This is a genomic window from Micromonospora sp. NPDC049201 (genome assembly GCF_055586805.1).
Genome location: NZ_JBVJHM010000014.1, coordinates 1 through 186,250 on the forward strand (window position 1 = coordinate 1; position 186,250 = coordinate 186,250).

Consider the following 186,250-nt stretch of genomic DNA (forward strand, 5'->3'; position numbering starts at 1 on the left):
GTGCTGGTGGAGCCCAGGGGACTCGAACCCCTAACCCCTGCCTTGCAAAGGCAGTGCTCTGCCAGTTGAGCTAGGGCCCCGAGGCGGCGCTCAGCGCAGGTCGGGAGCGGTGGTCGCCTCGTGCCACAGGGCGCGCTCGTCGTTCGACGCCTTGACCTTCTTGGCCACGACGGCGGCCACCCCGACGATGCCGGCCAGGATCAGGAGCTTCTTGAACATGGGATTGACCCCTTGCGCTCGACTACCGTCGGACGATGTGCGGTGGGGCTAGCTGGAATCGAACCAGCGACCTCAGAGTTATCAGCTCTGCGCTCTAACCGACTGAGCTATAGCCCCGCGTGGCGACGAGCAAGGTTAACCCATGCCCGCCAGCGCGCCCAAATCGGGGGGCCCGTGGCGGAAGCACCCGCGCCGTCCCGAACCTACCCGGACGCACGACGCCGGGGCGACCGCTTTACGCGGTGCCCCGGCGTCATCGAATCAGTCCCGCTCGGCGAGCGTCAGCTCGATCCCGCCGACCAGGTCGGCGCAGACGTTGTAGACGAACGCGCTCAACGTGGCCAGCGCGGTGAACAGCACCACGTTCACCAGGCCGATCAGTGCGGACGTGAGGATCACGCCCTTCGCGGTGATGCGGAACCCGCCGCCGCCGCCCGAACCGCCGCCGGCGTTCACCAGGTCGGTCAGGCTGTCGTTGACGCTCTTGAACACACCCATCGCGTCGAGCGCGAGGTAGAGCACCGACGTGGCCACCACCACCACGATGAAGAGCACCACCGAGACCGCGAAGGCGAACTTCATCACGGACCACGGGTCGATGCGCTTCAGGTTCAACCGGGCCCGGCGCGGCCCGCGCGAAGCGGCCGAACCGACCGAGGTACGCGCGGCGCGTACCGCCTCACCCACGCGCGCGGCGCCGACCGCCGCCGCGCCGCTGATGCCCGGCGGCAGGCCGCCCCCGTTGGCGGGACGCCCCGGGTTGCCGCCGGCCGGACCGGTGGCCTCGGGTGCCCCCTTCGGGGCGGTGCCCAGGCCGGCGCCGATGCGCGGCTGCGTGCCAGTGGTGCCGGTGGAGGCCCGGGCGGCGGCCGTCGGCCGGGCCGGGGGTGTGTTCGTGGCGGGCTTCGCCGCGGCCGGAGCCGCGAAGCCGTCGGCCGACGTCGGCGCGTCGATCTTGGTCTCGGTCGCCTCGCGGGGCTCCGAACCGTCGGTCGGCTTGTCGGGAGGCGGGGCCATGCCGGGGGCCCGGGTGAACTTCGGGGCAGGCGCGTCGGCGGGGACCGTGGCCCGACCCACGGCCGCACGGCCGGTCGCTGGTGTACCGCCCTGTGCGGCCTCCTCGTCGACCGGGGTGGCCGAGGTCCCCTTGTTCCCCGACTTCGCCTGTGTCTCCGTCATCAACTAGTCCTGTTCGTCAGGCTCGTCGGCATTGCGAGCAATCGCCACGATAGTCACGCCGTCCGGGAGGTCCATCAGCTTGACCCCCATTGTGTTCCGGTCACGCGTACGGCGTACAGGCTTCACCGGAGTCCGGATGACGCCGCCGTTGCTCGTGATGGCGAACAGCTCGTCCTCCGGATCGATCACGACCGCGCCGACCAGACCACCGCGTCGCTCGGTGATCTTCGCAGTCAGCACGCCCTTACCTCCCCGGCCCTGGACCGGGTATTCCTCGATCGGGGTACGTTTCGCGAACCCCCCGTTCGTCGCCACCAGCACGTCCAGGCCCTCCCGGACGACCTCGACGGCGAGCAGCTCGTCCTCACCGCTGAAGCGCATGCCGATCACCCCCGAGGTGGCCCGGCCCATCGGACGCAGCGCCTCGTCGGTGGCGTTGAAGCGGATCGCCTGCGCGTTCTTGGAAACCAGCAGCAGGTCGTCCTCCGGCGCCACCAGCACCGCACCGACCAACTCGTCCTCATCGCGCAGGTTGACCGCGATGATGCCGCCGGAACGGTTGGAGTCGAACTCCTCGAGCCGCGTCTTCTTCACCAGGCCGTTCTTCGTGGCCAGTACCAGGTAGGGCGCCACCTGGTAGTTCGGGATTTCGATGATCTGCGCGATCTGCTCGTCCGGTTGGAACGCGAGCAGGTTGGCCACGTGCTGGCCCTTGGCCACCCTACTGGCCTCGGGAAGCTCGTACGCCTTCGCCCGGTAGACCCGACCCTTGTTCGTGAAGAACAGGATCCAGTCGTGGGTAGAGCATACGAAGAAGTGGCTCACGATGTCGTCCTGCCGGAGCGTCGCCCCGCTCACGCCCTTGCCGCCACGTCGCTGCGACCGGTACAGGTCGACCTTGGTCCGCTTCGCGTACCCGGTGCGGGTGATCGTCACGACCACGTCCTCGCGGGCGATGAGGTCCTCCATCGAGACCTCGCCGTCGAACGGCACGATCTTGGTGCGCCGCTCGTCGCCCCACTTCGCGACGATCTCGCCCAGCTCGTCGGAGACGATCTTCCGCTGCCGCTCCGGCTTCGCCAGGATGTCCTTGAGGTCGGCGATCTCCACCTCGAGCTTGGCCAGGTCGTCCAGGATCCGCTGCCGCTCCAGCGCGGCCAGCCGGCGCAGCTGCATGTCCAGGATCGCGGTCGCCTGGACCTCGTCGATCTCCAGCAGCCGGATCAGCCCCTGTCGGGCGTCCTCCACCGTCGGCGAACGCCGGATCAGCGCGATCACCTCGTCCAGCGCGTCCAGTGCCTTGCTCAGACCGCGCAGGATGTGCGCCCGCTCCTCCGCCTTGCGCAGCCGGAACGCGGTCCGCCGGCGGATCACCTCGATCTGGTGCTCGACGTAGTAGCGGATGAACTGCGCCAGGTTCAGCGTGCGCGGCACGCCGTCGACGAGCGCCAGCATGTTGGCGCCGAACGTCTCTTGGAGCTGGGTGTGCTTGTAGAGGTTGTTCAGCACCACCTTGGCGACCGCGTCGCGCTTGAGCACCAGCACGATCCGCATGCCGGTACGCCCGGAGGACTCGTCCCGGATGTCGGCGATGCCGGCGAGCTTGCCCTCCTTGATCAGCTCGGCGATCCGCTCGGCGAGGTTGTCCGGGTTGACCTGGTAGGGCAGCTCGCTGACCACGAGTGCCGGCCGGCCCCGCTTGTCCTCCTCCACCTCGACCACGGCGCGCATCCGGATCGAGCCGCGCCCGGTCCGGTACGCGTCCTGGATGGCCTGCTGGCCGACGATCAGGCCGTAGGTCGGGAAGTCCGGCCCCTTGACGATCTCCAGCAGCGCTTCCAGCGTGGTCGCCTCGTCGGCCTCCGGGTGCTCCAGGCACCACTGCACCGCCGCGCCGATCTCCCGCAGGTTGTGCGGCGGGATCTTGGTGGCCATGCCGACCGCGATGCCCTCGGAGCCGTTGATCAGCAGGTTCGGGATCCGCGACGGCAGGATGGTGGGCTCCTTGGCCCGGCCGTCGTAGTTGTCCTGGAGGTCGACGGTGTCCTCGTCGATGTCCCGCAGCATCTCCATGGCCAGCGGGTCGAGCTTGCACTCGGTGTTGTGGCTGACGAAGCCGTCGGAGATGAAGGAGTGGTCGTCGGTGTCGACCCGGATGCTGTAGACCGGGCGCACACCCGAATCGGTGACCTCGGTCACTTCGGCGTAGTAGAACCGGCCGTCAACCAGCGGCTCGACCACGTCGAGGATTCCCGGCTCGGTGATCCGGGCCGCGATCTCGTGGCGATCCCGCTCCCACCGCTCGACCCGATCCACGTTGTGCCGGCGCAGCCAGTCGCGTTCGGTCCACCGCGTGGCGCCGTGCTCCCTGATGAAGTCGCCGACGAACGGCACCATGTCGCCGGAGAGCGCCGTGCTGCTCGCCGGTACCTGGGCCAGCTCGGACTCCAGCTTGGCCTGCTTGCGGCCGAGGAAGCCGATGTGAGCGGCGAAGATCCGGGCATCCCGGCGATTGGTGACCACGACCTTGATCTCGCCATCGTCGTACCGACACTGCCGGCTGATGACGCCGAATTCCAGCAGGAGCTGCTGTACCTCGCGGGCCAGGCGCTCGCTGCGGGTGGAGTACGAGACCTGGATGGTGTGGCGGGGCAACAGCGACGACGAACCGTCGCCCTCGAACAGCGCCTGGAGGAAGGCCCGTTTGACCGCCGCCGTTCCGCGCCAGACGAACTCCGGTACGAACTTGGCGGCGCTGCGCGCCCCGGTCAGTTCACCGAGCACGCTCGCCCGCAGCGCGGAAAGGTTCTGCACGTCGAGTTCGTGCAGCGTGCTGCCGGACGCGATGACACGCTCGGAGACATACCGGGGGCCGCCGACTGCGAGGTCGTAGGCGGCGAGGACCCGGACGAAGAACTCCCGGTCCACGTTGTTGAAGCCGGCCCGACCCTCGGACACCCAACCCTCGGACACGAACGCGCCGGCGAGGACGGCCGCCTCGACGTGCTCCAGCATCGGGTAGCCGATCTCGTCCGGCACGGTGCGCTGGAGAACCACGCGGTCACCGCGTGAAATCTCGGCGAGCAGCTTCCAGAGCAGCGTCGGCACGCCGGCCACGTTCACCAGGCAGAGCACCGGGTGGTTGTGGGTGCCGGTCAGCTCGTACCCCTCGCGGGTGCGCAGCCGCAGCGTGGGGTGCTCACCGGAGTGGAAGAACTTCGAAGCGCGAACCAGGTCGCCGTTGCGGTCGCGGACCTTGAGCTCAATGTCGGTCTCGCTGCTCGGCGCGGCACCAGGGACGATGTCGCCGATCCGAACACTGCCCTCGACGGTGCGAATGCGGACATCTGCGGTAAGGCAGTAGCGCATCGCGGCGGCCGGGTCGTTACCGGGCGAGCCGAAGTTGCCGTTGCCGTCGACGAGCGGGTAGCGCAGCGACCACGGCTGCGCCATCCGGACCAGCGCGTCGTAGATGGCCGAGTCGCCGTGCGGGTGGAACTGGCCCATCACGTCGCCGACGACGCGGGAGCACTTCACGTAGCCGCGGTCCGGCCGGTAGCCGGAGTCGAACATGGCGTAAAGGATCTTGCGGTGGACCGGCTTGAGCCCGTCCCGCACGTCCGGCAGGGCGCGCCCGACGATGACGCTCATCGCGTAGTCGAGGTACGAGCGCTGCATCTCGACCTCGAGGCCGACCGGCTCGATGCGGTCGTGCTGGACGACCGCGGCCAGTGTCTCCGGGGCCTCCGGCTCGTTCGGGGTGGACTCGGGAAGATCGGTCACTGTTAACCCTTATCAGACTCAGAGTCGTGATCTAGCTGTGGATAACGGCTGTGGAAAGCGGCCAGGCTGTGGATAACTCTGTGGACCACCGGGCCGGTCGGTGGATCTCCGGCCGGCCCGGGCACGCGTCCGTCAGATGTCCAGGAACCGCACGTCCTTGGCGTTGCGCTGGATGAACGACCGACGAGCCTCGACGTCCTCACCCATCAGAACGCTGAACAGCTCGTCCGCGGTGGCGGCGTCGTCGAGCGTGACCTGGCGCAGCGTACGGGTGGCCGGGTTCATCGTGGTCTCCCACAGCTCCGGGTAGTTCATCTCGCCGAGGCCCTTGAACCGCTGGATGTCGTCCGGCTTGGCGTTGGCCTTCTTCTGCTGGCGCAGCGCGATCAGCCCGTCGCGCTCCCGGTCGGAGTACGCGTACTGGGCGTCGTCGCCCTTCTTGTTCCACTTGATCTTGTAGAGCGGCGGGGCGGCCAGGTAGACGTGGCCCAGCTCGACGAGCGGTCGCATGAAGCGGAACAGCAGGGTGAGCAGCAGCGTCTGGATGTGCTGGCCGTCGACGTCGGCGTCGGCCATCAGCACGACCTTGTGGTACCGCAGCTTCTCCATGTCGAAGTCGTCGTGGATGCCGGTGCCGAGCGCGGTGATCAGCGCCTGCACCTCGTTGTTCTTCAGCACCCGGTCGATCCGGGCCTTCTCCACGTTCAGGATCTTGCCGCGGATCGGCAGGATCGCCTGGGTACGCGGGTCACGCCCCTGCTTGGCCGAGCCGCCGGCCGAGTCGCCCTCGACGATGAAGACCTCGGACTCGCGCGGGTCGGTGGACTGGCAGTCGGCCAGCTTGCCCGGCATCGAGCCGGACTCCAGCAGCGACTTGCGCCGGGCCAGCTTGCGCGCCTGCTGCGCGGCGATGCGGGCCCGGGCGGCCTGGGACGCCTTGGTGATGATGATCTTCGCCTCGGCGGGGTTGCGGTCGAACCAGTCGACAAGCGACTCGTTGCAGACCCGCTGGACGAAGCCCTTGACCGGGGTGTTGCCCAGCTTGGTCTTGGTCTGCCCCTCGAACTGCGGGTCGGTCAGCTTGACCGAGATGATCGCGGCCAGACCCTCGCGGATGTCCTCACCGGAGAGCCGCTCGTCGCCCTTGAGCAGCTTCTTCTCCGCGCCGTAGCGGTTGACCACGCTGGTCAACGCGGCCCGGAAGCCCTCCTCGTGGGTGCCGCCCTCGTGGGTGTTGATGTTGTTGGCGAAGGTGTAGACGGACTCGCCGTACGACTCGTTCCACTGCATGGCGATCTCGGCCGACATGCCGGTCTCCTCGGCCCCGAACTCGACCACCGTCTTGTGGATCGGGCTCTTCGAGGCGTTGAGGTGCCGGACGAAGTCGGCGATGCCGCCGTCGTAGTGGAACGTGACCTCGCGGGGCTTGCCCTCCTCGTCCTCCGGCACCCGCTCGTCGAGCAGGTGGATGGTGAGGCCGCGGGTGAGGAAGGCCATCTCCTGGAGGCGCCGGTAGATGGTGTGGAAGTCGAAGTCGACGGTCTCGAAGACGTCCGGGTCGGGCCAGAAGGAGACCGCGGAGCCGGTCCGGTCGGTCGGCTCGCCCTTCTCCAGCGGCGTCGGCTTCGACTGGTTGTAGCGCTGCCGCCAGACGAAGCCGTCCTTGTGGATCTCCACGGCCATCCGGGTGGAGAGCGCGTTGACCACCGAGACGCCGACACCGTGCAGGCCGCCGGAGACCGCGTACGCCTTGCCGTCGAACTTGCCGCCGGCGTGCAGCACGGTCAGCGCCACCTCGACGCCCGGCTTCTTCAGCTTGGGGTGCAGGTCGACCGGGAAGCCCCGGCCGTTGTCGGTGACCCGGACGCCCCCGTCGGCCAGCAGCACCACGTCGATGGTGTCGCAGTAGCCGGCCATGGCCTCGTCCACCGCGTTGTCGACGACCTCCCACACCAGGTGGTGCAGACCGCGCTCGCCGGTGGACCCGATGTACATACCGGGCCGCTTCCGGACCGCTTCCAGGCCCTCCAGCACGGTGATGGACTCGGCGCCGTACTTCTTGTTGTCCTCCGCTGCCACGCTCGGCCACTTTCTCGCACCGGCCGCGCGTGGGCGCGGGGCGCGGGTTCGGCGGACAGGACGCGACGTCGGCGTGCCCGGGCCGCTCCCGGGATCACCAGGTAACGGATCGGGTACGCCGGGCGCCGCGGTTGCCCGCGGATCGCGATCGGCTCGGACCCGATGCGGCACAATGATCAAGGGCTCTGGGGGCCCATGTCGATCGCTCCGTGCCGGGTCTTTCGTCTCGCCTCCAATCTTACTGTGCGCAGCCGACCAAACCGCCACTCGGCACCCCTGAAGAGGCGGCTGAGAATGCCGTAGCCGGACGAACCTCGCTGCCCGCGACTCCCCCTACACGCCACCGGCACCCGCCGTGCCATCGGCCGCCGCGACCGGTCCGGGCCGTCGGGCCGGTAACCGGCGGTTCGCGGGCCGGGGGTCGCGGTGGAACGCGACGTGCCGTACCTTTTGCGGCGCCGCCGTTGCGGTCTTGATCTTTCGCGCCCGGACCGGGGACCATCGCCTGGGATGGTCCGACAGACGCTTGGTGAGAGGTGACGCCAGATGGGGCTGGACAACGTCGCGGTGCACTGGCCGCGTACCGGCCGCTTCTATGATCCGGTCGCGCCGGCTGAGTTCGTGGACTTCGGCGAAATCGTGGACATGCCACGCATCTCCGCCCCGACCGCCGCGCTCGCCGAGTTGATCGCGAAGACCGGCACGGTGCGGGCGACCGCGTACACCGAACTGGTCGACCTGATCCTCGGGCTGGAGAATGTGCTCTACGCCACGGAGAACGCGGCCGAGGACGAGGACCCGGTCATCGACCCGGACGGCTGCGCCTGGATCGCCGAGGGCGTGGAGAAGTTCATCGCCCGGCACCGCCCGTACGGCGAGGCGGTCACGTTCGAGTCGGTCAGCGAGGTGCTGCGCGCGCTGCTCGGCGACGGGCGGCTGGCGGAGCAGCAGCTCCGCTGGCTGGAGAGCCGGCTCGACAAGCTGCGCGACGACAGCGGCGATCCGCCGCAGTGGAACTTCACCTGCGCCGAGCTGAGCGTGCTGGCCGCGTTCTACCGGCGCTGCGCGGAGCGGGGCTTCGCGGTCTACGCCGACGTGTAGCAGCCGCTCAGGGTCACCCGTAGGTGTCCCGGGGGCCACGGCCGCGTACCCGCCGGGGGCCGCGCGACCAGGACGGCGCGGCCGGGCCGTGGATGTGCAGCTTGCGCACCACGTTGTGGCCGACCTCGCTGGCGATCTGCTTGAGCAGCGAGCCGGCCAGCAGCCGCAACTGGGTGGCCCAGGCCGTCGAGCGGGCCTCCACGGTCAGCTCGCCGCTCTCCAGCTTCACCGGGCGGCTGTGCTGGGCGACCTCCGCGCCGACCACCTTCTCCCACGCGCCGAAGACGGTCGCCTCGGCCGCCGGCTGCTGCCAGCCGCGTGCCTTGACCAGCTTGTCGAGCACCGCGCCGAGCGGCTGCGGGTCACGCGGATCCGGGCCGGGCCCGGTGTAGCCGCGCAGCCGCTTCTCACCGTCGCCACGGACCGCGCTGCGTCGTCGGGGGCCGGCCGCGGCCTGGCGCCGGGCCTTCGCCGCGTCCAGCACCGCCCGGGCCAGCTCCGGCCCGGCCGGACCGTCCGCCGGGCCCGGTTCGCCGTCCGCCGGCTTCCCGGGGGTACGCGCGGAAGGCTCGCCCCGGCCGCCACGTGCCGCCGTCGCGCCGTCGCGCCCCGGCCCCAGCCGGGCCGGCGGAAGCCGGACCTCGTCGTCATTCGGCACGTCGCACCGTCCCCTCGCCAACCGTGTAGCGGGCACCACGCAGCGTCACCGGCACGTCGTCGTCCACCGCGCAGGTGACCAGGAGCTGGCTGGCACCGCCGACCAGCTCGGCCAGGCGTTCCCGCCGGCCGGTGTCCAGCTCGGCGAAGACGTCGTCGAGCACCAGCACCGGCTCGATCCCGTCGGCGCGCAGCAGGTCGTACCCGGCCAGCCGCAGCGCCAGCGCGTAGGACCAGGACTCGCCGTGGCTGGCGTACCCCTTGACCGGCAACGGGCCGAGGGTGAGGGCCAGGTCGTCACGGTGCGGACCGACCAGCGTGGTGCCGCGTTCGATCTCGGCGGCGCGGCCCGCGGCGAGCGCGGCGGTCAGCGCCTCGGCCAGCGCCGGCCGGTCGGCGGAAGGTTCGGGCAGGTCGACCGACGGCCGGTAGGTGATCCCGGCCGCACCCCGGCCGGCCGCCACCGCGTCGTACGCCTTGGCCACGTGCGGGGTGAGCGCGGCGACCAGTTCCAGCCGTCCGGCGAGCAGGTCGGCCCCGTGCTGCGCGAGGTGGGTGTCCCAGACGGTGAGCGTGGACAGGTCACCGCCACGGGAGCCGCCGGTCTTGCGGGCCAGGTACGCGGAACGCAGCAGCGCGTTGCGCTGCTTCACCACCCGCTCGTAGTCGGCGCGGACACCGGCGTAGCGGGGTTGGCGGCTGACCAGCAGGTCGTCCAGGTAGCGGCGGCGTTCGCCCGGGTCACCGCGGACGAGTTCCAGGTCCTCCGGCGCGAAGAGCACCAGCCGCAGCGCGCCGAGCACGTCCCGGGCGCGGCGGGCCGGGGAACGGCCGAGCCGGGCCCGGTTCGCCTTGCCCGGCACGATCTCCAGCTCGACGAGCAGTTCCCGGCCGTCGTGCACCACCGCGCAGCGGATCACCGCCGAGGTGGCGCCCATCCGGACCAGCGGGGCGTCCGTGGCGACCCGGTGCGAGTCCAGGGTCGCCACGTAGCCCAACGCCTCGACCAGGTTGGTCTTGCCGACGCCGTTGGCGCCGACGAGCACGCTCGGACCCGGCTCCAGGTCGACGCCGACCCGCTCGTACGAGCGGAAGTCGACCAGTTCGAGCCGGCGGACGTACACAGGCTGTGGACGCCGGTCAGCGCTTGTGGACGGCGTGCCCGCCGAACTGCTGGCGCAGCGCGGCGACGGCCTTCAGGGCGGGTGATTCGTCCTGCCGGGAGGCGAACCGGGCGAACAGCGCGGCGGTGATCACGTTGAGCGGCACGGCGAGCCGGACCGCCTCGTCGACCGTCCACCGGCCCTCGCCGGTGTCCTCGGTGTAGTCGCTCAGATCGGCCAGCTCCGGGTCCTCGTCGAGGGCCCGGTCGAGCAGGTCGAGCAGCCAGGACTGGACAACGGTGCCCTTGCGCCACGACTTGACCACACCGGGTACGTTCGTCACCAGTTCGGACGCCGAGAGCAGCTCGAAGCCCTCCGCGTAGGCGTGCATCAGGCCGTACTCGATGCCGTTGTGCACCATCTTGGCGTAGTGGCCGGCGCCGACCGGGCCGGCGTGCACGAAGCCGAAATCGCCCTCGGGCCGGAGCGCGTCGAAGATCGGCATGAGCCGGTCGACGTGCTCCTGCGCGCCGCCGACCATCAGGCCGTAGCCGTTCTGCCGGCCCCAGACACCGCCGGAGACGCCGACGTCGACGTAGCCGATGCCGTGCTCGTTGAGCCGTTCGGCGCGCGGGGCGTCGTCACTGAACCGCGAGTTGCCGCCGTCGATGACGATGTCGCCCTCGCCGAGCACGCCGGCGAGGTCGTCGATGGTGGCGTCGGTGACACCGGCCGGGACCATCACCCAGATGGCGCGCGGTGCGTCGAGCTTCTCGGCCAGCTCCGCGAGGCTCGCGGCGTCGCTGAGCTCCGGGTTGCGGTCGTAGCCGACCACCTCGTGCCCGGCGGCGCGCAGCCGTTCGCGCATGTTGCCGCCCATCCGGCCGAGTCCTACCAGGCCGAGCTGCATGTGCTGCTACCTCCGTACGTCAGGGTGGTGCTGCCGGCGATCAGCGGGAGACGCGGATCGGCATGATGAGGTACCGGTACCCCGGAATGACCTCGCCATCCTCGCCGGCCGGAGAAAGGACCGCGGGCTTGAAGGCGTCGACGAACCGCAGCAGGACGTGCTGGGCACCCAGGTTGGACAGGCCGTCGATCAGGTACTGCGGGTTGAAGCCGATGGTGAGCGGGTCACCGCTGAAGGTGGCCTCCATGGCCTCGCTGGCCCGGGCCTCCTCGGTGCCGCCGGCCTCCACGACCAGGCCGTCGGCGCTGAAGCTGAGCAGCACCGGGGTGGTGCGCTCGGCGACCAGCGCCACCCGCTTGACCACCTCGATGAGGGTGGCGACGGCGACCCGGGCCTCGGCGTTGTGGGCGGCCGGGAACAGCGAGCGCACCGGCGGGTAGTTGGCGCCGTCGAGCAGGCGGCTGGTGGTCCGGCGGGTGCCGCCGGAGAAGCCGATCATGCCCTCGCCGGCGCCGCCGGCGGAGAGCGCCATGGTGACGTGCCCGCCGAGCGGGCCGAGCGCCTTCGCGGTGTCGTTGAGCGTGCGGGCCGGCACCAGCGCGTTGAGGCTGATCTCCGGGTCGTCCGGGTGCCACTCCATCTCGCGCAGCGCGAGACGGTAGCGGTCGGTGGCGAGCATGGCCATGGTGCCGCCGGACAGCTCGATCCGGACGCCGGTCATCATCGGCAGCGTCTCGTCGCGGCCGGCGGCCACGGCCACCTGGGCCACCGCGGCGGCGAAGGCGGCGGCGTCGACGGTGCCGGCGCTCTCCGGCATCTCCGGCAGGGTCGGGTAGTCCTCCACCGGCATGGTGGGCAGCGTGAACCGGGCGCTGCCGCAGACCAGCTCCAGGTGGGAGCCGACGGCGGCGATGTCCACCGGCTTGGCCGGCAGCGCCTTGGTGATCTCGGCGAGCAGTCGACCGGAGACCAGTGCCGCGCCGTCCGCGTCACCCTGCACCTCGACGGTCACCTGGCTGGAGACCTCGTAGTCGAAGCCGGAGACCTGGAGGTTGCCGTCGGTCACCCGGAGCATCACCCCGGCCAACACCGGCACGGAGGGTCGGTTGGGCAGGCTCTTGGCGGTCCACGCGACCGCCTCGGCGAGCGCGTCGCGCTCCACTCGGAACTTCATCAATGCCTCCGCGTCGACGTCAGCGACAACTCTCTCATGCCGACCGCTGCCACCCGTCCCGCCCGACCGTGCGGGTACCCATCGCACCTTAGGGCGCGTGGGCATCGGCTGTGCGCCCGACCCCGTGGATCCAGGTGCCCCGCCGACTGCCGACGGCAGCGCTGCGGCCCGATCCACAGGAAGTCCAACGGTGATGATTGGTTTTTGTTGTTTAGAAGAGATAACTCATCGTCTTCATCGCACCTGTGCAAACTGTGGAGAACCGGCGTTTGCGCAGGTCAATCACGTTTTCCACAGGTGGGTTCCCGGTGGATAACCCGGGGTACAACCCGGCTCCCGGTCCACAGGCTCCGCCGGCCGCCGGGTTTTCCACCGCTGTCCACCGGTTGTCCACCGGTAATCCACCGGTTTTCTCCCCAGTGCTGTGGACAACGCCGACGGCCCGAACCCCCGTCGTCCCCAGAACCTTCAACAGGATCCCCACAGGCGGGCCGTCGTCGGTGGACAACGTGACCGTTGTCCCCAGGCGTCCACAGGCTCGTCCCCAGGAGTTGTCCACAGTCTGTGGGTAACCGGCCGGGTGCACAGGGTGGTTTTCCACCGCCTGTGACACAGGGGATGTGGACAACCGGTACGAGCTGTGGACAACCACGACGCCGATTCTGGGCCCTCCACCGGGTCGAGGGTCAACCGGCGGCGTCCACGGACGGCCCGGCGCCCTCGACGTGGCGCCCGACGGGCACGAAGAAGCCCGGCCGGGAACGTCGTCCGGCCGGGCTGTCGTGTCGGGTACGAGACGAGCGTCTCAGGTGTTCTGCTTGATCCGGTTCGTCAGCTCGGCGATCTGGTTGTAGAGCGAGCGTCGCTCCGCCATCTGCTGCCGGATCTTGCGGTCGGCGTGCATCACCGTGGTGTGGTCGCGTCCGCCGAACGCCTGGCCGATCCGGGGCAACGACAGGTCGGTCAGCTCGCGGCACAGGTACATGGCCACCTGGCGGGCGTTGACGAGCACCCGGGACCGGGAGTGACCGCGCAGGTCCTCCAGGCTCACCCCGAAGTACTCGGAGGTCGAGACCATGATCTGGTCCGCGGTGATCTCCGGGCCGGCGCCGTCCGGGATGAAGTCGCGCAGCACCTCCTCGGCCAGCGACAGCTCGACCGAGGACCGGGTGAGGCTGGCGAACGCGGTGACCCGGATCAACGCGCCCTCGAGTTCCCGGATCGAGTTCGACACCCGGGAGGCGATGAACTCCAGCACGTCCGGCGGGGCGTAGAGCCGCTCCTGCGCCGCCTTCTTCTGGAGGATCGCGATCCGGGTCTCCAGGTCGGGCGGCTGGATGTCGGCGAGCAGGCCCCACTCGAACCGGGTCCGGAGCCGGTCCTCCAACGTCGCCAGCTGCTTCGGCGAGCGGTCGGAGGTGATCACGATCTGCTTGTTGGCGTTGTGCAGCGTGTTGAACGTGTGGAAGAACTCCTCCTGCGTCCGTTCCCGGTTCTCCAGGAACTGGATGTCGTCGATCAGGAGGATGTCCACGTCCCGGTAGCGGCGCTGGAACGCGCTGGTCTTGTCGTCCCGCAACGAGTTGATGAAGTCGTTGGTGAACTCCTCGGTCGAGACGTACCGGACCGAGCGGGCGTTGCCCAACGTGGTGGCGTAGTGCCCGATGGCGTGCAGCAGGTGGGTCTTGCCCAGCCCGGAGCTGCCGTAGATGAACAACGGGTTGTACGCCTTGGCCGGCGACTCGGCCACCGCCACGCTCGCCGCGTGCGCGAAGCGGTTGGACGAGCCGATGACGAACGTCTCGAACATGTACTTCGGGTTGAGCCGGTTGCCGCCGCTCTCCACGCCGGGAAGCCGGCGGTCGGCCTGCCCGCCCGGCCGGTGGTGATCGGGGGTGCCGCGGCCGGGACCGTTGTCGGTGGCACCACGGCCCGGACCGTTGTCGGTGGCGCCGCGCCCCGGACCGTTGTCGGTGACACCGCCACGGGGCAGTCCGCGCAGCGGCGGGGAGTCGATCGGCCCCGGAGCCTCCCGGTAGCGGGGCTCGTACCCACCCCGGTCCGGAGCGGTCGGCTCCAGGTCGGGGCGGTCGTCGAAGGACCGGCGGTCGGGGGCGGCGCGCAGCGGCTCGGCGAACGCGGCGCCGAAGAGCGTGTCCTGCCCGTCCCGGCCGGCGGGGATCAGGTGCGGCCGGCCGCCGTCCGCGTTCCGCTGCCGTGGCGCGGGCTCCTCCATCGGATGCTCCGGCCGGGCGTCCGCCGCGTACTGGGGCTCCGGGCGGGGCGCGGGGTAGGCGGACTCGGGGGGCGGGCCGGCCCGGTCGAATCCGGGGAGCAGGCCGACCGCGCCCTCCCGGTCGGAGAGCGGCTCCGGGCCGCTGCGGTACACCGTGCCGGCCGGTCGCCCGCTCGGGTCGTCGGCGACCCGTACGGTGACCGCCACCTGGATCGGTCGGCCGAGCCGGCGGCTCAACGCCTCGGTGATGGCCGGGCGGAGCCGGGACTCGATCACGTCGCGGGTGAACGCGTCCGGCACGGAGAGCAGCGCGGTGTCCTCGACGATCGCGCGGAGCCGGGTGAGCCGGAGGTACGCCCGCTGCTGGGCGGAGATGATCTCGTCGGCGAGTTCCTCGGTGGCCGCCGCCCACACCGCGGCAAGGTCTGTCGCTCCGGTCACCGTCGTGCCACCCCCTCGCCTGATCCTCACGCCCGCCCGGACGGCTGACCGGTCGTCATCCACAAGTTATCCACAGCCTGTGTACCGACCGATTGTGGCCGCCCACCGGACGCGGGTCGGACCTGCCCCCTGATTGGCGGAGGCGCTGAAGCGGGTTCACCGTGCCGAACGATTCAACAGCTTGTCCGGTCTTGCCGGTCGGCGACAAACCCGGGCACCCGACGCCGACCGCAATCGCGCACGCTAACAGCGCGGACCCCGCGCCATCAACCGCCGACACCCTGGAGGCGGTGACGACCGCACCGGAAACGGCCCCGTCGACCGCCGTCGCGGCGCAGGTCGGGGCCGGGCGGGAAGGGTTTGACGGTCATTGCGGTGCTGCGTAGGCTGGAGCGGATGCTCTCTCGCCCTCTGCTAGGGTGATGGATGCTCGTTGCCCGCGGCCACCTCCCCGCACCATCGGAGGCCGGTTCGCCGGGCAGCGTCGATCAGCGGTCACCGTCAAGGTGATCGGGACCAGCACAGGACCCCGGGCGATCCGCCGCGCGGGGCGTACGACAACGGAGAGCCTGACGTGAGCAAGCGCACCTACCAGCCGAACAACCGCCGGCGCGCGAAGACCCACGGCTTCCGGCTGCGCATGCGCACCCGTGCCGGCCGCGCCATCCTTTCGACCCGTCGCGCCAAGGGCCGCACCCGCCTGGCGGCCTGAGGCCGACCGGTCCGGGGACGTGGGCTGTCGTGCTGGCCGCCGCACAGCGACTGCGGCGCAGTAGCGACTTCGCCGCAGCGGTTCGTGGTGGCCGACGCGTCGGTCGTGGCGCCGTTGTGGTCCACCTGACGCTCCCCGAGCCGACCGAGTCCACCGCGACACCTTCGCCGGAGCCGGCGCGGAGCAGCGGTGCGGAGATCTCCGTACCCCGCCGCGCCGGCTTCGTCGTGTCCAAGGCCGTCGGCGGCGCGGTGGTGCGCAACAAGGTCCGCCGCCGGCTGCGGCACCTGGTCCGGGAGCGCCTGGCCGAGCTGCCCGCCGGCACCACCCTGGTGGTACGCGCCCTGCCCCCGGCCGCCGACGCGGCGTACGCCCGACTCGGGGCCGACCTGGACGCCGCGCTCGCCGCCGCACGGGCTCCCCGGGGACGGCGGTCGCGATGAACGGCAGCCCCACGCCCCCCTCGCCGACAACCGGTGCCCGCATGCTGCTGGTACCCATCATCGCGTACCGTCGGTGGATAAGTCCGGCACTGCCGGCCCGCTGCCGGTTCTACCCGTCGTGCAGTGCCTACGCCGTGGAGGCGGTGTCCCGGCACGGCGCGTTGCGGGGAGCCTGGCTGACGGTCCGGCGGCTGTCGCGCTGCCACCCCTTTCACCCAGGTGGACACGACCCGGTGCCGGAGCCGGGCGGTCGCCGCCGTGCCGACGTGACTGGAGCCTGAGAATTGAGTCTCGACTGGATCTACTACGCGATCTCGTGGATCCTGCTGACCTGGCACTCGGCCTGGGACGCCATCGGGGTGCCGGTCGGCGCGGTCATCGGCACGAACTGGGCCTGGATCCTCGCCATCATCTTCCTGGTGGTGACGGTCCGGGTGATCCTGTTCCCGGTCTTCGTCAAGCAGATCAAGTCGCAACGGGCGATGCAGGCGCTCCAGCCGAAGGTGAAGGAGCTCCAGGAGAAGCACAAGGGTGACCGGGAGACGCTCCAGAAGGAGATGATGGAGCTCTACCGGAAGGAAAAGGCCAACCCCCTGATGGGCTGCCTTCCGATGTTCCTCCAGATCCCGGTCTTCCTGGGCCTGTTCCACACGCTCAAGCGGCTCAACCCGACGAACCCCGGCAAGACGCTCTACGGCTGGACGGCCGACCAGTTCAACAGCGCCTCCAGCGCGAAGCTCTTCACCGCCCCGATCTCCGGCCGGTTCGGCTCCACCGCCGCCGACCTGGCCCCGCTGGGCGCGAACACCGGCACCGTGAAGCTGATCGCCGGCATCCTGGTGCTCATCATGATCGCCACGACCTACCTCACCAGCCGGCAGATGATCCTCAAGACCGGCTGGGCGGAGGACCCGCAGCAGCGCATGGTGCAGCGGCTGATGCTCTACGGCATCCCGGTCTCGCTGCTGGTCTCGGGCTCGATCTTCCCGATCGGTGTGATCATCTACTGGGTCACCAACAACCTCTTCACGCTCGGCCAGCAGCAGTGGGTGCTGCGGAAGTTCCCGCCGCTGGTGCCGCCGAAGAAGGCCACCGCCACCGCCGGCAGGACCGCCGCCCAGCCGGCCAAGACCAGTGGCCTGTTCGGTCGCAAGGCCGCCGCGCCGGTGGCCAAGGCCCCGGCCGCCGCGCCGAAGGTGGCCGGTCCGAAGCCGGGCGCCAAGCCGACCAACCCGAAGAAGGGCGGCAGCCGCCCCGCCAAGCGGCAGGGCTGAGCCGCACCGGGCCGCCGCCGCAACCGGTGGCGGCCCCTCCGGACCCGAGCAGCACCCGAGGAGTTGGCGCCGGGCCGGAACCGCCGCGCGACGCGCGATCACGGGCGACACTGGCCCGTACGGACGTGCCCGAGGGGCATCCGGCGAACCTCCCGCCGGCCCTCGGGAGACAAGCGGACCTCGACGGTCCGGCCGAGCGAGTACGGAGATGAGACCCGTGACCGACACCAGCATCCCCAGCGCCGACCAGTCCGTGGACGAGGAGATCCCAGCGGCTGCCGCCACCGAGACCGACGAGGGCACGGCCGGCACCCGGGAGAAGAAGGCCCCGGCCGACAGCGACCTGTTCCGGCAGAGCGAGATCGCCGCCGACTATGTCGAGGGCCTGCTGGACATCCTCGACTACGACGGCGACATCGACGAGTTGGTCTCCGGTGGCCGGCCCGTCGTCGAGGTGGTCGGCGGTCGACTGCAGAACCTGGTCGGCCAGCGCGGCGCCACCCTGGAGGCACTCCAGGAGCTGGCCCGCCTGGCGGTGTTCCGGCAGACCGGCACGCCGAGCCGCCTGCTGCTGGACGTCGGCGGCTACCGGGCCGCCCGGCGTAAGGAACTGGCCGCGGTCGCCAAGAACGCGGTCGAGAAGGTCAAGGAGCACGGCGAGTCGGTGCGCCTGGAGCCGATGTCGGCGTTCGAGCGCAAGTGCGTGCACGACGTGGTCAACGCGATGAGCGGTGTGGAGAGCGAGTCCGAAGGCGTGGAGCCGAACCGCCGCATCGTCGTCCGGCCGGTTGCGGACTGAGGTCAGTGGCCTCCGACGACACGACGGCGGACGCCGTGGCCGGCCCGGGTGGTACGCCACCCGGGCCGCCGGCTGTGCGGCCCGAAACGACCCCCGACCCGTTCCGCTCCGACGAGGACCGGCTGACTGATCCGGCGTACGCGCCCGGGGCTGCGGTCGATCCCGAGTTCTCCGGCGACACCACGACGGTGGACGGCGTCGAGCCTCCCGCCGACACCGAGGTGACACCGGCCTTCTCCGGTGACGTGCCGGCGGCGGCCGAACCCGTCGACGCCGACGCTCCGGCCGGGACGGTCGACCCGTTCTTCGCCGAACCGGACGTGGTGGCGGTTCCGGCCTTCGCGGATCCGGCAGCCGTTCCCGAGCCGTCAACGGTGGACGGGCCTGTCGCGGGTGCCGCGCCCGACCCGGCCGACGCCACGTTGCCGCCGGAGTTGGCGGAGGCCGCGCGCGCACTCTTCGGCGACCGACTCGACCTCGCTGCCGCGTACGCCGAACTCCTGGCCACCGAGGGTGTGCTGCGGGGCCTGATCGGGCCCCGCGAGACGCCCCGGCTCTGGGACCGGCACCTGCTCAACTGCGCCGTGGTGGCGGAGCGGATCCCGGCGGACGCCCGCGTGATCGACGTCGGTTCCGGCGCCGGGCTCCCCGGACTGGTGCTGGCGATCGCCCGCCCTGATCTCACCGTGACCCTTGTCGAACCGCTCGCCCGGCGGGTCGCCTTCCTGGTGGAAGCGGTGCAGCGCCTCGGCCTGACCCGGTCCGTCCGGGTGTTCCGAGGGCGGGCCGACGAGGCGGCGGCCGGTTCCCGGGACCGCGATCCGCTCTCCGCCGACATCGTCACGGCACGGGCCGTGGCCCCGCTGGACCGGCTCGCCGGTTGGTGCCTCCCGCTGACCGTGCCGGGCGGCCGGTTGCTGGCGCTCAAGGGCGCCTCGGCGGCCGAGGAGATCGCCGAGCACACCGATGCGGTGATCCGGCTCGGCGGCGGGGAGCCCGCGCTGCACCGGTGCGGGACCGGATTGATCGAGCCGGCGGCAACTGTGGTCGAGGTGGTCCGGGAACGGGTGGTCAACCCGAAGAAGCCGAAGGCGAAGCGCTCGCGTGGCGGTCGCCGACGTGGCGACCGTAACCGGGATCGCTGAGCGGAGCAGGCTTTCCGGATGCCCCACGGGTCGTTGGACCCGTGGGGCGTGACCGGATCGATCACAACCCGACATGGACCCGCCACGCCCGTCGGCCGTAGGCTGACCGCGCGTCGATAGTGTGGAGCGGCGGTGCCGGGCGGCACCCGACCCGACCGTTTCCGCCGGCCGGTGAACGCCGCACACTGCGGAGGCCCGATCGACGGTGCGAACCGACCATCCGGAGCGGGTAGGGATGACAGGTGCATGACGACGGCAGGTACGACGAGCCACGGCTGACCGGCGCCGGCGGGCGAGCCCCGGACGGTTCCGTTTCACGTGAAACCAGCTACCAGGAGTGGGCGGTGAACGATTCCCGTGACGCCTCACAGTCTTCTCCGGTCGACCCGGCCCTCCGGCCGGAGGCGTCGGTGGCGGGCGCTCTCCGGCCGGTCTCGTCCGTACCGGCCAACGTCCCCCCGGTCCGCGAACCGCACGACCCGAGCGACGGCCCGGTGAACGCCCCGTCCCCGCGACCGGCATCGGTGCGGGCGAACGTCGCGATCCCCGCCCGTTACGAACCGCAACCGCCGGTCTCCGCCGTACCGCACCAGCCCGTCCCGGACCCGGTGTCGGCCGACACGCCACCGGTCGCCGGATACGGGGGCGAGGCCGCGGCCGACACGTACGTTTCACGTGAAACCCCGACGCGCGAAGAGGATGACCCACCGTTGGCTATGGAGGCGATGCGCGCCGTGCAGATCCTGAATCCCAGTGGCGAGGTCAACATGCCCCGCCCCGACCGGACCCGGGTGATGTGCGTCGCCAACCAGAAGGGTGGCGTGGGCAAGACCACCACTACCGTGAACCTGGCGGTGGCGCTCGCGCTGCACGGCAACCGCGTGCTCGTGGTCGACCTCGACCCGCAGGGCAACGCGTCCACCGGGCTGAACGTGCCACACCACACCGGTGTGCCGGACGTCTACGACTGCCTGATCGACAGCGTGCCGCTGGAGGAGGTGGCCCAGGCGGTCGAGGGCATCCCCAACCTGTGGTGCGTGCCGGCGACCATCGACCTGGCCGGTGCCGAGATCGAGCTGGTCTCGGTGGTCGCCCGGGAGTCCCGCCTGTCGCGCGCCATCGAGGCGTACCCGGGCCACTTCGACTACGTCTTCATCGACTGCCCGCCCTCGCTCGGCCTGCTGACCGTCAACGCGTTGGTGGCCGCGCAGGAGGTGCTGATCCCCATCCAGTGCGAGTACTACGCGCTGGAGGGGCTCAACCAGTTGATCAATAACATCAACCTGGTACGCCAGCACCTCAACCCGAAGCTCGACGTCTCCACCATCCTGTTGACCATGTACGACCGGCGTACCCGGCTGGCCGACGCGGTGGAGCAGGACGTCCGGAACCACTTCGGGGACAAGGTGCTCCAGGCCGTCATCCCCCGCAACGTGCGTGTCTCCGAGGCACCGAGCTACGGCCAGTCGGTCATGACCTACGATCCCGGTTCGCGGGGTGCCACGAGCTACTTCGAGGCCGCCCAGGAGATCGCCGAACGAGGGGTCAAGGAGCCAGTGAGCCGGAATGCGTAGTGCGGAGAAGTCGCTGGGAGGCGTCGCATGAAGAACCGTCCCCGCGGCGGTCTGGGCCGAGGGCTCGGTGCCCTCATCCCCACCGGGCCGGCGCCGGACGTCGTCCCGCCGGAGCCCGATGAGGCATTCGTCCCGACGGTGGCCACCCCGGCTTCTCCCGTCGCGGACCCGTCTCCCACCGGGGCCGGCGCGGTCCTCGACCGCGGCAAGCCGGCCGCCGAACCGGAGTTCGAGCTGAGCCCGGTGCCGGGTGCCCGCTTCGCCGAGATCCCGGTCGACAGCATCGTGCCGAACCCGAAGCAGCCGCGGCACGTCTTCGACGAGGAGGCGTTGGAGGAACTGAAGACCTCGATCCAGGAGGTCGGCTTCCTCCAGCCGATCGTCGTGCGGCAACTCGACGGCGAGAAGTACGAGCTCGTCATGGGTGAGCGGCGCTGGCGTGCCGCCCAGGCGGTCGGCCGGGAGAGCATCCCCGCCATCGTCCGAGAGACCAAGGACGACGCGATGCTCCGGGACGCGCTGCTGGAGAACATCCACCGCGCCAACCTGAACCCGCTCGAAGAGGCGGCTGCCTACCAGCAGTTGCTGGAGGAGTTCGGTGCCACTCACGAGGAACTGGCACGCCGGATCGGCCGCAGCCGACCGCAGATCTCCAACACCATTCGCCTGATGAACCTCCCCGGGGCCGTGCAGCGGCGGGTCGCCGCCGGGGTGCTCTCCGCCGGCCATGCCCGGGCGCTGCTCAGCCTCGACGACGGTGAGGCCCAGGAGAAGCTCGCTACGCGGATCGTCGCCGAGGGCATATCAGTACGCGGCACCGAGGAGTTGGTGGCTCTGGCGCTGGCTGAGGGGCCGGCAAAGCCCCCTGCGGCCAAGCGACGGGCCAAGGCGCATGCTCCCGCGCTCTCCGATCTCGCCGACCGGCTCTCCGACCGCTTCGACACTCGCGTGAAGGTCGACATCGGCCGGAGCAAGGGCAAGATCACGATCGAGTTCGCGACCGTCGACGACCTGGAGCGGATCGTCGGCATCATCGGGGTGGGCCAGGAGGAGCAGCCCGAGGAGTGACTCACTGCTCGACCCGACCGGCCGCATTCCCGTTGAGGGGATGCGGCCGGTGGCATTCCGGCACCCGTCCACCGCTGCGGTTCGCCCACGGTGCCGTCCTCGCACCCGTTGTCACTCGCCCGAAGTGGTGTGCCTCGCTTCCGTTGTTGTTCGTCGGATGTGCGGTGCCTTGCTCCTGTTGTTGTTCGTCGGACGTGACGCGCCCCGACCGTTCGGTCACCCGGGCGTGCCACGCTGCCACCGTCGCCGTTCGCTGGTCGCGCCGTGCTCGACACGAGAACCGTCGACCGTCGACGCCCTCTCCTGTGCAACGGGCCGGGCCGGCGCGAGGCCGTGAAGGGGTAGGGCCAGCGGTGCGGTTTCACGTGAAACGGCCTGGGCTTGTCGGGGCCCGTAAAAGCGGTTCCCACCCGCCTTGATGGTCTCGACCTGGACAGGCGCGTGCCTGGCCTGCGGAGGCGGGAGCGGGTGCCCGCGCTGGCTCGTCGCATACGAACGAGCCGTGGCGGCGGCGGCTTGTCTGACGCCGGAGTTGCTCGGCCGTTTCCTCTCCCGGACAGAGGCTCGCCGTGCCGCTGAGCCGATCTGCCTCGACCCGGCTGATCATCGGCCTTGCCCGCCGTGCTGTCCTGTCACGGCATCTGCGGTGCGCCCGGGCCCTCACCCGATCGATCACCGGGCGGGCCTCGCGACGGTGCTCATGACGGCATGCACGGCGCGACAGGCGGGGGTGCTGCGGTACAGGTGTGTGGCTTCGGGGACGGCGCGTCGAAAGGCAGCCGTCTCGCAGCCCTCGCGGCGATCCCCACCACATCCTGTCTCAGTCACCGGCGCAGCGTGCCGAGGTCACCGGCGCAGCGTTGGCCGAGTCGCCGGCGCAGTAACCCGGCGGTTCCGGTGCCACGCGACGGTAGAGGCGAGCGTCGCGCTCAAGCCGCACATCCCACCGGCCGCACTCGTGCGCGGGCCGGCATCGGCCAGCGGCTTCGGAATGAGTCTCCGCCCGGAGCAGATGCGGTGCCGTTCCCACGGAGCGCTGAGGGACTGAGCCGATCCGACCGCGCGGTGCGGCCGGGCCCGGGGCGCTTCGGGCGTGAGTCGACCGGTAGGGCGGGTCATCGAGAGGTTGGCGTCCGGGGGGCGGCGCGAGTCCCCCGCAGCCGTAGCCCGTTTCACGTGAAACGGGAGAGGGGCGCATCCAACCGAGCACCCCTTCCAGGGCTGAACCGCGACGGGTGCCCCGCGCATCCAGGAATCATGGAGCGCTCCGTTTCACGTGAAACGGAGCCAGCCCACGCGGCCGGACTGAGCCTCTCTGAGCCGCTGCGTCGGAGGGCTCCGCTCGTTGAACGGAAGGGCCGACGGGAAGGGCTCACGGCCGCAGAAGTTATCCACAGCGGTTGTCCACAGGCTCACTCCGTTTCACGTGAAACAACACCCGGAAACCCTTGCTGAGCTGTGGATGACGCACTGTGGTGGTGATCTCGGCGGCCTGTGGACAACGTGGTGGACAACGCGCCGTGGCTCGTCGAAGCGGGCTCGACTCCGGTGGGAACGGGGAGGGACAGGCGTCGCCAACTCCGTTAGGGTCAGCGTCGTGCAGGACACCCCTCCCTCAGTCCCGGACTTCACCCAGTGGCCCTCCTTCCCCTTCGAGGGCGATCTTCGCGTCAAGCAGCTCGACGATCCCGTGCCGGTCGAACCTCCCCGTCGGGGCGAGGAGGACCGGGAGTGCACCGCCTGCAACGCGCCCGACGAGGCGTACATCTGGGTCGGTGAGCGGTGGCGGGTCCGCACCATGGACCGGCCCACCGGGTTGCCCATGGTTCTGATCCTGGAGTCCCGCTCCCACCTGGACCTCGGTGACCTGCCGAATCTGCTCGCCGCCGAACTGGGGGTGATGACCGTCCGGCTGGAGAGGGCCATCCGCTCGCTGGACGGGGTCGCCCGGGTGCACGTCAACCGCTGGGGCGACGGGTCGGCGCACCTGCACATGTGGTTCCTGGCCCGCCCGTACGGGCGGCTGCAACTGCGGGGCACGTTCCTGTCGCTGTGGGACTCGATCCTGCCGCCGATCTCCGAGGAGCAGTGGCGGGAGAACCTCGCCATGGTGGCCGCGTGGCTCGCCGAGTTCGGTGGCCGACCGCTCGCCGAGCCGCCGCGCATCCGGTGGCAGGCCCCGTCGAGCCTCTCCTCGCCGGCGCCGGCGGACATCACCGAGGAACCCGACGAGGAGACGGCGTCGGTGATCGAAGCGGCGGACGAGATCCCGGAGGCCGAGCCGGTGGGGTCGGCCGACGACGCCGCCGATGACACGCCTTCCGTGCACCCGCCGGACGGCGGCCCTCGCGACGGGGATGGCGAGACAGCGACCGGCGACGCCGGGCCCACGGCGCCGGACGGCAACGCGGAGCCGGCGACAGGGACGGCCGGTCCGAACCGGGAGTGAGAGTGGTGGTGCTGGTCGGGTTAGCTCAGCGGCGCGCGGCGGCCCGGCCCACCAGCGAGCCCAGGACGCGACCGAAGTCGAGCCCGGCCGCCTGGATCGCCAGCGGCAGCAGTGAGGTCTCCGTCATGCCCGGCGAGACGTTGACCTCCAGCACGTGCGGCCGGCCCTCCGCGTCGACGATCAAGTCGACGCGGGATACGTCCCGCAGGCCTAGCGCCGTGTGCGCGGCGAGCGCCACGTCGGTCACCTGCGCGGTCGTGGCGGCGTCGAGCCGGGCGGGCGCGTGCCAGGTGGTGCGCCCCGCCGTGTAGCGGGCCGCGTAGTCGTAGACGCCGTTGCGGGGCACGATCTCGACCGGGGGCAGGGCCTGCGGGCCGTCGCCCAGGTCGAGCACGGACACCGCCACGTCCATGCCGGGCACGTAGCGCTCCACCAGCGCCGTCTGGTCGTACGCGAAACAGCCGACCATCGCGGCCGGCAGCGACGCGGCGTCCCGGACCACGGCGGCGCCCAGCCCGGAACCGCCCTGCGCCGGCTTGACCATCAACGGCAGCCCGAGGCGGTCGACGATCCGGTCCAGGACGGCGACCGCGCCCAGCTCGGAGAAGCGGTCGTGCGGCAGCGCCACCCAGTCCGGCGTGGGGATGCCGGCCTCGCGCAGGACGGCCTTGGCGGACGGCTTGTCCCAGGCCAGCCGGGAGGAGCGGGCGTCGCAACCGACGTAGGGCACGTCACACAGGTCGAGCACGCCGCGCAGCGAGCCGTCCTCGCCGGTGGCGCCGTGCAGGGCGATGACCACCGCGTCCGGCGGGTCGGCGGCCAGCGCGGGCAGCAGCGCGACGTCGGCGTCCCGCAGCTCCGCCTGCACGCCGACCGCGCGCAGCGCGTCCAGCACCCGGCGGCCGGACCGCAGGGAGACGTCCCGCTCGTAGGAGAGACCGCCGGCGAGCACGAGCACGTGCAGCTCGTCGGCGGAGGATCCGGTCACGGGTGTCGGTGCGGCGGGGGTGACGGCCATGCCGGCATCATGCCAAGTCGGGGCCGGGCGCGTCGGCGCCGCCCTGGCGTCGGCGTGGCCCGGCGTTGCCGACCGCTCCGAAGACCTTCCGCATGGCGATCTCCTGCTCCATCACGCCGGCCAGCCGGCGCACGCCCTCCCGGATCCGCTCCGGCGGCGGGAAGGAGTAGTTGAGCCGCATGTTGGACGTGCCCGTCCCGTCGGCGTAGAAGCCGGTGCCGGGCACGTACGCGACCCGGGCGGCGACGGCCCGCGGCATCATCGCCTTGGCGTCCAGCCCGTTCGGCAGGGTGGCCCACACGAAGAGGCCGCCGGCCGGGGTGGTCCAGGTAGTGCCGGCCGGCATCAGGTCGGTCAGCGCGCCGAGCAGCGCGTCCCGCCGCTCGCGGTAGACCTCCCGGTAGGTCTTGAGCTGCTCCCGCCACGGCATGGTGCCGAGGTACGTCGAGACGGCGGACTGCGCGAAGGCGCTGGGGCAGAGGATCTGCGCCTCGCTGGCGATGACCAGCTTGTCGCGCACCGCGTGCGGGGCGAGGATCCAGCCCACCCGCAGGCCGGGGGCGAACGTCTTGGAGAACGTGCTCAGGTAGAAGACCCCGTCGCGCCGCCGGGCCCGCAGCGGCGCCGGCGCCTCCCCCTCGAAACCGAGCTGACCGTACGGGTCGTCCTCCACCACGAGCAGGCCGGCACGCTCGCAGATGTCGAGCACCCGTTCGCGCCGCTCCTCGCTCAACGTCACGCCGGCCGGGTTCTGGTACGTCGGGATGGTGTAGAGGAACTTCACCCGCCGGCCGGCCCGGGCCATGTCGGCGATGGCCACCTCCAGCGCCTCCGGGATCAGGCCCTGGTCGTCCATCGGCACATGGGTCACCTGCGCCTGGGCGGCCTGGAACACCCCGAGCGCGCCGACGTAGGTCGGGCCCTCGGCGAGCACCACGTCACCCGGGTCCAGGAAGAGACGGGCCACCAGGTCGAGCGCCTGCTGCCCGCCGACGGTCACCACCACGTCCTCCGGGGAGGCCCCGCAGGAGGCGTCGATCCCGGAGAGGGCCATCACCTCGCAGATCCGCTCGCGCAGCTCCAGGGTGCCCTGGCCGATGCCGTACTGGAGGGTGGTGGCGCCGTGCTCGGCGCCGAGCCGGCCGAGCATCTCGCCCACCGCGTCGAGCGGCAGCGCGGCGATGTAGGGCGCTCCGCCGGCGAGCGAGACGACCTCCGGCCGGCTGGCGACCGCGAAGAGTGCCCGGATCTCGGAGGCGGTCATCCCCCGGACGCGGCGGGCGTACCGGTCGGTGTAGTCGTCGAGCGTCGTGCCGGTCATGACATCACCTCGGTCGGGTGTCGGCGGGGCTGCCGCCCGGTGTGGTACCCGCGATGCCGGCATCCAATGGCGGCGCGCGGCCGATTGGTCGATCGTAGTCCCTGGTGACCGGCGCGGAACCCGCCGTGTGGACACGTCCACATCCCGGACTGCCGGGTCCGTCGCCCGGGTGGGCGTTCGCGCGTCCCCTCCCGCGCCGGCGGGCGGAAGCGTACGATCGCTCGTCGGGAGCAGGAGGGCGGCGGGACACCGCGGTGACCGACGCTCCGAGACTGTTGGTGGGGTGCGCTCATGTCACGACGTCTGGTCAGCCTGACGCTTGACACCCTGGAGGACCTTCCCCGATCCTGCCGGCGGTGCGTCTACTGGGAGCTGGATCCGGTCTCCGCGGAGCAGGCCTGCGCGGCCGGCGACCCGGGCCTGGAGAAGGAGGCGTGGGTCTCCCAGACGCTGCTGGAGTGGGGTTCCTGCGGCAAGTTGGTCTACGTCGACGGCATGCCGGCCGGTTTCGTCATGTACGCCCCGCCGGCGTACGTCCCGCGTTCGATGGCGTTTCCGACGTCGCCGGTCTCGGCGGACGCGGCACTGCTGATGACCGCGCACGTGGTGCCCGCGTTCGCCGACGGCGGTCTGGGCCGGATGCTGGTGCAGGGCGTGGCGCGGGACCTCACCAAGCGCGGCATCAAGGCCATCGAGGCGTTCGGCGACGCCAAGTTCGGTGACGAGCCGGACGGCCCCACCCGGGCGTGTGTTGCGCCGGCCGACTTCTTCCTCTCGGTGGGCTTCAAGACGGTCCGCCCGCACCCCCGCTACCCGCGCCTGCGGCTGGAGCTGCGCACGGCGCTGAGCTGGAAGTCCGACGTCGAGTACGCGTTGGAGAAGCTGCTCGGCTCGATGAGCCCGGAGACGCTGCTGCGTCCGGTGCGGCCGGCGCCGGCCACCCGCTCGACGAGCTGACCGGCTCAGTCGACCACGGTGCCGGCGGCCACGATCGCCCGCAGCTCGCTGACGTCGATCGAGCCGGTCGGCACGTCCCGTTCGATCGGTAGGTACATCCGCTGCACCCCGGCCACGATCGCCTCGACCACCCGGTCGCGGAAGCGCGGGTCGACCAGCCGGCCCCGGTCGGCGGGGGAGGTCAGGTAGCCCACCTCGACGCGGACCGCCGGCATCCGGGTGAGCCGGAGCAGATCCCACGCCTTGGCGTGGGTGCGGCAGTCACGAAGCCCGGTGCGGGCCACGATCTCCCGCTGCACCAGCCCGGCCAGGCGCTCCCCGGTGGCCGAGGTGACGCCGTTGTCGGTGCCGTAGTGGTAGGTGGCGACGCCGTCGGCCGCCGGGTTGGCGTGCCCGTCGGTGTGCAGCGAGATGAACACGTCCGCGCCGAGCGAGTTGGCGAGCTGGGCCCGGTCCGCGTCCGGCCGGCAGGTCGGGGACGACGGGCCCCGGGTGAGCTGCACCCGTACGCCGGCCGCCGCGAGCCGCCCCTCCAGCCGGCTGGCGAGGTCGTGCACGAGGTCCGCCTCGGTCCAGCGCAGCGAGCCGTCGGACACCACCACGCCGCTGTCGGTGCCGCCGTGGCCCGGATCGATCACCACGGTCCGGCCGACGAGCGTCGGCCCGGCCTGCCGGATGGCGTCGGACTCGCGTAGCCACTGCGGGCGCCCGCCGACCACCTTGCGGCCGAGCCGGCGCAGCGCGTTGACGGTGTGCGGGCCGCACGACCCGTCCGGCTTCAGCCCCATTTCGCGTTGGAACTGGGCCACTGCGCGGGAGGTGCGGATGCCGTAGATGGCATCGGCGCGACCCACGTCGTACCCCATCTCCAGCAGGCGTTCCTGGAGCGAACGGACGTCCTCGCCGGTCAGTGGCTCGGGCACCGCGTGGTAGAGCGCGCGGGCGCCGAACCGCCAGCGGGCCGCGTCCAGCGCCCGCCAGGTCTCCGCGCCCACCCGCCCGTCGACGCTGAGGCCGCGGGACTGCTGGAAGGCGCGGACCGCGCGTTCCGTCGCGGCGTCGTAGTCGTCGGCGCGGCCGTCGGTGGGCAGCAGTTCCAGGCCGGCGAGCACGGTTCGGATCTCGGCCACCGCGGGGCCCCGGTCACCGGGTCGGATCGGACGCACGACGACCCCCTCTGCACGGGCGCTGGCGGAGGCGGTAGCTCCGACGGACGCTTACGGAGCGTACCGTGGCCGGTTACCTGGCGGGTTCGGGTTCGCGCAGGTCAGAAACGCCGGAGCCCCCGACACCCGGGTGGGGTGACGGGGGCTCCGGCGGTGCCGGGTCGGTCAGAGCGCCGACTCGATGAGCTTGAGCAGCTCGCCCTTCGGCTTGGCGCCGGCGATCGACTGCACCGGCTCGCCGTTCTTGAAGATGGTCAGCGTCGGCACGGACATCACCCGGTAGGCGCGCGCCGTCTCGGGGTTCTCGTCGATGTTGAGCTTGACGATGGTGACCTGGTCACTCATCTCGCCCGCGATCTCCTCCAGGAGCGGCGAGACCTTGCGGCACGGACTGCACCACTCCGCCCAGAAGTCGACCAGGACCGGCTTGTCGGACTTCAGCACGTCGCTCGCGAAGCTCGCGTCCGTGACCGCCTTGGTTGCTCCCACGATGAACCCTTTCTCCCTTTGGTGAAATTCTCAGCCCTGCAGGGTGGCGATGAACCGCTCGGCGTCCAGCGCGGCCGCACATCCGGTGCCGGCCGCCGTGATGGCCTGCCGGTAGGTGTGGTCGACCACGTCGCCGGCGGCGAACACGCCCGGCACGTTGGTGCGGGTGCTCGGCGCCTGCACCTTCACGTACCCCTCGTCGTCCAGCTCCACCTGGTCGCGGAACAGCTCGCTGCGCGGGTCGTGGCCGATCGCCACGAACACGCCGGTGACGTCGAGCATCTTGGTCTGGCCGGTGTGCACGTCGCGCACCCGTACGCCGGTGACCTTGCCGTCCTCGCCGATGATCTCCTCGACCGTGGTGTTCCACTCCACCTTGATCTTCTCGTTGCCCAGCGCCCGCTCCGCCATGATCTTGCTGGCCCGGAACGAGTCGCGGCGGTGGATGATCGTCACCGACTCGGCGAAACGGGTGAGGAAGCTCGCCTCCTCCATGGCCGAGTCGCCGCCGCCGACGACCACGATGTGCTGGTTACGGAAGAAGAAGCCGTCACAGGTGGCGCAGGACGACACGCCGTGGCCGAGGTATTCCTGCTCGCCCGGCACGCCCAGCGGACGCCACGCCGAACCCGTGGAGAGGATGACGGCGCGGGCCCGGTAGGCGGTCTCGCCCACCCAGACCGTGCTCACCGCGTCCGAACCGATCTCGCCGGTGTCCGTCAGCTCGACCCGGGTCACGTCGTCGGTGAGGAACTCCGCGCCGAACCGCTCGGCCTGCTTGCGCATGTTGTCCATCAGCTCGGGGCCGAGGATGCCGTCCGCGAAACCGGGGAAGTTCTCCACCTCGGTGGTGGTCATCAGCGCGCCACCGGACTGCACGCCCTCGATCACCAGCGGCTTGAGGTTGGCGCGCGCGGCATAGACCGCCGCGGTGTAGCCGGCCGGCCCGGAGCCGATGATGATCAGGTTGCGGACCTCGTCCACTGCCGTCTCCCGATGTGTGTGTTCGTCACCGGTACGCACCGATGTCGATCCGAGTGCCGATCGCGCAGAGGCGCCGGCGCCTGACTTCCAGAACGTCATCGTACGAAGCGGGGATTCCCGAGCCGGTCATCCGGTGGGTCACGTCACGTGGCGGGACAGGACCCCTGACCGCGGTTTCACCCTACTCGCGTGCGGAACCGGGTGTCCGCTCCGGACCCGGGTACGCCGCATTCCGGCCCGCTCACCCAGCCCCAGCGGGCGCCGCCGGCGTCCGAGAACGTCACCACCAGCGCCGGACTGCCCTGGAACCGGGCGTAGTCGACCAGTTCGACGGTGAGCGGTGCCGCGCCGTGTTCGGCACCGATCGCGGTCAGGCAGGCGGCCAGCGCCTCCGGGCGGGCGAGCCGGTCCAACCCGCCCACGGCGCCGAGGCGGTTCTTGTCGGCGGCCAGGGGTGTCTCCCGGCCGCTGCCCGCCGCGCCCGACGGCCCGGCCATGTCCGGTCGGACCGACGCCGCCTTGGCATCCCGGCCGAGGCGTTCCGGGGTCCAGTCCGTGCCGCTGCGTACGGCCGGCCCGGTGGTCCGGTACGGCGCACCCGCCGCCGGCGCCGCCTCCCCGGCCGGTCGATCGACGGTGCTGCTGTCCCCACCCGTGTCCGCCAGCCGGCCGACGCCGAAACTGACCGCGGCGACCGAGGCGGCGGCCAGCGCCACCGGCCCGGCGACCCGGGCCCAGCGCCGGGAACGTCGCCCCGGCCCGGTGTGCCGGTCGGGACGGGCGAGCGTGCCGGGTGGGCGGGTCGTCCGGCCGGGCTGCGCCGGCACGGTGACCGGCGTCGCATCCCGACCGGCATGCTCGGGCACGTGGTCGGCGGCCGGGGCGGGACCGGCGCCGGCGAGCGCGGCCGTGATCCGGTCGGAGACCGCCACCGGCAGCTCCGGCGCGGACGACGACGCCCAGTCGGCCAGGTCGGCGTGCACCAGGTCGAGCGCGCCGGCCAGGGCCGCGTACGCCGCGCGCCAGGCCGGGTCCTGCTCGACCAGCCGGGCCACGGTGGCCTGCTCGGGGGTGCCGTCCAGCGCCCCGCCGAGGTAGTCGGCGAGGAGGTCGTGGTCGACCTCGCTGAACTCCCGCGAACTCACGGCTCCTCCTGGCTGGCGTCCGGCCGGGGAAGTCCCGACGAGGATCCGACGCCCTCGGGTCGCCGGCGGTTCCCTGCGGTGACGCGCGGCACGTGCACGGCGTCGTCGGCGCCGGTGCGCAGGTGCCCCAGCAGCACGGCGAGCCGCGCCCGACCCCGGGCGCACCGGCTCTTCACCGTCCCCTCGGCGACATCGAGGATCCGGGCCACCTCGGCCACCGGGTAGCCCTGCACGTCCACCAGGACCAGCGCGGCGCGCTGCTCCGCCGGCAGGGCCGCGAGCGCCTGCCGGACCACCAGCGCGGTGTCGTGGTCGGGGGCGGGCGCGGCCGGTTCGACGCCGCCGGTGTGGCGTCCCGGCTCCCCGTCGGTGTGCACCCCGTCGGGCAGCGGGACGGTGGCGTGGGTCTGGCGTCGCCTCATCCGGTCCAGGCACGCGTTCACCACGATCCGGTGCAGCCAGGTGGTGACCGCCGAGTCGCCCCGGAAACGGGCCGCGGCGCGGTGCGCCGACAGCATCGCGTCCTGGAGCGCGTCGGCCGCCTCCTCGCGGTCCCCGATGGTCCGCAGCGCCACCGCCCAGAGGCGGTCGCGGTGCCGGTGGAACAGCTCGGTGAAGGCGTCCCGGTCACCCGCGACGTGGGCCCGGAGCAGCTCCAGGTCGGAGCCGGCCGGCGGGCCGTCACCGGTCGCCGACCAGCGGCTCACGAGCCCTGGACCGTGATCTCCTGGACCCCGATCTTCCAGCCGCTGCCGTCGTCCTTCTTCGGCAGCTCGGTGATCCAGAAGAGGAGGTACTGGTACTTCTGGGCGGGGTCGAACCCGTTGAACGTCATCTTGGTGCCGTCGTGGTCCTCGAACGGCTGCCCGATCACGGTGGGGTACGCCGCGACGAGGTCCTTGTCGCCCTTGGAGGTGGAGGGGAACTCACCGTTGGTGCCGGCGCGCAGCTCGGCCGAGGCGCCGGTGGACGAGAGCGTGGCCTGGAGCGACTTGACCGTGTGCGGGGCACCCAGGTCGATCCAGACGCCCATGCCCTTCTTCAGGCCGCCGAACTTGCCGTTGTTCCGGTAGGTCTGGGTCTCCCAGCCCTCGTCGTCGCTACCGTCGATGACCTTCTCGGCGTTCCGCACCTCGGCGCGGTCCCCGCTCTCCGGGTCGATGATCCGGACGTCGGAGACGGTGAGCTTGCGGACCGGCGCGGCTGCCTCGGTGCTGCCGCCCGTGGCGGGGGCGCTGTTGGTGGGCTGGGCCACCGGCTCCTTGGTGTCGTCGTCACCGCCCCCGAGCACGCTGATCCCGACGAGCAGACCGACAAGCGCCACCACCAGCAGGCCGGCGATGCCCAGGGCGACCTTGCGCCCGCCGGCCGCGGCCAGCGGGGACGACGGCTCCTCGCCGGGGTCGGCGGTGAAGCGCAGCGGACCGGCCTGCTCCAGGAACTGCTCGTCGGCCGGGATGTCGAGCCGGCTCAGCTCGGCGGACAGCACGTCCGACGAGGGTGGGGCGATCTCCGGGTCGAGCAGGTCCATGGTGAGGTCGTCGAGGTACGCCGGCACCCCGGCGCGGACCTGCCGGGGCGCGGCGATGCTGCCGCTGGCGTCCCGGACGGCGTCCGGCAGGGCGGCCCGGCCGTGCCCGGCGGTGGCGCCGTGCAGCGGGGCCTCCCCGTGCGGCCAGTGCCCGGTCAGCGCGAAGTAGAGCACCCCGCCGACGGCCCGCAGGTCGTTCTCCTGGCTGTCCGCCCCGTCGGTGCGCGCGTCGGCCAGCACCACCCGGCCGTCGTCGCTGATCATCACGGTGCCGGGGTGGAGGTTGCCGTGCACCATGCCGGTGGCGTGCACCGCGGCCAGGGCGCTGGCGACGGCGTTGCCGATCGCGGTCGCGCGGGCCGGGTCCAGCGGCCCGTCGGCGGCGACCAGCTCCCGCAGCGACTGGCCGTCCACCCACTCGCGGACCACGTAGGCCCGGTCGTCCTCGTCGATGGCGTCGTAGACGCCGACCAGGTTGGGGTGGATGACCCGGCTGGCCGCGACCGCGGCCTGGAGCATCTCGGTGGCGGAGTCGCCGCCGGGGTAGCGGAGGACCACCGCGACGGGTCGGCGCAGCACCACGTCGACCCCGCGCCAGACCAGCCGGCCGGCACTGTCGTTGTTGATGTGCTCGACCAGTTCGTAGCGCTCGGCGAGGAGCTCACCGACCGTGGGAGCACCGAGGGTCACGACCGCGGGAGAACTTTCCTCCGCTTCCTGACCCTCGCCGACCTGGGTCACCCGTCCTCCCTCGGTGATCGTGTCGATCGATGGACCCGTGCTGCTGGGCATGTGGCTTCCCGCTCTGGCTTCGGTGGAACCGGCACGGTCGGCGTCGACGCCCACGTCGACGCCGGACGTACCCGTCGAGAGCGACCTTACCCGGGATGCCCGGTTCTCCGACATGTCATCTTCCCGCCGCAGCGGGCGGGAAGCCAGCCGCGGCGAACACGCACCGCCAATCTAGAGGTTGACGGCAAGTGATCGGCGCAGGGGCGTGCCGGTGTGGCGTGCCGGTGCTTTCCCCGTCCCGGCCTGGGCACCCTCATCCGTACGGTTGGTTGTCCACAGGCCGAGAGGCCCACTGGACGGCGGAATCCCGAGTTATCCACAGCCGTATCCCCAGCCTGGTGATCCTCGTTCACCGTCGGTCACAGGTGGGCGCTCAGCGCCCGAGCCGCCGTCGGACCATGCCGACCACCTCGGTGATCTCCCCGATCCGCAGCAGCATGGCCAGCCCGAGATACGTGCCGCCGATCGCCGCGCCGCCGACCACCAGTTGCACCGCGGCGGCGAACCAGCTCAGCTTCGCCGGGTCGCCCGGGAGCACCGCGAGCACGAGCAGGCCGACCAGCGCGGCGCCGAGCGCGGCCACCACGACCCGGCCGAGCGTGCGCATGATCCGGCCCAACCCGATCCGCCCCACCCGAGGGCGCAGCAGCATCGCCGAGATGATGGCCGCGGCCAGGTACGACACCGCGTTGCCGAGCATCATCCCGGCCGCCGCGAACGTGTTCGAGAAGATCAGGAAGAGGCCGACCTGAAGCAGCACCCGCAGGATCACCACCGGAATGTTGATCAGCGCCGGGGTGCGCGTGTCGGGCAGCGCGTAGAACGCGAACGTGAAGAGCTGGCTGACCGCGAACGGCACCAGGCCGAGCGCCGCGACCAGCAGCACGGTCGAGGTGGCCACCGCGTTGTCGCCGGTGAACGCGCCGTAGCGGAACACCACCACGGAGATCGGCGCGGCCAGCACCGCGTAGCAGACCGCGATCGGGGCCAGCACCGCGGTGACCATCCGGGTGCCCCGGGACAGGTCGGCGGTGACGTCGCCGAACCGGCTCTCGGCGGCGGCGGCGCTCATCCGGGGCATCAGCGCGGTGATGATCGAGACCGCGATGATGCCGTGCGCCATCATCAGCAGCAGGAAGACGTTGTTGTAGATCAGCAGACCGGCGTTGTTGCCGCCGGCGGCGCGGGTGAGCAGGTTGACCACCACGAAGAGGCCGAGCTGGTTGACCCCGACGTAGCAGAACATCCAGCCACCGAGCCGGGCCAGTTCGGCCAGGCCGAGCGCCCGGAAGTCGAACCGCCACCGCCACCGGAAGCCGACCTTGCGCAGCGCCGGCAGCAGGCCGGCGGTCTGGACCGCGACACCGAGCAGCGTGCCGCCGCCGATCAGCAGGATCCGTTCCCAGCTCATCTCGCCGGGCTGGACGATGTTGGCGCCGAAGACCGCGATGTAGAGCGCGCAGACGCCGATGACCACCAGGTTGTTGAGGATGGGCGCCCACATCGGCGCGGCGAAGTGCCCGCGGGTGTTCAGCACCGCGGCGATCAGCGCGCTCACGCCGGTGAAGAACAGCATCGGCAACATCAGGTACGACAGGCCGGTGACCAGACCGCGATAGTCGGCGTCCTTGCCGCCGGCGTAGATGGCGGTCAGCACCGGCGCCGCGACCAGGGCGAGCAGCACGGTGGCGGCCAGCGCCAGCACCGCGAGCGTGAGCAGCCGCTGGGAGTACGCCTCGCCCCGGTCCGGGTCGGACTTGCGCCGCCGGACCAGCACCGGGATCAGCACGCTGGTGAGCACGCCGCCGAGCAGGAACTCGTACACCTGGTTCGGCAGGAAGATCGCGGTGGTGAACGCGTCACCGACCAGCGCGCCGCCCAGCGCCGCGCCGATCATCAGGTTGCGGATGAAGCCGGTGCCGCGGCTGACCAGGCTGCCGATCGCCATCACCGCGCTGTTCGCCGCGGCGCTGGTCTCGGCGACCACCTCCTGCGGTGGCGCCACCGACTCGACGCCCGGCTGGTTCAGCGGCTCCGCCGAGATGAAGGTCGCGCCGTCGTCCGGCGGCAGGCCGCCGCCGTGCGCGTTGGCGCTGCGGTAGATGCCGCCGCCGCTCATCTCACAGCCTCCCAGGGGGATGTCGGAACCGGGCCCGACGGCCCCGCACCACCGGAACCTTAGTCAACCTCGCCCGGTTACCCACGCCCGGCGCGGTCGATCCACCCTCGGCCCGCTAGGCTGGCGATCCCATGTCCGAAGCCTCCGCCTCCGCCGCCGATCGCCGTGAGCTGACCGCCGCGCAGCGCAACGCCGTCGCCGAGCTGCTCCGCGTGTCCCCGGTCGCCGACGAGCTGGGTCGGCGCTTCGCCCGTGCCGGTCACGAACTGCACCTGGTGGGCGGATCGGTTCGGGACGCGCTGCTCGGCCGGCTCGGCAACGACCTCGACTTCTGCACCGACGCCCACCCGGACGAGACCGTCAGGGTCATCCGGGGCTGGGCCGAGTCGATCTGGGAGACCGGGCGGGAGTTCGGGACCATCGCCTGCCAGCGCGACGGGCTCACCCTGGAGATCACCACCTTCCGGGCCGAGGTCTACGACCAGGTGAGCCGCAACCCGGTGGTGCAGTACGGCACCAGCCTGGCCGAGGACCTGAAGCGTCGCGACTTCACCGTCAACGCGATGGCGGTGAGTCTCCCGGACCACCGGTTCACCGACCCGTACGGCGGTCTGGACGACCTCGCCGCCAAGGTCATCCGTACGCCCGGCACGCCGCAGGAGTCGTTCCGTGACGACCCGCTGCGGATGCTGCGCGCGGCCCGGTTCGCCGCGCAGCTCCGCTTCGCCGTCCACCCCGACGTCCAGGACGCGATGGCCCGGATGGCGTCCGACCTCGACCGGATCACCGCCGAGCGGATCCGCGACGAGTTCACCAAGCTGCTGTGCGGGGCCGACCCGGTGACCGGGCTGCGCCTGCTTGTCGACACCGGCCTGGCCGAGCGCTTCCTGCCGGAGCTGACCGGCCTCAAGCTCACCATCGACGAGCACGCCCAGCACAAGGACGTCTACGAGCACACGCTCACCGTGGTCCTCAACGCCATGTCGATGGAGGAGGAGGGCTGCGACTTCGTGCTGCGGATGGCCGCGCTCATGCACGACGTCGGCAAGCCCGGCACCAAGGCGGTCGGCGCGGACGGCCGGGTCAGCTTCCACCACCACGAGGTGGTCGGGGCGCGACTGACCAAGGCCCGGATGAAGGCGATGCGCTACCCCAAGGACGTCACCTCCCAGGTGGTCAAGCTGGTCGGGCTGCACCTGCGCTTCTACGGGTACGGCCGGGGCGAGTGGACCGACTCGGCGGTCCGCCGGTACGTCACCGACGCCGGTGACCTGCTGTCCCGGCTGCACAAGCTGACCCGTTCCGACTGCACCACCCGCAACCGGCGCAAGGCGGCCCAACTCGCGGCCGACTACGACGCGTTGGAGGAGCGGATCGCCCGGATCGCCGCCGAGGAGGACCTGGCCCGGGTCCGGCCCGACCTGGACGGCAACGCGATCATGGAGCTGCTCGGCGTGCCGCCGGGCCCGGTGGTCGGCCGCGCCTGGGCGCACCTCAAGGAGCTGCGCCTGGAGCGCGGCCCGCTGGACCGGGACGAGGCCGAGGCGGAGCTGCTGCGCTGGGCCCGTGGCGAGGGCATCGTCGGCTGAACCGCCGGCCGGGAAAAAGCGACGACGATACGCCGGCGTGTCGACCGAACGGTTGAGCTGTTCCGGTCGATCTCTCCCGCATGATGTTGGTCATCGCCAGCCCCCTGCTCGTCGGGCGCGGCTGTCCTGATCTCATCCGCCCGTCCGGTCCGGACGGTCGCTGGACACGGGGAGACAATTCGGTGTCACGTCCCGGCGCGCTGCGCCGCTCCGCGCTGGTGGGGCTCGCCCTCACCTCCGCCACCTCGATCATCTGCGCCGCCACCGGCGGCGCCGCCCTGGCCGAGCCGGTCGCCCCGCCGCGTGGCGACATCCGGGGCGCCGGCACGGCCAGCGCCGTGCCGGGCAGCTACATCGTCGTCCTGAAGGACGGCAAGGCCAGCCCGGCCAAGGTGCGGTCCACCGCGTCGGCCCTCGCCGGCGAGCACGGCGGTTCCGTCCGGCACGTGTTCAGCCGGGCGCTGCACGGCTACTCCGCCGCCATGGACCGCCGGCAGGCGGAGCGGCTCGCCGCCGACCCGGCCGTCGCGTACGTCCAGCAGGTCCAGCGTTGGAAGACCTCCGGCAGCCAGACGACGCCGCCCTGGGGGCTGGACCGGATCGACCAGCTCAAGCCGAAGACCGACGGCCGGTACACCTATCCGGCGACCGGCGCCGGGGTCACCGCCTACGTCATCGACACCGGCATCGACATCGACCACGAGGACTTCGGCGGGCGGGCCAGCTACGGCTACGACGCCGTCGACGGCGACGACGTGGCGCAGGACTGCAACGGCCACGGCACGCACGTGGCCGGCACGCTCGGCGGTACGAAGTACGGCGTGGCCAAGGACGTCGAGCTCGTCGCCGTGCGGGTGCTCGACTGCGACGGCAGCGGTCGTACCGACCAGGTGCTGGCCGGCATCGAGTGGGTCACCGCCAACGCGGTCAAGCCGGCGGTGGCCAACATGAGCCTGGGTTCCGACCGGGTCGACCAGGCGATCAACGACGCGGTCGCCCGTTCGATCGCCGCCGGCGTCACGTACGCGGTCGCGGCCGGCAACGAGTCGGCGGACGCTTGCACGGTCTCGCCGGCGAGCGTGCCGACGGCGATCACGGTCGGGGCCACCGACCGGCTCGACTTCCGGGCCCGGTTCTCCAACTACGGCTCCTGCCTGGACACGTTCGCGCCGGGCGCCGGCATCGTCTCGGCGGAGCAGGGCACCACCGACGGGTCGGTGGCGATGAGCGGCACCTCGATGGCGTCCCCGCACGTGGCGGGCGCCGCCGCGCTGCTGCTGGAGGCACACCCGACCTGGACGCCGCAGCAGGTGCGCGACTCCGTGGTCACCACCGGCATCGGCGGCGCGGTGCACGACAGCATGGGCTCGCTGGACCGGCTCCTGCACCTCGGCGCGGTGCCCACCGCCCGGGGCTCGCACGGGCTCAAGGCCCGGGCCAACGGCCGCTACGTCGTGGCGGAGAGCGCCGGGACGAAGCCGCTGATCGCGCGCGGCACCACCATCGGCGCGTGGGAGAAGTTCGACGTGGTCGACGCCGGCGGTGGCCTGTACGGCCTGCGCGCCCGGGTCACCAACAAGTTCGTCACGGCGGAGAGCGCCGGCGCGAAGCCGTTGATCGCCCGCTCGGCCACCATCGGCGCGTGGGAGAAGTTCCAGATCGTCGACAACACCGACGGCACGGTCAGCCTGAAGGCCACGATCAACGGCCGGTACGTCACCGCGCCGAGCGCCACCTCCCCGCTGATCGCCAGCAAGACCTCGATCGGCGCGGCGGAGAAGTTCGACTTCGACGCCCCGGCCCCGATCGTCGGCATCAAGGCGGTGGCCGGCGGCCGGTACGTCACGGCGGAGAGCGCCGGCGCGAAGCCGCTGATCCCCCGCGCGACGACCGTCGGCGCCTGGGAGAAGTACGAGGTGGTCAGCGACGGCGACGGCTTCTTCGGCCTGAAGGCGCTGGCCAACGGCAAGTTCGTGGCGGCGGAGAGCGCCGGGGCGAAGCCGCTGATCGCGCGCAGCACCTCGATCGGCGCGTGGGAGGCGTTCGTCTTCCTCGACTACTACGGTGACGGCTCGGTGAGCCTCTACGCCAACGCCAACGGCAAGGCGGTCACCGCCGGCAGTGCCGGCACCAGCCAGCTCGTCGCGAGTCGCGTCATCGACTGGGACAGCGACACCCTCGGCCTGGGCGTCGGCGAGAAGTTCGTCCTCGCCGTGCTCTGACCCGTACCACCGCACGGCGCCCGCCGGCTCCCCGAGGGGAACCGGCGGGCGCCGTCGTTCACGGGGTGACCGTGCTGCCGTCCACCGCGGTCTTGCCGTTGGTGTGCGCGCTGCCCAGCCGGGCGAGCAGGCCGGCCAGGTCGATGCCGGTCAGGTCGCTGCCGAGCTGGAGACCCTGGGCGACGTTGCCGGCCACCGACTTGGTCAGCGACGAGGCGCCGTCGGTGGAGATGACTGTCATCTTGTCGATCGCGCCGATCGGGGCGCTCGCCGCACCGACCACCTCGGGCAGCACCTTCACCAGCAGGTCCAGCACCGCCGCCTCGCCGTACGCGGCGAACGCCTCGGCCTTGCGGGCCATCGCGTCGGCCTCCGCCTGCCCCTTGGCCAGGATGGCCGCGGCCTCGGCCTGGCCCTCCCGCTCGACCGCCTCGGCGATCGCGGACCGCCGGCGCTGCTCCGCCTCACCTTCCTTGGCGCCCTCGATCGCGTTCGCCTCGGCCAGCGCGGCGCGGCGGGCCCGCTCACCCTCACCGGTGAGGCGGGACTGCTCGGCGATGGCCTGGGCGGCGGCGATGGTGGCCTGCCGCTCGGCGTCGGCGCGCAGCACCGCCGCGTTGCGGGCCGCCTCGGCCTCCTGCTCCACCTTGTACCGCTGCGCGTCGGCCGGCTTGCGGACCTCGGTGTCGAGCTGGCGCTGCTTCAGCTCGGCGTTGCGCTCGGCCACCTTCTGCTGCTCGGAGAGGATCGCCTGGTCCCGCTCGGCCTGGGCGAGCGGCCCGGCCGCGGCCGACTTCGCCTTCGCCGCGTCGATCTCGGCCTGGATGCCGGCCTGCTTGAGCGACAGGTTCCGGTTCGCCTCGGCGATCGCCTCCTCGGCGAGCAGCCGCTCCTGCTCGGCGGCCTGCCGGGCGCGGGCCTCGGCGATGGCGGCGTCCTTGAGCACCCGGGCGGCCTCGGGCCGGCCCAGGTCGGCCAGGTAGGAGCCCTCGGCCAGGATGTCCTGGAGCTGGAACGTGTCCAGCACCAGGCCCTGGTTGGTCATCGAGTGCTCGGCCTCCTCGGCCACCGCGCTGGCGAACGCGGCCCGGTCCCGGATGACCTCCTCGACGGTGAGCCGGCCGACGATCGAGCGCAGCGCGCCGGCCAGCACCTCACGGGTGAAGTTGTCGATCTCGTCCTGCTGGTGCAGGAAGCGCTGGGCGGCGGCCCGGATGGCGTCCTCGGTGCCGCCGACCTTGACGATCGCGACGCCGTGCAGGTCGGCGCGGATGCCCTGCTTGCTCACCGCGCCCCGGATGCCGACGTCGATGCGCCGGCTGGACAGGTCGAGCGACTGGAGCTTCTGCACCACCGGCAGCACGAACACCGAGGCGCCGAGCACGACCTTCTGCCCGGACATGTCGGTGGACCGGATGCCGTCGGCGGTCTGGGTGGTGCGGCCCTTGCGGCCGGTGACGATGAACGCCTCGTTGGGCCCGGCCACCTTGATCCGGGAGAGCACGAAGAAGACGAGCAGGACGGCGAGGAGGACCGCGCCGCCGATGGCGACGAGCAGGGGCATGGGGGTTCCCGTCTGTGCGGAGGGATCAGTAGGTCTCGACGTGCACGCTGGTCTCGCTGAGCGCTTCGACCACGAAGATCCGGGCGCCGACCGGGATCGGCCGGTCGGACCGGGCGTTGAGTTTGACCGGCTGGCCGGCGAGGCGGACCCGGACCTCGCCGTAGCCGTCGCTGGGGATCGGGGTCACCACCAGACCGATCGCGCCGGCCAGGTGGTCCCGGGTGGGGGTCGGGTCGGTGCGCATGTCGCGGGCCGCGCGGCTCAACCGGGCCGCCAGCCAGCCGGTGGGCACGGCGGCGAGCGCGCCGCCGGCCACCGCCGCCGCGATCATGCCGGGGGTACGCGCCCCGAGCATCTCGTTGACGATCGCGCCGCCGAACCCGAACGCGCCGATGAACCCGGCGACCGCTTCCAGCGACACCGGCCCGTCGACGTCCGGGTGACCGAGGTGCAGCACTCCCGAACCGAGCAGGGCCAGCGTCAGCACACCGACGCCCACTCCGCCGATGATCAGGAAAATGAGCGTCCCCGTGGCCACGACCTGCACGGTATCGACCCGGTGCAACGTCCTCCACCCTGAACGGGCGCTCAGTACGGCGCGATCGTCACCGCCAGGTCGACAAGTTGCCTCGGCAGCGGCTGACGGATCAGTTCCCGACCGGTGCGGTCGGCGAGCACGAAGTCTCCGGCGCCGAACGGCCGGCGGTAGAGCAGCCGGTCGCCGGTGACCCAGGCGACGTCGGCGCTCGGCAGCGCATTCACCACCCGGCCGGTCGCGGTCTCCACCAGCAGCGGCTCCTGATGCCCCTGGACGACCACCAACGTGCCGTCCGGCGACCAGGCGTCCGGGCCGACAGGCCCGCCCGGCAGCTCGACCAGTCGGGTGGGCCGGCCGTCGTCGACCGACAGGAGTTGCACCCCCTTGGCGAGGTCCCGGGGCCACGCCTCCGACTTCTTCTTGCTCAACGTCAACGCGACCGACCGGCCGTCCGGCATCCAGGTGAATTCGCACCGGTCGGCGCAGGGCCAGCCGAGCCGCCCCACCGGATGGGTCCTCTTCTGCCCGTCCAGGTCCAGCACGATGAAACCGAAGTGGTCGACCTGGCTGGTGGTGAACAGCAGCCGCCGTCCGTCCGGCGACCAGCTCGGCGTGGAGAGCGCCCGGCCCACCTCGTACCAGCGGGTCTTTCCGGTGGCCAGATCGAACAGGCCGACGTCCCGGGGACGGCCGTCGTCGCGGACCGCGACGAGGGAGCCGGTCGGCGCCGGAAAGATGCCGTCGTATCTGTCGGTGGCGAAGTAGCGCCCGCGCCCGCGGTCGAGCAGGAACCCGCTGCCGGAGCCGCCCACCACCTGGGCGCGGGTGACCACCCACTCACCGGGCAGCACAAGCGGCCGGTCCGCCCAGTTCGCGCCGGGTTCGGCCCGGAGCGCCGGCGAGGGGGAGACGGTGACCGGTGGGGTCGTGGGCGGCGGGGCGGAACGGGGACGCAACAGCACGAACGGCAGCGTCACCGCCACCACCGCGACCAGCGCGGCGGCGGTCGCGGCGACCCGTCGGCGGCGACGCAGCCGTCGGCCCCGCCCGAGCGCCCGCAGCGCCAGGTCCGGCGCGGGCGCGACGCCGTCGGCCAGCTCGCGTACGGCCGTCCGGAGCGTCTCCTCCAGCGACGTGCTCATCGGGTCACCTCCGCCCGGGTGGTCAGATCGTCGAGGGTCGGCACCAGTTGCCGCAGCCGGGCCAGTGCCCTGGCGCTCTGGCTGGCCACCGTGCCCGGCCGGCAGCCGAGCAGCGCGGCCGTCTGCTCGACGCTCAGGTCCTCCAGGTAGCGCAGCGTCAGCACCGCGCGCTGCCGGGGTGGCAGCGCCCGGAGCGCGTCCCGCAGCAACATCCGCAGGTCACTGTCGTCCCCGACCGCCGGCCGCTCCGGCACGTCCGCCACCGGCACCTCCGCGCGCCGCGCCCGCCGCCGCCAGCCGGAGACCTGGTCGTGGTAGAGGATCCGTTTCACGTACGGCTCCGCGTCGCCGCGGATCCGGGGCCACCGGGCGTACGCCTTGGCCAGCGCGTTCTGGAGCAGGTCCTCGGCCGCGTGCTGGTTGCCGGCGAGCGCGTACGCGACCCGCAGCAGGACCGGCCCCCGTTCGTTGACGAACGCGGTGAACTCCCCGTCGACCTCCGCCACCGTCCACCTCCGTGTCTCAGACGCCCGGGGCGGAGGAAACTTTGCCCGCCGCGCGACAATGGGTGGCATGCGCTGGACCGTGCTCGACTCGCCGATCGGGGAGTTCTCCGTCGGCACCGACGCCGACGCCGTACGCGGCGCGCACTTCGGCCGGGTGGCGTCGGCGTCCGACGAACCCGGCGACGGCCTGGCCCGGCGGGCGGTGGCCGAGTTGCGGGCCTACTTCGCCGGCGAGCTGACCGAGTTCGGCGTGCCGGTGTCGGCGCCGCGCGGCTCGGAGTTCGAGCGCGCGGTCTGGCGGGAGATGACCCGCATCCCCTACGGCGAGACGACCACCTACGGCGAGGTGGCCCGCGCGCTCGGTGACCCGGGCGCGGCCCGGGCGGTGGGGGTGGCGTGCAACCGCAACCCGGTGCCGGTGATCGTGCCCTGTCACCGGATCGTCGGCGCGGGCGGCAAGCTGGTCGGTTTCGGCGGCGGGCTGCCGCGCAAGGTGACGCTGCTGGAGCTGGAGGCGGGCGTCGCGCTGCGCCGCGCCTGGTCCTGACCTTCGCGCCCGCCCGACCGGCCGGCACGAACACGGAGGGCCGGGTCCCGAACGGACCCGGCCCTCGCGATGTGCTGAGGTCAGCGCGTCAGCGCTCGATCTCGCCCTTGATGAAGGACTCGACGGCGGCGTGCGCGTCGTGGTCGGCGTACTGCTGCGGCGGGGACTTCATGAAGTACGAGGAGGCGGAGAGGATCGGGCCACCGATCTTCCGGTCCAGCGCGATCTTCGCGGCCCGGACGGCGTCGATGATGACACCGGCCGAGTTCGGCGAGTCCCACACCTCGAGCTTCAGCTCCGCGTTGAGCGGGGTGTCGCCGAAGGAGCGGCCCTCCAGGCGGATGTACGCCCACTTGCGGTCGTCCAGCCACGGCACGTGGTCGGACGGGCCGATGTGCACGTCGCTCTTCTGCATCTCGTGCGGGATCTGGGAGGTCACCGACTGGGTCTTCGAGATCTTCTTCGAGACCAGGCGGTTGCGCTCCAGCATGTTCATGAAGTCCATGTTGCCGCCGAAGTTGAGCTGGTACGTGCGCAGCAGCTCGACCCCGCGGTCCTCGAAGAGCTTCGCCAGCGCGCGGTGCACGATGGTGGCGCCGACCTGGCTCTTGATGTCGTCACCGACGATCGGCAGGCCCGCGTCCTCGAACTTCTTGGCCCACTCCGGGTCGGAGGCGATGAAGACCGGGAGGGCGTTGACGAACGCGCACCCGGCGTCGATCGCGGCCTGGGCGTAGAACTTGTCGGCCTGCTCGGAGCCCACCGGCAGGTAGGAGACCACCACGTCGACCTGCGCGTCGCGCAGCGCCTGGGCCACGTCGACCGGCGTGGCGTCCGACTCCTCGACGATCTCGCGGTAGTACTGGCCCAGGCCGTCGAAGGTCGGGCCGCGCTGCACGCTGACGCCGGTCGGCGGCACGTCGCAGAGCTTGATCGTGTTGTTCTCGCTGGCGACGATCGCCTCCGCGAGGTCCATGCCCACCTTCTTGGCGTCCACGTCGAACGCCGCGACAAACTCCACGTCCGAGACGTGGTAGTCGCCGAAGGTGACGTGCATGAGACCCGGGACGCGGTCGTTCGGGTCGGCGTTCCGGTAGTACTCCACGCCCTGTACGAGGGACGAGGCGCAGTTACCCACACCGACGATGGCGACGCGGACGGAGCCCATAGCGTCTGCCTCCTTCTTTTTCATCACGGCCGCTCTGTCCTGGACTTTCCAGGCGTGGGCGGGCTGTCGTTGTCTCCTCGGCCGCCGACCGTCCGGGGATCCGGGGCGGTCGGGGCCCGGCCGGAGCGCTCGTTGGCGATGAGCTCCTCCAGCCAGCGGACCTCGCGCTCGCAGGCGTCGAGCCCGTGGCGCTGCAGTTCCAGGGTGTACGCGTCGAGGCGCTCGGCTGCCCGGCCGAGCACGTCACGAAGACCTTCGCGGCGCTCCTCGATCTTGCGACGGCGACCTTCCAGGATCCGGAGCCGGGTGGCCTGGTCGGTCCGGGCGAAGAACGCGAAGTGCACGCCGAAGCCCGTGTCGTCGTACGTCTCGGGTCCAGCCTGCGCTATGAGCTGGGCGAAGCGTTCCTTGCCCTCCGCGGTAATGGTGTAGACCACCCGACCGCGTCGGCTGGTCAGCGCGGGAACCTCCTCGGCGGTCGCGGGTGTCTCGGCGGCTTCGGTGATCCACCCCGCCGCCTGCAACCGTCGCAGGGTCGGGTAGAGCGAGCCGTAGCTGATCGCCGCCCGGATGGCGCCGAGCTTGGCGGTCAACTCCTTGCGCAGCTCGTAACCGTGCATCGGAGCCTCCTGCAGGAGGCCCAGGATGGCGAACTCGAGCACGGCGCCATCCCTTCTTTCCCCCTGCGCGGAGGGCTTAACCGCCGCGATGTATCGGGCCGATACATCGAACGGTAGCCGAGACGGGTGGCCAGGGCAAACCTCTGATTACGCGACGCGATCCTCACTGATCGTGACCATGGTCGCCTCGGTTCGTCGGAGCGCGTACCCTTTGCCGCATGCGTACGCAGCGCCAGGTCGTCGACTACTCGCTCCAGAAGCGAGCGGTGCTGCGTGAACTCCTCGCCGGGCGGATCGGCACGTACGACGTCTGCGACGCCTCGCCGTACCTGAAGAACGCGGCCCGTTTCCACGGCGAGCCGACCGATCACCGCTGCCCCATCTGCCGCAGCGAGAACCTCACCCACGTCCACTACATTTACGGTGACGAACTCAAGCAGTCGGCGGGTCAGGCGCGTACCCGGGCCGAGTTGCCCGTGCTGGCCATGACGCTGCGTGAGTTCCAGGTGTTCGTGGTGGAGGTCTGCCCCGGCTGTGACTGGAACCACCTCGTCGAGCAGTTCCTGCTCGGCCGGGACGGTCTCGCGGGCGAGGCGACGGATGCGACCGCGTCGGCCGCGGCCGACGGCTCCACCGCCCGGCGAAGGCGAGAGGCGCAACGGTGAACTCGGCTGTCCCGACCACTGCCGGTCCGTTACCCGGGCGGCATGCTCGACAGCCGCTAAGCGTAATTGGTCCGATTAGGTCGGATTTGACGGACACGGACCGGCGCGGCGGGCCGGTAATCTTCCGTGTTCCAGCTCACGGCAACCCGGTGGCGGCGCCCCCGCGCCCCACCGCGACCGGCAGGGTGTGAGGAATGAACTACGGCGATTCCAGTTCTTCGCGTGGGCGGGCCCAGATCCCGGGCCCGAACGGCGACCCCGGCTCCGAGCGGAGTTCGCGCGGGAACGGTTGGTCCGGCGCCCCCGAGGGTGGCGCCTCGGCGCGTGCCTCGGTCACCCCGGGCGGTGTCGGCGGCCGGGCCCCGGTCGGCGGCGTTCCCCCGGTGCCCCTTGGGTCCTCGGGCTCGGCGTCGGTGGGCCGCGCCGGCGCGGGACGCGCCTCGGTGCCGGTCTCGCCGGCACCCGGTGTCGCCGGACGCGCGGGCGCGGGCCGGGCGTCCGTGCCGGTCTCCCCGGCCGGACCGGCCGGGCGTGCCTCGGTCGGCGCGGCGAGCGTGGGCGGCGCCGGACGGGCAAGCGTCGGCGCGGCACCCGTCGGCGGCCGGGCCGCGGTGGCCCGGGCCGGGGTGCCCGGCTACAGCGGCGGCCCCGGCGGTCCGGGTGGCCCGGGTGGTCCGACCGGCCCTGGTCGCGCCGGCCGCGGTGGGGATCCGGGCCGGGCGAAGAAGCGGCGCCGGCTCAACATGCTGATCGCCGGCTTCGCCGTGTTCATCATGCTCGCCGGCATCGGCGTGGTCAGCTTCACCTGGTACTCCACCAAGGTGGTGCTCCCGGAGGACACCATCCCGCCGCTGTCGACCACCATCTACGACTCCACCGGCAAGACTCCCATCGCCCGGATCGGCGACCAGAACCGGCAGTTGGTCACCATCGACCAGATCCCGGAGCACGTCCAGCACGCGGTCGCGGCGGCGGAGGACCGCAACTTCTACCGTCACTCCGGCGTGGACTACAAGGGCATCGCGCGGGCCGCCTGGAACAACGTGAGCGGCGGCGACAAGCAGGGTGCCTCGACGATCACCCAGCAGTACGCCCGCAACGCGTTCGACAACCTGAACCAGGACTCGTACGGCCGCAAGGTGAAGGAGGCGGTCCTCGCCTCCAAGCTGAACGACCGCTACGACAAGCGGACGATCATGCAGCACTACCTGAACGTCATCTACTTCGGCCGGGGCGCGTACGGCATCCAGTCGGCGGCACGGACGTACTTCAACAAGGACGTCAACAAGCTGACCGTCGCCGAGGCGGCGGTGCTCGCCGCGCTGATCAAGCAGCCCGAGCCGAGTTCCACGCACCAGGGCTACGACCCGGCGATCAACCCGCAGGACGCGCTGGACCGGTGGAACTACGTCATCAACGGCATGATCACCGAGAAGTGGCTGGACGCGCCGAACATGCCGCAGCACCCCACCGAATACCCGAAGAACATCGCGAAGCCGACGAAGAACAGCGCCGGCGGCTTCGGCATCGACACGCCGTACGGCAACGTCGTCAACTACGTCTCGCAGGAAATGCGCGAGATGAACCTCTGCACCGACAACGAGGCCGAGGCGACCGACGTGAAGCCGCTCTGCTCGAAGGCGCTGAGCCGTGGTGGTTACAAGATCACCACGACCATCAACGCCAAGATGCAGGAGGCGGCGCTCGACGCCGCCCAGCGGGCCAAGAAGGGCTCCGCGCTCGCCGGGCAGCCGTCGAACCTGATGGCTGCCATAGTGTCCATCGACCCGAAGACCGGCCGGGTGCTCGCCTACTACGGCGGTGACAACGGCACCGGCACCGACTACGCCGGCAAGAACATCGAGAACGGCGTGGTCAGCGGTGGCCACTCGCCGGGTTCGAGTTTCAAGATCTACACGCTGGCGGCGGCGCTGAAGGAGGGCATCTCCATCAAGTCCCGCTGGAAGGGCTCCGCGTTCACGCCGAAGGACACGAAGTTCAAGGTCAGCAACGCCGGCGCCGACAAGGTCTCCTGTGGCGACTCCTGCACGCTGGAACTGTCCACGCTCAAGTCGCTGAACGTGCCGTTCTACTACATCACTGAGAAGATCGGCCCGGACAAGGTTCTCGACATGGCCAAGCAGGCCGGCGTCACCACCATGTGGCAGACCGACACCAACCCGGCCAAGCCGCACGACCTGACCAAGGCCGACCCGAAGGACCTCGCGCCGAATCCGTTCTTCCACGTGATCGGCTACGGCCAGTACCCGATCACGGTGCTCGACCACGCCAACGGCGTGGCCACCTTCGCCAACGAGGGCGTCTACAACAAGGCGCACTTCATCCGGACGGTCGAGAAGCAGAACCCGAACACCGGCAAGTGGGACAGGGTCGGCGGCGAGCAACTCAAGTCGCAGCGGCGGATCGAGAAGGACATCGTCGCCGACGTCACCTCCGTGCTGGAGCAGTACCCGGGCCAGGTGAACCGCCGGCTCGACGACGGCCGCAAGGCCGCCGAGAAGACCGGCACCTGGGAACTCGGCGACGGCAGCACCCGCAACGGCGACGCCTGGATGATCGGCTACACGCCGCAGCTCGCCACCGCCGTCTGGGTCGGCAACAAGGGTGCCCGCAAGGCCATCAAGTACAAGGGCGGCGCGGACATCAGCGGCGCCAAGATGCCCGGCGAGATCTTCCAGCGCTTCATGAACGACGCGCTCAAGGGCAAGGACAAGGAAGACTTCCCGCCGGCCGCGAACGTCGGCAAGGACGACACCGGCAACGGCGAGATGCCCGCACCCCCGCCGCCGGCCCCGAACGAGCCCGGCGGGCCGTCCTGTGACCCGCTCGGCCTGTTCTGCCCCGGCGGCAACAACCCCGGCGGCGGCAACCCGGGCGGCGGCGGTACCCCCGGCGGCGGCGACCAGGGCGGCGGCAACCCCGGCGGCGGCCTCCCCGGTGGCGGCGGGCGAGGCGGTGGAGTGCTGCCCAGCACCCCACCCACCCGCCAGACCAACTGACACGTACCACCCGACGGCGGCGGCCGGACCCGAGCGGTCCGGCCGCCGCCGCGTTTCGCGTACCGGAATTTCTGCGCGCGCGGCGGGACGGACGGCCCCGACGTACGGCAGGATGCCTCTCCATGAGCACCCAGTCGACCGCAGGCATCGATGAACCCGGCACGTCCGGGGAGCAGACGCCCCGGCCCGGAGCGACCGAGGACCACCCGTCCCGCTCGGACTGGTTCGTCCGCGGCACGTCCGGACTGATCGGCGGACCGCTCGGTGACCACGCCGCCGCCCTGGACCGGCCGGCCGGCCGCGACAGCCGGTTCTGGAGCGCGGCGCGGATCGTGCTGGCCCTGATCTGCCTCACACTCGCGCTGCACTGGGTGCAGAAGTCCCCCTGCCAGGACGGCGCCTGGCAGAACAACGTCCAGTACACCCGGATGTGCTACACCGACGTGCTGGCGCTCTACTACGCCGAGGGTCTCAACGAGGGCAAGGTGCCCTACGCCGACCACCCGGTGGAGTACCCGGTGCTGACCGGCTACTTCATGGGCGCGCTCGGCCTCCCGGTGCACGCCCTCGGCGTGGACAACCCCACCATCAACCAGGGGCAGTGGTTCTACAACCTCAACGCGCTGGTGCTCGGCGCGCTCGCGGTCGCCACCGTCGCGGTCATCCTCAGCCTGCGCCGCCGACGACCCTGGGACGCGGCGCTGTTCGCCCTCTCGCCGGCGCTGGTGCTCACCGCCACCGTCAACTGGGACCTGCTCGCCGTCGGCCTCGCCGCGTTCGGGCTGCTGGCCTGGGCGCGCAGCCGACCCGACCGGCTCGGCATGCTGATGCCCGGGCTGGCGGGCCTGCTGCTCGGGCTCGGCGGCGCGGCGAAGATGTGGCCGCTGTTCCTGCTCGGCCCGATCCTGATCCTCACGCTGCGCGCCGGCCGGCTGCTCGCCGGGCTCGTCGCCACGGCCACCGCGCTGGTGACGTTGGTCGCGGTCAACCTGCCGGTGGCGATCCCGTACCGGGAGAGTTGGGGACGGTTCTTCGACCTGAACACCACCCGTCCCATCGACTGGGGCACGCTCTGGTACATCGGCCGCTACCTGGACGGCCGGATCAGCCCGTCGGCGCCCGGCGAACTCGGCCCGTTCGAGTGGCTCAACGCGAACATCCCCACCCTGAACTGGGTGTCGTACCTGCTGTTCGGGCTGGCCTGCCTCGGCGTGGCCGCGCTCGCTCTGCTCGCCCCGCGCCGGCCCCGGCTCGCGCAGGTCGCGTTCCTGGTGGTGGCCGCCTTCCTGATCTTCAGCAAGGTCTGGTCGCAGCAGTTCGTGCTCTGGCTGCTGCCAGTCGCGGTGCTCGCCCGACCCCGGTGGGGCGCGTTCCTGGCCTGGCAGTTCGCCGAGGTCTGCTACTTCGTCGCGTTCTACGGCGAACTGCTCGGCACCGCCACCTCCCGGCCGGTCTTCCCGGAGGGCGTGTTCGTGCTGGCCTCCAGCCTCCGCCTGATCACCGTGGCGGTGCTCTGCGGCTTCGTCATCCGGGACATCCTGCGGCCCGACCAGGACGCGGTGCGCCAGACCTACGCCGACGACCCCGACGGCGGAGTGCTCGACGGCGCGCCGGACGCGCCCTGGCACCAGCGCTGGCGCGCCCGCTCCGGCGTCACCGACCACCCCGTCGAACCCGTGCCCGCCTGAGACCCGGCGGCAGAGGTCACAGGCGGTAGACGACCGCGTCGCCGATCTGCTCCCGGGTCACCCCCAGCCCCTCGACCGGCCGGTCGAGCATCCCCTCCCACGGGGTGCCGCCCAACTGGTCCCGGAGCACCACCACGTTCCGGACGCCGATCTGCCGCAGGTAGTCGACGCTGGCGTAGTCGGGGAAGCTGACCGTGGCCTCGCGGGTCCGGGCCTGGGACGCCGGGGTGAAGCCGCTGCCGCCGTTGACCATCTGCTGGAACCGGTCCGTCGACCAGAGCATCACCGGCTGGTCCAGGTTCTGGCTGGTGGGCAGCACCAGCAACGGCCCGTCGACGGCCCGCATCACCGACGGCTGCTGCGGCACCACCGGATGCGGGGTGACGTTTAACCCCTCGGCGAGCACCAGCGCCAGCGGCAGCAGCGTGGCCAGCCGGAGCCACGGGCCGGGCCACGGCGGCACCCGTTCGGCGGCGAGCTCCCGCACCCGGGCGCAGAACGCGGTGACCGCGCCGGCCGCGAGCAGGCCGAGCAGCAGCGTGGCCCAGAGCATCATCCGGCCCGGCGTACGCAGCCCGTTCCAGCCCGGCAGGTAGTCGAAGAGCGGCACGTAGGTGAACCGGCCGTCGAGGAACCGGGTGCCCATCGCCAACGCCATCGTCACCAGCACGCCGGCGAGCAGGAAGAGCCGGTGGCGGACCCGCCAGACCGAGAAGAACAAGCCACCGGCGGCCAGCGCGTAGAGCGCGAAACCCGGCAGCAGCGTCATCTCCGGAGGCCAGGGCAGTGCCGCCCGCGCCCCCTCGTGCAGCTCGCCCCAGACCCGGGACTCACCCGGCGCGGTGAACAGGCCGCTGGCCGGCGGCGAGTAGAGCTGGATCTCGGCGAGCGTGCGGGCCGCGTTGGGGTGCAGCTCGGCGACCTTGAAGAAGGGAATCGCCAGCAGGCCACCCACCGCGGCGAACACCAGCCCGCCGAACAGGTCGGCCAGGAACAGCCGGCGACCGAACGGGCGCTTCACCCGCCGACGCCGGACGAACCACAGCACCGCCGAGACCAGCACCACCCCGGCCAGCAGGTACGCGAACGGCAGCCCGATGCCGAAGCCGAGGCTGAGCTGCCAGGCGGCCACCAGCCAGCCGGCGAGTGCCCAACCCGCGTGCCGGCGGCGCGGGCGGTAGCCGTACCGCAGCGACCAGCCGTGACCGCGGGCGAGCATGGCCAGCGCCAACGGGATGCCACCGTTGGAGATGATGTGCAGGTGCCCGGCCTGGGCCAGCAGCCACGGCGCGTACGCGAAGCCCGCCCCGGCCACCGCGCCGCCGATCCGGCCCGCGCCGAGCTGCCGGGCCAGCGCGTACGCCCCGAACGCGGCGAGCGCGTGGGCCAGTACGAACATGATGTTGTAGCGCAGCACGGCGTGCTCCGGACCGACGCCGATCAGGCCGGCCGGCGCGTACCCGAGCAGCGTGTCGGAGAACGCGAAGCTCCAGTTCTCCGGGAAGAACGTGTTGGAGTGCCAGAGCATCGCCGGATCGGTGCGCAGGATGTGGCCGGACCACGCCATCTGCCACGCCTGGAGGCTCGGGTCCCAGTGGTCCTGCGGCAGGGTGTAGCGCGGATAGCGCAGCGTGGGCCAGGTCATCGCAGCGGCCAGGGCCAGCGCGGCGACGGCGGCGAGCGTCCACTCGTGCACCAGGAACCGGCCCACCGCGCGGACCGCCCGGCGGGCCCGGCCGAGCACCGGCTCGGGTGCCGGCCCGAACGCGGTCCAGGGATCCGCCGGCTCCGCACCGTCCGTACCGGTGGTCTGGTCCGTGTTCGAGGTCTTGTCCGTGCCGGCGCTGCCGGTCGGGTCGGTGTCGGTGGTCTTGCTCGTGCCGGTGGTCTGGTCCGCCCCCGCGCCGCCGGTCTGGTCCGTCCCGGTGGTCTGGTCCGGGCGCGTGGCGCCGCGCCCGTTCTTGCCGGCGTCGGCGGTCGTGCGCCTGCCGTCGCGCCTGCTCCGGCCGGACCTGCGCCGGCTCTTGCCGCCGTCGCCGCCGCCGTCCCTGCCGTCACCGTTCCCGTCCCTGCCGTCGCCGTTCCTGTCCTTGCCGTCGCCAGCGCTGTCCTTGCCGTCGCCGTTCCTGTCCTTGCCGTCGCCGTCCGCCGCGTCGGCGGACTCGTCGCTGTCGGCCCGGGACCCGCTCGTGCCGGCCGCCGCGCCCGTGCCGCCCTCCACCTTGTCGGTGGCTCGGCCCGGTGCGGGCTCTGCCCCGTCGGCCGGGGAGCCCTTCGCGGCCGGTCGAGGGTCGGTGCCGGAACGACCGGTCGCGCCGGACTGCTCCGTGGTCATGCCGTGGCGCCCAACTGGGCGCGCAGGAACGCGATGTCGGCGGCCTGTCCCTCGACGCCGCCCGGGGTCTCGACGATCACCGGTGCTCCGGCCGCCCGGATCACCGCCACCAGCAGCTCCGGCTCGATGGTGCCGCCGGTGAGGTTGTCGTGGCGGTCCTGGCCGGAGTTGAAGGCGCCCTTCGAGTTGTTCGCGTGGATCAGGTCGATCCGGCCGGTGATCGCCTTGACCCGGTCGACCAGACCCAGCAGCTCCTCGCCGCCGGCGTGGGCGTGACAGGTGTCGAGGCAGAAGCCGACCTCGTGGTCGCCGAGCGCGTCCCAGAGCCGGGCCAGCGCGTCCAGGTGCCGGGCGCAGGCGTTGTCACCGCCGGCGGTGTTCTCGATCAGCACCGGCAGCGGGAAGCCGCCGGAGTCCGCCGCGTACGCGAAGGTCTTGCGCCAGTTGTCGAAGCCGGCGGCGAGGTCGCCCCCGGCGTTGACGTGGCCGCCGTGCACGATCAGCCCGCGGGCCCCGACGGTCGCCGCGGCGGTGGCGTGGGCGAGCAGCAGCTTGCGGCTCGGGATGCGGATCCGGTTGTTGAGCGTGGCCACGTTGATCACGTAGGGCGCGTGGACGTAGAGGTCGACGTCGGCGGCGCGCAGGCGCTCGGCGTCCTCCCGCGGCTTCGGGGCCTTCCAACCCTGCGGGTCGGCGAGGAAGAACTGCACCGCCTCGGCCTCCCGGGTGGCCGCCTCAGCCAGTGGGTCGGTCGCGTCGACGTGGGCTCCGATTCGCATGCAGGGCAGCCTACGTCGCGCCTACGACGCGTGGTGCGCACGCGCGCGGGTTCCGGCGGGCGGACGCGTCACCGCCCGGCCCGGCGGTCGTTGTCCGAGGTGGGATCGATGGTCGACGCTCCGCCCGACGGGTCCACAGCACGGACGGCGAGCGCCGGCCTTCGGCGACGGATCGCCCCGCCGTGCGGCCCGGTACGACGGGGCGGGTCCACTCGTCACCCACACGGCAACCGGTCAGATGGATTAATTCCAGCATTTACCCCAAGTGGTGACGACAGCCGCTGTATGGTCAGACCAGATGACAACATGATAAAGCTCCGCGGGGCGTTCCCGATCCAACCTCATCGGTGTGGTCGTTCCTCCCCAGGTCCCACCCAAGGAATGCGGACGGGACGCCCCGCGGCCCCGTGGACAGGGGTCCACCTTCTCGGCGCCCGACGCCGGAGGTGGGCCCCTGTCGCCGCCTCCGGGGGCACCCGGACCACCGGCCCCGGCATGATCGTCCGGACCGGCTATCCTTGTGCGGTTGTCCGCGTCCGGCCGGGTTCCCCCGGCATCGGGCGGGCCACGACGCACGACCTCCTGCCACGGAAGGACCGTGGCCGCCTAGCCCACAGGAGGTGAGCACGTCTTGCGTCACTATGAAGTCATGGTGATCCTCGATCCCAGCCTCGAGGAGCGCACCGTCGCCCCGTCTCTCGACACGTACCTGAACGTGATCCGGACCGCGGGTGGCTCGGTGGAGAAGACCGACGTGTGGGGCCGCCGGCGCCTCGCGTACGAGATCAACAAAAAGGCCGAGGGCATCTACGCCGTCGTCGACCTCCAGGCGACGCCGGAGGCCGTGGCTGAGCTGGACCGTCAGCTCCGACTCAACGAGTCGGTGCTGCGCACCAAGGTCATTCGCCCGGAGATGCGCTGAGCATCTAGACCCGGCACGTCCGGATCAAGCCTCATCCGCGCTGTCGGAGGGCTCTGAGAGCCTGTACGGCACAACGATGAGTGCGCGAGGAGATGGTCATGGCAGGAGACACCACCATCACGGTCATCGGCAACCTGACCGATGACCCCGAGTTGCGGTTCACCCCCTCCGGTGCGGCGGTGGCCAAGTTCCGGGTCGCTTCGACACCCCGGTTCATGGACAAGGCGTCCGGCGAGTGGAAGGACGGCGAGCCGCTGTTCCTCTCGTGCACAGTTTGGCGCCAGGCCGCCGAGAACGTCGCCGAGTCGCTGCAGCGCGGCGCCCGGGTGATCGTGTCCGGCCGGCTGCGTCAGCGGTCGTACGAGACCCGCGAGGGTGAGAAGCGCACCGTCATCGAGCTGGAGGTCGACGAGATCGGCCCGTCCCTGCGCTACGCCACGGCGAAGGTGCAGAAGATGTCCCGCTCCGGTGGCGGAGGCGGCGGCTTCGGCGGTGGTGGCGGTGGTGGCCAGGGCGGCGGCGGAGGCAACTTCGACGACCCCTGGGCCTCGGCTGCCCCGGCCCCCTCCCGCGCTGGTTCGGGCGGCGGAAACTTCGACGAGGAGCCCCCGTTCTGATGGCGCCGAGCGCCCGCGATCGCAAACCAGGAGCAAGAGCAATGGCGAAGGCTGCGGCACTGCGCAAGCCGAAGAAGAAGGTGAACCCGCTCGACAAGGACGGGATCACCTATATCGATTACAAGGACACCGCGCTGCTGCGCAAGTTCATCTCCGACCGCGGCAAGATCCGCGCTCGACGGGTGACCGGCGTGACCTCGCAGCAGCAGCGGCAGATCGCCCGTGCGGTCAAGAACGCCCGTGAGATGGCGCTCCTGCCCTACACGGCCACGGCCCGCTGAGGGGAGGCACGGACATGAAGATCATCCTCACCCAGGAGGTGTCCGGCCTCGGCTCTCCGGGCGACATCGTCGAGGTCAAGGACGGCTTCGGCCGTAACTACCTGCTGCCGCAGGGCTTCGCGATCGCCTGGACCAAGGGCGCCGAGAAGCAGGTCACGGTCATCAAGCGGGCCCGCTCGGCCCGCGAGGTCCGCGACCTCGACCACGCCAACGAGATCAAGGGCCAGCTCGAGGGCCTGAAGGTCAACCTGAAGGCCCGCGCCGGCGACGGCGGTCGGCTCTTCGGTTCGGTCACCCCGGCCGAGATCGTCGACGCCGTCAGGGCGGCCGGCGGTCCGAGCCTGGACCGTCGCCGGCTGGAGACGCCCGGCCACATCAAGTCGCTCGGCGCCTACCCGGTCAGCATCCGGCTGCACCCCGAGGTGACCGCCAAGTTCGACCTGAACGTGGTCAAGGGCTGACCCCACCGCACCACGAAAGGGCCCGCACCGGTTCTCCGGTGCGGGCCCTTTCCACATCTCCCCGCGACCCGCCATCTCCCGGCGACCCGCCGCCGGCACATCAGCCGATCGGCTGGCCGGTCACCGCGCTGATCACCACCGTGGACAGCCCACCACCCACCACGGCCGCCGCCAACGCCACCGTCGCCGACCGCCACGTCGTACCGACCTGACGCAGCAGCACCGCCACCACGAGGCTGCTCACCAGCGCCAGCCCGAACCTCGGCGCCGCCGCCGACAACGACGCGAACGCGTGCGCCCGCGGCGAGTCGCAACCTCCACCACTGATGTCGGTGACACACCCCGCCGGGGCCTGCCCGTCCAAGAGGACCAGACCGAGGAAGAGCAGCACCGCCGGCACCAGATAGCAGGCGGCCGTGTAGACGAGCGGTCGCAACGGCCCACCCGGATCCGGGTCCAGCAGGTCGTCCTCCAACCGCCGGCTCCACGAACCGCCGCCGATCGGGTCCATCCGTCGGCGCACCGCGGGCCCGCCCGGCCCGACCGGCTCCACCGCCCGGCGCCGGGGCGCGGCCCGGGGACGCGGCGCGGTGTACGCGACCACCGGCGACTGCGGCGCCGACGTCGGCGTCTCCATCCACCGCGGATCGTCACCCGCCAACCGGGTCCCCGACCAGAACTCCTCGACCTGCTCCGGCGACGCCCAACCCTCCCGGACCGGCGGTGCCGTCCGGTCCCACGGGTCGGCCGCCGGATACCGCGGACCGGCGTCCCGCACCCGGTCGAGGTGACCGGTGTCGGTGAACCGGTCCCACTCACCGGTGTGCTCGGTGCGGTCCCACCGGCTCCCGGCCTGCTCCCACCGGCTCCCGGCGTCCGCCCGACCCCACGCGTGCACGCCCGACGCGTCCCACGGGTCGACCGCCGGCTGCTCCGCCGGAGCCGGCTCGGCCGCCCGACCCCGCTCCCACGGATCCACCGCCGACGGCGGCCAGGAGGAACCGGTCGCGGCCCGGGGACTCCGCCGGGCTGGCCGCTCGGTCTCCCGTCCGCCGGTGTCACCACCCGGGTCCGCCTCCTCCGGCAGCCCCGACCAGATCACCTCCGGCCGTCGGGTCGCCGCACGTCGCGGACGGCTGCGGGGCGCCGTTCCGGACACCGGCCCGTCCTCGCCGGACTCGGCCCGTCGGCTCCCGACGTAGCCCTGTTCCTGCGGGGCGTCCATGGTCCACTCGGCGGTGTGCTCGGACACCGGCCCGGCCCCGACGGCTCGCAGCCCGCGCCGGCCGTCGTCCCGACGCCGACCGGCCTCGGCTCGCCAACCACCGTCGGAAGCGGGCGACCCGGCCTCCGCCTCGTCGTCGTCCGGCGCGGCATGCCGCCCACCGCCGTCCGCCCGACTGATTCCCGACTCCACCGCCCACCGGGGAAGGTAGGCGTCCACCGGCTCGTCCTGACCGCGCTCGATCGCCCGGCGCCGGCTCGGCGTGCGCTGACGCTCCGGCGCGTACGGGTCCACGCGCCGCGGACCAGCGGAAGCGTCCCAGGAAGCGCTCGGCCGGCGCTCGCGCGGGCTGTCCTCCCCGCTTGCCCAGTCCCGGTGTCTCACGGCGGGAGCGTGACCCTTCTCAACCCGAAAGTGCAATCCGCTGTCAAGGTGCAGCCGTTCGCAGCGATAGTACGGGACGAACGACGCCAAGGCTCGACCAGAAATCTTCCGTCCACAGGGTGGGGACGGCAGAAGCCCAGGTCAGCAGCGATACGCCCGGAAAACGCCATCACTTTTCCACACCCCTGTGCACACCCTGCGCACATGCTGGCCCCCTGCGTCCACAGGTTGTCCCGAGGCTCGTCCACCGGCCCTGTTGGTGGCTGACCTCGGGTTCCGTATCGTGGCCAGCGACCGCCGGGCGATGGCCCCCGATCGACCGGAGGGTCGGCGGAAGTTGTCACACCCCGGCGATAGAGCTGGACTCGATCCGACGCAGCAAGGGGGGAACCCGTGTCGGTCACCGACGAGACGCGCGCGGGACGGACCGGGGGGCAAGCGTCCGAGCCGCCGCCGCGGGACGCGTCCTTCGAGAAGACACCACCCCAGGACGTGGCCGCCGAACAGTGCGTCCTCGGCGGCATGCTGCTCTCCAAGGACGCCATCGCGGACGTCGTGGAGATCCTCAAGACCAACGACTTCTACCGCCCGGTGCACGCCACCATCTTCGACGCGATCCTGGACATCTACGGTCGGGGTGAACCGGCCGACCCGATCACGGTGGCCGCGGCGCTGGCCGACTCCGGCGACCTCGCCCGCATCGGCGGCGCGCCCTACCTGCACACGCTGATCGCCAGCGTGCCCACCGCCGCCAACGCCGCCTACTACGCCCGCATCGTCGGCGAGCGGGCCGTGCTCCGCCGGCTGGTCGAGGCCGGCACCCGGATCGTGCAGCTCGGCTACGGCACCGGCCCGAGCGGCAGCCGGGACGTGGACGACATCGTCGACCTCGCCCAGCAGGCCGTCTACGAGATCACCGAGAAGCGGGTCAGCGAGGACTTCGCGATCCTGGCCGACATGCTCCAGCCCACGCTGGACGAGATCGAGGCGGTCGGCGCCCAGGGCGGCATGATGACCGGCGTCCCGACCGGCTTCACCGACCTCGACCGCCTGCTCAACGGCCTGCACGCGGGGCAGTTGATTATCGTGGCCGGTCGACCGGGTCTCGGAAAGGCGCTGGCATTGGACACGCCGCTACCTACACCCACCGGGTGGACAACGATGGGTGAGGTCAAAGTCGGTGATCAGCTTCTCGGTGCGGACGGGCGACCGACCACCATCACCAACGCGTTCGAAGTGATGCATGACCGCCCCTGCTACGAGGTCGAGTTCTCCGACGGCTCGGTCATCGTGGCGGACGCCGAGCACCTGTGGAAGACGACTACCCGCGCTTCACGTCGCCAGCGAGCGGAGATCCGACCGACTTACCAGTGGAGTGAGGCTGCGCGGACTGCTACCGCAGCTACGCACCAAGCCTTCATCGCGCTTCCGGATCGGCTCATCACGTACGGTGACGCAGTCGAGATCGCGGGCGACCAGTTTCGAAGCGTCCTGCACGTTGTCGCGGCCCAGGTCGGCAGGGCCGGCAAGCTCACGCGGGAGTACACGCGACATGGCAAGCCGTGGCGCCGCAGCATCGACGCCTACTCCGCTCACGCGCTGTTCGCGACGCTGCACGACCGGGTAAACCGGCGGATGAACGCCGAGACGACCGCTAAGCATGACGGCGCGGTGACCACGGCGCACATCGCGGCCACGCTGCGGCACCCCACCGATGGGCGGTTCAACCACGCCGTTGAAAATGCCAGTCCGCTCACCCTTCCAGCCCGGGACCTACCAGTCGCGCCTTATACGCTTGGCGCGTGGTTGGGTGACGGAACCACCGCAGGCGCCTCCTTCACGACGGCTGACCCGGAGATCGTGTCGTTCATCGAGACGGACGGCTACGCGGTACAGCCGACCGCCGCCCGGTTCCACTACGGCATCAAAACCCCGAAGCTCCCACCACTGCCAGACCGGAACTGCATCGTCTGTGGCACTCGGTTCACGCCGCGAGGCCCGGGGGTTTGGGCGTGCGGTCGGTCGTGTGGCGGCAAGTCGAGAGGGCTTGTTAGAGAAGCCGATCGAGGGCACTGCTGTTCCTGCGGCACCCCGTTCACGTACGCGTCGGCCTCGTCGCGTCTCTGCCAGGCATGCCGGTCTGCACGAGGCTCGTTTACGGCGCTGCTGCGGACCGCAGGCGTCCTAGGGAACAAGCACATCCCTATGGCGTACCTGCGCGCATCCGAGGCCCAGCGGCGGGCGCTGCTCGCGGGTCTACTCGACACAGACGGCACCGTCACCAGCAGCGGAAATGTCCAGTTCACGAGCACGTCGGCGCGTCTCGCCGAGGAAGTCCGGGAATTGATCGTCAGCCTCGGGTACCGGTGCTCTATCTCACGCAAGCCGGTTAACGGGCGGACCCCGGAGTCGTCGGTGGCATACAACCTCAATTTCACGACCACCGACGAGGTGTTCAGGTTGGGGCGAAAGCGGGACCTGCACCGTCAGCGCCGACGATCCAACAGCACCGTCTGCACCGGCCAGCGATACATCGTGGATGTACGGCCCACCCCGAGTGTCCCCGTTCGTTGCGTGGCGGTAGACAACGACGGACACTTGTATCTTGCCGGCCGTTCGATGATCCCGACGCACAACAGCACAGCCAGCATGGACTTCGCCCGGAATGCTGCTATTCGCGCCAACCAGGCCGCGGCCATCTTCTCGCTGGAGATGAGCAAGGTCGAGATCGTCATGCGACTGCTCTCCGCCGAGGCGCGCGTGCCGCTGCACGTGCTGCGCAGCGGGCAGCTCTCCGACGACGACTGGACCAAGCTGGCCCGCTGCATGGGCGAGATCAGCGAGGCGCCGCTCTTCGTCGACGACACCCCGAGCATGAACCTGATGGAGATCCGGGCGAAGGCGCGACGGCTCAAGCAGAAGCACGACCTGAAGCTGATCGTTGTCGACTATCTCCAGCTCATGACTTCACCCAAGCGCACCGAGAGCCGGCAGCAGGAGGTCGCGGACCTCTCCCGTGGCCTGAAGCTGCTGGCCAAGGAGGTCGAGTGCCCGGTGATCGCGGTGAGTCAGCTGAACCGTGGCCCGGAGCAGCGTACGGACAAGCGACCACAGTTGTCCGATTTGCGTGAATCGGGATCAATTGAGCAGGATGCGGACGTTGTAATTCTTTTGCACCGCGATGACTACTATGACAAGGAGTCGCCGCGGGCCGGGGAGGCGGATTTCATCATCGCCAAACACAGGAATGGGCCGACCGACACGGTGACGGTCGCCGCGCAGTTGCACCTGTCTCGCTTCGTGGACATGGCCATCGTATGAGCGACCGCCTCGCCCGGCGGGCTCCTCCGAGGCCTTGATCACGAGGTTGGCGGCGTTGTTGATCTACGTTGACGCCGTCAAGTTCATGATCACCTTCATCTCCCGCGCGGGGGAGCGGTCCAGCGACCGTACGGATCGGCGGTTCAGTCGGACGAGAGGTCTGGGCGGTGCTCCCGGATCCACTTCTCGACGTCGGACTTGCGCCACACCTTGCCCATGGCTAGCACGGCGATGGGCTCGGGGAAGTTGCGCTGATTGGCGATCACGGACGCGCGCTGGCGCGAGACGTTGCCGAGCATCGCCCGGATCTCCGACACACCCACCAGCTCCACGCGTTGACGATGGCAGCGGCGTAGTCCGCAGACGGCGACAACTACGGAGACTATTGACGTAGTCAACGGGAGTCGACACGATCGGGGGATGAGTGCGCCGAATGCCTCCCCCGTACCCGATCGCGGTGGCCGAGCCATGCGACCGCACACTCCGATGCGGCCGCGCTGGCTCTGCCGCGTCTGCGCCGGCCCTTGGCCGTGCCAGCCGGCGCGCCTGTTGCTGCTGATGGACTACCGACGCGACCGCGTAGCCCTGTCGATCTACATGGCGGCCTGCCTGTTCGACGCCACCGCCGACCTGCTGAGGCAGAACCCGGACCCGCAGGAACTGTTCGACCGCTTCGTCGGCTGGACCGCACGCCCCACACTCCGCTGATCACGGCGGGAGGGTTCTCAGCCGAGCAGCGGGAACCAGCCCGCCGCCTCGCCCAGCTCGAACCGGTCCCGGTCGGTCAACGGCACCCGCCCGGTGGCCTTGAGCAGATACTCGTGGTCGTCCCAGGCGGCCGGGCGTACCGCGTCGTCGCACAGCAGGCCGTCCATCGTGGTCACCGCCACCCGGGTCGGGCCGGTCGCCGGCGGTGGCGCGTCCGGCAGGTCCACCACCAGGTCGAGGTGGTGCACGACCGCCTCGGTGGTCAGGGTGGCGAGCAGATCCGGTACGCGCAGCACGTGGCCCTGGGTGGTGACGTGCCCGGTGACGTCTGCGGCGGCAGCCGCGCGGGCGGCGGCGGGAGCCGTGTCGGACCAGATCCGGACCACGCCGGTGGGCCGGTCGAACGCGGCGGCCGAGCGGCGGGCCCACCAGGCGTGCCGCGCGCCGGCCCCGTCGTCGCCGTCGGCGCCGAACGCCCGCCAGTAGCTGATGTCGTCCACGTCGGCCGGGCCGGGCACCGGGCTGGCCAGCGCGACGAGCGCGCGTTGGGCGTCGCAGAGCACGTGGAAGAGCAGGTCGGCGACGAGCCAGCCCTGGCAGCGGGTGGGTCGTTGCAGGCCGGCGTCGTCGAGCGGGGCGACGGCGGCGGTGATGCCGTCGTACGCCTGGGCCAGCGCCTCGGGCGGCCGGGTCGGGCTCATGGGGTGCAGCCTGCCACGGCGCGCGGCCACCGGCACGGTTAGGCGGGGCCCCTTCCTATCGCCCAGGCGATAAGCAGGGCCCCCGCCTAACGACGAGCGGCGGTCAGTCGAACAGTTCGCCGAGGAAGCCGTGCTTCTTCTTGCGGCGGTAGTGGCCGTGGTAGCCGTAGTGCTGCTGCTGACCGTGGCCGTACGCGGGCTGCGGGTAGCCGTGGCCGGGCGGCGGCGGAGGGGGCGGGGGGACGGCGCCGTAGCCCGGCTGGTGCGGGGCGGCGGGCGGGGGCGGCGGAGGCGGCGGGTAGCCGGCCCCGGCGGGCGCGGCCTGCGGGGCGCCGCCCTGCTGCCGGTTCCAGTTGGCCTCGGCCTCGAACAGCTTTTCGAGCTCGCCTCGGTCGAGGAAGATTCCGCGGCACTCGCCGCACTGGTCGATGACTACTCCGCTGCGCTCGTACTGGCGCATCTCTCCACGGCATTTGGGACAGGTGAGCTGCATGACACCGACGGTACCGGGTGTTTTCACGCGGTGGCGGTCAGCGCGTGCGTCACCTCGTCGTCGGAGACCTCGTGGAAGTCGTCGTAGTAGGCGCCGACGGCGGCGAAGTCGGCTGGGAGTTGGCTGCTCACGACCGTGTCGGCCGTGGCGGCGAGCATCTCGTACGCCGGCGGGGAGCCGACCGGGACGGCGACGACCACCCGGGCGGCGCCGAGCTGGCGGGCGACCTGGACGGCGGCGCGGGCGGTGGCGCCGGTGGCGAGCCCGTCGTCGACGATCAGGGCGGTGCGGCCGGTCAGGTCCAGCGGTGGCCGGCCGGCGCGGTAGCGCTGCTCGCGGCGGTCCAGTTCGGCCTGTTCGCGGCGGCGGACCTGGGCCCGGTCGTTCTCGCTGATCCGGCCGGCGACCATGTCGTTGAGGACCTGCACGCCGCCGGGGCCGAGCGCCCCGAAGGCGACCTCGGGTGCCCAGGGGACGCCGAGTTTGCGGACGACCAGCACGTCGAGGGGGGCGTGGAGCCGGTCGGCGATCACCCGGGCGACGGGGACGCCGCCGCGGACCAGGGCGAGCACGACGACGTCGGGCCGGTCGGCGAGGTCGGTGAGTCGCTCGGCGAGGTCCTGTCCCGCTTCGGTCCGGTCACGGTAGGTGGTCATGCCTCAGGTGTACGCCTTCCGGCCGGGTCGCGCCGGGCGGTTGCCGGGAATGCCGGCCGGCCGGGTTGCCGGGTGGGCGCCTCGGCGAGTGCCAGCGCGGGGGCGAGGACGAGCAGGGCGGCCGGGTAGAGCAGGTAACCGAAGCGGGTGGAGGGCATCAGCAGGATCGCGGCGAGCAGCCCGTATCCGCTGATGAGGGCCGTGGCGGCGGCGGTGCGCGGCGGGTGGCGCAGCAGCCGGACGGCGATCGCCAGGCCGACCGCGACCAGCAGCGCGGCGGCGACCACCCGGCCGGCGGGGAGCGTCTCGGCGATCAGGTGGCCGGGGAACGGGGACTGGGCGGGGCTGGTCACCAGGCCGTGGCCGAGCGGGAACCGGAGCACGTTCTCGACGAGGGCGTCGCGGTCGACGAGCAGGACCGGCAGCAGCGCGAGGACGGGCAGGCCGAGGGCGCCCAGGGCGGTGCGCGGCGCGGCCCGGCGGGTGGCGGCCCAGCAGACCAGCACGACCGCCACCGGCCAGGCGAAGAGCTTCAGCGCGCCGGCGACCCCGACCGCGAGGCCGGCACGGCCGGGCCGGTCGGCGGCGGCCAGCGCGAGGGCGAGCAGGCATAGCGCGAGTACGGGGAGGTCGTCGCCGCCGGTGGCGAGCGTGAGCGCGGCGACGGGCAGGACGGTGGCGGCCTGGACGGCGCGCAGCAGCGCGGCGGAGCGGCGGGGCGAGGTGGGGCCGGTGCTGGTGCGCAGCGTGGTGACCAGGGCGGCGAGCGCGAGCGCGGTGCCGACCGCGAACCAGACGCGGGCGTCGGTCCACCAGGCGTCGGCGGCGGCCCGGGGCAGCCCGAACAGCGCCATTCCGGGTTGGTAGGGGGTGTAGCCGAGGAGTTGCTCGCCGGGGGGCAGGGCGGCGATGGCGGCGGGGCCGAGGTAGGGGGTGCCGTGCTCGGCGAGGCGGGTGCCGGCGTGTTCCACCACGAGCACCTCCTCCTGGGCCCGGTCGGTGCGTCCGCCGGCCCGTTGGATGCTCTGGGCGATGACCGGGAGCAGCGCGGTGGTGGCCCAGGTGAGGCCGGTGACCGTCCAGCGGGCGGGCAGGCCGGCCAGGGGGGTGCCGGGGTGTCGGCGGCGGGCGAGGAGCTGGGTGGTCGCGGCGAGCGCGGCGACCGCGTACCCGATGGTGGCGACGGTGCCCCACGCGCGGTGCGGGGGCAGGGTGGAGGTGGCGGCGGTGACCGCGGCGAAGATCGTGGCGGCGGCGTAGAGGCCCAGGTCGAGGGCGAGACCGCCGCCGGCGGTGTCGAGCGCCGACCAGCGGCGGGAGGTGGCGGTGGCCGGGTCGGCGTGGGCGGTCACGCGGGCCAGTCTGGCAGACCGGGGGTGCGGTCCGGCCGGGTCGGGCCGGTTGGTCAGGGGTGCCGGACGTCGGTGGCGGGGGCCGGGCGGGTCCGGGCGCCGGCGGCGCGGCGGCCGGGCAGCCGGATGACGGCGCCGGTGTCGTGCAGCGGTGCGGCGAGTGCGCCGGGCCGGCCGCCGGCGCCGCGTTGGAGGGCGGCGAGCAGCGCGCCGGCCGGCAGCGGCCGGGCGAACAGGTGGCCCTGGCCGGCCGTGCAGCCCAGCTCCCAGAGCGTGCGGCGTTGCGGTTCGCTCTCCACGCCCTCGGCGACCACGGTGAGGTCGAGGCTGCGGCCCAGGTCGAGGGTGGAGCGGATCACGGCGGCGGCCTCGGGTGCGGTTTCCATGGCGGTGACGAAGCTACGGTCGATCTTGAGTTCGTGGACCGGGATGCGGGAGAGCAGGGAGAGTGAGGAGTAGCCGGTGCCGAAGTCGTCGAGGGCCAGCCGGACGCCGGAGTCGCGGAGCCGGCTGAGCACCCGGTCGACCACGTCGAGCTGGCTGAGGGTGAGCGTCTCGGTGAGTTCCAGGACGAGCCGGTCGGGCGGGAGGTCGTGGGCGCGCAGCCGGGCCAGCACGGCGCCGGGGAAGCGGGCGTCGAGGAGGCTGCGTGGCGACACGTTCACCGAGACGGGCAGGTCGAAGCCGGCGTCGTGCCACGAGCCGGCCGCGATCAGCGCCTGGTCGAGGATGGCCTCGGCGAACGCGGGCAGCAGCCCGGAGCGTTCCACCGCCTCCAGGAAGCGCAGCGGGTCGATCAGGCCGTGGGTGGGGTGGTGCCAGCGGGCCAGCGCCTCCGCGCCGGTGACCTGGCCGCTGCCCAGGTCGACGATGGGTTGGAAGTTGACGGTGAACTCGTGGTCGGCGACGGCCCGGGGCAGCTCGCCGCCGAGTGTGAGCCGGCTGAGGTCGGCGGTGTCGCGGGTCGCCGCGTACGTGGCGATCCGCTGGCCGGCACGCTTGGCCTGGTACATCGCCACGTCGGCGCGGCGCAGCAGCTCGGGCATCCCGCCGGTGGCGGGGGCGACGGCGATGCCGCCGCTGGCTTCCACGCTGATTCGCATGCCGTCGAGGTCGATCGGGTCGTGCAGCGCGGCGAGCAGGGCTTCGGCGCGGTGCGCGGCGACCGCCGGGGCGGGCAGGCCGCGCAGCAGCACGGCGAACTCGTCGCCGCCGAGCCGGGCGACCAGGTCGTCGGCGCGTGCCGCGTCGCGGAGCCGCTCGGCGACCTGGATCAGCACCCGGTCGCCGGCGCCGTGCCCGAGCGTGTCGTTGACCTCCTTGAAGTGGTTGAGGTCGATCAGCACCAGGGCGGTGACGCCGTCGGCGTGCCGGGTGGTGAGCTGGGCGGTGCCCTCGTCCAGCAGGTGCCGGCGGTTGGACAGCCCGGTGAGGGCGTCGTGGGTGGCGGCGTAGGCGTGGTCGGCGGCGACGCGGGCCAGTTCGGCGTACGCCTGGGCGTTGCGGACCGCGGTGCACAGCGCGGAGGCGAAGGTACGCAGGGTGTACTGCTCCCGCTCGGAGAGTTCGACCGGCCCGACGAAGCGGAGCCGCAGCTCGCCGATGTTCTCCGCCCGGTCGTGTCCTTCCAGCGTGACCGGCATGATCCGGCCGTCCGTGGCGCTGGGGCGTGGTGCGGTCCCGTCGTACGCGATGCCGGCCGCGCCGCCGCGGACCGTGCGCCCGCCCTCGCGTAGTTCGATCTCGACCTCGTCGGCGGAGAAGAGTTCGGCGGCCTCGGTGACGGCGGTGGTGAGGACCTGGTCGAGGTCGACCACGTTGAGCGCGTCGGTGGTGCGGGCGAGTCGCTGCCAGGCCTGCTGCTCGGTGCGGGCGCGGATCCTGGCGGAGTACGCCAGGTGCAGGCTGAGCACCAGGGGCGGCACGGCGAGCAACAGGCGGGGGTCGACCCGGAGGATCAGCACGGTGGAGGCGGCTACGACGAATCGCACGCCGAAGCCGGCGATCCGTAGGTCGAGGTTATTGCGGAACTGGCGCAGGATCGGCGTTCGGGACGCGAGCGCGATGACCGGAATCGCAAGTACGTCGTCGAGGATCGCGGCGACCAGATAGACGATTCCCAGCAGTACGACGATGCGGAGTGGCTCTCGAGGTGGCCAGGCGCCGCCGAGCAGCAGTGTGGCGACGGTGGCGCCTCCGGCCACGAGGGTGTGCTTCGCGATGGCGAACGCCACCTTGATGGGTGCCAGGCGGGTCACCGATCCGGCGGCCACCCCGAGGCCGGTGGCCAGGACGACCCAGGAGGCCGGCGCGACGGCCAGGCCGATGACGATTGCGGTTTCCACCCATGCGAAGTAGAAGGTGGTCGACCTGATCCGTAGCCGCGTCTTGATGACGGTGGCCAGCGTGACGGTCACCACGAGGGTTGCCACGGTGACGAAGTCGCGTACCGATTCGGGGTGTTGCCTGCGCGTGGCGGAGACCGCGACGAGCGCGACGAGCGATGCGCCGGCCACCAGGGTGTAGACGAGGCCGCGCAGGCCGGGGTCGACACCCGTGCGGCTCTCCGTCGTCCGGCTCACCCGAGTCACCCGCCGCTCACCGTCGGTACGCGATGAGCGGCAGCCTACCGCTTCGTTCCGGTGCGGGAAACTCTCATCCCCATTCGGTGCTACGCATTGTTCGTCCCTCCTCCAATATCCCGTCGGGCCGGAATCGCCGCCGATCGGAGTCGTCACCCGCAATCGGTTGTGGCGCATTGGCACGACCCGCCGCAGACATCGCCTGTGCGTGTATCCGCGCCCTGTTGACTGGAAGGAAGGTTAGAGGCAGGAAGGGGCGGTAAGGAAGAATTAATGTCGGTATGCGCAATATAAGCAACTCTCGTCGCTTAAATGACGTTCTGTCCACAAGTTATGTGCGGAGCGGAGCCGACCTTCTGCCTCGCGTACTCATGTGGTCGCTCAGTGCCATCCAGAATGTTTCGGCGCGAGTGACATCTGTAGCGTCGTCTCGGCCGAGGAACATTACAACCGGACTCGGCCGGCTTGACCAGTCGGGCCGGACCGCTCGGATGGACGGCTTGCGCTGCCGGACACCGCCGGGACAACGATTTGTGATGACTGGATTAAGCTGGCGTTTCGACTTGGACGGCACCAACCGGGGCTCGAACAGCAACGCGGAAATCCGAGTTGTCGGGGTCTTGCGGCTCGGCGGGGAAAGGCCGATCTCCCGCCGGTAACGCCAAAGCAGCAGTTGGTGTTCGCGCTACTCGCCGTTCGGGTCAACCGACTGGTAACCGCTTCATCGGCAGCCGCCGTGCCGTCCTTCTCACCGACGGCTCAGACGGGTGGGGCGTCGTACCCGGCGGATAGGCTCGGGCGGTGACCGAACCCGCGCAGCTCACCCACGTCGATCCGGCTGGCGCCGCCCGGATGGTCGACGTCTCCGCCAAGCCGGTCTCCGGCCGGCTCGCGGTGGCCGCCGGCCGGCTCCGCACCACCGTCGAGGTGGTGGAGCTGCTCCGCCGCGACGACCTGCCCAAGGGCGACGCGCTCGCGGTCGGCCGGCTCGCCGGGATCATGGGGGCCAAGCGAACCCCCGACCTGATCCCGCTCTGCCACCCGATCGCCCTGCACGGTGTCACCGTCGACCTGCGCCTCACCGCCGACACCGTGGAGATCACCGCCACCGCGCGGACGGCCGACCGCACCGGCGTGGAGATGGAGGCGCTCACCGCGGTGGCGGTCGCCGGGCTCGCCCTGGTCGACATGGTGAAGGCGGTCGACCCGGCCGCGTCGGTGGACGCCGTCCGGGTGCTCCGGAAAGAGGGCGGGAAGACCGGCGAGTGGGTCCGGCCGGAGGACCGGTCGTGATCCGGGCCCGGGTGATCGTGGCCTCCAACCGGGCCGCCGCCGGGGTCTACGCCGACACCAGCGGCCCCCTGCTCGTCGCCGGCCTGCGGGAGCTGGGCTGCACGGTCGACGCGCCGGTGGTGGTGCCCGACGGCGACCCGGTCGGCGACGCGCTGCGTGCCGCCCGCGACGAGGGCGTCGACGTGGTGCTGACCAGCGGCGGCACCGGCATCACCCCGACCGACCGCACGCCCGAGGTGACCGGCGCGCTCCTCGACTACGAGATCCCCGGCATCGCCGAGGCGATCCGCGCGCACAGCCGCGACGCGGTGCCCACCGCCGCGCTGTCCCGGGGCCGGGCCGGCGTCACCGGCCGGACGCTGGTGGTGAACCTGCCGGGCTCGCGCGGCGGGGCGCGCGACGGCCTGGCCGTGCTCGGGCCGATCCTGCGGCACGCGGTCGACCAGCTCCGCGGCGGCGACCACTGAGCCCGCGGGCCGCGCACACCGGCGCTAGGCTCGCCGGATGAGCACGGAAACCGAAGCCGCCGCCGTCGAGGTGGGCACGCCTCCGCCGGCCGGGTGGGAGGAGGCCCGCTCCCGGGTGTACGCGGTCGGGCTCTCTGCCGCGCTCCCCGCGGTCAACCGGCCGCTGGCCGACACCGACGGGCACACCCTGGCCGAGCCGCTGACCACCCGCACCGACCTGCCGGCGTTCCCCACCTCCAGCGTGGACGGCTGGGCGGTGCGCGGCCCGGGGCCGTGGCGGGTGGTGGGCCGGCTGCTGGCCGGGCACACCGCGTCGCCGCTGGACGCCGACGGCACCACCGTGGAGATCGCCACCGGCGCGATGGTGCCGGCGGGCACCACCGCGATCCTCCGGATCGAGGATTCGACCCGGACGGTGGACGGTCGGGTGACCGGCACGCCCCGGCCGCAGCCGGAGTGGCGCGAGCCGGGCGAGGAGGCGCACCGTGGGGAGGAGTTGCTGCCCGCCGGCACGCCGGTGGACCCGGCGGTGATCGGTCTGGCCGCCTCCTGCGGGCATGACACGCTGCGGGTCCGCCGCGCGCCCCGGGCCGCGCTGCTGGTCTTCGGCGACGAGCTGCTCACCTCCGGCCCGCCCGGTGCCGGCCGGGTGCGGGACGCGCTCGGCCCCTCGGTGCCGGCCTGGCTGCGCCGCTACGGCTGCCAGGTGCGGGGCGGCGACGTCGTCGGGCCGGTCGCCGACACGCTGCCCGCGCACGTCGCGGCCCTGCGCGGTGCGCTCGCCAACGCCGATCTGGTCTGCACCACCGGGGGCACCATGCACGGCCCGGTGGACCACCTGCACCCGACGCTGGAGGCGCTCGGCGCCGACTACGTGGTCAACACCGTAGCGGTGCGTCCCGGCTTCCCGATGCTGCTCGCCCGGCTGGTCGACGGCGACGGCCGGGTGCGCTTCGTGGCCGGCCTGCCGGGCAATCCGCAGTCGGCGGTGGTGGCGCTGGTCTCGCTCGTCGCTCCCCTGCTCGCCGGTCTCACCGGCCGGCCGATGCCGGTGCTGCCGCAGGTCACCCTCGCCGAGCCGGTGCCCGGGCGCGGGGACCACACCCACCTGGCGCTGGCCCGCTGGGACCGGGTCGCCGGCACCGCGCACCCGGTGCGGCACGTCGGCTCGGCGATGCTGCGCGGGCTGGCCGGCGCGGACGGCTTCGCGGTGATCCGGCCCGGCACCAGCGGCGCCGCCGGCGACCGGGTTCCCCTGGTGCCGCTGCCCCTGACTCCGGGAGAACGCTCGTGAGCGCGAGGAGTGAGCCGGGTTTGCGAGCCACGCAGTCGCGATCGGATGCTGGCACCGTGAGCACGGAGACGCGTGTGGTGTTCGGCGCGGTGACTGACCAGCCGCTCGACCTGGCCGCGCACGAGGCGGCGGTCGCCGACCGGCGGGCCGGTGCGGTGGTCTCCTTCCAGGGCGTGGTCCGTGACCACGACCACGGGCGGACGGTCACCCGGTTGGAGTACGAGGGTCACCCCACCGCCGAGGCGGTGCTGCGCGAGGTGGCGGCCGACATCGCCGCCGACCCGGCGGTGCACGCGGTGGCGGTCTCGCACCGGATCGGCCCGCTGGAGATCGGTGACGTCGCGTTGGTCGCCGCCGTCAGCACCGCGCACCGCGCGGCGGCGTTCGCGGCGTGCGCCCGGCTGGTCGACGAGGTGAAGGCGCGGCTGCCGATCTGGAAGCGGCAGGTCTTCGACGACGGCACCGAGGAGTGGGTGAACTGCCCCTGAGCCGGCCGGTCAGCGCCGGGCGGTGAGCGCGCCCGTACGGCCCAACCGGTCGTGGTAGAACGCCGGCTCGGCACCGGGACGCCAGGGCAGCGCTGCGACCAGCACGATCAACGCGATGGCCAGCGAGTTCTCCATCAGCGCGCCGAACAGGCCGTCCTGGTAGTGGGACACCTCGGGGAGCTGGTGCTCGTACGGCCAGATCGGCGAGATCAGGAAGAGGAGATAGAGGCCGAGCGCGCCGGCCGCGTGCCGGAACCCGGTCAGCGTCGGGTACCAGATCGGCGGGCGCAGCGCGGGCACGCCGGTCGCCGGGGTCGGCCCGCTGTTCCGCAGCGGCAGCCCGCGGCTGGCCTCGCGGCGGCGTACCGCGGCGTCGGTCAGCACCACGATCGCCGGGATGACCCAGACCAGGTGGTGCGACCAGGAGATCGGGCTGATCACGTTGGCGGTGAGCCCGACCAGCGTGAACGCGGTCAGCTCGTCGCCGTCGGTGCGGGCGCTGATCGCCCGGGACAGCCCCAGCGCCAGCACCAGCACCGAGAACGCGAGCCAGAGCAGCCCGGGCGTCTCGATCGAGTCGTAGAGCCGGGCCAGCAGCCCGGCGAGGGACTGGTTGGCGGTCATGTCGGCCGCGCCGACCCGCTCGGTCTGCCACAGCACGCTGGTGAAGTACGCGCGGGACTCCTCGCCGACCGCACCGAACGTCGCGAGCGTCACCCCGATCGTGGTGCCGACCGCGATCCAGGCGGCCCGCCACTGCCGGGTGAGCATCAGGTAGCCGATGAACAGCGCCGGGGTGAGCTTGACGGCGGTGGCGAGCCCGATGCCGACGCCGGCCCAGGCGCCGCTGTAGAGGAAACGGGCCAGCGGCGACTCGGCGGTCTCGTGGTGGGTGCCCCGCTTGGCGCGCCACCGCAGGCCCACCAGATCCGCCATGATCAGCGCGAAGAGCAGCAGGTTGACCTGGCCGTAGCCGAGCGTCTCGCGGGACGGCTCGATCGCCACGGCGAGCGGGGTGGCGATGCCGACGGTGAACCAGAGCGACCAGCCGAGCCGGTCCACGATGGGACGCAGCAACGCCGCCAGCACGACCGCGAGCGCAGCGATGCTGGCCAGCGCGTTGACGAACCCGGCGGCGTCCACCGGCAGCCAGGACATCGGCAGCATGACCAGGCCGGCGAAGGGTGGATAGGTGAAGCCGAGGGTCGTCGAGGGGGCGACGAAGTCGTACAGCTCGTTGCCGTTGGCCCACCACAGCACCGCACCGTGGTAGATCTTCATGTCGAAGAAGTTGTACGGCCGGCCGAAGGCGCCGATCGCGAGCCAGGCCGCGTACGACACGGCGGCCACGATGCCGATGCGCACCACGAGCCGCTGGTCGACCCCCAGGACGACGCGGGGCGCCGGTGGGAGGCGGTTGGTCCGTCTACCGACTGTCGTCGGCATGGCGTGGCCACCCCCGTACCAAGGTCGTCGTGCCCGTCCAGGTCCAGAACGGAGCCTAGAACGGTGCCTCACGATGTTGCCTCCCGCGTTACGCGACCGTGTCCGATCCCACACGTGTTTGCGACATTTCCACCGCGTTAACGGGTGTCGGACGGTTCAGGTGATTGGCGGCCTTGCGGGGGTGGGGGCCGTGTGGATGCAGGTCAGCCGGGCATCCGGCGAGCGGTCGCCGCGGAGCGTACGGCGATCTTCGCCTCCCGGCGGGCGGTGCGGACCGCGCGCTTCACCGACCGGCGTGAGTGGTCGATCCGGTGGCCGGCACGCCAGCGCAGGCCCGGCCTGCCCTCGGTGTCCGCGGCGGCGAGCAGGAGCCCACCGAGCAGCCCGAGGTTCTTCAGGAAGTGGACCTGGTTGTTGTTGCGCTCGGTCGGGTCGTCGTTGTTCCAGAAGGGATGACCGGCGGCGGTCGTCGGGAGCAGCGTGCCGGCCAGGACGAGCGCGGCCGGGCGGGTGAACCGGCCGGTGGCCAGCATCAGACCGCCGACCAGTTGGGTGGCGGCGTTGGCCCGGATCAGCGTCTCGGTGTCGGTCGGGATGCGCGGGTGCAGGCCCTGGATCAGCGGGGCGACCCGGTCGGTGACCGGCTTCGCGGCGGGCGCCAGCCGTTCCGCGTTGCGCAGGTTGCGGGCGCCGCTGACCACGAAGATGCCGCTCAACATGACTCGGGCGAGGGAGCGCACGGGCTTCATGGTTCAGTCTTACCCCGTCCGGGGGCCGGTCACCCCTGCAACACACGAAAGGTATCGACGTCCGTCCGGTATCGATTTCAGCGACCGTCGCGGATGGACCGGTTGCGTTCGGTAAGGTCGCGCGGGTGACGACGCTGCGACTGCGCCCGGAGGACCCGGCCGACGAAGCGCCGGTGGCCCGGGTGCTCGCCGCCGCCTTCGCCCGACCCGACGTGACCACCCCGCCCGAGGTCGGCCTGGTCGAGGAGCTGCGGCACAGCGCCGCGTGGATCCCGGAGCTGGCCATGGTCGCCGAGTACGGCGGCGAGGTGGTGGGCTTCGCGCTGCTCACCCGCGTGCGGGTCCGCGCCGACGGCGGCGGCTGGCCGGCGCTGGCGCTCGGCCCGGTGGCGGTGGCCCCGCACCGGCAGCGCGTCGGGCACGGCACGGCGGTGGTGCAGGCGGCGCTCGACGCCGCCACCGAGCTGGGGGAACGGCTCGTGGTGGTGCTGGGCGACCCGGCGTACTACCGGCGCTTCGGATTCGGCCCGGCGGACCGGTTGGGGTTGACCAGCCCGTGGTCCGGGCTGGGGGAGCCGTGGCAGGCGCTGGTGCTGCCGCCGTCCACCGGCGAGGAGCCGCCACCGCCGGCCGGTGAGGTGGTCTTCCCGTCGCCCTGGTCGCGGGTCTGACCGGCCACGCGAGGAGTGAGCTTTCGGGCCCCGCAGTCGTGGCCAAGGTGGGCACCGCCCACCCGCCGGCCCGGCCGCCGCTCAGGCCGGCTGGGTGCGCAGGTAGCGGCCGAAGTGCGGGACGGTGAACGCGACCGTGCCCCGCTCACCGGAGTAGATGAGCCCCTTCTTGATCAGCGCGTCCCGGGCCGGGGAGAGGCTGGCCGGCTTGCGGCCCAGCGACCGGGCGATCTCCGCGGTGGGCACCGCGGCGTCCATGTCGTCCCGGGCGCCGTCCTCGCCGTCCACCAGCGCCAGCGTGGCCATGGCCCGCATGTACTCCCGTTCGGCCGGGGTGGCCCGCTCGAACCGGGAGCCGAAGAAGCCCACCGCCAGCTCCGCCTCCGCCTCGGGCGCGGCGACCCGCACGTCGGCGGCGGTGATCGGCGAGCGGGGCGCGTGGTCCCAGGTCGCCTTCCCGTACGCCTGGACGAAGTAGGGGTAGCCGCCGGACTTCTCGTAGAGCAGGTCGAGCGCCTTCTGCTCGTACTCGACCTCCTCCCGCTCGGCCGGCGCGCAGAGCGCCTGGTCGGCGGCGATCCGGTCCAGCCGGTCGATCCGCTGGTAGCGATAGAGCCGTTCGGAGTACGACTTGGCGGCGCTGAGCACGGCCGGCAGGTGCGGCAGCCCGGCGCCCACCACGATGAGCGGCGCGCCGAGCTGGGACAGCTCGTGGCAGGCGGCGCAGAGCGCGGAGACGTCCTCGGCGCCCACGTCCTGCATCTCGTCGATGAAGATCGCGATGCCGGTGCCCACGTCGGTGGCGACCGCCGCCGCGTCGCTGAGCAGCTCGACCAGGTCGATCTCGATGTCGCCCGAGTCGGCCCGGCCGCTGCTGGCCGGCACGTCGATGCCCGGTTGCCACCTGTCGCGCAGCTTCGGCGCCGCGCCGCCCCGCCCGGCCGGCGCGGACCGTTGCGCGAACGCCTTGAGCACGCCGAGGAAGCCGTCGATCCGGTCCGGCGCGCGGTGTCGGGGGGCCAGTTCGCGGACCGCCATGTGCAGCGCGGCGGCGATCGGCCGGCGCAACGACTGGTCCGGCCGGGCCTCGATCTTGCCGGTGCCCCAGAGGTGGTTGATCGCCTCCGACCGGAGCGTGTTGAGCAGCACCGTCTTGCCGACCCCGCGCAGGCCGGTGAGCATCAGGCTGCGTTCCGGCCGGCCCCGGGCGATGCGTTCCAGCACCACGTCGAAGACGTCCAGCTCCCGCCCCCGCCCGGCGAGTTCGGGCGGGCGCTGACCGGCGCCGGGAGCGTACGGATTGCGGACCGGATCCACGCTCGCACAGTATCCGGTCGTCTAGTGACCAGGCTAGACGCGCGTAGAGGCGGCTACCGCGTGTCGGCGTCGAGTCGAATCTAGGTCTGTCTAGCGTCCACCCCAGACAGCCTTAGAGTCGGCTAGCGGCCTATCGACGCTTCAGGCAGAGCACGAAGTCGAGCGTGTCCAGCTCGCTGTCGAAGAAGTACCAGTCGGTGTAGCCGGCCACCTTGCCGCACTTGGCCTCGGCGTCCTTCTTTCCGCTGGTCGCGCCGTCGATCCGGCGCAGCACCTCGTACGTCTTCGGGGCGCAGTCGGCGATCACCAGCTTCGGCTGGGCGCCGCCGCCCTGGTTGGCGACGCACTGACCCGCCTTCACGAACCGCGGGTCGGTCGAGGAGGCCGGGGCCGCCGTGGTGGGCGTCGCCTCCGCCGGATCGCTCGGCACCGCCGAGGTCGGTGCCGGCGCCGGCGCGGTGGTCGCCGTCGTCCCGGCCGTCGGCTCGTCCCCGTCCCGGCCGAGCAGCCAGTACGCCCCGCCGCCGCCCAGCAGCAGCACCGCCAGCACGATCACCACCACCAGCCACGGGCCCCTGCCCCGCTTCGGTGGCGTCGGCTCGTCGTAGGGCTGTTGTCCCGCGCCGTACGGCGGTGGCCCGCCGGCGTAGGGCTGCCCCGCGCCGTACGACGGCTGCCCGCCGGCGTAGGGCTGCTGCCCGGGATAGGGCACCTGACCGGGGTAGCCGGGGCCGGCCGGATAGCCGGGCCGGGGCGCGGCGCCCGGGCCGTACTGCTCCTGCGGTGGCCCGTACTGCTCGGCGGGCGGGCCGTACTGCTCGGGCGGCGGCCCGTACTGGTGGGCGGGCGGGCCGTACTGCTCGGGCGGTGGCCCGTACTGCTGGGGCGGGCCGTACTGCTCCTGCGGCGGGCCGTACTGCGCGGGCGGGCCGTACTGCGGGCCGCCGGGCGCCGGGTCGTGGTGCGGATCGGGGGCGTAGCCGTCGTCCGGGCGTCGTCCCCGCCACGGCTCGGGTGCGCCGCCGCCCGGTGGTCCGAAGTTCGACATGAACGCCTCCTGTGTAGCCGGTGCTGAGAGGCCGGCCACCAACACGGGACGCCGACGCCGTGGTCACCGTAGCGTGGTCCCACGATGAGCTCACGCCCCCCGAGTACGACGGACGTCGCCGGCTCCCCGGCGCCGCCGGTCCGCGCCGCCCTGGTCTGGACCGCATTGGCGCTGGTCTACCTGCTGTGGGGCTCGACCTACCTGGGCATCCGGATCGCCGTCGAATCCCTGCCGCCACTCACCTCCGCCGCGACGCGGTTCGCCGCCGCCGCCGTGGTGCTCGCAATCGTGCTGCGGCTCCGTCGCGGGCCCGGGGCGCTGCGCGTGTCACCGCGTCGCCTCGGCGCGGCCGCGCTGGTCGGCGTGCTGCTGCTGGCCGGCGGCAACGGGCTGGTGGTGCTCGCCGAGTCCGGCCCGCCCGGCGACGCGGTGCCCTCCGGGGTCGCCGCCCTGCTGATCGCCACCGTCCCGCTGCTGGTGGTGGTGCTGCGTACGGTCGGCGGGGACCGGCCCCGCCCGTGGACGTTCGCCGGCGTCGCGCTGGGCTTCGGCGGGCTCGTCCTGCTCGTCCTGCCCCGTGACGGCGTGGACGGGGTGCCGCTGGCGGGCGCGCTGACCGTGGTCGCCGCCGCCGCGAGCTGGTCGATCGGCTCCTATCTGTCCGGGCGGATCCGGATGCCGGCCGACCCGTTCGTGGCGACCGTCTACGAGATGGTCGCCGGCGCGCTGGCGCTCCTGCTGATCGGGGCCGGACGCGGCGAGCTGGCCGACTTCGACCCCGCCGAGGTGACCGGACGGTCCTGGGCGGCGCTGGCGTACCTGATGGTGGCCGGCTCGCTGGTCGCCTTCACCGCGTACGTCTGGCTGCTCGCCCACGCGCCGATCTCGCTGGTCTCCACGTACGCGTACGTGAACCCGGCGGTCGCGGTGGCGCTCGGCGCGCTGCTCGTCGCCGAGCCGGTCACCACGCAGGTGCTGCTCGGCGGGGCGGTGCTCGTGGCCGGCGTCGCCGTGGTGGTGAGCACCGAGCGGCCGAGCCGCACCCCACAGGCTGCCGGCGGCAACGGGACGGTCCGGACCCCGCCGGCTGCCGGCGACGGGGCGGCCCGGAGTCGTGCCGGTCGGTAGCGTCCCGGCCCGTGTCGGCGGTGACGGTGGCGGGAACGGCGGTGCTCGGCGCGTTGGCCGGTCTGGCCGCGGTGCCGATCGGCCGCCGCGCCGTCGGTGTCGGCCGCGCCGCGCCCCGCCGGTGCACCGGGGCCGGGCGGGCGGAGGCGGGCACCCCGAGGGTGCGGTGGGCGGTGGGGTGCGGCGGTCCGGCCGTCGGGCCACGGCGGTGCACCGTGGCCGTGGTCGGGGCGGTGGTGTACGGCGCCCTGGCCGTCACGCGCGGGGACGAGCCCGGGTTGCCGGCGCTGCTGCTGGTCGCCGCCGTCGGGCTGGTGCTCGCGGTGACCGACCTGAGCGCGTTGCGGCTGCCCGACCCGCTGGTCGGCGCGGTGGCGCTCGGCGGTGGGCTCGGCCTGCCGGCGAGCGCGCTGGTGGCCGGCGAGCCGGGGCGCCTGACGACCGCCCTGGTCGGGGTCGGTCTCTCCCTGGGCGGCTATCTGCTGCTCGCCCTGCTGCCCGGCGCCCGGCTCGGCTTCGGCGACGTGAAGCTGGCCGCCGCGCTCGGGTTCCCCCTGGGCTGGCTCGGCTGGCCGGCGCTCCGGCTCGGGCTGCTCCTGCCACACCTGCTCGCCGGCGTGACCGTCCTCGTCCTGCTCGCCGCCGGTCGGATCCGCCGGGACACACCGCTGCCGTTCGGCCCGGCGATCCTGGCCGGTGCCTGGCTCGCCGTCGTGCTCACCTGACCATCGGTTGTTGAGAAGGGGCCCCTTCTCTACCGGAGGCGTTAAGAAGGGGCCCGGCCTTTCAGATCAGGCGGAGTTGGTGGTCCTTGGGGCGGCGGGGTTCGGCGGCGCCCAGCCGGTCGAACAGCGCCGGATCGATCGCGTCGAGGAACGGGGTGGGGCGGGTGTCCCGTTCCGCACCGTGCCGGGTACGCCGGGCGGCGTGACTCACGTAGAGCCGGTCCTGCGCCCTGGTCAGGCCGACGAAGAAGAGCCGGCGTTCCTCGGCGACCGCGTCGTCGTCCGGCTCGGTGCCCGGCCAACGCAGCGGCAGCAGGCGGTCCTCGGCGCCGACCAGGAACACCACCGGGAACTCCAGGCCCTTGGCCGCGTGCAGCGTGAGCAGCGTGACCGCCTCGGCGCGCGGGTCGAGCGCGTCCACCTCCGCGCCGGTGGCGAGCTGGCTGAGGAAGAGCCCGAGGTCGTCGCCACAGCGGCGGGCCAGCGGCGTGAGCAGGTCCACGGCGCTGCGGACGTCGTCGGGGCGTACCGTGCCGGAACCGTCGAGCGTGGGCACGGCGAAGCGCTCGGCCACCAGCCGGCCGGCCTCGCGTACCCGGGTGGTCAGGGAGCCGTCCAGGCCGGCGTGCCGCAGCTCGCGGGCGATGGCCGCCACGCCCGGACGGTCCCGCAGCCGGTTGTGTGAGCGCTTCTGCACCGGGATGTTCGCCCGGGTCAACGCGTCCACGATCGGCGCCGCCTGCGAGTCGGTGCGGTACAGCACGGCGATGTCGGAGAAGGAGAGTGTGGTCGTCCGCCCGTCGATCCGCCCCGAGTCGAGCGACCGGTGGGACAGGCCGCCGACCAGCTCGTCGACGGTGCGGGCCACGAAGTCGGCCTCGTCGGCCACCGAGGTCGCGGCGTACCGGCCGACCAGCGGCGCCTCCGGGTCGAGCCGGGCCGGGTCGAGCCGACGGCCCCGGACCAGCGACGACGGCGCGATGGCCTGCACGGCGGCGGCCAGGATCGGCGCGGAGGACCGGTAGTTGCGGTTCAGCCGCACCAGCCGGGCGTCGGTGAAGTCCTGCGAGAAGCGCAGGAAGTAGCCCACGTCGGCGCCTCGGAACGAGTAGATCGCCTGGTCCGGGTCGCCGATCGCGCACAGGTTGCCGTCCGGCGGGCTGAGCAGCCGCAACAGCTCGTACTGCACGGCGTCGACGTCCTGGTACTCGTCGACGAAGATCCACTTCCACCGTTCGCGGTACTCCCGGACCAGCTTCCGGTCCCCCTTCAGCACCGCCACCGGCAACGTGAGCAGCTCGTCCAGGTCGACCAGGTCCCGCTTGCGCAGCAGCGCGACGTACCGCTCGTCGTCCTCGCCGGCCTCCGCCCGGGCCGCCGTCCGGTCCGCGTCGTCGGCGATCCGGAAGTCCGCCGGCAGGCCGGCCGCCGCCGCGTTCTCCCGCAGGACGGTCAGCCCGAGCGCGTGGAACGTGCCCACCGTGACGTCCTCGGCGACCGGCCCGAGCAGCGCGTCGAGGCGGTGCCGCAGCTCCTCGGCCGCCCGGCGGGTGAACGTGATCGCCAGGCACTGGTCCGGGAAGACGTTCAGCTCCGCGCAGAGGTAGGCGATCCGGTGGGTCAGCGTGCGCGTCTTGCCGGTGCCCGGACCGGCCACGATCAGCAGCGGGCCACCCGGCGCGGAGGCGGCCACCCGCTGCATCGCGTCCAGCCGGTCCAGCAGGCCGGTGCCGACCTCCTCCATGCCGGCGAGCATCGGCTCGAACGGCTCGTGCGGGGAGGGCGGCGGCGCCAGCGGCGGCGCGGGCGGCTTGCGTTTCGGCTCCGGCCGGGCCGCCGCCGGGCGCTTGGCCTTCGGCTTCGGCGCCGGCTCCGTGGGCCGCCGCTGCGCGGGCACGGGTACGTCGAAGAGCGTCTCCTGCCCGGCCCCGCCGCCCGGAGCGCCCAGTTCCGCCGGGTCGAAGAGCGTGATCACGCCGTACTCGCCGTCGTAGCCCGGCACCCGGCGGACCTCGCCGCGACGCAGCCGGCCGATGCCCTCCGCGAGCAGTTCGCCGCCGACCCGGCCGATCTCCTCCACCGGGGTACGCGTGAGGATCTCCAACTCCGGGCCGAGCGCCGCGACCAGCTCGTTGAGCTTGCCCTCGACCTTCTTCGACCGGGCACCCACCTTGTTGATCTCGCCCAGGATCTCAGCCAACGGCACCAGGTGGGCCACCTCGCGGGCGTGCGCCGGCCGGTGCCCCGCCGGCCGGTCGGCCAACGCCTCGACGCGGCTGAGCACACCCACGGTCAGCGGCTTGCCGCACTCCGGGCAGCGTCCGCCCGCCTCGCGGGTCCGCTCCGGCGACCAGTTCACGCCGCAGAGCCGGTGCCCGTCGGCGTGGTACTTGCCCTCCTCCGGGAAGAACTCGACGGTGCCGGCCAGCCCGTCCCCGGTGCGCAGCGCCTCCCGGATCGCGAAGTAGTCGCGGTCCGCGGTCAGGACGGTGGCCTCCCGGGCCAGCGCCGGCGGCGAGTGGGCGTCCGAGTTGGACACCAACTGATAGCGGTCCAGGCTGCCGACCCGCCAGTTCATCTCCGGGTCGGACGACAGCCCGGTCTCCACCGCGAAGATGTGCTCGGCCAGGTCGGCGTAGCAGTCGGCGATCGCGTCGAAGCCGGACTTCGAGCCGAGCGCGGAGAACCAGGGCGTCCAGATGTGCGCCGGCACCAGGAAGCCGTCTCCGCTGGCCTCCAGCGTGATCTCCAGCAGGTCGCGGGAGTCCAGCCCGAGGATCGGCCGGCCGTCCGAGCCGAGGTTGCCGATCCGGCCCAGCGCGGTGTTGAACCGGCCCACCGCGTCCAGGTCCGGCAGGTAGATCAGGTGGTGCACCTTCCGGGTCCGGTCGTCCCGCTTGTAGATCGTGGAGATCTCCACGCTCAGCATGAACCGGACCGGGTCCGCCTCCGCCTCGCTGGCCAGCCGAGGCGGCAGCCGTCGGGCGATGTCCCGCTCCGCCTCCGGCGACAGCCGGTAGAGGCCGGGCTCGGCCGGGTGCAGCGTCTCGCGCAGGTGGTCGTACCAGGCGGGGTGGGTGAAGTCACCGGTGCCGAGCACCCCGATGCCCTTGCGCCGGGCCCACCAACCGAGGTTGGGCAGGGTCAGGTCACGGCTGCACGCGCGGGAGTACTTCGAGTGGATGTGCAGATCCGCGACGTAGGGCGGGAGGCCACCGGGGGGTGCGGCACTGAACGGAGGCACGCCGCATCCTGTCACGTCCGCTTGCCTACCCGCCCGCCGCCACGCGTACGCGTGACCTGAGCAATGCGGTGCTGGACGGCGCGCCCCCGACCCGCTAGGGAGCACGCAGCTCGACGAGCGTCACCTGCGGCGGGGCCCCGACCCGCACCGGCGGCCCCCAGAAGCCGGCCCCGTTGGTGACGTAGACCTTGGTGCCGTCCACCTCGCCCAGACCGGAGACCACCGGCTGCTGGAGCTTCACCGCCAGGTTGAACGGCACCATCTGACCGCCGTGGGTGTGCCCGGAGAGCTGGAGGTCGACGCCGAACTTCGCCGCCTCGTGCGCGGCCACCGGCTGGTGGGCCAGCAGCACCACCGGGCGGCTCGGGTCACGGTCGCCGAGCGCGGCGGCGTAGTCGGCGGGCGCGGCCAGTCCGGTGCCGTCGGCGGTCACGTCGTTGACGCCGGCCAGGTCCAGCACGCCACCCCGGGCCCGGATCTCCTGCCGCTCGTTCTGCAGCACCCGCAGGCCCAGCCGGTCCACCTCGCGGACCCACTCCTCCACGCCGGAGTAGTACTCGTGGTTGCCGGTCACGAAGAAGCTGCCGTAACGGGAGCGCAGGTCACGCAGCGGCTCGGCGGCTCGGCCCAGCTCGGCCACCGAGCCGTCGACCAGGTCGCCGACCACGGCCACCAGGTCGGCGTCGAGTCGGTTGATCATGGCGACGATGCGCTCGGTGTGCGCCCGGCCGCGCAGCGGCCCGAGGTGGATGTCGGAGACGGTGGCGATCCGCAGCCCGTCCATGCTCCGCGGCAGCTTCGCCAGCGGGATGCGTACCCGGTCGAGCCGGGGCGGCCCCATCGCGGTGCGGACGCCGTACCCGGTGACGCCGGCGGCGGTGAGCCCGGCGAAGATCGCCGCACCACGCGCGAGCAGCAGCCGGCGGGACGGGTCGTGGTCCGCCGGTGCGTCGCCGGCGACAGGACGGCCGGTCGCCCCGCGCGGAGTGTCACCGGGACGGCTGGGCGGGGTGTCACCGGCATCGACGGACGGCGGTGGATTGCCGGCGTCGCTGGTCGGCGGTGGGTTGCCGGCGTCGCTGGTCGGCGGCGGGTCACCGGCCCCGGTGGGCGCCGCGGCGGAGGTGCCGGCGCCGACCAGCGCCGGCTCGGCCGCCGGCCCCGGTGACGTGACCGACCGGGCCCGGCGGCGCAGGACGAGCCGCGTCACCGCGGTCGGCACCTCGAGTACCAGCAGCAGCACCAGCAGGTAGAACATCAGGGCGAGCCACACGTAGCCCGGCCAGGCCAGCCAGTAGAAGCCGCTCTGGGTGCCGGCCATGGTCGCCGGCACGAGCAGCGCGAGCAGGACCGCCACCGCCGCCCCGACCCGGCGGGCCCGCCCCGGACGGGTGGTGTCCCGGACCAGTCGCCGCCACAGGTAGTAGTGGATCAGCCCGATCACGAGCACGACGAAACCCACGAATGTCGCCATCGCCAGCACGTCGGCCTCCCTCAGCCGCCCGCGAAGGGTGGCAGCACGTCCACCGTGACCCCGGCCGGCAACGGTGCCTGACGATCATGACAGGCGACGCCGTCGACCAGGAAACTCGCCGCCTTGAGCACCACGGCCAGTCGGTCACCGTGGCGGGCGGAGAGGTCGTCGAGGAGTTCGTCAAGCGACCGGCCGGCGGATGCGGTCTCCTCGGCCCGGCCGGCGGCGGCCCGTGCGCCGGCGAAATAACGGACGGTCAACTCCACGTCAACCTCCGATCGCGGACATCGGGCGGACCGGCTGGAGGAAGGCCGGATCGTCGATGCCGTGCCCGGCCCGCTTGCCCCACATCGCGGCCCGCCAGCGCCGGGCCAACTCCTCGTCGTCGGCGCCGGCCCGCAGCGCGGCCCGCAGATCCGACTCGTCGGTGGCGAAGAGGCAGTTGCGCACCTGACCGTCGGCGGTGAGCCGGGTGCGGTCGCAGTCGCCACAGAACGGCCGGGTCACACTGGCGATCACCCCGACCTTGGCCGGACCGTCGTCCACCAGCCAGGTCTCGGCCGGCGCGGCGCCCCGCTCGGTCGGGTCGGGCCGCAACGCGGCCTCGGCGCGCAGGGCGGCCAGGATCTCGTCGGCGGTGACCATGGTCGAGCGGTCCCAGCCGTGCTGGGCATCCAGCGGCATCTGCTCGATGAACCGCAGCTCGTAGCCGTGCGCCAGGGCGAACCGAAGCAGCGCCGGGGCCTCGTCGTCGTTGACGCCGCGCATCAGCACCGCGTTGATCTTGACGGGGGTCAGCCCGGCCTCCGCCGCGCCGGCCAACCCGGCGAGCACGTCGGCGTGCCGGTCGCGCCGGGTCAACGCGGCGAACCGGGCCGGGTCGAGCGTGTCCAGCGAGACGTTGACCCGGTCCAGCCCGGCCGCGCGCAGCGCCGGCGCGAGTCGGGCCAGACCGATGCCGTTGGTGGTCAGCGAGATGCGCGGCCGGGGCGACAGCGCGGCCACGGCCGCCACGATGCCGGGCAGGCCGGGCCGGATGAGCGGCTCACCGCCGGTGAAGCGCACCTCGGTGACGCCGAGCCGGCGCACCGCGACTCCGACCAGCCGGACGATCTCGTCGTCGGTGAGCAGTTGCGGGCCGGCCAGCCAGGGCAGCCCCTCGGCCGGCATGCAGTAGGTGCAGCGCAGGTTGCACTTGTCGGTCAGCGAGACCCGCAGGTCCCGGGCGACCCGGCCGAACCGGTCGATGAGGACCCCGTCTGCCGTCGTCCGGGGGGCGGTCATTCGTCGACCGTAGCGCGTCGGACGCCGCCGAGCGCGGCACGGGCGGCGGAGACCACCGCCTCCGCGTACGCCGCCCCGAACAGCGCGGTGTGCACCAGCAGCAGGTGCAGTTGGTGCAGCGGCACCCGCTCCCGCCAGCCGTCGGCCAACGGCCAGGACTCCTGGTAGGCGGACAGGATCCGCTCGAACTGCGGCGGACCACCGAAGAGCGCGAGCTGCGCCAGGTCGGTCTCGCGGTGGCCGCCGTGCGCGGCCGGGTCGACCAGCCAGACCCGGCCGTCGTCGCCCCAGAGCAGGTTGCCGGCCCAGAGGTCGCCGTGCAGCCGGGCCGGCGGCTCGTCACCGCCCCAGTCGCCGACCCGGTCGACGACCTGCTCGACAAGCGCCGCCGCGGCGCCGGTGAGCGCGCCCCCGTCGACCGACATTCGAAGGTACGGCAGCAGCCGGCACCGGGCGAACCACTCCGGCCACGGCCCCCGGTCGGGCGTGTTGTCCTGCGGCAGCGCGCCGATGAACCCGGTCCACTCCGCGCCGAACGCGGGCGCGCCGGCCCGGTGCAGCCCGGCCAGCCCGTGGCCGAACGCCTCCGCCGCCTCCGGGCCCGGCTCGCCCGACTCCACCCAGTCCAACGCCAGCAGCCCCGGCAGCGCGACCAGCACCTCCGGCACCGGAACCGCGTCGGCCTCGCGCAGCCACCGCAGACCGGCCGCCTCGGTGGCGAAGAAGCCCTCCGGCACCGGCCGCCCCGCCCGTTCCGGCCAGGTCTTCGCGAAGACGGAGTGGCCGTCGTCGAGCGTGAGTCGCGAGGCGGCGCAGATGTCACCGCCGGAGACCGGCGTCTCCCGGATCCGCTGGTGGGTCAGGAAGGTCGGCAGGTGCTCCGGGTGTGCCCGCAGGTACGCCAGGTCCATGAGCGCAAGGTAGCCGGTACCTGGGACAGGCGTCGGCCCTGTCGTACCGTGGCCGGTGGCGGACGCCGCCCACCTGGGCCGATACGTTCGGTGGTTGTGGATGAGCCGCGTGTCGTCAACAGGGCCTGTCGCGGCGGCGGCGCCCCCCGCACGCTCCCGGCATGAACTCCACCGAGCGTCCCCGCCTCTCCGTCCGCTCCCCGGCCGACCTCGTCGCCGCCGTGCCCTACCTGCTCGGCTTCCACCCGGAGGACAGCGTGGTGGTGGTCGCGGTGCGGGGCCGGCGGGTGGTGTTCGCGGCCCGCGGCGACCTCCCCGAGCCGGGTGTCGACCCCGGCCCGGCGGCCCGGCACCTGGCGCAGGTGGTGGCCCGGCAGGACGCCGACGCCGCGACGGTCATCGGCTTCGGCCCGGCCACCCGCGTCGCCGGCGTGGTGGACGCGGTGGGCGCGGCGCTGGCCGACGTGGGGCTGATCGTCCTCGACGCGCTCCGGGTGACGGACGGTCGCTGGTGGTCGTACCTCTGCGACGAGCCCACCTGCTGCCCGCTGGAGGGCACGCCGTACGACCCGGCCGCGAGCCGGGTCAGCGCGGCGGCCGTCTTCGCCGGTCAGGTCGCCCTGCCCGACCGCGCCGCCCTGGCCGCCCAGGTGTCGCCGTTCGGCGGCCCGGTCCGGCTCGCCATGCGCCAGGCCACCGGGCGGGCCCGCCGCCGGCTGGCCACACTCACCGGGGAGCCGCCCGACGGCCACTCACCGGGCGGTGCGGAGTCCGGTGATCCCTCGCCCGGCGGTGCGGAGTCCGGTGGTCTCCGGTCCGACGGGACGCGGACCGGCGCCGCCCCGCCCGCAGACGTTCCGGCGGGCGACCGGACCGCCGGCGGACCGGCCGGCCAGGGTGGGGCGACGCGGGCCGTGCGGGCGGCCGGCACGGCGGCGGTACGGGCCGCGTTTCGCCGGCAGCGGCACGGTGAGCGACTCACCGACGACGAGGTGGCCTGGCTGACCGTGCTCCTCACCCACCTCGTGGTGCGCGACCACGCCTGGTCCCGCACCGACGGCCGGGACACGGACATCAGCCTGTGGACCGACGTGCTCCGCCGGGCCGAACCCGAACTGAGCGCGGCCCCCGGAACGCTGCTCGCGTTCGCCGCCTGGCGGTCCGGGCACGGCGCGCTGGCCGCCGTCGCCCTGGAGCGGGTGCTCGCGGCGGATCCCACCTACTCCCTCGCGGTGCTCCTCGACGACGCGCTCCGCCGTGGCGTGGCCCCGTCCGAGCTGGACGGCTGGCCGGGTGTCGCCGGCCCGGCGGTCCTGCGCCGCCGCCGGCGTCGTCCGCGCCGCTGAATCGGAGGCAGCGGTGCGTCCGCGCGGCTGAATCGAAGGCAGCGGTGCGTCCGCGCCGTTGGGTCGGAGGCAGCGGTGCCGTCCGCGCCGACGCGCGGCCGGGTCGCTGTGCCGCCGCCTCAGCGAGGCACGCGCTGCGCCCCGGTGTAGACGTTCATGGTCGAGCCGCGGAGGAATCCGACAAGCGTCATCCCGGCCTCCTCGGCCAGTTCGGCGGCGAGCGTGCTGGGCGCGGAGACCGCCGCGAGCAGCGGCACCCCCGCCATCCACGCCTTCTGGGTGAGTTCGAAGCTGGCTCGGCCGGAGACCAGCAGGACGTGACCGGCCAGCGGCAGCCGCTCCGACCGGGTGGCCCAGCCGATCACCTTGTCCACCGCGTTGTGCCGGCCCACGTCCTCGCGGAGCGCCAGCAGTTCGCCGTCCGGGGTGAAGAGCCCGGCGGCGTGCAGGCCGCCGGTGCGGTCGAAGGCGCGTTGCGCGGCACGCAGCCGGTCGGGCAGTCCGGCCAGCAGTGCGGCGGTGACCTCCAGCGGGTCCTCCCGCACGGCGAACCGGGAGCGGGTGCGGACCGACTCGATGCTCGCCTTGCCGCACACCCCGCAGGAGCTGGTGGTGTAGAAGTTGCGTGCCGGGTCGGTGGCCGGTTCCGGCACGCCGGGGGAGAGCACCACGTCGACCACGTTGTAGGTGTTGGGGGTGTCCGCTCCGGAGCAGAGCTGCGCGGTGTGCACATCCTCCGCCGACCGGATCAGCCCCTCGGTCAGCAGGAAGCCGATGGCCAGGTCCAGGTCGTCGCCGGGCGTGCGCATGGTCACCGCGAGCGGCCGGCGACGACCGGGGCCGGCCGGTCCGACGCGGATCTCCAGCGGCTCCTCAACGGCCAGCGTGTCCTGCCGGCGGACCCGGTCCCGGCGGTCGCCCGCCGCCCCGAGGTCGATCCGCAGCACGCCACGTCGGTCTGTCGCCCGTCCCATGCCGCCATCCTCTCCCGCCCCCGGCCCCACCCGCACCTCAGCACCCCGCCCGGCGCTCTCCTGCGTAGCGCCCCGTCTGGCCCGGTGTTCCGGCGCGGGCCGTGGGTAGGGTGAGGCGGTGACCGGGTACGCGGCGGTACTGCTCGCCGGCGGTGCGGCCCGCCGGATGGGTGGGGTGGACAAGCCGGCCCGTCCGGTCGGTGGCCGGCCGATGCTGCACCGGGTGCTGGCCGCGGTGGCCGACGCGGACGAGCGGATCGTGGTCGGTCCGCCCGGTCCGGTGCCCGCGGGGGTACGGGTGACCCGCGAGGAGCCCGCCGGCGGTGGTCCGGTGGCGGCGACCGCGGCCGGGCTGGCCCTGCTGCGACCCGGTACGACCACGGTCGCCCTGCTCGCCGCCGACCTGCCGCTGCTCACCGCCGACGCGGTGGCGGAGCTGCGGCGCGCACTCGACGGGTCGACCGCCGGTCTGGCCTGCTACGTGGACGGCGACGGTCGCCGGCAGCAGCTCTGCGGCGTCTGGCGGCTGCCGGCGCTGCGCGCGGCGGTGGACCGGCTGGCGGCGGAGCGGGGCGGCACGGTCGACGGCGCGGCGGTGCGGGGCCTGCTGGCCGGTGCCACGGTTCGGGAGGTGGCCTGGTCCGGTGCCGGGCCGCCGCCCTGGTTCGACTGCGACACTGACGAGGACGTACGCCGGGCCGAGGAGTGGACGACATGACCGTGTTGGACGACTGGGTCACCGCGGCCTGCGCCGAGTTGGAGCTGAATCCGGCCGAGGTACCGGTGTCGGCCGTGCTGGACGTGGCCCGGGACGTGGCGCATCAGGTGGTGCGACCGGGTGCGCCGGTCAGCGCGTACCTCATGGGGGTGGCGGTGGGGCGCGGCGCGGATCCGGCCGCGGTGGCGGCCCGGCTCAGCGCGCTGGCGGGGTCGTGGCCGGTGGAGCTGGACGGGACGACGCCGGTGGAGTAGCGACTTGTCCGATCCTGGTCGGCTGTGATTCGGCCCCCGCCGCCCGTGGGTAGGGTGGCGGGAACGGACGGAGGCGATCATGACGGCAGACCACCCCTCGCCGGTCGACAAGCCTTCCGGCGGTACGCCGGAGCAGCACGATTCGATCCTGCTCGACGAGCCGACCACGGCTGACCTGCGGGCCAAGGTGACCGAGGCCTGGCGGGAGTTCGCCCGGGCGTTGGCCGAGCGGCTGCGCGGGTTGCCGGCCGGTGGTCACCTGGAGGTCACGCTCGACCCGACCGCCTCGGGCACCGGGGACGCCGTCTACTCGGTCAGTGCGGACGCCGGCGAGGACGGCGCGCTGTCGGCTCGGGCGGTCGGCAACGCCACGCTGCCGTCGGGTTACCGGCTGGACCGGGCGGCGGTGGCCGACATGGTGGCGCTGGGCTGGTCGCCGCCCGGTGTGGTGGCGGGTTCCGGCGAGCAGTTCGGCCTGGACTGCGGCGTCGACGAGGCGACCCGGTTGTCCGCGGTGCTCTCCCGGACGCTGCGGGACGTCTACGGTGCCCCGCATCCCGCGTTCCTGGTCTATCTGGTGCACGACGCCGAGGGCGAGCCGCTGCCGGTGGAGCCGCTCGGCACCGCCCGCGGCGAGTTCGGTCCGGACCGGGACGTGGAGGCCGACCTGGAGGAGGCGCTGGCCGCCGCGGCAGCCGCCCAGGCGGGTGAGAACGACGTGCTGGCCCTGGAGGAGCGGGTCCGTACGGTCGTCTCGACGATGTTGAAGTCGAACTCCGACCAGGTGCAGGTCGACTCCGACGGTGACATCAACATCCGGGCCGGCTCGGCGATGGTCTTCGTGCGGGTCCGCGACAATCCGCCGCTTGTCGACGTCTTCTCCCCGGTGCTGACCGAGGTCGAGCCGACCGAGCGCCTCTACGTCAAGCTCTCCGAGCTGACCAACCGGATGCCGATCGGCCGGCTCTACTGCGCCGACGACACGGTCTGGGCGTCCATCCCGGTCTTCGGCCGCAACTTCCAGGCCACTCACCTGATGCTGGCCGTGCAGGTGATGACCGGTCTCGCCGACGAGTTGGACGACCGGTTGCACGGCGAGTTCGGCGGCAAGCGTTTCTTCGGTGAGGGTGACAAGCCGGCCCGGCCGCAGGAGCACCGCACCGGCATGTACCTCTGACCGGTCCGGGGTGGCACCGGCGTCAACTCGTGGAGGGTCCGACGCCGGGGGACTCGACGAGTCGGGACAGCACGATGGTGCTGCGGGACGAGGTGACGAACGACTCGGCGCGCAGCCGTTCCAGTGCCTCCTCCAGGTGGGCGATGTCGGCGGCGCGCAGGTGCACCAGCGCGTCCGCCTCGCCGGAGACGGTGTAGGCGCCGACCACCTCGGGGTGCCGGCGGGCGGCGACGCCGATCTGCGCGGGCGTGGTCCGGCCGGCGCAGAACAGCTCGACGAACGCCTCGGTGGTCCATCCCACGGCGGCCGGGTCGACGACCGCGGTGAAGCCGCGGATCACGCCGGTGGCGCGCAGCCGGTCGACCCGTCGCTTCACCGCGGGGGCGGAGAGTGACACCCGGGCGCCGATGTCGGCGTACGAGGCGCGGGCGTCCGCCACGAGCAACGCAATGATTCGTTGGTCAACCGCGTCTATCTGCAACGTTCCGCCCTCGGGAAGCAATGGTTGTGGCTGTTACCAAAGTTCCAGCCTACCTACTCTTGGTGACCGTGAACCAGCAGCGAGTCTCGCGAAAGCGGACATATCTCATGTGCTCGCCGGAGCACTTCGCGGTCGAGTACGCGATCAACCCGTGGATGGACCTGGCCACGCCGGTCGACGCCGACCTGGCGGTCAAGCAGTGGGACCGGCTGCGCGAGACGTTGCTCGGGCTCGGCCACGACGTGCACCTGCTCACCCCCGAGGCCGGCCTGCCGGACATGGTCTTCGCCGCGAACGGGGCGTTCGTGGTGGACGGCACCGTCTACGGCGCCCGGTTCAAGCACGAGCAGCGTGCCGCCGAGGCCGCCGCCCACCGGGCGTTCTACGAGGCGCAGGGCTGGCACTTCATCGCGCCGAGCGAGACCAACGAGGGCGAGGGCGACTTCGCGTACCTGCCGGAGGCGCACGGCGGCCTGGTCCTGGCTGGCCACGGCTTCCGTACCGAGCCGGCCGCGCACGCCGAGGCGCAGGAGGCGCTCGGCCGGCCGGTGATCTCGCTGCGCCTGGTCGACCCGCGCTTCTACCACCTCGACGTGGCGCTCGCCTCGATCGACGACGGGAACGTCGTCTACTACCCGGGCGCGTTCTCCGCGGCCAGCCAGAAGGTGCTGGCCCAGCTGTTCCCGGACGCGGTCGTCGCGGACGACGAGGACGCCCTGGCGTTCGGCCTGAACCTGGTCAGCGACGGGCTCAACGTGGTGTTGAACAGCGACGCCACCCGGCTGGCCGGCAAGCTGAAGGCGGCCGGCTACCACCCCGTGCCGGTGGAGCTGGCCGAGCTGAAGAAGGGCGGCGGCAGCGTGAAGTGCTGCATCGCCGAGCTGCGGCACTGAGCCGGCCGGCGGCACCGAGCCGAGCTGCGGCACCGAGCAGGACACGCGCGAGGGCGGCCTCCCCCCGGGGAGGCCGCCCTCGTCGTCGCGTCAGCCGAGCGTGGCCAGCTCGTTGATCACCACGTTGGAGAGCATCCGGCCGTCGAGCTGCACCTTGCGCAGGTACCACTTCTGCTGCGGGGTACGCGGCTGGTTGAACTGCCAGGGACCCCGCGGGCTGTCGACCTGGCCGATCGTGCCGAGGGCGAGGTTGACCTGCTGCGGGGACACGTTCCCGCCGGCCAGCCGGATCGCCTTGTCCAGCACCAGCGCGGCGTCGTACGAGGCCATCGAGTACGTGGTCGGGGACGTGTTGAACGTCTTGCGGTACGCCGAGGCGAACACCCGGTTCGCGGTGTTGTTCAGGTCGGCCGAGTAGTTCAGCGCGGTCTCGATGCCGTACTTCTCGATCAGCGCCCGGTCCCGGCCCTTCTCGCCGTCGTCGAGCTGGTCGAGGACGGTCCCCTCGGTGAGGAACCCGGGCGCGTAGATCGGCCCCCGGTAGCCCTCGTCGTAGAGCTGCTTGACGAACTGCACCGCCTGCGCGCCGGTGTAGTGGCAGAAGACCGCGTCCGGCCGGCGCCCCAGCGCCTTGCGGATCGGCCCGGCGTACGCGCCCTTGCTGGGGTTGGCGTAGTCGGGCGTGTAGATCGGGTCCTCGGTGAGCCGGCGGCCCTGCTCGTAGCCGCGTCGCAGCCCGTTGACGACGTCCCGGCTGCCGGCGCCCTGGGTGCCGAAGATGGCGATCCGGCTGGACGGGTCCAGGTTCTGCCGCAGGTACTCGCCGAGTGCCACGCCCGGCTCGTCCAGCACGTACGAGGTGCGCCAGATGAAGACGACGCCCTGGAGCGTGGCCGGGGAGGCGTTGGAGCCGATCAGCGGCACCCGGGCGTCCTCCACGGTGTCCCGGATGCCGGTCATGACGGCCGGGTTGACCACGCCGGTGAGCGCCAGCACGCCCTCCTTGAGCAGCCGGTCGACGGCGGCCTTGCCGGTCGCGACGCTGTCGCCCTCCTCGGCCGGCACCACGGTGACCGGGTGCCCGCCGAGCTGCTGCCCGTGCGTGGCGAGGAAGAGTTGGAAGCCGTTGGCGATCTCGTCCCCGATGACCTTGTTCGGGCCGCTGCCGGGCACGATCAGCCCGATCTTGACCGGGCTGCCCGGGGCGGCCTGGTCCGTGCCGTCGTCGCCGGGGCCGCAGCCCGCGGCGAGCCCGGTGGTGCCCAGTGCGGCCAGCAGTTGCAGGGCCCGCCTGCGGTTCATCCGTGCCACCGACTTCCTTCCGCGGGGGTGGCCATCGTGCACACCCCTCCGGCGTTCTACCTGGTCGACGACGCTGCGTCAATGCCGGGTGGATCACCGAGCAGGGACCGCAACGCCGTCACCACCCGCGGCCACGCGGCCGAGTCGGGGGCGATCAGCCCGAAATGCTCGCATTCTGGCAGCTCAATGAGCGTGGCGGAGCCGCCGGCGGCCCGGTCGGCGGCCACCCATGAGCGGCTCATCGACACCGGAACCTGCCGGTCGAGAACGCCGTGCATGACTACTGTGCGTGTTTGAATCGGCACCAATGCCGATGGATCCGTGGCGGTGTACCGCTCCGGCACGTCGGCCGGGCCGCCGCCCATCAGCGCGGCCACCGCCCCGGAGTCCAGGTCCAGCCGGTACGCCTCGGCGAGGTCCGCGACCGGGGCCAACGCGAGCACCCCGCCTGTCGTTTCCGGGGCGTGGGCCGCCACGTACAGCGCCAGATGCCCACCGGCGGAGTGGCCGAGAAGGATCGGCGGCACCCGCGCCACCCGGCCGGGCCACGCGGCGGCGGCCAGCCCCGGCAGCGCGGCGACGCCGGCGAGCACGTCGGTGAGCGGGTCCGGCCAGCCGCTGTCCGGCCGACCGGTCCGGCGGTATTCGAGCTGGGCCACCGGATGACCGAGCGCGGCCAGCGCCGCCGCCATCGGGCCGGTGTGGGTCCGGTCGTACGCGGCCCGCCAGAAGCCGCCGTGCACCACGACCACCAGCGGCCGGGCGGGCCCCTCACCGGCCGGGCCGCGCAGGTCGGCGCACTGGTCCGGACGGTCGCCGTAGGCGACGGTGGCGTCCGGCGGCGGGGCCGGCCGGGTCAGCACGTCACGCGGGTCGCCGGTCATGCCGGGACGGTAGCCTGCCCGGTCCGGGCGCGTGCGCGTGGCCGGGGTGGGTAAAGATGGGTGGCATGACCGAAGCACACTCCGGTGGACACGACGACGAACAGGCCAACGACGGCATCCCCGGCACCGTGGTGGTGGTCGGCCCGGACGGTCGACCGGTCGGCACGGTGCAGACCGAGGAGGGCAAGGGCGAGGACCCGACCCGCCTGGTCGAGCAGCCGGCCAAGGTGATGCGGATCGGCAGCATGATCAAGCAGCTGCTGGAGGAGGTGAAGGCCGCCCCGCTCGACGACGCCAGCCGGCACCGGATGCGCGAGATCCACGAACGCTCGATCGTCGAGCTGAAGGAGGGCCTCGCCCCCGAGCTCCGCGAGGAGCTGGAACGGATCTCGCTGCCGTTCACCGAGCAGCAGGCGCCCAGCGAGGGCGAGCTGCGCATCGCCCACGCCCAGCTCGTCGGCTGGCTGGAGGGGCTGTTCCACGGCATCCAGGCCGCGCTTGTCGCCCAGCAGATGGCCGCCCGCGTCCAGTTGGAGCAGATGCGCTCCGGCCGGCAGGCGCTGCCCAGCGGCCCCGGCGGGATGGTCCCCGGCATGCCCGGCATGCCCGGCACCGAGGGCCACGCGCCCGGCCAGTACCTCTGACCGACACCGGCCGGGGCGCCTGACGCGCCCCGGCCGGTCAGTCCACCCCGAAGATCTTCTCCAGGTACGCGGCCACGCCGTCCTCGGTGTTCGCCCCGGTCACCTCGTCCGCGATCTCCCGGACGGCCGGGTGGGCGTTCGCCACCGCCACCGCCCGACCGGCCCAGGTCAGCATCGGCACGTCGTTCGGCATGTCGCCGAACGCCAGCACGTCCCGCTCGTCGATGCCCAGCCGGGCCGCGTACCAGGCCAGGCCGGCCGCCTTGGTCACCCCGGCGGCGGAGACCTCGATCAGGCCGCTGTACGACGAGTGCGTCGCCTCGGCCAGCCCTTCGAGCGCACCGGCGACCACCCGGACGAACACATCCGGGTCCTGCTCCCCGGCCCGGACCAGCAGCTTCACCGCCGGCGCGGCGAGCAGCTCCTCCGGCGACTCGACGGCGCGGATCGCGTCCGCGTCGGCGTCCCAGCGCAGCGGGTAGTGCGACTCGTGCCGCATCTGCCGGCTGTCCACGATCTCCACCGCGAAGCTCACCCCGGGCACCTCGGCGCGTAACCGCCGGGCCACCTCGGCGAGCAGCTCCGGGGCGAGCGGGTCGGCGCGCAGCACCTCGTCGGCGGCCGGGTCGTACACCACCGCGCCGTTGGCGCAGATGGCCGGCAGCGGCGCGGCGAGCTGGTCGTACACGAGTTTGAGCCAGCGGATCGGACGGCCGGTGACCAGCACGACCGGCGTGCCCGCGGCGGCGATCCGGGCCAGCACCCGCGCGGTACGCGGGCTGAGCGTGCGGTCGTCGGTGAGCAGCGTGCCGTCGATGTCGCTGGCGACGAGGCGGGGTGGTTCTCCCATCACCGGGAGAGTAGTCGGTCCAGGTAGACCGCGACGCCGTCGTCGTCGTTGCGCAGGGTGACCTCGTCCGCGGCGGCGCGCACCTCCGGGTGGGCGTTCGCCACCGCCACCCGGGCCCAGCCGGCCCAGCCGAACATCGGCAGGTCGTTGGGCTGGTCGCCGAAGACCAGCACGTCCGCCGGGTCCACCCCGAGCCGCTCGGCGACCACGCTCAGCCCGGATGCCTTGTCCACCCCGGGCGGGCAGATCTCGACGAAGCCGAGCCCGGCCTGGGTGAGCGAGGCGACCTCCGCCGGCACGATCCGGCGGGCCACCGCCAGCAGCTCGTCGACGTGGTGGTCCTCGGTCCGCGCGAACGCCTTGACCACGTCGCAGGAGAGACATTCCGCCCGGCTGCGCGCCTCGAACCGGTCCGGGTAGGGCCAGCTCGGGTGGTAGTCGCCCCACAGCGGCGTGTCGTCCTCGCCGGACGCCTCCACCATCACGGTGAGCGGGCCGACCGCGGCCTCCAGGTCGGCGATCAGCCGGGCGAGCACCCCGCTCCGGAGGCGCTCGTCGCGCAGCACCAGCGGGCCGGCCGGGTCGCTCTGGTCGACCACCCACCCGCCGCCGGCCATCACCAGGAAGTCCGCGGCGCGGATGTCGTTGCGGCTCAGTTCGGCCAGCCGGGGTCCGCGTCCGGTGGCGCCGACCACCGGGATGCCGGCGGCCCGCACCCGGTCCAGCACCCCGTGGGTGTACGCGGAGACGGTGTCGTCGCTGCGGACGAGCGTGCCGTCGAGGTCGGTGGCGATCAACTTGGGCAGGCCCGGGCGGGTCATGGCTCCTCCTTCGGCCCCGCCGCCGTCACGCCGGCCGGCCCGGTGCTCGTGCCGAGACCGCCGGACGGCGGGCAGCAACCGTATCTCGCGCGGCAGGGGGCGACCATGGCGTTCCGGCGAATCCGCCGCGAATCCACGGCGGCGATCCGGTGGCCGCCGCACCGACGGATCGGCAGGCCAGCGGGCCGGCGGGCCGGGAGCTTCGCCGAGATCGGCGGATCGGTGGACCGGTGGGTCGGCCCGCTCAGCGGGAGCGTTCGGGGCCGGCGAACGGCACGGTCGGCTCCACCGTGAGGTCGGCCGGCGCCGGCGGCGCCTCGTCGTCCCGGGCCCGGCGACGTCGCCGGAACGGCCGGTCGTCCGGCGTCTCGTCGTCCGGTGCCGCCTCGACGCCCGCCCGGTCGGTGGCCCGCCCGGCCAGATGCAGCGCGACCGCCAGCAGCGTCACCGCGAGGAACGCGGTGACCAGGCCGCGCCCGTGCTCCACCTGGATGTCCCGTTCCACCGGGAAGAAGAGGATGCTCCGGGCGAGCGGCTGGAGCGAGGAAGCGGTCGCGACCAGCACGCCGAGCAGCGTCGCCGCGAGGCCCAGCCCGGCGATCCGGGCGTGCTGCCGCACCGCCGGGGCGCCGCGCAGCGCCAGCGCCACCGCGACCGACAGCCCGAGCAGTCCCACCAGGTACGCCGCCCCGAAGCCGCCGATCTCGGCGACGCCACTGGGCAGCCGGAACGTCGTGTTCCCGTCCTCCCCCTCGTCGGGCACCGTGATCACCAGCCACTCGCCGATCAGCGAGGCGAGCGCGGCGACCGCGCCGAGCCCGGCGAGCACCGGCGGCAGGCGATGGTCCCGGCCCAGACCGGCCAGCGCCCGACCGAACCGGCCGGACGGAGCCGCCCCGGTGTCGGCGTCGCCCCACTCGACCACCGTGGTGCCGTCGGCGCGGTTGTCCTGCCTGGGAACCGGGGGATCCTGCGACATCGGTCACCCTTCTCCGGTACGCGGGTCTGCGTCGAATCATGGCACAGCCGGCCCCCGGTCACCCGGACCGCGAGGTGCGCAGGACAGGCGGTGCGGGACGGCCCGCTTTCGGTTAGCGTCGGTGCCATGCCTATCCGTACCGCTTCCGCACGTTGGCAGGGCAACCTCGCCGAGGGGTCCGGCACCGTCCGCACCGGCAAGGGCGGCCTGTCCGGCAACTACTCCTTCAAGTCCCGGTTCGAGGAGGGTGAGGGCACGAACCCCGAGGAGCTGATCGGCGCCGCGCACGCGAGCTGCTTCTCGATGGCGCTCTCCAAGCAGCTCGCCGACTCGGGCGTCTCCGACACGTCGGTGGAGACCACCGCCAAGGTGCACTTCGACAAGACCGACGCCGGCATGACCGTGACCCGCATCGACCTGGAGACCGTCGGCCAGGCCCCGGGCCTCGACGAGGCCGGCTTCACCAAGCTGGCCGAGGCCGCCAAGGAGGGCTGCCCGATCTCCCGGCTGCTCTCCCCGGGCGCCGAGATCACCCTGACCGCCCGCCTGGCCTGACCCGTCCGACGCGGTGGGGGCGCCCTCGCGGGCGTCCTCGCCGTGCCGCGTGCCGACCGTGAGGGAGGGACCGGCCGCGTGGCCGTGGAGATGAGCCGGGACCGGTTCGAGGAGCTGGTCGGCGAGGCGCTCGACGAGGTGCCCGAGGAACTGCTCGGGCTGATGAGCAACGTGGTCATCCTGGTGGAGGACGACCCACCGCCCGGCGAGAACCTGCTCGGGCTCTACGAGGGGCACGCGCTCACCGCTCGCGGCTGGGACTACTCCGGCGTGCTGCCGGACCGCATCCTGATCTACCGGAACCCGATCCTGGCGATCTGCGACACCGATGACGACGTCGTCGACGAGGTCGCGGTGACCGTGGTACACGAGATCGCCCACCACTTCGGCATCGACGACGAGCGCCTGCACGCCCTCGGCTGGGGCTGACCGGGTCCCGCCCGACCCCCGCTCGGCCGATCCCCGCGGTTGCGCCCGTCCCCTAACCTGCGGATCAGGCACATCCCGATGCAGGAGGAAACCCGATGCGCAGCGAGCTGTTCTCCGCGGAGAACCTGGAGAAGGAGTCCCAGCAGCCGGGCATGCGGCTGCAGAACTCCAAGATGCTCAAGATCGAGCTGAACGGCGAGGCGATGGCCCGGGTCGGGTCCATGGTCGCGTACCAGGGCCAGGTGCAGTTCCAGGCGCTCGGCTCCGGCGGCATCGGCAAGTTCATCAAGCAGCGGCTCACCGGCGAGGGCGTTCCGCTGATGAAGCTCTCCGGTCGCGGCGACGTCTTCCTCGCCGAGGCCGCCAAGGACGTGCACATCATCGACCTGGAGCCGGGCGACGCGCTCTCCATCAACGGCTCCAGCGTGCTGGCGTTCGACTCCAGCCTCCAGTACGACATCAAGATGGTCAGCGGCATGGGCATGGCCTCCTCGGCCGGCCTGTTCAACTGCGTCTTCACCGGGCACGGCCGGATCGCCATCACCACCAAGGGCACCCCGGTGGTGCTGAACGTGGACGCGCCGACGTACGTCGACCCGCAGGCGGCGGTCTGCTGGTCGGCCAGCCTCCAGACCGGCTACCACCGGGCCGAGCAGCTCGGCCTGGGCACGCTGCTCGGCCGCAGCACCGGCGAGGCGTTCACGATGAGTTTCGCCGGTCACGGCTTCGTCGTGGTCCAGCCGTCGGAGGAGCCGCCGGTGGCCGGCAGCGGCGCCCAGCAGCAGCAGGGTGGCCTGCTCGGCGGCCTGTTGCAGTGAAGTCTCCGGGCCGGGTGCGACCCTGGGGGGCGCACCCGGCCCGGTCAGCTCAGCTCGCCGGCGCGCAGCCGGGCCAGCCAGGCCGCCGCGTCGGCGTAGTCGGCGTCGGAGAGACCGGCCGGCGCGGGCGTCGGCCGGTCGCCCGCCGCCGTGCTCCAGCGGTGCCGGGGGTACGACCCGAGGAAGCGCACGCCGGCGCAGACCCGGTGCAGCCCCTGCAACGCCTCGCCGAGGCGGACGTCGGCGACGTGCCCCGTGCAGTCCAGGAAGAACACGTAGCGTCCGAGCGCCTCACCGGTCGGGCGGGACTCGATGCGGGTCAGGTTCACGCCGCGGACGGCCAGCTCCATGAGCACGGACAGCAGCGCGCCCACCCGGTCGTGCGCGATGTAGACCGCCAGTGAGGTGAGGTCGTCACCGGTCGGTGGCGGGGGCGTCCCGGGGCGGGACAGCAGCGCGAACCGGGTCACCGCGTCGGGATGGTCGGCGATCTTGTCGGCGAGCACGGTGAGCCGGTGCCGGGCGGCGCCGATCGGGGCGCAGATCGCGGCGTCGTACTCGCCGGTCGCCGCGCCGGCCGCCGCGGCGCCGTTGGAGAGCACGTCGACCACGGTGGCGTCGGGCAGGTGGTCCCGGAGCCAGCCCCGGCACTGGGTGGACGCCTGCGGGTGGGCCGCGACGCTGCGCACCCCGGCCGGCGTCACCCCGGGCCGACCGGCGAGCACGAACTCGACCGGCAGCACCACCTCCCGGGTGATCACCAACGGGTCGCCCTCGGCCAACTCGTCGAGCGTCACCCCGACCGCGCCGCCGATGGAGTTCTCCAGCGGCACCAGAGCGGCATCCGCCTCCCCGGCCCGTACGGCGTCCAGCGCCTCGCCCACGCTGCGGGCCGGCGTGCGGCTCCCCCGCTCGGCGGCGGGCACGGTGCGCAGCGCCTGTTCGGCGAAGGTGCCCTCGGGACCGAGGTAGACGAAGCGGGTCGGCGGTGTTCCGGGCATGGCGACCAGCCTACGCACCCGGGGGACTGTCACAGGCCAGGGTGCGGATGCCCGTGGGCGCGGTGGCGCGTACCTCGACGCCGCACACGTCCGTCCCGGCGGTCACCAGCCTGGGCGTGCCGGACCGGCCGCGCGTGACCACCTGGAGCTCCTCGTGCCCGGAGACCGCCAGCACGGTGTACTGCCAGCCCTCCGCGCACAGCGGCCCGGTCCGTACGGTGATCCGGACGTTGCGGGGCAGCACCCCGGCGGAGCCGCGCAGCATCGCCACGATCCGCTCACCGGACGGCGTGCCCCGGCAGGGCACGGCGACCGGATCGGGGGCCGGTGGAGTGCGCGCCGGCAGGGACGGGACGGCCGGCACGATCGGGGTCGCGCTCGGTGTGGGAGTGGGCGTGGCCGACGCCGAGGCGCGGGGACCGCCGGTCGGGCTGGGCGACGGGCCACGCAGCTCGGGCGGCGTGCCGCAGGCGGCCAGCGCGAGCAACGCGAGCAACGTCACCGGGGCATGCCGGCGGGCGGACGGGGTAGCGGGCACGGGGGATGTCCTCGACCTCGGGCGAGCGGTCAGAGCACGGAGAAGAACGTGAGCGAGCCGGCCACCGCGGCGCCGGTGAGCACCGGCGTGGAGATGGCGTCCACTGTCGTCCCGGCGTCGGAGCCGGGCCCCTGGACCCGGAGCAGGCCACGGGCGAGCCGCCCGGAGAGCAGCGCGAGCAGCGGCGGGATCTTGTCGGTCTCCTGCTCGGTCAGCTCGCTCGGGCTGGCGGTGAAGTCGACCAGGCGCAGGCCACCTTCGAGCAGCGGCCGGCCGACCACGTCCGCCGGGGCGCCCAGGCAGAGCAGGTCGCAGCCGGAGGAGGAGATCGCCACCACGGTCGTGTCGACATCGATCAACAGGCATGGCTCGGCGGCCCGGGAGACCGTTCCGCACCACTGCGCGAAGTTGTCGGACTCCTGCTCGGTGCATGCCTCCGCCGGGGACGTGAACACTTCCGAGAGTGAGAGCTCGACGTGGGCCACCGCGCCTCCTATGTACACCGACGGTCCGTCCACGCTAGCCGGTCGGCACGGCGACCTTCCGGCCGCGCTGCGCTCTCCGGCCGCCGGTGCCGCCCGTGAGGCCGGGGTGGCTCAGGTGCCGGGGACATGCGTCGGTGCGGCGGGAGCCCCGGGGGGTGGGCGGCCGGCGACGACGCGGACCGACGAACCGGTCGGGGCGGTGCCGCGGACCGCGTGGCGTCGCCGGAGACGTTACCGGCGGGCGGCCCGCTTGTCAGCGGCCGTTCGGCCCTCGTCATACCACCGGTAGTCGGCGGATGGACGGTACGTGCCGTTCAGCCACGTCGAGGGCGCCTGGGCGACCCGCGACAATTTCTCGGCGGTGGCCGGGCTGATCCGGTTGCCGGCGGCCACGAGCAGCCGGTCCAGCTCCCGGTGGGTGGCCATGAGGCAGTCCTTCGGGAGGCCGTAGACGCTGATCACGCCGGAACCGACGAACGTCAGCACCGGCGTCACCGGGATCGGCAGCCCGACCGCGTCGGAGAGCGCCTTGCTGGCCCGCTTGGCGTCCCGGCGCGCTTCGGCCACATAGGGCGGACGCTTGCCGTTGATCTGCACGACATCGCCGGCGACCAGCACCCGGGCCCGGCCGTGGTCGGCGACGGTGACCGCGAAGAGGCCGCTCGGCCCGATCGCGAGGAACCCGGCCCGGTCGGAATCGCCCTGGTCGAACAGCGCGTCGGCCGGGTCCGTCCGGGGCCACTCGATGACGTGCCAGGCGGGACCGAGGTGGTCGAGCTGCCCCAGGGCGCGGGCCCCGGCGGCCTCCAGCCGGCGGGCACCCCGCTCGGCACGGCGGCGGCGGGCCCACTCCAGGGGAGTCGGCCGAGCCGGCTCGAGCGCCGAGGCGGTATCGACCCGGGGATGTGCCGCGGGAGGCGGCAGAGCCCGGGTCGGCACGGCCCGGCGAGCGGGAAAGACAGTCATCGCGACCTCCGGCAAAAGGTCTCTCGAAGTTATGTCTCCACTACCCTACGTTGCACACCCGGGGGTTCGGCAAGTTGGACCGCCGGAGTGAGTGCGGATGAATGCCATATTCATTCACACTTCTTTTCCGGATGGTGCGGAAGCCTGCCCTAGGCTGCGGGGGTGACGCACTACGTGGACAGCGAAGTGGCTCGACTCGGGACGGTACTGCTGCACCGCCCGGGGCCGGAACTCGCCCGCCTCACCCCACGCAACAACGACTCCCTCCTCTTCGACGCTATCCCATGGGTGGGACGGGCGCAGGAGGAGCACGACGCGTTCGCGGCGGCCCTGCGCTCGCGCGGCGTGGAGGTGCTCTACCTGGCCGACCTGCTGGCCGAGACGCTCGCCGTGGCGGACGCCCGGGCCGAGCTGACCGAGCAGGTGCTCCGGTCCCCCCGACTCGGCGACACCCTGCGCACCCGGGTCGCCGACCATCTGGCCTACCTCGACCCGGCAGCTCTCGCCGACGTCTTCATGGCCGGGCTCGCCCACGAGGAACTGCGGATCGGCGCGGAACGACCGGGCGGTCTGGTCTGGACGCTGATGGACCGGCACGACTTCGTCATCGACCCGCTGCCCAACCTGCTCTTCACCCGCGACTCGTCGGTGTGGATCGGCGACCGGGTGGGCGTGACCAGCCTGGCCATGCCGGCCCGGCGGCGGGAGACCACGCTCACCGACGCGATCTACCGCCACCACCCGCGCTTCGTCGGCACCGAGTTGGTCTACCACCCCGGGCTGGAGCACCTGGAGGGCGGCGACGTGCTGCTGCTCGCCCCGGGCGTGCTCGCCGTCGGCGTCGGCGAGCGCACCACCCCGGCCGGCGCGGAGCGGCTGGCCCGGCAGGTCTTCGCCGCCGGGCTGGCGCACACCATCCTGGTGGTGCCGATCGCCCAGGAACGCGCCACCATGCACCTGGACACGGTCTGCACCATGGTCGACGTGGACGCCGTGCTGATGTACCCGAACATCGCCAGTGAGCTGTCCGCGTACACCGTCGTCGCCGGTGCGGACGGCGAGCCACGGGTCGACGGCCCGGCGCCGTTCCTGCGGGCCGCCGCCGACGCGATGGACCTCGACCAGCTCCGGGTGATCGACACCGGCCTCGACCCGGTGACCGCCGAACGGGAGCAGTGGGACGACGGCAACAACACGCTCGCGCTCGCGCCACGCCTGTGCGTGGGCTACGAACGCAACGTGGAGACCAACGCGCAACTGGAGCGGGCCGGCATCGAGGTGATCGCCATAGCCGGCTCGGAGCTGGGCTCCGGCCGAGGCGGCCCCCGCTGCATGTCCTGCCCCCTGGTCCGCGAGAAAGGCGGGGCCCCCTCTTAACGCCTCCGGTAGAGAAGGGGCCCCTTCTCACGCGTGAGTGTTAAGAAGGGGCCCGTGCTTGCACCGGGGGTGGTCAGCGGAGGGTGAGCTGGCGGCCGAGCAGGCCCTGCCGGGCCCGGCGACCGGCGGCGTCCAGCGGCTCCCGCTCGGCCAGCGCCTCGGCGTAGCGCTTGGCGAACTCGGCGACCGGGCCCTCCCACGCGGCGGCCGGGGTGTCCTCCGGCAGGTCCCAGACCGGTGCCAGGCGGCCGTGCGCCCGGAACATGCCGGCGAACCGGGTGTCGTCGCCGAGCGTCAGCGCGCCGGTCGCGCCCAGCCGGGACAGGGCGTCCAGCGCCGCGTCCTCGTCGTCCGGCAGCACCCAGCGCACGTGGGCCTTCTCCGGCACCTGGCACCAGTACGCCGCCCGGGCCGCGTCCAGCTTGACCGTCGGGTAGACCGCCGCGTTGGCCCGCTCCAGGGACGCCTGCACGGTCGGGTCGTCGGTGGCGCCCGGGTCGAGCCAGAACTCGAACCCGTCGTGCATGCTGATCTCCAGCGGCCCGTCCACCAGGATGTCCTGGAGGCGGGGGCCGGGCCCGGGCAGCGGCGGCACGCTCACCTGACCGCCCGGCTCGGTCCGCAGCGCGCAGAGCAGCGCGTCGGCCAGATCCCGGGAGACGTCGCCGGACTGCTGGTGCCGCTGGAGACCGATCAGGACCCGGCCGTCCGCCTTGGCCACCGCCGGGGCGGCCATCGGCAGCACGGTGGCCAGGACGACCGGCCGGTCGCCGTACTCCTCGACCAGCTCGGGGGTCAACCGCAGCGGCGCGGACGCGGCGGGCACCAGCTCCCGCAGGGCGATCCACTCCGGCTCGTCGACTAGGCCCTCGAACGGTCGGGGCACGAAGATGTCGCGCACCTTCTCCCGCTTCGGGGTGGCTTCGGTGGCCCGTTGGCTCTTTCGACGCTTGCTCACGGCCAGACAGCCTAGATGGCTCAGGTCCCGGCCGGGGGCGGGACCCGATCAGCCGGTGGCGACCAGGTCCGCCCGGTGCGACCCGGTCGGGTCGAACTCCGCCCACACGCTCTGACCCAGGCCGTCCCGCTCGACACCCCAGCGGCTGGCCATCCCGGCGACGATGTGCAGCCCGCGCCCGTCGATCGCGTCGGGAGGCGCGACGCGCATCCGCGGGCCGGCGCCGGCACCCCCGTCGGTGACCCGGACCAGGACGGCCGGCCCCCGGTCGGTGGCCCGCAACCGCCAGGCCACCCGGACCACGCCGCCGGGCAGCGCCTCGGCGTGCCGGACCGCGTTCCCGACCAGCTCGGCCAGCACCGCCACCAGATCCGCCAGAAGCGCCGGGGGTACGACGCCGGTCAGCTCGTCGGCGAGCCGGTGCCGGGCCACGCGCGCGCCGGTCGCGTGGTGGGGCACCACCACGCACCACGACCGTTCCGCCGGTCCCGTCGACACGCCGTTCCTCTCCACCCGTGGACGCCCCGGATCAGCCCCGGGGCAGCCGCACCTCCGCGACCGTACCTCCGCCGGCCCTCGGCCGGAGGGACACCCAGCCGTTCTGCTGTTCCACGATCTGCCGGACGAGATAGAGGCCCAGGCCCGCGCCGGGGTAGCGCCGGCGGTCGCCGGACTCCCCCTGCCAGAACCGGTCGAAGGCCCGTTCCACGTGCTCCGGCCGGATGCCGATGCCCCGGTCGGCGACCCGGAACGAGACCGTCCGCTCGTTCGCGTCGGCGTCGATCTCGATCGGCGTGTCCGGCAGTGAGTACTTCCCCGCGTTGGTGCCCAGCTCGGTGAGGACGGTGGTCAGGCTGTGCCGGTCGCCGAGCGCCTTGGGCAGGTCGGCGGGCAGGGCGAGCACGATCCGGTGGCGCAGGTCGGCGGGCAGGTCGAGCACCGCCGCCCGCAGCGCGTCGACCAGGTCGAACGGGGCGGCCGGTTCGCCGCCGGGGCGGTTCTCGGTGGCGGCGGTGAGCAGTCGGTCGACCAGCCGGGCCAGCTCGTTGGCGCGTTGGCCGATGATCCGGGCGGCCTGCCTCCGGTCGGTGTCGGTCAGCGACTCCCAGTGGTCGGTGAGCGTGTCCGCGTACCCCTTGATCACGGTGACCGGGGTGCGCAGCTCGTGGCTGGTCACCGCCACGAAGAGGTCCCGGTCGTGGTCGCGCCGCTGCTGGTCGGTGATGTCCCGGAAGGTGACCACCCGCAGCGCGGTGGGGCCGGGCAGCTCACCGGAGGTGATCCGCAGCCAGCGGCCGTCCGGCAGCCGATGGTCCAGCACCTGCCCGGGCGGGGGCAGCGGGAACGGCAGCGGCCGGCTCAGCGCCTCGTCCGCCGACCGGCCGGTCACCTGGGCGGCGGCCGGGTTCCAGAGCCGGACCCGCTGGTCGCGGTCGACCACGGCCAGGCCGTCGGCGAGCGCCGCCACGACCGGGCCGTCGCCGTGCACCGGCAGGCCGGTCTGGTCGCCGTACATGTGCGCGATGCAGGCGGCGACGTACCCGACGACGGCGCGCTGCGAGGCGTCCAGCGGCTCGGCGGTCCGGTAGAGGGCGTGCAGGCTGCCGACGGTCAGCCCGGCGATCTCGGCGCGGGCCACGATCATCCGGCGCAGCCCCCGGCCGACCACCTCGTCGGCGAGCGCGCCCGGGATCGCGTCCACCCGGACCTCCCGGACCGGCGGGCCGGCCAGCAGGCAGACGGTGGCCGGGTCGGTGGCCGGCAGCGGGCGGCCGATGACGAACTCGGCGCTGCCGGTCGCCGCGATCACCCGCCCGCCGGCCGGGGTGAACTCCACGAAGACCAGGCCCGCCGCGCCGAGCGCCGGTTCGACCTCGCGGAGCAGGCGGGTGAGCACGGAGAGGCCGGACTCGCCAGAATTGATCATGTGGATCGCGCTCGTGTGGCCGGCGATGAGGGTGGGATAGTCGGTTCGCTCCGGCATGCCCCGAGTGTGCCGCGCCGGCCGCGCCGGGGACACCCCCTCACCGGGCGACCGGTCCCGGGCGGATCGACGGGGTTCACCGGCCCAACCGGGCCAACGCGCGGGCCGGCCGGTCGGTGATCACGCCGTCCACCCCGGCGGCCAGCACGAGTTCCAGGTCGTCCGGTTCGTTCACGGTCCAGACGTAGACCGCGTTGCCGGCGGCCCGCAGCGCCGGGACGAGCTGCGGGCGGGCCCGGACCAGCTCCACCCCCGGGCCGGCGATGCGACTGCCGAAGGGCAGCCGACCCAGCCGCAGCCAGCGCGGCAACACCTCCAGCAGCAGCACGGTGGGCAGCGCCGGCGCCAGCTCACGGACCCGGCGTACGGCCAGCGGCGAGAAGGACATCACGGTCACCTGGACCAGGTCGTCCGGGCCGGGCTCGGCCAGGCCGTGCCGGCGCAGCAGGTCGACCAGCCGGCGCTCGACGTCGCCCCGGTAGCGCGAGGGGTGCTTCGTCTCGATCAGCAGCCGGACCGGCCGTCCGGCCGCCAGCACCGCGTCGAGGAGCCGCTCCAGCGTGAGCAGTCGGATGTGCGACTCGTCGAGCCGGGCCGCCGCGACCGCCTCCGCCGCGGCGGGGTGCCAGGAGCCGAAGTCGAGCGCCTCCAGTTCGGCGAGCGTACGCGCGCTGACCAGGCCGTGACCGTTGCTGGTCCGGTCGAGCCGACGGTCGTGCACGCAGACCAGGTGCCCGTCGCGGGTCAGCCGGACGTCACACTCCAGCCCGTCCGCGCCCTCGTCCAGCGCGCGCAGGTAAGCGGCGAGCGTGTGCTCCGGCAGGTCGTACGAGGAGCCGCGGTGGGCGAAGACCAGCGGGTCGGTCATGGCCGGACGTGCCTCAGACGACCCGACCCGGCTGCCCGTCGTCGGTGACCACGGGACGGCCGGCGGCGGCCCAGTCACCCATTCCGCCCTCGACGTTGCGGACCTGGTCCCACCCGTTGCGCAGCAGGTAGCCGACGACCTGCCCGGAGCGGCCGCCGGACCGGCAGATCACCGCCACCTCGCGGTCGTCGGGGATCTCGGCGAGCCGGGCCGGCAGCTCGGTCATCGGCAGGTGGTGGGCGGCCGGCGCGTGGCCGGCGGCCCACTCGTCGTCCTCCCGGACGTCGAGCAGGTAGACGTCGTCGGGCACGGCCGACGCGGGCACGCTGGGAAGTTGGGCTCCGAACACGGATCAGAGCCTAGTCGCCCGGCGGCGTTCAGAGCCGGTTGACCCAGCGCGGGTTGGCGCCGGCCCACTCCGGCATCCGGGTGTCCTGCAACGCGGTGAACAGATCACCGCCGTCGGGGTCCAGCACCACGTACGACACCTGGTCGATGGTCTGCGGGTGGGAGGGCAGCCGGACGCCGCGCAGCGCGTCCGCCGGCAGCGCGCGGAGCGCGAACACCAGTTCGTCCAGGGGTACGCCGTTGGTGTCGACGGTCAGCGCCCCGCCGACCGCGCGCAGCACCCGGTCCAGCTTCACCGGGTCGCCGCGCAGGTGTGTCTCGCCGGCCCGGTCGAGCACCGCCCGCAGCATCTGCTGCTGGTGCCGCTGCCGGTCGTAGTCGCCGTTCGGCAGGTCGTAGCGCTGCCGCACGTAGTCGAGCGTCCGGGCCCCGTCCATCTGCCGGCAGCCGGGTTCGAACCGGGTGCCGGTGTGGATCGACCGGACCGGCGTGTCCACGCACATGCGGATGCCGCCGAGCTGGTCGATGACCCGGGTGAAGCCGGAGAAGTCGACGAGCGCGACGCCGTCGAAGCGGAGGCCGGTGAGTCGGGTCAGGGTGGCGCTGAGCAGCCGCGCGCCGCCCTCGCCCCCGCCGCCGTGCTCGTACGCGGCGTTGACCTTGTCCTGGCCGCCGGGCCAGCCGGGCGCCGCCGGGACGGCGACCAGCAGGTCGCGCGGGATGGAGATCAGGTACGCCTGCCGCATGCCGGCCGGCACGTGCACGATCAGGATGGTGTCCGAGCGTTGGTCGGCGGCGTTCGCGCCGGGCCGGTGGTCGGAGCCGATCAGCAGGTAGTTGAGTGCGCCGCCCAGGTCCGTCCGCTTCATCCGGGCGGTCGGGTCGAGCAGTTCCCCCTTGGCCACCGTGCGGTCGTACCGATGGGTGAGCCAGTGCAGCCCGGCCACGCCGAGCGTGGCGAGCAGGACCAGGGCGAGGCCGCTGCCGAGCAGGAACCGGGGCCAGCGGGCCGGTCGAGGCCGCCCGCGTCGGTTCCGTGCTGGTCTGGACGTGACGATCCCCCCGTGGCGCCGATCTGAGACCCGCTCAGGTCAACGCTACGGGGGGACGGGCCGGCCGGTGCCGGCTTTCGTCACTTCCGGGTGGAGAGGACGGTCGGGTTGGCCACGATGAAGTCGGCCAGCTTGTCGTTCTTGACCGCCTGGAACATCTCCATGGTCGTCTCGTTGAACGTCTCCCGGCCGTTGCTGTTGCCGGCGAACGTCCCGCCGTTGGTGCGCAGCGTGACCAGGTCGTTTCCGCTGAGGTTCTTGAGCGTGAAGATGAAGTCGGCGATCGGCACGCCGCCGGTGTCCAGCACGAACGCCTTTCCGGCGGCCTTCATCAGCGAGTTCAGCTTGATCGGGTTGGTCAGCATGCCGCCGTCGGTGGCCTTCTTGGCCATCGCCTTGATGAGCTGCTGCTGGTTCTGCTGCCGGTCGTAGTCGCTGTTGGGCAGGCCGTAACGCTGGCGGGAGTAGTCGAGCGCCTCCCAGCCCTCCATCTCCCGGCAGCCCTTCTTGTGCACCACCGGCTTGTAGGGCTTGCCGGTCTTCTTCGCGTCCGCGTTCCACATCGGCTTGCCCTCGACCATCGACATGTGGTGCGACGGGACCTCGTGGCTGACGCAGATCCGCACCGTGCCGAGCGCGTCGATGACGTTCTTGAAGCCGCCGAAGTTGATGATCGCGGCACCGTCGAAGCTGATGCCGGTCATCCCCTTGATCGTCTTGGCCATCAACTGGGCGCCGCCCTCCCAGCCGCCGCCGTTCTGCGCGCCGTGGAAGAACGCAGCGTTGATCTTGTCGGTGCCGCCCTTGTAGCCACTGTTCTTGAACGCCGGGATGCGAGCCTCGGTGTCCCGGGGGATCGAGATCAGGTACGCCTGGTCGTGGCTGGCCGGGATGTGCAGCACGATGATCGTGTCCGACCGGACGTCGTCGGCGGCCCAACGGGCCCGGGCGTCCACGCCGAGCAGCAGCATGTCGATCGGGCCGTCCAGGCTGTTGCCGCCCTCGGCCTCGCTCTTGCCCGCCTCGCCGAGCAGGTTGCGCTGGGCGATGTTGTTGGTGGCCTGACCGATCACGGCCTTGCTGCCGACGATCGCGACGCCGCTGGTCACCATCAGCACCGCGCCGAGCACCAGGGTGAGCTTCGCCCAGAGCGGGTCCTTGCGCTTGGTGCGCTTCTTCTTCCCGCCGCCGCCGGGACCACGGCCGCCGGGACCGGGCTGTGTGGGGATGACCGGGGGAACCCGCCCGGATGATCCGGGTGCCGGTGACTGCGGGCGACGACTGGTCTGGACCGACATGCGTGCTCCAGCTCGGTGATCGGGGGCGGGACCACTTTACGTATCCGTTCCCGTTCTCGCGACCTCCTGAGGCGGGTATTCCCGTCAATCCCGGCGGATGGTGCCGAGATGTGGCCGAACGGGCGAGGCTGCGCGCCCGGTCAGCCGCCGGCGCTGTCGCCCGAATTCTTCTGGTTGGCCGCGACCCAGTCGGCCATCTTGTCCCCGACCATGGCCTGGTACATCGCCAGCGCCTTCTCCCGGTCGGAGACCACCACCGACTGGCCGTCGACGGTCTGGCCCCCCAGGTTCGGGCTGGTGACGAACGTCAGGTTCTCGCCCCGCAGGCTGCGGAACTGCACCGCCATGTCGGTCAACGAGAAGCCCTGGTCGACCGTGACGGCGGCGGTGACCGCCTTGAGGAAGTCGTTCAGCTTCTTCGGGTTGCTCAGCGTGCCGGTGCTCGCCGCCTTGTCCATCAGCGCCTTCAGGAACTCCTGCTGGTGGCGCATCCGGGCGAAGTCGCCGTCCGGGAACTGCTTGCGCTGCCGGACCCAGTCCAGCGCCTCGGTGCCGTTCATGTGGTTCACGCCCTTGGTGAACGTCCGGTACGGCTTGTGGATCGAGGTGACGGTGCGCTCCACCTTCAGGTCGACGCCGCCCAGCGCGTCGGTGACGTCCTTGAACCCGGCGAAGTCGATGGCCATGACGTGGTCGATGCGTACGTCGGTGAAGCACTCCACGGTCTTCACCGCCAGCGGCAGGCCGCCGAACGCGAACGCCGCGTTGATCTTGTTGCGCGAGCCGGAGTCGCAGGACGCGCCCGCGTTCTCCGGAATCGGCACGTACAGGTCACGCGGGACGGAGACCAGGTAGGCGCGCTTGTGGTCGGCCGGGATGTGCATGACGATCACGGTGTCCGCCCGCCACTTGCCGGCGCCGTCGACAGGGGCGTCCGGGTCCCGCGAGTCGCTGCCCACCAGCAGGATGTTGAACGCGCCGTCGACCTGCTTGGCCGGCCGCCCGCCGGTGATCTCCGAGAACGGATCGGTGCGGGCCAGGTCGTCGTCGAGGTTGCGGGCGTAGAACCAGGCCCCGATCCCGCCGAGCAGCGCCAGCACCAGCACCGCGATGCCGGTCACCAGGCCGATGCGCCCCCACCGCGGACGGGGCCGACGCCCCGGCCCGCCGAAGCCGCCGCCGCCCGTGCCACCGGGCCCACCCGGCCCACCCGGACCAACCGGGCCGCCCGAGCGGGGCGCCTCGTCGTGTGACGGGTACCAGCGGGTTTCCGTGGCGCGGGCGCGCGAGGTGGCGTCCCGGCCGGAGCCGGGGACCGAGGCGCGACCCGCACCCCGGTTCAGGGGGCGGGGGAGAGGTGCGCCGGCAGACGAGGTCGCGGACATGTAACCGAGGGTAGGTCGACCGTTCCACCACCGCCCTCAGACGCGCGCGGCGCTCAGCCGGCTGACAGCCGGGCTCAGTACCCTAGCCGCTCGCGGAAGTACGCGATGGTGCGTCCGAGGCCGTCTTCGGGCGTCACGCTCGGCTCGTATCCGAGCAGCTCACGGGCGAGCGTCAGGTCCGGGCGGCGCATCTCCGGGTCGTCCGAGGCGCGCGTGATGTAGCTCACCTCGGAGGCGCTGCCGGTGAGTGACACAATCGTCTCAGCCAGTTGCCGCATCGACATCTCGTGCTCGGTGCCGCAGTTGATCGGGCCGGTCTGCGTCGAGTCGAGCAGCAGCAGGATGCCCCGCACCAGATCGTCGACGTAGCAGATCGAGCGGGTCTGGTTGCCGGTGCCGTGCACCGTGATCGGCTCGCCGCGCAGCGCCTGGGAGATGAACGTCGGGATGGCCCGGCCGTCGTCCGGCCGCATCCGTGGGCCGTACGTGTTGAAGATCCGGACGATCGCGGTGTCCGTGCCCCGGCTGCGGTGGTACGCCATGGTGGCCGCCTCGGAGAAGCGCTTCGCCTCGTCGTAGACGCTCCGGATGCCGATCGGGTTGACGTTGCCCCAGTACGTCTCGCGCTGCGGGTGCTCCTTCGGGTCCCCGTACGCCTCGGAGGTGGAGGCCATCAGGAACCGCGCGCCGTCGGCGGTGGCGCGCTCCAGCAGCGCGAGCGTGGCGACCGAGCCCACCCGGAGGATCTCCACCGGGAGCTTCTCGAAGTCGGTCGGGCTGGCCGGGGACGCCATGTGCAGGATCGCGTCGAACCGCTCGGTCATCGCCGGGTGGTCGGTCGGCAGGCCGTCGGAGATGTCCGCCTCGACCAGCGTGAACGTCGGCTTCTCCAGCAGGTGGGACACGTTGTCCTTGGAGCCGGTGACGAAGTTGTCCAGCACCACCACCGTGCAACCGCGCTCGACGAGCCGGTCGACCAGGTGGGACGGGACGAAGCCGGCGCCGCCGGTGACGAGAATGCGGTGTCCGGCACCAAACCGATTAGCGACCTTCATGCTCAGCACCCTATACAGGTAAGGCGGGGCCCCCGCTTAACGCCTCCGGTAGAGGCGGGGGCCCCGCCTAACAACTACCCGTCAGTGCGCGCCCGCGCCGGTGAGCGAGCGCACCTCCAGCTCCGCGTACTTGTCGTCGTCGCGCTCCTTGGACAGGACCGTGCCGAGCCAGCCGCACAGGAACCCGAACGGGATGGAGAGGATGCCCGGGTTCGACAGCGGGAACCAGTGCCAGTCGTGGTCGGGGAACATCGCCGTCGGCGCGCCGGAGACGACCGGGGAGAAGAAGACCAGCAGCACGGCGGCGAGCAGGCCGCCGTAGATCGACCACACCGCGCCCGAGGTGTTGAACCGCTTCCAGAACAGGCTGTAGAGGATCGCCGGCAGGTTGCCGGAGGCGGCCACCGCGAACGCCAACGCGACCAGGAACGCCACGTTCAGGCTCTGCGCGAAGATCGACAGTACGATCGAGACCGCGCCGATCACCAGCGCGGAGATCCGGGCGACGTTCACCTCCTGCCGCTCCGACGTCTGGCCGTTCTTCACCACGTTGGCGTAGAAGTCGTGCGCCAGGCTGGACGACGACGCCAGCGTCAGCCCGGCCACCACCGCGAGGATCGTGGCGAACGCGACCGCTGCGATGATCGCCAGCAGTGTCGCGCCGCCCAGGTTCCCGCCGAAGAAGTCCGCGCCGAGCGCCTCGGCGAGCTGCGGTGCGGCCGTGTTGCCGGCCTTGTCCTGCGCGGTGATCGCCTGCCCGCCGACGATCGCCGCCGCGCCGAAGCCGAGCGCCAGGGTGAGCAGGTAGAACGCACCGATGATGCCGATCGCCCAGAGCACGCTCTTGCGGGCCGCCCGCGCGGTCGGCACGGTGTAGAAGCGGATCAGGATGTGCGGCAGGCCGGCCGTGCCGAGCACCAGTGCGATGCCCAGCGAGAGCAGGTCCATCTTGCTGTAGAACGTCTTCAGCGCGTCGCCGGGCGTCTCCACGCCGTACCTCAGCCCGGGCTCCAGGAACGCCGCGCCCTTGCCGGAGGCGTCGGCCGCGTCACCCAGCAGCGAGGACAGGTTGAACTTGTACTTCGCGAGCACCAGCAGCGTCATCACCAGCGCGCCGGTCATCAGCAGGAACGCCTTGACGATCTGGACGTACGTGGTGCCCTTCATGCCGCCGACCGTGACGTAGATGATCATCAGCGCGCCGACCAGCACGATGGTGGCCACCTTGGCGGTGTCCGCGTCCATGCCGAGGAACGTGGTGCCCGGCTTGATGCCGAGCAGCAGCGCCACCAGCGCGCCGGCGCCGACCATCTGGGCCAGCAGATAGAAGATCGACACGGTGATGGTGGAGACCGCCGCCGCGGTCCGGACCGGCCGTTGCCGCATCCGGAACGCCAGCACGTCCGCCATCGTGTACCGGCCGGAGTTGCGCAGCAGTTCGGCGACGAGCAGCAACGCCACCAGCCAGGCGACCAGGAAGCCGATCGAGTACAGGAAGCCGTCGTAACCGTAGAGCGCGATGATGCCGGCGATGCCCAGGAAGGACGCGGCGGACATGTAGTCGCCGCCGATCGCCATGCCGTTCTGGAAGCCGGAGAAGGAGCGGCCACCGGCGTAGAAGTCGGTGGCGGTCTTGGTCTGCCGGCTGGCCCAGACCGTGATCGCCAACGTGATCGCCACGAAGATCAGGAACAGCGTGATGGTGAGGTTCCGGGCGGTGGTGCTGCCCGCCTCAGCCGCGAGGACCGTGTTCATGGTTCACCTCCCCCATCTCGGCGCGGATCCGGTCGGCGACCGGGTCGATCCGCCGGTTGGCGAACCGCGAGTAGAGCCAGGCGATGACGAACGTGGAGACGAACTGGAGCAGGCCGAAGACCAGGGCGACGTTGATGTTGCCGACCAGCTTCGTGCCCATGAATCCCCGCGCGTACGCGGAGAGGATGACGTAGAGCGCGTACCACAGGAAGAACGCGACGGTCATCGGGAAGACGAAGCCGCGCAGCGCGCGCCGCAACCCGGCGAACTCGTCCGACCGTTGGACGGCTAGGTACCGTTCCGCCGTCGACTCGGAGGGTGCGGACGCGGGTGTGTCCGTGGACATCTGTGGATCACCACCTTCGCAGGCGTGGGGGATTTTCCGGGCACGCTAGAGAGCGCGCCTCCCGGCGCGAAAGGCTCAGCCTGGCCCCGGGCGACGGCTGCGCCGAACGGTGCCCCCGCTGCGCCCAGTGACCCAGATCACTCCGCTAACCGGTCGGATTCGGGTCGACCGTGAACCCGGACGGAACCCGGCCCGTCGTGGGGGGCACCTTCGGAAGGAGTGCCATGCCAGCGACGAGAGGGCACCTCTACCTGCCCTATGGCGACGACAGCAGCATCCAGGTCGACTACGTGCACAGTGGCCAGAACGCCAGCCGGACGACCGTGCTGGTGCCGTTCGCGGTGGACGACGCCTGGCGCGCGCGGATCGAGGAGGCGGTCCGGGCGAATCACCCCGAGCGCACGGACATCCAGATCAGCAACGCGGCGACCGGCGAGGTCAGGTACGTCGGCCGGCAGCCGACCGAGTCGACCCCCTCCCCGGAACCGGATCAGGTGGTGCTCCCCACCCCGGAGCAGAACAACGACCGCGCCCGGAACATCGTCGGCAACTATCTGACCGGCAGCGACATGTACACCGACGAGCACCGTTCGGCGCTGGCGGACGACAGCCGGGTGCACCACCCCGGCTACAGCGAGTTCGTGTCGCAGGTGGCGGCCAACGACGCCGGCGCGCCCGGGCAGGCGTTCGGGCGGGCCGCGCACGTGGAGGGCATCACCACCCGGGGCCCGGTCGGGGAACGCGACACCTACCTGAACCCGAACAACCACACCGTGTTCGCGCAGGCCCACGAGAACTTCCACCGCATCGAGCACCCCAGCCTCCAGGCGCCGGGCAGTCGGCTCACCGACTCCACCGTGGAGGGGATGACGGAATACATGACGCAGTCCGCGGCCGGGCTGGACTTCCGGACGGCGGGCCCGCCGGGGGAGCGCGGCTTCACCTATCGGGAGGAGACCCGGACCGTCCGCGACGCGGTACGCGACGGTGGGTACACGAACCAGGACGTCCAGCGCGCCTACCTGCGGGGCAGCGAGAGCCCGACAGAACGGATCGCGCAGGTCCAGAACGGGGACAGGGCCGCGATCGCCCGGATGACCTCCACCGGTGACGCGGGCCGGACCGGTCCCCCGAGCGTCCGTCCGCCGAGCGGTGGCGTGTCCGGCCCGTCCAACGGCCAGCAGCGCGGCGGCGGGCTCGCCAAGTAGCCCGGTCGGGAACCTCCGGGCCGCTCGTGCCGGAGGTTCCCGACCTAGTCGGTCAGCTCCCGGTAGCGGCCCCGGTAGTGCAGCAGGGGAGCACTGTCGCCGGGGAGGTCGACCGTCTCGATGGTGGCCTCGACCAGCAGACCCCAGCCGTACTCGCGGGCCGCGTCGAGCCGGCAGCCGGCCCAGCCACCGGCGTCCGCCGGCACCGGCCCGTACGGCGTCTCGGTCCAGGCGTCCAGCGCGAACAGGCCGCCGGGCGACGGGAAGAGGCCGGCGAAGCGGTCCGCGAGCTGCCGGTGGCGCGGGCGCAGCGGCGCGACCGCGAACCGCCCGGCGTCCTCGACCGCCGCCCACAGCTCCGACTCCGCGTCGACCAGGCCGAGCAGCCGGTCCGGCTCCCCTTCCGCGATCAGCGTGGAGGAGACGGTGAGCCCGGCCGGGCCGGGCGCGGTCCAGAGCGTCACCGGGGCGGCCAGTCGGCCACGCAGCCGACGTACCGGCGAGCGCTGCCCGGCCGGCACGGCGAACGGGTCGGTGTGGTGGATCTCGGCACCCGGCTGCTCATGATTCACGTGAAACATTGTGCCGCCCCGGGCCCGCGCCCAGCCGAGGAAGCGCCCGTACCGGTCCGTGGCGTCGCTGAGCTGCTCGTTCGCCTCGGCGAGCAGCCCGCCGGACGCCTGGCGGTCCCGGCTCGCCCACCTCCACCGGGCGCCGCTCGACTGAGCCGCCTACCCTCCGGGGCATGGCTCTCGTACCCCCGCAGAAGCTCGCCCAGGACCGCGTCATCACCGCCGAGGCCATCGTCGGCGGTCAGGTCGACCTGCGCGCCTACCCGCACCGGCATCTGATGGTCATCGCCCGGCACAAGTGGGGCAGCAGCGGCTTCCCGCCGCTGATGGAGGCGGTCGAGCACCTGTCGAACTACGGCTGGGAGCTGGTCAACGTGCTGAGCGTCGGCGACGGTCACCACGTCTACGCCGCGATGCGCCGCACCATGTAGCGCCTCCCTCCGGCGACGGTCCACGGCCGAACAAGGCACCGGTTTTTCCGTTATGACTCTGGGTCATATTTATGACTCACGGTCATAGCGCGAAAAATTAGGTTGGAGCCGGGAGCCGAGGCTAGGACGGCAGCGTGCGGCGGGCGGCGGCCAGCACCTCGGGGTCGGCGCAGCCGGCCGCGTACCCGGCGATCCGGCGGCGGATGTCCCGGCCGAGAAGCCACCCGCCGATCCGCTCGGCCACCGGGCGCAGGAACGCCGGCCGGCACCGGAAGTTGTACCGCCAGGTGGCGACCGTGGTGCCCGGCTCCGGGCCGGGCGCGAAGCGCCAGCCGCCGCCGAAGCGTTCGAAGAACCACGGGCCACGGACCATTTTCATGCCCACGTTGGTCGGCGGCGCCCAGGAGACGTACTCGCTGACCATTGTCAACCCGTGCCGGGAACGGGTGAACGTGCGCACGCCCCGGCCGGGGCGGGTCGCGCCGTCGACGAAGTGCTGCTCCCGGACGAACGGGTCCCACCGGTAACGCACCGGGGCGACGGTCTGGGAGACCGCGAACGCCAGCTCCGGCGGGACCGGCACGGTGACGACCGCCTCGACGACCGGCATCAGCGCCTCGGCGTGACCGAGGCCAGCAGCTCCGGCTGCCGGCGGTCCAACGCGTCCCCGGCCAGGTACGCGCCGAGCAGCGCCGCGCCCGTCCCGTACGCCAGGCCGGCCGGCAGCGCCAGCCAGAGCCAGACGTTGCCGAGCAGCCCGGCGGCCACCACGAACGGGATCGCGGCCGCCGCCGAGGACACCATGGACAGCAGCGTGAACAGGCTCTTCGCGATGCCCGCGCCGGTGTTCATGGCGAACGGGTTGCTGGTCTCCGGCAGCGAGTACGCGCCGAGCACCGAGATGAACCCGTTGATCGCCAGCCCGCAGCCGTACGCGGCGAACAACCCGCCGGCCATCACCCCGAGCCATTCCGGCCGCCCCAGCACGACGCCCAGCACCACCGCGACCACCAGCAGGATCGGCACCACGTAGAGCGAGAACGCCGTCATCCGGGCCCGCAGCTCCACCCGGCCCGGCACGCCGGCGACCACGTTCGCCGCGTACGCGCTGCCGTCGAAACCGAATTGGTTGGCCAGCGTCACCGAGGCGAGCACCCCGACGAAGACCATGGAGATGCTGACCAGCACCGGGGACGAGTTGGCGCTGGCCTCGCCGAACGCGGCCCCGCCCTCGACCGCGAGCGACGCGCCACCCAGGTTGACCATCACCGGCACGAACACGCCCACCACGGCGACCGTGATCAGGTTGGCCCGTCGTCGGGCGTCCCGCCACCAGTAGCGGCACTCCCGGGCCACCAGCGCGCCGAACCGGTCCCGCCGGGCCCAGCCGACCGCGCGCGGGAAGAGCTGCGCGACCGCGCCGCCGACCACGCCGCGCGGGGCCCGCGCCGGCCCGGCGCTCGCCGCGCCGACCATCGCCGACTCCAACGACCGCGACCACCAGAGCAGGAGTACGCCGATCGTCGCGGCGGTGATCAGCAGCTTCACCACGGCCGCGAGGGCCCGGCCCTCGGCCACGTCGATGCCGGCCGTCCAGGGCGCGCCGAACGGCGTCCAGCCGACCACCCGGGCCACCCCGGTCAGCCGGTCCCAGTCGGCGCTGCGCACCGCGGCCAGCACCAGCAACTGCAACGGCCCGAGCAGCGCGGCCAGCACCGCGAGCAGCACGGCGGCCAGGTCACGGACCCGGCGGGACCGCAGCATGGTGGCGAACGCGCTGGTCACCGCCCGGGCCCCGGCCACGCAGACCAGCAGCCCGGCGACCACGCCGACGGCCTCCACCAGCGCTGCCGACCAGCCGCCCAACGCGCCCGCGGTGATCACCAGCCCGGCCACCGTGATCAGGGTGGCCAGCGCCGGCACGCTGACCAGCGCGGCGGCGAGCAGGCCGGTGACCAGGGTCCGGCGGGAGAGCGGCAGCAGCGCGAACCGGGCCGGGTCCAGCGTCTCGTCCACGCCGAAGAAGACAAGCGGTAGCAGCAGCCAGCCGAGCGTCAGCACGCCGCCGCCGAACGCGGCGGCCAGCAACGCGTACCGGGGTTCGTCGGCCAGGCCGGGCGCGGCCAGCAGGAAGAACCCGGTCGCGGCGAACCAGAGCGCGAACAGCACACCCAGCACGAACAGCGCGATCCGCCACGCCTGGCCACGGAAGTTGTTGCCGAGCACCCGCAGCTTCAGCCGGACGAAGTGCCGGGGCGAGACGGCCCGCGCCGAGGGCTCGACGGCGGTCACCGGGACAGCCACGACAGCTCCTCGCCGGTCGCGGTCCGGCCGCCGACGACCTCGACGAAGACGTCCTCCAGCGACCGGTCGCCGCGCACCTCGGTCAGCGTCCCGACCCGCTTGATCGTGCCGTCGGCCAGGATCGCCACGTGCGAGCAGAGCCGCTCGACCACCTCCATCACGTGGCTGGAGAAGACCACCGTGCCGCCACCGGTCACGTACCGGTGCAGGATGTCCCGGATCAGCGCCGCCGAGACCGGGTCGACCGCCTCGAACGGCTCGTCGAGGACCAGCAGGCGCGGGCCGTGCAGCAGCGCGCAGGCCAGGCCGATCTTCTTCTTCATGCCGGCCGAGTAGTCGACCACCAGCGTGCGGCCGGCGTCGCCGAGCGCCAGCACGTCGAGCAGCTCCGCCGCCCGCTGGTCGACCACCGCCGGGTCCATGCCGCGCAGCAGACCGTGGTACGCCAGCAGCTCCGCCCCGCTCAGCCGGTCGAAGAGGCGTACGCCGTCCGGCATCACGCCGAGCAGGCTCTTCGCGCGGACCGGGTCGGCCCAGACGTCGTACCCGAGGACCCGGGCCTCGCCGGCGTCGGGCCTCAGCAGGCCGACGGCCATGGAGAGGGTGGTGGTCTTGCCGGCCCCGTTCGGGCCGAGCAGGCCGTAGAACGAGCCGGTCGGCACGGCCAGGTCGACCCCGGCCACCGCGACCTTCGTGTCGAAGCGCTTGGCCAGGCCACGGAGGTGCAGGGCCGGGTGCTGATCGGTCATGGTCCGACGGTAGCCCGCCCCGGCCAGCGCCCGCTCGGGCCGAAGGACGATCTTTCCGTCATACCTGAGAGGTACGCGCCTACAGGCGCAGCGACTCCGGCGTGTGCAGGCGGAGCATGGTGGTGCCGACGTCGCGGGGCAGGCGTCGCCGGCTGGCCATGGAGACCACCACCATCACCGTGAACGCCAGCGGCACCGTCCACGCCGCCGGCTGGGTGGTGAGCGTCGCCGGCCAGCCCGTCAGCGGCGGGCCCAGCACGGTGACCAGCACCGCGCCGATCGCCGCGCCGCCGCCCACCAGCACCCCGGCGGCGGCGCCCAGGTCGGTCAGGCCGCGCCACCAGATGCCGAGCACCAGCAGCGGGCAGAAGCTCGACGCGGCGACCGCGAACGCCAGCCCCACCACCTGCGACACGTCCAGCCCGGAGACGTTCAACGCGAGCACCGCCGGCACCGCGCCGGCGATCACGGTGGCGAGCCGGAAACCGCGTACCGAGCCGCGGCCCAGCACGTCCGTGGAGATCACCCCGGCGACGCTGGTGAGCAGCCCGGACGAGGTGGAGAGGAACGCCGCGAACGCGCCGGCGGCGACCAGTGCGGCGAGCAGCCGGCCGGTGACGCCGTCGCCGAGCGCCGCGCCGGGCAGCAGCACCACCACCGCGTCGGTCTGACCGCTGACCAGCAGTTGCGGCGTGTAGATCCGGCCCAGCACGCCGTAGATCGTGGGCAGCAGGTAGAAGACGCCGACCAGGGCCAGCACCACGAGTGTGGTGCGCCGGGCGGCGGCGCCGTCCGGGTTGGTGTAGAAGCGCACCAGCACGTGCGGCAGCCCCATGGTGCCCAGGAACGTGGCCAGGATCAGCGAGTACGTGGCGAACAGGCTGCGGTCGTCGTCGCCGGCGGTGTCCGGCAGCAGCCAGTCGGTGGCGGCGATCGCCGCGCCGGACACCTCCGGCACCGGGTCACCGGCGGCGAAGTCGAGACGGTCGCCGGGGCGTACCTCCCGCACGTCGCCGTCGGGCAGGGTGAGCGTCGCGCGGTGCTCGACCACCACGGTGGTCGCGGTCCGGAACGCCGGCCCGTCGGGTGGCGTCACCGCCGGGCGGGCGTCGGCCTGCCACTGCAACGCCAGGAAGATCGCCGGTACGGCGAGTGCGGTCAGCTTGAGCCAGTATTGAAAAGCCTGCACGAACGTGATCGCCCGCATGCCGCCCAGCGCCACGTTCGCGGTCACCACCACGGCCACCAGCAGCGCCCCGACCGGGTACGGCGAACCGGTCAGCGTGGCCAACGTCAGCCCGGCGCCCTGTAACTGCGGCACCAGGTAGAGCCAACCGATGAAGATCACGAAGACGGTGGCGATCGTGCGGAGCCGACGCGACCCGAGCCGCACCTCGCAGAAGTCCGGCAGCGTGAACGCGCCGGAGCGGCGCAGCGGGGCGGCCACGAACAGCAGCAACGCCAGGTAGCCGGCGGCGAAACCGACCGGGTACCAGAGCACGTCCACGCCGTACTTGAGGATCAGCCCGGCCACGCCCAGGAAGCTGGCCGCCGACAGGTACTCCCCGCCGATCGCGGCGGCGTTCCAGGTCGGGCTGACCGCCCGGGACGCGACCAGGAAGTCGGACGTGGTGCGGGCCAGCCGCAGGCCGTAGAAGCCGATGCCGACGGTGACCAGGGTGACCGCCACGATCGCGGGGACCACGTACCCGTTGGCCATCAGCGCTCCGGCCGCTGGACCAGGTCGACGAAGTCCTGCTCGTTGCGTTCCGCCAGCCGCACGTACGCCCAGCCGACCACGATCAGGAACGGGAACGCGGCCACCCCGAGCAGCACCCACGGCAGGTTCACGCCGAGCACGGTGACCCGCCCGACCGACGGCGCGATGGCGAACAGCCACGGCAGGCCGCCCAGCCCGATCACCACCAGCAGGCTGAGCCGCAGCGCCAACGAGAGCTGGGCGCGCATCAGGCCCTGCACCAGCGTCTCGCCGACCCGGGTCTGCTGGGTCAGTTCGGAGCGGGTGCGGTCGGCGCGGCTGCCGGTCCGGGAGACCTCGGCCAGCACGACCCGGGTCCGCTGCGGCGGGTGCTGTTCCTCCGGTGCGGTCATCTCCGGCAGTCTCGCCTGCTCGGCGCGAATGTCAAGCGCAGCGGAACAGCCCTGTGCACAACCTGTGGATAACAGCGCACGCCTGTGGACAACATGGTGGATGAGCGCGGAGTCGTTGTGGACGACCGACCTGGATGTCAGGGTGAGCGGGTAGACAGGAGGTGTGACAGTGACCAGCCCGGCACGGCCTACCGGCGGCGACGCCTGGACGGTGGACGACCTCCAGGACCTTCCCGAGGACGGCCAGGACTACGAGATCTTCGACGGGAGCCTGCTCGTGTCCCCACACGCGGACGTCCGCCACGGGGCGATCGCCAACCGCCTCCGCAGGCTTCTCGACCGGCAGGCGCCGGCCGGCCTGTTCGTCGGGCAGGACGTCGGGGTCAGCGCCAAACGTTCCTCCTACTTCGTGCCCGACGTGTTCGTCGCCCACGAGGAGGCCCTGGAACGGGGCGGCCCTGCGCTCGCCCCGGCCGACGTGTTGCTCGTGGTCGAGGTCGTGTCCCCCGGCAACGCCGGGCGCGACTTGGTGCTCAAGCGCCATGAATACGGCCTGGCCGGCATCCCCCGCTACTGGCTGGTGGAGCCGCGGAAGCAGACCGTGACCGTGCTGGAGCATGTCGGCCACGGCTATCGCGAGTCGGCTGTCCTCGCCGCCCTCGACGTCTACCGCGCCGACCATCCGTTCCCACTCGTCCTGCCGGTCGCCGAGCTCTTCTGAGCGGAATCAGAGACTTCCCCGCCCCGCGGGCACGACGTGAGGGGCCGGTCCCGCCGGGACCGGCCCCCTAGATGTTCCGGGTCAGGCGGTGGGGACCACCAGGTCCACGGCGAGCGAGCCGGTGGCCGGCACCACGAACAAGCCGAGCTTGCGGGTGCCGTCCGGGGCGGTCACCAGGTAGCGGCCGGAGTAGTCCTGGCCGACGAACGACACGTCGTAGGTGACGTAGACGCGCTGCCGGCCGGTGACCTGGAGCGTGTAGCGGCCGTCGGACATCCAGCCGGAGCCGGCGACGTCGCCGGTGTCGGCGCTGCGGGCGACCACCCAGCCGTTGGTGAACGACGCGCCGTCCTGGTTGGTGAACGTGCCGGTCACCGTGCTGCCCGCCCGCATGGCGGTGCCGAGGGTCGCGGTGCCCCCGGCGGTCACCGGCACCGGCGTGGCGGTGTAGCGGCTGACCGCGTCACCGGACCAGTGGGCGGCGTACGGGTGGCCGCTGAACACCACCGGCCAGTCGTACGGGCCGAGCCGGTCGAGCGTGTAGCGGCCCTGCTCGTCGGTGCTGGCGTCGTTGACGCCGACACCGGGGTGACCGGCCAGCACCGAGACGTCGACCGAGTTCGCCGGCTTGCCGGTGGCCGCGTCGGTGACCGTGCCGGTGATCCGGCCGGCCGGGTCGAGCCGGACCTGCGGCCCGGCGGTCACCGTGCCGACCGTCGCGGTGACGGTGGCGGCCTGCCGCTCGTCACCGGTGCCGCCGTCGGCGCCCACCCACTGCCGACCGTAGGGGGCGTCGCCCGGGTCGGCGAAGAGCCGGTAGGTGCCACCGGCCAGCGGACCCACCCGGATCCGTCCGGCCTGGTCGCTACAGTTCCCGTGCCCGTCCACCAGCGCGGCCTGCTTGGGCAGGAACGCGTCGAGGCAGACGTCGGCCACCGGCCGCCCGGTGGCCCGGTCGACGATGGTGCTGGTGATGAGCGCGCCCGGGCGCAGCTTCGGGGCGACCTCGGTGGTCTGTCCGGCCAGCACCCGCACGGTGAGGCGGCGGTCGAAGTGCAGGCGGTCCGCCGTGTAGACGTAGATCTCGTGCCGGCCCTGCGGCAGGCCGGTGAGGGTGACGGACCCGGTGCCCCGGCTGCACGTCTCCGCCGACTCGACGCAGAAGTCGGCCACCGGGGCGCCGGTGACCGAGTCGACGGCGCGAACCCGCACGGAGCCGGTGCCGAGCAGCGCGTCGGCGATCCTGGTCCGCTGGCCGCCGCGCACCACCACCAGGTTCGCGTCGGTGTAGTCGAGCTTGCCCCGGTAGTACTGCGTCCGGTCGTCGGTCTCGAAACGCACCTTGTAGGAGCCGGCCAGCAGCGCCGGGACGGTGAAGGTGCCGTCGGCAGCGGTCTCGGCGTCGACCCCGCCGTACATGTTGACGGTGTTGACCGCGACCCGGGCGGAGGCGAGCGGCGCGCCGGCCGCGGTGGTGAACGTGCCGGTGAGGCTGCCGGTGGGCAGCACCGTCTCGTTGACCACGGTCTCCTGGTCGGCGGTCACCCGGTAGCGGCCGGCGTCGACCTCGTCCAGCTTCCCGGGGACGTACTGGGTCTGGTAGGAGCCCTCGATCGGCCGGAAGGAGAGGGTGTAGTCGCCGGGCGTCGCGGCGATCCGGAAGCGCCCGTCCTCGTCGGTCGACCCGTAGGCGTTCCCGGAGTTGTCGGGCCGGTCGGCGTAGATGCTGAGCCAGGCGACGGGCGCGCCACCGGCATCGGTGATCCGCCCGGTGAGCAGGCCGGTGGCCCGGAGCTGGTCGTCGGCGGTGGCGGTCTCGCCACTGCCGACCGTCACCGGGTCGGCGTCCCAGATCACGGCCTGTTGCCGGTAGTACTGCGCCGGCTGGTCGACCGGGTGGAAGCCGACGAGGTAGCGCCCGGCGTCCAGCCCGCCGACCGACCAGCGGCCGTCGCTGTCGGTGGTGGTCCAGCCGGCCGTGGCGTAGCTGTCGGCGTCGAACACCTCGACCTGGGCGTCGGCTGCGCCGGCGCCGGAGCTGGTGGTCAACCGTCCGCTGACCGTGCTGGTTTCCGCGGCCTGCGCCGGGGCTGACCCGGGCAGGACGAGGAAACCGGCGACGACGGCCGCGGTGGCGGCACGACGTGCGAGGGAAAAACGCATCTGCGTCCCAACGTGAGGATGGTGGGGCGACCCCGCGCAGGCTTCGCCCACACCGCCCCCCGCGCCCCGTCCGGGATCGGCCCGGCCAGGATAGGTACGCGGTGCGACACGCGTCGATCAGCCGTACCGGCGGAATCGACTGTGGAGTCAGCGGTTCCAGTCCTGCTTCGCGGCGCGGACCAGTTTGTCCTTCAGCTCCCGGGTGTGCCGGCGGCTCACCGGCAGCTCCGTCCCGTCGACCACCACCACGTAACCGGAGTTGACCAGCCGCAGCTCGGCGATGAGCCGCAACTGCACCAGGTACGACCGGTGGACGCGGACGAACCCCGCGTCGGCCCAGCGCTCCGCCAGCGTGGCCAGCGACACCCGGACCAGGTGCGATCCCTCCGCGGTGTGCAGCCGGGCGTAGTCGCCCTGCGCCTCCACCCAGCGCACCGCCGAGCGGGGCAGCATCCGGGTGGTCCCGGCCAACTCGATCGGAATCGTCGGGTCCTCCTCCGCCCGGGCCAGCGCCGCCGGATGCGACGGCACCACCCGCGAGCCGATCACCCGGCGCAACGACTCGGCCAGCCGCTCGGCCCGGACCGGCTTGCGTACGTAGTCGGTGGCGCCCAGGTCGAACGCGTCCACCGCGCCGTCGTCGTACGCGGTGACGAAGACGATCGCCGGCGGCCGGGCGAACCGGCGCAGCACCCGGGCCAGCTCCATGCCGTCCAGCCCCGGCATCCGGATGTCGAGGAACACCACGTCCACGTCGTCGTCGCGCAGCACCCGCAGCGCCTCGGTGGCGTCGCCGGCGGTGTGCAGCCGAGCCACCCGGGGATCGGTGCGCAGATGGTAGGCCAGCTCGTCGAGGGCCGGCGGCTCGTCGTCCACGGCCAGCACGCGGAGGAACCCGGTGCCGGTCGCGGTCACGACGAGACCCGGACGCCGGGGTGGAACTTCGGCACCCGCATGCTGACCTTCGTACCCGAGCCGAGGCCGGTCTCGACGACCAGGCCGAAGCGGTCCCCGAAGGCCGACCGCAGTCGCTCGTCGACGTTGGAGAGGCCGACGTGCTGCCCCGGGTCGTCGGCCGGGTCGCTGCCGCCGCCGGACACCTCGGCGATGCCCGCCGTCAGCGTGGTCGGATCCATCCCCACTCCGTCGTCCTCCACCGTGATGTGACATTCGGCGCCCGCATCCCGGGCCTCGATGCTCACCATGCCGGTGCCCGGCTTGCGGGACAAGCCGTGGCGCACCGCGTTCTCGACCAGCGGCTGGAGGCAGAGGAACGGCAGCGTCACCGGCAGCACCTCCGGGGCGATCTGGAGCCGCACCTGGAGCCGCTCGCCGAACCGGGCCCGCTCGATGGTCAGGTAGCGGTCGATCGAACGAAGCTCCTCGGCCAGCGTGGTGAACTCGCCGTGCGAGCGGAACGAGTACCTGGTGAACTCGGCGAACTCCAGGATCAGCTCCCGGGCCCGGTCCGGGTCGGTCCGCACGAACGAGCCGATCGCGGTGAGCGCGTTGTAGATGAAGTGCGGGCTGATCTGGGCGCGCAGCGCGCGTACCTCGGCCCGGGCCAGCCGTTCCCGCGACGAGTCCAGCTCGGCCAGGGCGAGTTGGTCGCCGGCCCAGTGCGCGGTCTCCAGCGTGGCCTGCACCAGACCCGGCGCCGGCCGCTCGTCGGCCACCGCCACCAGCGCCCCGACCACCCGGCCGTCCGCGCTCAGCGGCGCGACCACCGCGCCGCGTACCGGGCAGTCGACCAGGTCGCAGTGCAGCTCCGACTCGCGCAGCACGGTGGAGCGCCCGCTGTCGACCACCCGCCGGGCCGCCGCGACCAGTTGGTCGCCGTGGTGCGCGCCGCGCCCGTCGACGGCCAGCAGCATCTCGCGGTCGGTCAGCGCCAGGCCGGCGGCGCCCACCAGGGCGCGCAGATAGCGTACGGCCTTCGCCGCGCCCGCCGCGCTCAGACCGGCGCGCAGCGGCTCGGCGGCCAGGCCGGCGGTGTGCAGCACCTCGTACGTGGCCCGCTGGGTCGCGGTGGCGATGCCCCGCCGGGCGCGCAACCGCAGCACCGCCCAGAGCGCCGCGGCCAACGCGGTGACCAGCGAGACGACGGCGAAGACGGCCGAGAGGTTGCCACCCACCCCGGGAACGTTAGTACGCGCCCTTGCGCGCCAGCACCACCCCGACGGTCCGCCACAGGATGCTCAGGTCGTACGCCAGCGACCAGTTGTCGACGTAGTAGAGGTCGAGCCGGACCGCCTCGTCCCAGGACAGGTCGGAGCGGCCGGACACCTGCCACAGCCCGGTCATGCCCGGCCGGACCAGCAGCCGGCGTCGCACGTCGCCCAGGAAGTCGCCGTCGTCGGCGGGCAGCGGACGCGGGCCGACCAGGGACATCTCGCCCCAGAGCACGTTGATCAACTGGGGCAGCTCGTCCAGCGACGAGGCCCGCAGGAAGCGGCCCACCGGGAAGACCCGGGGATCCTGCTTCATCTTGAACAGCATGCCGTCGGTCTCGTTCTGGTCGACCAGGCCGGCCAGTCGCTCCTCCGCGTCGACGTACATGGTGCGGAACTTCCACACCCGGAACGTGCGCCCCTCGTGCCCCACCCGGGGCTGCCGGAAGAACACCGGGCCGGGGTCGGAGATGCGGATGGCGAGCGCGACCGCGGCGAAGAGCGGGGCGAGCACCAGCAGGCCCAGCCCGGACGCGACCCGGTCCATCAGGCTCTTGAGCAGCAGCGCCGGACCGGAGAGCGTCGGCTCCTCGACGTGCAGCAGCGGCAGGCCCTCGATCGGGCGGATATGCACCCGGGGGCCGGCGATATCGGTGAGCTGGGGCGCGACCACCAGGTCGACGCCGGAGCCCTCCAACTGCCAGGCCAGCCGACGCAGTTCACCCGGCTCGGCGCTCGCGGAGCCGCAGACCGCGATGGTGTCGCCGCCGACCTCCCGCACCAGGGCCAGCACGTCGCGGCCGGCGTACACCGGCACCGGCGTCTCCAGGCCCCGGGCGGCGGCGTACCCGTCGGTGAGGTGGATGGCCACCGGCACCAGGCCGACGCCGGGGTTGCGGGTGACCGTGGTGTAGACCTCCAGGCACTCCGGCAGCGTGCCGACCAGCACCATCCGATGCCCGGCCTGGCCGACGCGACGGCGCAGCGCGTGCAGGCCGGCGCGGGCGATCATCCGGACGAGCAGGATCAGCAGCAGCGCGCCGAGCAGCGCGAAACCGACCGTCCAGCGGGACAGGGTGGTCTTCGTCGCGAACGCCAGGAAGGAGACCGTGGCGGCGACCGCCACGCCGGAGCGGATGACGCGCTTGAACTCGTCCGGGCCGAGGCCCAGGTAGCGCCGGTCGTACGCCCGGTTTCCCCACAGAGTGAGCAGCCAGCCGAGCGGCAGGAGCAGGAACGCCACGGTGTAGAACCACGCCTGGGGCGCGTCCCGGAAACCCGAGGCGGCCTGCTCGAAGATCTGCACGGCCAGGAAGCTGGCCAGGGCCGCCGCACCGAAGTCCGCCAGCAGCAGGATCGCGATGTAGGGACGGTGCCAGCGGGAGACTCGGCGGCGGGCGCGAGCCCACGCCGACCGGGGCACGCCGTTGTGCGACGGCGGTGTCGGCGGCTGGATCTCAAAGCTGTCGACGTGCCGCACGCTCTTGCTCCGGCCTGTGTCGGTTACCGGGCGCTGGAGGCTTGTCGTCACCTCAACCCATGTCCTCCCGCATGACCCGAACCTCACTCGCCGTGAGGACGCGGGTCGCTCACCGTTCCAGTCTCCCACGTTGACCGTGGCGATCTGGCCGGCTCCGAGTCAGTTGTGAAGCCGGGGACCGAGCCACTATACCGATGGATGACGGCTCGGGTAGAGCCACCGACCGGGACCTTCCGCGATCCCCGGTCGATTCCGCTCCGTAACCACCGGGTGTGGTTACTCACCGTACGAGTCGCGACAACCTTCGGTCAGCCAACGGCTTGCCGCCGGTCTGACAGGTGGGGCAGTACTGGAGGCTGGAGTCGGCGAACGAGACTTCACGCACCGTGTCACCACAGACCGGACAGGGCAGCCCTTTCCGGGCGTGCACCTTGAGGCCCGAGCGTTTCTCCCCCTTCAGCTCCGCGGCCCGCTGGCCCATCGACCGCCGGACCGCGTCGCCCAGCACCGTCCGGGTCGCCGCGTGCAGGCCGGTGAGCTGGTCGTCGGTGAGCCGGTCGGTGATCGCGAACGGGGAGAGCCGCGCCGCGTGCAGGATCTCGTCCGAGTACGCGTTGCCCACGCCGGACAGCACCGACTGGTCGGTCAGTACACCCTTGACCTGCCCCCGGCGGCTGCGCAGCCGCTCGACGAACGTGGGCAGGTCGGCCGCCAGCGCGTCCGGCCCCAGCTTCGCCACGCCGGGCACCTGGACCGGGTCGGTGACCAGGTAGGCGGCCAGCTTCTTCTGGGTGCCGGCCTCGGTGAGGTCGAAGCCGGAGCCGTCGTCGAGGCGTACCCGCACCGCGATCGGGCCCTTGCCGGGCCGCAGCGGGGTCGCCGAGGGAAACGCCTCCCGGTAGTGCAACCAGCCCGCCCGGGCCAGGTGGATCACCAGGTGCAGATCCTCGTCGAACCGGACGTCCAGGAACTTCCCGTGCCGGCCCGCGCCGGTGACCGTCCGACCGGCGACCGCGCTGGGCGGCGGATCGTACGTCTTCAGCGCGTTGATCGAGGCCACCTCGAACCGCTCGACCCGCCGGCCCACCGCCCGCTCACGCAGGTATCCGGCGAGCGCTTCCACCTCCGGTAGTTCAGGCACGGGACAACGGTAGCCTTCTTTCCCGTGAGAATCGTGGTGGCGCACAACCGGTACCGGGAAGCTCAGCCGTCCGGCGAGAACACCATCGTCGACGCGGAGATCGCCCAGCTCACCGCTGCCGGCGTGGAGGTGCTGCCGTTCCTGCGCAGTTCCGACGAGATCCCGTCGATGTCGAAGCCGGCCAAGGCGCTGCTGCCGATCTCGCCGATCTGGGCCCCGAAGGCCCAGCACGACCTGGACCGCCTGCTCGTCGAGCACCGGCCGGACGTGTTGCACCTGCACAATCCGTACCCGCTGCTCTCGCCCTGGGTGGTGCGGACCGCGCACAGGCGCGGCGTGCCGGTGGTGCAGACGGTGCACAACTACCGGCAGGTCTGCTCCTCCGGTCTCTACTTCCGCGACGGCGTGATCTGCCAGGACTGCCGCGGTCGCACGCTGGGCGTACCGGCGATCGTGCACCGCTGCTACCGCGACTCCCGGGCGCAGAGCGCGCTGATGGCCACCACGCTGGCCCTGCACCGCCCGACCTGGCGGTCGGTGGACCGCTTCATCGCGCTGACCACGGCGGTCGCCGACCACCTGCGGGACTACGGCATCCCGGACGAGCGGATCGTGGTCAAGCCCAACGCGGTGCCCGACCCGGGCACGCCGGCGCCGGTGGGGGACGGTTTCCTGTTCATGGGCCGGCTCAGCCCGGAGAAGGGCCTGGACCTGCTGCTCGCGGCGTGGCGGCGACACCCGGTGGGCGCGCTCGGCCCGCTGCGTATCGCCGGTGACGGCGAGTTGCGCCCGCTGGCCGAGGCGGCCGCCGCCGAGCGGCCCGACGTGCGCTACCTGGGCCAGCTCGACCGCCAGGGGGTACGCGCCGCGCTGGCCGACAGCGCCGTGGTGCTGGCCACCTCGACCTGGCACGACGTGCTGCCCACCGTGATCATCGAGGCGCTGGCCGCCGGTCGGCCGGTGCTCGGGACCGCGCTCGGTGGCATCCCGTACCTGGTCGGCGCGGACACCCCCCGCGAGCCGGCCGGCACCGGCCCGGCCGAGGTGGCGACCGCCGCGCCCAGCGAAGGGCACGTCCCGTTGCCGGTCGGGGTGCAGCGGGGCGAGGCCGGCTGGGTGGTGGCGCCCGAGGCCGACGCGCTGGCCGCCGCGCTGCCGCTGGCCGCCGCGGAGGCGCGCGCCCTGGCCGGCGCGGCCCGCACCCGCTACGAGCGCACGTTCCACCCCGACGTGATCACCAAGCGCCTGATCGACGTCTACACCTCCCTCTCCTGACCCGCCCCCTCCCCCCTCCCCCTTTCTCGCGTTGATCAAGGAGTTTGCGTCAGGAATCAGCCGGCTTCCGACGCTAACTCCTTGATCACCGGGGCTGGGTCGGCCACCCGACCGACGCGGAGCGGGAAGTGTCGGGTGATCGGGGCCGGTGCCACCACACGATGGGGGCATGGACGACGAGACACTGGTATCCCGGTTCCTTCGCGACGGCTTCGTGAAGCTGGCGGGGGCCGTCGCACCTCGCGTGGCCACGGACTGCGCGCGGCTGCTGTGGCGGCAGACGGGCTGCGACCCGGACGACCCGGCCACCTGGACGCAGCCCGTGCACTGGGTGCCCGGCATGGCGCAGGGGCCGTTCGCCGCCGCGCCCAACTCGCCGTTCCTCCACCACGCGTACGACCTGCTCGTCGGCGCGGGACGGTGGGAGCCGCGTTACTCGCTGGGCACGTTCCCGTTGCGCTTCCCGCACGAGGACGAGCCGGACGACGCGGGCTGGCACATCGAGGGCAGCTATCTGCCGGAGGGCGCGAACTGGTACTTCACGAACGTTCGCTCCCGGGACCGGGCGCTGCTGATGTTGTTCCTGTTCAGCGAGGTCGGTGCGGAGGACGCCCCGACCCGGATCCGGGTCGGCTCACACCTCGACGTGCCGAAGGTGCTGGAGAAGTACGGGGAGGACGGGGCGAGCGGGCTGGACCTCGCGCCCGAGCTGGTGGCGGCCTCCGACCACCGGCCACTCGCCCTGGCCACCGGGTCCCCGGGCGATGTCTTCCTGTGCCATCCGTTCCTGGTGCACGCGGCCCAACCGCACCACGGGACGCGACCGCGCTTCATGGCCCAGCCGCCGCTGATGCCGGCCGCACCGTACGAACTGGAACGGGCCGACGGCGCGTACTCGCCCGTGGAGATCGCGATTCGCCGGGGACTCGGGCGGGACACCCTTGTTGCCGAGCCGCACCGGTGACAGGGCGGGTGAGTGGCCGCAACGCCCGGTTCCAGGAGTGGGAGGCGCTGCTCCGCAACCGGGCCAAGCGGCAGCGTCGCGGCGAGTTCCTCGTGCAGGGCGTACGCCCGATCGCCATGGCCGTCGAACACGGCTGGCAGATCCGGGAGCTGCTCCACGACGCCGACGCCCAGATGTCCGGCTGGGCCCGCAGGACCCTGGACACCGTCCGGGCCGAGCGGTTCGCCGTCGCCCGGGAACTGATGCACGAGCTGGGCGGCAAGGCGGACACCGCACCGGAGCTGCTGGCCGTGGTCGCGGCACGCGAGGACGACCTGTGCCGCATCCCGGCCGAGCCGACCATGAACGTCGTCGTCTTCGACCGGCCCTCCAGCCCCGGCAACATCGGGACGGTCATCCGGTCCGCGGACGCCCTCGGCGCGTCCGGCGTCATCGTCACCGGCCATGCCGCCGACGTGTACGACCCGAAGGCGGTGCGGGCGAGCACCGGCTCGCTGTTCGCGCTGCCCGTGGTCCGGGTGCCCGCTCACCAGGCCGTGCTGTCCTGGGTGGCCGGCGTGCGCGCCGCCGGTGTCGGCATCGGCATCGTGGGTGCCGACGAGCACGGCGCACTGGATGCCGCCGAGCACGACTTCACGCGACCCACGCTGACCCTCATCGGTAACGAGACCACCGGTCTCAGCGTCGGCTGGCGGGCGGCCTGCGACCAGCTCGTCCGGATCCCGATGTCCGGAGCCGCCAGCTCCCTGAACGCGGCGGCCGCCGCGACCGTCCTGCTCTACGAGTCGGCGCGCCAACGCCGCACCGCTGCCGCCCGCCGGTAGTTCGCCGGCGGCGCGGCGTCCCCTCGGCGCGGCGTCGCCCCGGCGGCGTTAAGAAGGGGCCCCGCCTAGACCGGAGGCGTTAACAGGGGGCCCCGCCTTACCACGCGGCGCGGGCGGAGAAGGCGATGCTGGCGAGCAGGAAGCCGCCGTTGACCACGGTGAACGCCACCACCACCCAGAACGCCAGCGCGGGCGCGAACACCAGCACCAGCCCGGCCAGGAAGATCACCGCGCCGTAGTCGCGGACCAGCTTCACCACGCGCACCGGGAACGAGGTCGAGGTGACCATGCTGGCCGCGTTCGGGCCGGCCTGCATCACCGAGGTCACCAGGTTGACCATCCAGGTGCCGGCGAAGACCGCCACCAGCCAGACCGGCGTGGCCGGGCGTTGCGCCACGGCCGTGGCGGACAGCGCGGCCACCAGCGCGATCTGGGCGGCCACGTCGCAGAGCACGTCGACCCGGGCGCCGGCCGCGCTGCCCTGACCGGTCACCCGGGCGAGCTGCCCGTCGGCGCAGTCCAACGCGTACGCGATCTGCCAGCCGACCAGCGCGACCAGGCCGACCACCCAGGCGGGAACGGTGCCGGCGGCCACGTCGTCGGCGAGCGCGACCACGGTCACCGAGGCGGCCAGCCCCAGCACCAGGTTGGCCAGGGTCAGCGCGGTCGGGCGCAGCCCCAGCCGCTGGGCGACGAGCGCGAACGCCGCCCCGATCCACTGGCTGATCGACTCGCTGAACAGGCCGCCTCCCCGGTTGACCCGGTGGAAGTCGGCGACGGTGGGACGGGGCTCAGCCAAGGTGGTCGCGGAGGGCACCGGCGTAGTCTGCCAGCCGCTCCCGGGTCTCGGAAGCGGACATCGTCAGGTGTTCGAGGATGGTGTAGCGGTCCGGCCGGGTCGCCGGCGCGAACTGCACCGCCTCGACGAACTGGTGGTCGGTCAGGCCCACCTCGGACGGCAGCCGGGGCAGCCCGTGCCGGACCAGGCAGGCGGACATCTCTGCGAACCGGCGCTCGTCGCCGCGCAGGAACGTGCAGAACAACGCGCCCAGCCCGGCCAGCTCACCGTGCGAGGCGGTGCCCGGGAAGAGCGCGTCGATCGCGTGCATGATCTCGTGGCATCCGCCACTGGACGGGCGGCTGGTGCCGCAGACCGCCATCGCCAGGCCGCTGGAGATCAACGCCTCGGCCAGCACCGTGACGAACGCGTCGTCGGTCATGTCGCCCGGATGGTTCAGCACCGCCTCCGCGCCGGCCCGGGCCAGCGAGGCGGCCAGCCCGTCGACCGGCTCGCCGCGTACCCGCCGGGCCAGCTCCCAGTCGGCCAGCGCGCTGATGTTGCTGACCACGTCGCCGATGCCGGCGCGGTTGTGCCGTTCCGGCCCGGCCTCCACGAAGTCCAGGTCGACGATCACCGCGATCGGGATGTGCACCCCGTAGGAGCCCTTCAACCCCTCGGTGATCAGGCTGGCCACCGGGGAGGCGATGCCGTCGTTTGCGAGCGCGGTCGCCACCGTCACCATCGGCAACCCACGCCGGGTGGCCGCGTACTTCGCCACGTCGATGGTCTTGCCGCCGCCGATGCCGACCACCGCGTCGTACGACCGGGCGCGCAGCTTGCCGCCCAGCTCGTCGGCGGCGTCCAGGGTGCCCCCGGCCACCGTGAACACGTCCGCCGACCGCAGCGACGGCCGGAGCAGCTCGGCGATCTTCTCGCCCTGCCCCGGCCCGACCACCACGGCGACGTCGCCGCCGGCCGAGATCCGGCCGTCGGAGAGGATCGCCGCCAGGTCCGCCACCGCGCCCCGCCGCACGTCGATGTGCAGCGGGGTGAGGACGCTACGGGCTAGTAGCGGCACGCGATCTCCCGCGCCCGGGCCAGATCCTCGTGGTTGTCGACCTCGACCCAGGAGACGTCACCGATCGGCGCCGCCCGCACCTCGCCACCCCGGTCGGCGAACTCCTGGTAGCCGTCCTCGTAGTAGAGGTTCGGGTCGCGCCGCCAGGTCGCCTCCAGCGCGTCCGCGAGCGCGTCGGCCACCTGCGGCTCGATCAGCGTCGCGCCGATGTACTCGCCGTAGGCCTCGCCCGGGTCCATCAGCTTGGTGATCCGGGTGAGCTGGCCGGCCGCGTCGAACGTGGTCTTCATCTCCTCCTCGGCCAGCGGCTTGAGCGTGTCGACGGCCAGCAGGATGCCCGGGCCGCGCTCGGCCAGCAGCGTCTTCTCCACGCTCACCGGGTGCACGGTGTCGCCGTTGACCAGCAGCACCCCCCGGGAGAAGTGCTCCCGGGCCAGCCAGAGCGAGTACGCGTTGTTCCACTCCTCGGCCTTGTCGTTGTCGACGAGCGTGATCGTGACGCCGTACTTCCCGGCCAGCTCGGCCTGCCGCTGCCGGACCGCGTCGGCCGCGTAGCCGACCACGATGACCACCTCGGTCAGCCCCACCGCGGCGAGGTTGCGCAGCGCGATGTCGAGGATGGTGACCTCCCCGTCGACCGGCACCAGGGCCTTGGGCAGGGTGTCCGTGTACGGCCGCAGCCGGCGCCCCGCACCCGCGGCGAGCACCATCCCGATCATGCCGACACGCTCCTCTTCTCGACCGATTCCACGAGGTGAGGATATCGTCGGCGGCCCGGTGGCCGTGGTTCAGGCCATGATCGCCTTACAGCCCGATCGACCGCAGCGCCGCGAAGCCGTCCGCCACGATCCGCCGGAGCAGCCCGTCGTTGACGTCCCGGTGTTCGTCAAGCAGGGCGATGTCCCGCTCCGCCAGCCAGCGGAACTCGGTGTGCTCGGTCGGTTCCAGGCGCGGCCGACTCAGGTCGCCGTCCACCCGGACCAGGAAGTCGGTCTCCACCCGGTCCAGCCCGTCGTCGCCGGTGTAGCGGTACTCGCCGACCAGGCCGAGCACGTGCGACACCGCCCAGCCGGTCTCCTCGGCGACCTCCCGGCGCAGCGCGTCGTCGATCTCCTCGCCCGGCTCCAGGTGTCCACCGGCGATGTCCCAGCAGTTGGGGAAGAGACGCCGCTCGGGCGAGCGACGCTGGACGAAGATGCGGCCGTCGTCGTCGACGATCAGCGCGCCGGCACAGCGGAGGGGGTCGGTGGGCACGCTCCGACAGTAGCCATCCGCGCCGCTCCCGGCGATGTGGTGTTAAGCGGGGCACCTTCCTCTACCGCAGGCGTTAAGCGGGGGCCCCGCCTTACAAAGCACGATGGCCCGGCCGATACCGGCCGGGCCATCGTCACGCCTACGTCAGGGGCCGACGAAGACCGCCGTGCCGCGCCAGTCCACGTCGTCGACGGCGGGACCGCTGCGGGTGGTGGCGGAACCGGTCGGCACGCCGTCCGCCCAGTCCATCGAGGACAGGGTGCCGGTGCTTCGGGAGACGACGTAGAGCTTGTCGCCGTCCAGGAACAGGCCGCCCGCGTCCGCGAACGCGGTGGTCCCGGTGATCGTGGTCCGCTCCGCGCCGACCGTGCCGGTGTCCGGCGTGAACTGCCGCGAGAACAGCGTGGCCTGGCCGGCCAGCGCGTAGTAGATCCGACCGCTCTTGTAGAACATCGCGGTCACGTTGGGCAGTTCGGCGGCGAAGTTGGTGGTCATGCCCGCGTACGTCTGACCCTCCGGCGCCGAGCCGGTGACGATCGTGTCCCACTTCTCGTCGTGGTACGGGTCGAGCTTCTTCGGGGTGCCGAAGTCGGTGCCGTCGAACGAGCGCTTGTAGAGGTCGCCGCCGACGCCGTAGAACAGGTCACCGCCGACCCAGAACGCGCCCTTGACGGTCGACCAGCGGGTGTTGTCCGGGTTCGGCACCGACATCGCGTTGCCGACGCCGGTCGCGCCGTCGTACGACCGCTTGGTGATGCTGTCGACCGTGGTGGCCGGCGGCACCGGCGGCAGCTTGACGACCTCGATGCCCTGCACCAGCGGGTTCTCCAGGACCCGACCGAAGTCGACGTCGATGTTGCCGTCGCTGGTGACCGCGAACGCCCGCATGGTGCCCTTGTTGGTGGCGCCGATCGCGGCGATCGGGTCGAAGCTGCTCAGCTTCTGCACCCCGTCGATGCTGACGTTGAACTTGCGCTTGCCGGCGGTGGCGGTGCCCGACCAGCGGTTGGCGAGGTAGAGCCGCACCTGCACCGGCGTGCCGGCCGGGACCGGGAAGTCCCACTGCATGTCCGGCGCGGGCGACTCGTCCCACCGCTCGCTGCTGAAGAGCTGGGCCGGCGTGCCGGCCGGCACGGTGCCGTCGACCGTCGCGTCGGTGGTGTACGTCGTCACCGTGTTGCCGGCGTTGTGCAGGGCGCTCGGCGCGGCCAGGCTGTCGGCGGCCCAGGCCGGGCCGCTCGGCGCGGCGAGCTGGTCGCCACCGGCGTTGACCCGGTAGAGCACGTCCGACGCATCGGGCGTCGGCGCGGTCTTGACGACCTCGATGCCCTGGATCAGCGGGTTCTCCAGGACCCGGCCGAAGTCGATGTCGACCACGCCGTCGCTGACCACGGAGACGGACTGCATGGTGCCGCGGTCGGTGCCGCCGGCGGCGGCCACCGGGTCGAAGTCGTTCAGCTTGAGCACGCCGTCGACGCTGATGTCGATCTTGCGCTTGCCCACCGCGGCGGTGCCGCTCCACCGGTTGGCCAGGTAGAGCCGGACGTCCACCCGGGTACCGGCCGCGACCGGGATGTCCCACTGCATGTCCGGCGCGGTCGACTGGTCCCACCGCTCGGTGTTGAACAGCGTCGCCGGGGTGCTGGCCGGCACCGTGGCGTCGAACGTCGCGTTGGTCGGGTACGCCTTCGCGCTGTTGCCGCCGTTGTGGTACGGGCTGGGCGCGGTGTCGGTGTCGGCGGCCCAGTCCGGCCCGCCGTCGGTCGCCGGGATGGCCGGGCCACCCGCGTTGACCCGGTAGAGGACCTCGGTCTGCGCCGCGCGGCCGGCCTGGTAGACGTCGCCCGGCAGGCCCTTGGTGCTGGTCGAGTGGGGGGTGCTGCCACCGTCCAGCGGGAAGAAGGCGATCTTCTTCCGCTGGTACTCGAAGTTGCCGATGTAGTCCTGGTCGCTGCCGAGCCAGAGGCCCTGCGGGGTGACCAGCATCTCGGTCACGCCGTAGCCGCGCGGGTTGCGGCCCGGGTTCCAGGACAGCGGCAGGCCGCTGGCCGGGTCGAGGGCCGCGATGCTGGCCCGCGGCACCGCGCCCGGGCCGGCCTTGTCGCGGGCGAGCGGGTTGTTCGACCAGCGGAAGTGGCCGCCGACGTAGACGGCCTTCTCGCTGATGCCGACGGAGAGGAACGTGTCGCCGCCGCTGAAGTTCGTCCAGGTCGGCTTCTGGCCGTCGCCGGTGGCCTCGGTCTCCCAGCGGGCTGCCGAGTCGCAGAGCGTGCCCGGGTACGACGCGCCGGTGGTGACCACCACGAAGTACTTGCCGTCGGGGGAGAACTGCGCGTCCCGGACCCACGAGTCGAACGCGCTGTACTTGCAGGCGCCGGAGTAGCCGTCGGTGTTCCAGTCGGCGACGGTCGCCGAGGCGGCGCCCAGGTTGATCCGCACGATCTGGTCGTGCACCGCGTCGTTGGCCTTCTTGAAGTTGCCGATCACCACGAGGTGCTTGCCGTCCGGGGAGACGGTCAGCTTCTCGACGCCGACGCCGGCCGAGGCGCCGCCGTTGGTCGCCGTCCAGTTGTGGTGCTCGGTCAGCGACACGGTCAGGTAGTCGTCCACCGCGCCGGTGGTCGGGTTCAGCGAGGCGAGCCCGGCGCGGTTGGTGGTCGCGGTGACCGTGGTGAAGATGCCGCCGACCAGCAGGTGGTCGTCGATCAGCGCGATGTCGTTGACCGTGCCGTTGAACGCCGGGCCCTTGAAGCCGTCGACGGGGGTGCCGTCCGCGACGTTCAGCAGCGCGAGCTTGCGGAAGTTCTTGTCGCCGACCTTGTTGAACGTGCCGGCGACGTAGACCGTGCCCGCAGTCGGGCCGGCGATGATCGCGGTGACGTCACCGTCGAGCACCGGCGCGAACGCGTTGTCGATCTTGCCGGTCGCCTTGTCGAAGGCGAGCAGGCCCCGGCGAGCGACCGGGGTGGGCGAGGAGCCGCGGTTCTGCGCCTCGGTGAACGAACCGCCCACGATCACCTTCGTGCCGGCGTCGTGGATGGCCACGACGTTGCCGTCGTTGATGTTCGGCGTCTTGTCCGAGGGCACCTCACCGACCAGGGTGCTGTGGTCGGGCGCGACCGTGGCCGCCGGTGCGGCGAGTGCCGGCACCGGTGTGAACAGGGTGGCGATGCCGAGCACGGCAGCACCGAAGGCGGACACCGATCGGTGTCTCAGGATCGAGGAAGGCACAGGCTGCTCCGGGGGGAACGTCGGAGGCGCTGCGATCGTGGCCGGTGCCGACGCGAGGTGTGGCGTCGCACGGCCGACCGCAGACGTGAGAGCAATACCTTCTCGCATTCGCCTGCCGCCCGTCCACCCGGGACCGGCCTTTTTGACACAACAACCGGCCCGAGTCGAACGAAAAGACGAGTGAAGATCACTCTGTGCGTGCGGGAGATGGCACACCGGAGGCGCTGAGATCCGGCATCGGCGGATTGAAGTACGGATCGGTGGCCAGCTCGCGGAACACCACCGCGCTCTCCGGGTCGTTGCCGAACGTGCTGTCGTACAACGGCTTCTCGGTCTGCTTGGCCGCGAAATAGACCACGGCCTTGATCTGCGGGTGCTTCTTCAGGTACGGACCGACCTCGCGCATCCACTCGGCCCGCTGGCCGGGCCGGCCGTCCTGGGTCAGCCCGAACTCGCCGATCACCACCGGCCGCGGATGCTTCTTGGCGAACGCCATGAAGTGGTCCATCCGGTTGCTGAAGCTGTTCCACTCCGGGCTCGGGTAGACGTCGGTGCAGAGCCAGTCGACCTGGTCGTCACCGGGGTAGTAGTCGGCGGCCCGGCGTTCCGGCTCGGCGAACCCGTCCGCGTGCGGGCACCACGTCCAGGCCGCGTTCGTGGCGCCGACCTCGGTGAAGATGGCGCGCACGTGCTTCCAGGCGGCGACGTAGTCCTCCGGGGAGTGCATGCTGGCGGCCAGGTTCGGCCGGTCCATCTCCCACCGGTAGCGCAGCAGCACCGGCACCCCGAACGCCTTGACGTCCTGCGCCCGCTGCCGGATCAGGTTGTCGTAGACGCCGCTGACCGTCGACCGGGTGTCGGTGCCCTGCCAGGAGATCATCTGGAGCTTGCCCTGGGCCTGGAACGCCCGCTCGGTGCCACCGGGGAACGGCTCGTTCCACTCGTGGAACATGTGCGCGACGGCGAGCTGGCCGCCCGCCGCCCGGTTGAAGTCGTCCCACGCCGCCGCCCGGCCGGTGGCGTTGTGGAACTGCGGCTTCACCCAGGCGCCCACCCAGGCGCCCTTCTCCGGCAGCTCCGGCCCGCGCCCGGTGGTCTGGACCGCGCCCTTGCGGGGCGTCACCGTGGGCGGTGGCGGCACCGCCGACGCGGTCTCCCCGGCCCGGTCACCCGACCCGGAGTCGCACGCCGCGACCGCCGGTGCCAGGAGGGCCAACGCGAACACGGCTGCCATCGTCCGTCGTAACCGTCGTACCACCGCAACCTCTCCCCAGGATGGTCGCCGGTCCACTGTCATGTCTGCCGGGCGGGCCCGCGTCAGCGGGACGGCACGCCGGGCCGGGCGGGCGACCCCTGGCACTCTACCCGTGCCAGCGCCCTCACGGGTGGTAGCCGAGCTCCGTCAACAGCGGGCCGGCCTGGGCCAGCACGTCGGTCAGATCCTCTTCGGTCAGTCGCTTCCGCCAGCGCCCCACCGAGCCGGGCCGGGCCTGCCCGAACCGGGCGTGCAGCGCCTCCCGGCCGGCCGGGTCGCCGACCTCCAGGAAATCGGCGACCACCTCGGCCGCCTCGGCCGGCCGGGTGACCACGTCCTCGTAGCGCAGGTGCCGGACCCGGTCCGCCGGCAGCGCGGCGAGCTGGGCCAACGCGCTGCTGGTGAAGCGCCGCCACATCCAGGCGGACCGCCCCAGGTCGGAGACGCGGGTGAACTCCTCGCGCCGCTCCGGCTCCACCCAGAACCGCGGCGCGGCGCCCCACGGCGTACCGCCGCGACCGCTGCGCCCGCTGCCCGTCGAGGCGGCGTTCAACCAGGGCTGCTCCGCGTGCGACACGGCCACGTCCCGGCCGTCCCGGTAGACGTGCAGGAAGACCGCGTCCGGGAAGACCTCGGCCAGGAACGGCACGATGAAGCAGTTCTCCGGGTCCTTCTCGGCGAACCGCAGCCCACCGTGGCCGGCGGCGGCGAGCAGCGCGCCGTAGTAGCCACGGAAGTAGCGCGCGGCGCGCTGCCGGGTCCAGCTTCCCTCGTAGACGCAGCGGGCGACCGCCTTGGTCAACCGCGGTTCGTAGTGGTACGACACGTCCGGCAGCGCCCCCACGCAGCTACCCAGGAACGTGGTGCCGGAGCGCGGGGCGCCGAGGATGAAGATCGGTCGCTCCACCTTCAGGGTGAGCTTCCGCTTGCCGGCCTCCACCGGCCGCTCCAGGTCCCGGCGTTCCTTGCGGTCCGCCAACAGGCCGACCGCGGCGAGCTTCGCGGCCTTCACCGTGGACAGCCCGGCGTGCGGGGCGAGGGGGGAGTCGCTGGTCATCGAAGATCCCATCGGTGAGCAGGAACGGTCAGGACCGGGTCGCCGGGTCCGCCCCGGCGCGGTTGCGGCCCCGGCGCAGCGACCGGAGCGCGTCGAGGTGCAGCGTGCGCTGCCAGCGCCACGCCCCCGCCAGGTACGCCGCCACCCCGGCGACCGCCACCAGCGCGAGCACCGGCGGCGTCGCGCCGAGCAGGGTGGCCACGCCGAGCGGCAGGCCCAGCGCGGCGACGGCCAACGCCATCGCGGCCCGGGTGCCGGCACCGAACGGGTGCAGCCGCATCGACCACCAGAGCTGGGTCAGCGGCACCAGGTTGGTGACCAGGATGGAGAGGGTCCAGGCCAGGGCCGCGCCGAGGATGCCGTAGCGCGGGATGAGCAGCAGGTTGGCGACCACGTTGAGCACCGTGCCGCCCATCGCGTTGTAGAACGTCCACGCGGTCCGGCCGGCCATGTTGAGCACCATGTCGACCATGCCGCACCCGGTCGCCACCAGCATGGTCAGCGCGAGCAGCACGACCACCCGGCGGCCGTCGTCGTAGCCGGCGCCGAACAGCGACAGCATGGGCGCGGCGAACGCCGCGAAGATGAGGTACGCCGGCCAGGAGAGCAGCACCAGCCAGCCGGTGGCGGCCTGGTAGAGCTGCCGGGCGTCGGCCCGGTCGTTCCGGGCGAACGCGGCGGCCAGCCGGTGCTGCACCGAGCTGGAGAGCGCGACGCTGGAGAGCTGACCCAACGCCAGGAACCGGGTCGCCGCCGTGTAGATCGCCGCGTCCGCCGGCCCGCGCAGCGCGCTGAGCAGCACGATGTCCAGCCGCTGCACCACGATCGCGGCCACGCTGCTGACCGCGCGAGGGCCGGTGAACCGCCAGAACGGCCCGACCATCTCGCCGACCGGGACCGGCCGGGTCACCTGCCGGTTGGCCCGGCCGACCAGCCGGCCCAGCCAGACCAGCGCGACCACGGCGGCGAGCAGATAGGGCACCACCCAGGCCAGCGGCAACGCGACGGTGGCGGAGAGCCCGAGCCAGGCGGCCACCGCCACGGCCAGGAACTGCACAAGCGTGCGGCCGAGCCGCTCCACGGTCAGCAGCGGGCGCATCTGACCGAAGCCACGGCAGGCGGCCAGCGCGTAGTCGTTGAGCGCGGCCAGCGGCACGAACGCCAGCAGGATGCGCAGCGCGGTCACCGCCCCCGGACTGGCCTCCGGCATGGTCGCCCGGGCCAGCGCCGGGGCGGCCAGCCAGCCGGCCACGCCCAGCAGCGCGCCGACCACCAGCACCGGCAGCAGACCGGCCAGGATCGTGCCGCGGATCTGGTCCCGCCGGTCCAGCGTGCGCTGCCGGCTGACGAAGTAGACGGTGCCCACGTCGGTGCCGAGCCGGGCCGTCGACGCGGCGATCATGAAGGCGCTGGTGGCGGCGAAGAACATGCCGGCCTCGCGGACCGACCAGCCCCGGGCGATGACGATGTTGAGACCGAAGCCGGCCACCGCGGCCAGCCCCACCCCGAGCAGGTTGGCGAAGCCCTGCCGGGCCGCCCCGCCCAGGCCCGCGCCCGGACCCGGACCGACCGCCGGCAGGACGACCGTGGCGTCGGCGTCCTGCCGGGTCACCGCCGCCACGACGGCACGCGTCCCCACCACGTGGCCAGCCGCTCGTCGTACGGGGCGAAGTGGTCCTCCAGCCGGGCCCGCAGCTCGGCCGACATCGGTGAGCGGGACCGCGAGTTGTGCTTGCCGAACGCGATGTCCGCCCAGCGGGGCAGCTCCAGGAAGTCGCAGACCGCGTCGAAGGACGGCCGCGGGTCGGCGAAGAAGTCGTCGCTGTCGATCACGTGCAGCCGGTCCCGGCCGACCAGCGCCTCCAGCCGCTCCACCTGCTCGATGTAGCGGCCCCGGGCCAGGTAGGAGTTGTGCTGGAAGTGCTCGCTGGCGTACGTCGGGTCGGCGGTCATCCGCTCCCGCTCGCCCGCGGTCCGCTGCTCCTCCAGCGCCAGCGCGCGTTCGAAGTCCGCCTCGGTCTCGTAGCCGCGGGCCAGCTCGTGGGAGTGCGCCGAATAGGCCCGCTCCACCGGGTCACGCAGCAGCACCAGCAGCTTGACCGACGGCAGGTCCTTGGCGATCCGCTGACCGGCCAGCGGGTGGAACATGTAGTACGGGCTCGACTCGCCGGTGATCCCGCGCACGCCGAGCTGCGCCTTCACCGCGTCCGCCTTGCCGTTGGTGGGGAAGTGGCCGAGATACCAGCTCATCCCCCGGTGGTAGTCGACGTCGAAGTAGTGCACGCCCTTGTGGTACGCGGGCGGCAGCACGCCGGGATGCTGCGACAGCGTCTTGAACAGCGAGGTGGTGCCGCAACGCTGCGCCCCCACGATCAGGAATCCCGGCACCATCCGGGAGCCCGCGGTCAACCGACCGACCGTCCGACTCACCGACTTCACCGCGCGAAGCGCCTGCTCCCTGGCCACCGTCACGTCCCCACTCCTCACTCTCACCGGGCCCGTCGGGCCAGGTGCTCCTCGACGGCGGGCAGCAGCCAGGTGTCGACGTGCCCCAACCGCGCACCCGCCTCGGCCTGCCGGTCCCGCAGATAACGTGCCGCCAGCTCCACCAGGTAGAGCACGGCGACGAGGTCGGCGCCCCCACCGACCTGCTCGAACGGCGCGAGCGTCCGGTCCGCGCCGGCGATCAACGCGCGGGCGGCCTCGATCGGCTCCACCCCGGCGTGGCTCATCGCGCCCTGCACCGCCAGGTGCAGCGCGTCGTAGCCGGCCGGCACGTCCGCCTCGAACCGCTCCCAGTCCCAGACCAGCACCCGGCCGTCGGCCAGCACCGCGCTGTTGCCGCCGTTCCAGTCCCCGTGCCAGGCGCCGAACGCCACCACCGGGTCGGCGTCCGCGACCGACCTCAGCGCCGCGCGCAGCCGACCGGCCTCCGGCCGGTCACCGAGCGCGTCCACCGCCGCACCGAGCCGCGCCGCGTGCCCGCTGCCCGCCCACGACTCCCGGCGTACGCCGAGACAGCCGGCCACCGCCACCATGGCGGCCCGCTCGGCCGCCGCCGCGTCGGCCGGGGCGGCCCGGGGCAGCCGCACCGGCAACGCCTCCTGGACCAGCAGCGCGTGCCCGTGCCAGTCGCCGTGGTGGCGGACCCCGGCCAGGACCACCGGGCCGAGCGGCAGGCCGGCGAGGCGGCGCAGCGCGTCGGCCTCCGCGTCGACCAGGGCCCGGGTCAGCGGGTCGACGCCGAGTTTGGCGTAGCCGAGGGCCCGGCCGTCCGGGGCGAGCAGTTGCAGCACCGGTTTGCGGTTGGCCCGCGCCGGACCGATGTGCAGGCTGACCAGCGCCGGCTCGCCCAGCACCTCGGTCAGGTAGGCGTCCAGCCCGCCACCGGCGACCACCAGCCGGTCGCGGAACACCACCGGCCCCAGCCCGAGCCGGAACGCGGTGGCCAACCCCTGCCGGACCAGCTTGGCCTTGCGGCCGACCGCCTCGGTGGAGTGCCGGACGGCGCCGGCGGCGGCCCGGCCCGAGCCGGTGGGCACCAGCAGCCGGGGGCGGGCGGCCGAGGGCACCACCACCCAGCCGGCGCCGCCCCGGCGCAGCGCGGGTTCGGCAGGTGCGGGCCAGATCAGGTCGGCCAGCTCACCGAGGTAGGCGGACCGGCCGTCGCCGTCCGGGGGTACGCGGAGCACCATCAACGTTCACCGGCTGCTTCCAGTCGGGCCCGTAGCCCGGCGATCGTGCCCTTGGGTGGTGCCGGCGCGAGTGCGCGGCGGAGCTGGTCGTTGCGGGCCAGCAGGGCGACCGAGATCAGGGCGTAGGCGAGGGTGGCTTCCAGTGCGCCGTAGGTGAACTGGAAGAAGAGCATCAGGATGATCACAAGCGTGCCGGCGATCCCGATCGGGCTGTGGTCGCGCCGGTACCGCCAGAGGCAGTAGAGGAAGAAGCCGTTGTAGGCCAGCGCGCCGACCCAGCCCTGGCCGACGAGCAGCGCCCAGAGCTGGCCGTTGCTGCCCAGCTCCCGGTTGCCGCACTGCTTGCAGTCGTCGGACTTGCCGATCGCGATGGACCGGTTGCTGCCGACCAGCGCGCGGTTGCCGCCGTAGCCGAGGATCGGCGAGTGGTTGGCGGCGGCGACCGCGCCCTCGGACAGCGTGGTGCGGATGTCGTCGCTGTGCCCGTTCTGCAACCGTTCGTCGAACGTGCGGCCGAGCGGGGTGGCGACGATCAGCACGCCGATCAGCCCGACCGCCAGGGCGAGGCCGCCGAGCACCACCATCCGGCCGCGCAGCGCCAGCCGGATCGCCACGTAGACCGCGGCGATGCCGAGGCCGATCCAGAGCCCACGGTTGAGCGAGTAGATGATCGGGAAGATCGCGGCGAGCGCGATCGCCACCCCGGCGGTACGGCGCAGCGGCCTGCCCAGCACCACCCAGCCGACGATCAGCCAGACCAGCAGGATCGCGGTGTTCTCACCCCACGAGTTCGTGTACGTGAACGGCGCGGACGGTCGCGGTGAGCTGGCCTCCCCCTCGATCACCTGCTGCACCTGGGCGAACTTCACGTCCATCAGCGAGGCGACGAAGGGGTGGGTGGCGATCGAGTGCGGCAGGACGAAGCGCAGCGGCGCGACGAACCCCGTGGTGGGGAAGAGCGAGCCGAGCCAGCCGCCGACGACCACCACCACGCCCATGAACCCGAAGAGCCGGATCATCCGGCGCCGGGACAGCTCCCGCTCGCTGAGGTTGTAGACGTAGAGCATGGCCACGGTCATCGCGACGAAGTTGGCCAGCCGGATGCCCCAGCCGAGGTAGCGGCCACCGCCACCGCCGGGCGGCAACGTGTCCGGGGCGGTCAGCCCGAGCGTCGACACGGACAGGAACAGCCAGAGCAGCAGCAGCAGCCAGATGCCGAAGCCGGGCGGCACCCGGACCGGACCGCGCCGGGCCATCTGCACCACCATCGGCACCGCGAAGATGATGAAGACGAAGCTGGACACCCCGAGCGCCCACCACACCGGCCAGAGCAGGAAGAGCGAGATTAGCGGCCACGCGGTCGGCAGCCGCCAGGACCAGCCCTTCGGCCGGGCCCGCACCGGTGCGAGGCGGTTGCCGCCGGGCGGCGGCACCACCGCGCCCACCGGGACCGACCCGCGCGCCGAGCGGGGTGGGGTGACGGTGCTCATTTCACGGTGACCTTGGCGGTGGTCGGCGCGTAGATCACCCAGGCGTTGCCGGGTTGCGGGTGCAGCAGGTCACCCCCGGCGTCGGCGAGCGTGCAGACCATCCCCAGGCCGGGCTTGCGCCAGCGGCCCTTCGCGCTGGTCGGACCGGACACCGCGAGCACCGCGCCCTCGCCGAAGACGTTCGCCGACGGCAGCGCGCGGAACGACGGCTTACGCACCTCCAACGTGCGGTATTCCATGGTCAGCACGATCACCGAGGTGGCGGTCACCGTCGCGGTGCCGACCTTGCCCACCCAGCGGGCCTTCGGCTGGTCGTACCGCCAGACCATCGGCGGGCCGCCGGAGACGGCGATCGACAGCTCGGTGGCGGGCACGAGGTCCCGGGCGGCCAGCGCGTCGCCGTCGGTGGCGTGGTCCAGCGCCGGCGTGGGCGGCTGACCCCCCTTCGCGGCGGCCTTGAGCAGCGCGGCCGTCGAGGTGTAGTCGCCGCTGAAGACCTTGCTGTCGTCGTCCGGGGTGACGCCGTCGAGGTCGGAGCTCTCGAACTGGCTGAGGAAACCGGTCGGACCGCCGTCATACCCCACGAACGGGCGCAGCACCGAGACCGAGCGGATGTCGACCGGCCGGATCTCGGTCACCGGCCCGATCTTGCTGGCGTCCCGGGAGTGGAACACGGCGGTCAGGTGCAGCGTGTCCGACTCGGCGAACTCGGCGTAGACCAGATCGGCGGCGTCCAGCCCGGCCGGGGTGGTGGCGGGGCTCACCCGCATCGGCACCGCGACCGCCTGGCGGGTGGCCGCCGCCGGGGTGCCGACCGGCGCCCCGGTCAGCGGGCCGGTGGGCAGGCTCGACGTCGGACTGGCCGACGGTGGCGTCGCGGCGACGCTGCCCGGGTCGGCCACGTCGACGCTGCCCGGCTTGGGCTGGGGCTCACTGCACCCCGTGCCGACGCCGAGAACGACGGCCGGAGCGAGGGCGGCGCGGAGCATCTGCCGGCGGTTCACCCCAGGTCCTCGCCGGAGTCGATGGCGTAGCTGCGGCCGTCACCGCCGTCGCCCCGGGAACGGTAGGTGCCACCGGTGCCGTTGACCGGCATCGGCTTGCCGGGGCCGGCCTGCGGCTTGCCCGGACCGACCGGCGGCTTCACCGGCGCGGCGCCCTTGCCCGGAGCGGCCGGCTTCGCCGGCCCGGCGGTCGGGCCGGAACGGGACGACTGCATGCGCGGCAGCACCATCGTCGACTCGGCGGACGGGCCGGGACTGGGTCGCGGCTTGGGCCGGTTGGCAGGCGTCGCCGAGGTGGTCGGGGTGGTCGAGCCGGCCGCCGCGACGGGGCGGGTCGCGCCGCCGGTCGGCGCGGGCAGGCGCGGTGCCAGCACCGCACCGATGACCGGCGCGTTGACCTGCTCGAACTGCTGGAGGGCGGCGGTGATCTCACCGCTGCGGGTCTTGCCGGACTCGGCCACCACGATCACCGCGTCGACGTAGCGGCCCAGCGCCTGGGCCTCCACGGCCTGGGTCGGCTGCCCGGTCTCGATCAGCACGTGGTCGAAGCGTGCGGTCAGCTCGTGCAGGATCTCCAGCAGACCGGCGACCGGCAGCTCCACCTCCGCGTCCAGCTCGCCGGGGACGAGCACCCGGAGCTGGCCGAGGCCCGGCACCGGCGCGAGCGCCTTGAGCACCGGCACGTCGCGGCGGAGCACCGAGGCGAGGCTGTGCCGCCCCTCGGCGACGCCGGTGATGCCGCTCAGCGCCGAGTCCGGCTTGGTGGTGACCAGCGCGACCTGCGCGCCGGTGCGGGCGTACGCGGCGGCCAGGTTGGCGGCGACGAACCCGGCGGCGGTGCCGGCCGAGCCGTCGCAGAGCAGGAGCTGACGACCGCGGCCGGCCTGGGCCGACTCGGGGACGGCGGAGAGCAGCACGTTGCGCAGCCGGCCCAGCTCGCGGGAGATCCGGTGGGTGGCGGGCAGGACGGAGAGCGACGGCGGGCGGGTGTTCAGCTCCAGCAGCAGCGGCAGGCCTACCCGGTCGGAGATGTCGCGCCCGCGCCGGATCCGGGTGTCGAGCCGGTCCAGCACCAGCGCCAGCACGATGCCGAGCAGCAGGCCCGCGCCCATGCCGCTGGCCAGGTTCAGCGTGCGGTTCGGCGAGCTGGGCCGCTCGGGCAGCCGGGCGTCGGAGATGATCTCACCGGGGTCGGAGTCGGCCGAGACCAGCGGGCTGAGCCGGTTGTTCAGGCCGCTGAGCTGGTTGGTGAGCACGCCGCGGTCGGCCTCGGCGCGCTCCCGCTCGGGGGAGTTGGCCGGGGCCGCCGCGATCCGCCCGGCAACGGCGCTGAGCTGCTTGTTCACCTCGGCGATCTGCTGCTTGAGCGCGTTGGTCTCGTTCTCCAGCGCCTTCTGCGCGGTGGCCTTGCGCAGGTCGAGGTAGGCCTGGGCGAACGCGTGCGAGCCCGCCTGCGCCTCGGCCGGGGTGCCCGCCTCGTAGGCCACCTGGAGGATCTGGCTGTTCGGCGGGACGCTGACGGTCACGGACTTGACCAGCTCGTCACCGCCGGTGGTGACCTTCATCAGGCCCTTGGCCCGCTCCGCCACCACGAGCGACCGGACCACCTGTGCCTCGGTGTCGAGGTTGACCTTGGCGTTCGGGTTGCTCTCCGCGCCGGAGCCGAGCGGGCGTACCAGCAGCGAGGTGGTCGAGGTGTAGCGCGCGTCCTGGAGTTGGTTGATCGCCAGGCCGCCGGCCAGGCCGAGGACCGCGGCGAGCAGCAGGATCCACCAGCGGCGGCGCAACCAGCCCAGGTACGCCATCAGGGCAAGACCGTCGGAGTCGTTCTCGGCCAAATGGGGTGAGGGCATCAGAGTCTGTCGCTCCCTTTCGACCGAGCCGGGCAGTCCACGGCACAGCTGGAACTGACCGTGACTTCGAGTGTCCCCGATCCGAACGTTGAGGGAAAGTCTGCTCACGTTCCGGTAAGCCTGCCCAGGTGTGGGCAGCCCGCGGAGAGATGGCCGATCCGTGCTGGCCATTCAGCGGGTTTCCCGGCGTCGGGCCCGACCTGCCCCCGGGAGTCGGCGTCGCCGCCGGCTCGCGTACGGAGCGGTGACGGAATCCTGACACATCCCCCCGGGTGCCCGTGGTCCCGGCCCACCGACCCGGGCTCGACGCGGCTGACCTGGCGGGTCGCACCGCCGGCCGGATCCTGGCGACGGGAATCCCGAGGTGACCCGACCGGCCGGCCGGGATCCGTCCAACGGCCCCTTCAGTTGCCCAGGCCGCGCCAGTAGGTTGTCAGGGCGCGTCCGAGGGTCATTCACGTAAATCCGGGCGCGGTCGCACGGTTACGGGAGGAAACGTTGTGGTGAGCGGGTCAACCGAGGGCTCGGGGCAGGTCCTGCTGGTCGGCTCCAGTGGCGGGCATCTGGCCCAGCTCCTGGCTCTCGAGCCGTGGTACCGGGAACGCGGCCGGGCATGGGTCACCTTCGACACACCGGACGCGCGCTCGCTGCTCCACGGCGAGGACGTGGTCTGGGCGCACCACCCCACCACCCGTAACGTCAAGAACCTGGTCCGCAACGCGTTCCTCGCGCTGAAGGTGATCCGCCGACGCCGGGTGGACGCGGTGGTCACCACCGGCGCCGGCGTCGCCCTGCCGTTCGTGGTGGCGGCCCGGCTGCGCCGGATCCCCACGGTCTACATCGAGGTCTACGACCGCATCGACAGCGCGACGCTGACCGCCCGACTCTGCCGGCCGTTCCTCTCCGCGATGCTCGTGCAGTGGGAGGAGCAGCGCCGGATGTACCCGGAGGCGACAGTCGTGGGGAACCTCCTCTGATGGGGCTCATTCCGCAGCAGCGGGACCGACGGTCCGGGCCCTACGTGCTGGTCGTGGTCGGCACCGACGTGCACCGCTTCGACCGCCTCGTCGGCTGGCTGGAGCGCTGGCACGCCGCCCGCCCCGGCGTCCGGCTGGTCCTCCAGTACGGCCACAGCCGACCGCCGGCCCTGCCCGAGGCCACCCCGTTCCTCGGCCACGAGGAGCTGCAACGCGCGATGGCCGAGGCCACGCTCGTGGTCAGCCACGGCGGGCCGGCCACCATCACCGAGGCCCGCCGCACCGGCCACCTGCCGATCGTGGTGCCCCGCGACCCGGCCCACGACGAGCACGTCGACAACCACCAGCAGCTGTTCTCCCGGCGGCTCGGCGCGGCCGGCATGGTCCGGCTCTGCGAGACCGAGGCCGAGCTGCTCGCCGCGCTGGACGAAGGGCTGGCCGACCCGGGCCGGTTCGTGCTGGCCGCCGACCCCGGCCGGCCGGACCCGCGCGCCGAGGCGGTCGCCCGGGTCGGCGCCGTGATCGACGACCTGGTGGCCCGGCGGGTCCGCCAGCGGGCCGGCGGGCGGCGCGGATGAGCGCCCCGGAGCCGGCGCAGCCGCGGGTGCTCTTCGTCGGCGGTCTCGGCCGCAGCGGCTCCACGCTGCTGGAGCTGCTGCTGGCGCAGAGTCCCGACGTGTGCGCGGTCGGCGAGGTGGTGCACCTCTGGGAGCGGGCGCTCGGCGCGGACGAGCGGTGCGGCTGCGGGGAGCGGTTCACCGCCTGCCCGTTCTGGCAGCAGGTCGGCGAGCAGGCGTTCGGCGGCTGGTCCGCGATCGACCGGGACGACGTGCTGGCGCTCAAGGACCGGGTCGACCGGACCCGGCACATCCCCCGGTTGGCGAAGACCTCGCTCCCGCCGGAGCAGCTCGCCGACGTCCGCCGCTACGCCGACCTCTACACCCGGATCTACCGCGCCGCGCTCGCGGTGACCGGGGCGCGGGTGGTGGTCGACTCCAGCAAGCACGCCTCGCTCGCCTTCGCGCTGAGCTGGGCGGACGGGCTCGACCTGCGGGTGCTGCACCTGGTCCGGGACAGCCGGGCGGTCGCGTACTCCTGGGGCAAGCAGGTGCGCCGGCCCGAGGTGGTGGACGGCGAGGACTTCATGCCGACCTTCTCGCCGTTCGAGGTGAGCAAGCTCTGGACCGCGCAGAACGCCGCGTTCCACCTGCTCGCGCAGCGGGCGAAGGTGCTCCGGCTGCGCTACGAGGACTTCACCGCCGACCCGGCCGGCACCGTCCGCCGGGTGCGCGACTTCAGCGGCCTGCCGGACGACCCGGCGGCGCTGCGCATCCTGGCCGGCGACGCGCCGGACCCGGCGGCCGAGCCGGCCGCGCCGTTCCGCGCGCACAGCGTCGCGGGCAACCCGCTGCGGTTCAGCGGCGGCCCGCTGACGGTACGCCGGGACGAGGCGTGGCGGGACCGCCTGCCGCGCCGCAGTCGGGCCGTGGTCAGCCTGGCCACGCTGCCGCTCCGAGTCCGCTACGGCTACCTGGGCCAGCGGGGATCCGACGAATCCGTGGAGAGAACATGAGTGGGCCGAGCATCTCGGTCGTCGTACCGACGCGGGACCGTCCGGAGCTGCTGCGCGCGGCGCTCGACGCCATCCTCAGCCAGGCGCACCCCGGCCTGATCGAGGCGATCGTGGTCTACGACCAGTCCGAGCCGGACCGGTCGCTGGAGTCCGACCGCGGTGACCGGCGGGTCCGGGTCATCACGAACACCCGCACCGCGGGGCTGGCCGGGGCGCGCAACACCGGCATCGAGGCGGCCACCGGTGACTGGGTGGCGTTCTGCGACGACGACGACGAGTGGCTGCCCGGCAAGCTGGCCGCCCAGTTCGGGGCGCTCGACGCGCACCCGGACGGCGCGCTGGTGAGCTGCGGCATCCGGGTCAGCTACGACGACCGGACGGTGGACCGCTCGCTGGACCGGGCGCGGATCTCGCTGGAGGCGTTGCTCCGGGACCGGCTCACCGAGCTGCACCCGTCCACGTTCCTGATCCGCCGGGCCGCGCTGCTCGACGCGATCGGGCTGGTCGACGAGCAGATCCCGGGCAGCTACGCGGAGGACTACGAGTTCCTGCTCCGGGCCGCCCGGTACGCGCCGCTGGTCAACGTGGAGAGCCCGTACGTGCTGGTGCGCTGGCACAAGCGGTCCTACTTCGCGCAGCGTTGGGAGACCATCTCGACCGCGTTGCAGTGGCTGCTGCGCCGCTATCCCGAGTTCGCCACCGTGCCGCACGGCGAGGCCCGGGTGGCCGGGCAGATCGCGTTCGCGCAGGCGGCGATGGGCAATCGGCGGGACGCGGTCCGGTGGGCCCGACGCACGCTGGCCCGTAACCCGAAGGAGCCGCGCGCCTACCTGGCGCTGGCGGTGGCGAGCCGGGCGGTGCAGGCCGACCGGGTGCTGCGCACGCTGCACAAGCGCGGCCGGGGCATCTGAGCCGTACGCGACGAAACGGGCGGGCGACCGAGGTCGCCCGCCCGTCGTGGTCCGCCGGCCCGGCTCAGGCCACGCAGAACGCCTTCCACGCCTGGATGCTCGGCTGGTCGAGCAGCCGGAAGTCACCCTGGCTGACGGTCTGGTTGTAGTAGGCCACGAACTCCGGCCGCTGGCCGTTGAGGAAGCCGGACATCGACCGGATCCATTCGGCCCGGCCGGCGCCGGCGTCACCGGGCACCAGGTCGCTGCCGGTCTCCGCGACGCCCCACGGCTTGCCCAGCGCCTTCGACTTGTTGATCATCGGGCCGTAGATCTCCTGCGGCGAGGCGTACCGCTTCCACTTCTTGCCCCAGTTGTAACAGTCCCAGCCGAGCGCCTCGATCACGTTGCCACCGGGGTAGAACGCGTCGAAGCTGCGCCCGGACTTCGGGTCGAGCGTCCAGCACATCAGGATCAGCGTGTTGATGAGCCTGGGGTTGCCCGCCTGGTCGGCCAGGCCGGCGACCCGCTTCCACGCCGTCCGGTACGCGTCGGTGCTGAACGCGCCGCGCTCGACGTCGTCCTCCGGCTCGTGGAAGTAGGACCAGTACACGTTGTGGTCGCGCGGGATCGAGGCGAACCAGGAGCGCAGCCGGGAGTCGTGCCGGCCGGAGTTGATCTCCTGGGGCGACGCCTTGAAGGACACCACCACGGTGCGGTCGACCACGTCGGCACGACTGCCCGACCAGGCCGGCGGCAGGCCGGGGAAGAAGATCCGGGCCATCTGGAGCTTGCCGAACGTCCGGTCGGAACGGCTCAGCGCCTGGCCGAAGGTCTCCCCGTTCTGCACGCCGATCGACGCGCCGGGCAGCGTCTCCCGCGTACCGGCGAAGCCCTTGGCGCCCGGGGCGGCGGAGGCCGACGGTTTCGCGCCGGGCTTGCCGCCGAGGCCCTGGTCCGCGCTCGGGGCGGCGCCGGGCGTGGCCGGCGCACCCAGGCCGGCCGACGGGGCCGGGCCGGCGCTTTTCGGCACCTCGCTGGCCTGCGGGTTGGTCGCGTCCGGTCGCAGCGCGGCCACCGCGACGCCACCACCGGTCAGGGCCAGCGCCACGGCCGTCGCCAGCACCGCGCGCCAGCGCCGCCGGGGCCCGCCGGGCGGCGGGTCCGACGTGACCGGGGGAAGCGGCGGCTGGCCGGGACCGCCCGCACCCGGCCGGGCGTCCGGCCCGGTGGGTACGCCTCCGGGCGGCGGCCCGGTCAGCGTGGCGGTCGCGGTCGTCGCCGCGCCCCACCCGGCGGATGCCTCCCCGCCCCAGCCGACGGGCGGGGTCCCGCCCCAGCTCGCGGACGCGGTCGTTTCCTCGGTCCAGTCCGCCGGCGCGGTGGGCGCGTCGCCCCAGCGGGCGGTGGCCGTCGTTCCGTCGCCCCAGTGGGCGGACGCGGTGGTCGTGCCGTCGGCCCAGGCGGCGGGCGTCCGGTCGGGGCCGGGCATGGCGTGCTCGACGCCGGTCCGGCCGGGCGGCTCGTGCCCCGACCAGGCCGGCGCGGCGTCCACCCAGGACTGGTCCGCGTGACCGGGGCCGGGCAGCTCCCGCTCCGGCCAGGGCAGATCACCGTGGGCATGTGCGTGGACCGGCGCCGGTGGCGAGGTCGGAGTCTCCGGCCAGGGCAGCGCGGGGCTGCCCGATTGGCGAGAAACGTCCTGCCCCGGCCACAGGCCGGTCGGCTCCTCGAAAGCATCGTGCGGGTCTCGGTCGGCCGGCATGGCCCTCCCTGGCTGTCGGCGGCCCGAGGTCTCGGGCTCCGGTCGGACGCGCATTCGCACCCGACGATAACCCCGATTCACCCTGGCCGTACGTACCGTCACTCTCAGCCGAACGCCTCACCCCGGTCACCGGTGACGGCCGAAGCGGGCATCTCGACCCCGGTGCGGGCGATCGCGGCGAGCAGCCGGTCGGCCAACTCGGGGCGGCAGACCAGCAGATCGGGCAGGCGCGGGTCGGCCCGGTTGTAGCGCAGCGGCGAGCCGTCGATCCGGGACGCGTGCATGCCCGCGCCCAGGGCCACCGCCACCGGCGCGGCGCTGTCCCACTCGTACTGGCCACCCGCGTGGACGTACGCGTCGACCTCGCCGGTCACCACCGCGCACACCTTGACCCCGGCCGAGCCCATCGGGACGGCCCGGGCGTCCAGCAGCTCCACCAGCTCGCCCACGAACGCCGGCGGGCGGCTGCGACTCACCGCGATCCGGATCGGCCCGTCGGTCGCCTTCGGCGTCGGGCAGGTGGTGCCGAGCACGACCGGCGCACCGTCCACCGTGGTCCGCGCCGGCATGCCGACCGCACCGGCGATCAGCGCGCCGTCCGGCGCGGCCGAGCGCTGCCAGAGCGCCACGTGCACCGCCCAGTCGTCCCGGCCGGCCTCGGAGAACTCGCGGGTCCCGTCCAGCGGGTCGATGATCCAGACCCGGTCCGCCTCGTGCCGGGGCGCCCGCTCCCCGTCCGCCCAGGCGCGGCGCGCGTCGGCCTCCTCCTCGGAGAGCACCGCGTCCGCCGGACGCCACCGCGCCAGCGCCGCGGTCATCAGCTCGTGCGACGCCCGGTCGCCGGCGTCCTTGAGCGCCTTCGGGTCGGCGAAGCCCTGCCGGTCCCGCAGCGCGGTGAGCGCCGCCCCGGCCTCGGTGGCCAGCCACTGCGCGAACTGCTGGTCGTCGAGTCGTCCCGTCTCGTCCTCGGTCACGAGCCCCATCCCCTGTCTCGCGGGTCTGCCGCGACCCGTCATCCTTCGGCGACCGGTGTCCCAGGCGCCAGCGTCCGGTCGGATCGTAGACAGTCGCGAGCCGGCCTCGTCTCCCTGTCGGTGCTGGTCGCCGCCGGTCGCCGCCCGCATGTTGAACTTCGCGTGTATGCCGTTCGGACCCGGCGGGGCAGGCCCTAGGCTCTGCGCATGACCGCCGAGCAGCTGATCTCCTTCGCCCGTGGGGCTCCCTCGTTGGACATCGTCGATGTCGAGGGGCTCAAGGCCGCCGCCGTCCGCGCCTTCGACGCCGACCCTGCCGGGGTCACCGCGTACGGCACCTCGGTCGGCTACCCGCCCCTGCGGAAGTGGATCGCCGAGAAGCACGGCGTCGAGGCCGACCAGGTGCTGGTCACGAACGGCTCGTTGCAGGCCGACGCGTTCCTCTTCGACCACCTGGTCCGCCGGGGCGACGCGGTGGTCGTCGAGCGCCCGACGTACGACCGCACGCTGCTCAACCTCCAGCAGATGGGCGGCGAGGTGCACGGCGTGACCATCCAGCCGGACGGCCTGGACACCGCCGAGCTGCGCAAGCTGCTGGAGTCCGGGGTCCGGCCGCGACTGGCCCACGTGATCCCGAACTACCAGAACCCGGCCGGCGTCACGCTCTCCCTGGACAAGCGCCGTGAGCTGCTCGACCTGGCCGCCGAGTACGAGTTCACGATCTTCGAGGACGACCCGTACGCGGACATCCGGTTCCGGGGCGAGCCGCTGCCCTCGATGCTGTCGATGGACACCCGGGGCGTGGTGGTGCACGCCTCCAGCTTCACCAAGACGGTCTGCCCCGGTGTGCGGGTCGGTTACCTGGTCGGCCCCGCGGAGCTGATCGCGGCGATCGCCAAGCGGGCCACGAACCTCTACATCTCGCCGGGCATGGTGGCCCAGGCGATCGTCTACCAGTTCTGCGTCTCCGGCTCGATCGAGCGGTCGATCCACACGGTCCGGACGGCGCTGGGCGAGCGGGCCGGGGCGCTGGCCGAGTCGCTGCGCCGGCACATCCCGGAGGCCCGGTTCGTCGAGCCGGACGGCGGCTACTTCCTCTGGATCGAGTTGCCGGAGGACGTCGAGGTCGACCGGCTGGCGCCGGCCGCCGCCGAGCGCGGCGTCGCGGTGGTCAAGGGCAGCGACTTCATGATCGACGGCGGTCGGCACGCGCTGCGGTTGGCGTACTCGGCGGTGACTGCGGACCGGATCGACGAGGGCGTGCGGCGGCTCGCCGAGGCGATGGCCGCCGTCCGCGCCTGATTTTCTGTCGGGTTTCCGACAGAGTGGCCCCCCTGGCCGGCTCGGCTCTCCCGCCGGGCCGGCCTTCGGCCCACAATGCTGCGAGCGTCGCTCACGTTCGGCGGTCGGCCCCGGATCGCGACGCCGCCAGCATCACTCCCACCCCCACGGGTGCCGGGTGGGCCGTGTCGCCCCTCACCCCCCTGACGCGGCCGGCCCGCCCGGCACCGCACCGCGGGCCGCCCGCCCCCGCCTCCGAGCGGCGTAACCTGCAAGCCGCAGCTTCGTGGAGAGGGGGCGAGAGATGACGGACCGGGTGGCACGCGACCGCACCGACGGCCAGTACGGCGACCGGCCGCCCCGGCCACGGGCCTGGGCGGCGCCGGTACGCGCCATGTCCCGCATCCTCAACGCCGACGGCTCCCCGCGAGCGCCCCAGCCGACCCGTCCCGGGCGCAGCGGCATCGTCGACTGCGGGCTCTACGTCGACGGCGAGCGTCGACCCGGCCGCCCGCAGTACGCGGAGGCCCTGGCCGCCGCCCGCCGCGAGCGGGACGGCTTCGTCTGGCTCGGCCTGCACGAGCCCGACCTGGCCGAGATGACCGAGATCGCCGCCACGTTCGGCCTGCACGAGCTGGCCGTGGAGGACGCGGTCAAGGCCGAGCAGCGCCCGAAGCTGGAGCACTTCGGCGAGATCGTCTTCCTGGTGCTGCGCACCGCCCGCTACTGCGAGCACACCGAGCTGACCGAGAACTCCGAGGTGGTGGAGACCGGTCAGGTGATGCTCTTCATCGGGCCGAACTTCGTGATCAGCGTGCGGCACGGGGACGCCTGCCGGCTGTCGCCGGTCCGCGCCGACCTGGAGGCGAAGCGCGACCTGCTGCGGCAGGGGCCGTGGGCGGTCGCGTACGCGATCACCGACCGGGTGGTCGACCTCTACCTGGAGGTCGCCGACCGGCTGGAGGACGACCTCGACGTGCTGGAGGCGGACGTCTTCGACCGGCAGAGCAGCGGCCGGATCCAGCGGATCTACCAGATGAAGCGGGAACTGGTCGAGTTCAAGCGGGCGGTGGTGCCGTTGCAGCGCCCGCTGATGACGCTCACCGCCCAGGTCAACCGCGCGGTGCCGCAGGAGGTGCGGCGCTACTTCCGCGACGTGCAGGACCACCTCAGCCGCACCGTCGAGCAGGTGAACTCGTACGACGACCTGCTCAACTCGATCCTCCAGGCCCGGCTGGCCCAGGTCACCGTCGACCAGAACAACGACATGCGCAAGATCGCCGCCTGGGCCGCCATCGGTGCGGTGTGGACCGCGATCGCCGGCATCTACGGCATGAACTTCCAGAACATGCCCGAGCTGACCTGGACGTACGGCTATCCGGGCGTGTGGGCGGTCAACCTGACGCTGTCGTTCGTGCTCTACCGCTGGTTCCGCCGCAACGGCTGGTTGTGACAGGCGACACCCAACCGGCACGGTAGGTCGGCATGCGGAAGCGCCGGCCACGCGGGGCGTGCCCGCGCGCCGGCGCTGTTCCGACGGCTCGAACCGTGCTCAGTGGCGACCGCTGGCCTTGGCCGCGCTCCGGCCGTTCTGGGCGGCCTTGGTGATGTCGTCGGCCGGTCGGCCGGAGACGTCCCGGGCACCCTCGGCGACGGAGGGGACCTGGCTGTTCGGGTGGATCACCGGGTCGGGGCCGGGCGTGGTGGTCGAGGCGCTGCTGCCGTCGGCCACCGTCGAGCTGCCGGCACCGGCCGGGCCGGCCTGGGTCACCTTCGCGCTGGCGTCCGGGGTCTCCACCACGATCGTGTCCACGTCCTCCCGCATCGGCTCCAACGTGTCCTGACCGGTCGGGCCGAGCGTGCCGGTCGGGTCGTACTCGGCCCACTCCTGCTGCTCGCGGCGGCGGCGCATGGCCATCGCCCCGGCCAGGCCGGCGACGGTGCCGGCCACCAGCAGACCGGCGGTCATGCCCCGCGACCTGCGCTGCTTCTTCTTTCCAGGCTTCATGCTCTTCGCCTTCTTCGTCATCACGGACTGCTTCGCCGCCACCGCCCGACGACCGGTGCGTGCCTTGCCCGCCGCCTCGGTCCGGGCGCTGCGCACGGCCAGGAGCACCGGCGCGAGCGCGGCGGCGCTCGACGCGACGCCGCTGGACGCCCGGTCCCGGACCATGACCGCGGTCGGCGCGACGGCGACCCGGGCTGCCTGGACCCGCGGGCCGACCGTGGCCCCGGCACCCTTCGCCGCGTGCGAGGCGGCCTGCCTCAGGTGACCGATGCCCTGGTTCAACTCGGCCTTGGCGAGCTGGCCCTGGGTCTTTCGCCGCCCGATTCCAAACACGGTCCCACCTCCTGGGAGTTGTTCCTTCGTCATCCTCCACCTTCGGATGCCTCCGCATGGCCAGATCGGGCACATGGGAGGATCCGCAAGGAACTGACCAACGAGTGAGGAGTACCCGTGGCCGAGGCTGTCTACGCCACCTTGCACACCAACGCCGGCCCGATCCGGCTGGAGCTCTTCCCGAACCACGCGCCGAAGACCGTCCGCAACTTCGTGGAGCTGGCCGAGGGCAACCGGGAGTACACCGACCCGCGTACCGGTCAGCCGGGCAGCGGGCCGTACTACGACGGCACCATCTCGCACCGGGTGATCAGCGGTTTCATGATCCAGATGGGCGACCCGACCGGCACCGGGCGCGGTGGCCCGGGTTACAAGTTCGACGACGAGTTCCACCCGGAGCTGCGTTTCGACCGGCCGTACCTGCTGGCGATGGCGAACGCCGGGCCGGGCACGAACGGCTCGCAGTTCTTCATCACGGTGGGGCCGACGCCGCACCTGAACAACCGGCACACCATCTTCGGCCAGGTCGCCGACGAGCAGTCGGTGAAGGTCGTCGACTCGATCGCGAACACCCCGACCGGGCCGAGTGACCGGCCGATCCAGGACGTGGTGATCGAGCGGGTCGAGATCGAGCGGCAGCAGTCCTGACCGTCGCGCGGGTACCTTTGCTCGCATGACTGAGCGCTCCGGGCAGGCAGGCGACGCCACCGAGGGGCCGGTGCCGACCACTCCGGTCTGCTACCGGCATCCCGACCGGGAGACGTACCTCCGGTGCACCCGCTGCGACCGGCCGATCTGCCCCGAGTGCATGCGCGACGCCTCCGTCGGCCACCAGTGCCCGGAGTGCGTCGCCGAGGGACGCCGCAGCGTGCGGCCGGCGCGTACCGCCTTCGGAGGCGGTGCCGCCGGCCGCCAGGGCTACGTGACGAAGGCCCTCATCGCGCTGAACGTGCTGGCCATGGTGATCTCCGTCGTGTCGGCCCGGAGCGGGAACGCGATCGCCGGCGGCGGTCTCGGCGGCCTGATGGGCGGCGGGACGCCGCTGACCGAGTGGGGCGCGGTGCTGGGGCTGGCCGCCTTCCCGGACGGCACCATCGGCGGGGTGGCCGACGGCGAGTGGTACCGGCTGGTCAGCGCCATGTTCCTGCACTACGGCGTGCTGCACCTGCTGCTCAACATGTGGGCGCTCTGGGTGCTCGGCCGGACGCTGGAGGCGGTGCTCGGGCCGCTGCGCTTCCTGGCGCTCTATCTGCTCGCCGGGCTCGGCGGCAACGTGGCCGCCTACGTCTTCACCGAGCCGAACCGGTTCACGGCCGGCGCGTCGACCGCCATCTTCGGCCTGTTCGCCGCGATCTTCGTGATCATGCGCCGGCTGGGTCGGGACACCTCGGCGATCGTACCGATCCTGGTGATCAACCTGATCTTCACGTTCACCGTGCCGAGCATCTCGGTCGCCGGGCACCTCGGCGGCCTGGTGGTCGGTGCCGTGACGGCGCTCGTCCTGGCGTACGCGCCGCGGATGCGCCGAACCGTGTTCCAGACGGCGGGTTGCGCGATCGTGCTGGTGGCCCTGATCGGCCTGGCCCTCGTCCGCACCGCCGCGCTGACCGGCTGATCCGGCCCGCTCCCGCGCGAATCGGCGTGGGCCTTGTCAGCGGGCGGCGGCGCGGGCGGCGGTGAGCGTGGCGGCCACCTCTTCCAGCGGCGCGTCCAGGTCGCGGCGGCCGAACAGGTGCAGCGACTCCCCGGCGTCGATCTCCAGCGTCTCGGCGGTGACCCCGCGTCGGCTGCGTCGGTCCAGCCGGATCGCCTCCACCGCGGCCCACGGCAGCCGGCGCCGGCCGGCGTACCCGCGGATCACGGTGAGGCCCTCGGGGTCGACGGCGAGCCGGACCGGCGCGACGAGGTCGCGCAGCGCCCACGCGAGCAGCGCGGCGGCGAGCGAGCCGGCGAGCGCCGGGCGGACCGGGTCGCCGTCGGCGAGCGCCAGGCCCAGGGCGATCAGGGCGAGCGCGCCGAGCGCCTTGACCACCGGCAGCGCCCGGGGCACGCGCCACTGCCGGACCGGGGGCGGCTGTGGATCCATCCGCCCAGCATGCCAGCGGCCGGGGCCGTCCGGCACGCCCGGAAAGGCGAGGAGGGACGACGGTCAGGTCAGCACGTAGTATTGGGTCAAGCGAGGTTACCGGGGAGTAGACATGAGTGACGCGGTCATCGTCGGTGCGGTGCGGACCCCGGTCGGGCGGCGCAAGGGCAGCCTCGCCGGCGTGCACCCGGTCGACCTCTCGGCACACGTGCTGCGGGCCCTGGCCGAGCGCACCGGCATCGACCCGGGGCAGGTCGACGACGTGGTGTGGGGCTGCGTGTCGCAGGTGGGCGAGCAGTCCTGGAACGTGGCCCGCAACGCCGTGCTGGCGGCCGGCTGGCCCGAGTCCGTGCCCGGCACCACGCTCGACCGGCAGTGCGGGTCGAGCCAGCAGGCGTTGCACTTCGCCGCCGCCACCGTGCTCTCCGGCCAGGCCGACCTGGTCGTCGCCGGTGGCGTCGAGTCGATGACCCGGGTGCCGATGGGCTCCAGCGTGGCCGGCGGGATGCCGTTCAGCCCGGCGATCCTGGCCCGCTACCGCGGCGCCGAGGGCGTCGCCGAGGATTCGCCGCTGCCGTTCAACCAGGGCGTCGGCGCCGAGCTGATCGCTGAGCGGTGGCGCTTCTCGCGCACCCAGCTCGACGAGTTCGCGCTGGCCAGCCACGAGAAGGCGGCGGCTGCGCAGGACGCCGGCGCGTTCGAGCCGGAGCTGGCCCCGGTGGCGCTCGCCGACGGCGGCAAGTTCACCGCCGACGAGGGCATCCGCCGGGACACCACGCTGGCCAAGCTCGGCGAACTGAAGACCCCGTTTCGCGCCGACGGTGTGGTCACCGCCGGCTCCGCGTCGCAGATCTCCGACGGCGCCGCCGCGCTGGCGGTGACCACCGCCGAGTGGGCCAGCCGGCACGGCCTGCGCCCGCTGGCCCGGGTGCACACCGCCGTGGTGGCCGCCGACGATCCGGTCGCCATGCTCACCGCTCCCATCCCGGCCACCGCGAAGGCGCTGCGCCGCGCGGGGCTGGGCATCGAGGAGATCGGGGTGTACGAGGTGAACGAGGCGTTCGCCCCGGTGCCGCTGGCCTGGCTGGCCGAGACCGAGGCGGACCCGGAGCGGCTCAACCCCCGGGGCGGCGCGATCGCGCTGGGTCACCCGCTCGGCGGGTCCGGTGCGCGGATCATGACGACGATGCTCCAGCACATGCGGGACAACGGCATCCGCTACGGCCTACAGACCATGTGCGAGGGCGGCGGCATGGCCAACGCCACCATCGTCGAACTGCTCTGAGAGCGGCTGGAAGTTCCAGAAATCCAGGGTGACCCATGTCACTACGGGTCAACCACTCGTTGCACCCGACATGGACGTGTTCTCCCGAACGTTCCTCCCGGCGGCGGCCGAGACCGGCCTGGCCACCCAGACCGCCACCCGCCACATGCCGGTGTTCCGGCGCTGCGTCGGCTCCGGTGACGCCACCATCCTGGTCACCCGGTGCAGCCGCCCGGACCATCCGGTCGGCGGCGACTACCTCATGCTCCTCACCCACCGCCGGCTGGTGGTGACCCGGCAGACCCGGTTGCTGCACCGGCTGCGCCTGCACCTCAACACCGAGCTGCGGGAACTCAGCAACGTCACCTGGAGCCCGGACCCTCGGGCGCACAGTGTGGAGCTGGCGGCCACCGCCATCGACGGCGTCCGCGAACGCTTCCTCATCCGCACCCACCACCCGAAGCAGGTGTGGCAGCTCGACGCGCTGCTCCACCACGCCTTCCGCACCCGACTGCGGACCCCGGCGGAACGGCTGGTCGCGACGATCGGTGACGCGCCGTCCGGCCCTCGGCCGGTCGTGTTCCGCCCGGCGTCGGCGCGCTGACGTTCTCCTTACCGAACCCGAACATCTCCCGTACGCGCCGGGCGGTCACCGGTCGGTCATCATGGGCCGGTGACCGCCGACACCGCGCAGCGCGGGCTCGTCCTCGTGGTGGAGGACGAGCCGTCCATCGCCGACCTGGTCCGGCTCTACCTGACCCGGGACGGCTTCGGCGTACACCTGGAACGGGACGGCACGGCCGGGCTGGCCGCCGCGCGGCGGCTGCGCCCGGTGGCCTGCGTGCTCGACATCGCGCTGCCCGGCCTGGCCGGCACCGAGATCTGCCGGCGGCTGCGCGCGGCCGGTGACTGGACGCCTGTCATCTTCCTCACCGCCCGCGACGACGAGGTGGACCGCGTGGTCGGCCTGGAGCTGGGCGCGGACGACTACGTCACCAAGCCGTTCAGCCCGCGTGAGCTGGTCGCCCGGATCCGCGCGGTGCTGCGCCGCAGCGCCGGCACGCCGGCCACCGCCGAACAGCCGCGGGTGCTCGGCCCGGTCACGCTCGACCCGGCCCGCCGGGCGGTGACCGTCGGCGGGGCGCCGGTGCAGCTCACCTCCACCGAGTTCGACCTGCTCGCCCACCTGATGGCCCGCCCCGGCCGGGTGTTCACCCGGGAGGAGCTGCTGGCCGGCGTCTGGGGGTACGCGGCGCACGCCGGCACCCGGACCGTGGACGTGCACGTGGCGCAGGTCCGGGCGAAGCTCGGCCCGGCCAGCGTGATCCGCACCCACCGCGGCGTCGGGTACGCGGCCGATGCCTGACCAGCCCACCGTGGCGCTGCCGGTGATCCGGACCGGGCCCGCCGCACCGCCCGCCCGCCGTTGGCCGGGCCACACGCTGACCGCCCGCGCGGTGCTCGTCACCTGCGCGGTGGCGCTGGTGTCGGTGCTGGTCACCGCGCTGGTGGCGGTGCCGTTGGCGGTACGCGGCGCGGAACGCCGGGACCAGGACGCGCTGGCCGCCCAGGCCCGGCTCGCCGCCGACGTGCTGCGCGTCCGCGCGGTACGCCAGCGCGACGGCGCCGGGGACCGGCTCATCCGGCAGCTCCGCCAGCAGCAGATCGACGTGTACCTGGTCCGCGACGGCCGGGCCGACCGGAGCGGCCTGCCCGCGCCGCTGGTCGCCCGGCTGGCGGCCGGCGGCAACGTCTCCGGCCGGCGACTCGTCGACGGGGAACGCCGGCTCGTCGAGGCACGGGCGCTGCCCGGCGGCGACGGGGTGGTGCTCACCCGCGCCGCCACCGCCGGCCCCTGGCGGCAGGTGCTGCGCGGGCTCTGGCTGCCGCTGCTCGCCGGGCTCGCCGCCGGGGCGGTCGCCGGGCTGCTGCTGGCCCGCCGGCTGGCCCGACCGATCCGCGTCGCGGCCACCGCCGCCGCCCGGCTCCGGGCCGGGGACCGGGCGGTCCGGGTGCCGGTCGAGCCGCCCGACGAGGTGGCCGACCTGGCGTACGCGCTCAACGGGCTGGCCGCCGCGCTGGCCACCAGCGAGGGCCGGCAGCGTGAGTTCCTGCTCTCCGTCTCGCACGAGTTGCGGACGCCGCTCACCGCCATCCGGGGCTACGCCGAGGCGCTGGCCGACGGGGTGCTCGACGGGGACGCGGTGCCGGCGACCGGGCGTACCGTGCTGGCCGAGGCCGAGCATCTGGACCGGCTGGTCAGCGACCTGTTGGCGCTGGCCCGGTTGGAGGCGGCCGACTTCCCGCTGGAACCGGTGCGGGTGGACCTGACCCGGCTCGCCGCCGACGTGGAGCGCACCTGGTCGGACCGGTGCACGGCGGTCGGGGTGCCGTTCCGGGTGGAGACGCCGGGCGGGCCGGTGCCGGCGTACACCGATCCGGGCCGGATCCGGCAGGTGGTGGACGGGCTGCTGGAGAACGCGCTGCGGGTCGTACCCCCGGGGGCGCCGGTGGTGCTCGCGGTCCGGCCCGCCGGCGCGGACCCGGCGGCCGGCGGGGTCCTGGAGGTTCGCGACGGCGGGCCCGGCTTCACCGACGACGACCTGGCGGTGGCGTTCGAGCGGGGCGCGTTGCACCAGCGCTACCGGGGGGTGCGCAAGGTGGGCAGCGGGCTGGGGCTGGCGCTCGCCGCCGGGCTGGTGCGCCGGCTGGGCGGCGACATCGCCGCCGGGCACGCGCCGGAGGGCGGCGCGGCGTTCACGGTCCGGCTGCCCGGAGATCCTTACCTGGCTCGAACATCGGCCTGACGGTCCGCTCGCGCCGGTGCGGAACGCTGACGTCACCACCGACGAGAGGAACACCGATGGCACGTCAGCGAATCGTCACCGGAGCCACCGCGCTGCTCACCGCCGCGGCGCTCGGCCTGGCCGGGTGCGGCGCGGCGCAGACCGGCGCCGACGCGGCCCGGGAGACCGCGGTCGAGGTGGCCGCCGCCATGGGCACCGACGGGCAGGCCCTGGCCGCGCTCGGCGTCGATCCGGCCGACCTGGACGTCGATCCGGTCGCGGCGCCCGCCCCGTCGGCCTCCGGCACGCCGGGCGAGCAGGCCGGGCCGGACCGCAAGGGGGACCGGGCACAGGACTGGCGCAAGCGGCACCGGGCCCGGGTGCTGCTGCGCAAGAACCGGCTGCACGGCGAGGTCGTGGTGCAGACCAAGGAGAACGGGACGAAGACGGTAGCCGTCCAGCGCGGTGAGGTGACCGCGGTCGACGCGAAGTCGATGACCGTGAAGTCCGCCGACGGCTTCACCATGACCTGGACGTTCGGCGAGAAGCTGCGGGTGGTCGAGCGCCGCGCGACGATCCAGGCGAACGAGATCAAGGTCGGCACGACGGTCGGCGTGGCCGGCGCCAAGGAGGGGGACAAGGGGGTCGCCCGGTTGGTCGTGGTGCCGCTCCGCCAGGAGTAAGGTGGGCGGGCTGTCGTGACCTCAGGAATCTGCCAGGCTACGCTATGCCCCGACCTGCCGTCACCTCCATGGAGAACCCGTGAAGCTTTCGATCCTCATGCCGGTCTACAACGAGGAAGAACGCATCGCGGACGCCCTCAAGCAGGCGTTGGCGGTGGACTACCCGTGCGAGATCGAGCTGGTCGTCGTGGACGACGGCAGCCGGGACGGCACCGGTGAGGTGCTCGGCCGGGTGGACGACGCCCGGCTGCGGGTGATCACTCACCCACGTAACGCCGGCAAGGGCGCGGCCATCAAGACCGCCGTCGACAACGCCGAGGGTGAATACATGGTCATCCTCGACGCCGACCTGGAGTACGACCCGCAGGACATCCCGCGCCTGCTTCAGCCGGTGCTCGACGGGCACGCCACCGTGGTCTACGGCAATCGCACGTTCGGCAGCCACAGCTCCTACAGCTTCTGGTACGTGATGGGCAACAAGGGCGTCACGCTGGCGGCCAACGTGCTCTACAACTCGTACATCGGGGACCTGGAGACCTGCTTCAAGCTGATGCCGCTGGCGCTCTACCGCTCGCTCCAGGTGCGCTCCCGGGGCTTCGGCATGGAGGCCGAGGTCACCGGCAAACTGCTCCGCCAGCGCATCCGCCCCTACGAGGTGCCGATCAGCTACCGCGCCCGGGGCCGGGAAGAGGGCAAGAAGATCACCTGGAAGGACGGCGTCGAGGCGATCTGGATCCTGGCCCGCGAGCGCGCCCGCCGCCGCCCGGTCGGTCCCGCCACGCGCTGACCCGACGAACCGGAACCCCGCACCCCGGCGGTGCGGGGTTCCTTCGCGTCAGGCGTCGAGGAACGCGTCGACGGAACGGCGCAGCCCGGCCGCGTCCAGCCCGTGCCAGCGGTCGTGGTCCGCCGGTCCGCCGTAGCGGCGCAGCTCCGCCCGGCCGACGCCGAGGGCGAGCAGCCGGTGCGGCCGGTCGGCCAGCGCGTCGGACACCACCCGGGTGGACGTGCCGGCCAGGTACGGCTCGACCAGGATCACCTCGCTGCCGGCCAGCGCCCGCAGCCCGGCCGTGTCGAACGGCCGGGGCCGGTGGGTGAACGCCACCGTGACCGGCCGGTCCGCCACCGCGTGCAGCGCCGGGTCCAGCACCGGCCCGACCGCCACCAGCAGCGGCGCGCCCGGCCCGGCGTCCCGGACCACCCGCAGGTCACCCGCCTCCGGATACGCGGACGCGTTGCCCCGGGTGGAGAGCCGCAGATAGGCCGGGCCGGTCCCGCACACCACGTCCCGCAGCAGCGGTCGCACCTCGTCCGGGTGGCCCGGCACGTGCACGGTCCACCCGTCGAGCGTGTCGATCAGGCTCACGTCGGCCGGCGCGAGGTGGGTCCGACCGGCCGCCGCCCGGTCGTACGAGGCGCCGATGCTGACCAGCACCGCGCCGACCCCCTGGTGGTCGAGGTCCAGCTTGATCTGCTCGTACGCCCGCTCGACGAGGAACGGGGCGTAGCTGTGCACGATCGGCCGCTGGCCGGTCAACGCCAGCCCGCCGGCGACACCGATCATGAGCTGCTCCCGGATCCCGACGTTGACCACCCGGTCCGGGTGGCGGGCGGCGGCCGGGGCGAACGCGGCGGCGGAGATGTCCGCCAGTACGAGCACGCTCCTCGGGTCCGCCAGCACCTCCTCGGTGCTGGTCACGAACGCGTCCCGCATGGTCATGGTCACTCCCCGTCGGTGACGGCCGCGACGACGACGTGCGGCCGGTGGTGGTCGTGCCCGGTCAGGGCGGTGTGCAGGGCGTCGTGGTCGTGGCCGTCCACGGTGGCGGCGGTCCACCCGTTGACGGTGAACCGGCTGGCGGTGCCACCCGGCCAGCCGTGCGTGGCGGAGCGGTTGTCCACCACGATCGCGGTCAGGTTGGCCAGGCCGGTCGCGCCGGCGTACGCGATCGCCTCGTGGTTGGCGCCCTCGTCCAGTTCGGCGTCGCCGAGCAGCACGTACACCCGGGGGTCGGGGCGGCCCTGGGCCCGCAGGCCGAGCGCGGTGCCCACGCCCAGTCCGAGCCCGTGGCCGAGCGACCCGGAACCGATCTCCACACCCGGCACCAGCGTCCGGTCCGGGTGGTCGCCGAGCCGGCTGGCCGGCCCGCCCTGGTCGTCCAGCCACTCGACCGGCACGAAGCCCTGCGCGGCGAGCAGCGCGTAGTAGCCGGCGACCGCGTGCCCCTTGGAGAGCAGGAACCGGTCCCGGTCGGGGTCGGCCACGGTCGCCGGGGTGATCCGGAGCACCCGGTCGTAGAGCACGTGGAGCACGTCCAGCGTCGAGTACACGTTCGCGCCGAACTCGCGGCCGGCGCGGACCCGCTCCAGCAGCGCGGCCAGCTCGGTGGCGGTGGTCGTCGTCATGCCGATAGCCTCGAACCTCAACCGAACTTCACCTCAAGGTCCTGTGATGCACGAGGCAACGCTCACCATCGGCCAGCTCGCCGAGCGCAGCGGCGTGGCGCCCTCAGCGCTGCGCTACTACGAGCGGCTCGGCCTGATCCACGCCGCCCGCACCGGCGGCAACCAGCGCCGCTACGCCCGCACCGAGCTGCGTCGGGTGGCCTTCGTCCGGATCTCCCAGCAGGTCGGCGTCTCGCTTGACGAGATCCGGGAGGCGTTGGACTCGCTGCCCGCCGGCCGCACACCCACCCCGGAGGACTGGGCGGCGCTCTCCCGGGGCTGGCGGGAGCGGCTGGACGAGCGGATCCGACTGCTCGGCAAGCTCCGCGACGACCTGGACGGCTGCATCGGCTGCGGCTGCCTGTCGTTGCAGCGCTGCACGCTCTACAACCCCGGCGACTCGCTGGCCGTCGAGGGCCCCGGCGCGCGCCTGGTGCTCCCGCGCGCCGACCCGGGCTGAGCGTCACCGCACCAGCAGCACCTTGCCCAGGTGGTCGCTCGTCTCCACCAGCCGGTGCGCGTCGGCGGCGTCCGCCATGTCCACCCGGGCGTGCACCACCGGCCGGACCCGGCCGGCCGCCACCAGCGGCCACACCTGCTCGCGTACGCCCCGGACGATCGCCGCCTTCTCGGCGAGCGGGCGGGAACGCAGCGCGGTGGCGTGCACCGAGGCCCGCTTCGCCAGCAGCATCCCGAGGTCGAGTTCGCCCTTGCGCCCGCCCTGCATGCCGATCACCACGAGCCGGCCGCCGGTCGCCAGCGCCGCCACGTTCCGGGGCAGGTAGGACGCGCCCATGATGTCCAGGATCACGTCCGCGCCGCGCCCGTCGGTGACCCGGCGGACCTCCTCGACGAAGTCCTGCTCCCGGTAGTCGACGGTGTGCGCGGCGCCCAGCTCGCGCAACCGCTCGTGCTTGGCCGCCCGTGCGGTCGCCACCACCGTCGCGCCCAGCGCCACCCCGAGCTGGATCGCGAACGTGCCGATGCCGCTGCCGCCGCCGTGCACCAGCAGCGTGTCCCCCTCGGCCAGCCCGGCCAGGTCCACCACGTTCGACCACACCGTGCAGGCCACCTCCGGCAGCGCGGCGGCGTCGACCAGGTCCACCCCGTCCGGCACCGGCAGCAACTGCCCGGCCGGCACGGCGACCTGCTCGGCGTACCCGCCGCCGGTCAGCAACGCGCAGACCTCCTGGCCCACCGACCAGCCGGTCACGTCGGGACCGAGCGCGCGGACCGTCCCCGAGCACTCCAACCCGGGGTACGCGGACGCGCCCGGCGGCGGCGGATAGTGCCCCTGCCGTTGCAGCAGGTCGGCCCGGTTGACGGCGCTGGCCCGCACCTCGACGACCACCTCACCGGGGCCGGGTTCGGGGTCGGGGACCTCCGCCCAGACGAGTGCCTCGGGTCCGCCGGGTTCCGTGATCGTGACAGCGTGCATGGCTCAGTCTTACCCGATGCGCCGTTCGTGGCAGACTAGGCGCGGTCGCGTACCCCTCGGGGAGCGCGCCGGGAGGGTTCGCCTAGTGGCCGATGGCGCTGGTCTTGAAAACCGGTAAGGCAGCGATGTCTTCGTGGGTTCGAATCCCACACCCTCCGCCGCCGTAATCGCCCGCAGCGGGGTAAGAAGGGGGCGCAGAACATTTCGCGCACCCGGAAGGACCCGTTTCGATGACCCTGGAACGACCGATCGCCCCGGACCCGTACGAGCTGCTGCCGACCGTGCCGTCGTTCGACCTGACCAGCGACGACGTGCACAACGGCGAGCCGATGGACGCGCGGTACGCGCACGGCAGCGCCGGTGGTGAGAATGTCTCACCGCACCTGTCCTGGTCGGGTTTCCCGGTGGAGACGAAGAGCTTCGTGGTCACCTGCTTCGACCCGGACGCGCCGACCGGCAGCGGGTTCTGGCACTGGGTGCTGGTGGACGTGCCCGCCTCGGTCACCGAGCTGCCGGCCGCGGCGCGCGAGGCCGACCTCGGTGGCGCGTTCAGCATCCGCAACGACTACGGCGACACCGGCTACGGCGGTGCCGCGCCGCCGCCGGGGGACCGTCCGCACCGGTACGTCTTCGCGGTGCACGCGGTCGACGTGGAGCGCCTGGACGTGGGCAAGGAGGCGAGCCCGGCCTTCGTCGGCTTCAACCTCGCGTTCCACACCCTGGCCCGCGCGGTGATCCGCCCCACCTACCAGGTCAAGGACTGACCGAGGTGCAAGGAGGGGCCCCTTCTTAACACGTAGGTGTGAGAAGGGGCCCCATCTATACCTGAGGCGTTAAGAGGGGGCCCGGCCTTACACCCGGGCCACGGCGAAGACGGACTGGCCGAACGGGGGGCGGATGCGCTGCTCGGCGGCCTTGGTGGCGGGGAGCACCAGCGTGTCGTAGACCTTCACCATCGGGCCCTCCTTCGGCATCAGCCGGAAGACCTTGGTGGCCATGAAGTAGCCGATCAGGCCGAGCGCGTTCGCGTAGTGGATCTTCTCCACGGTGAGGCCGGCGTCGGTCATCGCGGTGGCGAGCGTCTTCTTGGTGTACCGCCGCACGTGGCCGGTCGCGATGTCGGCGGGGCCCATGGCGAACTGGAACGCCGGCACGATGATGATCACCGCGCCGCCGGGCCGGACCAGGTCGCGCATGCTGCGCAGCGCGCCCACGTGGTCGTCGATGTGCTCCAGCACGTTGTACGACACGGCGGCGCTGTAGTCGCCCCGCTCGGTGTGCGGCAACAGCATCTGCCGGACCTCGACGCCGGGGTGCTCGGACAGCCGCTCCTTGAGCTTGACCAGCCGGTCCGGGTCGGCCTCGGTGGCCGTGATGCGGGGGATGTGCTCGGACCAGGCGAGCGCGTAGTCGCCGAGGCCACTGCCGATCTCGATGGGGTTGTCACCGAGGTAGGGCACCGCCAGTTCGACGAACCACCGCCGGTGGTTGACCGCCGTGGCCAGGCCTTCGAGCACCTCCGCCTGGACGCGCTGATCCCCAGTGATTTCTGCCATGCGTCGATTCCTCACGATATGACTGACCCGCGCCTGGACCGTTCAGAGTCAACCATCTGAATGGCCGGCGGGAAAATCGGGGGCACCGCGCTGGCCGAATTGCGGTCGGGTGGGGCACGTGATCGGCGGTCGGCGAACCCGGCACATAGTACGCGAGTCCTCGGAATATGTCACCTGGCCGTCATACAATGACTACGCTCTGAAATGTCATGACTACTCCCCAGTCGGGCGTGGACCCGCGCCGAGGACGGTGGACCGACGCCCTCGCCGTGCTCAGCTTCGTGCTGCTCGCGCTCTGGGTGACCGCCCGGCTCTGGATCGATCCGGCCAACGGCGTGCGGGACAATCGCACCGACCAGGCGCAGTTCGAATGGATGATGGCACACGGTGCGCGCGTGGTCACTCATTTCGCCTATCCGTTCACCTCGGACCGGATGAATGTGCCGGACGTCGTCAATCTCATGGGGAACACGTCCGTATTATCCGTTTCCTTGCCCCTGTCGCCGATAACGGTGTGGTTCGGGCCGCGCTGGTCGTTCCTCATTTTTCTCACGCTCGGGCTGGCCGCCACCGGTGCCGCCTGGTATTTCCTGCTCTCCCGCGTGGTCGTCGGCGCCCGGGGGCCGGCCTGGCTGGGCGCGGGCTTCTGCGCGTTCGCGCCGGCCATGGTGTCGCACGCGAACGCCCACCCCAACATCGTCAGCCAGTTCGTGGTGCCGCTGATCATCTGGCGGACGCTCCGGCTGGCGCAGCCCGGCCGCTGGCTGCGCAACGGGTTGCTGCTCGGCCTGGTGATCGTCTGGCAGGCGTTCCTCAATCTGGAGATCCTGCTGATGACCGCGCTCGGCCTGGGCGGCGTGGTGCTGGCGCTGGCGCTGGTGCTCGGCCGGCCCGCGCTCCGGTCGGCGGCCCGGCCGTTCGCCGCCGGGCTCGGAGTGGCCGCCGTCGTGGCCGGGGCGCTCCTGGCGTACCCGCTGCACGTGCAGTTCGCCGGCCCCGGCGCGTACTCCGGGCTCTCCACGCTGATCCGGGGCTACTCCACCGACCTCGCCGCCTACCTGGCCTGGTCCCGCGAGTCGGTGGCCGGCGACGCCCGGGGCAGCGCGCCGCTGGTCAAGAACGCCACCGAGGAGAACGCGTTCTTCGGCTGGCCGCTCGTGGTGCTGGTGGTCGCGCTGGTCTGGTGGCTGCGCCGGGACGCGCTGGTGCTCGGGCTGGCCGCGGTCGGCGTGGTGTTCGGTCTCTTCTCGCTCGGCCGGGAGATCCGGTTCGACGGGCGGGAGACCGGCATCCCCGGGCCGTGGGCCGCGCTGGAGAACCTGCCGGTCCTGCACGCGGTGGTGCCCACCCGCTGGTCGCTCGCGCTCACCCCGATCGTCGGCGTGCTGCTCGCGCTCGGCGTCGAACGGGTCCGCCGGTTGGCCCACCGGCACCCGGCCGCCAGGGGACAGCTCCGGTTCGCCACCGGCACCGTGCTCGCCATGGCACTTCTGCCGATCCTGCCCACCCCGCTGCCCGCGACGCGGCTGGACCCGACCCCGGCGTTCGTCACCTCCGGGGCGTGGCGGCCCTACGTGGTGGGAGGGCGGAGCATCGTCACGCTCCCGCTGCCCGACACCACCTACGCGGTCCCGCTGCGCTGGTCCGCCGAGACCCGGCTGGACATGCCGCTGGCCCGGGGCTACTTCCTCTATCCGGACACCCGACCGGGCGCCGACCGGGTCGCGCTCTTCACCGCGCCGCCGCGCCCCACCAGCACGTTCTTCGAGACGGTACGGCGTACCGACGCGGTGCCGCCGATCACTCCGCAGGACCGGGTGGACGCCGTGGACGACCTGCGACACTGGCGGGCCGGGGCGGTGATCCTCGACCCTCGGCTGCGGCCGGCCGAGTCGCTGCGTCGGGCGATGACCGAGCTGACCGGGATCACCCCGACGCGTACCGGCGGGGTCTGGCTGTGGGACGTGCGCCCGCTCGTCGACTGACCGACGGTCAGCGGACGCAGCAGCCCTGGCAGACCTTCGGCCGGGGCAGCGTGAAGGCCAGGCAGCAGGTGCGCCGCTGCACCGTCGGCTCGCCGGTCGGGCCGGGCACCAGGTCGACCAGGTCGGCCAGGTCGAGCGCGTCGAGCAGCGTGCCGACGGCCACCGTGGTCGGGCCGGGCAGCGCGTCCGCCGCGCGCAGCAGGCCGTGCGCGATGCCGGAGGCCACCGAGCCGAGCAGCGTACGGGTGCCGATCCGGACCTCGCGCTGGATGGCGGTGATCAGCGGGGCGAAGTGCGCGTCGAGCAGCGTCGCGCGCAGCGCGCCGAGCAGCGCCGCCTCGTCGGCGACGACCCGGACGCCAGGCGCGCCGGCCAGCGCCAACGGGTCGCCGGGCAGCACGGCCACCGGGGTGGAGCCGCGCAGCCCCAGCGTGAGCAACTGGTGGTGGTCCTCGAAGTGCACCAGCACGTCGGCGGGATCGAGCAGCGGCACCCGCCGCGCCGAGGCCCAGCCGAGCACGGCCGGCAGCGCGGTCCAGTAGCTGTAGGACTTCCAGGCGAGCGCGGCGCAGGCGTGCGGGGTGCCGCCCCAGCGCCGGCCGGCGGCGGCCAGGAAGCCGGGGAGCAGGGTGCCGTCGATCAGGCTGGTGGCCGGGGCCCAGCGGTCCAGCTCGTCGCGGACCAGCAGGCCGGGCGCGAGACCGGGCAGGTCGTCGGTGCCGAACATGGCGCGCAGCGTCGCGGTGACCGGGGCGAACGGGGTGGCGACGTCGCGCCCCGGCATCACCGCAGTCACCTGGCCGTCCCCCGTCCGGTAGCCCGTCGGCCGGCGCGTGCCGTCGACCGAAGCTAAGGCTAGCCTAACCACACTCCCGGACGGAGGGAAGTGGCACCACGGGCTTGATGGGGAGGTCCCGGTCACTCCGTCGCCGTCGTGTACTACCCGGCGGGGTGGGCGGAAAACGCCGGCCGGAGGGCTCGCCGGGCCGCGCAAGCATCGACGCCTGACGTTGGATTGTCAAGGTGACTGTCGAATACGAGGCAGTTTCCGTACACGTTCGGCCACGAAACGTGAAGATGGTCTTCCCGCGTACGAGGAAGCTGATGACCTCACCGATCGAGCGTGCCGCCGAGTCCTTCGCGGTCGAGCTCGCCCGGCACCGCACCGGCCGAGGGCTGTCCAAGAAGCAGCTGGCGACGCTGATGGGCTTCGACCCGTCCTACGTCAGCCACGTCGAAGGGCGCCGGCACCGGCCCACCGAGGACTTCGCCCGCCGGGCCGAGGCCGTTCTGGAGGCCAGCGGCGCGATCTGGCAGCGCTTCCGGGAGTACGACGAGCTGCGGCACAGCCGGGCCACCGGGACGCACCGCGATCCGCCCGTCCCCGGCCAGTGGCTGCCCCCCGGCACCGGCCTGGTGGTGGAACGCGAGGTCGCCACGCTTACCCACACCGGCGACGGCTACCACTGCACGATCCGGCGGGAGCTGTACAACGCCGGCACCGAACCGGTCACCCGCTACCTGGTCCGGGTCGCCGTCGACCGCTACCCGAACGACCCGGGCCGCTCCAACCGGCACCACCGCGAGCACCCGCTCACGTTCGCCGAGCTGCAACTCACCGCGTACCGGGACGACGGCAGCGGACGCGAGCCGATGCACTGGCGGGCCAAGCACGACCGGGACGCGTTCAAGGAGATCTGGCTGCTCTTCGAGAACGACGAGGGCCGCTTCCCCCTCTACCCGGGCGACCGGGTCACCATCGAGTACGCCTACCGCGTCGGACGGGACAAGTGGGGCCCCTGGTTCCAGCGCGCCGTACGCCTGCCCACCCGGCACCTCGCGGTGCGCCTCGACCTGCCGGCGGACCTCGACCCCAAGGTGTGGGGGGCGGAGACCTCGCTGTCGGCGGAGGAGGGCCCGCTGCGGACCCCGATCCAGCAGACCCGGGACGCCGACCGGGTGATCTACGAGTGGGGGACCGACGACCCGCCGCTGAACGCCCGCTACCGGATGCAGTGGCGGTTCCGCAGCCCCGCGCCGGACACCGAATCGGACAGCACGCCCACCGGGGAGAACCGGGTGCGCGCCAGCGACCGGATGCGTGCCGTCGGCATCGTGCAACGCGGCGACGACCTGCTCCGGCAGCCCGCGCGCCAGTTCGACCTGCCGGCCGAGGAACGGCACGCCCGGCAGGTGGTCGACCGGCTCGCCGGCATGCTGGCCCGCCTCGACGAGCTGCACCCGTTCAGCAAGGGCGTCGGCCTGGCCGCGCCGCAACTCGGGATCGGCTGGGCCGCCGCGCTGGTCCGCCCCGCCGACCGGGCGGCCGAACCGGTCGTGCTGCTCAACCCCCGGGTGGTGGACGCCACCACAGAGACCGACGAGCAGTACGAAGGCTGCCTCTCCTTCTTCGACCACCGTGGCCTGGTGCCCCGGCCGCTGCGGATCGACGTGGAACACGCCCAGTGGGACGGCAGCCGCGTCATCACGTCCTTCGAGTACGCGATGGCGCGCCTGGTCGCGCACGAGATCGACCACCTGGAGGGGCGGCTCTACGTCGACCGGATGGCACCCGGCGTGCCCCTGGTGCCGGTGGAGGAGTACCGCGAGACCGGCACCCCCTGGCGCTACTGAGAAGGGCTCCGGCACGCGGGCTGGTTGCCGCCTGGCCCGCGTACCGGGAAACGGGGGGCCGGGTCGCGTGCCCCAGGGGGCGGGGGCACGCGACCCGGCTTGGGGGGAGGATGGCTCTACAGGGTGCCGAACGTGTCGTAGCGGATGTGGTCCGGCGGGACGTCGTCGGCGGCGAGCGCCCGCAGGGTCGCCCGGACCATGGCGGCCGAGCCGGAGACGTAACAGTCGTGCGTGGTCCAGGGGCCGTACCGGGTGACCACCTCGGAGACGTCGCCGAGTTCCCCGGCGAAGTCCGGGTCGGCGCTGCACGCCGGCGTCACCGACAGCCAGGGATACGCCGTCACCAGCTCCTGGAGGCCGGCCAGCCCGTACAGCTCGTCCGGGTGGCCGGCGCCGTAGAAGACGTGCACCCAGCGGGTGCGGTTGACCCGGGTCAGCTCCTCCACCAGCGCCTTGATCGGGGCCAGCCCCACCCCGCCGGCCACGCAGAGGATGTCCCGGGTGGAGTTCGGGTCCAGCGTCATCGAGCCCATCGGCGCGGCCAGCCGCAGCAGGTCACCCGGCCTGGTCCGGCGCACCAGCGCACCGGACACCCAACCGGCGGCCCCGGCCGGCGTACGGACGTGGAACTCCAGCACGTTCTCCTCGTTCGGGGCGTTCGCCACCGAGTACGTCCGCCACGTACGCGGCAGGTAGCGGGGCACCTCCACGCTGACGTACTGGCCGGCCTGCCAGCTCAGCGGCGCCTGGAGCGCCCGTACGGTCAGCACCGCGGTGTCCGGGCCGTGCCGTTCGTGCGTCAGCACCTCCGCGTGCCAGAACGGCGGGTTCCCGTCGGCCTCCGCACCGGCGAGCATCCGCTCACTGATGCTCGCGTACGCGTCCCGCCACGCCTGGTCGTACTCCAGGCTCCAACCGTCCCCGGCGACGGTGCGCAGGCCGTCCAGCAGCGCGACGCCCAGCGTGGCGTAGTGGTCCGCCGTGACGTGGTACTTCCGGTGGTCCCGGCCCAGCCCGCGCAGGTACTCGTCGAACGCCTCCGGGTCGTCCGCCGTCTGGGCGGCCGTCACGATCGCCTCCAGCAGTCGGTCGCGCTGCCCGCTCATCTGCACCGGGAAGAGCTTGCGCAGCTCCGGGTCGAGCAGGAACATCCGGGCGTAGAAGTGGCCGCAGAGCCGCTCCCCGTGCTCCTCGACCAGGGCCCAGCTCTCCTTCAACAGCCGCGCGACGTTCTCCACAGGGGCACGCTCCTTCTCCGGACGGGCGGATCGGCCCGGATAGAATGTCCACGGAGCGTGCCTGCCGGTCGCACACAATGTGCGACCGGCTCATTTGCCCGGCGAAGTGGTTTCATGGTCCGGTGACGGTTGACGAGCCGGCCCGGCCGGTCTCCCGCCGGGTGCTGGGCACCGAGACGCTGCTCGTGCTCGGCCTCTCCCTCGGCCAGTCGGCCGTGTACGCGCTGGTCTCGCTGATCGCGAAGCTGACCGCGTCGGGCGGGTTGTCCAAGCAGACCGCCGCGCTGAACACGTCCACCTCGGCCCGGCCGTACCTCGACCTCACGTACCAACTGCTCGGGATCGTCTTCGCGCTGCTGCCGGTGCTGCTCGCCGTACACCTGCTGGCGCGTGACCCCGGCGACCCGGCGCGGACGCTCGGCGTCGACCTGACCCGCCCCGGTGCGGACCTGGCCCGGGGCGCGGGCCTGGCCGCGCTCATCGGCCTGCCCGGGCTGGCGCTGTTCTGGGCGGCGGCCCAGCTCGGGGTGAACGCCACGCTGGTCCCGGCCGCGCTGCCGGACCTGTGGTGGGCGGTGCCGGTGCTGATCCTCGCCGCCGTGCAGAACGCCGTGCTGGAGGAGGTGATCGTGGTCGGCTACCTGATCACCCGGCTGCGGCAGCTCACCTGGCGACTCGGCGCGGTCGTCGCCACAAGCGCCGTGCTGCGCGGCTCCTACCACCTCTACCAGGGCTTCGGCGCGTTCCTCGGCAACGCGGTGATGGGCGTGATCTTCGGACTGTTCTACCTGCGCACCCGCCGGGTGGCCCCGCTGATCGTCGCGCACACGCTGCTCGACGTGGTCGCCTTCGTCGGCTACGCGCTGCTGCCGAGATCCTGGTTCGACTGGCTCTGACCAGCGCGCCGGTACCGGGCGACCGCCCGGGCGGCGACCCGCTCCGCCGCGGCCGTACCGCCGATCGCCGCCGCCAGCACCGCCGCGCCCGGCAACAACCGCGCCGCCAGTCGCAACCCGAGCCAGCCGCCCGCCTGCGCCGCCACCGGCGTGGCCAGCCGCCAGGCCGCCTCGGCGGTCCGGCCCCACGGCCCGTCCGCCGGGACGTCCGCCGCCCGGGCCGCCGCCAGCGCCGCCCGCGCGGCCCCGTCGTCCGGGTGCACCGACGTCAGCACCAGCAGCTCGGCCGCACGGTCCGGATGCGCCGGGTCCCGCCCGTACGCGGCCGCCACGTGCAGCACCAGGTTCGCCTGCGTCCACAGCACCGCGGCCAGCTCCGCGACCGGCGCGAACACCCCGGCCCCCGCCGCCAGCGCACCACCCGTACCGGCCATCCGGACGAACCGCCGGGTCGCCAGCCGGGCCACCCCGTCCGCGTCCGCCGCCGGATAGGCCGACCGGACCTGCTCCACCCAACTCCGGGCCCGCAGCCCGAGCGCGTCCACCGCGGCCAGGGCCAGCAGCTCCGGCGCGAACCCGGGGTGGTCGCGCAGGCGCGGCCCCACCGCCTGCCAGCCCGCCACCGGGGTACGCGTGTCCGCCGCGTCCGGTGCGCCGGCCGCTTCCGGGCCTGACCGGTGCCGTCCGGCCGGTTCCTTGTCGCTCCGCCTCCGCTCGGGCCGCTCGGATGCGGTCGGCTCGGATGCAGTCGGCTCGGATGCGGTCGGCTGGTGCTCGATCGGCTCGGATGTGGCCGGCTGGTGCTCGGCGGGCCCGGGCGGAGCCGGCTCGGGTGCGGTCGGCTCGTGCTCGGCCCGCTCGTGCTCGGTCCGTTCGGGTCGGCCCGCGTCGGGGCCGGGACCGCTCGGGCCCACGAGCAGTTCGGCCGGTCGTTCGGCCGTGGCGCCGGTGCGCTTGCGCACGGCGGGACGTGTCTTCGGCTGGTCGCCGGCTGGCGCGTCCGGCCCAGGCTCGGTCGGCGCCGGCGTGGTGGCGCGCTTCGTGGGGCTGGTCTTCGCCGCCGGGGCGGTCTTCGTGCTCCGTCGGGCCCGAACCGGCCGTGGGGCGGCCCCGGCCGCGTCCACCGCCGTGTCGGGCGTGCCCGAGGAGGACTGGTCCGCCCGGCCCGGCGCGGTGAACTCCGGTGCGACGGTCGTCTTCCGGGTCGTGGCGGGCGCCTTCCGAGCGGTCGGTGCGGTCTTCTTCTCGGCCTTCTCGGCCGGGGCACGACGCGCCCGCTTCGGGGCCGCCTTGCCCACGGAAGTGGCGGTGGTGGGCGGCGTGTCGTCCGGACCCCCTTCGGCCGGTTCCGGCGCACGCACCGCCACGTCGGATACCGGCGTCGGGTCGGCCGTCCCGGGTGCGGTGGGGAGATCGGTCGTGGCCGGGCCAGCTGTCGGCGTACCCGAATCGGTGGTCTCCGGTGCGGCCGGTTCGCCGGCCGACGGCCCCGGACCGGTCGTGGCCGGCTCGGCGGCCGGTCGCGGACGCGGGGCCGGCGGGACGTCGGCGGCCGGCGTCGGTGGCTGGAAGAGGACGATCGGCGCGGCCCCGCGCGCCCGCCTTCGGGGCGGCGTGTCGTTCGTCTCGTCCCCCGCGTCCGTCGACGGCGGTTCCGGGGTCGGCGGCGGGCTGAAGGTCGGTCGGGGGGAGCGGCTCCGCCGGGCCTTGGCGGGGGGCTCGCGACGGGGCGGATCGCTCGGCGGCTGCTCCTGCATATCGATGGAGCGTAGTCGGGGACGTGACCTGGCACACGGCGACGACGCGGCGGGTTCGGCGGGGTGCCGGTATCCGCTTTGCCCCCGACGGGTGTGGACCTGTATTCTCGGGCGCGGTGACCTCCGGGCCACCGAGGAGACTTCGCCTAGTCTGGTCTATGGCGCCGCACTGCTAATGCGGTTGGGGTTTTAAAGCCCCTCCCGGGTTCGAATCCCGGAGTCTCCGCGCGAAAGCCGGTTGTGTAGACTGGCCAAGCACCAGGCGCCCGTAGCTCAATGGATAGAGCATCTGACTACGGATCAGAAGGTTAGGGGTTCGAGTCCCTTCGGGCGCACAAGATCATGAAGGGTCTGACCTGCCGGAACGGCGGTCAGGCCCTTCGTTTTGTCTGTCCCTTGTGGTCGGTTGGGTGCTCGGTGGGTGCTCGTGCGACGAGCGTCCCTCGCGTCCGGTCCCGTCCGGTGAGCGGCAGCAGCGTCCGCCGGGTCTTGATCATGACTGGCTAAGCCGCGCGCATGGCCCCGCTGATGCCGCCGCTGCGGCGGTCCGCCGCAGCCGCACATTTGATGCCCGTGCTGCAACCCGGTGCCCGCCCCGTCGAGGGGGCCGGTCCAGACGTCGAAGCCGCCGCCGCAGGCCCGGATGTGCGACCCGGTCCGGCCCGCGTTCACCCGCGCGGCGACCGAAACACCGAGCGCGGGGAAAGACGAGCACGTGCAAGGCAGTGAGGTCGCCGAGATTCATCAGCGGGCCGCCGCCGCGAAGGGGGCCTCGATGCCCGCGTGGCCGAGCTCTAACTAGCTGTACCGCCCAGGAACGCGATCACCCCGCCGGCCGTGCCGTAGGAGCCGAAGTTGGCTCTACATACAAGCGGAAGCCGAAAGACACGATCGCCACGGCGAGCAGGGTGCCGATGCCGCCCACAGTCAGCCACCGGAACCGTGGCGGCTGCACGGTCGGCGCGAGCCGACCCAACATCGCCAGCATCCGGGCGGGATACTTTTGCCGTGGTAGATGAGCCGATCGAGCTGCCGACCCGCGGTCACACGCATCGGGCCGAGGAGGACGGCGTCATTGAGGCGCACAGGGTGATCCACCGGCAGCTGCGATGGATCTTCCGAGAGCAGCGCGACGACGACTATGGTGTCGACGCGCACATCGAGGTCGTGTCCGACAACGATCAGGTTACCGGTAAGAATATCGGCGCGCAGATTAAGAGCGGTTCATCCTACTTCAAGGCGGTTCCGGGCGGCTGGATGTTCACGAAGGGCCGCCGTAAGCATTACAACTATTGGCTTGGGCACAGCCTGCCGATCGTCGTGATCCTTCACCATCCGGAGACCGACAAGCTTTACTGGCAGGTCGTTGATCAGGACACCGCGACGGAGACCGGCAAGGGATTCAAGGTTTTCGTGCCGGAGACGAACTTGCTGGACGTGTCCGCCAAAGCCGCGCTGGAAGACATCGCCCGGCGTTTGGGGCCCGCCGCGCTGCAGGTGTACGACCAGTCGCTCAATGTCCTGCCGTGGCCGACGGTCCGCGCACTGAATAAGGCCGAGCAGGTCGACCGCACGGCCGCAGCCCGGCTCGCGCAAATCCTGGCTGAAGGCAGGGGGCAGCCTCGCTTCGCCACCCGGCAGGTGCTCGGCGCGCAACCGAGCTGGCTGATCAGCAGTAGCGCCGCCCCTGAACTATGGTCAGCAACCGCTGGCTACGCGAACGCACACGAGCACTACGATTTGGCAGCGGAAGCCTTTGAACGCGCTGCCGATGCCGGCGGTCCGCAATCCGCCCGTTGGCGTGCCCTGGCCGGCCTGACACTGATCAGCGCCGAGCGCCGCGATGAGGCCCATCCGATCCTCGAGACGGCGAAAAGCGCCGGCGCGACATTGCTCGCGGATTTCGGACTGGCCGTTCTCAACGTGCCGGCCGACCGAGCACCACAGGTCGAGATACCTCCGTCGATCCGCGACGCCACCGATGCACAGATCGACGCCGAACCCATCATCGTGAACTTCCTTGCCGAGAATCGGCTCCGCGCTGGCGACCTTGACGGCGCCATAGCTCTCATCCGACGCGCTGTCGACGGGCAGGACGACCGAGAAACCGGCATGCGGCTCCGGCTGGCCGAGTTGCTCCGCCGGCGGATCCAGGAACGCGCAGGCTTCGGCGGCCCTGACAGCGTCGAAGCACGCCGACATACCCAGATAGCCCAGCAGCAGATGCGCCGTTGGGCGGGACCAAGCCAGAATGCTCTGGCAGAGACCTTGGACCTGGAGATCATCGACGGCGACCTGTCGACCGTCGTGCAACTCGCGCTACCCGCAGCCGCTGGCGGATCAGCCACCGACCGCGAGGCCGCAGTACCGGAAATCGCCTATCGCGGCGCGATGGCGGCCCTCGCCCGCCAACGCAGCGATGCGTTACCGCTCTTCCGACAGGTCTTACAGGGAACCCCATACCTGGACCATCTGACTGCTCAGGAACTCGACGAGAACGACGCCAGCCTCGACGAGCGAATCCAAGCATGGCGACATGCGTTGGCGACTGCCGACGACGATCGCGGGCGGGCCACGTGCATCCTGCGCCTCGTGGACCTCGGCGTCTGGCCTATCCCCGAAGCCGACGATCTACTCGCCCGATCGATCGCCCCGCAGTGGACCTACGATCTCGCCGAGGCCGTTGCTCGCGCCGCGAACGGCGACCTCGGCGGAGCTCTACCCGTTCTGCGGCTCTTGGCCAAGGACTACATCCTCGCCGCTCTGCGCCTAGTCATGCTGCTCGAACAGCGTGACGGCAGCGCCGCTGCCATGCGCGAGTGGCAGCAGCAGTACAGGCGATGGGCGGACGTCGCGCTCGCCGACGTCTTGCCCGAAGCCGCCTGGACCGACGATGGCACCCTGTCCGTAGTCGACGATTTCCTTGCTGACTCACGTCTGTCCGGCGACAGCCGCATGCGTCTACGTCGTAAACGCGTCCATCAGCTTCGCCGCAAGAACGACTGGGCGCGGGTCATCCGGGTAAGCCGAGCCGGACTGGACGAACGCTCTGACAACTACCTAGCCTGGAGCCTGGTTATCGCTCTGAACCAGGTCAACGACGTCCCGGCCGCACGCGATGCCCTCACCCACCACCAGCCGACGCCAGAAACCGAGCAAGAAGCCCGGCTCTGGGCTCAGCTGCACCTCGGTCTCGACCTCACCGACGCCGACGCCGAAACCGCAGTCGAGCTCGCCGAACAGTTCCTCACCATTCCGGCGCTCGCGGAAGGCATCACGTCACTCTTGCTGCGCGAGCAGCATCGCCGCCAACGCGATGACATACCACCCTGGCCGCAGCCACTCAGTGACCGACTCGCCACGCTCATCGTCACTGTGTACAGCGGCAGGAGCCCCGAGACCGCCGCCGAGGACAGGGTCAAGAGCCTCCTCGGCCAGAGCGACTTTCAGATCCTGGAGACGATCCGTCACCGGGTACAGCAAGGCCGTGAGCCGTTAACCACGCTCGCGTCCAAGACCCGCGTCCCCTACGGCAAGGTGCTGCTGATGCGCACCGCGGGCATGACCTTGGCCGCCGACGCCGAACCCGCAATCGCTCGCGTCGGCGACACCGCCGCCCGCGCGGCCCTCCATTGCGGCGAAGCCGTCGTCGATCTCTCCGCGCTGTACCTGCATCAGCTACTCGGCCGCGACGGCGAGCTCCTGCACGGACGCTTTTCGCAGTTTTACATCACTAGTAGCACGGCTCGGGATGCGGTACGCACCCGCGACAGCGTCTGGGACACCACCGCTTCCAGCGTCGTGTTCGGGATACGCGACGGTCAACTCTGCCGCGAAACCATCCCTGCCGCCACTCGCGCGACGCTCCGCGCCCTAGCGACCCGGCTCGAGCGCACCACCACACAACTGCACCAACACGACATCTACCCGAGCCAAGACCCCGCTCGCGACGCCATCGAACTCGCCCAGCGCCTCGGCCTACCCCTCTACGCCGATGACGTCGCCCAACGCCAACTCGGTCGCGCACGTGGCATCCCAGCCTTCGGCACCACCAACCTCATCACCGTCTGCGGCTACTCCGACAGCCAGGTGAGCACGCTCGTCCACCAGCTCGCGGCTGCACTCGTCGTCGACCTGCCACTCGACGCCAACGCACTCGCACAGATCGAGACCGACGGAAAGTGGCACGGACCCGGACTCGTCAACCTCAGCCGCAGCCAATGGTGGACGCGGCCCGACAGCATCAACACGTGGCGGTCCATCACCGTCCACGCTAGAAGAGTGTCCGAAGACAACCTCACCCTTGTCACGAAGTTCGCCCTGCAAGGCGCCCTCCAAGATCTCCCGGCAGGGCAGCGCACCCAGCGCTACCAACAAATCCTCGTCGCGGCGCTCGATGCCCTGCACGAGAGCGGCCTACCCGCGCCCGACACCTACCTCGATGACCTCACCACTGCGACAGCGGGCGACATCGCCCCAGAGCAGCGCTTCATATTCCGTGCCTTGATCGAGGCCCTGCGCCAACGGGGGGTGGTCGACCCAGAGATCGAAGCGATCACGATGCTGCCGCAGCTTGCGAATAATGCCCAGACGTGGCAGTAATGGGGACGCGCGTTTCACCAGCCGCTATGAGGTCGGCTCCCGTCCATGCCTGGGTGGCCACCGAAGGCACCTCGGAAGTCCGTTCGGCCACCACCTCCCCATCGACATTTATCAACCCCGTCGGTAGGGTCTTCGGTGGGAAAGTTTCGCCGTGCGGGAGGTGGGCATGCCCCGACGAAAGCGCGTGAGGGCCGCCGCGTTGGCCATCGGAGCGACATCGATCGCCCTGGGCGCCACGCCGGCCCAGGCCGACCCGGTGGTGCCGCGGCACGCCATCGTGATCTGCCAGAGCGCCAGCTTCTACGCCAACTACGACTCCGCCGGCGGTCCGACCGGCCTGAAGCGGACCCTGGCTTACGGCAACAAGATCGGCCACACGCCGGGGGCGCACCCGGTCTACAACGGGTGGGCGGCTTCCTTCGACTTCGGCCCCAACGACTGGGGCTACCTGCGCGCCGAGTGCATCGGTGGGTACGACTCGTGGTGAGCCGACGTAGCACCCGGGTGACCGCCGGCCTGCTGGTCGCAGTCGTCGCCGCGACACTCGCGATGCCGACCCCGGCGCAGGCCGCCAACGGCACGATCGGGGAGCGGGAAACGGTGTGCGCGAGTGACCTGTTCGTCCGCACTCAGCCCGTCGGCGCCTGGATGGGCACCCTCTATCAGGGTCAGACGTTCCTGGTCGAGGGTCCCCGCAGCGGCGGCTACGTCTACGGGTTTGCCTACGGTCACATCAACCGGCGCGGCTGGGTGCAGGACGGCTGGTTCTGCTGACCGGGCCTGCCAGCGGGACAGGGAGCGTCCTGATCGGGCGGTGAGCGATCACCGTCACTGGCGATGCGACCTGATGATCCTCACAATCCGGCCTTTGAAGCAGATTCATCGGGCCACGAGTGGCCGTGCCGGTTGGACGGACACGGTCGAGGGGTCTGTGTTCCGCCTGCCGGGAAGCGGCCACCCAGGGCCGCTTCTTCCCTGCGGCGCCGGGCACCAGCCGCTCGACTGGCGCAGGGCACTTAGGGTTCGGGTACCCGACTTCGCTAGGGAACCGCCTTGTGTGTGGAACTAGCTACCACCACTACTTCGCCGAAGCAGGAATCGTGATGTGCCGTAGCCTCACCAAGCGGCGGAGTGCCATGCGGCGCATCGCCGCCGCCGTCACCGTCGTCATCCTCGGTGCCATGCTGAATCCGGGCACCGCTCGGGCAAGCACCGGTCTAAGCGACGGCGACGTGCAGATCGCCCGGACCGCCCAGGACTTCAGCTACCGCACCTACAACCGGCACTGGTCGGTCGTCGCGGTCCAGCCGGCCGCGACCGCCGACTGGGACCTCGCCCTGCGCGACAGCTCCGGCACGACCGTGGCGAGCAGCCTGTACGGTGCCGGTCAGACCGACTTCGTCGCGGTCGACTCCAACGTCGGACGCCGCCCGTTCGGCTCCTACACGGCGACGGTGACCCAGTACACGCCCGGCGTCTACTGGGTCCAGCAGCACACCGGCACCGACACGATCACCATCCCCGCCGTCACCCACCACGGCGTCAGCGGCCCGAGCGACCCGGACCTGGCATTCGTCAGCCTCGCCGACACCGAAGTCGTCTCGATCGCCGACATCCACCTGAGCGCCGGTGAGCAGTTCTGGGCCAACACGACCACCGCCGGGTCCACGCTGTTCCTGATCGAGAGCGACCTGGCGGTCCCGACCACCTTCGCCCAGGGCCGGGCCACCGCGACCGCACGCCAGCACACCCAGGTGCTCGACGGCTGCACGCTCTACACCGCACAGCGCACCGGCTGGCACGCGCTCGTCATGATCGGCGACCGGGCGCCGACGACGCACACCCCACCCCAGGGCACGGCATACGCCCTGCACCGGGTCGACCCCAGCACCCCGAACAACTGCCCGCAACGCAACTTCCCCGCCCCGACCCCTTGAGACAACTTTCGCCGTGTCTGTCGGCCTGGTCGTATAACGGGAGAACGAGCTAACGGGTGAACGAACGCCCGACGCCTCGAAGCTCCTCAACATCGACGAGGGCTGGTAGCTGTACAGCCATCGGTACAGCCAAGCCGACCGATGGACGCCGTCCGACGGCTACGGAAGCCAACATGATGAGCAGTTCAACGGCAGTTTCCGGGTCTGCTGCACCGATAGGTGACAGTTTCAGTCACGCGGCCTGACTGGCCGGTGGGGTCATGATGGTCTCGTACTCGATAGGGGTCAACCGGGA

The 186,250-nt window shown here is 72.5% G+C and carries 168 protein-coding genes and 5 tRNA genes; 72 read left to right on the forward strand and 101 right to left on the reverse strand.

What is annotated here, in order from left to right:
- Positions 1–4: 4 nt before the first annotated feature.
- From ACZ6O5_RS26535 to gyrB, 6 genes are all read right to left on the reverse strand, one after another.
- Positions 5–80 (reverse strand) — tRNA-Ala (locus ACZ6O5_RS26535).
- A gap of 10 nt (positions 81–90) precedes the next feature.
- Positions 91–219 carry a DLW-39 family protein gene (locus ACZ6O5_RS26540; RefSeq protein ID WP_013283222.1) on the reverse strand — a complete coding sequence of 43 codons (129 nt, stop codon included), beginning with the start codon at positions 217–219 and terminating at the stop codon, positions 91–93.
- Positions 220–262: 43 nt separating this feature from the next.
- Positions 263–336: transfer RNA gene (locus ACZ6O5_RS26545), tRNA-Ile, on the reverse strand.
- 144 nt (positions 337–480) lie between these two features.
- Positions 481–1,398: a DUF3566 domain-containing protein gene (locus ACZ6O5_RS26550; protein WP_465980438.1), complete on the reverse strand. Its 918-nt coding sequence runs from the start codon at positions 1,396–1,398 to the stop codon at positions 481–483.
- Positions 1,399–1,401: 3 nt separating this feature from the next.
- Complete coding sequence (gene gyrA, locus ACZ6O5_RS26555) at positions 1,402–5,181, reverse strand: intein-containing DNA gyrase subunit A (RefSeq protein ID WP_465980439.1); 3,780 nt, start codon at positions 5,179–5,181, stop codon at positions 1,402–1,404.
- Positions 5,182–5,313: 132 nt separating this feature from the next.
- Positions 5,314–7,260 carry a DNA topoisomerase (ATP-hydrolyzing) subunit B gene (gene gyrB, locus ACZ6O5_RS26560; protein WP_405091793.1) on the reverse strand — a complete coding sequence of 649 codons (1,947 nt, stop codon included), beginning with the start codon at positions 7,258–7,260 and terminating at the stop codon, positions 5,314–5,316.
- Positions 7,261–7,806: 546 nt separating this feature from the next.
- On the opposite strand from gyrB, the gene ACZ6O5_RS26565 reads away from it, so the two are divergent.
- A complete protein-coding gene (locus ACZ6O5_RS26565; protein WP_281933903.1) occupies positions 7,807–8,361 on the forward strand; it encodes a hypothetical protein in 555 nt (184 codons plus the stop codon).
- 13 nt (positions 8,362–8,374) lie between these two features.
- Here the strand turns inward: ACZ6O5_RS26565 and ACZ6O5_RS26570 are convergent, their stop codons facing one another.
- The 5 genes from ACZ6O5_RS26570 to dnaA form a co-directional block, all read right to left on the reverse strand.
- Positions 8,375–9,019, reverse strand: coding sequence for a DciA family protein (locus ACZ6O5_RS26570; protein ID WP_465980440.1), 645 nt, complete (start codon positions 9,017–9,019; stop codon positions 8,375–8,377).
- The gene (gene recF / locus ACZ6O5_RS26575) at positions 9,009–10,142 is read right to left on the reverse strand and encodes a DNA replication/repair protein RecF (RefSeq protein WP_465980441.1); all 1,134 of its coding nucleotides are present in this window, start codon (positions 10,140–10,142) and stop codon (positions 9,009–9,011) included. The genes ACZ6O5_RS26570 and recF overlap by 11 nt, the downstream gene beginning before the upstream one ends.
- Positions 10,143–10,158: 16 nt before the next feature.
- The gene (gene gnd, locus ACZ6O5_RS26580) at positions 10,159–11,031 is read right to left on the reverse strand and encodes a phosphogluconate dehydrogenase (NAD(+)-dependent, decarboxylating) (protein ID WP_465980442.1); all 873 of its coding nucleotides are present in this window, start codon (positions 11,029–11,031) and stop codon (positions 10,159–10,161) included.
- A 40-nt stretch (positions 11,032–11,071) separates the two neighbouring features.
- Positions 11,072–12,205, reverse strand: a complete 1,134-nt coding sequence (dnaN, locus tag ACZ6O5_RS26585; RefSeq protein WP_396772397.1) for a DNA polymerase III subunit beta — start codon at positions 12,203–12,205, stop codon at positions 11,072–11,074.
- Between the two features lie 805 nt (positions 12,206–13,010).
- Positions 13,011–14,882: a chromosomal replication initiator protein DnaA gene (gene dnaA / locus ACZ6O5_RS26590; protein ID WP_465980443.1), complete on the reverse strand. Its 1,872-nt coding sequence runs from the start codon at positions 14,880–14,882 to the stop codon at positions 13,011–13,013.
- 574 nt (positions 14,883–15,456) lie between these two features.
- Between dnaA and rpmH the strand changes: the two genes are divergently transcribed.
- The 9 genes from rpmH (at position 15,457) to ACZ6O5_RS26635 (ending at position 24,346) form a co-directional block, all read left to right on the forward strand.
- Positions 15,457–15,594: a 50S ribosomal protein L34 gene (gene rpmH / locus ACZ6O5_RS26595; RefSeq protein WP_091061882.1), complete on the forward strand. Its 138-nt coding sequence runs from the start codon at positions 15,457–15,459 to the stop codon at positions 15,592–15,594.
- A gap of 29 nt (positions 15,595–15,623) precedes the next feature.
- Entirely contained in the window at positions 15,624–16,037 is a 414-nt protein-coding gene (rnpA, locus tag ACZ6O5_RS26600; protein ID WP_465980444.1) for a ribonuclease P protein component, read from the forward strand.
- Between the two features lie 41 nt (positions 16,038–16,078).
- Complete coding sequence (yidD, locus tag ACZ6O5_RS26605) at positions 16,079–16,318, forward strand: membrane protein insertion efficiency factor YidD (RefSeq protein ID WP_233220212.1); 240 nt, start codon at positions 16,079–16,081, stop codon at positions 16,316–16,318.
- A 3-nt stretch (positions 16,319–16,321) separates the two neighbouring features.
- Positions 16,322–17,311 (forward strand): membrane protein insertase YidC, encoded by a 990-nt coding sequence (gene yidC / locus ACZ6O5_RS26610; protein WP_465980445.1) that lies wholly within the window; start codon positions 16,322–16,324, stop codon positions 17,309–17,311.
- A gap of 208 nt (positions 17,312–17,519) precedes the next feature.
- Positions 17,520–18,110 (forward strand): Jag family protein, encoded by a 591-nt coding sequence (locus tag ACZ6O5_RS26615; protein ID WP_465980446.1) that lies wholly within the window; start codon positions 17,520–17,522, stop codon positions 18,108–18,110.
- Between the two features lie 374 nt (positions 18,111–18,484).
- Positions 18,485–19,255 (forward strand): 16S rRNA (guanine(527)-N(7))-methyltransferase RsmG, encoded by a 771-nt coding sequence (gene rsmG / locus ACZ6O5_RS26620; protein WP_465980615.1) that lies wholly within the window; start codon positions 18,485–18,487, stop codon positions 19,253–19,255.
- 242 nt (positions 19,256–19,497) lie between these two features.
- Entirely contained in the window at positions 19,498–20,829 is a 1,332-nt protein-coding gene (locus ACZ6O5_RS26625) for a ParA family protein (RefSeq protein ID WP_465980447.1), read from the forward strand.
- A 27-nt stretch (positions 20,830–20,856) separates the two neighbouring features.
- Entirely contained in the window at positions 20,857–21,897 is a 1,041-nt protein-coding gene (locus ACZ6O5_RS26630) for a ParB/RepB/Spo0J family partition protein (RefSeq protein ID WP_465980448.1), read from the forward strand.
- Positions 21,898–23,494: 1,597 nt separating this feature from the next.
- Entirely contained in the window at positions 23,495–24,346 is an 852-nt protein-coding gene (locus tag ACZ6O5_RS26635) for a hypothetical protein (protein WP_465980449.1), read from the forward strand.
- Positions 24,347–24,371: 25 nt separating this feature from the next.
- On the opposite strand, the gene ACZ6O5_RS26640 is transcribed toward ACZ6O5_RS26635, so the two are convergent.
- Together ACZ6O5_RS26640 and ACZ6O5_RS26645 are read right to left on the reverse strand one after the other, a co-directional pair.
- Complete coding sequence (locus ACZ6O5_RS26640) at positions 24,372–25,364, reverse strand: D-alanine--D-alanine ligase family protein (RefSeq protein ID WP_281933927.1); 993 nt, start codon at positions 25,362–25,364, stop codon at positions 24,372–24,374.
- A gap of 7 nt (positions 25,365–25,371) precedes the next feature.
- Positions 25,372–26,685: an aminotransferase-like domain-containing protein gene (locus ACZ6O5_RS26645; RefSeq protein ID WP_465980450.1), complete on the reverse strand. Its 1,314-nt coding sequence runs from the start codon at positions 26,683–26,685 to the stop codon at positions 25,372–25,374.
- A 291-nt stretch (positions 26,686–26,976) separates the two neighbouring features.
- On the opposite strand from ACZ6O5_RS26645, the gene ACZ6O5_RS26650 reads away from it, so the two are divergent.
- The gene (locus tag ACZ6O5_RS26650) at positions 26,977–27,642 is read left to right on the forward strand and encodes a GNAT family N-acetyltransferase (RefSeq protein ID WP_405091780.1); all 666 of its coding nucleotides are present in this window, start codon (positions 26,977–26,979) and stop codon (positions 27,640–27,642) included.
- A 5-nt stretch (positions 27,643–27,647) separates the two neighbouring features.
- Here ACZ6O5_RS26650 and ACZ6O5_RS26655 read toward each other — a convergent pair whose 3' ends face one another.
- From ACZ6O5_RS26655 to murJ, 7 genes are all read right to left on the reverse strand, one after another.
- The gene (locus ACZ6O5_RS26655) at positions 27,648–28,808 is read right to left on the reverse strand and encodes an N-acetylmuramoyl-L-alanine amidase (RefSeq protein WP_465980451.1); all 1,161 of its coding nucleotides are present in this window, start codon (positions 28,806–28,808) and stop codon (positions 27,648–27,650) included.
- Between the two features lie 165 nt (positions 28,809–28,973).
- The gene (gene trxA, locus ACZ6O5_RS26660) at positions 28,974–29,297 is read right to left on the reverse strand and encodes a thioredoxin (protein WP_281933936.1); all 324 of its coding nucleotides are present in this window, start codon (positions 29,295–29,297) and stop codon (positions 28,974–28,976) included.
- A gap of 30 nt (positions 29,298–29,327) precedes the next feature.
- Positions 29,328–30,281 (reverse strand): thioredoxin-disulfide reductase, encoded by a 954-nt coding sequence (trxB, locus tag ACZ6O5_RS26665; protein WP_465980452.1) that lies wholly within the window; start codon positions 30,279–30,281, stop codon positions 29,328–29,330.
- 176 nt (positions 30,282–30,457) lie between these two features.
- On the reverse strand, positions 30,458–31,426 hold the full coding sequence (locus ACZ6O5_RS26670; protein ID WP_465980453.1) for a hypothetical protein: 969 nt from the start codon (positions 31,424–31,426) through the stop codon (positions 30,458–30,460).
- A complete protein-coding gene (gene sigM / locus ACZ6O5_RS26675) occupies positions 31,423–32,133 on the reverse strand; it encodes an RNA polymerase sigma factor SigM (protein WP_465980454.1) in 711 nt (236 codons plus the stop codon). Before sigM ends, ACZ6O5_RS26670 begins: the two co-directional genes overlap by 4 nt.
- Positions 32,130–33,749: a protein kinase family protein gene (locus tag ACZ6O5_RS26680; RefSeq protein WP_431933881.1), complete on the reverse strand. Its 1,620-nt coding sequence runs from the start codon at positions 33,747–33,749 to the stop codon at positions 32,130–32,132. The genes sigM and ACZ6O5_RS26680 overlap by 4 nt, the downstream gene beginning before the upstream one ends.
- A gap of 373 nt (positions 33,750–34,122) precedes the next feature.
- The gene (gene murJ / locus ACZ6O5_RS26685; RefSeq protein ID WP_465980455.1) at positions 34,123–35,868 is read right to left on the reverse strand and encodes a murein biosynthesis integral membrane protein MurJ; all 1,746 of its coding nucleotides are present in this window, start codon (positions 35,866–35,868) and stop codon (positions 34,123–34,125) included.
- 131 nt (positions 35,869–35,999) lie between these two features.
- Between murJ and ACZ6O5_RS26690 the strand changes: the two genes are divergently transcribed.
- Positions 36,000–37,457 (forward strand): CCA tRNA nucleotidyltransferase, encoded by a 1,458-nt coding sequence (locus ACZ6O5_RS26690; RefSeq protein WP_465980456.1) that lies wholly within the window; start codon positions 36,000–36,002, stop codon positions 37,455–37,457.
- Between the two features lie 182 nt (positions 37,458–37,639).
- Positions 37,640–39,679: a S8 family serine peptidase gene (locus tag ACZ6O5_RS26695; RefSeq protein WP_465980457.1), complete on the forward strand. Its 2,040-nt coding sequence runs from the start codon at positions 37,640–37,642 to the stop codon at positions 39,677–39,679.
- A gap of 58 nt (positions 39,680–39,737) precedes the next feature.
- Here the strand turns inward: ACZ6O5_RS26695 and ACZ6O5_RS26700 are convergent, their stop codons facing one another.
- From ACZ6O5_RS26700 to ACZ6O5_RS26715, 4 genes are read right to left on the reverse strand one after another with little or no spacing between them, the layout of a single operon-like run.
- A complete protein-coding gene (locus tag ACZ6O5_RS26700) occupies positions 39,738–41,243 on the reverse strand; it encodes a flotillin family protein (protein ID WP_357298760.1) in 1,506 nt (501 codons plus the stop codon).
- Positions 41,244–41,268: 25 nt separating this feature from the next.
- Positions 41,269–41,790 (reverse strand): NfeD family protein, encoded by a 522-nt coding sequence (locus ACZ6O5_RS26705; protein WP_281933951.1) that lies wholly within the window; start codon positions 41,788–41,790, stop codon positions 41,269–41,271.
- A 41-nt stretch (positions 41,791–41,831) separates the two neighbouring features.
- Entirely contained in the window at positions 41,832–42,923 is a 1,092-nt protein-coding gene (locus ACZ6O5_RS26710) for a TolB family protein (RefSeq protein ID WP_465980458.1), read from the reverse strand.
- Complete coding sequence (locus ACZ6O5_RS26715; RefSeq protein WP_465980459.1) at positions 42,920–43,429, reverse strand: SigE family RNA polymerase sigma factor; 510 nt, start codon at positions 43,427–43,429, stop codon at positions 42,920–42,922. Before ACZ6O5_RS26715 ends, ACZ6O5_RS26710 begins: the two co-directional genes overlap by 4 nt.
- 67 nt (positions 43,430–43,496) lie before the next feature.
- On the opposite strand from ACZ6O5_RS26715, the gene ACZ6O5_RS26720 reads away from it, so the two are divergent.
- Positions 43,497–43,976, forward strand: coding sequence for a methylated-DNA--[protein]-cysteine S-methyltransferase (locus ACZ6O5_RS26720; RefSeq protein ID WP_465980460.1), 480 nt, complete (start codon positions 43,497–43,499; stop codon positions 43,974–43,976).
- 88 nt (positions 43,977–44,064) lie between these two features.
- On the opposite strand, the gene ACZ6O5_RS26725 is transcribed toward ACZ6O5_RS26720, so the two are convergent.
- Both ACZ6O5_RS26725 and ACZ6O5_RS26730 read right to left on the reverse strand, forming a co-directional pair.
- Positions 44,065–45,144 (reverse strand): inositol-3-phosphate synthase, encoded by a 1,080-nt coding sequence (locus ACZ6O5_RS26725; protein WP_107162010.1) that lies wholly within the window; start codon positions 45,142–45,144, stop codon positions 44,065–44,067.
- 23 nt (positions 45,145–45,167) lie between these two features.
- Positions 45,168–45,806: a PadR family transcriptional regulator gene (locus ACZ6O5_RS26730; RefSeq protein ID WP_465980461.1), complete on the reverse strand. Its 639-nt coding sequence runs from the start codon at positions 45,804–45,806 to the stop codon at positions 45,168–45,170.
- A gap of 176 nt (positions 45,807–45,982) precedes the next feature.
- Between ACZ6O5_RS26730 and ACZ6O5_RS26735 the strand changes: the two genes are divergently transcribed.
- The 3 genes from ACZ6O5_RS26735 to ACZ6O5_RS26745 all read left to right on the forward strand — a co-directional run bounded on the left by ACZ6O5_RS26735 (position 45,983) and on the right by ACZ6O5_RS26745 (position 51,137).
- Entirely contained in the window at positions 45,983–46,429 is a 447-nt protein-coding gene (locus ACZ6O5_RS26735) for a DUF5318 domain-containing protein (protein WP_107162012.1), read from the forward strand.
- Between the two features lie 194 nt (positions 46,430–46,623).
- Positions 46,624–49,449, forward strand: a complete 2,826-nt coding sequence (locus tag ACZ6O5_RS26740) for a transglycosylase domain-containing protein (protein WP_465980462.1) — start codon at positions 46,624–46,626, stop codon at positions 49,447–49,449.
- Positions 49,450–49,571: 122 nt separating this feature from the next.
- Positions 49,572–51,137, forward strand: a complete 1,566-nt coding sequence (locus ACZ6O5_RS26745; RefSeq protein WP_465980463.1) for a glycosyltransferase family 87 protein — start codon at positions 49,572–49,574, stop codon at positions 51,135–51,137.
- Between the two features lie 16 nt (positions 51,138–51,153).
- Here ACZ6O5_RS26745 and ACZ6O5_RS26750 read toward each other — a convergent pair whose 3' ends face one another.
- Together ACZ6O5_RS26750 and ACZ6O5_RS26755 are read right to left on the reverse strand one after the other, a co-directional pair.
- Positions 51,154–53,472 (reverse strand): hypothetical protein, encoded by a 2,319-nt coding sequence (locus ACZ6O5_RS26750; RefSeq protein ID WP_465980464.1) that lies wholly within the window; start codon positions 53,470–53,472, stop codon positions 51,154–51,156.
- Positions 53,469–54,251: a deoxyribonuclease IV gene (locus tag ACZ6O5_RS26755; protein WP_465980465.1), complete on the reverse strand. Its 783-nt coding sequence runs from the start codon at positions 54,249–54,251 to the stop codon at positions 53,469–53,471. Before ACZ6O5_RS26755 ends, ACZ6O5_RS26750 begins: the two co-directional genes overlap by 4 nt.
- A gap of 631 nt (positions 54,252–54,882) precedes the next feature.
- Between ACZ6O5_RS26755 and rpsF the strand changes: the two genes are divergently transcribed.
- The 4 genes from rpsF (at position 54,883) to rplI (ending at position 56,532) form a co-directional block, all read left to right on the forward strand.
- Positions 54,883–55,173 carry a 30S ribosomal protein S6 gene (gene rpsF, locus ACZ6O5_RS26760; RefSeq protein ID WP_088643630.1) on the forward strand — a complete coding sequence of 97 codons (291 nt, stop codon included), beginning with the start codon at positions 54,883–54,885 and terminating at the stop codon, positions 55,171–55,173.
- Positions 55,174–55,253: 80 nt separating this feature from the next.
- On the forward strand, positions 55,254–55,790 hold the full coding sequence (locus tag ACZ6O5_RS26765; protein WP_175441301.1) for a single-stranded DNA-binding protein: 537 nt from the start codon (positions 55,254–55,256) through the stop codon (positions 55,788–55,790).
- A gap of 41 nt (positions 55,791–55,831) precedes the next feature.
- A complete protein-coding gene (gene rpsR / locus ACZ6O5_RS26770) occupies positions 55,832–56,071 on the forward strand; it encodes a 30S ribosomal protein S18 (RefSeq protein ID WP_007073789.1) in 240 nt (79 codons plus the stop codon).
- Between the two features lie 14 nt (positions 56,072–56,085).
- Positions 56,086–56,532, forward strand: coding sequence for a 50S ribosomal protein L9 (gene rplI / locus ACZ6O5_RS26775; protein ID WP_281933971.1), 447 nt, complete (start codon positions 56,086–56,088; stop codon positions 56,530–56,532).
- Positions 56,533–56,632: 100 nt separating this feature from the next.
- On the opposite strand, the gene ACZ6O5_RS26780 is transcribed toward rplI, so the two are convergent.
- Positions 56,633–58,051 carry a hypothetical protein gene (locus ACZ6O5_RS26780; RefSeq protein WP_465980466.1) on the reverse strand — a complete coding sequence of 473 codons (1,419 nt, stop codon included), beginning with the start codon at positions 58,049–58,051 and terminating at the stop codon, positions 56,633–56,635.
- 483 nt (positions 58,052–58,534) lie between these two features.
- Here ACZ6O5_RS26780 and dnaB point away from each other — a divergent pair, with 483 nt between their 5' ends.
- A complete protein-coding gene (gene dnaB, locus ACZ6O5_RS26785; RefSeq protein WP_465980467.1) occupies positions 58,535–61,462 on the forward strand; it encodes a replicative DNA helicase in 2,928 nt (975 codons plus the stop codon).
- Between the two features lie 143 nt (positions 61,463–61,605).
- Here the strand turns inward: dnaB and ACZ6O5_RS26790 are convergent, their stop codons facing one another.
- Positions 61,606–61,794: a hypothetical protein gene (locus tag ACZ6O5_RS26790; RefSeq protein WP_405091762.1), complete on the reverse strand. Its 189-nt coding sequence runs from the start codon at positions 61,792–61,794 to the stop codon at positions 61,606–61,608.
- Between the two features lie 226 nt (positions 61,795–62,020).
- Between ACZ6O5_RS26790 and ACZ6O5_RS26795 the strand changes: the two genes are divergently transcribed.
- Positions 62,021–62,170 (forward strand): hypothetical protein, encoded by a 150-nt coding sequence (locus tag ACZ6O5_RS26795; protein ID WP_405091761.1) that lies wholly within the window; start codon positions 62,021–62,023, stop codon positions 62,168–62,170.
- Between the two features lie 17 nt (positions 62,171–62,187).
- Here ACZ6O5_RS26795 and ACZ6O5_RS26800 read toward each other — a convergent pair whose 3' ends face one another.
- The 5 genes from ACZ6O5_RS26800 to ACZ6O5_RS26820 form a co-directional block, all read right to left on the reverse strand.
- Positions 62,188–62,871, reverse strand: coding sequence for a maleylpyruvate isomerase N-terminal domain-containing protein (locus ACZ6O5_RS26800; protein WP_465980468.1), 684 nt, complete (start codon positions 62,869–62,871; stop codon positions 62,188–62,190).
- Between the two features lie 103 nt (positions 62,872–62,974).
- Positions 62,975–63,364, reverse strand: a complete 390-nt coding sequence (locus ACZ6O5_RS26805) for a TFIIB-type zinc ribbon-containing protein (RefSeq protein WP_343444319.1) — start codon at positions 63,362–63,364, stop codon at positions 62,975–62,977.
- A gap of 23 nt (positions 63,365–63,387) precedes the next feature.
- Positions 63,388–64,020: a phosphoribosyltransferase gene (locus ACZ6O5_RS26810; protein ID WP_396772429.1), complete on the reverse strand. Its 633-nt coding sequence runs from the start codon at positions 64,018–64,020 to the stop codon at positions 63,388–63,390.
- Positions 64,017–65,372 (reverse strand): glycosyltransferase 87 family protein, encoded by a 1,356-nt coding sequence (locus tag ACZ6O5_RS26815; RefSeq protein ID WP_465980469.1) that lies wholly within the window; start codon positions 65,370–65,372, stop codon positions 64,017–64,019. Before ACZ6O5_RS26815 ends, ACZ6O5_RS26810 begins: the two co-directional genes overlap by 4 nt.
- A 53-nt stretch (positions 65,373–65,425) precedes the next feature.
- Positions 65,426–67,954: a putative bifunctional diguanylate cyclase/phosphodiesterase gene (locus ACZ6O5_RS26820; RefSeq protein WP_465980470.1), complete on the reverse strand. Its 2,529-nt coding sequence runs from the start codon at positions 67,952–67,954 to the stop codon at positions 65,426–65,428.
- A gap of 801 nt (positions 67,955–68,755) precedes the next feature.
- On the opposite strand from ACZ6O5_RS26820, the gene moaC reads away from it, so the two are divergent.
- From moaC to ACZ6O5_RS26840, 4 genes are read left to right on the forward strand one after another with little or no spacing between them, the layout of a single operon-like run.
- Entirely contained in the window at positions 68,756–69,247 is a 492-nt protein-coding gene (gene moaC, locus ACZ6O5_RS26825) for a cyclic pyranopterin monophosphate synthase MoaC (protein ID WP_465980471.1), read from the forward strand.
- Positions 69,244–69,714: a MogA/MoaB family molybdenum cofactor biosynthesis protein gene (locus tag ACZ6O5_RS26830; RefSeq protein ID WP_281933987.1), complete on the forward strand. Its 471-nt coding sequence runs from the start codon at positions 69,244–69,246 to the stop codon at positions 69,712–69,714. Before moaC ends, ACZ6O5_RS26830 begins: the two co-directional genes overlap by 4 nt.
- Before the next feature lie 37 nt (positions 69,715–69,751).
- Complete coding sequence (locus ACZ6O5_RS26835; RefSeq protein WP_465980472.1) at positions 69,752–71,008, forward strand: molybdopterin molybdotransferase MoeA; 1,257 nt, start codon at positions 69,752–69,754, stop codon at positions 71,006–71,008.
- Between the two features lie 56 nt (positions 71,009–71,064).
- Positions 71,065–71,496: a molybdenum cofactor biosynthesis protein MoaE gene (locus ACZ6O5_RS26840; protein WP_431935231.1), complete on the forward strand. Its 432-nt coding sequence runs from the start codon at positions 71,065–71,067 to the stop codon at positions 71,494–71,496.
- 9 nt (positions 71,497–71,505) lie between these two features.
- Here the strand turns inward: ACZ6O5_RS26840 and ACZ6O5_RS26845 are convergent, their stop codons facing one another.
- Positions 71,506–72,942, reverse strand: coding sequence for a glycosyltransferase 87 family protein (locus tag ACZ6O5_RS26845; protein WP_465980473.1), 1,437 nt, complete (start codon positions 72,940–72,942; stop codon positions 71,506–71,508).
- Positions 72,943–73,145: 203 nt separating this feature from the next.
- Complete coding sequence (locus ACZ6O5_RS26850) at positions 73,146–73,691, reverse strand: DoxX family protein (RefSeq protein ID WP_465980474.1); 546 nt, start codon at positions 73,689–73,691, stop codon at positions 73,146–73,148.
- Between the two features lie 125 nt (positions 73,692–73,816).
- Between ACZ6O5_RS26850 and ACZ6O5_RS26855 the strand changes: the two genes are divergently transcribed.
- Positions 73,817–74,362: a GNAT family N-acetyltransferase gene (locus ACZ6O5_RS26855; protein ID WP_465980475.1), complete on the forward strand. Its 546-nt coding sequence runs from the start codon at positions 73,817–73,819 to the stop codon at positions 74,360–74,362.
- 81 nt (positions 74,363–74,443) lie between these two features.
- Here ACZ6O5_RS26855 and ACZ6O5_RS26860 read toward each other — a convergent pair whose 3' ends face one another.
- On the reverse strand, positions 74,444–75,679 hold the full coding sequence (locus tag ACZ6O5_RS26860) for an ATP-binding protein (RefSeq protein WP_465980476.1): 1,236 nt from the start codon (positions 75,677–75,679) through the stop codon (positions 74,444–74,446).
- A gap of 130 nt (positions 75,680–75,809) precedes the next feature.
- A complete protein-coding gene (locus ACZ6O5_RS26865) occupies positions 75,810–76,727 on the reverse strand; it encodes an LppU/SCO3897 family protein (RefSeq protein WP_465980477.1) in 918 nt (305 codons plus the stop codon).
- A gap of 84 nt (positions 76,728–76,811) precedes the next feature.
- On the opposite strand from ACZ6O5_RS26865, the gene ACZ6O5_RS26870 reads away from it, so the two are divergent.
- Together ACZ6O5_RS26870 and ACZ6O5_RS26875 are read left to right on the forward strand one after the other, a co-directional pair.
- A complete protein-coding gene (locus tag ACZ6O5_RS26870) occupies positions 76,812–77,855 on the forward strand; it encodes an EamA family transporter (protein WP_465980478.1) in 1,044 nt (347 codons plus the stop codon).
- An 11-nt stretch (positions 77,856–77,866) separates the two neighbouring features.
- The gene (locus ACZ6O5_RS26875; RefSeq protein ID WP_465980479.1) at positions 77,867–78,580 is read left to right on the forward strand and encodes a prepilin peptidase; all 714 of its coding nucleotides are present in this window, start codon (positions 77,867–77,869) and stop codon (positions 78,578–78,580) included.
- Positions 78,581–78,641: 61 nt separating this feature from the next.
- Here ACZ6O5_RS26875 and ACZ6O5_RS26880 read toward each other — a convergent pair whose 3' ends face one another.
- From ACZ6O5_RS26880 to ACZ6O5_RS26900, 5 genes are all read right to left on the reverse strand, one after another.
- Positions 78,642–81,824, reverse strand: coding sequence for a UvrD-helicase domain-containing protein (locus tag ACZ6O5_RS26880; protein ID WP_465980480.1), 3,183 nt, complete (start codon positions 81,822–81,824; stop codon positions 78,642–78,644).
- A 94-nt stretch (positions 81,825–81,918) separates the two neighbouring features.
- Positions 81,919–83,307: a metallophosphoesterase gene (locus ACZ6O5_RS26885; protein ID WP_465980481.1), complete on the reverse strand. Its 1,389-nt coding sequence runs from the start codon at positions 83,305–83,307 to the stop codon at positions 81,919–81,921.
- Positions 83,308–83,318: 11 nt separating this feature from the next.
- Entirely contained in the window at positions 83,319–83,564 is a 246-nt protein-coding gene (locus tag ACZ6O5_RS26890; protein ID WP_107156430.1) for a MoaD/ThiS family protein, read from the reverse strand.
- A gap of 1 nt (position 83,565) precedes the next feature.
- A complete protein-coding gene (gene moaA / locus ACZ6O5_RS26895) occupies positions 83,566–84,582 on the reverse strand; it encodes a GTP 3',8-cyclase MoaA (protein ID WP_465980482.1) in 1,017 nt (338 codons plus the stop codon).
- Positions 84,579–85,493 (reverse strand): fructosamine kinase family protein, encoded by a 915-nt coding sequence (locus tag ACZ6O5_RS26900; RefSeq protein ID WP_465980483.1) that lies wholly within the window; start codon positions 85,491–85,493, stop codon positions 84,579–84,581. Before ACZ6O5_RS26900 ends, moaA begins: the two co-directional genes overlap by 4 nt.
- 161 nt (positions 85,494–85,654) lie before the next feature.
- Here ACZ6O5_RS26900 and ACZ6O5_RS26905 point away from each other — a divergent pair, with 161 nt between their 5' ends.
- The gene (locus ACZ6O5_RS26905) at positions 85,655–86,839 is read left to right on the forward strand and encodes a DUF4192 domain-containing protein (RefSeq protein WP_465980484.1); all 1,185 of its coding nucleotides are present in this window, start codon (positions 85,655–85,657) and stop codon (positions 86,837–86,839) included.
- Positions 86,840–86,958: 119 nt separating this feature from the next.
- Here ACZ6O5_RS26905 and fdhD read toward each other — a convergent pair whose 3' ends face one another.
- Positions 86,959–87,813 (reverse strand): formate dehydrogenase accessory sulfurtransferase FdhD, encoded by an 855-nt coding sequence (fdhD, locus tag ACZ6O5_RS26910; RefSeq protein ID WP_465980485.1) that lies wholly within the window; start codon positions 87,811–87,813, stop codon positions 86,959–86,961.
- Positions 87,814–87,931: 118 nt separating this feature from the next.
- Here fdhD and mobA point away from each other — a divergent pair, with 118 nt between their 5' ends.
- The 3 genes from mobA (at position 87,932) to ACZ6O5_RS26925 (ending at position 89,962) form a co-directional block, all read left to right on the forward strand.
- Positions 87,932–88,531 (forward strand): molybdenum cofactor guanylyltransferase, encoded by a 600-nt coding sequence (gene mobA, locus ACZ6O5_RS26915; RefSeq protein WP_465980486.1) that lies wholly within the window; start codon positions 87,932–87,934, stop codon positions 88,529–88,531.
- The gene (locus tag ACZ6O5_RS26920) at positions 88,528–88,785 is read left to right on the forward strand and encodes a DUF6457 domain-containing protein (RefSeq protein WP_465980487.1); all 258 of its coding nucleotides are present in this window, start codon (positions 88,528–88,530) and stop codon (positions 88,783–88,785) included. Before mobA ends, ACZ6O5_RS26920 begins: the two co-directional genes overlap by 4 nt.
- Positions 88,786–88,864: 79 nt before the next feature.
- Positions 88,865–89,962 (forward strand): T3SS (YopN, CesT) and YbjN peptide-binding chaperone 1, encoded by a 1,098-nt coding sequence (locus ACZ6O5_RS26925; protein WP_465980488.1) that lies wholly within the window; start codon positions 88,865–88,867, stop codon positions 89,960–89,962.
- A 22-nt stretch (positions 89,963–89,984) separates the two neighbouring features.
- On the opposite strand, the gene ACZ6O5_RS26930 is transcribed toward ACZ6O5_RS26925, so the two are convergent.
- Complete coding sequence (locus ACZ6O5_RS26930) at positions 89,985–90,443, reverse strand: Lrp/AsnC family transcriptional regulator (protein ID WP_107156437.1); 459 nt, start codon at positions 90,441–90,443, stop codon at positions 89,985–89,987.
- A gap of 59 nt (positions 90,444–90,502) precedes the next feature.
- Between ACZ6O5_RS26930 and ddaH the strand changes: the two genes are divergently transcribed.
- Complete coding sequence (ddaH, locus tag ACZ6O5_RS26935; protein ID WP_465980490.1) at positions 90,503–91,336, forward strand: dimethylargininase; 834 nt, start codon at positions 90,503–90,505, stop codon at positions 91,334–91,336.
- Positions 91,337–91,426: 90 nt separating this feature from the next.
- On the opposite strand, the gene ACZ6O5_RS26940 is transcribed toward ddaH, so the two are convergent.
- Entirely contained in the window at positions 91,427–92,647 is a 1,221-nt protein-coding gene (locus ACZ6O5_RS26940; RefSeq protein ID WP_465980492.1) for an ABC transporter substrate-binding protein, read from the reverse strand.
- 47 nt (positions 92,648–92,694) lie between these two features.
- Entirely contained in the window at positions 92,695–93,522 is an 828-nt protein-coding gene (locus ACZ6O5_RS26945) for an alpha/beta hydrolase family protein (protein ID WP_465980494.1), read from the reverse strand.
- A 56-nt stretch (positions 93,523–93,578) separates the two neighbouring features.
- Here ACZ6O5_RS26945 and ACZ6O5_RS26950 point away from each other — a divergent pair, with 56 nt between their 5' ends.
- The gene (locus tag ACZ6O5_RS26950; protein ID WP_465980496.1) at positions 93,579–94,166 is read left to right on the forward strand and encodes a bacterial proteasome activator family protein; all 588 of its coding nucleotides are present in this window, start codon (positions 93,579–93,581) and stop codon (positions 94,164–94,166) included.
- A gap of 37 nt (positions 94,167–94,203) precedes the next feature.
- Here ACZ6O5_RS26950 and ACZ6O5_RS26955 read toward each other — a convergent pair whose 3' ends face one another.
- The 3 genes from ACZ6O5_RS26955 to ACZ6O5_RS26965 form a co-directional block, all read right to left on the reverse strand.
- Positions 94,204–95,016, reverse strand: a complete 813-nt coding sequence (locus ACZ6O5_RS26955; RefSeq protein ID WP_405091733.1) for an HAD family hydrolase — start codon at positions 95,014–95,016, stop codon at positions 94,204–94,206.
- Entirely contained in the window at positions 95,016–95,837 is an 822-nt protein-coding gene (locus ACZ6O5_RS26960; protein WP_465980498.1) for an HAD family hydrolase, read from the reverse strand. The genes ACZ6O5_RS26955 and ACZ6O5_RS26960 overlap by 1 nt, the downstream gene beginning before the upstream one ends.
- 244 nt (positions 95,838–96,081) lie before the next feature.
- A complete protein-coding gene (locus tag ACZ6O5_RS26965) occupies positions 96,082–96,816 on the reverse strand; it encodes a hypothetical protein (protein WP_465980500.1) in 735 nt (244 codons plus the stop codon).
- A gap of 126 nt (positions 96,817–96,942) precedes the next feature.
- Between ACZ6O5_RS26965 and ACZ6O5_RS26970 the strand changes: the two genes are divergently transcribed.
- The 3 genes from ACZ6O5_RS26970 to ACZ6O5_RS26980 all read left to right on the forward strand — a co-directional run bounded on the left by ACZ6O5_RS26970 (position 96,943) and on the right by ACZ6O5_RS26980 (position 98,618).
- On the forward strand, positions 96,943–97,371 hold the full coding sequence (locus ACZ6O5_RS26970) for an OsmC family protein (protein ID WP_465980502.1): 429 nt from the start codon (positions 96,943–96,945) through the stop codon (positions 97,369–97,371).
- An 84-nt stretch (positions 97,372–97,455) separates the two neighbouring features.
- Positions 97,456–97,800 (forward strand): metallopeptidase family protein, encoded by a 345-nt coding sequence (locus ACZ6O5_RS26975; protein ID WP_199199675.1) that lies wholly within the window; start codon positions 97,456–97,458, stop codon positions 97,798–97,800.
- Between the two features lie 95 nt (positions 97,801–97,895).
- Positions 97,896–98,618 carry an AIM24 family protein gene (locus ACZ6O5_RS26980; protein WP_107156446.1) on the forward strand — a complete coding sequence of 241 codons (723 nt, stop codon included), beginning with the start codon at positions 97,896–97,898 and terminating at the stop codon, positions 98,616–98,618.
- A gap of 44 nt (positions 98,619–98,662) precedes the next feature.
- On the opposite strand, the gene pheA is transcribed toward ACZ6O5_RS26980, so the two are convergent.
- The 4 genes from pheA to ACZ6O5_RS27000 form a co-directional block, all read right to left on the reverse strand.
- Positions 98,663–99,619 (reverse strand): prephenate dehydratase, encoded by a 957-nt coding sequence (pheA, locus tag ACZ6O5_RS26985; protein ID WP_107156447.1) that lies wholly within the window; start codon positions 99,617–99,619, stop codon positions 98,663–98,665.
- 10 nt (positions 99,620–99,629) lie between these two features.
- Complete coding sequence (locus tag ACZ6O5_RS26990) at positions 99,630–100,157, reverse strand: hypothetical protein (RefSeq protein WP_465980504.1); 528 nt, start codon at positions 100,155–100,157, stop codon at positions 99,630–99,632.
- Between the two features lie 29 nt (positions 100,158–100,186).
- Positions 100,187–100,642, reverse strand: coding sequence for a hypothetical protein (locus tag ACZ6O5_RS26995; protein ID WP_107156449.1), 456 nt, complete (start codon positions 100,640–100,642; stop codon positions 100,187–100,189).
- 231 nt (positions 100,643–100,873) lie between these two features.
- Positions 100,874–101,608, reverse strand: a complete 735-nt coding sequence (locus ACZ6O5_RS27000; RefSeq protein WP_465980506.1) for a hypothetical protein — start codon at positions 101,606–101,608, stop codon at positions 100,874–100,876.
- A 162-nt stretch (positions 101,609–101,770) separates the two neighbouring features.
- On the opposite strand from ACZ6O5_RS27000, the gene ACZ6O5_RS27005 reads away from it, so the two are divergent.
- Positions 101,771–102,985: an arginine deiminase gene (locus ACZ6O5_RS27005; RefSeq protein ID WP_281934045.1), complete on the forward strand. Its 1,215-nt coding sequence runs from the start codon at positions 101,771–101,773 to the stop codon at positions 102,983–102,985.
- A gap of 73 nt (positions 102,986–103,058) precedes the next feature.
- On the opposite strand, the gene ACZ6O5_RS27010 is transcribed toward ACZ6O5_RS27005, so the two are convergent.
- The 11 genes from ACZ6O5_RS27010 to ACZ6O5_RS27060 form a co-directional block, all read right to left on the reverse strand.
- The gene (locus ACZ6O5_RS27010) at positions 103,059–103,943 is read right to left on the reverse strand and encodes a DUF5926 family protein (protein ID WP_465980508.1); all 885 of its coding nucleotides are present in this window, start codon (positions 103,941–103,943) and stop codon (positions 103,059–103,061) included.
- 48 nt (positions 103,944–103,991) lie between these two features.
- A complete protein-coding gene (locus ACZ6O5_RS27015; protein ID WP_465980618.1) occupies positions 103,992–104,408 on the reverse strand; it encodes an ATP-binding protein in 417 nt (138 codons plus the stop codon).
- Positions 104,409–104,472: 64 nt separating this feature from the next.
- Positions 104,473–105,927, reverse strand: coding sequence for an ATP-binding protein (locus tag ACZ6O5_RS27020; RefSeq protein ID WP_465980510.1), 1,455 nt, complete (start codon positions 105,925–105,927; stop codon positions 104,473–104,475).
- 76 nt (positions 105,928–106,003) lie between these two features.
- Positions 106,004–106,795: a glycerophosphodiester phosphodiesterase gene (locus ACZ6O5_RS27025; protein ID WP_465980512.1), complete on the reverse strand. Its 792-nt coding sequence runs from the start codon at positions 106,793–106,795 to the stop codon at positions 106,004–106,006.
- Positions 106,796–106,808: 13 nt separating this feature from the next.
- Positions 106,809–107,144 carry a rhodanese-like domain-containing protein gene (locus tag ACZ6O5_RS27030; RefSeq protein WP_281934052.1) on the reverse strand — a complete coding sequence of 112 codons (336 nt, stop codon included), beginning with the start codon at positions 107,142–107,144 and terminating at the stop codon, positions 106,809–106,811.
- A gap of 28 nt (positions 107,145–107,172) precedes the next feature.
- On the reverse strand, positions 107,173–108,090 hold the full coding sequence (locus ACZ6O5_RS27035) for an LCP family protein (protein WP_465980514.1): 918 nt from the start codon (positions 108,088–108,090) through the stop codon (positions 107,173–107,175).
- A 185-nt stretch (positions 108,091–108,275) separates the two neighbouring features.
- Entirely contained in the window at positions 108,276–109,493 is a 1,218-nt protein-coding gene (locus ACZ6O5_RS27040; RefSeq protein WP_465980516.1) for an LCP family protein, read from the reverse strand.
- Between the two features lie 140 nt (positions 109,494–109,633).
- Positions 109,634–110,878 (reverse strand): LCP family protein, encoded by a 1,245-nt coding sequence (locus ACZ6O5_RS27045; protein WP_465980518.1) that lies wholly within the window; start codon positions 110,876–110,878, stop codon positions 109,634–109,636.
- Between the two features lie 74 nt (positions 110,879–110,952).
- Positions 110,953–111,933 carry an NAD-dependent epimerase/dehydratase family protein gene (locus ACZ6O5_RS27050; RefSeq protein WP_465980520.1) on the reverse strand — a complete coding sequence of 327 codons (981 nt, stop codon included), beginning with the start codon at positions 111,931–111,933 and terminating at the stop codon, positions 110,953–110,955.
- 81 nt (positions 111,934–112,014) lie between these two features.
- The gene (locus ACZ6O5_RS27055) at positions 112,015–113,688 is read right to left on the reverse strand and encodes a solute symporter family protein (RefSeq protein WP_465980522.1); all 1,674 of its coding nucleotides are present in this window, start codon (positions 113,686–113,688) and stop codon (positions 112,015–112,017) included.
- Entirely contained in the window at positions 113,666–114,034 is a 369-nt protein-coding gene (locus ACZ6O5_RS27060; RefSeq protein ID WP_091061706.1) for a DUF485 domain-containing protein, read from the reverse strand. Before ACZ6O5_RS27060 ends, ACZ6O5_RS27055 begins: the two co-directional genes overlap by 23 nt.
- 224 nt (positions 114,035–114,258) lie before the next feature.
- Between ACZ6O5_RS27060 and ACZ6O5_RS27065 the strand changes: the two genes are divergently transcribed.
- On the forward strand, positions 114,259–115,242 hold the full coding sequence (locus ACZ6O5_RS27065) for a hypothetical protein (RefSeq protein ID WP_465980524.1): 984 nt from the start codon (positions 114,259–114,261) through the stop codon (positions 115,240–115,242).
- A gap of 44 nt (positions 115,243–115,286) precedes the next feature.
- Here ACZ6O5_RS27065 and ACZ6O5_RS27070 read toward each other — a convergent pair whose 3' ends face one another.
- Positions 115,287–115,910 carry a flavin reductase family protein gene (locus ACZ6O5_RS27070; protein WP_465980620.1) on the reverse strand — a complete coding sequence of 208 codons (624 nt, stop codon included), beginning with the start codon at positions 115,908–115,910 and terminating at the stop codon, positions 115,287–115,289.
- A 77-nt stretch (positions 115,911–115,987) separates the two neighbouring features.
- On the opposite strand from ACZ6O5_RS27070, the gene ACZ6O5_RS27075 reads away from it, so the two are divergent.
- Positions 115,988–116,245: a hypothetical protein gene (locus tag ACZ6O5_RS27075; protein WP_465980526.1), complete on the forward strand. Its 258-nt coding sequence runs from the start codon at positions 115,988–115,990 to the stop codon at positions 116,243–116,245.
- A 121-nt stretch (positions 116,246–116,366) separates the two neighbouring features.
- Here the strand turns inward: ACZ6O5_RS27075 and ACZ6O5_RS27080 are convergent, their stop codons facing one another.
- The 5 genes from ACZ6O5_RS27080 to ACZ6O5_RS27100 all read right to left on the reverse strand — a co-directional run bounded on the left by ACZ6O5_RS27080 (position 116,367) and on the right by ACZ6O5_RS27100 (position 121,410).
- The gene (locus ACZ6O5_RS27080; protein WP_405091718.1) at positions 116,367–116,855 is read right to left on the reverse strand and encodes an SRPBCC family protein; all 489 of its coding nucleotides are present in this window, start codon (positions 116,853–116,855) and stop codon (positions 116,367–116,369) included.
- Positions 116,855–118,549, reverse strand: a complete 1,695-nt coding sequence (locus ACZ6O5_RS27085; RefSeq protein ID WP_465980529.1) for an ABC transporter permease — start codon at positions 118,547–118,549, stop codon at positions 116,855–116,857. Before ACZ6O5_RS27085 ends, ACZ6O5_RS27080 begins: the two co-directional genes overlap by 1 nt.
- A complete protein-coding gene (locus ACZ6O5_RS27090; RefSeq protein ID WP_107156465.1) occupies positions 118,534–119,298 on the reverse strand; it encodes an ABC transporter ATP-binding protein in 765 nt (254 codons plus the stop codon). The genes ACZ6O5_RS27085 and ACZ6O5_RS27090 overlap by 16 nt, the downstream gene beginning before the upstream one ends.
- A gap of 79 nt (positions 119,299–119,377) precedes the next feature.
- Positions 119,378–121,018, reverse strand: a complete 1,641-nt coding sequence (locus ACZ6O5_RS27095; RefSeq protein ID WP_357298594.1) for a sodium/solute symporter — start codon at positions 121,016–121,018, stop codon at positions 119,378–119,380.
- Positions 121,018–121,410, reverse strand: coding sequence for a hypothetical protein (locus ACZ6O5_RS27100; protein ID WP_465980532.1), 393 nt, complete (start codon positions 121,408–121,410; stop codon positions 121,018–121,020). The genes ACZ6O5_RS27095 and ACZ6O5_RS27100 overlap by 1 nt, the downstream gene beginning before the upstream one ends.
- Before the next feature lie 169 nt (positions 121,411–121,579).
- Here ACZ6O5_RS27100 and ACZ6O5_RS27105 point away from each other — a divergent pair, with 169 nt between their 5' ends.
- Positions 121,580–122,131 (forward strand): Uma2 family endonuclease, encoded by a 552-nt coding sequence (locus ACZ6O5_RS27105; RefSeq protein ID WP_465980533.1) that lies wholly within the window; start codon positions 121,580–121,582, stop codon positions 122,129–122,131.
- Between the two features lie 81 nt (positions 122,132–122,212).
- Here the strand turns inward: ACZ6O5_RS27105 and ACZ6O5_RS27110 are convergent, their stop codons facing one another.
- From ACZ6O5_RS27110 to ACZ6O5_RS27130, 5 genes are all read right to left on the reverse strand, one after another.
- On the reverse strand, positions 122,213–124,294 hold the full coding sequence (locus tag ACZ6O5_RS27110) for a carboxypeptidase regulatory-like domain-containing protein (protein ID WP_465980535.1): 2,082 nt from the start codon (positions 124,292–124,294) through the stop codon (positions 122,213–122,215).
- Positions 124,295–124,441: 147 nt separating this feature from the next.
- Positions 124,442–125,209, reverse strand: coding sequence for a LytR/AlgR family response regulator transcription factor (locus tag ACZ6O5_RS27115; protein WP_465980537.1), 768 nt, complete (start codon positions 125,207–125,209; stop codon positions 124,442–124,444).
- Entirely contained in the window at positions 125,206–126,429 is a 1,224-nt protein-coding gene (locus ACZ6O5_RS27120) for a sensor histidine kinase (RefSeq protein ID WP_465980539.1), read from the reverse strand. The genes ACZ6O5_RS27115 and ACZ6O5_RS27120 overlap by 4 nt, the downstream gene beginning before the upstream one ends.
- 10 nt (positions 126,430–126,439) lie before the next feature.
- Positions 126,440–127,945, reverse strand: a complete 1,506-nt coding sequence (locus ACZ6O5_RS27125; protein ID WP_465980541.1) for a sugar transferase — start codon at positions 127,943–127,945, stop codon at positions 126,440–126,442.
- Between the two features lie 280 nt (positions 127,946–128,225).
- Entirely contained in the window at positions 128,226–129,086 is an 861-nt protein-coding gene (locus ACZ6O5_RS27130) for an Fpg/Nei family DNA glycosylase (protein WP_465980543.1), read from the reverse strand.
- Between the two features lie 24 nt (positions 129,087–129,110).
- Here ACZ6O5_RS27130 and ACZ6O5_RS27135 point away from each other — a divergent pair, with 24 nt between their 5' ends.
- From ACZ6O5_RS27135 to ACZ6O5_RS27145, 3 genes are all read left to right on the forward strand, one after another.
- Positions 129,111–130,361, forward strand: a complete 1,251-nt coding sequence (locus ACZ6O5_RS27135; protein WP_465980545.1) for a glycosyltransferase — start codon at positions 129,111–129,113, stop codon at positions 130,359–130,361.
- Between the two features lie 169 nt (positions 130,362–130,530).
- Positions 130,531–131,325 (forward strand): phytanoyl-CoA dioxygenase family protein, encoded by a 795-nt coding sequence (locus tag ACZ6O5_RS27140; RefSeq protein WP_465980547.1) that lies wholly within the window; start codon positions 130,531–130,533, stop codon positions 131,323–131,325.
- An 8-nt stretch (positions 131,326–131,333) separates the two neighbouring features.
- On the forward strand, positions 131,334–132,149 hold the full coding sequence (locus ACZ6O5_RS27145; RefSeq protein WP_465980549.1) for a TrmH family RNA methyltransferase: 816 nt from the start codon (positions 131,334–131,336) through the stop codon (positions 132,147–132,149).
- Positions 132,150–132,246: 97 nt separating this feature from the next.
- On the opposite strand, the gene ACZ6O5_RS27150 is transcribed toward ACZ6O5_RS27145, so the two are convergent.
- The 13 genes from ACZ6O5_RS27150 to ACZ6O5_RS27210 all read right to left on the reverse strand — a co-directional run bounded on the left by ACZ6O5_RS27150 (position 132,247) and on the right by ACZ6O5_RS27210 (position 148,847).
- On the reverse strand, positions 132,247–132,966 hold the full coding sequence (locus tag ACZ6O5_RS27150) for a CDP-alcohol phosphatidyltransferase family protein (protein ID WP_425784942.1): 720 nt from the start codon (positions 132,964–132,966) through the stop codon (positions 132,247–132,249).
- Positions 132,941–134,008, reverse strand: coding sequence for an iron-containing alcohol dehydrogenase family protein (locus ACZ6O5_RS27155; protein WP_107156481.1), 1,068 nt, complete (start codon positions 134,006–134,008; stop codon positions 132,941–132,943). Before ACZ6O5_RS27155 ends, ACZ6O5_RS27150 begins: the two co-directional genes overlap by 26 nt.
- Positions 133,996–134,727: a phosphocholine cytidylyltransferase family protein gene (locus ACZ6O5_RS27160; protein WP_281934106.1), complete on the reverse strand. Its 732-nt coding sequence runs from the start codon at positions 134,725–134,727 to the stop codon at positions 133,996–133,998. The genes ACZ6O5_RS27155 and ACZ6O5_RS27160 overlap by 13 nt, the downstream gene beginning before the upstream one ends.
- Before the next feature lie 85 nt (positions 134,728–134,812).
- Complete coding sequence (locus ACZ6O5_RS27165; protein ID WP_199199666.1) at positions 134,813–135,262, reverse strand: NUDIX domain-containing protein; 450 nt, start codon at positions 135,260–135,262, stop codon at positions 134,813–134,815.
- Between the two features lie 144 nt (positions 135,263–135,406).
- Positions 135,407–138,463: a malectin domain-containing carbohydrate-binding protein gene (locus ACZ6O5_RS27170; protein ID WP_465980553.1), complete on the reverse strand. Its 3,057-nt coding sequence runs from the start codon at positions 138,461–138,463 to the stop codon at positions 135,407–135,409.
- 217 nt (positions 138,464–138,680) lie between these two features.
- Positions 138,681–139,727, reverse strand: a complete 1,047-nt coding sequence (locus ACZ6O5_RS27175) for a glycoside hydrolase family 26 protein (protein ID WP_465980555.1) — start codon at positions 139,725–139,727, stop codon at positions 138,681–138,683.
- Between the two features lie 145 nt (positions 139,728–139,872).
- The gene (locus ACZ6O5_RS27180; RefSeq protein ID WP_465980557.1) at positions 139,873–140,805 is read right to left on the reverse strand and encodes a sulfotransferase family protein; all 933 of its coding nucleotides are present in this window, start codon (positions 140,803–140,805) and stop codon (positions 139,873–139,875) included.
- A gap of 28 nt (positions 140,806–140,833) precedes the next feature.
- Positions 140,834–142,447 (reverse strand): flippase, encoded by a 1,614-nt coding sequence (locus ACZ6O5_RS27185; RefSeq protein ID WP_465980558.1) that lies wholly within the window; start codon positions 142,445–142,447, stop codon positions 140,834–140,836.
- Positions 142,414–143,277 (reverse strand): sulfotransferase domain-containing protein, encoded by an 864-nt coding sequence (locus ACZ6O5_RS27190; protein WP_396759649.1) that lies wholly within the window; start codon positions 143,275–143,277, stop codon positions 142,414–142,416. The genes ACZ6O5_RS27185 and ACZ6O5_RS27190 overlap by 34 nt, the downstream gene beginning before the upstream one ends.
- 17 nt (positions 143,278–143,294) lie before the next feature.
- Positions 143,295–144,500, reverse strand: coding sequence for a hypothetical protein (locus ACZ6O5_RS27195; RefSeq protein ID WP_465980561.1), 1,206 nt, complete (start codon positions 144,498–144,500; stop codon positions 143,295–143,297).
- Positions 144,500–145,990 carry an O-antigen ligase family protein gene (locus tag ACZ6O5_RS27200; protein ID WP_465980563.1) on the reverse strand — a complete coding sequence of 497 codons (1,491 nt, stop codon included), beginning with the start codon at positions 145,988–145,990 and terminating at the stop codon, positions 144,500–144,502. The genes ACZ6O5_RS27195 and ACZ6O5_RS27200 overlap by 1 nt, the downstream gene beginning before the upstream one ends.
- Positions 145,987–146,994, reverse strand: a complete 1,008-nt coding sequence (locus ACZ6O5_RS27205) for a DUF3048 domain-containing protein (RefSeq protein WP_465980565.1) — start codon at positions 146,992–146,994, stop codon at positions 145,987–145,989. The genes ACZ6O5_RS27200 and ACZ6O5_RS27205 overlap by 4 nt, the downstream gene beginning before the upstream one ends.
- A complete protein-coding gene (locus ACZ6O5_RS27210) occupies positions 146,991–148,847 on the reverse strand; it encodes a Wzz/FepE/Etk N-terminal domain-containing protein (RefSeq protein WP_405091696.1) in 1,857 nt (618 codons plus the stop codon). Before ACZ6O5_RS27210 ends, ACZ6O5_RS27205 begins: the two co-directional genes overlap by 4 nt.
- Positions 148,848–149,347: 500 nt before the next feature.
- On the opposite strand from ACZ6O5_RS27210, the gene ACZ6O5_RS27215 reads away from it, so the two are divergent.
- Genes ACZ6O5_RS27215 through ACZ6O5_RS27230 form a run of 4 tightly spaced genes read left to right on the forward strand, consistent with a single transcriptional unit; the run spans position 149,348 to position 152,308 of the window.
- Positions 149,348–149,824: a UDP-N-acetylglucosamine--LPS N-acetylglucosamine transferase gene (locus ACZ6O5_RS27215; RefSeq protein WP_465980567.1), complete on the forward strand. Its 477-nt coding sequence runs from the start codon at positions 149,348–149,350 to the stop codon at positions 149,822–149,824.
- Positions 149,824–150,402, forward strand: a complete 579-nt coding sequence (locus tag ACZ6O5_RS27220; protein ID WP_405091695.1) for a glycosyltransferase — start codon at positions 149,824–149,826, stop codon at positions 150,400–150,402. The genes ACZ6O5_RS27215 and ACZ6O5_RS27220 overlap by 1 nt, the downstream gene beginning before the upstream one ends.
- On the forward strand, positions 150,399–151,397 hold the full coding sequence (locus ACZ6O5_RS27225; RefSeq protein WP_107156495.1) for a sulfotransferase family protein: 999 nt from the start codon (positions 150,399–150,401) through the stop codon (positions 151,395–151,397). The genes ACZ6O5_RS27220 and ACZ6O5_RS27225 overlap by 4 nt, the downstream gene beginning before the upstream one ends.
- Positions 151,394–152,308 (forward strand): glycosyltransferase family 2 protein, encoded by a 915-nt coding sequence (locus tag ACZ6O5_RS27230; protein ID WP_107156496.1) that lies wholly within the window; start codon positions 151,394–151,396, stop codon positions 152,306–152,308. The genes ACZ6O5_RS27225 and ACZ6O5_RS27230 overlap by 4 nt, the downstream gene beginning before the upstream one ends.
- Positions 152,309–152,372: 64 nt before the next feature.
- Here ACZ6O5_RS27230 and ACZ6O5_RS27235 read toward each other — a convergent pair whose 3' ends face one another.
- Together ACZ6O5_RS27235 and ACZ6O5_RS27240 are read right to left on the reverse strand one after the other, a co-directional pair.
- Positions 152,373–154,052 carry a glycoside hydrolase family 26 protein gene (locus tag ACZ6O5_RS27235; protein ID WP_465980570.1) on the reverse strand — a complete coding sequence of 560 codons (1,680 nt, stop codon included), beginning with the start codon at positions 154,050–154,052 and terminating at the stop codon, positions 152,373–152,375.
- A gap of 104 nt (positions 154,053–154,156) precedes the next feature.
- On the reverse strand, positions 154,157–155,035 hold the full coding sequence (locus ACZ6O5_RS27240; protein ID WP_465980572.1) for a 3'(2'),5'-bisphosphate nucleotidase CysQ: 879 nt from the start codon (positions 155,033–155,035) through the stop codon (positions 154,157–154,159).
- A 198-nt stretch (positions 155,036–155,233) separates the two neighbouring features.
- Between ACZ6O5_RS27240 and ACZ6O5_RS27245 the strand changes: the two genes are divergently transcribed.
- Together ACZ6O5_RS27245 and corA are read left to right on the forward strand one after the other, a co-directional pair.
- Positions 155,234–156,328 (forward strand): aminotransferase-like domain-containing protein, encoded by a 1,095-nt coding sequence (locus tag ACZ6O5_RS27245; RefSeq protein ID WP_465980574.1) that lies wholly within the window; start codon positions 155,234–155,236, stop codon positions 156,326–156,328.
- Positions 156,329–156,611: 283 nt separating this feature from the next.
- Positions 156,612–157,760: a magnesium/cobalt transporter CorA gene (corA, locus tag ACZ6O5_RS27250; RefSeq protein WP_465980576.1), complete on the forward strand. Its 1,149-nt coding sequence runs from the start codon at positions 156,612–156,614 to the stop codon at positions 157,758–157,760.
- A 99-nt stretch (positions 157,761–157,859) separates the two neighbouring features.
- Here corA and ACZ6O5_RS27255 read toward each other — a convergent pair whose 3' ends face one another.
- On the reverse strand, positions 157,860–158,681 hold the full coding sequence (locus ACZ6O5_RS27255) for a hypothetical protein (RefSeq protein ID WP_465980578.1): 822 nt from the start codon (positions 158,679–158,681) through the stop codon (positions 157,860–157,862).
- An 84-nt stretch (positions 158,682–158,765) separates the two neighbouring features.
- Here ACZ6O5_RS27255 and ACZ6O5_RS27260 point away from each other — a divergent pair, with 84 nt between their 5' ends.
- Positions 158,766–159,296, forward strand: a complete 531-nt coding sequence (locus ACZ6O5_RS27260) for a peptidylprolyl isomerase (protein ID WP_465980580.1) — start codon at positions 158,766–158,768, stop codon at positions 159,294–159,296.
- Between the two features lie 25 nt (positions 159,297–159,321).
- Complete coding sequence (locus ACZ6O5_RS27265) at positions 159,322–160,263, forward strand: rhomboid family intramembrane serine protease (protein ID WP_465980582.1); 942 nt, start codon at positions 159,322–159,324, stop codon at positions 160,261–160,263.
- A gap of 36 nt (positions 160,264–160,299) precedes the next feature.
- Here the strand turns inward: ACZ6O5_RS27265 and ACZ6O5_RS27270 are convergent, their stop codons facing one another.
- Positions 160,300–160,734, reverse strand: coding sequence for a PH domain-containing protein (locus ACZ6O5_RS27270; protein WP_281934143.1), 435 nt, complete (start codon positions 160,732–160,734; stop codon positions 160,300–160,302).
- A gap of 112 nt (positions 160,735–160,846) precedes the next feature.
- On the opposite strand from ACZ6O5_RS27270, the gene ACZ6O5_RS27275 reads away from it, so the two are divergent.
- From ACZ6O5_RS27275 to ACZ6O5_RS27300, 6 genes are all read left to right on the forward strand, one after another.
- Positions 160,847–162,019: a thiolase family protein gene (locus ACZ6O5_RS27275; RefSeq protein ID WP_465980584.1), complete on the forward strand. Its 1,173-nt coding sequence runs from the start codon at positions 160,847–160,849 to the stop codon at positions 162,017–162,019.
- A gap of 70 nt (positions 162,020–162,089) precedes the next feature.
- On the forward strand, positions 162,090–162,602 hold the full coding sequence (locus tag ACZ6O5_RS27280; RefSeq protein WP_465980586.1) for a hypothetical protein: 513 nt from the start codon (positions 162,090–162,092) through the stop codon (positions 162,600–162,602).
- Positions 162,603–162,671: 69 nt separating this feature from the next.
- Positions 162,672–163,364 carry a response regulator transcription factor gene (locus ACZ6O5_RS27285; RefSeq protein WP_465980588.1) on the forward strand — a complete coding sequence of 231 codons (693 nt, stop codon included), beginning with the start codon at positions 162,672–162,674 and terminating at the stop codon, positions 163,362–163,364.
- Positions 163,357–164,805 (forward strand): sensor histidine kinase, encoded by a 1,449-nt coding sequence (locus tag ACZ6O5_RS27290; protein ID WP_465980590.1) that lies wholly within the window; start codon positions 163,357–163,359, stop codon positions 164,803–164,805. Before ACZ6O5_RS27285 ends, ACZ6O5_RS27290 begins: the two co-directional genes overlap by 8 nt.
- A 56-nt stretch (positions 164,806–164,861) precedes the next feature.
- Positions 164,862–165,467, forward strand: a complete 606-nt coding sequence (locus ACZ6O5_RS27295) for a hypothetical protein (protein WP_465980592.1) — start codon at positions 164,862–164,864, stop codon at positions 165,465–165,467.
- A gap of 79 nt (positions 165,468–165,546) precedes the next feature.
- Positions 165,547–166,254 (forward strand): glycosyltransferase family 2 protein, encoded by a 708-nt coding sequence (locus ACZ6O5_RS27300; RefSeq protein WP_281934151.1) that lies wholly within the window; start codon positions 165,547–165,549, stop codon positions 166,252–166,254.
- Between the two features lie 48 nt (positions 166,255–166,302).
- Here ACZ6O5_RS27300 and ACZ6O5_RS27305 read toward each other — a convergent pair whose 3' ends face one another.
- On the reverse strand, positions 166,303–167,181 hold the full coding sequence (locus ACZ6O5_RS27305) for a transketolase family protein (RefSeq protein WP_465980622.1): 879 nt from the start codon (positions 167,179–167,181) through the stop codon (positions 166,303–166,305).
- Positions 167,182–167,189: 8 nt separating this feature from the next.
- The gene (locus tag ACZ6O5_RS27310; protein ID WP_465980594.1) at positions 167,190–167,873 is read right to left on the reverse strand and encodes a transketolase; all 684 of its coding nucleotides are present in this window, start codon (positions 167,871–167,873) and stop codon (positions 167,190–167,192) included.
- Positions 167,874–167,919: 46 nt separating this feature from the next.
- Here ACZ6O5_RS27310 and soxR point away from each other — a divergent pair, with 46 nt between their 5' ends.
- Entirely contained in the window at positions 167,920–168,372 is a 453-nt protein-coding gene (gene soxR / locus ACZ6O5_RS27315) for a redox-sensitive transcriptional activator SoxR (protein ID WP_465980596.1), read from the forward strand.
- Positions 168,373–168,375: 3 nt separating this feature from the next.
- On the opposite strand, the gene ACZ6O5_RS27320 is transcribed toward soxR, so the two are convergent.
- Positions 168,376–169,350, reverse strand: coding sequence for an NAD(P)H-quinone oxidoreductase (locus ACZ6O5_RS27320; protein WP_465980598.1), 975 nt, complete (start codon positions 169,348–169,350; stop codon positions 168,376–168,378).
- A gap of 71 nt (positions 169,351–169,421) precedes the next feature.
- Here ACZ6O5_RS27320 and ACZ6O5_RS27325 point away from each other — a divergent pair.
- A tRNA-Ser gene (locus ACZ6O5_RS27325) sits at positions 169,422–169,508 on the forward strand.
- 72 nt (positions 169,509–169,580) lie between these two features.
- Positions 169,581–170,114 carry a YbhB/YbcL family Raf kinase inhibitor-like protein gene (locus tag ACZ6O5_RS27330; protein WP_465980600.1) on the forward strand — a complete coding sequence of 178 codons (534 nt, stop codon included), beginning with the start codon at positions 169,581–169,583 and terminating at the stop codon, positions 170,112–170,114.
- An 87-nt stretch (positions 170,115–170,201) separates the two neighbouring features.
- Here the strand turns inward: ACZ6O5_RS27330 and ACZ6O5_RS27335 are convergent, their stop codons facing one another.
- Complete coding sequence (locus ACZ6O5_RS27335; protein WP_107156514.1) at positions 170,202–170,906, reverse strand: class I SAM-dependent methyltransferase; 705 nt, start codon at positions 170,904–170,906, stop codon at positions 170,202–170,204.
- Between the two features lie 209 nt (positions 170,907–171,115).
- Here ACZ6O5_RS27335 and ACZ6O5_RS27340 point away from each other — a divergent pair, with 209 nt between their 5' ends.
- Positions 171,116–172,891: a hypothetical protein gene (locus tag ACZ6O5_RS27340; protein WP_465980602.1), complete on the forward strand. Its 1,776-nt coding sequence runs from the start codon at positions 171,116–171,118 to the stop codon at positions 172,889–172,891.
- A gap of 7 nt (positions 172,892–172,898) precedes the next feature.
- Here the strand turns inward: ACZ6O5_RS27340 and ACZ6O5_RS27345 are convergent, their stop codons facing one another.
- The gene (locus tag ACZ6O5_RS27345; RefSeq protein ID WP_465980624.1) at positions 172,899–173,675 is read right to left on the reverse strand and encodes a hypothetical protein; all 777 of its coding nucleotides are present in this window, start codon (positions 173,673–173,675) and stop codon (positions 172,899–172,901) included.
- 317 nt (positions 173,676–173,992) lie between these two features.
- On the opposite strand from ACZ6O5_RS27345, the gene ACZ6O5_RS27350 reads away from it, so the two are divergent.
- Positions 173,993–175,525, forward strand: coding sequence for a peptide deformylase (locus ACZ6O5_RS27350; RefSeq protein WP_465980626.1), 1,533 nt, complete (start codon positions 173,993–173,995; stop codon positions 175,523–175,525).
- Positions 175,526–175,641: 116 nt separating this feature from the next.
- Here the strand turns inward: ACZ6O5_RS27350 and ACZ6O5_RS27355 are convergent, their stop codons facing one another.
- Positions 175,642–176,763, reverse strand: coding sequence for a globin domain-containing protein (locus ACZ6O5_RS27355; protein WP_465980604.1), 1,122 nt, complete (start codon positions 176,761–176,763; stop codon positions 175,642–175,644).
- Positions 176,764–176,885: 122 nt separating this feature from the next.
- On the opposite strand from ACZ6O5_RS27355, the gene ACZ6O5_RS27360 reads away from it, so the two are divergent.
- Complete coding sequence (locus ACZ6O5_RS27360; protein ID WP_281934165.1) at positions 176,886–177,659, forward strand: CPBP family intramembrane glutamic endopeptidase; 774 nt, start codon at positions 176,886–176,888, stop codon at positions 177,657–177,659.
- Here the strand turns inward: ACZ6O5_RS27360 and ACZ6O5_RS27365 are convergent.
- Positions 177,620–178,957, reverse strand: a complete 1,338-nt coding sequence (locus ACZ6O5_RS27365; protein ID WP_465980607.1) for a hypothetical protein — start codon at positions 178,955–178,957, stop codon at positions 177,620–177,622. The genes ACZ6O5_RS27360 and ACZ6O5_RS27365 overlap by 40 nt on opposite strands.
- A 594-nt stretch (positions 178,958–179,551) precedes the next feature.
- Here ACZ6O5_RS27365 and ACZ6O5_RS27370 point away from each other — a divergent pair.
- From ACZ6O5_RS27370 to ACZ6O5_RS27395, 6 genes are all read left to right on the forward strand, one after another.
- Positions 179,552–179,642, forward strand: a tRNA-Ser gene (locus tag ACZ6O5_RS27370).
- Between the two features lie 36 nt (positions 179,643–179,678).
- Positions 179,679–179,751 (forward strand) — tRNA-Arg (locus tag ACZ6O5_RS27375).
- Positions 179,752–180,424: 673 nt separating this feature from the next.
- Positions 180,425–184,018, forward strand: a complete 3,594-nt coding sequence (locus tag ACZ6O5_RS27380; protein ID WP_465980609.1) for a DUF4365 domain-containing protein — start codon at positions 180,425–180,427, stop codon at positions 184,016–184,018.
- A gap of 166 nt (positions 184,019–184,184) precedes the next feature.
- A complete protein-coding gene (locus ACZ6O5_RS27385) occupies positions 184,185–184,505 on the forward strand; it encodes a hypothetical protein (RefSeq protein ID WP_465980611.1) in 321 nt (106 codons plus the stop codon).
- On the forward strand, positions 184,502–184,792 hold the full coding sequence (locus tag ACZ6O5_RS27390; RefSeq protein WP_343444482.1) for a hypothetical protein: 291 nt from the start codon (positions 184,502–184,504) through the stop codon (positions 184,790–184,792). The genes ACZ6O5_RS27385 and ACZ6O5_RS27390 overlap by 4 nt, the downstream gene beginning before the upstream one ends.
- A 362-nt stretch (positions 184,793–185,154) precedes the next feature.
- Positions 185,155–185,955: a hypothetical protein gene (locus ACZ6O5_RS27395; protein WP_465980613.1), complete on the forward strand. Its 801-nt coding sequence runs from the start codon at positions 185,155–185,157 to the stop codon at positions 185,953–185,955.
- Positions 185,956–186,250: the final 295 nt, after the last annotated feature.

Coding starts and splice junctions, on each gene's coding strand:
- ACZ6O5_RS26805 (WP_343444319.1), bottom strand. CDS start 63,364: ATGCAGCTCACCTGTCCCAAATGCCGTGGAGAGATGCGCCAGTACGAG.
- ACZ6O5_RS26700 (WP_357298760.1), bottom strand. CDS start 41,243: ATGCCCCTGCTCGTCGCCATCGGCGGCGCGGTCCTCCTCGCCGTCCTG.
- ACZ6O5_RS27075 (WP_465980526.1), top strand. CDS start 115,988: ATGGCTCTCGTACCCCCGCAGAAGCTCGCCCAGGACCGCGTCATCACC.
- ACZ6O5_RS27225 (WP_107156495.1), top strand. CDS start 150,399: ATGAGCGCCCCGGAGCCGGCGCAGCCGCGGGTGCTCTTCGTCGGCGGT.
- rpsR (WP_007073789.1), top strand. CDS start 55,832: ATGGCGAAGGCTGCGGCACTGCGCAAGCCGAAGAAGAAGGTGAACCCG.
- ACZ6O5_RS27235 (WP_465980570.1), bottom strand. CDS start 154,052: ATGCCGGCCGACCGAGACCCGCACGATGCTTTCGAGGAGCCGACCGGC.
- ACZ6O5_RS27050 (WP_465980520.1), bottom strand. CDS start 111,933: ATGAAGGTCGCTAATCGGTTTGGTGCCGGACACCGCATTCTCGTCACC.
- yidD (WP_233220212.1), top strand. CDS start 16,079: ATGCTGCTGGTACCCATCATCGCGTACCGTCGGTGGATAAGTCCGGCA.
- ACZ6O5_RS27200 (WP_465980563.1), bottom strand. CDS start 145,990: ATGAGCACCGTCACCCCACCCCGCTCGGCGCGCGGGTCGGTCCCGGTG.
- ACZ6O5_RS27160 (WP_281934106.1), bottom strand. CDS start 134,727: ATGATCGGGATGGTGCTCGCCGCGGGTGCGGGGCGCCGGCTGCGGCCG.
- ACZ6O5_RS27045 (WP_465980518.1), bottom strand. CDS start 110,878: ATGTCCGCGACCTCGTCTGCCGGCGCACCTCTCCCCCGCCCCCTGAAC.
- ACZ6O5_RS27000 (WP_465980506.1), bottom strand. CDS start 101,608: ATGACTGTCTTTCCCGCTCGCCGGGCCGTGCCGACCCGGGCTCTGCCG.
- ACZ6O5_RS26795 (WP_405091761.1), top strand. CDS start 62,021: ATGGACTACCGACGCGACCGCGTAGCCCTGTCGATCTACATGGCGGCC.
- ACZ6O5_RS27090 (WP_107156465.1), bottom strand. CDS start 119,298: ATGACCGATCAGCACCCGGCCCTGCACCTCCGTGGCCTGGCCAAGCGC.
- ACZ6O5_RS27195 (WP_465980561.1), bottom strand. CDS start 144,500: ATGGTGCTCCGCGTACCCCCGGACGGCGACGGCCGGTCCGCCTACCTC.
- ACZ6O5_RS27280 (WP_465980586.1), top strand. CDS start 162,090: ATGGACGTGTTCTCCCGAACGTTCCTCCCGGCGGCGGCCGAGACCGGC.
- corA (WP_465980576.1), top strand. CDS start 156,612: ATGACGGACCGGGTGGCACGCGACCGCACCGACGGCCAGTACGGCGAC.
- ACZ6O5_RS27110 (WP_465980535.1), bottom strand. CDS start 124,294: ATGCGTTTTTCCCTCGCACGTCGTGCCGCCACCGCGGCCGTCGTCGCC.
- ACZ6O5_RS26960 (WP_465980498.1), bottom strand. CDS start 95,837: ATGACCCGCCCGGGCCTGCCCAAGTTGATCGCCACCGACCTCGACGGC.
- ACZ6O5_RS26955 (WP_405091733.1), bottom strand. CDS start 95,016: ATGGGAGAACCACCCCGCCTCGTCGCCAGCGACATCGACGGCACGCTG.
- ACZ6O5_RS27095 (WP_357298594.1), bottom strand. CDS start 121,018: ATGGCCAACGGGTACGTGGTCCCCGCGATCGTGGCGGTCACCCTGGTC.
- ACZ6O5_RS26865 (WP_465980477.1), bottom strand. CDS start 76,727: ATGTCGAACTTCGGACCACCGGGCGGCGGCGCACCCGAGCCGTGGCGG.
- ACZ6O5_RS27335 (WP_107156514.1), bottom strand. CDS start 170,906: ATGGCAGAAATCACTGGGGATCAGCGCGTCCAGGCGGAGGTGCTCGAA.
- ACZ6O5_RS26740 (WP_465980462.1), top strand. CDS start 46,624: ATGAACTACGGCGATTCCAGTTCTTCGCGTGGGCGGGCCCAGATCCCG.
- ACZ6O5_RS27140 (WP_465980547.1), top strand. CDS start 130,531: ATGGACGACGAGACACTGGTATCCCGGTTCCTTCGCGACGGCTTCGTG.
- ACZ6O5_RS27320 (WP_465980598.1), bottom strand. CDS start 169,350: ATGCACGCTGTCACGATCACGGAACCCGGCGGACCCGAGGCACTCGTC.
- moaA (WP_465980482.1), bottom strand. CDS start 84,582: ATGACCGCCCCCCGGACGACGGCAGACGGGGTCCTCATCGACCGGTTC.
- ACZ6O5_RS26810 (WP_396772429.1), bottom strand. CDS start 64,020: ATGACCACCTACCGTGACCGGACCGAAGCGGGACAGGACCTCGCCGAG.
- dnaN (WP_396772397.1), bottom strand. CDS start 12,205: ATGAAGTTCCGAGTGGAGCGCGACGCGCTCGCCGAGGCGGTCGCGTGG.
- ACZ6O5_RS26540 (WP_013283222.1), bottom strand. CDS start 219: ATGTTCAAGAAGCTCCTGATCCTGGCCGGCATCGTCGGGGTGGCCGCC.
- ACZ6O5_RS27025 (WP_465980512.1), bottom strand. CDS start 106,795: ATGACCGACCCGCTGGTCTTCGCCCACCGCGGCTCCTCGTACGACCTG.
- ACZ6O5_RS26680 (WP_431933881.1), bottom strand. CDS start 33,749: ATGCCCAGCAGCACGGGTCCATCGATCGACACGATCACCGAGGGAGGA.
- ACZ6O5_RS27340 (WP_465980602.1), top strand. CDS start 171,116: ATGACTACTCCCCAGTCGGGCGTGGACCCGCGCCGAGGACGGTGGACC.
- ACZ6O5_RS26920 (WP_465980487.1), top strand. CDS start 88,528: ATGACCGTGTTGGACGACTGGGTCACCGCGGCCTGCGCCGAGTTGGAG.
- ACZ6O5_RS27240 (WP_465980572.1), bottom strand. CDS start 155,035: ATGGGGCTCGTGACCGAGGACGAGACGGGACGACTCGACGACCAGCAG.
- ACZ6O5_RS27220 (WP_405091695.1), top strand. CDS start 149,824: ATGGGGCTCATTCCGCAGCAGCGGGACCGACGGTCCGGGCCCTACGTG.
- ACZ6O5_RS27040 (WP_465980516.1), bottom strand. CDS start 109,493: ATGTCGGTCCAGACCAGTCGTCGCCCGCAGTCACCGGCACCCGGATCA.
- ACZ6O5_RS27180 (WP_465980557.1), bottom strand. CDS start 140,805: ATGACCAGCGACTCCCCCCTCGCCCCGCACGCCGGGCTGTCCACGGTG.
- ACZ6O5_RS27065 (WP_465980524.1), top strand. CDS start 114,259: ATGCCAGCGACGAGAGGGCACCTCTACCTGCCCTATGGCGACGACAGC.
- ACZ6O5_RS26845 (WP_465980473.1), bottom strand. CDS start 72,942: ATGCCGACGACAGTCGGTAGACGGACCAACCGCCTCCCACCGGCGCCC.
- ACZ6O5_RS26980 (WP_107156446.1), top strand. CDS start 97,896: ATGCGCAGCGAGCTGTTCTCCGCGGAGAACCTGGAGAAGGAGTCCCAG.
- ACZ6O5_RS26970 (WP_465980502.1), top strand. CDS start 96,943: ATGCCTATCCGTACCGCTTCCGCACGTTGGCAGGGCAACCTCGCCGAG.
- ACZ6O5_RS26650 (WP_405091780.1), top strand. CDS start 26,977: ATGTCACGACGTCTGGTCAGCCTGACGCTTGACACCCTGGAGGACCTT.
- ACZ6O5_RS26835 (WP_465980472.1), top strand. CDS start 69,752: ATGAGCACGGAAACCGAAGCCGCCGCCGTCGAGGTGGGCACGCCTCCG.
- ACZ6O5_RS26755 (WP_465980465.1), bottom strand. CDS start 54,251: ATGCGAATCGGAGCCCACGTCGACGCGACCGACCCACTGGCTGAGGCG.
- ACZ6O5_RS27055 (WP_465980522.1), bottom strand. CDS start 113,688: ATGAACACGGTCCTCGCGGCTGAGGCGGGCAGCACCACCGCCCGGAAC.
- ACZ6O5_RS26720 (WP_465980460.1), top strand. CDS start 43,497: ATGCGCTGGACCGTGCTCGACTCGCCGATCGGGGAGTTCTCCGTCGGC.
- rplI (WP_281933971.1), top strand. CDS start 56,086: ATGAAGATCATCCTCACCCAGGAGGTGTCCGGCCTCGGCTCTCCGGGC.
- ACZ6O5_RS27310 (WP_465980594.1), bottom strand. CDS start 167,873: ATGACGACGACCACCGCCACCGAGCTGGCCGCGCTGCTGGAGCGGGTC.
- ACZ6O5_RS27330 (WP_465980600.1), top strand. CDS start 169,581: ATGACCCTGGAACGACCGATCGCCCCGGACCCGTACGAGCTGCTGCCG.
- ACZ6O5_RS26645 (WP_465980450.1), bottom strand. CDS start 26,685: ATGACCGGCACGACGCTCGACGACTACACCGACCGGTACGCCCGCCGC.
- ACZ6O5_RS27385 (WP_465980611.1), top strand. CDS start 184,185: ATGCCCCGACGAAAGCGCGTGAGGGCCGCCGCGTTGGCCATCGGAGCG.
- ACZ6O5_RS26745 (WP_465980463.1), top strand. CDS start 49,572: ATGAGCACCCAGTCGACCGCAGGCATCGATGAACCCGGCACGTCCGGG.
- ACZ6O5_RS27275 (WP_465980584.1), top strand. CDS start 160,847: ATGAGTGACGCGGTCATCGTCGGTGCGGTGCGGACCCCGGTCGGGCGG.
- fdhD (WP_465980485.1), bottom strand. CDS start 87,813: ATGGGACGGGCGACAGACCGACGTGGCGTGCTGCGGATCGACCTCGGG.
- ACZ6O5_RS27305 (WP_465980622.1), bottom strand. CDS start 167,181: ATGCGGGACGCGTTCGTGACCAGCACCGAGGAGGTGCTGGCGGACCCG.
- pheA (WP_107156447.1), bottom strand. CDS start 99,619: ATGCCCGGAACACCGCCGACCCGCTTCGTCTACCTCGGTCCCGAGGGC.
- ACZ6O5_RS27270 (WP_281934143.1), bottom strand. CDS start 160,734: ATGGATCCACAGCCGCCCCCGGTCCGGCAGTGGCGCGTGCCCCGGGCG.
- ACZ6O5_RS27245 (WP_465980574.1), top strand. CDS start 155,234: ATGACCGCCGAGCAGCTGATCTCCTTCGCCCGTGGGGCTCCCTCGTTG.
- ACZ6O5_RS26850 (WP_465980474.1), bottom strand. CDS start 73,691: ATGAAGCCCGTGCGCTCCCTCGCCCGAGTCATGTTGAGCGGCATCTTC.
- ACZ6O5_RS27255 (WP_465980578.1), bottom strand. CDS start 158,681: ATGACGAAGGAACAACTCCCAGGAGGTGGGACCGTGTTTGGAATCGGG.
- soxR (WP_465980596.1), top strand. CDS start 167,920: ATGCACGAGGCAACGCTCACCATCGGCCAGCTCGCCGAGCGCAGCGGC.
- ACZ6O5_RS26710 (WP_465980458.1), bottom strand. CDS start 42,923: ATGAGCACGTCGCTGGAGGAGACGCTCCGGACGGCCGTACGCGAGCTG.
- ACZ6O5_RS27100 (WP_465980532.1), bottom strand. CDS start 121,410: ATGACCGCACCGGAGGAACAGCACCCGCCGCAGCGGACCCGGGTCGTG.
- ACZ6O5_RS26640 (WP_281933927.1), bottom strand. CDS start 25,364: ATGGCCGTCACCCCCGCCGCACCGACACCCGTGACCGGATCCTCCGCC.
- ACZ6O5_RS27175 (WP_465980555.1), bottom strand. CDS start 139,727: ATGGCAGCCGTGTTCGCGTTGGCCCTCCTGGCACCGGCGGTCGCGGCG.
- ACZ6O5_RS27020 (WP_465980510.1), bottom strand. CDS start 105,927: ATGCCGGAGCGAACCGACTATCCCACCCTCATCGCCGGCCACACGAGC.
- ACZ6O5_RS26630 (WP_465980448.1), top strand. CDS start 20,857: ATGAAGAACCGTCCCCGCGGCGGTCTGGGCCGAGGGCTCGGTGCCCTC.
- ACZ6O5_RS27210 (WP_405091696.1), bottom strand. CDS start 148,847: ATGCCCTCACCCCATTTGGCCGAGAACGACTCCGACGGTCTTGCCCTG.
- ACZ6O5_RS26690 (WP_465980456.1), top strand. CDS start 36,000: ATGTCCGAAGCCTCCGCCTCCGCCGCCGATCGCCGTGAGCTGACCGCC.
- ACZ6O5_RS27230 (WP_107156496.1), top strand. CDS start 151,394: ATGAGTGGGCCGAGCATCTCGGTCGTCGTACCGACGCGGGACCGTCCG.
- ACZ6O5_RS27265 (WP_465980582.1), top strand. CDS start 159,322: ATGACTGAGCGCTCCGGGCAGGCAGGCGACGCCACCGAGGGGCCGGTG.
- ACZ6O5_RS27080 (WP_405091718.1), bottom strand. CDS start 116,855: ATGCCGGTCGTCGAGGCGGTCGTCACCGTGCCGGTCCCGCCGGAGCTG.
- ACZ6O5_RS27345 (WP_465980624.1), bottom strand. CDS start 173,675: ATGCCGGGGCGCGACGTCGCCACCCCGTTCGCCCCGGTCACCGCGACG.
- ACZ6O5_RS26900 (WP_465980483.1), bottom strand. CDS start 85,493: ATGGACCTGGCGTACCTGCGGGCACACCCGGAGCACCTGCCGACCTTC.
- ACZ6O5_RS26550 (WP_465980438.1), bottom strand. CDS start 1,398: ATGACGGAGACACAGGCGAAGTCGGGGAACAAGGGGACCTCGGCCACC.
- ACZ6O5_RS26950 (WP_465980496.1), top strand. CDS start 93,579: ATGGGTGGCATGACCGAAGCACACTCCGGTGGACACGACGACGAACAG.
- ACZ6O5_RS26870 (WP_465980478.1), top strand. CDS start 76,812: ATGAGCTCACGCCCCCCGAGTACGACGGACGTCGCCGGCTCCCCGGCG.
- ACZ6O5_RS26800 (WP_465980468.1), bottom strand. CDS start 62,871: ATGAGCCCGACCCGGCCGCCCGAGGCGCTGGCCCAGGCGTACGACGGC.
- ACZ6O5_RS26735 (WP_107162012.1), top strand. CDS start 45,983: ATGCGTACGCAGCGCCAGGTCGTCGACTACTCGCTCCAGAAGCGAGCG.
- ACZ6O5_RS26925 (WP_465980488.1), top strand. CDS start 88,865: ATGACGGCAGACCACCCCTCGCCGGTCGACAAGCCTTCCGGCGGTACG.
- ACZ6O5_RS27395 (WP_465980613.1), top strand. CDS start 185,155: ATGCGGCGCATCGCCGCCGCCGTCACCGTCGTCATCCTCGGTGCCATG.
- murJ (WP_465980455.1), bottom strand. CDS start 35,868: ATGAGCGGCGGCGGCATCTACCGCAGCGCCAACGCGCACGGCGGCGGC.
- ACZ6O5_RS26945 (WP_465980494.1), bottom strand. CDS start 93,522: ATGACCGGCGACCCGCGTGACGTGCTGACCCGGCCGGCCCCGCCGCCG.
- ACZ6O5_RS27060 (WP_091061706.1), bottom strand. CDS start 114,034: ATGTCCACGGACACACCCGCGTCCGCACCCTCCGAGTCGACGGCGGAA.
- ACZ6O5_RS27295 (WP_465980592.1), top strand. CDS start 164,862: ATGGCACGTCAGCGAATCGTCACCGGAGCCACCGCGCTGCTCACCGCC.
- ACZ6O5_RS26615 (WP_465980446.1), top strand. CDS start 17,520: ATGAGACCCGTGACCGACACCAGCATCCCCAGCGCCGACCAGTCCGTG.
- ACZ6O5_RS26905 (WP_465980484.1), top strand. CDS start 85,655: ATGAACTCCACCGAGCGTCCCCGCCTCTCCGTCCGCTCCCCGGCCGAC.
- ACZ6O5_RS26965 (WP_465980500.1), bottom strand. CDS start 96,816: ATGTCGCAGGATCCCCCGGTTCCCAGGCAGGACAACCGCGCCGACGGC.
- ACZ6O5_RS26725 (WP_107162010.1), bottom strand. CDS start 45,144: ATGGGCTCCGTCCGCGTCGCCATCGTCGGTGTGGGTAACTGCGCCTCG.
- ACZ6O5_RS27290 (WP_465980590.1), top strand. CDS start 163,357: ATGCCTGACCAGCCCACCGTGGCGCTGCCGGTGATCCGGACCGGGCCC.
- gnd (WP_465980442.1), bottom strand. CDS start 11,031: ATGCAGCTCGGCCTGGTAGGACTCGGCCGGATGGGCGGCAACATGCGC.
- ACZ6O5_RS26750 (WP_465980464.1), bottom strand. CDS start 53,472: ATGACCACGGAGCAGTCCGGCGCGACCGGTCGTTCCGGCACCGACCCT.
- ACZ6O5_RS26565 (WP_281933903.1), top strand. CDS start 7,807: ATGGGGCTGGACAACGTCGCGGTGCACTGGCCGCGTACCGGCCGCTTC.